210 protein-coding genes and 4 tRNA genes are annotated in these 213,524 nt (G+C 69.2%); 54 read left to right on the plus strand and 160 right to left on the minus strand.

Features of this window, described 5'->3' with window-relative positions:
• Nucleotides 1–279: 279 nt before the first annotated feature.
• Nucleotides 280–870: a lysostaphin resistance A-like protein gene (locus RAC69_RS03040; RefSeq protein WP_375085013.1), complete on the plus strand. Its 591-nt coding sequence runs from the start codon at nucleotides 280–282 to the stop codon at nucleotides 868–870.
• A gap of 44 nt (nucleotides 871–914) precedes the next feature.
• Entirely contained in the window at nucleotides 915–1,334 is a 420-nt protein-coding gene (locus RAC69_RS03045) for a VOC family protein (RefSeq protein ID WP_341934188.1), read from the plus strand.
• On the opposite strand, the gene RAC69_RS03050 is transcribed toward RAC69_RS03045, so the two are convergent.
• The 3 genes from RAC69_RS03050 to RAC69_RS03060 form a co-directional block, all read right to left on the minus strand.
• Nucleotides 1,324–1,917: a helix-hairpin-helix domain-containing protein gene (locus RAC69_RS03050; protein WP_375085016.1), complete on the minus strand. Its 594-nt coding sequence runs from the start codon at nucleotides 1,915–1,917 to the stop codon at nucleotides 1,324–1,326. The genes RAC69_RS03045 and RAC69_RS03050 overlap by 11 nt on opposite strands.
• A 112-nt stretch (nucleotides 1,918–2,029) precedes the next feature.
• A complete protein-coding gene (leuS, locus tag RAC69_RS03055; RefSeq protein ID WP_375085018.1) occupies nucleotides 2,030–4,606 on the minus strand; it encodes a leucine--tRNA ligase in 2,577 nt (858 codons plus the stop codon).
• 33 nt (nucleotides 4,607–4,639) lie between these two features.
• Nucleotides 4,640–5,950, minus strand: coding sequence for an anthranilate synthase component I family protein (locus RAC69_RS03060; protein WP_375085020.1), 1,311 nt, complete (start codon nucleotides 5,948–5,950; stop codon nucleotides 4,640–4,642).
• Between the two features lie 41 nt (nucleotides 5,951–5,991).
• Here RAC69_RS03060 and RAC69_RS03065 point away from each other — a divergent pair, with 41 nt between their 5' ends.
• Genes RAC69_RS03065 through RAC69_RS03075 form a run of 3 tightly spaced genes read left to right on the plus strand, consistent with a single transcriptional unit; the run spans nucleotide 5,992 to nucleotide 8,564 of the window.
• Nucleotides 5,992–6,669 carry a DedA family protein gene (locus RAC69_RS03065; RefSeq protein ID WP_375085021.1) on the plus strand — a complete coding sequence of 226 codons (678 nt, stop codon included), beginning with the start codon at nucleotides 5,992–5,994 and terminating at the stop codon, nucleotides 6,667–6,669.
• A gap of 4 nt (nucleotides 6,670–6,673) precedes the next feature.
• Nucleotides 6,674–7,699, plus strand: coding sequence for an App1 family protein (locus RAC69_RS03070; protein ID WP_375085022.1), 1,026 nt, complete (start codon nucleotides 6,674–6,676; stop codon nucleotides 7,697–7,699).
• A 1-nt stretch (nucleotide 7,700) separates the two neighbouring features.
• Nucleotides 7,701–8,564, plus strand: a complete 864-nt coding sequence (locus tag RAC69_RS03075) for a 3-methyladenine DNA glycosylase (RefSeq protein ID WP_375085023.1) — start codon at nucleotides 7,701–7,703, stop codon at nucleotides 8,562–8,564.
• Nucleotides 8,565–8,598: 34 nt separating this feature from the next.
• Here the strand turns inward: RAC69_RS03075 and RAC69_RS03080 are convergent, their stop codons facing one another.
• From RAC69_RS03080 to RAC69_RS03100, 5 genes are read right to left on the minus strand one after another with little or no spacing between them, the layout of a single operon-like run.
• On the minus strand, nucleotides 8,599–9,789 hold the full coding sequence (locus tag RAC69_RS03080) for a glycoside hydrolase family 3 N-terminal domain-containing protein (protein WP_375085024.1): 1,191 nt from the start codon (nucleotides 9,787–9,789) through the stop codon (nucleotides 8,599–8,601).
• 4 nt (nucleotides 9,790–9,793) lie between these two features.
• Nucleotides 9,794–10,450 (minus strand): SDR family oxidoreductase, encoded by a 657-nt coding sequence (locus RAC69_RS03085; RefSeq protein WP_375085025.1) that lies wholly within the window; start codon nucleotides 10,448–10,450, stop codon nucleotides 9,794–9,796.
• Between the two features lie 38 nt (nucleotides 10,451–10,488).
• Entirely contained in the window at nucleotides 10,489–11,013 is a 525-nt protein-coding gene (locus tag RAC69_RS03090) for a DUF3592 domain-containing protein (RefSeq protein ID WP_375085026.1), read from the minus strand.
• A complete protein-coding gene (locus RAC69_RS03095; protein WP_375085028.1) occupies nucleotides 11,010–11,801 on the minus strand; it encodes a hypothetical protein in 792 nt (263 codons plus the stop codon). Before RAC69_RS03095 ends, RAC69_RS03090 begins: the two co-directional genes overlap by 4 nt.
• 45 nt (nucleotides 11,802–11,846) lie before the next feature.
• Nucleotides 11,847–12,911 (minus strand): flavin-containing monooxygenase, encoded by a 1,065-nt coding sequence (locus RAC69_RS03100; RefSeq protein ID WP_375085029.1) that lies wholly within the window; start codon nucleotides 12,909–12,911, stop codon nucleotides 11,847–11,849.
• A 135-nt stretch (nucleotides 12,912–13,046) separates the two neighbouring features.
• Between RAC69_RS03100 and RAC69_RS03105 the strand changes: the two genes are divergently transcribed.
• Nucleotides 13,047–13,122: transfer RNA gene (locus RAC69_RS03105), tRNA-Ala, on the plus strand.
• A 62-nt stretch (nucleotides 13,123–13,184) separates the two neighbouring features.
• Here RAC69_RS03105 and RAC69_RS03110 read toward each other — a convergent pair.
• Nucleotides 13,185–13,430: a hypothetical protein gene (locus tag RAC69_RS03110; protein ID WP_375085031.1), complete on the minus strand. Its 246-nt coding sequence runs from the start codon at nucleotides 13,428–13,430 to the stop codon at nucleotides 13,185–13,187.
• A gap of 106 nt (nucleotides 13,431–13,536) precedes the next feature.
• Here RAC69_RS03110 and RAC69_RS03115 point away from each other — a divergent pair, with 106 nt between their 5' ends.
• The 6 genes from RAC69_RS03115 to RAC69_RS03140 all read left to right on the plus strand — a co-directional run bounded on the left by RAC69_RS03115 (nucleotide 13,537) and on the right by RAC69_RS03140 (nucleotide 18,425).
• A complete protein-coding gene (locus RAC69_RS03115; RefSeq protein ID WP_375085032.1) occupies nucleotides 13,537–14,274 on the plus strand; it encodes a MerR family transcriptional regulator in 738 nt (245 codons plus the stop codon).
• 64 nt (nucleotides 14,275–14,338) lie between these two features.
• Nucleotides 14,339–15,052 (plus strand): lysostaphin resistance A-like protein, encoded by a 714-nt coding sequence (locus RAC69_RS03120; protein WP_375085033.1) that lies wholly within the window; start codon nucleotides 14,339–14,341, stop codon nucleotides 15,050–15,052.
• Nucleotides 15,053–15,063: 11 nt separating this feature from the next.
• Entirely contained in the window at nucleotides 15,064–15,999 is a 936-nt protein-coding gene (bla, locus tag RAC69_RS03125; protein ID WP_375085035.1) for a class A beta-lactamase, read from the plus strand.
• A gap of 154 nt (nucleotides 16,000–16,153) precedes the next feature.
• Nucleotides 16,154–16,948: a glycosyltransferase family 2 protein gene (locus RAC69_RS03130; RefSeq protein ID WP_375085036.1), complete on the plus strand. Its 795-nt coding sequence runs from the start codon at nucleotides 16,154–16,156 to the stop codon at nucleotides 16,946–16,948.
• Nucleotides 16,945–17,805, plus strand: coding sequence for an endonuclease/exonuclease/phosphatase family protein (locus tag RAC69_RS03135; protein ID WP_375085038.1), 861 nt, complete (start codon nucleotides 16,945–16,947; stop codon nucleotides 17,803–17,805). The genes RAC69_RS03130 and RAC69_RS03135 overlap by 4 nt, the downstream gene beginning before the upstream one ends.
• Nucleotides 17,802–18,425, plus strand: a complete 624-nt coding sequence (locus RAC69_RS03140) for a hypothetical protein (protein ID WP_375085040.1) — start codon at nucleotides 17,802–17,804, stop codon at nucleotides 18,423–18,425. Before RAC69_RS03135 ends, RAC69_RS03140 begins: the two co-directional genes overlap by 4 nt.
• A 36-nt stretch (nucleotides 18,426–18,461) precedes the next feature.
• Here the strand turns inward: RAC69_RS03140 and RAC69_RS03145 are convergent, their stop codons facing one another.
• A complete protein-coding gene (locus tag RAC69_RS03145; protein WP_341934169.1) occupies nucleotides 18,462–18,950 on the minus strand; it encodes a pyridoxamine 5'-phosphate oxidase family protein in 489 nt (162 codons plus the stop codon).
• A gap of 163 nt (nucleotides 18,951–19,113) precedes the next feature.
• Between RAC69_RS03145 and RAC69_RS03150 the strand changes: the two genes are divergently transcribed.
• Nucleotides 19,114–20,244 carry an AI-2E family transporter gene (locus RAC69_RS03150; protein WP_375085042.1) on the plus strand — a complete coding sequence of 377 codons (1,131 nt, stop codon included), beginning with the start codon at nucleotides 19,114–19,116 and terminating at the stop codon, nucleotides 20,242–20,244.
• Nucleotides 20,245–20,343: 99 nt separating this feature from the next.
• Nucleotides 20,344–20,517 carry a hypothetical protein gene (locus RAC69_RS03155; protein ID WP_375085043.1) on the plus strand — a complete coding sequence of 58 codons (174 nt, stop codon included), beginning with the start codon at nucleotides 20,344–20,346 and terminating at the stop codon, nucleotides 20,515–20,517.
• 32 nt (nucleotides 20,518–20,549) lie between these two features.
• Here RAC69_RS03155 and RAC69_RS03160 read toward each other — a convergent pair whose 3' ends face one another.
• From RAC69_RS03160 to RAC69_RS03190, 7 genes are read right to left on the minus strand one after another with little or no spacing between them, the layout of a single operon-like run.
• On the minus strand, nucleotides 20,550–21,572 hold the full coding sequence (locus tag RAC69_RS03160) for an Lrp/AsnC family transcriptional regulator (RefSeq protein WP_375085045.1): 1,023 nt from the start codon (nucleotides 21,570–21,572) through the stop codon (nucleotides 20,550–20,552).
• Nucleotides 21,569–22,468 carry an alpha/beta fold hydrolase gene (locus RAC69_RS03165; RefSeq protein ID WP_375085047.1) on the minus strand — a complete coding sequence of 300 codons (900 nt, stop codon included), beginning with the start codon at nucleotides 22,466–22,468 and terminating at the stop codon, nucleotides 21,569–21,571. Before RAC69_RS03165 ends, RAC69_RS03160 begins: the two co-directional genes overlap by 4 nt.
• A 46-nt stretch (nucleotides 22,469–22,514) precedes the next feature.
• Nucleotides 22,515–23,711 (minus strand): M24 family metallopeptidase, encoded by a 1,197-nt coding sequence (locus tag RAC69_RS03170; protein ID WP_375085049.1) that lies wholly within the window; start codon nucleotides 23,709–23,711, stop codon nucleotides 22,515–22,517.
• A complete protein-coding gene (locus RAC69_RS03175) occupies nucleotides 23,708–24,610 on the minus strand; it encodes an ABC transporter permease (protein WP_375085051.1) in 903 nt (300 codons plus the stop codon). The genes RAC69_RS03170 and RAC69_RS03175 overlap by 4 nt, the downstream gene beginning before the upstream one ends.
• The gene (locus tag RAC69_RS03180) at nucleotides 24,607–25,569 is read right to left on the minus strand and encodes an ABC transporter permease (protein WP_375085053.1); all 963 of its coding nucleotides are present in this window, start codon (nucleotides 25,567–25,569) and stop codon (nucleotides 24,607–24,609) included. Before RAC69_RS03180 ends, RAC69_RS03175 begins: the two co-directional genes overlap by 4 nt.
• Nucleotides 25,570–25,599: 30 nt before the next feature.
• Nucleotides 25,600–27,219, minus strand: a complete 1,620-nt coding sequence (locus tag RAC69_RS03185) for an ABC transporter substrate-binding protein (protein WP_375085054.1) — start codon at nucleotides 27,217–27,219, stop codon at nucleotides 25,600–25,602.
• The gene (locus tag RAC69_RS03190) at nucleotides 27,219–28,427 is read right to left on the minus strand and encodes a dipeptidase (protein ID WP_251588690.1); all 1,209 of its coding nucleotides are present in this window, start codon (nucleotides 28,425–28,427) and stop codon (nucleotides 27,219–27,221) included. The genes RAC69_RS03185 and RAC69_RS03190 overlap by 1 nt, the downstream gene beginning before the upstream one ends.
• Nucleotides 28,428–28,594: 167 nt before the next feature.
• On the opposite strand from RAC69_RS03190, the gene RAC69_RS03195 reads away from it, so the two are divergent.
• Nucleotides 28,595–30,250 carry a dipeptide ABC transporter ATP-binding protein gene (locus tag RAC69_RS03195; protein ID WP_375085056.1) on the plus strand — a complete coding sequence of 552 codons (1,656 nt, stop codon included), beginning with the start codon at nucleotides 28,595–28,597 and terminating at the stop codon, nucleotides 30,248–30,250.
• Nucleotides 30,251–30,296: 46 nt separating this feature from the next.
• On the opposite strand, the gene RAC69_RS03200 is transcribed toward RAC69_RS03195, so the two are convergent.
• The 11 genes from RAC69_RS03200 to rplU all read right to left on the minus strand — a co-directional run bounded on the left by RAC69_RS03200 (nucleotide 30,297) and on the right by rplU (nucleotide 38,089).
• Complete coding sequence (locus RAC69_RS03200; RefSeq protein ID WP_096715580.1) at nucleotides 30,297–30,581, minus strand: hypothetical protein; 285 nt, start codon at nucleotides 30,579–30,581, stop codon at nucleotides 30,297–30,299.
• A gap of 98 nt (nucleotides 30,582–30,679) precedes the next feature.
• Entirely contained in the window at nucleotides 30,680–31,369 is a 690-nt protein-coding gene (locus tag RAC69_RS03205; RefSeq protein ID WP_375085058.1) for an SDR family oxidoreductase, read from the minus strand.
• A gap of 1 nt (nucleotide 31,370) precedes the next feature.
• Nucleotides 31,371–31,748, minus strand: a complete 378-nt coding sequence (gene rsfS / locus RAC69_RS03210; protein WP_341934158.1) for a ribosome silencing factor — start codon at nucleotides 31,746–31,748, stop codon at nucleotides 31,371–31,373.
• On the minus strand, nucleotides 31,748–32,989 hold the full coding sequence (locus RAC69_RS03215) for a hypothetical protein (protein WP_375085059.1): 1,242 nt from the start codon (nucleotides 32,987–32,989) through the stop codon (nucleotides 31,748–31,750). Before RAC69_RS03215 ends, rsfS begins: the two co-directional genes overlap by 1 nt.
• Nucleotides 32,986–33,588 (minus strand): nicotinate-nucleotide adenylyltransferase, encoded by a 603-nt coding sequence (nadD, locus tag RAC69_RS03220; protein ID WP_096715584.1) that lies wholly within the window; start codon nucleotides 33,586–33,588, stop codon nucleotides 32,986–32,988. Before nadD ends, RAC69_RS03215 begins: the two co-directional genes overlap by 4 nt.
• A 6-nt stretch (nucleotides 33,589–33,594) precedes the next feature.
• Complete coding sequence (locus RAC69_RS03225) at nucleotides 33,595–33,819, minus strand: hypothetical protein (RefSeq protein ID WP_375085061.1); 225 nt, start codon at nucleotides 33,817–33,819, stop codon at nucleotides 33,595–33,597.
• Between the two features lie 65 nt (nucleotides 33,820–33,884).
• Nucleotides 33,885–35,138, minus strand: a complete 1,254-nt coding sequence (locus RAC69_RS03230; protein ID WP_375085062.1) for a glutamate-5-semialdehyde dehydrogenase — start codon at nucleotides 35,136–35,138, stop codon at nucleotides 33,885–33,887.
• Between the two features lie 9 nt (nucleotides 35,139–35,147).
• Entirely contained in the window at nucleotides 35,148–35,933 is a 786-nt protein-coding gene (proB, locus tag RAC69_RS03235; protein WP_341934154.1) for a glutamate 5-kinase, read from the minus strand.
• Nucleotides 35,930–37,429 (minus strand): GTPase ObgE, encoded by a 1,500-nt coding sequence (obgE, locus tag RAC69_RS03240; RefSeq protein WP_375085064.1) that lies wholly within the window; start codon nucleotides 37,427–37,429, stop codon nucleotides 35,930–35,932. The genes proB and obgE overlap by 4 nt, the downstream gene beginning before the upstream one ends.
• A 75-nt stretch (nucleotides 37,430–37,504) precedes the next feature.
• Nucleotides 37,505–37,762, minus strand: coding sequence for a 50S ribosomal protein L27 (gene rpmA / locus RAC69_RS03245; RefSeq protein ID WP_017202370.1), 258 nt, complete (start codon nucleotides 37,760–37,762; stop codon nucleotides 37,505–37,507).
• An 18-nt stretch (nucleotides 37,763–37,780) separates the two neighbouring features.
• Entirely contained in the window at nucleotides 37,781–38,089 is a 309-nt protein-coding gene (gene rplU, locus RAC69_RS03250; RefSeq protein WP_179297631.1) for a 50S ribosomal protein L21, read from the minus strand.
• Nucleotides 38,090–38,301: 212 nt separating this feature from the next.
• On the opposite strand from rplU, the gene RAC69_RS03255 reads away from it, so the two are divergent.
• Nucleotides 38,302–38,571, plus strand: a complete 270-nt coding sequence (locus RAC69_RS03255; protein ID WP_341934152.1) for a DUF4031 domain-containing protein — start codon at nucleotides 38,302–38,304, stop codon at nucleotides 38,569–38,571.
• Here the strand turns inward: RAC69_RS03255 and RAC69_RS03260 are convergent.
• Nucleotides 38,533–41,001 carry an Rne/Rng family ribonuclease gene (locus RAC69_RS03260; RefSeq protein ID WP_375085066.1) on the minus strand — a complete coding sequence of 823 codons (2,469 nt, stop codon included), beginning with the start codon at nucleotides 40,999–41,001 and terminating at the stop codon, nucleotides 38,533–38,535. The two genes, RAC69_RS03255 and RAC69_RS03260, sit on opposite strands and share 39 nt — an antisense overlap.
• A 290-nt stretch (nucleotides 41,002–41,291) precedes the next feature.
• Here RAC69_RS03260 and RAC69_RS03265 point away from each other — a divergent pair, with 290 nt between their 5' ends.
• Nucleotides 41,292–41,909, plus strand: a complete 618-nt coding sequence (locus RAC69_RS03265; protein ID WP_375085068.1) for a vitamin K epoxide reductase family protein — start codon at nucleotides 41,292–41,294, stop codon at nucleotides 41,907–41,909.
• 63 nt (nucleotides 41,910–41,972) lie between these two features.
• Here the strand turns inward: RAC69_RS03265 and ndk are convergent, their stop codons facing one another.
• The 5 genes from ndk to RAC69_RS03290 form a co-directional block, all read right to left on the minus strand.
• Complete coding sequence (gene ndk, locus RAC69_RS03270) at nucleotides 41,973–42,389, minus strand: nucleoside-diphosphate kinase (RefSeq protein ID WP_067120383.1); 417 nt, start codon at nucleotides 42,387–42,389, stop codon at nucleotides 41,973–41,975.
• Between the two features lies 1 nt (nucleotide 42,390).
• Nucleotides 42,391–42,813: a DUF4233 domain-containing protein gene (locus RAC69_RS03275; RefSeq protein WP_375085070.1), complete on the minus strand. Its 423-nt coding sequence runs from the start codon at nucleotides 42,811–42,813 to the stop codon at nucleotides 42,391–42,393.
• Nucleotides 42,810–44,162 carry a bifunctional folylpolyglutamate synthase/dihydrofolate synthase gene (locus RAC69_RS03280; RefSeq protein ID WP_375085071.1) on the minus strand — a complete coding sequence of 451 codons (1,353 nt, stop codon included), beginning with the start codon at nucleotides 44,160–44,162 and terminating at the stop codon, nucleotides 42,810–42,812. The genes RAC69_RS03275 and RAC69_RS03280 overlap by 4 nt, the downstream gene beginning before the upstream one ends.
• The gene (ileS, locus tag RAC69_RS03285) at nucleotides 44,159–47,533 is read right to left on the minus strand and encodes an isoleucine--tRNA ligase (protein ID WP_375085073.1); all 3,375 of its coding nucleotides are present in this window, start codon (nucleotides 47,531–47,533) and stop codon (nucleotides 44,159–44,161) included. The genes RAC69_RS03280 and ileS overlap by 4 nt, the downstream gene beginning before the upstream one ends.
• A gap of 355 nt (nucleotides 47,534–47,888) precedes the next feature.
• The gene (locus RAC69_RS03290) at nucleotides 47,889–48,731 is read right to left on the minus strand and encodes a DUF559 domain-containing protein (RefSeq protein ID WP_375085074.1); all 843 of its coding nucleotides are present in this window, start codon (nucleotides 48,729–48,731) and stop codon (nucleotides 47,889–47,891) included.
• Nucleotides 48,732–48,962: 231 nt separating this feature from the next.
• Between RAC69_RS03290 and RAC69_RS03295 the strand changes: the two genes are divergently transcribed.
• Nucleotides 48,963–49,613 carry a pentapeptide repeat-containing protein gene (locus tag RAC69_RS03295; RefSeq protein ID WP_375085076.1) on the plus strand — a complete coding sequence of 217 codons (651 nt, stop codon included), beginning with the start codon at nucleotides 48,963–48,965 and terminating at the stop codon, nucleotides 49,611–49,613.
• On the opposite strand, the gene RAC69_RS03300 is transcribed toward RAC69_RS03295, so the two are convergent.
• From RAC69_RS03300 to RAC69_RS03315, 4 genes are read right to left on the minus strand one after another with little or no spacing between them, the layout of a single operon-like run.
• Nucleotides 49,603–51,111, minus strand: coding sequence for a dipeptide ABC transporter ATP-binding protein (locus RAC69_RS03300; RefSeq protein WP_375085078.1), 1,509 nt, complete (start codon nucleotides 51,109–51,111; stop codon nucleotides 49,603–49,605). The genes RAC69_RS03295 and RAC69_RS03300 overlap by 11 nt on opposite strands.
• Complete coding sequence (locus RAC69_RS03305) at nucleotides 51,108–51,920, minus strand: ABC transporter permease (protein WP_375085079.1); 813 nt, start codon at nucleotides 51,918–51,920, stop codon at nucleotides 51,108–51,110. Before RAC69_RS03305 ends, RAC69_RS03300 begins: the two co-directional genes overlap by 4 nt.
• Nucleotides 51,917–52,885, minus strand: coding sequence for an ABC transporter permease (locus RAC69_RS03310; protein ID WP_375085081.1), 969 nt, complete (start codon nucleotides 52,883–52,885; stop codon nucleotides 51,917–51,919). The genes RAC69_RS03305 and RAC69_RS03310 overlap by 4 nt, the downstream gene beginning before the upstream one ends.
• Nucleotides 52,886–52,922: 37 nt before the next feature.
• Nucleotides 52,923–54,533 (minus strand): ABC transporter substrate-binding protein, encoded by a 1,611-nt coding sequence (locus RAC69_RS03315; RefSeq protein WP_375085085.1) that lies wholly within the window; start codon nucleotides 54,531–54,533, stop codon nucleotides 52,923–52,925.
• Between the two features lie 169 nt (nucleotides 54,534–54,702).
• Here RAC69_RS03315 and valS point away from each other — a divergent pair, with 169 nt between their 5' ends.
• A complete protein-coding gene (gene valS, locus RAC69_RS03320) occupies nucleotides 54,703–57,309 on the plus strand; it encodes a valine--tRNA ligase (RefSeq protein WP_375085087.1) in 2,607 nt (868 codons plus the stop codon).
• Nucleotides 57,309–57,524, plus strand: coding sequence for a hypothetical protein (locus tag RAC69_RS03325; RefSeq protein WP_375085089.1), 216 nt, complete (start codon nucleotides 57,309–57,311; stop codon nucleotides 57,522–57,524). Before valS ends, RAC69_RS03325 begins: the two co-directional genes overlap by 1 nt.
• Before the next feature lie 80 nt (nucleotides 57,525–57,604).
• Here RAC69_RS03325 and RAC69_RS03330 read toward each other — a convergent pair whose 3' ends face one another.
• The 4 genes from RAC69_RS03330 to tdh all read right to left on the minus strand — a co-directional run bounded on the left by RAC69_RS03330 (nucleotide 57,605) and on the right by tdh (nucleotide 60,704).
• On the minus strand, nucleotides 57,605–57,823 hold the full coding sequence (locus RAC69_RS03330; protein ID WP_375085090.1) for a hypothetical protein: 219 nt from the start codon (nucleotides 57,821–57,823) through the stop codon (nucleotides 57,605–57,607).
• Nucleotides 57,820–58,416, minus strand: coding sequence for a helix-turn-helix domain-containing protein (locus tag RAC69_RS03335; protein ID WP_341934138.1), 597 nt, complete (start codon nucleotides 58,414–58,416; stop codon nucleotides 57,820–57,822). The genes RAC69_RS03330 and RAC69_RS03335 overlap by 4 nt, the downstream gene beginning before the upstream one ends.
• A 66-nt stretch (nucleotides 58,417–58,482) precedes the next feature.
• Nucleotides 58,483–59,661, minus strand: coding sequence for a glycine C-acetyltransferase (locus tag RAC69_RS03340; protein WP_375085091.1), 1,179 nt, complete (start codon nucleotides 59,659–59,661; stop codon nucleotides 58,483–58,485).
• Nucleotides 59,661–60,704: an L-threonine 3-dehydrogenase gene (gene tdh / locus RAC69_RS03345; RefSeq protein WP_375085092.1), complete on the minus strand. Its 1,044-nt coding sequence runs from the start codon at nucleotides 60,702–60,704 to the stop codon at nucleotides 59,661–59,663. The genes RAC69_RS03340 and tdh overlap by 1 nt, the downstream gene beginning before the upstream one ends.
• Nucleotides 60,705–60,785: 81 nt before the next feature.
• On the opposite strand from tdh, the gene RAC69_RS03350 reads away from it, so the two are divergent.
• The gene (locus tag RAC69_RS03350; protein WP_375085093.1) at nucleotides 60,786–61,688 is read left to right on the plus strand and encodes a LysR family transcriptional regulator; all 903 of its coding nucleotides are present in this window, start codon (nucleotides 60,786–60,788) and stop codon (nucleotides 61,686–61,688) included.
• A complete protein-coding gene (locus RAC69_RS03355; RefSeq protein ID WP_375085094.1) occupies nucleotides 61,685–63,733 on the plus strand; it encodes a M3 family metallopeptidase in 2,049 nt (682 codons plus the stop codon). Before RAC69_RS03350 ends, RAC69_RS03355 begins: the two co-directional genes overlap by 4 nt.
• A 10-nt stretch (nucleotides 63,734–63,743) precedes the next feature.
• Here the strand turns inward: RAC69_RS03355 and RAC69_RS03360 are convergent, their stop codons facing one another.
• The 13 genes from RAC69_RS03360 to RAC69_RS03420 all read right to left on the minus strand — a co-directional run bounded on the left by RAC69_RS03360 (nucleotide 63,744) and on the right by RAC69_RS03420 (nucleotide 74,194).
• The gene (locus tag RAC69_RS03360) at nucleotides 63,744–63,920 is read right to left on the minus strand and encodes a hypothetical protein (protein ID WP_375085308.1); all 177 of its coding nucleotides are present in this window, start codon (nucleotides 63,918–63,920) and stop codon (nucleotides 63,744–63,746) included.
• Complete coding sequence (locus RAC69_RS03365; RefSeq protein WP_375085096.1) at nucleotides 63,845–64,267, minus strand: Type 1 glutamine amidotransferase-like domain-containing protein; 423 nt, start codon at nucleotides 64,265–64,267, stop codon at nucleotides 63,845–63,847. The genes RAC69_RS03360 and RAC69_RS03365 overlap by 76 nt, the downstream gene beginning before the upstream one ends.
• Nucleotides 64,264–64,779 (minus strand): NUDIX hydrolase, encoded by a 516-nt coding sequence (locus RAC69_RS03370; protein ID WP_375085098.1) that lies wholly within the window; start codon nucleotides 64,777–64,779, stop codon nucleotides 64,264–64,266. Before RAC69_RS03370 ends, RAC69_RS03365 begins: the two co-directional genes overlap by 4 nt.
• A gap of 38 nt (nucleotides 64,780–64,817) precedes the next feature.
• A complete protein-coding gene (gene clpX / locus RAC69_RS03375; protein ID WP_341934132.1) occupies nucleotides 64,818–66,086 on the minus strand; it encodes an ATP-dependent Clp protease ATP-binding subunit ClpX in 1,269 nt (422 codons plus the stop codon).
• A 203-nt stretch (nucleotides 66,087–66,289) separates the two neighbouring features.
• Nucleotides 66,290–67,141, minus strand: coding sequence for an aldehyde dehydrogenase family protein (locus tag RAC69_RS03380; protein ID WP_375085101.1), 852 nt, complete (start codon nucleotides 67,139–67,141; stop codon nucleotides 66,290–66,292).
• On the minus strand, nucleotides 67,138–68,580 hold the full coding sequence (locus RAC69_RS03385; protein ID WP_375085102.1) for an aldehyde dehydrogenase family protein: 1,443 nt from the start codon (nucleotides 68,578–68,580) through the stop codon (nucleotides 67,138–67,140). Before RAC69_RS03385 ends, RAC69_RS03380 begins: the two co-directional genes overlap by 4 nt.
• A gap of 9 nt (nucleotides 68,581–68,589) precedes the next feature.
• Complete coding sequence (gene deoC, locus RAC69_RS03390; protein WP_375085105.1) at nucleotides 68,590–69,591, minus strand: deoxyribose-phosphate aldolase; 1,002 nt, start codon at nucleotides 69,589–69,591, stop codon at nucleotides 68,590–68,592.
• Nucleotides 69,588–70,523 (minus strand): sugar-binding transcriptional regulator, encoded by a 936-nt coding sequence (locus tag RAC69_RS03395; RefSeq protein ID WP_375085107.1) that lies wholly within the window; start codon nucleotides 70,521–70,523, stop codon nucleotides 69,588–69,590. Before RAC69_RS03395 ends, deoC begins: the two co-directional genes overlap by 4 nt.
• 153 nt (nucleotides 70,524–70,676) lie before the next feature.
• The gene (locus RAC69_RS03400; protein ID WP_096715614.1) at nucleotides 70,677–71,318 is read right to left on the minus strand and encodes an ATP-dependent Clp protease proteolytic subunit; all 642 of its coding nucleotides are present in this window, start codon (nucleotides 71,316–71,318) and stop codon (nucleotides 70,677–70,679) included.
• Nucleotides 71,319–71,337: 19 nt separating this feature from the next.
• A complete protein-coding gene (locus RAC69_RS03405) occupies nucleotides 71,338–71,928 on the minus strand; it encodes an ATP-dependent Clp protease proteolytic subunit (RefSeq protein ID WP_096715615.1) in 591 nt (196 codons plus the stop codon).
• 81 nt (nucleotides 71,929–72,009) lie between these two features.
• Nucleotides 72,010–72,504, minus strand: a complete 495-nt coding sequence (locus tag RAC69_RS03410) for a tetratricopeptide repeat protein (protein ID WP_375085110.1) — start codon at nucleotides 72,502–72,504, stop codon at nucleotides 72,010–72,012.
• A gap of 83 nt (nucleotides 72,505–72,587) precedes the next feature.
• Nucleotides 72,588–74,057 carry a trigger factor gene (tig, locus tag RAC69_RS03415; RefSeq protein WP_341934126.1) on the minus strand — a complete coding sequence of 490 codons (1,470 nt, stop codon included), beginning with the start codon at nucleotides 74,055–74,057 and terminating at the stop codon, nucleotides 72,588–72,590.
• A 63-nt stretch (nucleotides 74,058–74,120) separates the two neighbouring features.
• Nucleotides 74,121–74,194: transfer RNA gene (locus RAC69_RS03420), tRNA-Pro, on the minus strand.
• A gap of 121 nt (nucleotides 74,195–74,315) precedes the next feature.
• On the opposite strand from RAC69_RS03420, the gene RAC69_RS03425 reads away from it, so the two are divergent.
• Together RAC69_RS03425 and RAC69_RS03430 are read left to right on the plus strand one after the other, a co-directional pair.
• A tRNA-Gly gene (locus RAC69_RS03425) sits at nucleotides 74,316–74,386 on the plus strand.
• A gap of 113 nt (nucleotides 74,387–74,499) precedes the next feature.
• Nucleotides 74,500–75,702, plus strand: coding sequence for a hypothetical protein (locus tag RAC69_RS03430; protein ID WP_375085112.1), 1,203 nt, complete (start codon nucleotides 74,500–74,502; stop codon nucleotides 75,700–75,702).
• Nucleotides 75,703–75,776: 74 nt separating this feature from the next.
• Here the strand turns inward: RAC69_RS03430 and RAC69_RS03435 are convergent, their stop codons facing one another.
• The 16 genes from RAC69_RS03435 to RAC69_RS03510 form a co-directional block, all read right to left on the minus strand.
• Entirely contained in the window at nucleotides 75,777–76,130 is a 354-nt protein-coding gene (locus RAC69_RS03435; protein ID WP_341934124.1) for an RNA polymerase-binding protein RbpA, read from the minus strand.
• Nucleotides 76,130–76,378, minus strand: a complete 249-nt coding sequence (gene secG, locus RAC69_RS03440; RefSeq protein ID WP_050723792.1) for a preprotein translocase subunit SecG — start codon at nucleotides 76,376–76,378, stop codon at nucleotides 76,130–76,132. The genes RAC69_RS03435 and secG overlap by 1 nt, the downstream gene beginning before the upstream one ends.
• A gap of 85 nt (nucleotides 76,379–76,463) precedes the next feature.
• Nucleotides 76,464–77,255, minus strand: a complete 792-nt coding sequence (gene tpiA / locus RAC69_RS03445; protein ID WP_375085114.1) for a triose-phosphate isomerase — start codon at nucleotides 77,253–77,255, stop codon at nucleotides 76,464–76,466.
• Nucleotides 77,246–78,460: a phosphoglycerate kinase gene (locus RAC69_RS03450; RefSeq protein ID WP_375085116.1), complete on the minus strand. Its 1,215-nt coding sequence runs from the start codon at nucleotides 78,458–78,460 to the stop codon at nucleotides 77,246–77,248. Before RAC69_RS03450 ends, tpiA begins: the two co-directional genes overlap by 10 nt.
• Before the next feature lie 10 nt (nucleotides 78,461–78,470).
• Nucleotides 78,471–79,481, minus strand: a complete 1,011-nt coding sequence (gene gap / locus RAC69_RS03455) for a type I glyceraldehyde-3-phosphate dehydrogenase (protein WP_375085117.1) — start codon at nucleotides 79,479–79,481, stop codon at nucleotides 78,471–78,473.
• Nucleotides 79,482–79,596: 115 nt separating this feature from the next.
• Nucleotides 79,597–80,223, minus strand: coding sequence for a superoxide dismutase (locus RAC69_RS03460; protein ID WP_251588751.1), 627 nt, complete (start codon nucleotides 80,221–80,223; stop codon nucleotides 79,597–79,599).
• 184 nt (nucleotides 80,224–80,407) lie between these two features.
• Complete coding sequence (gene whiA / locus RAC69_RS03465; RefSeq protein ID WP_096715625.1) at nucleotides 80,408–81,385, minus strand: DNA-binding protein WhiA; 978 nt, start codon at nucleotides 81,383–81,385, stop codon at nucleotides 80,408–80,410.
• A gap of 68 nt (nucleotides 81,386–81,453) precedes the next feature.
• A complete protein-coding gene (gene rapZ / locus RAC69_RS03470) occupies nucleotides 81,454–82,326 on the minus strand; it encodes an RNase adapter RapZ (protein ID WP_375085119.1) in 873 nt (290 codons plus the stop codon).
• Nucleotides 82,327–82,370: 44 nt separating this feature from the next.
• Nucleotides 82,371–84,275, minus strand: a complete 1,905-nt coding sequence (gene uvrC / locus RAC69_RS03475) for an excinuclease ABC subunit UvrC (protein ID WP_375085121.1) — start codon at nucleotides 84,273–84,275, stop codon at nucleotides 82,371–82,373.
• Nucleotides 84,275–87,163 (minus strand): excinuclease ABC subunit UvrA, encoded by a 2,889-nt coding sequence (uvrA, locus tag RAC69_RS03480; protein WP_375085122.1) that lies wholly within the window; start codon nucleotides 87,161–87,163, stop codon nucleotides 84,275–84,277. The genes uvrC and uvrA overlap by 1 nt, the downstream gene beginning before the upstream one ends.
• A gap of 9 nt (nucleotides 87,164–87,172) precedes the next feature.
• Complete coding sequence (locus RAC69_RS03485; protein ID WP_375085124.1) at nucleotides 87,173–87,754, minus strand: hypothetical protein; 582 nt, start codon at nucleotides 87,752–87,754, stop codon at nucleotides 87,173–87,175.
• Nucleotides 87,751–89,064, minus strand: a complete 1,314-nt coding sequence (locus RAC69_RS03490; RefSeq protein WP_375085125.1) for a DUF58 domain-containing protein — start codon at nucleotides 89,062–89,064, stop codon at nucleotides 87,751–87,753. The genes RAC69_RS03485 and RAC69_RS03490 overlap by 4 nt, the downstream gene beginning before the upstream one ends.
• Nucleotides 89,061–90,026, minus strand: a complete 966-nt coding sequence (locus tag RAC69_RS03495) for an AAA family ATPase (RefSeq protein ID WP_375085126.1) — start codon at nucleotides 90,024–90,026, stop codon at nucleotides 89,061–89,063. Before RAC69_RS03495 ends, RAC69_RS03490 begins: the two co-directional genes overlap by 4 nt.
• A complete protein-coding gene (locus RAC69_RS03500) occupies nucleotides 90,023–90,499 on the minus strand; it encodes a hypothetical protein (protein ID WP_375085128.1) in 477 nt (158 codons plus the stop codon). Before RAC69_RS03500 ends, RAC69_RS03495 begins: the two co-directional genes overlap by 4 nt.
• A complete protein-coding gene (locus RAC69_RS03505) occupies nucleotides 90,496–91,248 on the minus strand; it encodes a DUF4129 domain-containing protein (RefSeq protein WP_375085129.1) in 753 nt (250 codons plus the stop codon). The genes RAC69_RS03500 and RAC69_RS03505 overlap by 4 nt, the downstream gene beginning before the upstream one ends.
• A gap of 62 nt (nucleotides 91,249–91,310) precedes the next feature.
• Nucleotides 91,311–91,751 carry a MarR family winged helix-turn-helix transcriptional regulator gene (locus RAC69_RS03510; RefSeq protein WP_375085131.1) on the minus strand — a complete coding sequence of 147 codons (441 nt, stop codon included), beginning with the start codon at nucleotides 91,749–91,751 and terminating at the stop codon, nucleotides 91,311–91,313.
• 38 nt (nucleotides 91,752–91,789) lie between these two features.
• Here RAC69_RS03510 and RAC69_RS03515 point away from each other — a divergent pair, with 38 nt between their 5' ends.
• Nucleotides 91,790–92,035: a hypothetical protein gene (locus tag RAC69_RS03515; protein WP_341934111.1), complete on the plus strand. Its 246-nt coding sequence runs from the start codon at nucleotides 91,790–91,792 to the stop codon at nucleotides 92,033–92,035.
• Nucleotides 92,036–92,119: 84 nt separating this feature from the next.
• On the opposite strand, the gene RAC69_RS03520 is transcribed toward RAC69_RS03515, so the two are convergent.
• From RAC69_RS03520 to rpsA, 11 genes are all read right to left on the minus strand, one after another.
• On the minus strand, nucleotides 92,120–92,452 hold the full coding sequence (locus RAC69_RS03520; RefSeq protein ID WP_375082975.1) for a TfoX/Sxy family protein: 333 nt from the start codon (nucleotides 92,450–92,452) through the stop codon (nucleotides 92,120–92,122).
• A 17-nt stretch (nucleotides 92,453–92,469) separates the two neighbouring features.
• Nucleotides 92,470–94,542: an excinuclease ABC subunit UvrB gene (gene uvrB, locus RAC69_RS03525; RefSeq protein ID WP_375085132.1), complete on the minus strand. Its 2,073-nt coding sequence runs from the start codon at nucleotides 94,540–94,542 to the stop codon at nucleotides 92,470–92,472.
• 60 nt (nucleotides 94,543–94,602) lie between these two features.
• Complete coding sequence (locus RAC69_RS03530) at nucleotides 94,603–95,832, minus strand: MFS transporter (protein ID WP_375085133.1); 1,230 nt, start codon at nucleotides 95,830–95,832, stop codon at nucleotides 94,603–94,605.
• Nucleotides 95,829–96,428 carry a dephospho-CoA kinase gene (gene coaE, locus RAC69_RS03535; protein ID WP_375085134.1) on the minus strand — a complete coding sequence of 200 codons (600 nt, stop codon included), beginning with the start codon at nucleotides 96,426–96,428 and terminating at the stop codon, nucleotides 95,829–95,831. Before coaE ends, RAC69_RS03530 begins: the two co-directional genes overlap by 4 nt.
• A gap of 30 nt (nucleotides 96,429–96,458) precedes the next feature.
• The gene (locus tag RAC69_RS03540) at nucleotides 96,459–97,040 is read right to left on the minus strand and encodes a CoA-binding protein (RefSeq protein ID WP_375085136.1); all 582 of its coding nucleotides are present in this window, start codon (nucleotides 97,038–97,040) and stop codon (nucleotides 96,459–96,461) included.
• Nucleotides 97,037–98,341: an O-acetylhomoserine aminocarboxypropyltransferase/cysteine synthase family protein gene (locus tag RAC69_RS03545; protein WP_375085138.1), complete on the minus strand. Its 1,305-nt coding sequence runs from the start codon at nucleotides 98,339–98,341 to the stop codon at nucleotides 97,037–97,039. Before RAC69_RS03545 ends, RAC69_RS03540 begins: the two co-directional genes overlap by 4 nt.
• A complete protein-coding gene (acs, locus tag RAC69_RS03550; RefSeq protein WP_375085140.1) occupies nucleotides 98,338–100,344 on the minus strand; it encodes an acetate--CoA ligase in 2,007 nt (668 codons plus the stop codon). The genes RAC69_RS03545 and acs overlap by 4 nt, the downstream gene beginning before the upstream one ends.
• Complete coding sequence (locus RAC69_RS03555; RefSeq protein ID WP_375085142.1) at nucleotides 100,341–101,201, minus strand: ABC transporter permease; 861 nt, start codon at nucleotides 101,199–101,201, stop codon at nucleotides 100,341–100,343. The genes acs and RAC69_RS03555 overlap by 4 nt, the downstream gene beginning before the upstream one ends.
• The gene (locus RAC69_RS03560) at nucleotides 101,198–102,241 is read right to left on the minus strand and encodes an aliphatic sulfonate ABC transporter substrate-binding protein (protein ID WP_375085144.1); all 1,044 of its coding nucleotides are present in this window, start codon (nucleotides 102,239–102,241) and stop codon (nucleotides 101,198–101,200) included. Before RAC69_RS03560 ends, RAC69_RS03555 begins: the two co-directional genes overlap by 4 nt.
• Nucleotides 102,238–103,092, minus strand: coding sequence for an ABC transporter ATP-binding protein (locus tag RAC69_RS03565; RefSeq protein WP_375085145.1), 855 nt, complete (start codon nucleotides 103,090–103,092; stop codon nucleotides 102,238–102,240). Before RAC69_RS03565 ends, RAC69_RS03560 begins: the two co-directional genes overlap by 4 nt.
• A gap of 152 nt (nucleotides 103,093–103,244) precedes the next feature.
• Entirely contained in the window at nucleotides 103,245–104,699 is a 1,455-nt protein-coding gene (gene rpsA / locus RAC69_RS03570; RefSeq protein WP_096715640.1) for a 30S ribosomal protein S1, read from the minus strand.
• Nucleotides 104,700–104,909: 210 nt separating this feature from the next.
• Here rpsA and RAC69_RS03575 point away from each other — a divergent pair, with 210 nt between their 5' ends.
• Nucleotides 104,910–105,848: a 5'-3' exonuclease H3TH domain-containing protein gene (locus tag RAC69_RS03575; protein WP_375085147.1), complete on the plus strand. Its 939-nt coding sequence runs from the start codon at nucleotides 104,910–104,912 to the stop codon at nucleotides 105,846–105,848.
• Nucleotides 105,849–105,852: 4 nt separating this feature from the next.
• Here RAC69_RS03575 and RAC69_RS03580 read toward each other — a convergent pair whose 3' ends face one another.
• Together RAC69_RS03580 and trpD are read right to left on the minus strand one after the other, a co-directional pair.
• Nucleotides 105,853–106,839 (minus strand): PHP domain-containing protein, encoded by a 987-nt coding sequence (locus RAC69_RS03580; protein ID WP_375085149.1) that lies wholly within the window; start codon nucleotides 106,837–106,839, stop codon nucleotides 105,853–105,855.
• Between the two features lie 8 nt (nucleotides 106,840–106,847).
• Nucleotides 106,848–107,912: an anthranilate phosphoribosyltransferase gene (gene trpD / locus RAC69_RS03585; RefSeq protein ID WP_375085151.1), complete on the minus strand. Its 1,065-nt coding sequence runs from the start codon at nucleotides 107,910–107,912 to the stop codon at nucleotides 106,848–106,850.
• Nucleotides 107,913–108,200: 288 nt separating this feature from the next.
• On the opposite strand from trpD, the gene RAC69_RS03590 reads away from it, so the two are divergent.
• The 7 genes from RAC69_RS03590 to RAC69_RS03620 all read left to right on the plus strand — a co-directional run bounded on the left by RAC69_RS03590 (nucleotide 108,201) and on the right by RAC69_RS03620 (nucleotide 114,009).
• A complete protein-coding gene (locus tag RAC69_RS03590; RefSeq protein WP_251588899.1) occupies nucleotides 108,201–108,758 on the plus strand; it encodes a heme-copper oxidase subunit III in 558 nt (185 codons plus the stop codon).
• Between the two features lie 20 nt (nucleotides 108,759–108,778).
• Nucleotides 108,779–109,582, plus strand: coding sequence for a cytochrome c (locus RAC69_RS03595; protein WP_341934097.1), 804 nt, complete (start codon nucleotides 108,779–108,781; stop codon nucleotides 109,580–109,582).
• A 36-nt stretch (nucleotides 109,583–109,618) separates the two neighbouring features.
• Complete coding sequence (locus tag RAC69_RS03600; RefSeq protein WP_341934096.1) at nucleotides 109,619–110,695, plus strand: Rieske (2Fe-2S) protein; 1,077 nt, start codon at nucleotides 109,619–109,621, stop codon at nucleotides 110,693–110,695.
• Complete coding sequence (locus tag RAC69_RS03605; RefSeq protein WP_341934095.1) at nucleotides 110,692–112,509, plus strand: cytochrome bc complex cytochrome b subunit; 1,818 nt, start codon at nucleotides 110,692–110,694, stop codon at nucleotides 112,507–112,509. The genes RAC69_RS03600 and RAC69_RS03605 overlap by 4 nt, the downstream gene beginning before the upstream one ends.
• 74 nt (nucleotides 112,510–112,583) lie before the next feature.
• Nucleotides 112,584–112,997: a Rid family hydrolase gene (locus RAC69_RS03610; protein WP_341934094.1), complete on the plus strand. Its 414-nt coding sequence runs from the start codon at nucleotides 112,584–112,586 to the stop codon at nucleotides 112,995–112,997.
• The gene (locus tag RAC69_RS03615) at nucleotides 112,994–113,497 is read left to right on the plus strand and encodes a GNAT family N-acetyltransferase (protein ID WP_375085154.1); all 504 of its coding nucleotides are present in this window, start codon (nucleotides 112,994–112,996) and stop codon (nucleotides 113,495–113,497) included. The genes RAC69_RS03610 and RAC69_RS03615 overlap by 4 nt, the downstream gene beginning before the upstream one ends.
• A 92-nt stretch (nucleotides 113,498–113,589) precedes the next feature.
• A complete protein-coding gene (locus RAC69_RS03620) occupies nucleotides 113,590–114,009 on the plus strand; it encodes a rhodanese-like domain-containing protein (RefSeq protein ID WP_375085155.1) in 420 nt (139 codons plus the stop codon).
• Nucleotides 114,010–114,083: 74 nt separating this feature from the next.
• Here the strand turns inward: RAC69_RS03620 and RAC69_RS03625 are convergent, their stop codons facing one another.
• From RAC69_RS03625 to RAC69_RS03645, 5 genes are all read right to left on the minus strand, one after another.
• Nucleotides 114,084–114,518 (minus strand): cytochrome c oxidase subunit 4, encoded by a 435-nt coding sequence (locus tag RAC69_RS03625; protein ID WP_341934091.1) that lies wholly within the window; start codon nucleotides 114,516–114,518, stop codon nucleotides 114,084–114,086.
• Between the two features lie 3 nt (nucleotides 114,519–114,521).
• Complete coding sequence (gene ctaD, locus RAC69_RS03630) at nucleotides 114,522–116,255, minus strand: cytochrome c oxidase subunit I (RefSeq protein WP_186307518.1); 1,734 nt, start codon at nucleotides 116,253–116,255, stop codon at nucleotides 114,522–114,524.
• 3 nt (nucleotides 116,256–116,258) lie between these two features.
• Entirely contained in the window at nucleotides 116,259–117,161 is a 903-nt protein-coding gene (gene coxB, locus RAC69_RS03635; RefSeq protein ID WP_375085157.1) for a cytochrome c oxidase subunit II, read from the minus strand.
• 97 nt (nucleotides 117,162–117,258) lie between these two features.
• Complete coding sequence (erpA, locus tag RAC69_RS03640) at nucleotides 117,259–117,624, minus strand: iron-sulfur cluster insertion protein ErpA (RefSeq protein ID WP_096715651.1); 366 nt, start codon at nucleotides 117,622–117,624, stop codon at nucleotides 117,259–117,261.
• Nucleotides 117,625–117,734: 110 nt separating this feature from the next.
• Entirely contained in the window at nucleotides 117,735–119,156 is a 1,422-nt protein-coding gene (locus tag RAC69_RS03645) for a dipeptidase (protein WP_375085159.1), read from the minus strand.
• Between the two features lie 47 nt (nucleotides 119,157–119,203).
• On the opposite strand from RAC69_RS03645, the gene RAC69_RS03650 reads away from it, so the two are divergent.
• A complete protein-coding gene (locus RAC69_RS03650; RefSeq protein WP_375085161.1) occupies nucleotides 119,204–119,791 on the plus strand; it encodes a DUF3043 domain-containing protein in 588 nt (195 codons plus the stop codon).
• A gap of 84 nt (nucleotides 119,792–119,875) precedes the next feature.
• Here the strand turns inward: RAC69_RS03650 and RAC69_RS03655 are convergent, their stop codons facing one another.
• The 11 genes from RAC69_RS03655 to RAC69_RS03705 form a co-directional block, all read right to left on the minus strand.
• Nucleotides 119,876–120,907: a quinone-dependent dihydroorotate dehydrogenase gene (locus tag RAC69_RS03655; protein WP_375085163.1), complete on the minus strand. Its 1,032-nt coding sequence runs from the start codon at nucleotides 120,905–120,907 to the stop codon at nucleotides 119,876–119,878.
• A 10-nt stretch (nucleotides 120,908–120,917) separates the two neighbouring features.
• On the minus strand, nucleotides 120,918–121,388 hold the full coding sequence (gene nrdR, locus RAC69_RS03660) for a transcriptional regulator NrdR (RefSeq protein WP_341934086.1): 471 nt from the start codon (nucleotides 121,386–121,388) through the stop codon (nucleotides 120,918–120,920).
• Between the two features lie 10 nt (nucleotides 121,389–121,398).
• On the minus strand, nucleotides 121,399–122,703 hold the full coding sequence (gene hisD / locus RAC69_RS03665) for a histidinol dehydrogenase (protein WP_375085164.1): 1,305 nt from the start codon (nucleotides 122,701–122,703) through the stop codon (nucleotides 121,399–121,401).
• A gap of 2 nt (nucleotides 122,704–122,705) precedes the next feature.
• Nucleotides 122,706–123,998 (minus strand): hypothetical protein, encoded by a 1,293-nt coding sequence (locus RAC69_RS03670; RefSeq protein ID WP_375085166.1) that lies wholly within the window; start codon nucleotides 123,996–123,998, stop codon nucleotides 122,706–122,708.
• 112 nt (nucleotides 123,999–124,110) lie between these two features.
• Nucleotides 124,111–127,629: a DNA polymerase III subunit alpha gene (gene dnaE / locus RAC69_RS03675; RefSeq protein ID WP_341934083.1), complete on the minus strand. Its 3,519-nt coding sequence runs from the start codon at nucleotides 127,627–127,629 to the stop codon at nucleotides 124,111–124,113.
• A 59-nt stretch (nucleotides 127,630–127,688) separates the two neighbouring features.
• Nucleotides 127,689–128,792, minus strand: coding sequence for a hypothetical protein (locus RAC69_RS03680; RefSeq protein ID WP_375085168.1), 1,104 nt, complete (start codon nucleotides 128,790–128,792; stop codon nucleotides 127,689–127,691).
• A complete protein-coding gene (locus RAC69_RS03685) occupies nucleotides 128,767–129,372 on the minus strand; it encodes an RNA polymerase sigma factor (RefSeq protein ID WP_375085170.1) in 606 nt (201 codons plus the stop codon). Before RAC69_RS03685 ends, RAC69_RS03680 begins: the two co-directional genes overlap by 26 nt.
• Before the next feature lie 54 nt (nucleotides 129,373–129,426).
• Nucleotides 129,427–130,002, minus strand: coding sequence for a GNAT family N-acetyltransferase (locus RAC69_RS03690; RefSeq protein WP_375085172.1), 576 nt, complete (start codon nucleotides 130,000–130,002; stop codon nucleotides 129,427–129,429).
• A 35-nt stretch (nucleotides 130,003–130,037) separates the two neighbouring features.
• Complete coding sequence (locus RAC69_RS03695; RefSeq protein ID WP_375085174.1) at nucleotides 130,038–130,736, minus strand: hypothetical protein; 699 nt, start codon at nucleotides 130,734–130,736, stop codon at nucleotides 130,038–130,040.
• Nucleotides 130,733–131,179, minus strand: coding sequence for a DUF6114 domain-containing protein (locus tag RAC69_RS03700; RefSeq protein ID WP_375085176.1), 447 nt, complete (start codon nucleotides 131,177–131,179; stop codon nucleotides 130,733–130,735). The genes RAC69_RS03695 and RAC69_RS03700 overlap by 4 nt, the downstream gene beginning before the upstream one ends.
• On the minus strand, nucleotides 131,170–131,787 hold the full coding sequence (locus tag RAC69_RS03705; protein WP_375085178.1) for a DUF6230 family protein: 618 nt from the start codon (nucleotides 131,785–131,787) through the stop codon (nucleotides 131,170–131,172). The genes RAC69_RS03700 and RAC69_RS03705 overlap by 10 nt, the downstream gene beginning before the upstream one ends.
• Before the next feature lie 99 nt (nucleotides 131,788–131,886).
• Here RAC69_RS03705 and RAC69_RS03710 point away from each other — a divergent pair, with 99 nt between their 5' ends.
• Nucleotides 131,887–132,486, plus strand: a complete 600-nt coding sequence (locus RAC69_RS03710; RefSeq protein ID WP_375085179.1) for a TetR/AcrR family transcriptional regulator — start codon at nucleotides 131,887–131,889, stop codon at nucleotides 132,484–132,486.
• Here RAC69_RS03710 and RAC69_RS03715 read toward each other — a convergent pair.
• The 19 genes from RAC69_RS03715 to RAC69_RS03805 form a co-directional block, all read right to left on the minus strand.
• Nucleotides 132,483–133,403, minus strand: a complete 921-nt coding sequence (locus tag RAC69_RS03715; protein WP_375085181.1) for an RluA family pseudouridine synthase — start codon at nucleotides 133,401–133,403, stop codon at nucleotides 132,483–132,485. The genes RAC69_RS03710 and RAC69_RS03715 overlap by 4 nt on opposite strands.
• Before the next feature lie 2 nt (nucleotides 133,404–133,405).
• Entirely contained in the window at nucleotides 133,406–133,996 is a 591-nt protein-coding gene (locus RAC69_RS03720; protein ID WP_375085182.1) for a signal peptidase II, read from the minus strand.
• A gap of 96 nt (nucleotides 133,997–134,092) precedes the next feature.
• Entirely contained in the window at nucleotides 134,093–134,686 is a 594-nt protein-coding gene (locus tag RAC69_RS03725) for a DivIVA domain-containing protein (RefSeq protein WP_375085184.1), read from the minus strand.
• A 153-nt stretch (nucleotides 134,687–134,839) separates the two neighbouring features.
• The gene (locus RAC69_RS03730; protein WP_341934071.1) at nucleotides 134,840–135,136 is read right to left on the minus strand and encodes a YggT family protein; all 297 of its coding nucleotides are present in this window, start codon (nucleotides 135,134–135,136) and stop codon (nucleotides 134,840–134,842) included.
• A 3-nt stretch (nucleotides 135,137–135,139) separates the two neighbouring features.
• A complete protein-coding gene (locus tag RAC69_RS03735) occupies nucleotides 135,140–135,613 on the minus strand; it encodes a cell division protein SepF (RefSeq protein ID WP_096715667.1) in 474 nt (157 codons plus the stop codon).
• 43 nt (nucleotides 135,614–135,656) lie between these two features.
• On the minus strand, nucleotides 135,657–136,337 hold the full coding sequence (locus RAC69_RS03740; protein ID WP_375085187.1) for a YggS family pyridoxal phosphate-dependent enzyme: 681 nt from the start codon (nucleotides 136,335–136,337) through the stop codon (nucleotides 135,657–135,659).
• On the minus strand, nucleotides 136,334–137,491 hold the full coding sequence (gene ftsZ, locus RAC69_RS03745; protein WP_341934068.1) for a cell division protein FtsZ: 1,158 nt from the start codon (nucleotides 137,489–137,491) through the stop codon (nucleotides 136,334–136,336). Before ftsZ ends, RAC69_RS03740 begins: the two co-directional genes overlap by 4 nt.
• A gap of 179 nt (nucleotides 137,492–137,670) precedes the next feature.
• On the minus strand, nucleotides 137,671–138,468 hold the full coding sequence (locus RAC69_RS03750; RefSeq protein ID WP_375085188.1) for an FtsQ-type POTRA domain-containing protein: 798 nt from the start codon (nucleotides 138,466–138,468) through the stop codon (nucleotides 137,671–137,673).
• A gap of 117 nt (nucleotides 138,469–138,585) precedes the next feature.
• On the minus strand, nucleotides 138,586–139,983 hold the full coding sequence (murC, locus tag RAC69_RS03755) for a UDP-N-acetylmuramate--L-alanine ligase (RefSeq protein ID WP_375085189.1): 1,398 nt from the start codon (nucleotides 139,981–139,983) through the stop codon (nucleotides 138,586–138,588).
• 53 nt (nucleotides 139,984–140,036) lie between these two features.
• On the minus strand, nucleotides 140,037–141,113 hold the full coding sequence (locus RAC69_RS03760) for a glycosyltransferase (protein ID WP_375085190.1): 1,077 nt from the start codon (nucleotides 141,111–141,113) through the stop codon (nucleotides 140,037–140,039).
• The gene (ftsW, locus tag RAC69_RS03765) at nucleotides 141,110–142,342 is read right to left on the minus strand and encodes a putative lipid II flippase FtsW (protein WP_375085191.1); all 1,233 of its coding nucleotides are present in this window, start codon (nucleotides 142,340–142,342) and stop codon (nucleotides 141,110–141,112) included. Before ftsW ends, RAC69_RS03760 begins: the two co-directional genes overlap by 4 nt.
• On the minus strand, nucleotides 142,311–143,849 hold the full coding sequence (murD, locus tag RAC69_RS03770; protein WP_375085192.1) for a UDP-N-acetylmuramoyl-L-alanine--D-glutamate ligase: 1,539 nt from the start codon (nucleotides 143,847–143,849) through the stop codon (nucleotides 142,311–142,313). Before murD ends, ftsW begins: the two co-directional genes overlap by 32 nt.
• Nucleotides 143,839–144,951, minus strand: a complete 1,113-nt coding sequence (gene mraY, locus RAC69_RS03775; RefSeq protein ID WP_096715675.1) for a phospho-N-acetylmuramoyl-pentapeptide-transferase — start codon at nucleotides 144,949–144,951, stop codon at nucleotides 143,839–143,841. Before mraY ends, murD begins: the two co-directional genes overlap by 11 nt.
• Nucleotides 144,948–146,360, minus strand: coding sequence for a UDP-N-acetylmuramoyl-tripeptide--D-alanyl-D-alanine ligase (murF, locus tag RAC69_RS03780; protein WP_375085193.1), 1,413 nt, complete (start codon nucleotides 146,358–146,360; stop codon nucleotides 144,948–144,950). Before murF ends, mraY begins: the two co-directional genes overlap by 4 nt.
• A gap of 27 nt (nucleotides 146,361–146,387) precedes the next feature.
• A complete protein-coding gene (locus tag RAC69_RS03785; RefSeq protein WP_375085195.1) occupies nucleotides 146,388–148,175 on the minus strand; it encodes a peptidoglycan D,D-transpeptidase FtsI family protein in 1,788 nt (595 codons plus the stop codon).
• A gap of 31 nt (nucleotides 148,176–148,206) precedes the next feature.
• Nucleotides 148,207–148,779 carry a hypothetical protein gene (locus tag RAC69_RS03790; protein ID WP_341934062.1) on the minus strand — a complete coding sequence of 191 codons (573 nt, stop codon included), beginning with the start codon at nucleotides 148,777–148,779 and terminating at the stop codon, nucleotides 148,207–148,209.
• Nucleotides 148,776–149,711: a 16S rRNA (cytosine(1402)-N(4))-methyltransferase RsmH gene (rsmH, locus tag RAC69_RS03795; RefSeq protein WP_375085196.1), complete on the minus strand. Its 936-nt coding sequence runs from the start codon at nucleotides 149,709–149,711 to the stop codon at nucleotides 148,776–148,778. Before rsmH ends, RAC69_RS03790 begins: the two co-directional genes overlap by 4 nt.
• 115 nt (nucleotides 149,712–149,826) lie before the next feature.
• Entirely contained in the window at nucleotides 149,827–150,258 is a 432-nt protein-coding gene (mraZ, locus tag RAC69_RS03800; protein WP_067120554.1) for a division/cell wall cluster transcriptional repressor MraZ, read from the minus strand.
• A gap of 265 nt (nucleotides 150,259–150,523) precedes the next feature.
• On the minus strand, nucleotides 150,524–150,898 hold the full coding sequence (locus RAC69_RS03805; RefSeq protein WP_375085198.1) for a DUF3040 domain-containing protein: 375 nt from the start codon (nucleotides 150,896–150,898) through the stop codon (nucleotides 150,524–150,526).
• A 159-nt stretch (nucleotides 150,899–151,057) separates the two neighbouring features.
• Here RAC69_RS03805 and RAC69_RS03810 point away from each other — a divergent pair, with 159 nt between their 5' ends.
• Complete coding sequence (locus RAC69_RS03810; protein ID WP_375085303.1) at nucleotides 151,058–152,083, plus strand: polyprenyl synthetase family protein; 1,026 nt, start codon at nucleotides 151,058–151,060, stop codon at nucleotides 152,081–152,083.
• Nucleotides 152,084–152,116: 33 nt separating this feature from the next.
• On the opposite strand, the gene RAC69_RS03815 is transcribed toward RAC69_RS03810, so the two are convergent.
• A complete protein-coding gene (locus RAC69_RS03815; RefSeq protein ID WP_375085199.1) occupies nucleotides 152,117–152,485 on the minus strand; it encodes an Rv2175c family DNA-binding protein in 369 nt (122 codons plus the stop codon).
• Between the two features lie 133 nt (nucleotides 152,486–152,618).
• On the opposite strand from RAC69_RS03815, the gene RAC69_RS03820 reads away from it, so the two are divergent.
• Together RAC69_RS03820 and pknB are read left to right on the plus strand one after the other, a co-directional pair.
• Nucleotides 152,619–153,803, plus strand: a complete 1,185-nt coding sequence (locus tag RAC69_RS03820) for a LysM peptidoglycan-binding domain-containing protein (RefSeq protein WP_375085200.1) — start codon at nucleotides 152,619–152,621, stop codon at nucleotides 153,801–153,803.
• 79 nt (nucleotides 153,804–153,882) lie between these two features.
• Nucleotides 153,883–155,829, plus strand: coding sequence for a Stk1 family PASTA domain-containing Ser/Thr kinase (gene pknB, locus RAC69_RS03825; RefSeq protein ID WP_375085202.1), 1,947 nt, complete (start codon nucleotides 153,883–153,885; stop codon nucleotides 155,827–155,829).
• Nucleotides 155,830–155,906: 77 nt separating this feature from the next.
• Here pknB and RAC69_RS03830 read toward each other — a convergent pair whose 3' ends face one another.
• A complete protein-coding gene (locus RAC69_RS03830) occupies nucleotides 155,907–157,247 on the minus strand; it encodes a class II 3-deoxy-7-phosphoheptulonate synthase (protein ID WP_251588837.1) in 1,341 nt (446 codons plus the stop codon).
• Between the two features lie 38 nt (nucleotides 157,248–157,285).
• Nucleotides 157,286–157,984: a lysophospholipid acyltransferase family protein gene (locus RAC69_RS03835; protein WP_341934055.1), complete on the minus strand. Its 699-nt coding sequence runs from the start codon at nucleotides 157,982–157,984 to the stop codon at nucleotides 157,286–157,288.
• A gap of 151 nt (nucleotides 157,985–158,135) precedes the next feature.
• Here RAC69_RS03835 and RAC69_RS03840 point away from each other — a divergent pair, with 151 nt between their 5' ends.
• On the plus strand, nucleotides 158,136–159,968 hold the full coding sequence (locus RAC69_RS03840) for a long-chain fatty acid--CoA ligase (protein WP_341934054.1): 1,833 nt from the start codon (nucleotides 158,136–158,138) through the stop codon (nucleotides 159,966–159,968).
• Between the two features lie 91 nt (nucleotides 159,969–160,059).
• On the opposite strand, the gene def is transcribed toward RAC69_RS03840, so the two are convergent.
• The 3 genes from def to RAC69_RS03855 form a co-directional block, all read right to left on the minus strand.
• Complete coding sequence (def, locus tag RAC69_RS03845) at nucleotides 160,060–160,551, minus strand: peptide deformylase (protein ID WP_375085203.1); 492 nt, start codon at nucleotides 160,549–160,551, stop codon at nucleotides 160,060–160,062.
• Nucleotides 160,551–162,503, minus strand: a complete 1,953-nt coding sequence (locus RAC69_RS03850; protein ID WP_375085205.1) for an AAA family ATPase — start codon at nucleotides 162,501–162,503, stop codon at nucleotides 160,551–160,553. Before RAC69_RS03850 ends, def begins: the two co-directional genes overlap by 1 nt.
• Before the next feature lie 67 nt (nucleotides 162,504–162,570).
• Nucleotides 162,571–165,978 carry a pyruvate carboxylase gene (locus tag RAC69_RS03855; protein WP_375085207.1) on the minus strand — a complete coding sequence of 1,136 codons (3,408 nt, stop codon included), beginning with the start codon at nucleotides 165,976–165,978 and terminating at the stop codon, nucleotides 162,571–162,573.
• Between the two features lie 93 nt (nucleotides 165,979–166,071).
• Between RAC69_RS03855 and RAC69_RS03860 the strand changes: the two genes are divergently transcribed.
• Entirely contained in the window at nucleotides 166,072–166,884 is an 813-nt protein-coding gene (locus RAC69_RS03860; RefSeq protein ID WP_341934050.1) for a ParA family protein, read from the plus strand.
• 102 nt (nucleotides 166,885–166,986) lie between these two features.
• Here the strand turns inward: RAC69_RS03860 and RAC69_RS03865 are convergent, their stop codons facing one another.
• The 3 genes from RAC69_RS03865 to RAC69_RS03875 all read right to left on the minus strand — a co-directional run bounded on the left by RAC69_RS03865 (nucleotide 166,987) and on the right by RAC69_RS03875 (nucleotide 168,800).
• Nucleotides 166,987–167,532 carry a MerR family transcriptional regulator gene (locus RAC69_RS03865; protein ID WP_096715689.1) on the minus strand — a complete coding sequence of 182 codons (546 nt, stop codon included), beginning with the start codon at nucleotides 167,530–167,532 and terminating at the stop codon, nucleotides 166,987–166,989.
• 99 nt (nucleotides 167,533–167,631) lie between these two features.
• Nucleotides 167,632–168,315 (minus strand): MerR family transcriptional regulator, encoded by a 684-nt coding sequence (locus RAC69_RS03870; RefSeq protein ID WP_341934049.1) that lies wholly within the window; start codon nucleotides 168,313–168,315, stop codon nucleotides 167,632–167,634.
• Nucleotides 168,315–168,800 (minus strand): FHA domain-containing protein, encoded by a 486-nt coding sequence (locus RAC69_RS03875; RefSeq protein WP_375085210.1) that lies wholly within the window; start codon nucleotides 168,798–168,800, stop codon nucleotides 168,315–168,317. Before RAC69_RS03875 ends, RAC69_RS03870 begins: the two co-directional genes overlap by 1 nt.
• A gap of 100 nt (nucleotides 168,801–168,900) precedes the next feature.
• Here RAC69_RS03875 and RAC69_RS03880 point away from each other — a divergent pair, with 100 nt between their 5' ends.
• Complete coding sequence (locus tag RAC69_RS03880) at nucleotides 168,901–169,584, plus strand: copper resistance protein CopC (protein WP_375085211.1); 684 nt, start codon at nucleotides 168,901–168,903, stop codon at nucleotides 169,582–169,584.
• A 9-nt stretch (nucleotides 169,585–169,593) separates the two neighbouring features.
• Nucleotides 169,594–170,991 (plus strand): dihydrolipoyl dehydrogenase, encoded by a 1,398-nt coding sequence (gene lpdA, locus RAC69_RS03885; protein WP_375085213.1) that lies wholly within the window; start codon nucleotides 169,594–169,596, stop codon nucleotides 170,989–170,991.
• A 57-nt stretch (nucleotides 170,992–171,048) separates the two neighbouring features.
• Here lpdA and RAC69_RS03890 read toward each other — a convergent pair whose 3' ends face one another.
• The 6 genes from RAC69_RS03890 to RAC69_RS03915 all read right to left on the minus strand — a co-directional run bounded on the left by RAC69_RS03890 (nucleotide 171,049) and on the right by RAC69_RS03915 (nucleotide 174,663).
• A complete protein-coding gene (locus RAC69_RS03890) occupies nucleotides 171,049–171,759 on the minus strand; it encodes a methyltransferase domain-containing protein (protein ID WP_375085215.1) in 711 nt (236 codons plus the stop codon).
• The gene (locus RAC69_RS03895; protein ID WP_375085216.1) at nucleotides 171,756–172,913 is read right to left on the minus strand and encodes a type III polyketide synthase; all 1,158 of its coding nucleotides are present in this window, start codon (nucleotides 172,911–172,913) and stop codon (nucleotides 171,756–171,758) included. The genes RAC69_RS03890 and RAC69_RS03895 overlap by 4 nt, the downstream gene beginning before the upstream one ends.
• A gap of 51 nt (nucleotides 172,914–172,964) precedes the next feature.
• Nucleotides 172,965–173,597: a CYTH domain-containing protein gene (locus RAC69_RS03900; protein WP_375085218.1), complete on the minus strand. Its 633-nt coding sequence runs from the start codon at nucleotides 173,595–173,597 to the stop codon at nucleotides 172,965–172,967.
• Nucleotides 173,590–173,805 carry a response regulator gene (locus RAC69_RS03905; RefSeq protein ID WP_341934042.1) on the minus strand — a complete coding sequence of 72 codons (216 nt, stop codon included), beginning with the start codon at nucleotides 173,803–173,805 and terminating at the stop codon, nucleotides 173,590–173,592. Before RAC69_RS03905 ends, RAC69_RS03900 begins: the two co-directional genes overlap by 8 nt.
• Nucleotides 173,806–173,840: 35 nt before the next feature.
• Nucleotides 173,841–174,311 (minus strand): prepilin peptidase, encoded by a 471-nt coding sequence (locus RAC69_RS03910; protein WP_375085219.1) that lies wholly within the window; start codon nucleotides 174,309–174,311, stop codon nucleotides 173,841–173,843.
• 61 nt (nucleotides 174,312–174,372) lie between these two features.
• Nucleotides 174,373–174,663, minus strand: coding sequence for a DUF1905 domain-containing protein (locus RAC69_RS03915; protein WP_375085221.1), 291 nt, complete (start codon nucleotides 174,661–174,663; stop codon nucleotides 174,373–174,375).
• A gap of 115 nt (nucleotides 174,664–174,778) precedes the next feature.
• Between RAC69_RS03915 and RAC69_RS03920 the strand changes: the two genes are divergently transcribed.
• From RAC69_RS03920 to RAC69_RS03930, 3 genes are read left to right on the plus strand one after another with little or no spacing between them, the layout of a single operon-like run.
• Nucleotides 174,779–175,570 carry a hypothetical protein gene (locus RAC69_RS03920; protein WP_341934039.1) on the plus strand — a complete coding sequence of 264 codons (792 nt, stop codon included), beginning with the start codon at nucleotides 174,779–174,781 and terminating at the stop codon, nucleotides 175,568–175,570.
• Complete coding sequence (locus tag RAC69_RS03925) at nucleotides 175,567–177,105, plus strand: DNA polymerase Y family protein (protein ID WP_375085223.1); 1,539 nt, start codon at nucleotides 175,567–175,569, stop codon at nucleotides 177,103–177,105. The genes RAC69_RS03920 and RAC69_RS03925 overlap by 4 nt, the downstream gene beginning before the upstream one ends.
• Nucleotides 177,105–180,569 carry an error-prone DNA polymerase gene (locus tag RAC69_RS03930; protein ID WP_375085225.1) on the plus strand — a complete coding sequence of 1,155 codons (3,465 nt, stop codon included), beginning with the start codon at nucleotides 177,105–177,107 and terminating at the stop codon, nucleotides 180,567–180,569. Before RAC69_RS03925 ends, RAC69_RS03930 begins: the two co-directional genes overlap by 1 nt.
• 40 nt (nucleotides 180,570–180,609) lie before the next feature.
• Here the strand turns inward: RAC69_RS03930 and RAC69_RS03935 are convergent, their stop codons facing one another.
• Entirely contained in the window at nucleotides 180,610–180,996 is a 387-nt protein-coding gene (locus RAC69_RS03935) for a hypothetical protein (protein ID WP_375085226.1), read from the minus strand.
• A gap of 396 nt (nucleotides 180,997–181,392) precedes the next feature.
• Here RAC69_RS03935 and RAC69_RS03940 point away from each other — a divergent pair, with 396 nt between their 5' ends.
• Both RAC69_RS03940 and RAC69_RS03945 read left to right on the plus strand, forming a co-directional pair.
• On the plus strand, nucleotides 181,393–182,253 hold the full coding sequence (locus RAC69_RS03940) for a DUF72 domain-containing protein (RefSeq protein ID WP_375085227.1): 861 nt from the start codon (nucleotides 181,393–181,395) through the stop codon (nucleotides 182,251–182,253).
• Between the two features lie 54 nt (nucleotides 182,254–182,307).
• Nucleotides 182,308–183,261: a hypothetical protein gene (locus RAC69_RS03945; RefSeq protein ID WP_375085229.1), complete on the plus strand. Its 954-nt coding sequence runs from the start codon at nucleotides 182,308–182,310 to the stop codon at nucleotides 183,259–183,261.
• 19 nt (nucleotides 183,262–183,280) lie between these two features.
• On the opposite strand, the gene RAC69_RS03950 is transcribed toward RAC69_RS03945, so the two are convergent.
• Together RAC69_RS03950 and RAC69_RS03955 are read right to left on the minus strand one after the other, a co-directional pair.
• Nucleotides 183,281–184,180 (minus strand): alpha/beta hydrolase, encoded by a 900-nt coding sequence (locus tag RAC69_RS03950; protein WP_375085304.1) that lies wholly within the window; start codon nucleotides 184,178–184,180, stop codon nucleotides 183,281–183,283.
• A 5-nt stretch (nucleotides 184,181–184,185) separates the two neighbouring features.
• Nucleotides 184,186–185,430 carry an amidohydrolase family protein gene (locus RAC69_RS03955; protein WP_375085231.1) on the minus strand — a complete coding sequence of 415 codons (1,245 nt, stop codon included), beginning with the start codon at nucleotides 185,428–185,430 and terminating at the stop codon, nucleotides 184,186–184,188.
• 91 nt (nucleotides 185,431–185,521) lie between these two features.
• Here RAC69_RS03955 and RAC69_RS03960 point away from each other — a divergent pair, with 91 nt between their 5' ends.
• Together RAC69_RS03960 and solA are read left to right on the plus strand one after the other, a co-directional pair.
• Entirely contained in the window at nucleotides 185,522–186,109 is a 588-nt protein-coding gene (locus RAC69_RS03960; RefSeq protein WP_375085233.1) for a TetR/AcrR family transcriptional regulator, read from the plus strand.
• Nucleotides 186,106–187,299 (plus strand): N-methyl-L-tryptophan oxidase, encoded by a 1,194-nt coding sequence (gene solA, locus RAC69_RS03965; RefSeq protein WP_375085234.1) that lies wholly within the window; start codon nucleotides 186,106–186,108, stop codon nucleotides 187,297–187,299. Before RAC69_RS03960 ends, solA begins: the two co-directional genes overlap by 4 nt.
• 69 nt (nucleotides 187,300–187,368) lie before the next feature.
• Here the strand turns inward: solA and RAC69_RS03970 are convergent.
• Nucleotides 187,369–187,445: transfer RNA gene (locus tag RAC69_RS03970), tRNA-Pro, on the minus strand.
• A 117-nt stretch (nucleotides 187,446–187,562) separates the two neighbouring features.
• Here RAC69_RS03970 and RAC69_RS03975 point away from each other — a divergent pair.
• The 4 genes from RAC69_RS03975 to RAC69_RS03990 all read left to right on the plus strand — a co-directional run bounded on the left by RAC69_RS03975 (nucleotide 187,563) and on the right by RAC69_RS03990 (nucleotide 190,591).
• On the plus strand, nucleotides 187,563–188,147 hold the full coding sequence (locus tag RAC69_RS03975) for a GNAT family N-acetyltransferase (RefSeq protein WP_375085236.1): 585 nt from the start codon (nucleotides 187,563–187,565) through the stop codon (nucleotides 188,145–188,147).
• 37 nt (nucleotides 188,148–188,184) lie between these two features.
• Nucleotides 188,185–188,640 (plus strand): hypothetical protein, encoded by a 456-nt coding sequence (locus RAC69_RS03980; RefSeq protein ID WP_375085238.1) that lies wholly within the window; start codon nucleotides 188,185–188,187, stop codon nucleotides 188,638–188,640.
• Nucleotides 188,641–188,736: 96 nt separating this feature from the next.
• On the plus strand, nucleotides 188,737–189,120 hold the full coding sequence (locus RAC69_RS03985) for an RNA-binding S4 domain-containing protein (RefSeq protein WP_375085239.1): 384 nt from the start codon (nucleotides 188,737–188,739) through the stop codon (nucleotides 189,118–189,120).
• A 37-nt stretch (nucleotides 189,121–189,157) separates the two neighbouring features.
• Complete coding sequence (locus RAC69_RS03990) at nucleotides 189,158–190,591, plus strand: DUF222 domain-containing protein (protein ID WP_375085241.1); 1,434 nt, start codon at nucleotides 189,158–189,160, stop codon at nucleotides 190,589–190,591.
• A gap of 25 nt (nucleotides 190,592–190,616) precedes the next feature.
• Here RAC69_RS03990 and RAC69_RS03995 read toward each other — a convergent pair whose 3' ends face one another.
• From RAC69_RS03995 to RAC69_RS04100, 22 genes are all read right to left on the minus strand, one after another.
• Nucleotides 190,617–191,237, minus strand: coding sequence for a hypothetical protein (locus RAC69_RS03995; RefSeq protein WP_375085243.1), 621 nt, complete (start codon nucleotides 191,235–191,237; stop codon nucleotides 190,617–190,619).
• 41 nt (nucleotides 191,238–191,278) lie between these two features.
• On the minus strand, nucleotides 191,279–192,214 hold the full coding sequence (locus RAC69_RS04000; protein WP_375085244.1) for an NUDIX domain-containing protein: 936 nt from the start codon (nucleotides 192,212–192,214) through the stop codon (nucleotides 191,279–191,281).
• A gap of 106 nt (nucleotides 192,215–192,320) precedes the next feature.
• Entirely contained in the window at nucleotides 192,321–193,793 is a 1,473-nt protein-coding gene (gene der, locus RAC69_RS04005; protein WP_251588903.1) for a ribosome biogenesis GTPase Der, read from the minus strand.
• Between the two features lie 40 nt (nucleotides 193,794–193,833).
• Complete coding sequence (gene cmk, locus RAC69_RS04010; protein WP_375085245.1) at nucleotides 193,834–194,508, minus strand: (d)CMP kinase; 675 nt, start codon at nucleotides 194,506–194,508, stop codon at nucleotides 193,834–193,836.
• Nucleotides 194,501–195,607: a prephenate dehydrogenase gene (locus RAC69_RS04015; RefSeq protein ID WP_375085306.1), complete on the minus strand. Its 1,107-nt coding sequence runs from the start codon at nucleotides 195,605–195,607 to the stop codon at nucleotides 194,501–194,503. Before RAC69_RS04015 ends, cmk begins: the two co-directional genes overlap by 8 nt.
• Nucleotides 195,608–195,648: 41 nt before the next feature.
• The gene (locus RAC69_RS04020; RefSeq protein WP_375085246.1) at nucleotides 195,649–196,446 is read right to left on the minus strand and encodes a pseudouridine synthase; all 798 of its coding nucleotides are present in this window, start codon (nucleotides 196,444–196,446) and stop codon (nucleotides 195,649–195,651) included.
• 67 nt (nucleotides 196,447–196,513) lie between these two features.
• The gene (gene scpB, locus RAC69_RS04025; protein ID WP_375085247.1) at nucleotides 196,514–197,131 is read right to left on the minus strand and encodes an SMC-Scp complex subunit ScpB; all 618 of its coding nucleotides are present in this window, start codon (nucleotides 197,129–197,131) and stop codon (nucleotides 196,514–196,516) included.
• Nucleotides 197,121–197,999: a segregation and condensation protein A gene (locus tag RAC69_RS04030; RefSeq protein ID WP_375085249.1), complete on the minus strand. Its 879-nt coding sequence runs from the start codon at nucleotides 197,997–197,999 to the stop codon at nucleotides 197,121–197,123. Before RAC69_RS04030 ends, scpB begins: the two co-directional genes overlap by 11 nt.
• Nucleotides 197,983–198,873, minus strand: coding sequence for a ParA family protein (locus tag RAC69_RS04035; RefSeq protein WP_096715719.1), 891 nt, complete (start codon nucleotides 198,871–198,873; stop codon nucleotides 197,983–197,985). The genes RAC69_RS04030 and RAC69_RS04035 overlap by 17 nt, the downstream gene beginning before the upstream one ends.
• A gap of 103 nt (nucleotides 198,874–198,976) precedes the next feature.
• Nucleotides 198,977–200,284: an ABC transporter permease gene (locus RAC69_RS04040; RefSeq protein ID WP_375085251.1), complete on the minus strand. Its 1,308-nt coding sequence runs from the start codon at nucleotides 200,282–200,284 to the stop codon at nucleotides 198,977–198,979.
• Between the two features lie 5 nt (nucleotides 200,285–200,289).
• Nucleotides 200,290–201,009, minus strand: coding sequence for an ABC transporter ATP-binding protein (locus RAC69_RS04045; protein WP_375085253.1), 720 nt, complete (start codon nucleotides 201,007–201,009; stop codon nucleotides 200,290–200,292).
• Entirely contained in the window at nucleotides 201,006–202,580 is a 1,575-nt protein-coding gene (locus RAC69_RS04050) for a hypothetical protein (RefSeq protein ID WP_375085255.1), read from the minus strand. Before RAC69_RS04050 ends, RAC69_RS04045 begins: the two co-directional genes overlap by 4 nt.
• 1 nt (nucleotide 202,581) lies before the next feature.
• Complete coding sequence (locus RAC69_RS04055; RefSeq protein ID WP_375085257.1) at nucleotides 202,582–203,601, minus strand: hypothetical protein; 1,020 nt, start codon at nucleotides 203,599–203,601, stop codon at nucleotides 202,582–202,584.
• A 158-nt stretch (nucleotides 203,602–203,759) separates the two neighbouring features.
• On the minus strand, nucleotides 203,760–204,662 hold the full coding sequence (xerD, locus tag RAC69_RS04060; protein WP_375085259.1) for a site-specific tyrosine recombinase XerD: 903 nt from the start codon (nucleotides 204,660–204,662) through the stop codon (nucleotides 203,760–203,762).
• A gap of 2 nt (nucleotides 204,663–204,664) precedes the next feature.
• Nucleotides 204,665–205,255, minus strand: coding sequence for an NUDIX domain-containing protein (locus RAC69_RS04065; RefSeq protein ID WP_375085261.1), 591 nt, complete (start codon nucleotides 205,253–205,255; stop codon nucleotides 204,665–204,667).
• Entirely contained in the window at nucleotides 205,248–206,942 is a 1,695-nt protein-coding gene (locus tag RAC69_RS04070) for a CTP synthase (RefSeq protein WP_375085263.1), read from the minus strand. The genes RAC69_RS04065 and RAC69_RS04070 overlap by 8 nt, the downstream gene beginning before the upstream one ends.
• Nucleotides 206,943–206,968: 26 nt before the next feature.
• Nucleotides 206,969–208,651, minus strand: a complete 1,683-nt coding sequence (gene recN / locus RAC69_RS04075) for a DNA repair protein RecN (RefSeq protein ID WP_375085265.1) — start codon at nucleotides 208,649–208,651, stop codon at nucleotides 206,969–206,971.
• Nucleotides 208,648–209,562 carry an NAD kinase gene (locus RAC69_RS04080; protein ID WP_341934007.1) on the minus strand — a complete coding sequence of 305 codons (915 nt, stop codon included), beginning with the start codon at nucleotides 209,560–209,562 and terminating at the stop codon, nucleotides 208,648–208,650. The genes recN and RAC69_RS04080 overlap by 4 nt, the downstream gene beginning before the upstream one ends.
• The gene (locus tag RAC69_RS04085; RefSeq protein WP_375085267.1) at nucleotides 209,559–210,356 is read right to left on the minus strand and encodes a TlyA family RNA methyltransferase; all 798 of its coding nucleotides are present in this window, start codon (nucleotides 210,354–210,356) and stop codon (nucleotides 209,559–209,561) included. Before RAC69_RS04085 ends, RAC69_RS04080 begins: the two co-directional genes overlap by 4 nt.
• Nucleotides 210,353–210,529 carry a hypothetical protein gene (locus RAC69_RS04090; protein WP_375085269.1) on the minus strand — a complete coding sequence of 59 codons (177 nt, stop codon included), beginning with the start codon at nucleotides 210,527–210,529 and terminating at the stop codon, nucleotides 210,353–210,355. The genes RAC69_RS04085 and RAC69_RS04090 overlap by 4 nt, the downstream gene beginning before the upstream one ends.
• A gap of 62 nt (nucleotides 210,530–210,591) precedes the next feature.
• Complete coding sequence (locus tag RAC69_RS04095) at nucleotides 210,592–211,629, minus strand: HAD-IIA family hydrolase (RefSeq protein ID WP_375085271.1); 1,038 nt, start codon at nucleotides 211,627–211,629, stop codon at nucleotides 210,592–210,594.
• A gap of 6 nt (nucleotides 211,630–211,635) precedes the next feature.
• Nucleotides 211,636–212,601 (minus strand): hypothetical protein, encoded by a 966-nt coding sequence (locus RAC69_RS04100; RefSeq protein ID WP_375085273.1) that lies wholly within the window; start codon nucleotides 212,599–212,601, stop codon nucleotides 211,636–211,638.
• A 12-nt stretch (nucleotides 212,602–212,613) separates the two neighbouring features.
• Here RAC69_RS04100 and RAC69_RS04105 point away from each other — a divergent pair, with 12 nt between their 5' ends.
• On the plus strand, nucleotides 212,614–213,489 hold the full coding sequence (locus tag RAC69_RS04105; RefSeq protein WP_375085275.1) for a hypothetical protein: 876 nt from the start codon (nucleotides 212,614–212,616) through the stop codon (nucleotides 213,487–213,489).
• Nucleotides 213,490–213,524: the final 35 nt, after the last annotated feature.

Genomic DNA, 213,524 nt, shown 5'->3' on the forward strand with positions numbered 1-213,524 from the left:
TAATTTAGGCCCATGGGTTCACGGCCTCGCACCAGCACACGACTCTCGCGGATGGTGGTGATTGCAGGAGCGGCCGTCGCCTGCGCCTCGTTGGCGCTGTTGGTGATCGGGCGGCCAGATGGGGTGACACTCTCTCGGGACGAGGGTGCACCGACAGTTCCGCTGCTGTGGGCGATCGGCCCTGCCCTGGTCGGCATCTCGATCGTTCTGGCGCTCTCTCACCGGCGACCGCGCCTCTCGGCTCACCCGGTCAACCGGAGCAGACTCGTGGTGTTGGTCATGACCCTCGGCGCATCGGCGTTGCTCTTCCCCGCCGTCGCCGCGTCGGGGGTGAGCGGCGAGGACTACATCCTGGCCAAGGCGGCTCTGCTCATCGTGGTGCCGCTGATCGCCGTGTTCCTCGTCCGGGGATCCGTCGCCGTCAGCGCCGAACGCGCGGCCTGGCGATGGTGGGCCCCGGCGATTGCGATCGCCGTATGGGCCATCCTCCGCAGCATGGTCGATTCCTCACCCGACTACAGCGGAGTCGACGCCACTACCCTGCTGATCGCCGCGACCGCCACGGCGGTCACTGCGGGCTTCGGTGAGGAGCTCTTCTACCGTCGCCTCCTGCAGACTCGACTGGAGGCGCTTCTCAGCCCCTGGGCGGGAACCACCATCGCAACCGCAGCATTCGCCCTCATGCATCTGGGCAGCCATGCGACAGGCGACCTCCTCTTCGACACGGCGTCCGTGATCGTGGTGCAGGGGAGCTTCGGGCTCCTGATGGGAGTGATCTGGATGCGATTCCGCAACTTCACCGCGATCGTCACGGCGCACGTCCTCGCGAATGGGTGGCCGAGCATCGTCTGGCATGTACTCGCTCGATGACCCGCCGCACCCGCGCCCGCCGCGGCGTGTGCGAGACTCGCCCCATGGAACAGCGCGTCAGCTTCATCACCCTCGCCGTCGCCGATCTGGGCCGCAGCAGGGCCTTCTACGTGGACGGATTGGGCTGGGAACCGATCTTCGCCGGCGACGATGTGCTGATGCTGCCGGTCGCCGATCGGCTGATCCTGTCGCTCTGGTCGGTCGAGGGGTTCACCGCGGAGATCGGCGAGGCACCGGCATCCGGCATCGCCCCGATCACCCTCGCCCACAATCTCGCCACGCCCGCCGAGGTCGACGCAGTCCTCGAAGAGGTGCGCGCACTCGGAGCGCCCGTGAGCGCGGCTCGCGAGCGCGAGTGGGGCGGCTACTCGGGGTACTTCTCCGACCCGGACGGGTTCCGCTGGGAGGTCGCGGTCAACCCCGGCGAGACCGGAGACTTCGTACTCGCGCCCGTCACACCCTGACTCCGTCGCGGATGCCGGCGAGGAGCTTCTCTCCGATTCCCGGCACGGCCAGGAGATCGTCGACGGATTGGAACCGTCCGTTCTCCTCCCGCCACGCCAAGATCCGCTCCGCGAGCGCAGGCCCGATGCGGGGCAGTGTCTCGAGTGCCGCCTGATCGGCGGTGTTCAGGTCGATCCGATCGTCGCCCGGCGCTGCCGTTCCCGGCGCGCCTGCACCGGCGCCGATCACCGGGACGACGATCTGCTCGCCGTCGGTGACCGCGCGGGCGAGGTTCACGCCGGCGAGGTCGGCCTCGTCCGTCGTCCCGCCGGCGGCGGCGACAGCATCCACGAGCCGTGCATCGAGATCGAGCACGTACAGACCGGGCTGCTCGACCGCGCCGAGCACGTGCACGTAGAGCTCTCCCGACGCGGACACGGCCGGATCGTCGGTCGACATCGGGATCGACTCGGTCGGCGCCGCCTGCCCGCGGAGCAGCCCCAGACCGACGGCCACCGACAGCACGACGAGGGCGACCACGACGGCCGCACCGACGCTCAGACGCAGACGGCGCTGCCGCGGTGGAGATGGGGACTCTGCCACCCCGCCACCCTAAGCGCGCACGCCGACGTCCGAACGACGCGAAGACCCTCGCCGTGCAGAACTCACGGCGTCTGCGAGATGTGCAGGAGCGGTCTCGGACCGCCGCTCGACGTCACTTGACGACGATGCTCACGATCTTCGGGGCGCGCACGACGACCTTCACGATCTCGCGATCGCCGATCGACCGGATCACCCGCTCGTCGGCGCGCGCGAGTGCCTCGAGCTCGGCCTCCCCGATGCGGGCGGGAACCTCGAGCTGCGCGCGCACCTTGCCGCCGACCTGCACGACAGCGGTCACCGAGTCCTCGACGAGGAGCACCGGGTCAGCGGATCGCCAGGTCACCAGACCCACCGACGGCTCGTGACCGAGTGCCTCCCACATCTCCTCCGCGGTGTGCGGAGCGATGAGGTCGAGCATCACCGCGACCGTCTCCGCCGCCTCGCGCACCGCCGGGTCGGCAGCGCCGGTCGCGCTCGTGTCGATCGTCTTGCGAGTGACGTTGACGAGTTCCATGAGACGCGCGACCAGCACGTTGAACTTCGTCTGCTCGACGAGGCCGGGAGCCTCCGAGAGGAGCTTGTGCGTCGCACGGCGGAGCGTGGCGGTGCCGCCGTCGAACACGACGTCGACATCGCTCGAGACCTCGTGCGCGATGCGCAGAGCACGCGAGAGGAACTTCTGAGCACCGGTCGTCGAGACGTCGGCCCAGTCCTTGTCGTCTTCCACCGGGCCCGCGAAAGCGAGGCCCACCCGCAGAGCATCCGCTCCGTGTGCGTCGAGCTCCTCCTGGAACAGCACCAGGTTGCCCTTGCTCTTCGACATCTTCTGCCCGTCGAGGAGCACCATGCCCTGGTTGATGAGGTTCGAGAACGGCTCGGTGAAGTCGATGAGCCCCATGTCGAACAGCACCTTCGTGATGAAGCGCGCGTACAGCAGGTGCAGGATCGCGTGCTCGACACCGCCGATGTACGAGTCGACGGGTGCCCAGCGCGACGCCAGGGCGGGGTCGAACGCCTCGGTGTCGCTGTTCGGCGACAGGAAGCGCAGGAAGTACCACGAGCTGTCGACGAACGTGTCCATCGTGTCGGGGTCGCGCAGCATCGGGTCGCCCGAGACGGGGTCGATGGTGCGCACCCAGCTCTCGGCTCCGCCCAGCGGTGACGTGCCCTTCGGCTTCAGGTCGAGGCCCTCGACACTCGGCAGCGTCACCGGCAGCTTGTCCTCCTGCACCGGGACGATGCTACCGTCCTCGGCATGCAGCATGGGGATCGGGGTACCCCAGAACCGCTGTCGTGAGATCAGCCAATCGCGCAGGCGGTAGTTCTTCGCGGCACGACCGGTGCCCGACGCCTCGAGCTGCTCGATGGCCCGCGCGATCGCGTTGCGCTTCGAGAGCCCGTTGAGGGACCCGGAGTTGATCATGCGCCCCTCGCCGGTGAGCGCGACCCCGGTGGAGGCCGGGTTCTGCTCGTCGAGCGCCGCTTCCGCGTCGATCGGCACGCCCTCGTCGTCGACCTCGATCACCTGCATGGCGCCCGTGATGGGCGCCGTCGTGTCGACGACGACCTTGACCGGCAGGTCGAAGGCGCGCGCGAAGTCGAGGTCGCGCTGGTCGTGCGCCGGCACGGCCATGACCGCACCGTGACCGTAGTCGGCCAGCACGTAGTCGGCGGCCCAGATGGGCAGCTTCTCCCCGTTCACCGGGTTGATCGCGTAGCGCTCCAGGAAGACGCCGGTCTTCGGGCGGTCCGTCGACTGGCGGTCGATGTCGGTGGTCTTCTGCACGTCGGCGAGGTAGTTCTGGAAGCGCTCGCGCACGTCATCCGGAGCCTCGGCGGCCAGCTCTGCGGCCAGGTCGCCGTCGGGGGCCACCACGAAGAACGTCGCGCCGTGCAGCGTGTCAGGGCGGGTCGAGAACACGGTGACCGGCTCGTCGCGTCCCTCGATGCGGAAGTCGACGTCTGCGCCGACCGACCGTCCGATCCAGTTGCGCTGCATCTGCAGCACCTTGTGCGGCCAGCGCCCCTCGAGCTGGTTCAGGTCGTCGAGCAGACGGTCGGCGTAGTCCGTGATGCGGAAGTACCACTGCGTCAGCTTCTTCTTGACGACCTCGGCGCCGCAGCGATCGCAGCGCCCGTCGATGACCTGCTCGTTCGCGAGCACTGTCTGGTCGTTCGGGCACCAGTTCACCGGGCTCTTCTTGCGATAGGCCAGACCGCGCTCGTACAGCTTCAGGAACAGCCACTGGTTCCAGCGGTAGTACTCCGGGTCGGAGGTGTGCAGCACCCGGCTCCAGTCGAACGAGACGCCGTACTGCTCGAAGCCGACCTTTTGCTGGGCGATGTTCTGGTAGGTCCACTCGCGCGGGTCGGCGCCCTGGCGGATGGCGGCGTTCTCGGCGGGGAGGCCGAACGAATCCCATCCGATCGGGTTCATGACGTTGTGTCCACGGTGCCGCCAGAAGCGCGCGACGATGTCGGAGTACAGGTAGTTCTCGGCGTGCCCCATGTGCAGATCGCCGGACGGGTACGGGAACATCGCCAGCACGTAGCGGCGGGGCCGTGTGTCGTCGTCGCCACCCGTGAGGAACGTGCCGTTCTCCGCCCAGTACTTCTGCCACTTGGCCTGGATGTCGTGCGCCGAGACGGACTCCTCGGCGACGGGAGAGGTGGACAGGTTCTCAGACAACGAACGCACGACCAATCTGAAGGGAAGAAGGGATCAGTTCAGGATATCGGAAGCCCAGGCCACGGGCGTATCCGCCCCCAGGGCTGCGAGCGGTGCGGTGGCCTTCGTCGCGACCTCCGCGACCTCGGATGCCGCGACCGACCGCCACGTGATCCCTCCCCCGGCCCCGACGACCGCCTCCTCTCCGTCGACGACAATGCTGCGGATCACCATCGCGAGATCCAGGGCGCCGTCGTCGCCGACGAACCCGAAGCATCCTGCGTAGATGCCGCGCGGACCGCCCTCGAGCTCGTACAGTCTCGTCATCGCCGAGAGCTTCGGAGCACCGGTCATGCTGCCGGCGGGCGCCGCTGCGGCGAAGAGCGCCGAGACGTCGGCGCCGGATGCCGCCGTGCCGCTGACTGTGCTCACGAGCTGGTGCACGGCGGGGTAGGTCTCGACCGCCCACAGCGCGTCCACGCGGATGGTGCCAGGCACGCACACCTGCGACAGGTCGTTGCGCATGAGGTCGACGATCATGACGTTCTCGGCGCGCTCCTTCTCGTCGGCGGCGAGCTCTGCGGCGAGCGCGGCATCCGTCGTCGGATCAGCACCCCGGGGACGCGTGCCCTTGATCGGTCGGGTGCGGATGACTCCGCCGCGCGCCTGGAGGAACTGCTCGGGGCTGGCGCTCAGCAGCGACCTCTGCCCGACACGGAGGAACCCGCCGTGGTGTGCGGGCGTCGCGGTGCGCAGTCTGCGGTAGACATCGACAGGATCGTCCACTCCCTTCACGGTGAAGCGCGTGGTGAGGCAGAGCTGATAGGCGATGCCCGCCCGGATGAGGTCTCGGCAGCGTTCGATGGCTGCCACGTACTCGCCCGGGCTGTGGCGTGCGAGAGCGGAGCGCCGTCTCGGCGCGGCGACGGGGCGGATCACCGAGTTCGACGCGGCGGCGACGAACGCCTCCCACTCATCCAGGTCATCCTGCGCGAGGACCCAGGCCGCCCCGTCGTCGTGGCGCACGGCGAGCAGGCGGGTCACGCGCAGCCAGGCATCCCCTTCGTCTGAGCCGTGCGCGGCGACGGGAGCTCCGGCGGCACCTGCTCCGCTCTCGTAGTCGTACCAGCCGACCCAGCCGCTGCGGAACGGCGGCTCGTGCGTGTCTCGCGTCATGTCCACGTCGAGCCGCACGTCGCCGGGGAGCGAGGCGCGCTCACCCGTGCCGATGTAGCTCCACCCCTCGGCTGCCGCCGGCCCGGCATCCAGCCAGAAGACGTCCGCATGACGCTCCTCGAGAGCGAGGAACACCGCTTCGGGCTCCACCGCACGACCGAGGAGGCGGCTGGTCAGTCGCTCGGGCACGTTCACAGCCTAGGCGGCGAGCGCTCCCGTAGTCTCGGAGGGTGGACGACCTCCTCCTCTGGCTGTTCGATGTGATCCAGTCGATCGATCCGGTCACTCGCACGCTCATCGCCGGGGTGGCCGTCATGCTCGAGACGAGCATCCTCGTCGGTCTCATCGTCCCCGGCGACACGATCGTCATCATCGCGTCCATGGGCGTGACGAGCGTCTGGGAGGCGATCGCCATGGTGATCGCCGTCGTGATCGGAGCTCTCATCGGCGAGAGCATCGGCTTCTGGCTGGGTCGCTGGCTGGGTCCCCGCATCCGTCAGTCCTGGATCGGCCAACGCGTGGGTGAGAAGAACTGGGTGCGAGCCGAGAACTACCTCGCCCGCCGCGGCGGCATCGCGATCTTCCTCTCGCGCTTCCTGCCCGTCCTCCACTCGCTCGTCCCCCTGACGGTCGGCATGAGCCACTACTCGTACCGACGCTTCCTCGCGTGGACGGCGCCCGCCTGCCTGCTCTGGGCGGCGGCCTATGTCAGCATCACCTCCCTCGCCGCCGGCAGCTTCCGCGAGCTGGTCGACCGCGTGCACTTCGCCGGCTACGTCTTCGTCGGCATCATCGCGGCCTTCCTGGTGCTGATCTTCCTGGGCAAGCGGCTGCTCGGCCGTCTCGAGTCCCGTCACATCGAGACGCCGGACGGGGACGCGCAGAATACTGCGGACGTGAAAGACTGAAGCAATGGCTTCCGCACCCCTGGCGCCCCGGATCCACTGGTTCGCGCGCCTCGAACACCGCTTCCACGTGTGGCGTGAGGGGCGAGCGCGCCGTCGCGGTCGCAGCGCCACGGTCCTGCCGTTCCCCGGGTACGGCGGACCGGGCTGGGTGCGTGTCCTCGGCCGCGTGCTGATCGTCCCTCCGCTGCGCCGCGGAGAAGACGGAGAGCCGGCGAGCGTGCGGGGCTGGCGGAGCTTCGTCGGGATCCCCGTGAGCTTCGCGAAGGTCACCGTGACGATCGGCGACTCCGTGCACCACGTGGTCGCCGATCGGGGAGGCGTGATCGACTCGGTGATCCACGCGGAGCTCGAGCCGGGCTGGCAGACCTTCACCTTCTCGGTCGAAGGCAAGGACCCCATCGAGGCCACGGCCTTCATCGTGGCCGAGTCGACGCGCTTCGGCGTGCTCTCCGACGTCGACGACACCGTCATGGTCACCGCGCTCCCGCGTCCCTTCATCGCGGCCTGGAACTCGTTCGTCGTCGACGAGCACGCGCGCATCCCCGTCCCCGGCATGGCCGTGCTCCTCGACCAACTGCTGCGACAGCATCCGGGCGCTCCCATGATCTACCTCTCCACCGGCGCCTGGAACGTCGCTCCGACGCTCCGCCGGTTCCTCGGGAGGCATCTGTTCCCCGCCGGGTCGATGCTGCTCACCGACTGGGGACCCACGCACGACCGGTGGTTCCGCAGCGGACGCGATCACAAGCTCACGAACCTCCGCCGCCTCGCCACCGAGTTCCCGCACGTCAAGTGGCTGCTCATCGGCGACGACGGCCAGCATGACGAGGCCATCTACTCCGAGTTCATGGAAGAGCACCCCGACTCCGTGAGCGGTGTCGCCATCCGGCGACTGCTGCCCGCCGAGGCCGTGCTGGCCGGCGGCCGTGCCGGACGCGAACCGCACTCCGAGGACGTCGCCCCCTGGGTCAGCGCAGAGGACGGTGCGGGGCTGCGCGACCTCCTCGGCGAAGCCGGCATCCTGGACTGACATGCGTCTGTCCCCGACCACCTGGCTGGAGCGAGAGCGGGCGCACCGGGAGCGGGCGGACGCTCTCACCGCCGAGCACCGTGCGCGGGCATCGCGCCGCGAGACCCACCCGGTCTGGGACTTCCTCTTCACCTACTACTCGTACAAGCCCGCGCAGCTGCGACGGTGGCATCCCGGCGCGGGAGTGGAGCTGGAGGATGCCGGCGAGAGGCGCACCTGGCGCTGGTACTCCCCCGGCACGACTCCCGACGGCGCCGTCCCCGACGCTGCCGGGTTCGCAGCGGAGAAACCCGAGCTCGCCGGACTCGTCGAGCGGATGCTGCGCCGCACCGCCTCGAGACCCGGCCAGTTCGGGTGCTTCGGCCTGCACGAGTGGGCGATGGTCTACCGCGCCGACGAACACCGTCATGCGGTGCCGCTGCGGCTCGGACAGGCCGGTACCGACCTCGTCGTGGAGAACCACGAGCTGCGGTGCACGCACTTCGACGCCTTCCGGTTCTTCACCCCCGATGCAGTGCCGCGCAATCGCACGCCCCTGACGCGCGACGACCAACCGCTGTTCGAGCAGCCGGGATGCCTGCACGCCGGGATGGACCTCTACAAGTGGGCGCTCAAGCTCGGACCCCTCGTTCCCGGCGAGCTGCTGCTCGATGCGTTCGAGCTGGCCCGTGACATCCGCCTGCTCGACATGGAGGCAGCACCGTACGACCTCAGCGCCTGGGGCGTCGTGCCGGTGCCGATCGAGACGCCCGAGGGGAAGGCCGAGTACGTGCGCCGTCAGCGGGGGTTCGCGGAGCGCGGGGCGGCACTGCGTGCGCGGTTGCTCGAATCGTGGCTCGGAGCAGATGCCCTGATGGCGGTCTGACCGGCCGTCGCTGCGACCTGCCGCGCACCGACCGTCAGTCGACGGGCGTGCACTGGGCGCAGAGGGTCCACTCGGTCGATGCCGTCGCCTGCTGCAGGCGGAGAGCCATGACCCGCGTGGCGGCATCGACGAGCCGCTCCTCCGGCACCGTGCCCGCCTCGACCGCCGCGGTGATCCCGGCGGCGATCTGACCGGCTGTGTCGGGCGTCGAGCCCGCGATCATCAGCAGCAGGTCGCTCCCGGCCGCGAGGGCCGTGACGGCGTTGGCCACGGGGTCGGCGTAGGCGGCGATACCCGACGACGACAGCATCCCGAGGTCGTCGGTGACGATGACCCCGTCGAAGCCGAGCTCGTCTCGCGCGATCTCATGCCAGGCGGGCGACAGAGACGCGGGCGCCGCATCGACAGCGGTGTACGCGAGATGACCGAACATGAGGAGCGACGCTCCGGCGTCGACACCCGCCGCGAACGGCACGGCGTCGGTCGCGCGCCACTCGTCGAGCGTCTCGGTCGTCGACGGGATCGCGTGGTGGGAGTCGCCCGGCGCGGCACCGTGCCCGGGGAAGTGCTTGAGCGTGGATGCGACGACCGGCTCCTGGGCCGCTGTCGCCGCGGCGACGCGCTCTGCCGCGCTCTGCGGGTCCGCGCCCAGCGCGCGACCGAAGATGAACGACGCGGAGTCGGCCGGCACGTCGGCGACGGTGCCGAAGTTGACGTCGATCCCCGAGCGCGCGACGAGCGCGGCGCGTGCCGCGAATGCGGCAGACGTCGCGGCGACCGGCTGCGTCTTGAGCGACGTCGACGCCGGGTAGGTGTCCGTGCCGAGACGCGAGACGATCCCGCCCTCTTGATCGATCGCGAGCAGCGGCGGCGGGTCGGCGTCGGCGACGAGTGCATCGGTGACGACCGTGACGTCTCTGCTCTCCGGCACGTTCGCACCCATGAGGATGAAGCCGCCGAAACCCTGCTGCATGTAGCTCGCGAGCGCTGTCGGGTCGGTCGTCGGGATGTGCCCCATGACCACGCTGGCCGCCTGCTCGGCGGTGCTCATGCGCTCGACGAGCTGCGCTGCTCGCGCATCGATCCCTCCGCCGTCCGCGGCGGCGGGTGCACGCGGGACTGATGCGCGAGTAGCGGGCGCGTCGACCGCGACCGCGGGTGCCGACAACATCCCCAGCGCGACGATGACCGCCGCGCTGATCGCCGCCGCCGGACGCCGCCTCATCGACTCAGGCGCTGAGGGCGTCGCCGATCGGGACGGCGGTGTCGGCGTCGCCGTTGCCGAAGCGGATCGTGCGGCCGAACGTCGAGGGGTTGCCGATCGACTCGGCGATGACCTGAGCGACATCGGCGCGCGAGACCTCGCCGCGCCCCTCCGGATCGATCACGATGCGGCCGGTGGGCTCGTCGAAGGTCAGCGTTCCGGGGCCGAGGATCGTGCCGTCGAGGTCGGTGCCGCGCAGGTGCTTGTCTGCGGCCCACTTCGCGTCGGCGTAGGGGAAGAACGAGTCGTCCTCGGGGATGCCGTGGTCGGCTTTCGAGCCGATCCACGAGACCATGACGTAGCGACCGACACCGGCATCCGCCGCGGCATCTATCGTGCGCATCGCGGCATCGCGATCGACCGCATACGTGCGCTCCGGCGATCCCCCGCCCGCACCGGCCGACCAGACGATCGCGTCGTGTCCGGCGATGATCTCGGCGAGTCCGCGGGTGTCGAGCTGCTCGATGTCGGAGACCGACGCCGTCGCCCCCGTCTTCTCGACGTCGTCGACGTGGTCGGGATTGCGGATGACCGCCGTGACCTCGTCGCCGCGGGCGACGAGGAGAGGAGCGAGCAGCAGGGCGATGCGGCCGTGGCCGCCGAAGACGATGATGCGCGACATACCTTCACCCTACGCGCCGGATCCGACATCGGCTCGGGTCAGCGGGGGCCTTGCGAACTGTCGATCACATATGCCTGCGGGTGCGAGGGCAGGTAACGCACGACCACCTGATCGCCCGACAGGTACGCGTCGCGGTCGGGGTAGACCGCGGGGGTGAAGAAGGTGCTCTCCACTCTGTACTCGACACCGGAGGCCGTCGAGAACGTGATCCAATCGCCGTCGCGGGTGCCCGTCGTCGGCTGCCCGTGCTCGTAGATGAACGCGCGGGTCACGGGAACGCCGGTCAGGCTCAGGATGCCGATGACGAGGTTCGCGAGCATGACGACCGTGAGCACGCGGAAGACGATCCGCACGAGGCGTCCGCCCCATCGACCGCGCTTCGCGTGCTCCGGACGGAGCAGTCCCTCGCGCTCGCGCACTCGTCGCAGCGCATCGCCCGGCGTCGCGCCCGACGCCGACAGCGCGAAGAGTCCGAAGAGCGAGAAGCCCGCGATGAAGACCATGGCGTAGCCGTGCGCCGCCGGGAAGTTCAGCAGCCAGATCAGGGTGTCGGGGATGTTCATCGGCCGGGCTCCTTCTCGATCGTGACCGCCACGGTCTCCGGATCCTCCCGTCGGTAGAACGCCCAGATCGGTGCGCCGACCTGGAAGCGCGAGATCGCCTCCGGATACGCGAAGACGGTGGTCTCGGCCTCCCAGGTGGATTGTCCCTCCGGTGCCAGGAGCACCGTCAGGGCGAGCTCGCTCTGCCCCTCCAGACGTCGTCCGGTCGGTCGCACCGCGATCACGGAAGCCGGCACCTGCGTCCCCGTCGTCCGTGCCCGCACCTGACTGGGATCGATGAGCCCGCGGTCGATGCGCCACTGCAGCACCGCCTCGCGCACGGACGGGTCGCTGATGTCGGCGAGCTCCACGGCGTCCTGGTCGGCGAGGCTGTATCGCACCGGGAGCGGGTTTCCCACCTGCAACGACGACAGGTCGGTCGGCTGCACGAGGGTACGCAGCTGGGCGATGAAGTCGTCGCCGGAGCCAGGCGTGACCCGGATGAAGAGGTCGTACTGCGGCACGTCGTTGACCGTGAGACCCGTGCGGGAGACCTCGACGATGCGGCCCACTCCGATGTGCGATTCGCCGCGGAGCTTCCGGCGTCGACCGAAGCCCGACATGGTGCCGCCGAACGTGAGCATGAGCCCCCAGGCGACGCCGATGATGATCGGAGCGCCGAGGGTGTCCTCCCCCGCGAAAGGCAGGATCGACTCGCGTTGGTCGATGCCGAAGAGCCCTTCCCCGGTCCAGATCACGAGCCATGCCGAGAGCAGCAGCCAGACGACCATGAGCGCGATGCGGATCATGTCCTCAGCGTATCGACGGCGCACCGCCGGGATGGAATCAGCGACTCAGGGGGCGGGAACCGTCCGCGTGGCGAGTGCGAGCTGCACGCCCTTGGCGGCTGCGCGCCCTGCTCGGTTGGCGCCGATCGTGCTCGCCGACGGCCCGTATCCGACGAGCTGGATCCGCGGATCGGCGACCGCCGTCGTACCGCGACCGTTGCGGTCGAGCTGGATGCCGCCTGCCGCGCTCCGCAGGTGCAGGGGCGCCAGGTGGGCGATGGCCGGGCGGAATCCCGTCGCCCAGAGGATGACGTCGACCCGCTCGAACGTGCCGTCGGCCCAGCGCACACCGTCGGGTTCGATGCGCTCGAACATCGGCCGCCTGTCGGCGTAGGCGCCGAGCCGTTCGGCCTCCCGCTCCTGCTCGCGCAGCATCAGCCCCGTCACGCTCACGACGCTCTCGGGCGGCAGCCCCTGCGCCACTCGCTGCTCGACGAGAGCGACGGCCGCCGCCCCGGCCTCCGGGGTGAAGTCACCGGTGCGCCAGACCGGCTCGCGACGGGTCGCCCAGACGGTCTCGGCGATCGGCGCGATCGCACCGAGGAACTGCACGGCCGATGCTCCCCCACCCACGACGAGCACGCGCTTGCCGCGGAAGAACTCCGGCCCCGGGTAGTCGACCGTGTGGAACTGGTCGCCCAGGAACGTCTCCATCCCCGGGTAGTGCGGGAGGAAGGGATGAGTCCAGGTGCCGGTGGCATTGACGATCGTGCGGGTGCGCCACTCGCGATCGCCGGCGTGGACGATGAGGATGCCGTCGTCGTCCGTGACCCGATCGACGCGCACCGGTCGCACCACCGGGAGTCCGTGGGTCTTCTCGTAGGCCGCGAAGGTCGCCGGCACCGCGACGTTGGCCCTCTCGTCGTCGCGCGGCGGTGCTGCGTCGTCGGGGAGCTCGGCCACGCCGTGCACGTCGCGCATCGTGAGCGCATCCCAGCGGTGCTGCCAGGCTCCACCTGGCCTGTCATCCGCGTCCAGCACCATATGACGGACGCCGAGGCGCGTCAGGTGGTACGACGCCGAGAGTCCGGCCTGACCGGCCCCGATCACCACGCTGTCGAGGATGTCCACGCTGTCGTCAACGCCCGACCGGGCGGTGTTGTTCCGCGCACCGCCGACGCGCCCGGAGTGCAGGCCCCGATTGGTGCTGCGCGGGATCCGTGTAGTACGCTTTCACAGTTGCTTCGAGCAGAGGGAAGCAGTTCTGGGCCTGTGGCGCAGCTGGTAGCGCACCTGCATGGCATGCAGGGGGTCAGGGGTTCGAGTCCCCTCAGGTCCACCAAGAAGAACCCGCGAGAGATCGCGGGTTCTTTCGTTTTCCGGCGGCCTCCCGGTGCGCGCCCGTCACCTCCGCGAGCGGGGCGAGGCGCTCCTCTCGATGCGACTCTCGACGAAGAGCCGCACGAGGATGGCGACAGCGCCCACTGCGGTGCCGATCCACGACACCCACCCGTGGTCGGTCATGAAGTCGGTGATCGGATCGGGCAGGAACTGCAGCACGTTCGAGTTGTTGCCGTGCACGGTGAACGACACCGCGACGAGGATTCCGAGACCGGCGAGAACGGCGAGGACAGCACTCAATTTCTTCATGGGTCGAGGACACACCGTGCCCTGGGGGCCGGGTCAACCGGGAATCTCCTTGACCGTGCCCCTGGGGCACCTGCTGATATGGATATCGGCGACGGAAGAGGAACGCATGGCGTGGAGCACGAAGCAGCTGGCCGACCTGGCCGGCACGACGGTGAAGACGGTCCGGCACTACCATCGGGTCGGGGTGCTCGACGAGCCGGAGCGCGCGGGCAACGGGTACAAGCAGTACCGGACCGCTCATCTGGTCCGTCTGCTGCAGGTCAAGCGGATGAGCGACCTCGGCATCTCTCTCGCGCAGATCCGCGCGCTGGCCACGAACTCGGCCGACGCGGACGCCTCGATCGCCATCCTGGATGCAGAACTCGAGGCGACCATCGAACGACTGCAGCGCGTACGCGCCGAACTCGCTCTCCTCCTGCGATACCGAGCACCGCTCGACACGCCCGCGCCGTTCGCGAATTCCGCGGACGGACTCCCGGAGAAGTACCGCGGGCTGCTCACCGTGTACTCCCGCGTCCTGAACGAGACGGTGCTTCACGACACGAGCGTCCTGCTCACCGAACCCGACGACGCGAGCGAACCGTTCGAGGCTCTCACCGACGAGTCGGACGGCGCGGTCATCGAGCACGTCGCCCAGCTCCTCGCGGTTTCGATGGCGGCGCACCGCGAGCGATTCCCGTGGGCGGCCGACCTGCGATCCGCGACACGCACGAAGGGGAGTCTCGCGCAGGAGGCTCTCTCGTCGGCACTCCTCGACACCTTCAATCACGGTCAGCTCCGTGCTCTCGCGCGTGCCGACGAGATCCTCCGACGCGGGGATGCGGAGGACGATCCACCGCCGTGATCGATCTCCGTCCGGCCACCGAGACGTTGACCCTGCCCCGAGGGCACGGTGTCCACTGACATCCATGACGAACGACACCTCGAAAACGAACGCCCCGAAAACGAACGCCTCGACGACCGCAGACCGTCGACCGCAGTGGCTGGAGCTGATCGTCGCGCTGGTCTCCGCGGTGCTGATCTACGGAGCGGGCATCGTCCTGCTGGGGATCTTCCCCGCGCCGACCGCGGCCCTGGAGGGAGTCGCCGGGCTCTTCTTCTCGGGCGCGGCGCCGATCCTCGTGTTCACGATCGTCGTCCTCGTCCGCATGCGCGACCTCTCCGCGTTCGGGGTTCGGCGGGTCGAGCCGCGATGGCTGCTCATCGCCGTGCTCCTGGCGGCCGCGTGCTTCGCCGTGATCGTGACCTTCGACACGGTCGTGCAGCATCTGTTCCCCGGCGTGGACGACTCTCAGGACACCCTCCGCGCCGCGGCATCCGGAGGAGTGCTCGCGCTCATCGGTACGATCTTCTTCGGAGCGGTCCTCACGCCGCTGGGCGAGGAACTCGTGTTCCGCGGGATCCTGACTCGCTTCTTCGAGAGGTGGGGCAGTTGGGCGGCGATCGTGCTGAGCACGCTGATCTTCGCCGTCTTCCACGGCATCAATCTCGTCCTCCCCTCCGCCCTCCTCGTCGGTCTCGTGAACGGGTGGCTCATGGTCCGCACGAAGTCGGTGTGGCCAGGAGTCGTCGTGCACATCGTCTACAACTCGGCGTTCCTCATCCTCTACTCGTTCGGTTGAAAGGAATGTCCGTGACAGACGCGAAGCGCACGACGACGACCTGGACGCGGGCCTTGGCCGTGTCGGCGCTGGCCGTCGTGCTGGCAGCGTCGGGCTGCAGCTCCGACCCTGCCCCGCCATCTCCGGTGAACACCGATCAGACCGCTGCGCCCACTCCGCCCGCAGCGGCGGACATCGGTCCGCAGATCCGAGCGATCGAGGCGGAGTTCGCGGTCACCGTCGGCGTCGCCGCCATGCGAGACGACGGCCGGATCGTCGATCACGACGCCGACGTCCGCTTGCCGTACGCCTCGACCATGAAGGTCTTCATCGCCGCCGCCCTGCTGGCCACCGCATCGCCGGAGGAGCGCGGGACGGGCGTCCGCTGGACCGCGTCGCAGATCGATGCCGCCGGATACTCCCCCGTGACCTCCGAGCACCTCGACGACGGACTCAGCCTGGATGCTCTCGCCGAGGCTGCCGTCCGCGACAGCGACAACACGGCAGCCAACCTCGTGATGGAGTCGCTGGGCGGCCCGGCGGCCGTCCAGGACTTCCTCCGCGCACGAGGGGATACGACGACCGTCGTCACCGCGTACGAGCCCGAGCTCAACGTCGTCGTCCCCGGGAGCGACGACAACACGAGCACGCCGTCGGCTCTCGCGACGAGCCTGAAGAGCCTCGTCGACGGCGACTCCCTCGACACCGGCTCCCGCGAGACGCTCCTGGACTGGATGAGCGGCAATGCGACGGGCGATGCCCTCATCCGTTCGGCAGCGCCTGCCGGATGGGCCGTCGCAGACAAGTCCGGAGGGGCCGGGGGCGTGCGCAACGACGTGGCCGTCGTGACGACGGGATCGGGTGAGCGCATCTACATCGCGATCCTGACGGCGAAGACGGACCCGGATGCCGCGTACGACGACGAGGTCGTCGAGCAGGTCGCCCGCGTCGTGCTCGCCGAGTTCTGACCCGCCGACGCGGCGGCGTGCAGCCGCGACGCTCACGAGCGCTAGCGGCGCGCCGCACCGTCGTCAACCCGGCCACGTCCCTTCCCTGCCCTCCGTAGGGTGGGAGGAGAGCACGGACGGACGTCCGTGCGGTGACGTCATGGGAGGCGCACGGATGCCGGAGCTGTCGGTCGATGCGGGGCACCTCCGAACCTCGGTGGTCATCCCGGTCAAGGACGATGCCCGGCTGCTCGCCCGCTGCCTCGACGCGCTCGCCGGTCAGACCGTTCCGCCCGACGAGGTGATCGTCGTCGACAACGGCTCGACCGACGACTCGGCGGCCGTCGCGCGCGCTGCGGGCGCCCGCGTCATCCCGTGCCCCGTACCCGGCATCCCCGCCGCCGCGTCGACCGGCTACGACGCCGCACGGGGAGACCTCGTGCTGCGCCTGGACGCCGATTGCGTCCCGGCGCCGACGTGGGTCGCGGAAGTGCGCGACGCCTTCTCGCACGCCGAGCAGGTCGCGGCGTTCACGGGACGCGCGCACTTCACCGACGGTCCACGCGCTCTCCGCGCACCGCTCGCGCTGCTCTATCTCGGTGCGTACGCGGCGATGACAGGCATGGCGCTCGGACACCTGCCGCTCTTCGGGTCGAACCTCGCGTTCCGTCGCTCGGCCTGGGAGCAGGTGAAAGACGACGTGCACCGTGAAGACGCCGAGGTGCACGACGATCTCGACCTCGCCTTCCACCTCGGTGCATCGTTCACGATCGCACGGCTTCCCGGGTCGTCGATGGGGATGTCGATGCGACCGCTGACGCAGGGCGCGCTCGGCCGTCGGGTTCATCGGGGGTTCCGGAGCGTGACGCTGCACTGGCCGGAGGACTTCCCGCCCCGCCGCTGGCGTCGCCTGGTCGCACGGCGTCGCCGCACAGCGCCCGCGCGCGCATCGGCCGGGATCGCGGCATGACGGAATCCGACCCCGCGATGCCCGCCAGCGCGAGTACAGCGCCCACGGGCCCCGTCGACGGTGACGACCTGCACGTCATGACCTTCAACCTGCGTCGGCCGACCGACGGCATCCTGCAGCGGAGAGCGGATCGATGGAGCACGCGGGCTCCGGCGGTCTCGGCGCTGCTGCGCGCGAGCCGCCCCGCCGTGCTCGCCCTCCAGGAGGTGCTTCCGCACGCCGTCCCGACCGTCCGCGAGGCGCTCGGAGACGCCTACCGCAGTCTCGGTCGCGGACGCGGACCCGAAGGACGCGGCGAGGGCACTCCCCTGCTGTACGACAGCGACCGGCTGGCCGTGCGAGCGTGGCGTCAGGAAGCGGTGTCCGACGAGCCGGACCGGCCCGGCTCCCGCGACCGGGGCACCCCGTTCCCGCGGATCCTCGTGTGGGCGGAGTTCGAGGATCGACGCACCGGATCGCCGTTCCTCGCGGTGAACGCACACCTCGACCCGCTATCCGCACGATCCCGCGACCGTTCCGTCGACCGTATCCACTCCCTTCTCCGCGAGCGGGAACTGCCCGCGATCGTCCTCGGCGACTTCAACGCCGCACCGCGATCGAAGACCCTGCGACGGATGCTCCGCGGCGGTCTGCTCGTCGACGCCTGGGCCGCCGCTCGCACCCGGAACACGCCGGCGTGGGGCACCCATGCGAACTACCGCCGACCCCGGGTCGGCGCGCGACGGATCGATGGGATCCTCACCACCCCCGACATCGACGTCCGATCGGCGGCCATCGACGCGCGGCGCTTCGACGGGGTCTTCCCGTCCGATCACCTGGCCGTGCACAGCATCCTGCGCATGGGAGGCACAGCATGAAAGAGGACTTCCTCCGGCCGCCCTCGACGCCCGGTGAGTGGCTGGCGGACGCCCTGCGCCTCATCGGCGTGCTCGGGGTGATCGCCGCCGCGATCTGGCTGAAACCCACGGATGCCGGGATCGCCGCGCTCGCGCTGCCCGCGCTCATGCTCCCCCGGATGCTGGGCCTCGCCGCCTGGTTCGACGTCACCGCCTGCGCGACGGTGCTCGTCGCGGCATGGAGCAACGTCTTCGACCTCTACCGCACCGTCACCGGCTGGGATCTCGTGCTGCACTTCCTCTGCACCGCGGTGCTGGCGGTCATCGCCGCGGTCATCCTCACGCGGACGGGCGTCGTCCCCCTGGTGGCGGCGGTCGACGGGAGCGGGCCCACGTTGCACCGACGCACCCCGGTCATCCTCGTGCCGCTGGTGGCGCTCGCGATCAGCGCGGTGTGGGAGATGATCGAGTGGCTCGGCTGGAGGTATCTCAGCGAGGACATCTTCGTCACCTATCAGGACACGATCGGCGACATGGTCATGGGCGGGCTCGGCGGTGTCGCAGCGGGCGTCCTCCTCGCGCTCGTCCCGGTGGGGCGGCGCTCACGCAGGGTCGCTGAGACCCTGCCGCTGCCGCGCTGAGCGGCGCCGCACCCGACAGGATGCGGCGCCCGACGCTCAACGCTCGGGCAGACGGACCGTCTCGTTCTCGGCGTCGTACTGCTCGCCGGTGACCTTCGACTTCACGAAGCTGAACAGCGAGGCCAGCTTGCCGCCGGGGCTGTCCCAGTACTCGGCGGTCTCGGCGGTGAACTTCAGCAGACCGACCTCGGGGTCGTCGGGTCCGTCGGTGAACCACGCCTCGACCGTGGGGCTCCACAGCTCCTTGATCTTCGCCCGGTCGTCGACGAGTTCCGCACGCCCCGACAGGGAGACCCAGGAGTCGTTGGAGCTCAGGGAGACACCGACGCGGTCGTCCGCGCGCAGGTCGGTGACGAACGTGGCGCCCTTCGCGACGAGGAACCACAGATCCCCGTCGAACTCGGCCTCCTGCACCGTCAGCGGGTGGGCGACGAGCCGGTCTTCCGCGTTGCGTGTCGTGAGCATGGCGAAGCGGAAGTCCTTGATGAGCTCTGCGACGCGCTGGGTGGGGGTCTGGTCGGTCATATGTGTGTCGTCCTCTCCCGCCGCCTCGCTGGCGGCATAGAAGAATCGTGCGGCTTCCGCGACCCGCGCGCCAGGGGCTTGCTATCGGCGGCGGCCCTGGATAGAAAGACGGGGCGATCGTTCGTCATTCCGGCGTCGGCGCGGACAGCGGGAGGCGCACGTGATGGGACTGTTCCGACGACCGGAGCCGACGACAGCGGACTCGACGACACCGGACGCGGGCAGCCTCTGGGCCCGAGGATGGGGCCTCGCGGCGACGCGCAGCCTGCAGACCCTCGCCGTGCTCGCACTCGTCGCCGTCGGAGTGCTCGTCATCACGCAGCTGTCGCTCGTGTTCATCCCGGTCACCATCGCGCTCATCCTCGCGAGCGCCATCCACCCCCTGGTCGCCCTCATGAGGCGACGAGGGATGCCGTCGATCCTCGCGACGTGGATCGCCCTGATCGGCATCATCGTGATCCTCGGCGGGGTGGTCTGGGTGATCGTGCTGACGGTCCGGTCGCAGTGGGACGATCTCGTCGACTCGGCCTCCGACGGGATCTCGCAGGTCACGGCGTGGCTCGACACCCTCCCCTTCGACTTCGCGTCGATCGACCTCGACGAGGTCTGGGCCAGCGCGGGCGACTTCCTCACGAGTGCGTCCTTCGGCCAGGGCGCCCTCGCCGGGGTCTCGGCGACCGCGAGCTTCTTCACCGGGCTCGCGCTCATGATCGTCGTGCTGTTCTTCTTCCTGAAAGACGGCCCGCGCATCTGGGAGTTCCTGCTGCGTCCCTTCACGGGCGAGAGCTACGAGCGGGCCCGCCGCATCGGCGACAAGACGGTCGACGTCTTCGGGGGCTACGTCCGCGGCACCTCGATCGTCGCGGCCGCAGACGCGCTAGGAATCGGCATCGGTCTGGCGATCCTGCAGATCCCGCTCGCCATCCCCCTGGCGGTCATCGTCTTCCTCACCGCGTTCATCCCTCTCGTCGGGGCGACCGCCGCCGGCATCCTGGCCGCTCTCGTCGCCCTCGTGACGCACGGCCCCGTCGCGGCGCTCATCGTGATCGGCATCGTCGTGCTCGTGAACCAGCTCGAGGGCAACTTCCTGCAGCCGGTCGTGATGGCGCGCTCGCTCAAGCTGCACGCGCTCGTCATCCTGCTCGCTCTGACCACGGGCACGATCCTCGGCGGGATCGTCGGCGCCGTCCTGTCGGTGCCGATCGCCGCGGTCGCCTGGGGGATCATCACCGTCTGGGACGGCCCGCACACCCCGGCCCGCCCGTTCCGCAAGAAGCGCCCCGAGACCGTCTGATCATCGCGTTCTAGCCCTGCGACGCCCGGGAGTCAACCGACTCCCGGGCGTCCACTTCTCGCCGTACCGTGACAGTCACCACGACGAGAGGAGCAGCTCATGTCCAGCAATCCCCCGCCCCCGATCCCTCCGGTCCCGCCGCTCGGCGAAGGCGACGAGTCCGCGGAGGAGCCGATCCGCGAGGTCGACGGTGAGCGCGAGCTCGATCCGGACGCGAACCCCGAGCTCATCGACAGCGCCGACGCCGACCGCATCGCGGCCGAGGGCGACTGAGCACCGGGCTGAGCCGGTGCTCTCGGGCCGGCTCAGCCCGCCCCGGCCGACGCCACCTGCGCGCGCCACCACGGCGTCTCGATGAACCCACGCTTCATGAACACCAGCTCCATGGCGGCGTTCCAGCCGCGGACGCCCTTCAGGTGCGCGATCGTGCCGGTGAGGAAGTCGTGCAGCGTCTCGGTGCTGGGGAGGATGATCTCGCAGTAGAGCGAGTTCTCTTCGAGCGCCGCCGCGAGGAACCGCACCGACACGTGCTGCGACAGCGTCTTGGCGACCGACGCGAGCCGTGACGGCTCCACCCGCAACATCAGCAGCGTCTCCGCGCTCATCCCCAGGGCCGATGCCGGGACCATCGTCACGGTCGTGAGGCACCCCGCCGCCCGCATCCGCTCGTACCGCCGACGCACGCTGCTCTCGTTCATGTCGAGCTTCGCGGCGATCGACAGGAACGAGGCCCGGCCGTTCTCGCTCAGCTCGCGGACGATGGCGCGGTCCGCGTCGTCGAAGTGCGTCGGGTCGCAGGTGTTCGGCGCAGGCATGTACGACTGCGGATCCGTCGCGGCCTCCGCATGGGAGTCGTACAGCTGGCGGCCCCAGTCGAAGCTCACCTTGTAGGTGTGCACCACGAGATCGCTGCGCCACCGCTCGACGCCGGGGATCGCCTGCAGGTCGGAGAGCACGTGGGCGTAGTGCGCCGCGCCGCCCGGGATGACGACCTCGGCGAAGACGTCGAACTTGCCCGTGACGAGGGTGACGAAACGCACGTACGGAGATCCGATGAGCGCCTCGGCGACGCCGAGCTGCGAGCCCGGCGTGCAGTTGATCCGCACGAAGAAGGTCTCGACGTGCCCCTCGCTGCCGAGGGTCGGCACGATCCCGACCCGAACGATCCCCTCCGCGAGCAGCTGCTGCCCGCGGCGCGTGACGGTCGACACCGAAGCTCCCGCGAACTCGGCGATCGAGGTCCAGCTGGCCCGTCCGTCCTGCTGCAGGGCGACGACGATGCGCCGGTCGAGGTCGCTGACGTCCCTCACGAGTGCGGCGCTGCTCATGCCGTCGGCGGGTGCACCCGGTGCAGGAAGGTGCGCACCGTGTCCGTCCACGCCTCTGCCTCCTCGATCTGCGGGGAGTGCCCCGACTTCTCGAACACCACCATCTCGGAGTCCGGGATGAGATCGGCGATCGTCTGGCTACACGATACTGGCGTGATCCAGTCGGTCCGCCCCACGGTGATGAGTGTCGGAACCGATATCTCGTGGAGGCGGGGCTTGAGGTCGTAGTTCGGCAGGTTCACCGAGAACGCGTAGTTGTGCGCCTCGTAGCGGTACGGCGTCGCCTGCACCTTCCGCTCGACGGCATCCGGGTCGTACACGAAGTCGTACAGCGGCAGGATCTCGCGCCAGCAGTCCTTGAGGTCCTCGTTGTCGCGGACCTCACCGACGTCGATGCGGTCGAACTTCTCCATGTCGATGCTCACGCGGTCCGACGCCAGCGCGTTCTCGCGTGCGAGGTGCGCGTTGGAGTTGTCGGGCGAGGTGTCGCGCAGCACGACGGCCGCCACGCGGTCGGGGTAGCGCAGGGCGTACTCCATCGCCATGAATCCGCCGTACGACCCGCCCGCCATGACGATGCGCTCCGCGCCGATCCACTCGCGCAGCCCGTCGATGTCGGCGGCCCACTGCTCGTGACTGAACGTGCCGTTGCCCTCGCTCTGACCACTGCCCCGGGCGTCGAAGACGACGACCCGGTACTCGTCGGCGAGGCGTCCGAAGCTCGCGCGCGGCTCGGCGCGCGACCCGAGGCCGGGGGCGCCGTGATGCGTGATGATCACGGGGGCGTCCTCCGGGCCGAGCACCTCGACGGCCAGGTGGTTGCCGTTGATCTCGACCCACTGGTGATCGGTGGTGGCTGCGGCGAACTCCGGGGAGACCTCGGGCGTGCTGGTCATGGTGTTCCTCTTCCTTCGAGTGGTCGTGTGATGCGAGGAGCGGTGCTCAGAGCGGGATGGTGCAGTCGTCGAGCCCGCGCGGGAACGTGGTGAGGGGTTCCGCGCCGTCGTCGGTGATGAGCATGCTGTCGCTGATGCGGTAGCCCGCGTGCCCCGGCACGTAGATGCCGGGTTCGTTGGAGACGACCATGCCTGCCTGCAGCACCGTCGCGTCGCCGTCCTCGAGCCAGGGCGCCTCGTGCATGCCCAGCCCGATACCGTGGCCCTGGCGGTGACGGATGTACTCGCCGAGGCCCGCACCGCGGATCACGTCGAGGCAGAGCCGGTTCGCCTCCCGGCCCTCGATGCCGGCGCGGATCGTCTCGCGTCCGAGCTGCTGCGCGGCGTGGATCGTGTCGTGGTACCGGCGCTGCTCCGCCGTCGGCTCGCCGAGCACGAAGGTGCGCTCCCCCTCGATGAAGCGCCCGCCCACCGCGCACCCGAGCGACAGCATGAACGTGTCGCCCTCACGCAGCCTGTTGACCGAGGGCAGCCCGTGCGGGAACGCGGAGTTGGGCCCAGAGTACACCAGCCCGCCGGCGAGCAGCGAGGCCACGACGACGTTGCGGTGCTCGGCGTACATGAGGCGGGTGCCCGCGGCGGTGACGTGCCGCTCCAGCTCGGTCTCCGTCGGAAGGTCTCCCCCGGCGGCGACGGCATCGACCACCAGCTGCACGCCGGCGTCCAGCATCCGGTCGGTGATCCTGGCCGCCTCGCGGTGCAGTACGACCTCCTCCGGGAACTTCACGTAGCGTGCACGGATCGTGAGGTCCGAGTCCACGAGGTCGGCGCCGCCGAACGCAGAGCGGGCCGCGGCGAGCCGGGCGTAGGGCATGGTCGACGCGAAGCCCACCCGTCGAGGCGGTGCGACCGCGTCGGCGAGCACCTGGAAAGGCGCCACGACGCCCGGGTACTCGACGAAGGCGACGAGCTCCGCGCGGGCGGTCTGCGACTCCGCGTACTCCCGCTCGAGCTCCGGGAGCAGCATCACCGTGCGCCCCGACGCCTCCACCCACACCGCGACCGGACGCTCGGACGGGTGGTGGAAGAACCCGGTGAGGTAGGCGATGTCCTCGGGATGATCGGTGAGGAACGCGTCGAAGCCCTCCTCCGCCATCATGGTGCGGACGCGCTCCTGTGTGCGGTCGAAGAACGCGGGGGCGAGTCTCTGATCGAAGTCGTTCATGTCATCCGTTCCGGTCATCGCTTGAGGTGACGGGGATTGCGGGCGTCGTTGTAGGCGATCGAGAGCAGCGTCGCCGACAGCACGAGGATGAGGATCGCGATCGAGGGGAACAGCGTGAGCCACCACGCGCTGACCATGGCTCCCGCCTGCTGCGCCTCGTAGAGGATGCGACCCCACGACCACGTCGTCGGATCGCCCAGGCCGAGGAAGGCCAGGCCCGCGGCCGACAGCACGGCCCGTGAAGCGGTGACGACGACCGACACCACGACGACCGGCGTGACGGCGGGGAGGAGGTGACGGGTGATGATCCACACGGGCGAGGTGGTCATGAGGCGCGCTGCGTCGACGTACGGCAGTCCGACGACCGTGAGCGCCTGCGATCGCACGAGACGCGTCACCTCGGGCCAGGAGAACGCGGCGACCACGAGGATGATCGTCGTCGTGCTCGGGCCGACGAGCGCCGCGATGAGGATCATGAGCGGCAGCACGGGCAGCGACAGGGTCATGTCGACGATGACGCTGATGATGCCGTCGAGGCGCCGGAAGTACGCCCCGATGACCGCGATGATCGTGCCGAAGATGATCGCGATGACGGATGCCGCGACGGCGACGAGCACGCTCTGCTGCGTTCCCCAGATGACCTCGGAGAACACGTCGCGACCGAGCGCGTCGGTTCCGAACCAGTGTCCGGCGGCCGGCGGACGCAGGACGTCGGGGCCGTAGCTCGCCGGGTACGGGGCGATCAGCGGTGCGGCGAGCGCGACGACGACCAGGAGCAGGAGCAGCCCGAGAGAGATCATCCCGAGCGGGTCCCGGCGGAATGCGCGCCACGTGTGCGCGCTCGCCCGTTCGCTGCCGACGGCGGCCGGTTCGGTGAGGGGCGCGCCCTCGGCGGTGGGGAGAAGAGGAGCGGTCATGACGTCTTCACTCTCGGGTCGAGGTAGCCGTAGACGATGTCGGTGATGGTGTTCGCGACCACGACGGTCACGGCGAGCATGAGGAACGCGCCCTGCAGTACCGGGAAGTCGAGCTGGGTGACGGCCTCGTAGATCCCGCGGCCGATGCCCGGGTAGGCGAACACCGTCTCGGTGAGCACGGCTCCTCCGACGAGGAAGCCGAGCTGCAGGCCGATGAGCGTCGTGGTGGGGAGCAGGGCGTTGCGCAGTGCGTGCTTCCAGAGGATGCGTCGACCGCGCAGGCCGTTGGCCTTGGCGAGGAGGATGTAGTCCTCGCTGAGGGTCTCGATGAGCGTCGACCGCATCGTCAGCACGTACGACCCCACCTGGATCAGCATGAGCGACACGGCCGGCAGCACGAGGTGCTGCGCGACGCTGAGGTACCAGTCCATCCCGTACGTGTTGTTCGTGTACGCCCCGCCGATCGGGAACCAGCCGAGGTTCAGCCCGAAGACGAACAGCAGGAGGATCGCGACGCTGGGCACGAACAGCGACTGGCCCGTGACGCCGAGGACCTGCACGGCCCGGTCGATGAAGCGGCCCTTGAAGGAGGCGGCTGCCACGCCGAGGGGGATGCCGATGACGATCGTGAGGACGAGCGCCGTCATCGTGAGCAGCAGCGTCCACGGGAGCCGCTGGAGCAGCACGTCGAGCACGGGGATCGACTGGGTGAACGAGATCCCCAGGTTGCCCTGCACGAGCTGCCACATGTAGAGGCCGTATTGGATGAGCAGCGGCTGATCCAGGCCGTACTGCTCGAGGATGGTCGCCCGGATCTCGTCCGTCATGTTCGGGCTCGCCAGCGCGAGCGCCGGGTCGCCGGGGAGCAGGCGGAGCAGCAGGAACGTCACGGTCACGGCGAACCAGATCGTGAGCAGGCCTCGCCCTGCGCGGCTGAGAATGAACGATGCTCGGGACACCCGGGCGACCTTCCTCGAGAGTGGGGGTTGTTACTCGACCGGGTGCGCGCTCGCGAGCGAGAGCGGGTTCACGATCGAGAGCAGTTCGCTCGGCTTCGAGATGAAGCCGGCCCATTCGTCGCTGGCTGCGAAGAAGAGGTTCTGCGTGTACATGATGTTGTCGTAGACCTGCTCGTGCACGATCTTGTTCGCCTCGCGCATGATCGAGATCTTCTCGTCCTCGTCGAACGTGACCATGCCCTCCTCGATCAGGGCGTTGAGCTCGGGGTCGTCGACGTGGGTGTAGTTGATCGCTCCTCCGGGGAGGTACGACAGCGCGAAGTTCGTGACGGGGTCGTCCATGATCGCGAAGTTGCCGGCGTAGATGTCGTAGTCGCCCGCGTTGGTCATCGAGAGGTACGTGTTCCGCTCGGTGCCCTGCAGCTCGATCGTGATGCCGGCCTCCGCCGCCGTGTCCTTCACCAGCTGCGCCCACTGGCTCGTCACACTGTCCTGCAGCGAGTAGATCAGCCGGAAGGAGATCGGGAAGACGCCGTCGGCGTCAGCCGTGTACCCGGCCTCCTCCATGAGCGAGCGCGCCTTCTCCGGATCGAACTCGTACTCCTCCACGGACTCGTCGTAGTACTTGGCGAGCACGGGCATGAGGGCGCTGGAGCCCGTCGACACCGCCTGGCCCTGCAGCACGACCGTGCGGATCGCCTCGTAGTCGACCGCATGGGCGAGCGCCTGCCGCACCTCGGTCTTCGCGAGGTCGGGCTTCTCCATGTTGTAGACGAGGTGGGCGTATCCGAGGCCTGGGGCTTCGATGACCTGCAGCCCGCTCGAGTTGCTGAGCTGCTCGACCTGCGCCGGCGGCAGCGCGTTCGCGATCACGTCGATCTCACCGCTCTGCAGAGCGAGGATCTCGGTGTTCACGTCGGGGTACACGCGGTAGACCACCTCGGCCGGTCCCGGGACCCCGCCGTCGACGAGCGGGTAGTCCTCGACGCGCTTCAGCGTGTAGTGCTGTCCGACCTGGAAGTCGTCGAGGATGAACGGCCCCATGCCGACCCATCCTCCGTCGCTTCCGTCGTTCGCGAACTCGGCGATCGATCCCTGCGGCTCGAACACGTGCTGCGGGACGACCACGCCCCAGAAGCCGATCTCGTCGATGATCGACGAGTCGGGTTGGGTGAGCGTGAGCTCGACACGCGTGTCCGACACCGCCGTGGCCGTGTCGAGGTTGCCGAGCTGACCGTAGAACGTCCCGGGCGCCTGGTCGCGCTTGACCGCGTTCAGCGTCCACGCCACGTCCTCGGCGGTCAACGGCTCACCGTCGCTCCACGTCAGGTCGTCGCGGATCTCGTAGAACCCGGTGGTGTCGTCCACGTAGCCCCAGTCGGTGGCGACGTGCTCCTCCTTCGTCCCGTCCTCGCTGATGCTCAACAGGTGCGGGTACATCAGGTTGGTGATCCACGAGTCCGTGCGGCTGTTGCCGAGCACCGGGTTGAAGTTGACGACGTCCGTCGTCGTCCCGATGCTGAGCGTCTCGTCGCTCGGCCCGGTGCCGGAAGACGACTCCCCCGGCTCCGGAGCGGACGGGGCGCACGCGGCGAGGCTCACGGCGAGTGCCGCGGCCGCACCGAGGGCGAGGTATCTCTTGTGCTTCATCAGACCCAGACCTCCTCGAGTACGCGCATGGTGTTCCCGCCGACGACCGCGCGGATCTCGTCGTCGGAGTAGTCGTGCTTCACGAGCCAGCCGATGATGTTGTAGAACGCTTCCGCGGGGTTCTCGATCCCGTCGACGTACGGCTGCTTCTCGTACTCGACGTTGGCGTGGGCCTGGCCGAGGGAGAGGTTCGACGAGAACGCGTCGTGCAGTCCGACGTGGTCGCCGAACAGCGTGTCCGGTCCGAAGCTCACGTGCTCCAGGCCGACGAGGTCGACGCAGTACTGGAAGTGGTCCATGACCGACTCCAGCGAGTGCTTCGGATGCTGCGGCGAGATCGTCGTGTGCGGCGCGGCCTCGATGCCGATGACGCCACCGCGCTTCGCGCACTCGATGATCGTCTCGTCGGTCTTCATGCGGTTCGTGGGCCACAGACCCCGCGCGCCGGCGTGCGTGATGAAGACGGGCTTCGTGGAGTGCGCGATCACGTCGAGGCACGTCTGGTCGCCCGAGTGGGAGATGTCGATCGCGATACCGAGCTTGTTCATGCGCTCCACAGCGCGCTCGCCGAAGTAGGTGAGGCCCCCGTCGCCGCGCTCCTTGAGCCCGCCGCCGAGCATGTTCGCCTCGGAGTACGCGATGCCCATCTGGCGCACGCCGAAGCCGTAGAGCACGTCGAGCCGGTCGACCTCGTTCTCGATCATCGTCGACGCTTCGAGCGCGAAGATGTGCGCGACGCGTCCGGTCTCGGCCGCGTAGCGGATGTCCTTGATCGACTCGGCCTTGATGACGAAGTCCTGATGGGCGAGGTCGGCCATGCGCACGCCCAGGTCGAACAGCACGTCCTGGTACTTCCAGCCGGCGTCGCTCGAGATGCAGCAGGTGCCGTCCATGCCGTTGTCGAAGACAGCGGTGAGGCCGGAGCGCGCGAGGCCCTGGTAGCCGGTGGGTTCGCGGCCCTGGCGGATGTGGTCGCGCAGCTCGCCCATGTCCTCGGGGAAGACCTGCACGTGCTCGTGCAGCGAGATCACGGTCTCCTCGCGCAGCAGGCGCTCGGTGCGCTCCTTCTGCGCGTCGGTCAGCTCGAGGCCCTCGTAGGCGGGGACGCGGCCGATCTGCTTGGCGTAGCGGAACTCGCGGTAGTCCTTGCCCGCTTCGAGGTACTCGTAGGCGGTGTAGCCGTCATAGCGGTCAGCTTGTTCGAGCACGAATGCTCCTTCGTTTCGGTGATGCGGGATGCCTCTCCCGTCCGACGAAGGGAGATTTCCTCGAATCTCGATGATTTCGGCGCTGGTGTCAACTACTTTGAGAAAATTCGGCTGAGATGTTTCCTGTTCGAAACATTTCGGGTCGGATCTGGTGGCATGATGTGTCCATGGAGAACACGTCTGCACCCGGAGACGGCACCGTGCTCGAGGTCGCCGGACTCACCGTCACTCTCACCGGAGACGGCAGGACCAACCGCGTCGTCGACGGCATCGACCTCTCGGTGCGCCGCGGCGAGGTCTTCGCGCTGCTCGGCGAATCCGGCTCGGGCAAGTCGATGACCGCCCGCGCGATCATGGGGCTCATCGACGAGGGAGAGGTGCACGCCGACACGCTCGCGCTCGGCGGCACCGACCTGCTGACCCTCTCCCCCGAGCAGCATCGACGCCTGCGCGGCGTCAAGGTCAGCCTCGTGATGCAGGACGCCCTGTCGGCCCTCAACCCTGTGCTGAGCATCGGCGACCAGATCGGCGACCTTCTCCGCGCCCATCGCCGCATGTCGCGCCGCGACGCCCGCGCTCGGGCGGTCGAGCTCCTCAGCCTCGTCGGCATCCCCACGCCCGAGAAGCGCGTGCACGACTACCCGCACCAGTTCTCCGGAGGACAGCGGCAGCGCATCCTCATCGCCATGGCGATCGCCCTCGATCCCGATCTCGTCATCGCCGACGAGCCCACCACGGCGCTCGACGTCACGGTGCAGGCGCAGATCCTCGATCTGCTGCTCTCCCTGCGCGACCGGCTGGGCATGGGCATCCTGCTCATCACGCACGACCTCGGCGTCGTGATGGAGGTGGCGGACAGCGTCGCCGTCATGCGCCACGGCCGCATCGTGGAGTCGGGCAGCGCCGACGACGTGCTCACCGCACCGCAGCATCCGTACACCACGCAGCTGCTCGACTCGATGCCGAAGGACGTGAGCGCCGCCGTCCAGGACGACGCCTCGGCGCCGATCCTGCGGGCGACCGCCGTCGAGCGGACGTTCCGTTCGGGCAGCGGCCGTCGGGCGCACCGCGTCGCCGCTGTGGCCGGCGTGGACCTGGAGCTGCGCAGCGGCGAGATCCTCGCGATCGTGGGCGAGTCGGGCAGCGGCAAGTCCACCCTCGCCAGGATGCTGGTGGGCCTGGACTCCCCCGACGCCGGGACCCTCGTGTACCGCGACAGCGACGTCACCCGTGGTCGCCTGCAGGACCGCAAGACGCTGCGCAAGGGCGTGCAGATGGTCTTCCAGGATCCCTATCTGTCCCTGAATCCCCGGATGACGGTGCAGCAGCTCATCGCCGAGCCGCTCGCGGCAACGGGCACCGGCACGGCGGCGAGCCGCCGAGAGCGCGTCGCGGAGCTGCTCGAGCTCGTGGGATTGTCACCGGACATGGGCTCGCGTTTCCCCCACCAGTTCTCCGGCGGCCAGCGGCAGCGCATCGGCATCGCACGGGCCCTGGCCCTCGATCCCGATGTGCTGGTCTGCGACGAGCCGGTCTCGGCGTTGGACGTCTCGATCCGCGCGCAGATCATCGACCTGCTGTGCGATCTGCGCGAGCGCCTCGGCATGTCGATCGTGTTCATCGCGCACGACCTGTCGCTCGTGCGCCACATCGCCGACCGCGTGGCCGTGATGTACCTCGGCGACATGGTCGAGGTCGGCGACACCGAGACGGTCTACCGCACCCCGACCCACCCGTACACGCAGTCACTGCTGTCGGCCATCCCTCCGCAGACCAGGGCCGACCGTGGGATGCTGGCGCGGCGCACTCGCCTCAGCGCCTGAGCGGGCCGACCGCCAGTGGTCGGCCTGCTGCGCGAAAAAGGAGCGCTCAGGTCGCCAGCAGCGGCGGCAGGTGCGGGATGGCGATCGGGCGCGTCGCCCTGCTCGAATCCTGCACTCGCGAGACGTCTTCCAGCACGTCGTACGCGGTGGAGTAGCGGATCGCCAGAGGGAGATCACGCAACCACACGACCTCCACCTCCGTCTCCGCGTACTCGTACACGCACGCCACGACGTAGCGAGGGTCGTTCTCGGCGTACCGGCGGTCGTTGATCACCCATTCCGACGGGGTGATGCGGTTGAGCACGTATCTCGGCTCCGGATCTCCATTCATGTGACAGTCCTCCAAGACTCTCTCCCCGCGGAGATCATCTCCGGCACGACGAAGAGAACCGAGCCCCTTGACAACCGCGCCGATCGACGGCAGACGGGTCAGCGAGCAGGCCGGACGGTGAGGTCTGTCAGAGCCGCGTCGGACGGCAGATCGAGCGCGGTGAGGATGGTCGTCGCGACGCTCTCCGGGGTGATGAAGCGCTCGGCGTCGTACTCCCGCCCCTCCTGCTGGTGCACGCGCTCCTGCATCGGCGTCGCCGTGCGCCCGGGGTAGATCGAGCTCACGAGCACGCCGTGCTCCGCCTCCTCCGCCCGGAGCGCGTCGGCCAGCGCGCGCAGCCCGTGCTTGGATGCCGCGTACGCGCCCCAGCCGGCATGAGCGTGCAGCCCCGCTCCGGAGTTGACGAAGATCACCCGTCCGCGCGAGACCCGCAGCACGGGCAGCAGCAGCCTGGTCAGCTCCGCCGGACCGACGAGGTTCACGGCGAGCTGCTGCTCCCACAGCGAGGGCGGCAGGTCGGCCACGGACCCGAGGTCGACGACCCCCGCGACGTGGATCAGCGAGTCGATGCGCTCGGGCAGTGGCTGCTTCGAGAACGCCCACGAGAGGCGACCGGGCTGGGCGAGATCTCCGACGAGCGCGGTCGCCCCGGGAAGCGCTGCCGTCATCTCTCGGGCGCGGCCCGCATCCCGTGCGAGCACGATCACATCGTCTCCGCGCTCCAGCAGGCGCTGTGCGACGACCGCACCGATGCCCGAACCGGCACCCGTGACGAGGTGGGTGGGCATGTCAGCTGCGGTCGGCGGGCTCGGCCAGCTCGATCGGGATGACCGGGCAGTCCTTCCACAGGCGCTCGAGTCCGTAGTAGACCCGCTCCTCCTGGTGGAAGACGTGCACGATCAGGTCGCCGAAGTCGAGCAGGACCCAACGCGCCTCGGCGCGACCCTCCCGGCGCACGCGCTTGTGTCCGGCTTCGATCAGACGGTCCTCGACCTCGTCGGCGATCGCGGCGACGTTGCGCTCGCTGTTGCCTGTGACGAGCAGGAAGATGTCGACGAGCGGCAGCGGCTCCGACACGTTCAGGGCGACGAGATCCTCGCCCCCCTTCGAGACAGCGGCCTCTGCTGCGATCTGCAGCATCTCTTCGGCGGTTTCAGGTGATTGCATCAGAAGACATTCGTGGTGATGGCGATCACGACGGCGACCCCGACCGCGAGGGCGAGACCACCCGCCACGATCGCGAGGATGATCATGAGCCGGTTGCCCTTCTCGGGCGCCGGGGGACGGATGACCTCTCCGGCGGGCTTGATGGTGCTGATCGCGGAGCTCGCCGCGATCGGAGTGGGAGAGGATGCCGGCGGCAGCTCCCCGTCGATGAGGACGGCGTCGACGTCCTTGCCGTCGGTGGTGCCGTGGGCGTGGCCCTGCGATCCGAGCCCCTTCGGCAGCTCGTAGGATCCGGTGACGAGGATCTCGCCGGTCGAGGCCACGGGACCGGACAGGGAGCCCTCGCCGGGGCTCGGTGTGAAGATCAGGGTGTTCGGAGCGCGGTGCGACCCGGTCGAGTCGCCGACCGTGAGGAGCTCGTCGAACGACGGGGCGAACGGCTTCTGCGGCTCCGGCTCATTGCCGAGCACACCGCTGCCGAAGGCCGAGTTGACAGTCGGGCGCTCCCCCTCGGGGACCACGACGTCGTCCGCGTCGTCGACGTCCGCGAGCACGTCGTCCTCCGCGTCGTCATCGTCGTCGTTCTCGGGCTCCGTCTCGACCTCGATTCCCAGGGCTGCGACGGCCGCGACGGGGTCCTCGTCGTCCTGGGGCTCGTTCGAGCCGGTGTCGGCGGGCGCCTCGTCAGGCTCCACGGATGCCGGCACGAGCGGCACGACGCCGACCGAGTCGACACTCGCGGCAGCGCTGACCGGGAGCACCGTGAGCTCCTCGTCGACCTCGTCATCGTCGTCCGACGACGAATCCTGTTCCTCGGACGGTGCGGGCGGCGCGAAGACCGGGACAGCCGTCACGACGGACTCGTCATCATTGGAAACCTGGTCGGGAGCGGCGGAGCCGGCGGCATCCTCATCGGCGGACGCGGTCTGCTCTGCGTCGGCCTGTTCCCCGTCGACGACAGGCACGGATGCCGTGCGGATGCGCTCGCGCACCTGGCGGCGGGTGAGACGCGTCTCGCCGGTGTCCTCGCCCTCGGACTCCGTCTGCTCCGGTGCCGCCGCCTGCTCCGGTGCGGCCGCCTGCTCCGGAGCCGGAGCGGGCTCGGCGGGAACTGGAGGGGTCGCCGCCGCAGCGGCTGCGGCCTCGTCGGGCGTGATGACGGGCGTGGAACCCGTCAGTCGGAGCTCCCGCAGCTGCTTTCGTGTCAGCGGGCCCTGCGCGGGCTGATCCGATGTACTCATGCCTTGCTCCGATACAGATGATGCTTCGCGATGTACTGAACGACTCCGTCGGGAACGAGATACCAGACCGGCTCCCCCTCGCGTACCCGCGCGCGGCAGGCGGTCGAGGAGATCGACAGCGCAGGCACCTCCAGCTGGCTGACGTCGTCGCTCGGGAGGCCGTCGGTGCTCAGGATGTGACCTGGGCGGGAGACCGCGACGAAGTGGGCCAGTTCCCACAGTTCATCATGGTCCCTCCAACTGAGAATTTGCGCCACGGCGTCGGCCCCGGTGATGAAGAAGAGCTCGGCATCCGGCCGCGCCTTCTTGAGATCCCGCAGCGTGTCGATCGTGTAGGTGGGCCCCTCGCGGTCGATGTCGACGCGGCTCACCGTGAACTGCGGGTTCGAGGCCGTCGCGATCACCGTCATCAGGTAGCGATGCTCGCTGGGGGTGACGTCCGACTTCTGCCAGGGGTGACCGGTGGGGACGAAGACGACCTCGTCGAGCCCGAAGGAGTGCGCGACCTCGCTCGCGGCGACGAGGTGTCCGTGGTGGATGGGGTCGAACGTTCCACCCATCACACCGATGCGCGCGGGGCGCGAGGTCGTGTCAGTCATACGGGACTAGTGGCCGTGCCCTGCCTCGTGTCCGTCCTTGCCGTGCCTGGCGGCCCAGGCCTCGGCCTTGGCCGAGTGGCGGTTGGCGACGTTCTTGTACGACAGCGTGACGAGCGCGAGGAACGCGAACACGATCGCGGCGATGACGCCGAAGATGATGGTCTCGAGAGCGACGTTTCCGTGGTGCTCGGTCTCGGCGGCGGCCATCGCGATCTGTGCGACGAGGTTCATCCTTGCTCCGTTTCGTGGCTGGCGGGTGGGCGCTCGTAGCGCCGCAGCGCCACCTAGTCTAGCCCTCAGCCGCGAGTCTGCCCCGCCCCACGCGCCAGCCACTTCGTGCTGGTCAGCTCGGCGAGTCCCATGGGGCCGCGGGTGTGCAGCTTCTGCGTCGAGATGCCGACCTCGGCGCCGAACCCGAACTCGCCGCCGTCGGTGAAGCGCGTCGATGTGTTCGCCATCACGACAGCGGAATCGACCTCGGCCAGGAACCGCTCGGCGTTGCGGGAGTCGGTCGTCACGATCGACTCGGTGTGCCCTGTGCTGTAACGACGGATGTGGTCGAGTGCGTCGTCGAGCGTGTCGACGACCTTGATGGCGATGTCGAGGCTCAGGTACTCGGTGGCCCAGTCCTCCTCGGTCGCGGGGATCACGTTCGAGACGAGGCCGGCGACGATGTCGTCACCGTGGATCGCGACGCCCTCGCTCTGCAGAGCGCTGGCGACGAGGGGCACGAGCCGGGGCGCGGCCTGACGGTGCACGAGCACGGTCTCCACCGCGTTGCAGACGCTCGGACGCTGCACCTTGGCGTTCACGACGATGTCGCGCGCCCAGTCATCGGGAGCGCTCTCGTCGAGCACGATGTGCACGTTGCCCGCCCCGGTCTCGATCACCGGCACCGTCGACTCCGTGACCACGGTCTCGATGAGCCCTGCGCTGCCACGCGGCACGAGCACGTCGATGAAGCCGCGGCCGTGCATGAGCGCCTTCGCGCCATCGCGGCCGAAGTCGTCGACCGTCTGGATCGCCTCAGGGGTGATGCCGACCCCTGCCAGGGCGTCACGCATGACCTCGACGAGCACGGTGTTCGAGTCGCGCGCGGCGCTGCCGCCACGGAGCACCGCGGCGTTGCCCGACCGGAGAGCGAGTGCCGCGATGTCGACCGTCACGTTCGGCCGGGCCTCGTAGATGGCGCCGACGACCCCGAAGGGCACGCGCACCTGCTCGAGCGCCACGCCATTCGGCATCCGATGCCCGCCGACGACCCGGCCCACCGGGTCGGGGAGGGCGGCGACCTCGCGCACGGCGGCCGCGAGGGCGGCGACCCGCTTGTCGTCGAGGCGCAGGCGGTCGATCAGCGAGTCACCGATTCCATCGGCCTGACCGCGCTCGATGTCGCGGGTGTTCGCCGCGATGATCGTCGCGGAGTTCGCCTCGAGGGCCGCCGCGATCGCTTCGAGCGCGCGGGCCTTGTCATCGCTGGTCAGCGCGGCGGTGGCGCGGGACGCCTCCTTGGCGCGCTCGAGGCGCACCTGCGGGGTCTGGTCGGTCATCCGCCCAGTCTAAGAGAGCGCCGGCTCGAACCAGGTGCCTATTTCCTCGCCTGCCAGGGCCTGTCCGACGAGGTCGGCGCTCGTCACGAGCACTCCGATGCCGGATGCCGCGGCGAGCCGCGCAGCCGAGACCTTGGTCGCCGCTCCCCCGGTGCCGACGCTGTTGACGACGGTCGATCCGAACTCGAGTCCTGAGAGGTCGGCGTCCGGAGCGACGACATCGATCGGCTCGGCCCGGGGGTCGGACGGCGGACGCGTGTACAGGGACTCGATGTCGCTCAGCAGCACCAGCGCATCGGCCTGCGTGAGTTGAGCCACGAGAGCGCCGAGCCTGTCGTTGTCGCCGAACCTGATCTCCTGCGTCGCGACGGTGTCGTTCTCGTTCACGATGGGCAGGATGCGGAGGCCGAGCAGGCGCTCCATCGCGCGACGGGCGTTGCTGCGCGACGTCGGGTTCTCCAGGTCGCCGGTGGTGAGCAGCACCTGACCGGCGACGATGTCGAACGGGCGCAGTGCCTCCTGATACCGGTACACGAGGATGTTCTGGCCGACGGCCGCGGCGGCCTGCTGAGTCGCCAGGTCGGTCGGCCGGGCGTCGAGGCGCAGGAACGGGATGCCGGTGGCGATCGCCCCCGAGGAGACGAGGATGACCTCGGCGCCGCGCCCGTGCGCGGCAGCCAGTGCCTCGACGAGCACGGGGATGCGCCACGACGCCTCCCCGCTGATCGACGACGAGCCGACCTTCACGACGATCCGCGAAGCGGTCGCGAGGTCCGCCCTCGTGCGAGCTGTCACGCGTCGTCCTCGCGCGTCGCGAGACGGCGTTCCTCCGCCTCCGCCCGGGCCACGGCCCTGGCATCCATCCGCTCGTAGTACTGCTCGCGCCGCTCCGAGGTGGTGCGACGACCGTTGGGAGCGAGACGCGGGTCGGTGCCGCGCGGTGCCGTCATGAGCTCGGCGGCCGACGACATGGTCGGCTCCCAGTCGAACACGATGCTGTCGCCCTCGCCGATCACCACGGTCGAGCCCTGCACGGCGCCGAGCCGGAAGAGCTCGTCCTCGACGCCCAGCTTCTCGAGGCGGTCGGCGAGGTACCCGACGGCCTCCTCGTTCTGGAAGTCGGTCTGCTGCACCCAGCGCACGGGCTTCTCGCCGATGATGCGGTACACGTTTCCGTAGGTGCCGCCCTCGACCCGGATCGTGAAGTCCTTCTGCGCCCCCTTGGGCTTGATCACGACGCGCTCGCGGACCGGCGCGGCTGCGGCCTGCTCGGCACGGTGCTGCTCGACGATCTCACCGAGCGCGAAGGTCAGGGGGCGGAGCCCTTCGTGCGAGACGGTGGAGATGTCGAACACGCGGAAACCACGGGCCTCCAGGTCGGGGCGCACGAGGTCGGCGAGATCACGCGCCTCGGGCACGTCGACCTTGTTCAGTGCGACGAGCTGCGGGCGCTCGAGGAGCGGTGTCTGCCCCTCCGGCACCTCGTAGGCCGCGAGCTCGGCGAGGATGACGTCGAGGTCGGAGATCGGGTCCCGACCCGGCTCGAGCGTGGCGCAGTCGAGGACGTGCAGGAGGGCGGAGCACCGCTCGACGTGGCGGAGGAACTCCAGACCCAGACCGCGCCCCTCGCTCGCTCCCTCGATGAGGCCGGGGACATCGGCGACGGTGTAGCGGAAGTCGCCCTGCTGCACGACACCGAGGTTGGGGTGCAGTGTGGTGAAGGGGTAGTCGGCGATCTTCGGGCGTGCGGCGGAGATCGCGCCGATCAGGCTCGACTTGCCGGCCGACGGGTATCCCACCAGCGCGACGTCGGCGACCGTCTTGAGCTCGAGGATGACATCGCCCTCGTGCCCGGGTGTGCCGAGGAGAGCGAAGCCCGGGGCCTTGCGCTTCGGGGTCGCGAGAGCCGCGTTGCCGAGACCGCCCTGACCGCCCTGCGCGACGACGAAGCGCTCCCCCGGCTCGATCATGTCGATCAGCACGTCGCCCGCGGAATTCTTCACGACGGTACCGACGGGCACGGGGAGGACGAGATCCTCGCCCATGAAGCCCGCGCGGTGGTCGCCCATGCCGGGGCCGCCGTTGCCGGAGCTGCGGTGGGGAGAGTGGTGGTACGAGAGCAGCGTGCCCGTCTGCGGGTCGGCGACGAGCACGATGTCGCCGCCGTCGCCGCCGTTGCCGCCGTCGGGTCCGCCGAGCGGCTTGAACTTCTCGCGGTGGACGGAGACACAGCCGTTGCCGCCCTTGCCCGCGCGCAGATGCAGCGTCACGGTGTCGACGAAGGTGACCATGTCTCTCTCCCTGCAAAAGAGAATCGGGGCGGGCCGAAGCCCGCCCCGATTCGGATGTCTACTGTCGTGCTGTGATCACTCAGCAGCGGCGACGATGTTGACGACCTTGCGGCCGCCCTTCGCGCCGAACTCGACCGCGCCGGCGGCCAGAGCGAACAGCGTGTCGTCGCCACCACGGCCGACGTTCACGCCGGGGTGGAAGTGGGTGCCGCGCTGACGGACGATGATCTCGCCGGCGAGGACCTGCTGACCGCCGAAGCGCTTGACGCCCAGTCGCTGTGCGTTGGAGTCACGACCGTTGCGGGTGGAGCTTGCGCCCTTTTTGTGTGCCATGTCCTGGTCTCCTCGGTCTTACTTGATGCCGGTGATCTTGACGCGCGTGAGCTCCTGGCGGTGGCCCTGACGCTTCTTGTAGCCGGTCTTGTTCTTGTACTTCTGGATGACGATCTTCGGACCGCGGAGGTTGCCGAGCACTTCAGCCGTGACCTTGACCTTCGCGAGCTGGTCAGCGTCGGTGGTCACCGTGGCGCCGTCGACGAGCAGCACGGCGGCCAGCTCGATCTTCTCGCCCTGAGCAGCCTGAACACGGTCGAGCTGAACGATCGTGCCGACCTCGACCTTCTCCTGCCGCCCACCGGCGCGCACTACTGCGTAAACCACTTCATACCTGTTTCGTTGGGGAGCGCGGGGCTCCGAGAATCTCACGGGAAGACTGTTGCTTGCATGCGTCGCAGGGCGACGGGTGCGACTGCAAGACTCTCCGCTCCGACCGTCGAGGACGACGCGGCATGCGCACCAAGGGACTACTTTACCGGATGCCGGACACGGAGGCAAAACGTCACGGGGTGCGTGTCCGGCTCTAGGCTGGCGAGATGACCATCCTCGTCGACGACCCCGTCTGGCCCGCCCACGGACGACTGTGGGCGCACCTGGTCAGCGACGAGAGCCTCGACGAGCTGCACGCCTTCGCGCGCGCCCAGGAACTCCCCAGCCGGGCCTTCGACCTCGACCACTACGACGTGCCGGAGGACGCGCTGCCGCGGCTCATCGCCGCCGGCGCTCAGCACGTCGGCGGCAAGGAGCTCGTCACACGGCTGATCGCGTCAGGACTCCGCGTCCGAGGACGCGACCGGACCCGCTGAGTCGGAGTTCACCGACACGGGGGTGCCTGTCAGAGCAGCGGTCGTCACACGTCGGCGTCCACGGCCCTGACCAGGTGCCTTCGGCTCCGGAAGGGCGTCGAGCACCGAGTCGAGCAACTGCTCGGCGGGCGACTTCGGCCCCTTGCGCTCCGAGCCGCGCTTCTTGCGGGGCTTCTTGGGGCGCTCCTGCGGCGCGGCAGCGGCATCCGTGCCGACCACGGTCGGAGCATCCGCGACGACGTCGACCGAAGGGGTGCGGGTCGATGCGGCGATCTGCGCCAGCGCCGACTTGGCACCCTCCGGGATGCTGTGGGTCGTCCCGGTCGCGGGCGCGGGGCTCTGGCCCTGGCCGTTGCCGCCGCGCTGACGACGGTTGTTCGACGACGCGCTGCCGTTGCCGTTCCCGTTGCCGTTCCCGTTCGAGCGGTGCTTGACGACCGGGTCGTGGTGCACGATCACACCTCGGCCGGCGCACACCTCGCAGGCCTCGCTGAACGTCTCGAGCAGGCCGAGACCGAGCTTCTTGCGGGTCATCTGCACGAGTCCGAGCGAGGTGACCTCGGCGACCTGGTGCTTCGTCCGGTCGCGGCTGAGGCACTCGATGAGGCGGCGCAGCACGAGGTCGCGGTTCGACTCGAGGACCATGTCGATGAAGTCGACGACGATGATGCCGCCGATGTCGCGCAGACGCAGCTGGCGGACGATCTCCTCGGCGGCCTCGAGGTTGTTCTTCGTGACGGTCTCCTCGAGGTTCCCGCCGGAGCCGACGAACTTGCCGGTGTTGACGTCGACCACGGTCATGGCCTCGGTCCGGTCGATCACGAGCGAGCCGCCGGACGGCAGCCACACCTTGCGGTCGAGCGCCTTCTCGATCTGCTCGGTGATGCGGAACGCGTCGAACGGGTCGACCTCGTCCTCGTAGGTCTCGACACGCTCGAGGAGGTCAGGCGCGACGCTCTCGAGGTAGGCGCGGATCGTGCGCTGTGCGTCCTCGCCCTGGATGAGCATCTTCGTGAAGTCCTCGTTGAAGACGTCGCGGACGATCTTGACCAGGAGGTCGGGCTCGGCGTGCAGCAGCGCGGGGGCCTGCTGGCTCTCGACCTGCTTGCGGATGTGCTCCCACTGCGTGGTGAGTCGCTGCACGTCGCGGGTCAGCTGCTCCTCGGTGGCCCCCTCGGCCGCCGTGCGCACGATGACGCCGGACGACTCGGGCAGCACCTCCTTGAGGATGCGCTTGAGGCGCGCGCGCTCGTTGTCGGGGAGCTTGCGGCTGATGCCGTTCATCGATCCGCCCGGCACGTACACGAGGTAGCGACCGGGGAGCGAGATCTGACTCGTCAGGCGAGCGCCCTTGTGCCCGACGGGGTCCTTCGTGACCTGCACGAGAACGCGGTCGCCGGCCTTGAGGGCGAGCTCGATGCGACGGGGCTGGTTGCCCGTCTCGACGCCGTCCCAGTCGACCTCGCCGGAGTAGAGCACGGCGTTGCGACCGCGACCGATGTCGACGAACGCCGCCTCCATGCTCGGCAGCACGTTCTGCACGCGACCGAGGTAGACGTTGCCGATCAGCGACGCGTCCTGGTTGCGGGCGACGTAGTGCTCGACGAGCACGCCGTCTTCGAGGACGCCGATCTGGGTGCGACCGTTCTTGGCCCGCACGACCATCTTCCGATCGACCGACTCGCGGCGCGCGAGGAACTCGGCCTCGGTGACCACCGGACGACGACGGCCCGCATCGCGGCCGTCACGGCGGCGCTGCTTCTTGGCCTCGAGACGCGTCGATCCCTTGATCGCCTTCGGCTCGGTGATGTACTCGACGACGCGCTGGCGCGGCTGGCGGGGCTCGTCGCGCTGGTCGCCCTCGTCCGATCCACCGCGGCGGCGGCGGCCGCGTCGACCCGACGACGACTCGTCGCCGTCGCGGTCCAGGTCTCGCTCGAAGCCGCGGTCGCGACCGGGACGGGCGGGCAGCGGCACGATCTCGGGAGCATAGAAGTGCAGACGCGTCGAGACCTGCGACACGAAGACCTCGGGGAGCAGACCCAGCGAGACCGCCGTGACCGGGGCGGGGTTCGCCGGCTCCTCGGGCTCGGACGCCTCCGGCTCGGTGGCGGCCGGAGCCTGCTCGACAGCAGGAGCGTCTTCGGCAGCGGGAGCCTCGGCGGCGGCCGGAGCCTCCTCCGCAGCGGGGCTCTCCTCCGCAGCAGGAGCCTCTTCCGCAGCCGGGGATCCCTCGGCATCCGGGGCATCCTGCGCAGCAGCTTCGTCAGCAGCGGCGGGCGCGGCATCCATCTCGACCACCGTGTCCTCGGCGGGCGTCTCCTCCGCGGGCGACTCCTCGGGAGTCTCCGCGATCACTGCGGCTGATGCGTCAGCATCCGCAGGGAAGTCGAGGGTAGGGGCGTCATGTTCATTGTTCTCGTCGGCCATCTCTGGCGTACTCCTCGCGCGGTGCACCGGGTGCTCCGCGAATTCTCATGCGGCACCGGGGTGTCGCGAACTCATTCGGTGTGCGACCGGCTCTGGGCTCTGGTCGCGAGGGGCATACGGCCCCGAAGTCTGCGTCGATGCGTGCTACGACGGGGTCGAGCGGTGCATCACAGGCCATTATCGCACCAAGTGGCCGCGAACGCGGCATCGACGGCCCCTCCCGCGCCGGAGTTCGATATTCTCCGGTCGCCTCACGCCCGATCCATAGCGATCGCTGTGATAATCCACATATGAGCGAGCAGCGCACCCGCCCCGTCGTCTACGCCGTCTGGCTGATCATCGCGAGCGTCATGGGCTGGTTCGCCGCCTTCCAGCTCACCATCGACAAGTTCATCCAGCTCGAGAATCCCGACGCCGAGCTCAGCTGCAACGTCAGCGTGATGATCCAGTGCGGCAAGAACCTCGGATCCTGGCAGGGAGAGATCTTCGGATTTCCCAACCCCCTGATCGGCCTGAGCCTCTGGATCGCTCCCCTGGTCGTCGGTGTCGCGATCCTCGCCGGTGCCCGATTCCCCCGGTGGTTCTGGGCCGCGTTCGGCGTCGGCGTCACATTCGCGTTCGGCCTCGTCTGCTGGCTGATCTGGCAGAGCCTCTACGCCCCCAACCTCGGCGTGCTGTGCCCCTGGTGCATGCTGACCTGGTCGGTCACGATCCCGACGTTCTTCGCGACCATGGTGCATCTCACCCGGAACGGCACCTTCACGAGCAATGAGAAGGTCAAGGCGCGCGCCAACAGCCTCATGGCCTGGGTGCCTCTCGCGACCGTCCTCGCGTTCGCTGTCATCATCCTTCTCGCGCAGCTGCGCGGTCTCGACCTCCTCGGCGAGGTCATCGGCATGATCCTCTGATCCACCGCCGACACGACGAAGCCCGCCGCACCCGAGGTGCGGCGGGCTTCGTCGTGCACTGACTCAGTCGAACCAGATGCCGAGCTCCCGGGCCGCGGACTCCGGGCTGTCGGAGCCGTGCACGAGGTTCTGCTGCACTTTGAGACCCCAGTCGCGCCCGAAGTCGCCGCGGATCGTCCCGGGGGCGGCGGTGGTCGGGTCGGTCGTGCCGGCGAGCGAGCGGAAGCCCTCGATCACGCGGTTGCCGGCGAGGCGGATCGCGACCGACGGGCCGGACAGCATGAACTCGAGCAGCGGCTCATAGAACGGCTTGCCCTCGTGCTCGGCATAGTGGGCGGCGAGGAGGTCGCGGTCGGGCTCGACGAGACGGATGTCGACGAGCGCGTAGCCCTTCGCTTCGATGCGCGCCAGGATCGCGCCGGTGAGGCCGCGGGCGACACCGTCGGGCTTGACGAGGACGAGGGTTTCTTCGGTGGCCATGTCATTCACTCTCTGTCTGAGTCTCGGTGGCGGATCCGTCGGGGCGTCGTGCGTCCAGGCGGGCCCCCATGATCGTCGCATACGCCCACATGCCGCCGAAAATCAGCACGACGAGCAGGATCGCCGGCACGAGGATCGCCGACAGGGCGATCACGGCCTGGATGACCCACCCTGCGGTGATCGCCCACGGCTTCGTGATGAGGCCGGCGAGGGCGATGCAGGCGAGGCCGACGACCCCGCCACCGACGATCCCCCACCACTGCGGGATGCCGGGGGGCAGCGTCTTGAGGCCGAAGATCGTGAGCCCCGCGAGGAACACCACGATCGACTCGAAGCCGAGAACGATCGGAGCGAGCTTCTGCACGAGAGTGCGAGGCGGTCGCGGCGGACGCTGCCTGCGCGCCGGGGCGGAGTCCGCGCTCACGCGCGCCACCCCGACTTCCAGTCCTCCTCCTCGGCGAGGGCGATCGCCTCGCCGGCGAGCACGACGGATCCGGCGATCACGACGGCACGCCGGTCGGACGACGCGGCCCACTCGCGAGCGGCGTCTGCCGCATCCGCCAGCGTCCGGTGCACGGTCGCGCGGTTGCCGGTCGCCTCGACGAGGTCGGCGATGCTGTCGGCGTCGCTCGCCCGGTCGGACTCCGGCGCGGTGGCGAAAACGTGCGCGGCGACCGGGGCGAGACGCGCCACGATGCCCGCGGCGTCCTTATCGGCCAGGATGCCGAGCACGACACCCCACTCGTCGAAGTCGAAGCTGTCGTCCATAGCCTGAGCGAGGGCGGCCGCACCGTGCGGGTTGTGAGCTGCGTCGACGATCACCGTAGGGGCGATGCCCAGCAGCTGGAGGCGTCCGGGCGAGGTGGCGCCCTGGAGTCCCTCCGAGACGATGTCGTCGGCGATCCGCTGCTGCGCTCCCCCGATCAGCGACTCGACGGCGGCCAGCGCGAGAGCCGCGTTGTGCCCCTGGTGCGCGCCGTACTGGGGCAGATACTCCTCGACGTGGTTCCCGGCGAGGCCGCGGATCGTGATGAGCTGACCGCCCACGGCCAGCTTCTGCTCCACGAGGCCGAAGTCATCGCCCTCGAAGGCGATCGTGGCGTTGCGCTCCCCCGCCACCCGGCGCAGCACCTCGGTCGCCGCCTCGGACTGCTGCGCCGAGACCACGGCTGCGCCCTCCTTGATGATGCCCGCCTTGACCTGCGCGATCTCGGCGATCGTGGCGCCGAGCCGGTCGGCGTGGTCGATGTCGATGGGCGCGAAGACCGCCACGTCGCCGTCGGCCGTGTTCGTCGAGTCCCACTCCCCTCCCATGCCGACCTCGAGCACCAGCACGTCGACAGGCGCGTCGGCCACCGCGACGAACGCGAGCACCGTGAGCAGCTCGAAGAAGGTGAGCGGCTCCTCGCCCGCGGCGTCGAGCTCGGCGTCGACGATGCCGACGAACGGCTCGATCTCGTCCCAGGCATCAGCTACCGCCTCGTCGGCGATGGGCTCGCCGTCGATCATGATCCGCTCGGTGAACCGCTCCAGGTGCGGGCTCGTGAAGAGCCCCGTGCGCAGCCCGTGGGCACGCAGCAGGCTCTCGATCATGCGGGCCGTCGACGTCTTGCCGTTGGTCCCGGTGATGTGCACCACGCGGTACGTGCGCTGCGGGTCGTCGAGCAGCTCGAGCACGCGAGCCGTGCGCTCCTTGCGCGGCTGCACCCAGCGTTCGCCGGCCCGGCTCAGCAGGGTCTCGTAGACGGCGTCCGCCCTGTCGCGAGCACTCATGCGTCTGCTCCCTCGCGCACCGCGGACGTGGCGTCGATCGTGACGATGATCGGACCCTTCGCAGCGCCGAGAGCTCGCGCCCCCGACCGGAAGACGCCGTCGCCCGGACTCTCGACCCCGTCGACCACGGCGTCCAGGCCGTCGGTCGCCTGCGCCGCGAACGCGATCGCGAGCGTCTCGCGCGAGATGAGGTCGGCGTGCGCGGTGAGAGCCGCCGCGTCCTCGGGCGTCGCGTTGAGGGCGAGCACGATACGGTCGCTGACGTCGAGACCCGCGTTCTTCCTGGCCTCCTGCACGACACGGATCGCATCGCGGGCGAGACCCTCGGCCTCGAGCTCGGGGGTGGTCTGCGTGTCGAGCAGCACGAAGCCGCCGCCCGGTACGAGTGCGAGAGCCTCGCCCTCCGGGCGACCAGAGGTCTCCAGCACGAGCTCGTACTCCGACGGCTCCAGCGCGATGCCGCCCGCGGTCACGACGCCATCGGCCTCCGACCAGTCGCCGGCCTTCGCGGCCTTGATCACCGTCTGCACGTTCTTGCCCAGACGCGGACCGGCCGCGCGGGCGTTGACGCTGAGTCGGTGGCTGATGCCGTAGTCCGCAGCCGTCGTCTCGGACTGCGGCACGAGCTCGACCGACTTGACGTTGAGTTCCTCGCGCAGGATGTCCTCGAACTGACCAAGTGTGTCGGCCAGGGGCGACACGACCGTGAGGCGCGCGAGCGGCAGACGGACGCGCAGCTTCTCCTTCTTGCGCAGCGCGTTGCCGACGCTCGACAGCTCGCGCACGGCATCCATCGCATCGCGGATGTCGTCCGCGGCGGGGAAGGCGTCGGCATCCGGCCAGTCCTGCAGGTGCACGCTGCGACCGCCGGTGAGCCCCTGCCAGACGCGTTCGCTCACGAGAGGCACGAGCGGTGCGGCCACACGGCACAGCGTCTCGAGAACCGTGTAGAGCGTGTCGAACGCCGCGGTCGCCGTCCCCTCCCAGAACCGGTCGCGCGAACGACGGATGTACCAGTTGGTGAGCACCTCGGCGAAGTCGCGCAGGCGGGCGGACGCCGTGGTGGAGTCGAGACCCTCGAGGTCGGCCCGTACATCGCGCACGAGGTCGCCCAGGCGGGCGAGGATGTACCGGTCGAGCACGTCGGTGGAGTCGGTGCGGTACGACGCCTCGTACCCGCCGTCCTTCGCCGCGTTGGCGTAGGTGGCGAAGAAGTACCAGGAGTTCCACAGCGGCAGGAGGAACTCGCGCACTCCGGCGCGGATGCCCTCCTCCGTCACGGCGAGGTTGCCGCCGCGCAGGACCGAGCTCGACATGAGGAACCAGCGCATCGCGTCCGAGCCGTCGCGGTCGAGCACCTCCGACACGTCCGGGTAGTTGCGCAGCGACTTCGACATCTTGTAACCGTCGCTGCCGAGAACGATGCCGTGGCAGCTGACGCCCGTGAACGCCGGGCGGTCGAACAGCGCGGTCGACAGCACGTGCATGACGTAGAACCAGCCGCGGGTCTGACCGATGTACTCGACGATGAAATCAGCCGGTGCGTGCGAGTCGAACCACTCCTGGTTCTCGAACGGATAGTGCACCTGGGCGTACGGCATCGAGCCCGAGTCGAACCACACGTCGAAGACGTCCTCGATGCGGCGCATCGTGCTCTTCCCGGTGGGGTCGTCGGGGTTCGGCCGGGTGAGATCGTCGATGTACGGCCTGTGCAGGTCGACCTCGCCCTCCGGGTTGCGCGGCAGCGTGCCGAAGTCGCGCTCCAGCTCTTCGAGGGAGCCGTAGGTGTCGACGCGCGGGTACTCGGGGTCGTCGCTCTTCCACACCGGGATGGGCGAACCCCAGTATCGGTTGCGGCTGATCGACCAGTCGCGCGCCCCCTCGAGCCACTTGCCGAACTGGCCGTGCTTCACGTTCTCCGGCACCCAGGTGATCGGCTCGTTGTTCGCGAGCAGATCGTCCTTGATGTCGGTGACGCGGATGAACCAGCTCGACACGGCCTTGTAGATCAGGGGGTTCCGGCAGCGCCAGCAGTGCGGGTAGGAGTGCACGTAGCTCTGCTCGCGCAGCAGCCGGCCCTCGCCGCGCAGGAGGCGGATGAGCGGCGTGTTCGCGTCCATCCACAGCTGCCCCGCGACATCGGTGACGTTCGGCAGGAACCGGCCGCCGTCGTCGAGCGACAGGATCGTCGGGATGCCGGCGGCACCGGCGACGCGCTGGTCGTCCTCACCGTAGGCAGGGGCCTGGTGCACGATGCCGGTGCCGTCGCTGACCGTGACGTAGTCGTCGACGAGGATGCGCCACGCGCTCTCGGTGCCGTAGGTCTCGGCATCCGCGTAGTAGTCGAAGAGGCGGTCGTAGGTCACGTCCTGCAGCTCGGCTCCCCGCACCGTCTGGTCGACCGCGGCGAGCGCGTCGTCCGCGCTCTCGTAGCCGAGGTCCTTCGCGTAGCCGGCGAGCAGCTCGCGGGCGAGCAGGTAGCGGTGGGCCGAGGCCTCGACCGCGGCATCCTCGGTCCCTGCGGCGGCGTGCACGTCGGCGGCACCACCGGGACCCGCGGGGAGCACGACGTACTCGATGTCGGGTCCCACGGCGAGCGCGAGGTTGGTCGGGAGCGTCCAGGGCGTGGTCGTCCAGGCGAGGGCGCGCACGGCGGTCAGACCCAGAGCCTCGGCCTTGGCGCCCGTGAGCGGGAACGTGACAGTCACCGACGGGTCCTGACGGTTCTGGTAGACGTCGTCGTCCATGCGCAGCTCGTGCGCCGACAGGGGCGTCTCGTCGCGCCAGCAGTACGGCAGCACGCGGTACCCCTCGTAGGCGAGACCCTTGTCGTAGAGGGTCTTGAACGCCCAGAGCACGCTCTCCATGTAGCCGAGGTCGAGCGTCTTGTAGCCGCGCTCGAAGTCGACCCAGCGCGCCTGGCGCGTGACGTAGTCCTGCCACTCGTGCGTGTACTTCAGCACCGAGGAGCGCGCCTTCTCGTTGAAGACGTCGATGCCCATGGCCTCGATCTCGCTCTTCTCGGTGATGCCGAGCTGCTTCATCGCCTCGAGCTCGGCGGGCAGTCCGTGGGTGTCCCAGCCGAAGACGCGGTCGACCTTCTTGCCCAGCATGGTCTGGAACCGCGGGAACAGGTCCTTGGCGTAGCCCGTCAGCAGGTGGCCGTAGTGCGGGAGGCCGTTGGCGAACGGCGGTCCGTCGTAGAACACCCACTCGTCCGCGCCTTCACGCTGCTCGATCGAGGCGCGGAACGTGTCGTCCTGCTTCCAAAACTCGAGCACATCCTGCTCAATCTCGGGGAAGCGCGGGCTCGGGGCGACGGAGGCAGCCTGGTCGGCGGCGGGGCCGAAGGAGGAACGCGGGTAGGTCATGTCGTCTCGCAGGAGTCGTGGCGGATGCTGCTGCGAGGACGACCCTCCGGATTCACTCCCCGGATGGACCGCGGTACCACCTCGCGTGCCGCGCCTCACGGCGGGACCACTCTCACTGCGGCTGTGACGGGCCTGCCCCGCTCGGTTCTACTTGCTCCGACCTGCGCTGAGCCTGTCGAAGTGTTCTTCCGAGAGCTCCCCGGTGATGGCCGGATCGATGCTCGTGCCTCCATTGTACGCGGGGCCCGGGGCCTCCGGCATCCGCGCTGCCCTCGGCTCGGCCTTTCACTCCTGCCTCGGCCAGATACCGCGGGTCGGGCCGAGGCGGACTCATATGGCCGAGCGGAGCGACGGTTCACCGAGACCGATGCAGCCCCTGCGCCACCGCGCGCATGATGAGATCCTGCACAGTGGGCCAGTCGAACATCACCTGGGTGTAGGAGACGCGGATGACGTGGAACCCCATGAGACGAAGATCCGCGTCGTGCCGGATGTCCTCGCTGCGCTGAGCACCGACGTGGTGTGCCCCGTCGATCTGGACGACGAGACGGTCGCCGATGAGCGTGTCGACGCGGTGTCCAGCGATCCATATCTGTACGCGAATGCGCTCGCGGAGCCATCGCAGACGAAGGCGCAGGTACGTTTCGAGCCCGGCATCCGCGAAGGGCGAGGCGTGTGCGAGGAGTTCGCGGGCGGCCGGTTTCCACGCGTAGTTCTTCAGCGCATCGAGCGTCACGAGGGACTTGTTGAGCGCCGACTCCCATGTCGCGAGAGCCTGTTCGAACGGCTCGCATTCGGCGATATGCGCGAGCACGTTCTCGATCGGATCGACGAGCGCGTCCGGATGCCGGGGAATCAGCGGGCTGCCCCAGTGCACTCTGGCCGGTATACGACGCCCTCCCTCCGCGTTCGCGCCGACCGCGACATGAGGAGGGCCGCTCGAGTCGTGAATCCAGAGACCCAGGCGCTTCGCCTGTGAACGACACGTGAGCACCGCGCCGTGGGTGGCAGCGAAGAGCAACAACGGCTCGGTCGACGGCAGCGCCAACCACCCGCGCCGCGGTCGTACGACTGCACCGGTCTCGACGGCGGAGCGGATATCGCGCGGAGTGAATCCGCGACCCTGCAACGCGCGCGTGCGGAGGACGCCGTCGCCACGACTCAGCGCCTCGACCACGGTGCCGACGTTTCTTCGCATCAGCTCAGTCTGGAGGCGTGCAGCTACCGCCGACGTACTCGATTCCCGCATCCGGGGAGAGACCGCAACGGTCTGGGACCTGTGCAGGAAGAGTCCCCGCGGATGCTCGCGCGGCCGAATGCGTTTCCCTCGGCCCGACTCTCCGAATGCGGCCGAACAAAGGTGAGATCGCCGAGGGCGGATCCACATCTGCGACACGACAAGGTCGGCACCCCGGCCTACGCTCGACGCATGGCTCGCGCATCCGACGCCCTCGTGGCCCCTCGCGTCTCCCCTCCCGACCTCCCGCCGCGGCTCGACGCGGCTGATCCCGCGCGGGGCGCCGACCTCCTCGGGGTCGCCCTCGATCTCGACGGCGACGTCGACCTCGCGCACTCATCCCTCGAGCAGTGCGCGATCAGCGCGGACGCCGACAGCGTCGACCTCACGGGAGCGACCCTCATCGACGTGGTTGTGGTCGGTGCCCGCATCGCCTCACTGCGGATGCGGGATGCGAACGTGCGCCGCGTCCGGATCGACGGCGGTCGTCTCGGCACCCTCGACCTCAGCGGAGCGCGCATCGACGAACTCGAACTGCGCGGCGTGCGGATCGACTACCTGAACCTCGGCGGGGCGAAGGGCACCGACGTCGAGATCGCCGAGTGCGGCATCCGCACCCTCGACATGCCCCAGGCCGAGCTCACGCGCGTCCGGTTCTCCGAGACGCGCAGCGACGAGGTCGACCCTCGAGGCCTTCGTGCCACGCACGTCGACCTGCGCGGGCTCGACGCGGGCGCCTTCCTCGACGCCGACAGCCTGCGCGGTACGACGCTGTCGTCGTTCCAGGTGCAGCAGCTCGCGCCGGTCCTCGCGGCGAGCATCGGCATCCGCGTCATCGACTGACCGGACCGCCCGCCGCGAGCAGCTCCTTCGTGAACGCATGCTGCGGCGCAGCGAACACCGCCCTCGCCGCGCCCTGCTCGACGATCGCTCCGTGTTGCATGACGATCACGTCGTCCGCGACGGCGCCGACCACATCGAGGTCGTGCGACACGAGGATCATGGTGAGGTCGCGCTCGCGCTGCAGTCGGAGCAGCAGGCGCAGGACGCGCTCGCGCACCGACGGGTCGAGCGCGGAGACGGGTTCGTCGAGGACGAGCACCTGCGGGTCGGCGGCGAGCGCTCGGGCGATGGCAGCGCGCTGACGCTGCCCGCCGGAGAGGGCGTGGGGTCGGCGACGCGCGAGGCTCGCGTCGAGATCGACCTCGCGCAGCAGCTCGTCCACGCGGCGGGCACGCGCGGAGCGGGGAACCCCGCCGGCGGCGAGCGCCTCCCGCAGCGAACGGCCGATGGTCCACCGGGGGTCGAACGCGCCGAGGGGGTTCTGGTGCACGAGCTGCACCCGTCGGGGCGCCGACCACTGCAGGGTCCCCGCGTCGGGGCGCTCGACGCCGACGATCATGCGGGCGAGGGTCGTCTTGCCCGATCCCGACTCGCCGACCACGCCGAGCGTGCGCCCCTCCGCCACCGTGAACGAGGCATCGTCGACCGCGGTCACGCCGCCGAAGGACTTCGTGACCCCGTTCGCGACGAGGACGGAGCGCTCGGGGCCCGCGGCGCTCTCCCGCGGTTCGTGGATCGTCGCGGCGATCAGCTGCCGCGTGTACTCGTGCTGCGGGTTCTCCAGCACCTCCGTCACCGGGCCGGTCTCCACGACCCGTCCTCCGCGCATGACCAGCACCCGGTCGGCCACCCGGCGCACGGCGGCGAAGTCGTGGCTGATGAACACGACGGCCGTCCCGGCGTCCGCGATGTCGCGCAGGAGACCGAGGATCCTCGCCTGCACGGTGGCGTCGAGCGCCGTGGTGGGTTCGTCGGCGATGAGCACCGCGGGGTCGGCGGCGAGCGCGGAGGCGATCAGCGCGCGCTGCCTGAGCCCGCCGGACAGCTCGTGAGGGTACTGGCGTGCGCGGCGCTCGGCGTCCGGCATCCACACCCGCTGCAGGAGGTCGCGCACGCGGTTCTGTGCCGCGGTCCGACCGCTCACCAGACGGTGCAGATGCAGCGGCTCCGCGACGGCATCGCCGATCCGCTGCAGCGGGTCGAGTGACACCAGGGCGTCCTGCGACACGAGGGCGATGCGTCGGCCGCGCAGATCCCGCCAGCGACGTTCACTCAGTGCCCGGGCGTCGGTGCCGTCGATCGTCAGCGCGTCCATGCGCACTCGGGCGTCCGCGGGGGCGAGACCGAGCAGGGCGCGCGCGGTGAGCGATTTGCCCGCCCCGGATTCGCCGACGACGGCGACGCACTCCCCCGGCTCGACGCGCAGCAAGACCCCGTCGACGACGGGCTGCGCTCCGAAATCGATGCGGAGCCCCGTCACCTCCAGCGCGGCGGTCACGTCGTCCGCCCTTCGGCCCGCGCGCGGAGGGTGCGCCCGACGATCGTCGCGGCGACCACCGTCACGGTGATGGCGATCCCCGGGAACACCGCGATCCACCACGCCTGCCCGAGCACGTTGCGACCACCGGCGAGCATCAGGCCCCATTCGGGAGTCGGTTCGGACGGGCCGAGCCCGAGGAAGCTGAGCCCGGCCGCGGCGAGGATGCTGGATCCGATGCCGATGGTCGCGAGCACGCTCAGCGAGCCCAGCACGCCGGGCGCGACATGACGCACGAACGCCGTGACCGGGGCGACCCCCAGGATGCGAGCGGCCTCGACGTGCTCCATCCCGCGCAGGACGCGGGTCTGGACGCGGGCGAGACGGACGTACACCGGCACGGCGGCGAGGGTCACCGCGACGGCGATGTTGACCGCACCGGGGCCGAGCACGGCGATGACGACGAGTGCGACGAGGAACTCCGGGAACGCCATGAGCACGTCGTTCACGCGCATCAGACCGGTGTCCACGGCGCGCGGCGCGACCCCGGCCAGGGCGCCGACGATGAGTCCGGCGACGAGGGCGATCGCGGTCGCCAGCAGTCCGATGCCGATGGAGCGGCCCGCCCCGTGGATCACGCGCGAGAACACGTCGCGGCCGCTCTGGTCCGTGCCGAAGAGGTGATCGGCGCTCGGCGGCTGCAGCGCCGCGCGCACGTCGGTCTGCAGCGGGTCGTGCGTCGACAGGAGCCAGGGGAACAGCGCGGCGAACGCCAGCACGGCGAGGACGGCGACCGCGCACCACAGCAGCACGGCCTGAGCACGCCTCACCGGAGCACCGCCGTCGAGGGGCGCCCGGCTGCACGCGCCCGGTGTGTGCGGAGCCGCGGGTCGATGAGCGGATGCAGCAGCTCGACGACGAGGTTCACGACGACGAACACGACAGCGCTGAGCAGGATGATGCCGGTGATCACGGGAAGGTCGCGGTTGCTGATCGCCGCGAGACTGACGCGGCCCAGCCCCGACCGCGCGAACACGGTCTCGACGAGAACGGCACCGCCGAGCACGGAACCCGTGAGGTAGGCGGCGAGCGTGATCGCGCCTGCCGCTCCGTGGCGAAGTCCGTGCCGCAGCGTGAACCAGCCGGCACTAGCGCCCCGCGCGCGGACGGTCTCGGCGAACGGCATCCGCTCCGCCTGGGTGAGCCCGTCGCGCAGGACCTGGCTGAGCAGCGCCGCGACCGGGAGAGCCAGCGTGACCGCCGGCAGCACGATCGTCGCGGGGTTGCGCGCACCGGAGACGGGGAACCATCCGAGCCCGAAGGCGAACACGCTCAGCAGCACGAGGCCGATCCAGAACACGGGGGACGACAGGACGACGAGCTCGACGCCGGCTGCGACCGAACGCCCCACCCGGCCGCGCACGAGCAGCGTGACGGCGAGCGCGAGCACCACCGCGATGAGCAGCGCCAGCGCTGACAGCTGCAGCGTGGCGCCGAGCTGCCGGCCGATCACCTCGGTCACCGGCATCCGCAGCTGGTACGACTCCCCGAGGTCGCCCCGGGCGAGCTGTCCGATGAAGGAGAGGTACTGCTCGAGCGGCGGACGGTCGAGTCCGAGTTCCGCCCGGATGCCTTCCTTCACGGCCTCGCTCACCTGGGCCTGCGGTCCGAGCATGACCGACACCGGATCCCCGGGGATCACCCGGAACGCGAGGAAGGCGAGAGTGGCCGCTCCCCAGAGAACCACCACGACGGATGCCGCGAGTCCCGCGATCCGGAACAGCGCAGCCTTCACGTTCGTCCCGCTCCGATCGCTCAGCGACCGATCCCGGTCAATCGACGCTCACATCGTAGAACAGCGGCCGCCCGTACAGGTCGTACTGCAGACCGCTGACGCGCTCGCCGACGGCCGTGATCGCCGACGGCACGTACAGCGGCACGATCGCCTGGTGGGTGGCGTTCCACTCCTGCAGCTGCACGTACAGCGCGTCGCGCTGGCCCTGGTCGCTCGTGGCGACGGCCTGCTCGAGCAGACCGTCGACCTCGGGGTCGGAGACCTGCGAGGCGTTCTGGAACCCGTCGGTGTGCAGGTGGTTGCGCAGCAGGTCGGGGTCGACGCCCGAGAAGCCCCAGTCGGTCAGGTCGAAGGTCTTGGGTCCGTACTGCTCGTTGTACGCGCCGGGCTCCAGGACCTCGCGCACGACGTCGATGCCGATCGCCTTCAGGTCGGACTGGATCGCGTTGGCGAGAGCCGCACGGTCGTCGGGAACGGGCGTGTACGCGATCCAGCGCACCGAGAGCGGCTGACCGTCCTTCATGCGGATGCCGTCGGCGTCGCGCTCCGTCCATCCGGCCTCGTCGAGCAGCGCATTCGCCGCCTCGGGATCATAGGGCCAGCTGTCCTCGAGCGCCGCGTCGTAGCCGGGAGTGGTCGGGCCGAGGATGCTCCACGCCCGCGGGAACTGACCGAAGAAGATCTCCTCGACCGCGGCGTCGACGTCGATGCCCCGGGCGAACGCCTGCCGCACCTTCTCGTCGGCGAAGACACCGTACTTCTCGTTGAGGTACAGCGAGTAAGGCAGCCCGGGGTACTCGACGGAGTCGACCGTGATCCCGTCGCCGAGGTCACCGGCGAGGTTCGGCGGGATGTTGCTCGCGATGTCGGCCTCACCGCTCTGCACCACGCCGGTTCGCACCGAGGCCTCCGGCTGGATCTCGACGCGCAGCGTCTCGACTTCGGGGGCCTTCTCGCCGTGCGGTCCCCAGGCGTAGTCGTCGTTGCGCGTGTAGACGATCTCCTGGTCGGGCGTGTACTCGGTCAGCTCGTAGGGGCCGGTGCCGACCGTGATGCCGGGGCCACCCGCCTTGAGCTGGCCGGCGGACTCCTCGAGCACGGCCGGCGAGTAGAACCCGAGCTGCGGCGTGCTCGCCGCCTGGAGGAACGGGGCGTACGGCTGCGTGAACGACACTTTCACGGTGTGCTCGTCGATGACCTCGGTGCCTTCGTAGAAGTCCGCTCCGAGCATGCTCGCCGCCTGGGCAGACTCCGTCTCGGGGTCGACGATGCGGTCGAAGTTCGCCTTGACCGCTGCGGCGTCGAAGGGCTCGCCGTCGGTGAACGTCACATTGTCGCGGAGGACGAAGGTGTACTCGGTGCTGTCGTCCGACACCTCCCACTCCGTGGCGAGCCAGGGCGTGAACGATCCGTCCGCCTCCTGGAAGACGAGGGAGTCGAGCACGGCGCGCTGCACCATCCCCGACACGTCGAGCTGGCTCACCTGGGGATCCATGTGCCCCGCGGCGAGGTTGGCGCCCTCGATCGACCACACGAGCTCCGCGCCTTCTGAGTCGGATGCGCCGGTGGAGCAGGCGCTCAGCGCCAGCGCGGCGACGGCGCTGAGGGCGACGAGGGGAAGAACGCGACGTGCGGGGTGTGCGGGCATGACTATTCCTCGGAAGAACGGGTCGGGATGAATCCAGTGTATTGCCGATTCTTGGACTCGGTCGATGTGCACGCAGGGGCCCCGCACGACGGCGATCGGTACACTGGAGCCACAACCCACACTCAGGCACGCTCACACAGTGCCGCATACATCGCTCGAGGAGACCTCCATGTCCGAGTCCGCACTCTCTCAGATCCCTGACAAGCCCGTACTCGAAGGCCTCGAAGCGAAGTGGGGCGAAGCGTGGTCCGAGCGGGGCACGTACCTGTTCGACCGCATCCGCGCCGCGCAGGCGGGCCGCGACGGCGTCTACTCGATCGACACTCCGCCGCCGACCGCGTCGGGCAGCCTCCACATCGGCCACGTGTTCTCGTACACCCACACCGACGTGAAGGCCCGCTACGAGCGCATGCGCGGCAAGACGGTGTTCTACCCGATGGGCTGGGACGACAACGGCCTCCCCACCGAGCGCCGCGTGCAGAACTACTACGGCGTACGCTGCGACCCGTCGCTCCCGTACGACCCGGACCTCACTCCCCCGTTCGAGGGAGGCGACAACAAGTCGAGCCGCGCCGCCGACCAGGTGCCGATCAGCCGCCGTAACTTCATCGAGCTGTGCGAGCGCCTGACCGTCGAGGACGAGAAGCAGTTCGAGGCGCTGTTCCGTCAGCTCGGTCTCAGCGTCGACTGGACCCAGACGTACCGCACCATCTCCGACGACACGATCCGTCAGAGCCAGCTCGCGTTCCTCCGCAACCTGGAGCGCGGCGAGGCCTATCAGTCCCTCGCGCCCACGCTGTGGGACATCGACTTCCGCTCGGCGATCGCGCAGGCGGAGCTCGAGGACCGCGACCAGCAGGCCGCCTACCACACGATCGATTTCCCCTTCGCCGACGGCTCGGGCTCGATCACGATCGAGACCACCCGTCCGGAGCTGCTCCCCGCGTGCATCGCGATCGTGACGCACCCGGAGGGTCCGCACAAGCACCTGATCGGCACGAAGGTGCGGACGCCGTTCTTCGGTGCAGAGATCGAGATCCACGGCCACCACCTCGCCCAACCAGACAAGGGCACCGGCGCCGCGATGGTCTGCACCTTCGGCGACGTGACCGACATCATCTGGTGGCGCGAACTGCGCACCGCCGACGGTCGCGACCTGCCCAACATGACGACGATCGGTCTCGACGGACGCTTCCTCCCGACCGCCCCGTCGATCGTGGCGAACGCGGAGGCCGCCGACTGGTACGCCGCCGAGCTCGCCGGCAAGACCGTGTTCTCCGCTCGCAAGGCGATCGTCGAGAAGCTGCAGGAGACGGGCGACATGACCGCCGTCGGCAAGCCCTTCAACCACGCCGTGAAGTTCTTCGAGAAGGGCGACCGCCCGCTCGAGATCGTGTCCACGCGCCAGTGGTACATCCGCAACGGAGCCCGCGACGGCGAACTCCGCGACGAGCTGCTCGCGCACGGCACGGAGCTGTCGTGGCACCCCGACTTCATGCGTGTGCGCTACGAGAACTGGGTGGGCGGCCTCACGGGCGACTGGCTCGTGTCGCGCCAGCGCTTCTTCGGTGTGCCGATCCCGCTCTGGTACGGCCTCGACGAGAACGGCGAGCGCGACTACGACCGTGTGCTCACACCCGATCACGCCGCGCTGCCGATCGACCCCACCACCGATGTGCCCGCCGGCTACTCGGAGGACCAGCGCGGAGTGCCGGGCGGATTCGACGCCGAGGCCGACATCCTCGACACGTGGGCGACGTCGTCCCTGACGCCCCAGCTCGCCGGAGGATGGCAGCGCGACGAGGAGCTGTGGCAGCTCACCTCGCCGTTCGACCTGCGCCCGCAGGGGCAGGACATCATCCGCACCTGGCTGTTCTCGACCATGCTGCGCTCGACCCTCGAAGACGGGCGCTCGCCGTGGCGCAACGCGGCGATCTCGGGCTTCATCGTCGACCCCGACCGCAAGAAGATGTCGAAGTCCAAGGGCAACGTGGTGACCCCGGCCGACATCCTCGATGCCCACGGTTCGGATGCCGTGCGCTACTGGGCCGCGTCGAGCCGCCTCGGCATGGACGCGGCGTTCGACCCGCAGAACCCGACGCAGGTGAAGATCGGACGCCGTCTGGCGATCAAGGTGCTCAACGCCGCGAAGTTCGTCCTGTCGTTCCCGGTGCCGGAGGGGGCGCAGGTGACGCACGCCCTGGACGCGTCGATGCTGACGGCGCTCGACGCCGTCGTGGTCGAGGCGACGAAGGCGTTCGAGAACTACGACCAGGCCAAGGCCCTCGAGGTCACCGAGGCCTTCTTCTGGACCTTCTGCGACGACTACCTCGAGCTCGTCAAGGAGCGCGCCTACAACCAGGCCGATGTGGGACAGGCTTCGGCCGCGCTCGCGCTGCGCCTCGCCCTGTCGACACTGCTGCGCCTGCTGGCGCCGGTCATCTCCTTCGCGACCGAAGAGGTGTGGTCGTGGTTCGAGGAGGGATCCGTGCACACGGCCGCGTGGCCGGAGCCGCTGCGCATCGACGGCGACATCGCGGTGCTCTCCGCGGCCAGCGAGGCCCTGATCGGCATCCGCCGGGCCAAGACCGAGGCGAAGGCCTCGCAGAAGACCCCCGTCTCGCGGGCCGAGATCGCGGCGCCCGCCGCGAAGCTGGACGCGCTGCGCGCTGCCGCCGACGATCTGCGCGCGGTCGGACGCATCGCCGAACTCGAGTTCACCGAAGCGGCGGAGTTCGCCGTCACGATCGAGCTCGCGCCGGCCGAGGAGGCATGATGCAGCTGGGCACCCGCTGGTCGACCGGGGCGGAGCCGCCGGCGTCCGTGCCGTCCGCGCTCCGCCCCGCGATCGCCGAGGTGGAGTCCAAGGGACTCACCGGTCACTGGACGCTCACGTGGCTCGAGGGCCGGGCGATCGCCGAGCTCGATGCCGGCTGGGAGGTCGTGCAGACGGCATCCGGCGAGGTCGTCGCCCGCCCGTTCGAGGACTGATTCGAGCCCGGAACGCCTCACCCCCAGGGGTTGTCGAGCGAGCGAAGCGAAGCGAGACGAAACGCGCCTCACCGCTCGCTTCACCTCTCGGGCACGCCCATCTGCGCGAGCAGGTGCTCGACGGCCCGGGGGTCCTGGCGGCGCGCCTGCTGCTCGCGCAGGAGGTCGAGTGCGATCTCCCGGCGCTCGGCACGCGCCGCGATGCGGTGTTCGACGAACGCCTCGAGGTGCCGGGCGAGGGTGAGGATGCGGCGTTCGACGACAGTCGGTGCCGCGAGGTGCAGGGTCGCGCTGGTCATGATTCCTCCGTTCGCGCGTCGGCGGGCAGGTCGAAGAGCTCTGTGCGGAGCGTCACCCGGCGAACGTCCGGCCCGGTCTGGCCCTGGTAGCGATCGACGACCCGGTCGACGACCGCTGTCAGCTCGGCTTTGAGCTCGCTCATCTGTTCGGCCGTGAGGTCGAGGTAGGTCGTCATGATGATGCCGGCGTCGCGCCACTCCTCGGGGATGTCGGCTTCGGAGCGGTTGAGATAGGCCAGGAGCGTCTCGTGGCGCAGTCGGAAGAACTCCGCGGTGACGATCTGGGCCGAGGCGCGGTTCGACGGGGTCATGGTGTCGTCGGGTCCGGGGAGGTCGATCCGGCCCTTCGGGCGTTCCCACCATCGTTCCCGCGCGGTCCCCCGCCCCTCGACTTCACGGATCAGGTCGTGCGCAGCGAGGGCTCGCAGGTGATAGCTCATGGAGCCCGAGGTCTCGCCGACCAGGGCGGCGAGCGTGCTGGCGGTCTGCGGACCGCGCTCGCTCAGCAGGTCGAAGATGCGCACTCGCAGTGGATGCGCGAGTGCCTTGAGTGCACCGGCATCGAGGCTGCGGGACTCTCGCTGATTCGTCATGCATGCAAAGATACCCTTGCAAAGACTTCTTTGCAAGGATTCCTTTGCAATAGTCCGTCGTTCGCCCTAGCTCACGGCGGCGCGGGCTGCGACGAACGCCGAGACGCACCGCTCGACCTGCGCCGCGGTGTGCGCAGCCGAGAGCTGTACGCGAATCCGCGCGCGGCCCCGTGGCACCACCGGGAAACTGAACGCCGTCACGTACACCCCCTGTCGCTGCATCTCGGCGGCGATGCGCGCGGTGAGCGCGGCGTCGCCGAACATCACCGGCACGATCGGGTGCTCTCCGGGGAGGAGATCGAAACCCTCCTCCGTCATCCGCTCGCGGAAGAGCGCCGCGTTCTCCCGCAGCCGGGCCCGGAGGTCCGCCGAGCCTTCCACGAGGTCGAGCGCCGTGAGCGTGCCGGCCACGATCGACGGCGCGAGCGTGTTCGAGAAGAGGTACGGGCGCGAGCGCTGCCGCAGCAGCGCCACGATGTCGGCGTGCGAGGCGACGTAGCCGCCCGACGCTCCGCCGAGAGCCTTGCCGAACGTGCCGGTGTAGATGTCGACGCGGTCCGCGACCCCGCACAGCTCCGGGGTGCCCCGCCCGTTCTCCCCCACGAAGCCGACGGCGTGCGAGTCATCGACGAAGACGAGTGCGTCGTACCGTTCCGCGAGGTCGCAGATCTCGGCGAGCGGTGCGATGTATCCGTCCATCGAGAACACGCCGTCCGTGACGATGACACGGAAGCGCGCATCGGATGCCGCCCGCAGCTGTTCCTCGAGGTCGGCCATGTCGCGGTTGCGATAGCGCAGACGGCGCGCCTTCGACAGCCGGATGCCGTCGATGATCGACGCGTGATTCAACTCGTCCGAGATGATCGCGTCCTCGGCGGAGAACAGGGTCTCGAAGACCCCGCCGTTGGCGTCGAAGCAGGACGAGTACAGGATCGCGTCGTCCGTGCCGAGGAAGCCCGCCAGCCGACGCTCGAGCTCGAGGTGCTGCTCCTGGGTCCCGCAGATGAAGCGCACGCTGGCGAGGCCGTATCCCCACTCGTCGAGCGCCGACTTCGCAGCATCCAGGATCCGCTGGTCGTCGGCGAGGCCGAGGTAGTTGTTGGCGCAGAAGTTCAGCACGTTTTCACCGTCCGCGGTGATCTCGGCCCGCTGCGGACCGCGGATGCCGCGCTCGCGCTTGGTGAGGCCGGCCTCCTCGATCCCTGCGAGCTCCGTCGCCACATGCTTCCCGAAGGTCCCGTACATCACAGCTCCGTCCAGTCGAGGATGATCTTGCCCGTGCCGGCGGACTCCGCCGCCGCGAATCCGCGTTCCCACTCCCGCGCAGGCAGCACATCGGCGATGACGCGGCCGATCGATTCGCGCAGCGTGGCGCTCGTCTGCAGCATCGCGCCCATGGCGTTCCACGTCTCGAACATCTCGCGACCGTAGATGCCCTTGATCGTGAGCATATGGGTGACGAGCTTGCCCCAGTCGATGCCGAACCCGTCGCTGGGAAGGCCCAGCATGGCGATGCGGCCGCCGTGGTTCATGTTGTCGATCATGGCCGGGAGCGCGGAGGGAGCCCCGCTCATCTCGAAGCCGATGTCGAAGCCCTCGCGCATGCCGAGTGCGTGCTGGGCGTCGCGGATGTCGCGCTGCGAGACGTCGACCACCTCGTTCGCCCCCATGAGGGTGGCCATCTCGAGTCGTGGCGCGCTGACGTCGGTGGCGGCGACGAACCGTGCGCCCGCGTGCCGGGCGACCGCGATCGCCATGAGCCCGATCGGGCCGCATCCGGTCACCAGCACGTCCTCCCCCACCAGCGGATAGGTCAGAGCCGTGTGCACGGCGTTGCCGAGCGGATCGAAGATCGCGCCGAGCTCGGGGCTCACCTCGGCGTGGTGCACCCACACGTTCGTCGCAGGCAGGGCGAGGTACTCGGCGAATGCTCCGTCGCGCTGCAGACCGAGGCCGATCGTTCGGATGCACATCTGCCGTCGACCCGCGCGGCAGTTGCGACACGTACCGCACACGATGTGCCCCTCGCCCGAGACGCGATCGCCCACCGCGATGTCGTGCACGAGCGGTCCGACGTCGACGACCTCCCCGTAGAACTCGTGACCGGGGATCAGCGGGGCGTCGATCGCCGATGCCGCCCAGTCGTCCCAGCGGCGGATGTGCAGGTCGGTGCCGCAGATCCCTGTCCGGAGGACGCGGATGATCACCTCGTCGGGTGCGGCGACGGGGTCGGGCCTCTCGACGAGTTCCAGACCGGCGCCGCGTTCTCCTTTGAACAGAGCTCTCATGTCTCGATCACACCGCAGCCGATCATTTAGAACAAGACGATACTTCTGCACGGTCCATGTAGCCCTCACTAAACTCTCGACATGGAGATCCACCAGCTGCAGATCCTGCGCGAACTCGGCGCCCTCGGCAGCGTCGCCGCGGTCGCCGACGCCCTGTCTGTGACACCCTCCGCCGTGTCGCAGCATCTCGCCGCCCTGCAGCGCGGTTTCCGCACTCCCCTCACCCGCAGGGACGGTCGGCGTCTCACGCTCACGGCCGCCGGGCAGGTGCTCGCTGCCGCGGGCGCTGAGGCGATCGACGCGATCGCGTCGGCGCGCACCGCGATCGACGACTTCGAGAACGATCACACGGGCGTCGTCTCGCTGAGCGGATTCCACAGCGTCGGTCAGGCCCTGTTCGGCGAACTGCTCCGAGAACTCGGCGACGACGCCCCCACGGTCGAGCTCACCGATGAGGACGTCGCGCAGAGCGAGTTCCCCGGTCTCACGGCTCGCTACGATCTCGTGCTGGCCCACCGCATGGAGCACTCCGCTCCGTGGCCGACTCAGAGCATGCGCAGCATGACGCTCGTGAAGGAGCCCCTCGACGTCGCGGTCGCGGCAGCGCACCCGCTCGCCCACCGCACGCGCGTGACACCGCTCGACGTGGTCGACGGCCCGTGGGTGACCAGTCGGGCTGGATACTCCCCCGACGACGTGCTCGCGGCAGTGGCGGCGGTGGCCGGGCGCCCCGTCGAGATCCGACACCGTATCAACGACTACGGCGCGGTGGCAGCGGTCATCGCCGCGGGAGGGGTCATCGGCATGCTGCCGCGCTACACCTCCCGCACGGTCGACGACCACGACATCGTGAGGCTGCCGCTGCGCGGAGTGTCGACGCATCGCCTCATCGACGTGCTCGCCCGACCGGAGAACCTGCGCCGCCGCTCCGTGCGTCTGGTCGTCGAGGCCCTCCGGCGCGCGATGGCTAGGCTCAGAGCATGACCGAGGCCACGAACCCGCTGCTGCAGCCGCCGACGCTCCCCTACGGACTCCCCGACTACACCCGCATCCGCCCCGAGCACTACCTTCCCGCCTTCCGTGCGGCCTTCGAAGAGCACCGCCGCGAGATCTCCCGCATCACGATGGTGCGCTCGATGCCGACGTTCGAGAACACCATCGAGGCGCTCGAACGCTCAGGCGAGCTGCTCGACCGGGTCTCGCACGCGTTCTACACCGTGAGCTCGGCCGACGCGACACCCGAGATCCAGGCCGTCGACGAGCAGCTGGCTCCGCTGATGGCCGCGCATCACGACGCCGTGACGCTCGACGGTGCTCTGTATTGGCGTGTGCAGCAGGTCCACTCGCAGCTCGACGACCTCGACCTCGACGCGGAGCAGCGGTACCTCGTCGAACGCCACCACCGCGAGATGACGCACGCCGGTGCGGCGCTCGACGACGAGGCGAAGGCACGACTCACCCTCCTCAACCAGCAGCTCTCGACGCTCAGCAACACCTTCGAGCGGAATCTGCTCAACGACACCAACGATCTGGCCGTCGTGTTCGAGACCGCGGAGGAGCTCGCGGGACTCGGAGCGGGCGAGCTCTCCGCGGCCGCGCGTTCCGCCGCGGAGCGCGGTGTCGACGGCTACCTGGTCTCGCTCCCCCTCTTCACGGGGCACCCGTATCTGGCGCAGCTGCGGAACCGCGAGTCGCGCCGGCGCATCATGGAGGCGTCCCGCAGCAGGGGGTCGCGCGGCAACGCGAACGACAATCGTCCGGTGCTCGTCGAGATCGCCCGCCTGCGCGCGGAGAGGGCGGCGCTGCTCGGCTACGCATCGCACGCGGCCTACGTCACGGCAGACGAGACCGCCGGCACACCGGGGGCCGTCGAGCGGATGCTGCGCGAGCTCGCCGCACCGTCGGCCCGCAACGCGTCCACCGAACGCGCCGCGCTGCAGGAGATCGTCGACGAACTCGAACCGGAGCCCTTCCCCGTCGAGGCCCATGACTGGGCGTTCTACACGGAGAAGGTGCGCGCAGCGCGCTACGACATCGACACGGCGGCTCTTCGGCCGTGGTTCGAGGCCGAGCGAGTGCTGCACGACGGCGTGTTCTTCGCCGCGACGCAGTTGTACGGCGTGACGTTCGCGGAACGCGCCGATCTGCTGGCGTACCACCCGGGCGCCCGCGTGTTCGAGGTGCGCAACGAGGACGGGTCCGAGCTCGGGCTGTACGTCCTCGACCTGTACACGCGGGACTCGAAGAGGGGCGGCGCATGGATGAACCCCATCGTGAGCCAGTCCCGACTCCGCGGCACGCGTCCGGTCGTCGTCAACAATCTCAACGTCCCCCAGCCCGCGGACGGCGAACCGACGCTGCTCACACTCGACGAGGTCACCACGCTCTTCCACGAGTTCGGTCACGCGCTGCACGGCCTGTTCGCCGTCGTCACCTACCCGCATTTCGCCGGGACCAACGTGTTCCGCGACTTCGTGGAGTTCCCCAGCCAGGTGAACGAGATGTGGATCCTGTGGCCGGAGGTGCTCGACAACTACGCCCGTCATCACCTCACGGGAGAACCCCTGGATGCCGCGGTCGTCGAGCGTCTGCGCTCCGCTGAGGCGTTCGATCAGGGGCACGCCACGAGCGAGTACCTCGCCGCCGCGTGGCTCGACCAGGCCTGGCATCGCATCGGTCCCGACGAGAGCGCGACCGACGCGGCGGCGTTCGAAGCATCCGCCCTGTCCGACATCGGCCTCGCCGACCCCGCCGTCCCCACCCGGTACTCGTCCGCGTACTTCGCCCACGTGTTCTCCGGCGGATACAGCGCCGGGTACTACTCGTACATCTGGAGCGAGGTGCTCGACGCCGACACGGTCGAGTGGTTCCGCGAGAACGGAGGCCTGACCCGCGCGAACGGCGACCGTTTCCGCGCGCGCCTGCTCGGCGTCGGCGGGTCGAAGGATCCCCTGGCGGCCTACCGCGACTTCCGCGGGAGGGATGCCGAGATCGCACCCCTGCTGAAGCGCCGAGGGTTGACGCCCTGAACCGCCTGGGTCAGCCCAGGGTTCGCACGTCGATCGGCTCTTCGATCACGCCGTCGCCCCCGCGGTGGACACGGAACGCCCTGCGCCCCGCCCGCTCGGCCACGGCATCGGTCAGCACTCCATCGCGGAACACGAGCGCGGTGAAGTCGTCGGCGGCGTATCCGTCCGCGAGGTCCCCGCTCCGCAAGCAGTCGAGGTACTGATCCCGCCGACCCGGTTCGCGGTCGACCCACCGCCGACGTACACGACGTCCTGATCCAGCAGGACCCGCGGGTCGCGATATCCGTGCGGCGGGGTGGCGAACAACGACAGCACCGAGGTCTCGGCCCGACCGGCGAACGCGTCGGCGAAGCGGCGGCTGTAGTCGGACGAGTCCCCGCTGGCTGTCGGCACGAAGCACACCCGTGGCCGGTCCGCCCCGGTCAGATCCAGGATGTGGTCGTCGAGAGCGGAACGTCCGTCATCCGACATCGAGAATCCGCCACCCCCGAGCGCCACGACGGTTCCGAGCACGGAAGATTCCCGAGTCGTCATCGTCCGGCCGCCGGCGTCTCCCGGGCGATCCAGTCTCTGGCCTTGAACCAGGTCAGCTGGTGGTAGCTCTGGCGCAGCTGCTCACCCAGCGTCTCCATCGGCAGGATCTGCACGGCGATCGTCTCGTTCTCGTCGGGCTCCGGGCCGCCGACGAGTCGGCATCCGAGGGCGAGGAAGTGGTGGACTCGGTTCGTCTGGTTTCCGAAGTTCGCCCATGTCGCTCCGAGGTCGACGATCTCGGAGGAGGCGTAGCCGGTCTCCTCGCGCAGCTCCCGCGCGGCTGCTGCAGCCGGCGTCTCTCCGACCGCGACCCCGCCGCCGATCGTGCCCAGTGCGATCACCGCGCCGCCGTGACGATACTCGTCGACGACGATCGCGCGGCCGTCGCGGTCGAGCGCCAGGACGGACACCCAGTCGGGATACTCGAGCACGTAGTACGGCGCGACCGACCGACCGCCACTCGCACGGCAGTCATCGGCCCGGAGGTGGATCCATTCGTCATCGACGAGCACGCGCCGGGAGAGGACCTCCCACGGCTCCGGCCGCGCGATCAGGCGCTCTTGCGCTTGCGCTCCATCACGATGGTGGGCGGCGCGCCCTCGTCGACGGCGGCGCGGGTGACGATGACCTTCGCGACGTCTTCCGCCGACGGGATCTCGAACATGATGGGCCCGAGCACGTCTTCGAGGATTGCTCGCAGACCGCGAGCACCGGTCTTCCGCTCGACCGCCAGGTCGGCGATCGACCGGAGCGCCTCGTCCTCGAACTCCAGTTCGACGCCGTCCAGTTCGAACATGCGCTGATACTGCTTGACGAGGGCGTTGCGCGGCCCGGTGAGGATGTCGATCAGCGCATCCTGATCGAGCGGCGACACGTTCGTCACGACGGGGAGACGACCGATGAACTCGGGGATCAGGCCGAACTTGTGCAGGTCCTCCGGGAGCACCTCGCTGAACAGGTCGAGATCCTTGCCCTTGTCGTGCAGCGGAGCACCGAAGCCGATACCGTGCTTGCCGACGCGCGCCGAGACGATGTCTTCGAGTCCGGCGAACGCTCCCGCGACGATGAACAGCACGTTCGAGGTGTCGATCTGCAGGAACTCCTGGTGCGGGTGCTTGCGACCGCCCTGCGGCGGGACCGACGCGACCGTGCCCTCGATGATCTTGAGGAGCGCCTGTTGCACGCCCTCGCCCGAGACGTCGCGCGTGATCGACGGGTTCTCGGCCTTGCGGGCGATCTTGTCGACCTCGTCGATGTAGATGATGCCCTGCTCGGCGCGCTTGACGTCGTAGTCGGCGGCCTGGATGAGCTTGAGAAGGATGTTCTCGACGTCTTCGCCGACATAGCCGGCCTCGGTGAGCGCGGTGGCGTCGGCGACAGCGAACGGCACGTTCAGCCGCTTCGCCAGCGTCTGCGCCAGATACGTCTTGCCGCAGCCCGTCGGCCCGATGAGCAGGATGTTGCTCTTGGCGATCTCGACGCTCTCGGCCTTCTGCTCGGCCGGCTGCAGCGTGCCGTGCGCGCGGATGCGCTTGTAGTGGTTGTAGACCGCGACGGCCAGGGCCTTCTTCGCGGGCTCCTGTCCGACGACGTACTCCTCGAGGAAGGAGAAGATCTCGCGCGGCTTGGGCAGCTCGAAGTCCGCGGTGCCTTCGGCGGACGATTCCGCCATGCGCTCCTCGATGATCTCGTTGCACAGCTCGACGCACTCGTCGCAGATGTACACACCGGGGCCAGCGATGAGCTGCTGCACCTGCTTCTGGCTCTTTCCGCAGAACGAGCACTTGAACAGGTCAGCGCTTTCACCGATACGGGCCATGCGCGTCCTCCTCGGGGGATCCAGAGATCGTCTACTGAGCCTAACCGGTGCGTCGGACACAGGGGCGCATTGGCCGCCTGCGCGACGCGTCCGCGTCTCCGCAGCGCAACGGACGTCAAGATCGACGCCCCGCCCGAGCGCCCCCGCGAGGCGGGTGGGCGATCGGACGGGGCGTCGACCGGACGGGATTCGACCGGACCGGTTCAGACCATGCTCTTGGTGTGCCAGACCGTCTTCACCTCGGTGAAGGCGGCGATCCGCTCGGGCGAGGCCGTCACCTCGCCGGGGGCGAGCACGCGCTTCAGCGTCTCGGCGGCGGCGATCTGCATGTCGACCCAGTCCAGGTCACCCGCTCCGGCGAGGTCGAGCGCGTTGACGTCCTGGTGCGAGGCCAGCCACGGGGCGATCTCCGCGGGGGATCCGGTCAGCACGTTGACGACTCCGCCCGGCACGTCGCTCGTGGCCAGCACCTCGGCGAGGCTGATGGCAGACAGCGGATGCCGTTCACTCGCCACCACGACGACCGTGTTCCCGGCGACCAGCGCCGGGGCGACGACCGACACGAGCCCGAGCAGCGCGGAGTCTTGCGGTGCGACGATCGCGACGACGCCCGTGGGCTCGGGCACCGAGATGTTGAAGTACGGACCGGACACCGGGTTCGCGTTGCCGGCGACCTGCGCGTACTTGTCGCACCAGCCCGCGTACCAGACCCACAGGTCGATCGCCTCGTCGACCTGGGCGGATGCCGCCGACGACGACACGCCCTCCTGCGCCGAGATCTCGTCGACGAACTGCGCGCGGCGTCCTTCCAGCACCTCGGCGACGCGGTAGAGCACCTGACCGCGGTTGTACGCCGTGGCACCGGACCAGCCCTTGACCGCCGCACGGGCTGCGACGACGGCATCCCTCGCGTCCTTCCGCGAACCCTTCGCCGCGTTCGCGAGGAAGGCACCCTTTGCCGAGAGCACCTCGTAGGTGCGGCCGGACTCGCTGCGAGGGAACGCACCGCCGATGGCGAGCTTGTACGTCTTCGGAACACTGAGTCGCTTGCTCATGCTGCGGCCCCCTTCAGGTACGCGGTGAGACCCTGGCGGCCGCCTTCGCGGCCGTAGCCGGACTCCTTGTAGCCGCCGAACGGGCTCGACGGGTCGAATCGGTTGAACGTGTTGGCCCAGACGACGCCTGCGCGCAGACGGTCGGCGACCGCGAGGATGCGGGAGCCCTTATCCGACCAGATCCCCGCCGACAGGCCGTACGGGGTGTTGTTCGCCTTCGCGATCGCCTCTGCCGGAGTGCGGAACGTGAGCACCGACAGCACAGGGCCGAAGACCTCGTCGCGGGCGATCCGGTGCGACGCCTCGACGCCCGTGAAGATCGTCGGAGCGAACCAGAACCCCTTCTCCGGGATGGCGCAGTCCGCGGTCCAGCGCTCCGCGCCCTCCGCCTCGCCGATGTCGCTGAGTTCGCGGATGCGGGCGAGCTGGGCGGCCGAGTTGATGGCCCCGATGTCGGTGTTCTTGTCGAGCGGGTCGCCGAGACGCAGCGTCGACAGGCGGTTCTTGAGCCGGTCGATCACCTCGCCATGGATCGACTCCTGCACGAGCAGCCGGCTGCCCGCGCAGCACACGTGCCCCTGGTTGAAGAAGATGCCGTTGACGATCCCCTCGACGGCCTGGTCGATGGGGGCGTCGTCGAACACGATGTTCGCGGCCTTACCGCCGAGCTCCAGCGTCAGCTTCTTGTTCGTGCCGGCGACGGCGCGCGCGATGTCGCGCCCCACCCCCGTCGACCCCGTGAACGCGACCTTGTCGACGTCGGGGTGGCGGACGAGCGCGGCTCCGGTGGCCCCGGCGCCGGTCACGATGTTCACGACACCGGCGGGAAGGTCGGCCTGCTGGAGGATCTCGGCGAAGATCAGCGCCGTGAGCGGCGTCGTCTCGGCCGGCTTCAGCACGACGGTGTTGCCGGCCGCGAGGGCGGGCGCGAGCTTCCACGCGAGCATGAGCAGCGGGAAGTTCCAGGGGATGACCTGACCGGCCACGCCGAGCGCGCGAGGGTTCGCACCGAGACCGGCGTAGTCGAGCTTGTCGGCCCAACCCGCGTAGTAGAAGAACCAGGAGGCGACCAGCGGCACGTCGACGTCGCGGCTCTCCTTGATGGGCTTGCCGTTGTCGAGACTCTCCGCGACGGCGAGCTCGCGAGCGCGCTCCTGCACGAGGCGCGCGATGCGGAAGAGGTACTTGCCGCGGTCGCGTCCGCTCATGCGCGACCACGTCTTGTCGTAGGCGCGGCGTGCGGCGGCGACCGCACGGTCGATGTCCTCGTCCGTGGCCGAGGCGATCTCGGCGATGCGGGTCTCATCCGCGGGAGAGATCGTGGTGAAGCTCGCGCCGGAGCCGTCGACGAACTCGCCGTCGATGAACAGCCCGTAGCTGTCCTTGAGGTTCAGCACGGCCTTCGACTCCGGTGCCGGAGCGTATTCCAGGAATGACATATCTCGTCCTCAGTCGATCGTGACGTAGTCGGGGCCGGAGTAGTGGCCGGTGGTGAGCTTCTGCCTCTGCAGCAGCACGTCGTTGAGCAGGCTCGACGCACCGAAACGGAACAGGTGCGGCTGCAGCCACTCCTCCCCGACGGTCTCGGCGACGGTGACCAGGTACTTCACCGCGTCCTTCGAGGCGCGGATGCCGCCGGCCGGCTTGACGCCGATGCGCTGCCCTGTGCCGCGATACCAGTCGCGCACGGTCTCGAGCATGAGCAGCGTCGTCGGCAGAGTAGCGGCGGGCTGGACCTTGCCGGTCGACGTCTTGATGAAGTCGCCTCCGGCCAGGATGCCGAGCCACGAGGCCCGCTTGATGTTGTCGTAGGTGTTGAGCTCACCCGTCTCCAGGATGACCTTGAGCGATGCGTAGGAGCCGTCCGCGCGGCGGCAGGCTTCCTTGACCTGCGCGATCTGGTCGAAGACGAGACCGTAACGGCCGGCCAGGAATGCGCCGCGGTCGATGACCATGTCGATCTCGTCGGCTCCGGCGGCCACGGCCTCGGCGGTGTCGGCCAGCTTGATGGCGAGCGATGAACGCCCGCTCGGGAAGGCCGTGGCGACGGCGGCGACGGAGATCAGGCCGTCGTCGGGGTCGCCGTGCATCGCTCCGAGCGCGTCGACGGCGTCCGACACCATGTCTCCGTACACGCACACGGCGGCGACCTTCGGGGTGGTCTGGTCCGCGGCATCCGGGTTCTTGGCCTTCGCCACCAGCGACCGCACCTTGCCGGGCGTGTCAGCGCCTTCGAGCGTGGTGAGGTCGATCAGCCTGATGATCGTGTCGAGCGCCCACGCCTTCGAGGTCGTCTTGATCGACCGCGTTCCGAGTCCCGCTGCGCGCTGTTCGAGCCCGACGGCGTCGACGCCGGGGAGTCCGTGCAGGAAGCGGCGGAGCGTCGCGTCGTCGGGTTCTCCCCCGAGCACGTCCAGCGCCGATCTGCGGCTGAGTTCTTGGGTCGTCATCGTTCCTCCAACAATGCTCGTGCTGTGGTCTCGTCTGTCACCAGGACGCTGCACAGGCCGTTGGCCACGACCGTGCGCGCGATGTCGTGCTTGGCCTCGCCAGCGGTGACGAAGATGGCTCGCTCCGCCTCGCGCAGCCGTGCGAGGTCGACGCCGACCGTGCGCGAGTCGAGCTGCGGGTCGACGATGTTGCCGTCGGCGTCGATGTACCGTCCGAGCAGGTCGCCGACGGCGCCGCGGCGTGCGAGCTCCTCGACGTCGGATGCCGTCAGGTAGCCGTTCTCGACGTGCGCGGAGCTGGCGTCGCACGGACCGGCGGTGAAGAGGAACGCCTGCGCCTGCGCGGCTTCTTCGAGCACGGCCGCGACCGTGCGGTCGGACTCGATGGCTTGTTTGGTCTCGACGCGCTCGAGGATGGCGGGGCTGGGCAGCAGCGACACGTGCCCCGAGGCGCGCTGCGCGATCGTGACCGCGAGTCCGGCGGCGCCGCCGGAGCGACGATTGAGGCTCACTCCCCCGTTGAGCTGCACGACCGTGACTCCTGTCGCCCAGCCGTCCGGCAGCGCCTCGGCGACGGCGCGGAGAGTGCGACCCCAGCTGACGCCGAGCGTGCGGGGCACAGGGCGCATGGCGCTGAGGTAGTCGGCGGCGGCCTGGGCGACGCGTTCGAGTGTGCCGTCGTCTCCCTCGGGGGAAGGAACGACCACGGCCGCGGAGAGGCCGTACTGCTCGACGAGGTCGCGCTCGAGACCGAGGCGTCGGGCGCGCGGGTGGATGATCTCGATACGGACGATGCCGCGCTCGCGCGCCTGCGTGAGCAGGCGTCCGACCTTCCACCGGGAGAGCTTGAGGAGGGCGCCGATCTCGTCCTGCGTCTTGTCCTCGTCGTAGTACAGCTCGGCGACGCGGACCATGGTGAGTTCGTCTTCCACGGCATCCTCCTTCCCTGTCCAGGGTACGTCGGAATCACCGTTCGCGCATCCGCTTGCTCATATGAGCAGAAGTGCCGCATCGCTCCGCGCATCCGCCGGAACGACGAGAGGACGCCGGCCCGAAGGCCGACGTCCTCTCGTGGACGACCGAGGTCAGGCGCGCTTGCGCGAGCTGAGGACCTGGTCGACGATGCCGTACTCGTGAGCCTCGGCCGCCGACAGGATCTTGTCGCGGTCGATGTCACGGTTGACCTGCTCGACCGGCTTGCCGGTGTGGCGGGCCATGGTCTCCTCGAGCCAGGTGCGCATGCGGAGGATCTCCGCCGCCTGGATCTCGATGTCGGAGGCCTGTCCGTGCCCGGCCTCGCCCATGGCCGGCTGGTGCATGAGCACGCGGGCGTTGGGCAGAGCGAGCCGCTTGCCGGGGGCTCCGGCTGCGAGGAGCACGGATGCCGCGGACGCGGCCTGGCCGAGCACGACCGTCTGGATCTGCGGCGCGACGTACTGCATCGTGTCGTAGATCGCGGTCATGGCCGTGAACGAGCCACCGGGCGAGTTGATGTACATGGTGATGTCGCGCTCGGCGTCCTGGCTCTCGAGCACGAGCAGCTGCGCCATGACGTCGTCGGCCGACGCGTCGTCGACCTGCACGCCGAGGAAGATCACGCGGTCTTCGAACAGCTTGTTGTACGGGTCCTGACGCTTGAAGCCGTAGGCGGTGCGCTCCTCGAACTGCGGGAGCACGTAGCGGCTGGAGGGCAGGTCACCGGCGGAGCGGAAGGTGGGTGTGTACATGAAGATTCCTCTCGCTCTCTCAGTTGGCGTCCGTGCCGCCGCCGCCGACGACGTCGGTGGCGGACTCGCGGATGTGGTCGACGAAGCCGTACTCGAGGGCCTCGTCTGCGGTGAACCAGCGGTCGCGGTCACCGTCTTCGTTGATCTGCTCGACCGACTTGCCGGTCTGCGCGGCGGTGATCTCGGCCAGGCGGTTCTTCATCGAGACGATGAGCTGGGCCTGGGTCTGGATGTCGCTCGACGTGCCGCCGAAGCCGCCGTGCGGCTGGTGCAGCAGCACGCGGGCGTTCGGGGTGATGTAGCGCTTGCCCTTGGTGCCGGCGGTCAGCAGGAGCTGACCCATCGAGGCCGCCATCCCGATGCCGACCGTGACGATGTCGTTCGGCACGAACTGCATCGTGTCGTAGATCGCCATTCCCGCGGTGATGGAGCCGCCGGGCGAGTTGATGTAGAGGTAGATGTCCTTTTCCGAGTCCTCTGCAGCGAGAAGAAGGATCTTCGCGCAGATCTCGTTGGCGTTCTCGTCACGCACCTCTGATCCCAGCCAGATGATGCGGTCCTTCAACAGCCTGTCGAAGACGCTCGTCGCGAGGAGGGGTTCTGCAGCCATGTCAGCTCCTGATTCCGTGTTTCAGTGATTCGAATCTACCGGCGACAACACGGCGCCCAGGCCGTGTTCGCCGTCGGCATATCAGGTGTCGAGATCGGCGATCTCGTGGGCGTAGGCCGTCATCGACCGGTGGTAGCGCGGCAGGTGCGGCACCAGCGCGAGCAGCGCCACAGACAACCCCGTCGCGGGCTTCCCGGCACTGGCCAGGATGAGCGCATGCACCGTCGCGACCGCGTCTCGGTAGGGGCCGTCTGCCGACAGCTCCTCCTCGGCCGTGATGACCTCGAGCGCCTCGTCGTACTGGCCGAGATTGCGCAACGAACTCGCGAGCTGGATCACGCACTGCGGACGGTGCTCCTCGTCCAGCCCGAGCTCCAGGGCCCGCCGGTACAGCACGACCGCTTCCGCGGGGCGTCCGGCGGAGTCGCGCGCGCCGGCGCGTTCGAACTCCGCCCTGGCGTCATCGCTCCCCCGCTCCGCGGCGAGGGCGTCGATCCGGGCGATGGTGTCGTCGCCGACCTCCTCGCCGGACGCCTCGGCCCACACCTCGTCGATCCGCTCATCCCAGCTCGTCATGTCTTCTCTTCTCCTCGGAGGCTCGTCTGCTACGAGAAAGGGGCGGATGCCGCAGCATCCGCCCCTCTCGGGATCGTGATCGATCACTCGCCCTTGTCGGCAGCCTTCTTGGCCGGAGCCTTCTTGGCGGCGGGCTTCTTGGCCGGCTTCTCCTCGGCGTCGGCGTCGTCCTTCTTGGCGGCGGCCTTCTTCGCGGGAGCCTTCTTGGCCGGAGCCTTCTTGGCCGGCTTCTCCTCCGCCGGGGCCTCGGTCTCGGCCTCGTCAGCGGCCTCGTCGTCGGTCACGATGAAGTCGGACAGATCGACGGCCTTGCCGTTGGTGTCGACGACCTTCACCTTGCCGAGCGCGATCGCGAGGGCCTTGTTGCGTGCGACCTCGCCGACGAGGGCGGGGAGCTGGTTCGACGACTGCAACGCCTCGACGAACTCCTGCGGAGCCATGCCGTACTGTGCGGCGGACTGGATGAGGTACTGCGAGAGCTCCTCCTGCGAGACCTGCACGTCGGCCTGCTCGGCGATCGTGTCGAGCAGCACCTGCGTGCGGAACTGCTTCTCGCTCGCCTCGGTGACCTCGGCGCGGTGCACATCGTCCTCGAGACGACCCTCGCCCTCGAGGTGGTTGTGCACCTCGTCCTCGATGAGCTGCGGCGGGACCGGGATCTCGATCTGCTCGAGCAGGGTCTCGACGAGCTTGTCGCGGGCGGCGGAGCCCTGCGTGAAGACGCCCTGCTGCGAGACGCGCTCGGCGAGGCTCTCACGGAGTTCCGCGATCGTGTCGAACTCGCTGGCGATCTGCGCGAAGTCGTCGTCGGCCTCGGGGAGCTCGCGCTCCTTGACGGCCTTGACCGACACGGCGACCTCGGCCTCGGAGCCGGCGTGGTCGCCGCCGACGAGGGTCGAGCGGAACGTGGTGTCCTCACCGGCGGTCAGCGACTCGATCGCGTCGTCGATGCCCTCGAGCAGCTCGCCGGAGCCGACCTCGTACGAGACGCCCTCGGCGCGGTCGATCTCGGCGCCGTCGATCGTGGCGACCAGGTCGAGCTCGACGAAGTCGCCCTTCGCGGCCGGGCGGTCGACGGGGACGAGCGTGCCGAAGCGTGCGCGCATGTTCTCGAGCTCGGCGTCGAGCGCCGCGTCGTCCGCCTCGACGGCGTCGACGGTCAGCGTGATGCCCGCGTAGTCGGGGAGCTCGATGTCGGGGCGGACGTCCACCTCGATGTCGACGAGCAGATCGCCCGAGAAGTCCTTCTCGCTCGGCCACTCGATGATCTCGGCCGACGGACGGCCGACGACGCGGAGCTTGTGCTCGGTGGTCGCGTCGCGGAAGAAGCGGTCGAGGCCCTCGTTCACGGCGTGCTCGATGACGGCGCCGCGTCCGATGCGCTGATCGATGATCGGGGCGGGAACCTTGCCCTTGCGGAAGCCGGGGATCTGGACGTCCTGCGCGATGTGCTCGTAGGCGTGCGAGATGCTGGGCTTGAGGTCTTCGGGGGTGACCGTGATGCTGAGCTTGACCCGGGTCGGGGTCAGCTTCTCGACGGTGCTGTTCGCCATGCTGGTGTGTTCTCCTTGTGATTTCCGCGCTGAATCGCGGCTGCCAGGCTTTGTCGAGCCGTGTCGGGGCGACAGGAGTTGAACCTGCGACCTCCCGCTCCCAAAGCGGGCGCTCTACCAAACTGAGCTACGCCCCGGGGAATCCGCACGCAGATTCAGCCCCACCGAGTCTAACGGACGGGAGCACCCTCGACCGTCCGCTATGATCGAACAGTCGGTGCACGTCGCCGATCGGTCCCCGAGCAGTGCGACGGGTCCGGGGGTGTAGCTCAATGGTAGAGTCTCAGTCTTCCAAACTGATTGCGCGGGTTCGATTCCCGTCACCCCCTCGCTTCGAAGGCCTCCGCAGAGATGCGGAGGCCTTCTGCATTTTCTTCATGTCGATCGGTGTTTCTCTGGCAGAGTCGATGTACGCCGCATCCTTCTCCGGAGGTCCCACCGCATGACAGCCCCGCTCGGCACCCCTGTCTCCCCGTGGGGCGGTCACGAGCTCCCCGCGCACATCGTGGGGGCCTCGCCGACGCGGGCACCGCGGAAGCGTCGTCCTGGACTGTGGATCGGCCTGGCGGTCGGAGTCGTCGCGATCGGTGCGGTCGCGGCCCTGCAGACGACCGCGAACCTCGGCTATGACGACGCGGAGGCGAACTTCGAGTCCGCTCGCGACAGCGCTCAGGTCTCTGTCACGAACCTGCAGCAGTCCAGCGATGCGCTGACGGCCACCTCCGAGATCGCGAACCAGCTGCTCCAGAGCGACACCGGCGTCCTGACCGACCCCGTGGCGAAGGAGTCGCTCGGTGCGGCCGTCGCGGAGGCGGGCGATCTCGCCTCCGCCGCGTCGGACCACGCCACGGTCTCGCTCCCGGACGCCGAATCGAAGCCGACCTTCTTCTGGGAGCTCTTCGGCGAGGCCGACGAGCTCGACCAGGACGCCGACGACCTCGATCAGCTCGTCGCAGAGCTCGATGCCGAGGTCCCCGGGCTCGCCGACGCCGGCACGTCGGTGGAAGAGGCCGGACTCGGCTTCCTCGGATCGGCGGCGACAGCGGCGACCGCGTTCGAGGCCGCTCACGTCTCGGCGAAGAACCTCGACATCATCGCGCTGAGGGATGCGGCGTCCGACGTGTCCGCCACGGCGACTCTCGACGACCTCACGGTGCCCTCGTTCGTGGCACTGCAGGATGCCGCGGCGCAGGTCGTCGCCTCGGAGCAGGCCGAGCTCGCCGAGAAGGCAGGTCCGCTGCTGGGTGCCCGTCTCGAGATCGAGGCCTTCGCACGGTCGCTCGCACCCGGCGTCCTGCTGGAGTTCGACTGGAACCCCATCGTCAACAACGCCGGCGAGAACGGCAGCATGGGCGGTCTCACCACGTGGTGGTGGGACGAGCCGGATCGTGCCGTGATCGAGCTGTCGAACTCGGTCGCCGAGCAGTGGCCGGCGGATCGGAGCAAGGCGCTCGTCGCGCACGAGGTCGGCCACGCCATCAGCGTCAAGTGCGAGGACATGTACGACTCGTCGACCCAGGACAGCATCGAGAAGTGGGCGACCGCCTGGGCCATCGGCATGGGGTTCACCGACGATGCGAACGGCGTCTGGGCCTACGGCTACCCGCCGCAGTCGTACATCGACGCTTCCTACGCCTGCCGCTGAGCGAGACGCTCCCGCGGTACGACTGAGGCCGCCGCGATCGGATCGCGGCGGCCTCGGTGCCAGTCAGAAGGAGGTCACTGCCCCCGACGCTCACGCAGCTGCGCGAGGGCGTCCTCGAGGAGCTGGACGGCCTCCTCGTCGGTGCGACGCTCCTTCACGTAGGCGAGGTGCGTCTTGTAGGGCTCGGTCTTGGCGAGAGCAGGAGGGTTCGCCTTGTCTCGACCGGCCGGGAGTCCCGACTGCGGGTGGTCGATGATCTCGGGGATCTCCTCTTCGGGGAGACCTGCCGCGAAGTAGCGGACCGTCTCGTTGCCGAGACCGTCCCAGTACGACACGGCGATACGGTCGGCGTGGTAGCCGTGGTCCTGCTCGCCCATCGGTCCGGAACCCACGCGGGTGCCGCGGATCGCGTTGCCGCCGGTAGCCATCAGATCACCTCGAACTTCGTGATGAGTCCGAGCGCGACGATCGCCACGAACCACGCGAGAGCGAGGATCACGGTGAAGCGGTTGAGGTTGCGCTCGGCGAGGCCGGAGGATCCGACCGCCGTCGACATGCCGCCGCCGAACATGTCGGACAGGCCGCCGCCGCGCCCCTTGTGGAGCAGGATGAGGAGGGTCAGCAGGACGCTGGTGATACCCAGCACGACCTGCAGGACGAACTCGAGAATTTCCACGAGGAAGAGCCTTTCGCTGGGGCAGGACTGCCCCCGTAACGGTCAAGTATACGGTGCGGCGAGACCGGAGCCCCGCCGCACTCGCTCATACTCCGACGTGCTTCTCGAAGCGGATGATGGCAGCGAACTCGTCGACGACGAGGCTCGCGCCTCCGACGAGGGCGCCGTCGACATCGGGCTCACGCATGAAGCTCGCGATGTTCGCCGCCTTCACGGATCCGCCGTAGAGGATGCGCGTGCGCGCCGCCGCGTCGTCGCCGAGCACGCTCGCGATGACGCCGCGCAGGGCCGCGCAGACGTCCTGCGCCTGCTGTGGCGTGGCTGCCTGACCGGAGCCGATGGCCCATACGGGCTCGTAGGCCACGACGATGTCGGCGTCCTTCGAGAGCCCCTGCAGGGCCTTCTCCAGCTGGCCGGCCGGAACCGCGCTCGCGCCGAACTTCTCGAGGTCCTCCGAGGTCTCGCCCACGCAGATGACCGGCACGAGGCCGTGCTTCAGCGCCGCCGTGGTCTTCGCCGCCACGACCTCGTCGGACTCGGCGTGGTACTCGCGGCGCTCCGAGTGGCCGATGATGACGTACTTCGCGTCGAGCTTCGACAGGAACCCGCCCGACACCTCGCCGGTGTAGGCACCGGAGTCGTGCGCGGACAGGTCCTGGGCTCCCAGCGCGAACGGGATCTTGTCCGCGTCGATGAGCGTCTGCACGCTGCGGATGTCGGTGAAGGGCGGGAACACCGCGACCTCGACCGAGCCGTCCTCGTGCTTCGCGTCCTTCAGCGTCCAGTGCAGCTTCTGCACGAACGCGACCGCCTGCAGGTGGTCGAGGTTCATCTTCCAGTTGCCCGCGATCAGCGGGGTACGGCTGTTCACTGCCATCCGAGCACCTCCAGGCCGGGTAGTTTCTTGCCCTCGAGGAACTCGAGGCTGGCGCCGCCGCCCGTCGAGATGTGACCGAAACGGTCGTCGGCGAAGCCGAGCTGACGCACGGCGGCAGCCGAGTCGCCACCGCCGACGACGCTGAGGCCGTCGACCTCGGTGAGCGCCTGCGCGACGGCCTTGGTGCCCGCGGCGAACGCCGGGAACTCGAACACGCCCATCGGGCCGTTCCAGAACACGGTCTTCGAGCTGCGGATGACCTCGGCGAAGCGCGCCGCCGTCTCCGGTCCGATGTCGAGGCCGATGCCCGAGGCACCGAACGCGGTGTCCTCGATCGCGTCGGCCGCGGCGACCTCGTGGTCGGCGTCGGCCGAGAACGCGGACGCCACGACGACGTCCGTCGGGAGGACGAGCTCGACACCCCGCTTCGCCGCCTCGGCGATGTAGCCGCGGACGGTCTCGAGCTGGTCCTCTTCCAGGAGGCTGGATGCCACGGCGTGGCCCTGCGCCTTCAGGAAGGTGAACAGCATCCCGCCGCCGACGAGGATGCGGTCGACGCGCGGGAGGAGGTGCGAGATCACACCGAGCTTGTCGCTGACCTTCGAGCCGCCGAGCACGACCGCGTACGGGCGCTCGGGGTTCTCGGTGAGGCGGTCGAGCACGTCGAGCTCGGCGGCGATGAGCAGACCGGCCGCGGAGGGGATCCGCTCGGCGAGGTCGTAGACGCTCGCCTGCTTGCGGTGCACCACGCCGAAGCCGTCGGAGACGAGCACGTCACCGAGTTCGGCGAGCTGCGCGGCGAACGCGCCTCGTTCCTCGTCGTCCTTCGAGGTCTCCCCCGGGTTGAACCGCAGGTTCTCGATGACGACGACGCCGCCGTCCTCCAGCGAGGAGACGGCCTCGTGTGCCGACTCCCCCACCGTGTCACGGGCGAACGCGACCGGCTTGCCGAGCAGCTCGGACAGTCGCTGCGCAACCGGCTCGAGGCTGTACTGCGGGTCGGGTGCGCCATCGGGACGACCGAGGTGCGAGCACACGACGACGCGGGCGCCCGCGTTGATGAGGGCGTTGAGGGTCGGCAGCGAGGCGCGTACACGGCCATCGTCCGTTATGACCCCGTCCCGCAGGGGGACGTTGAGATCACAACGGACGATGACGCGCTTGCCCTCGAGCGAACCCAGTGAATCCAGGGTGCGCAGAGTCATGGGAGGTGTCTCAGAGACGCTCGGCCACGTACTCGGTGAGGTCGACGAGACGGTTGGAGTAGCCCCACTCGTTGTCGTACCAGCTGGAGACCTTCACGAGGTTGCCGCTGACGTTGGTCAGCGTCGAGTCGAAGATCGACGAGTGCGGGTTGTGAACGATGTCGCTCGAGACGATCTGGTCGGCGTTGTACTGCAGGTAGCCGGCCAGGCGGCCGTCGGCCGCAGCCTTCTTGTAGGCCTCGTTGACCTCTTCGACCGTGAGGTTCTCGCGGTCCGTGATGAGGGTGAGGTCGACGATCGATCCGGTGGGGACCGGCACGCGGTACGACGAGCCGCTGAGCTTGCCGTTGAGCTCCGGAAGGACCTCGCCGATCGCCTTCGCCGCACCGGTCGACGCCGGGGTGATGTTGATGGCGGCGGCGCGGGCGCGACGGAGGTCGCTGTGCGGGCCGTCCTGCAGGTTCTGGTCGGCCGTGTAGGCGTGGGCCGTCATCATGAAGCCGCGGTCGATGCCGAACTCGTCGTTGAACACCTTCGCGAGCGGGGCGAGGCAGTTCGTGGTGCACGACGCGTTCGAGATGATGTGGTGCGCGGCGGGGTCGTAGGTGTCCTCGTTCACGCCCATGACGAACGTCGCGTCGACGCCCGACCCGGGAGCGGAGATGAGCACCTTCTTGGCGCCGGCGTCGATGTGCTTCTTGGCGGCCTCGGCCTTGGTGAAGAAGCCGGTCGACTCGATGACGATGTCGACGCCCAGCTCGCCCCACGGGAGGTTTGCGGGGTCGCGCTCGGCGAACGCCTTGATGGCCTTGCCGTTGACGGTGATGCTGTCGTCGTCGTAGCTGATCTCGGCGTCGAGGACGCCGCCGACCGAGTCGTACTTCAGCAGGTGCGCCAGGGTCTTGTTGTCGGTGAGGTCGTTGACCGCGACGATCTCGAGGTCAGCGCCCTGCGCGAGAGCCGCGCGGAAGTAGTTGCGTCCGATACGGCCGAAGCCGTTGATACCGATCTTGACAGACACTCAGGTCTCCCTGTTTCTCGTGCGCTGTGCGCAGCAATCGTGCATGCGCGATGCGCGGGGGTTTTTGGCTGAGATGGCGTCCCGACGAGACCAGGCCCGTCGGGACGCGACCCGATTACGACAGTACCAGCAGGCCGTTCGTCTTCTCGCGGGCGACCTCGAGGCGCTGGGCGACGTTCTCCCAGTTGGCGATGTTCCACGCGGCCTTGACGTAGTCGGCCTTCACGTTGAGGTAGTCGAGGTAGAAGGCGTGCTCCCACATGTCGAGCTGGAACAGCGGGATCGTGCCCTGCGCGGTGTTCGCCTGCTGGTCGAACAGCTGCTGGATGATGAGACGCTGGCCGATGGAGTCCCAGCTGAGCACGGCCCAGCCGGAGCCCTGGATGCCGGTGGCAGCAGCGGTGAAGTGGGCCTGGAACTTCTCGAACGAGCCGAAGTACTCGTCGATGGCGGCCTTCAGCTCGCCCTCGGGCTGGCCGCCGCCGTTCGGCGACAGGTTCGTCCAGAAGATGGAGTGGTTGACGTGACCACCGAGGTTGAACGCGAGGTCCTTCTCGAGCTTGTTCACGTTTGCGAGGTTGCCGCTCTCGCGCGCCTCGGCGAGCTGCTCGAGCGCGGTGTTCGCGCCGGCGACGTAGGTGGCGTGGTGCTTGTCGTGGTGCAGCTCCATGATCTTGCCGCTGATGTGCGGCTCGAGGGCTGCGAAGTCGTAGGGAAGGTCGGGGAGCGTGTAGGTCGCCATGTCGCTTTCATCCAATCCGCGCCGCGCCGCGGCGCTTGCCGATCCTCCGCGCTGCCGAATGCGGTGCGGAGCAGACGTAACTCATCCTAGTGAGGACAACACATCGTCACCCCTGATCCTTCCGCCGTATGACGAAGAGAGGCGACCCCTTGACAGGGATCGCCTCTCTTCTCTTCAGCTCGGGTCAGACGTCGAGTCCGGCGGGCACCGCTGCCTCGGTCCCGGGGATTCCCTCCTGCTGGGCGCGCTTGTCCGCCATCGCGAGGAGGCGACGGATGCGGCCGGCGACGGCGTCCTTCGTCATGGGCGGGTCGGCATGGTGACCGAGCTCGTCGAGGCTCGCATCGCGGTGCGCGAGGCGCAGCTCGCCGGCCACCCGCAGGTGGTCGGGCACCTCGTCGGCGAGGATCTCAAGCGCTCGCTCGACACGGGCGCACGCGGCGACGGCGGCCTGCGCGGAGCGGCGCAGATTCGCGTCGTCGAAGTTCACGAGACGGTTGACGCCGGCGCGGACCTCGCGACGCTGACGCATCTCCTCCCACGCGACGGCGGTCTTCTGGGCGCCCATCTCGGCCAGGATCGTGCGGATGGCCTCGCCCTCACGGACGACGACGCGGGGCATGCCGCGGACCTCGCGCGCCTTGGCGGCGACGCCGAGGCGGTGCGCGGCGCCGACGAGGGCCATCGCTGCCTCGGACGACGGGCAGGCGATCTCGAGCATGGCGGAGCGGCCGGGCTCGCTGAGGGTTCCCGCGGCGAGGAAGGCGCCGCGCCACAGGCCGGCGACCTCGGCACGCGACCCGGTGGTGAGACGGTTGGGCAGTCCACGGACCGGACGCCGGCGCTGGTCGAGCAGCCCGGTCTGACGAGCGAGGGTCTCCCCCGCGGCGATCACGCGCACGGCCCAGCGGGCACCGTCGTTCGCGGTGCTCGACTGGACCTGGGCGATCTCGGGACGGACCCCGTAGATCTCCGCGAGGTCGCGCGCGACGCGCTGCGCCAGCACCTCGGCATCCACCTCCGCCTCGACGGCGACCCGTCCGGCGATCGAATGCAGCCCGCCCGCGAACCGCAGGATCGATGTGACCTCCGCGACACGCACCGTCGGAGGTGCATTGCGGATGCTGACCAGCTCAGCCTTGACGTCGGTGGTTAGTGCCACGACACTCCTCTACGCTCACGCGCCGGATCGCGACGCAAACCTCCAGCCTACTCCGGCGGAGGCCTCTGCTATTCCCTGCCGAGGTCGCGATGACGCACGTTGACGGCCACGCCCGGCACCGCGGCGAGCCGACGGGCCAGCTCCTCGACCATCGCGACCGAGCGGTGCTTGCCGCCCGTGCAGCCGATCGCCACGGTCGAGTGGCTCTTGTTCTCGCGCTGGTAGCCCTCGAGCACCGGGGTCAGCGCGGACGTGTACGCGTCGAGGAACTCGGCGGCTCCCTCGCGCGACAGCACGAAGTCCCTGACCTCCTCGTCCTTGCCCGTCAGTCCGCGCAGCTCCTCGTTCCAGAACGGGTTCGGGAGGAAGCGCATGTCGGCGACGAGGTCGACGTCGGTCGGGAGACCGTACTTGAAGCCGAAGCTCATGAGCGTCACGCGGTGTCGCGGCGCCCCCTCTTCGGCGAACAGCTCGGACACGTGCGTGGCGAGCTGGTGGATGTTGAGCGCCGACGTGTCGATCACGATGTCGGCGGCTTCGCGGATCGGGGCGAGGCGCGACCGTTCGACGCGGATGCCGTCGAGCAGCGTCCCGTCCTCCTGGAGCGGGTGCGGACGCCGCACCGACTCGAATCGCCGCACGAGAACGTCGTCGGAGGCGTCGAGGAACAGCACGCGAACGGAGCCGCGCGAACGCAGCGCCCTGGCGACGCCGGGGAAGTCGTCGAAGAGGTTGCGACCACGCACGTCGACCACGGCCGCGACCTTGGGAAGCGCGTTGCCGCCCATGTCGGTGAGGTCGAGCAGCGGCCGCAGGATCTGCGGCGGCAGGTTGTCGACCACGTACCAGCCCAGGTCCTCCAGAGCGTTGGCGACGGTCGTCCGACCGGCGCCAGACATGCCCGTGACGATGAGGAACTCGCCCTTGTCCCCGTCAGTCATCTCTACCCCTTCTCCCCGCCGCTTCCAGCCTAGCGAGAACGGGACTACCGGGTGGCGAGATGCGTGTGGATGTTCTGGGCCAGGACGGGACCGATGCCCTGCACCTGCTCGATCTCGCCCGGAGCTGCGGCGCGGAGCGCGGTGACCGAACCGAAATGCTTGAGCAGGACCTTGATGCGCGAGGCCCCGAGCCCCGGCACCTCGGCGAGGACGGTCGTGATGTCGTTCTTGCGACGCTTGCGCTGATGCGTGATCGCGAAGCGGTGCGCCTCGTCGCGCAGCCTTTGCAGCAGGTACAGAGCCTCGCTGGTGCGAGGGAGGATCACGGGGAAGTCGTCGCCGGGCAGCCAGATCTCCTCGAGCCGCTTGGCGATGCCGCAGACGGCGATCTCGGTGTGACCCGAGTCGCGCAGGGCGCGCGCCGCGGCCTCGACCTGCGGCTGGCCGCCGTCGACGAGCAGGAGCTGCGGCGGGTAGGCGAATCGCGGCCGTCGCTTCACCGTGGCCTCGCCGACGTCCTCCCCCACGATCTCGTCGGTCGTCGGATCGATGACCTCGGTCTCGTCGGGCTTGTCGAGGTAGGCGAGGCGGCGGGTGAGCACCTGGTACATGGAGTCGGTGTCGTCGGTCGTCTCCGCGATGTTGAACGACCGGTACTGGTCTTTCCGCGGCAGACCGTCTTCGAACACCACCATCGAGGCGACGACGTTGGTGCCGCCGAGGTGCGAGATGTCGAAGCACTCGATCCGGAGCGGTGCCTCGGACATCCCGAGGGCCTCTTGCAGATCGGTCAGCGCCTGGGTGCGGGCGACGTAGTCGCTCGTACGACGGGTCTTGTGCCTGATGAGCGCCTGCTGCGCATTGATCGTCGCGGTGCGCATCAGGTCGGCTCGCTGTCCGCGCTGGGCGACGGCGATCTCGACCTTCCTCCCCCGTCGCTCGCGGAGCCACTCCTCGAGTTCGGCGGCGTCGTCGGGCAGTGTCGGCACGAGGATCCGTCGCGGCACGTCCTGCGCATCGCCGTAGGCGCGCTGCAGCACCTGGTCGACGAGGTCGGCCGAGGAGATGTCGATCTCCTTCTCGATCGTCAGCGCCCGCACACCGCGCACGCGCCCGCCGCGGATGACGAAATGCTGCACCGCTGCGGCGAGCTCGTCTTCCGCGATGCCGAAGAGATCGGCGTCTTCGTCGGCGGCGAGCACGAGCGCGCTCTTGCCCAGGACCGCTTCGATGGCCGACAGCTTGTCGCGGAACTTCGCGGCTGCCTCGTAGTCCATCGCGGCCGACGCCGCCAGCATCCGCTTGCGCAGATCACGGGTGAACCGCTCGTCACCACCGGCCATGAAGGCGACGAAATCGTCGACCATCGCCCGGTGCTCCTCGATCGTGACCGTCATCGAGCAGGGCCCGCCGCACTTGCCGATCTGCCCGGGGAAGCACGGCCGCCCCGTCTGCATGGCGCGCTTGTAGCTCGCGTCACTGCAGGTCCTGATCGGGAACGCCTTGATCATCAGGTCGATGGTCTCGTGCACCGCCCAGACCTTCGGGTACGGGCCGAAGTACCGTGCGCCGGGGATCTTGCGGTTTCGCGTCACGATCACCCGCGGGGCCTCGTCGCCGAGCGTCACCGCCATGAACGGGTAGGACTTGTCGTCGCGGTAGCGCACGTTGAAAGGTGGATCGAACTCCTTGATCCACATGTACTCGAGCTGCAGCGAGTCGACATCGGTCGGGACCACGGTCCACTCGACGGAGGCCGCCGTCGTGACCATCCGTCGAGTGCGCTCGTGCAGAGTGCGCAGCGGAGCGAAGTAGTTCGACAGCCGCTGGCGCAGGTTCTTCGCCTTGCCCACGTACAGCACACGCCCATCGGCGTCGCGGAAGCGGTACACGCCGGGATCGGTGGGGATCTCACCGCTCCTCGGCTTGTACGGGAGGACGTCGGCCATCAGCTGGCCTTCCGCGCAGAGCGCCCCTCATCCAGGATCTCGGCGAGGAACTGTCCGGTGTGGCTCTCCGCGACCCGGGCGATCTGCTCGGGGGTGCCGGTCGCGAGGATCTCTCCACCGCCTGAACCGCCTTCCGGCCCGAGATCGATCACCCAGTCGGCCGACTTGATCACATCGAGATTGTGCTCGATCACGATCACGGTGTTGCCCTTGTCGACGAGTCCGTTCAGCACCTCCAGGAGCTTCCGGACGTCTTCGAAGTGCAGACCGGTGGTCGGCTCGTCGAGCACGTAGATGCTGCGGCCGTTGCTGCGGCGCTGGAGCTCCGTGGCGAGCTTCACGCGCTGCGCCTCGCCGCCGGAGAGCGTCGTGGCCGACTGACCGAGCCGGACGTATCCGAGACCGACGTCGACGAGCGTCTTCATGTAGCGGTGGATCGCCTGGATCGGCTCGAAGAACTCGGCCGCCTCCGCGATCGGCATCTCAAGGACCTCGGCGATGTTCTTGCCCTTGTAGTGCACCGCCAGGGTGTCGCGGTTGTACCGCTTGCCGTGGCACACCTCGCAGTCCACGTACACGTCGGGCAGGAAGTTCATCTCGATCTTGATGGTGCCGTCGCCCGAGCACGCCTCGCAGCGCCCGCCCTTGACGTTGAAGCTGAAACGGCCGGGCTGGTATCCCCGCACCTTCGCCTCGGGCGTCTCGCTGAACAGCGACCGGATCCGGTCGAAGACTCCGGTGTAGGTGGCGGGGTTCGATCGCGGGGTGCGACCGATCGGCGCCTGGTCGACGTGCACGACCTTGTCGAGGTTGTCGAGTCCGGAGACCCGCGTGTGCTTGCCCGGAACCGTCCTCGCGCCGTTGAGCCGCGAGGCGAGCACCTGGTAGAGGATGTCGTTCACGAGAGACGACTTGCCAGAGCCGCTCACGCCGGTGACGGCGGTGAGCACCCCGAGCGGGAAGTCCACGCTCACGTTCTTGAGGTTGTTCTCCCGCGCCCCGACGACGCTCACCTTGCGCTTCTTGTCGATCTTGCGGCGCTTCGTCGGCGTCGGGATCTCGCGGGCACCCGACAGGTACTCGCCCGTCATCGAGTCCGACTCGTTCAGCAGCGCCGAATACGGACCCGAGTGCACGACCGCGCCGCCGTTCACACCGGCACCGGGGCCGATGTCGACGACCCAGTCGGCGGCCTCGATCGTCTCTTCGTCGTGCTCGACCACGATGAGGGTGTTCCCGAGGTCGCGGAGCTTGAGGAGTGTGTTGATGAGCCGGCGGTTGTCGCGCTGGTGCAGACCGATCGACGGCTCGTCGAGCACGTACAGCACTCCGGTGAGGCCGGAGCCGATCTGCGTGGCGAGCCGGATGCGCTGCGCCTCACCGCCCGAGAGCGACCCTGCCGAACGGCTGAGGTTCAGGTACGACAGGCCCACCTGCAGCAGGAAGTCGAGACGCAGACGGATCTCACGGAGCACCTGCGCAGCGATCTTCGCCTCGCGGTCGGTGAGGGTGAGGGTCTCCATGAAGGCGCGGGCGTCGGCGAGGCTCAGGTGCGAGACCTCGGCGATCGAGTGCCCGTGCACCTGCACCGCGAGCACCTCGGGCTTGAGACGGTCGCCGTTGCAGACAGGACACGGGACCTCGCGGAGGTACTCCCCCCAGCGGGCTCGCTGCGTGTCGGACTCGGCCTGGGCGTACTGCCGCTCGATGTACGGCACGACGCCCTCGAACCCCGAGGCGTAGCGCATCTCACGGCCGTAGCGGTTCTTCCACTTGACGGTCACCTTGTAGTTGTCGCCGCGGAGGATCGCATCCTGCACGTCGACCCTGAGATCCTGCCACGGGGTGTCGAGCGAGAAGTTGAGGTCGGCGGCGAGCCCCTCGAGCAGGCGTTCGTAGTACTGGAACAGTCCCTTGCCCTGGGTGGTCCAGGGGATGATCGCGCCCTCGCGGATCGAGAGCTCCTCGTCACCGAGCATGAGGTCGACGTCCACCGACATGCGCGTGCCGAGACCCGAGCAGGCCGGGCAGGCGCCGAACGGGGCATTGAACGAGAACGTGCGGGGCTCGATCTCGGTGAGGCTGAGGGGGTGCCCGTTGGGGCACGCGAGCTTCTCGGAGAACGACTGCCACGCGGCGTCGCCCTCCTCGTCGACGTAGTTGACCTGCACGACGCCGCCGGCGAGACCGAGGGCGGTCTCGACCGAGTCGGTCACGCGGCCCAGGATGTCGTCGGAGGCCACGAGGCGGTCGACCACCACCGCGATGTCGTGCTTGTAGCTCTTCTTCAGCGTCGGCGGCTCCGCCAGCTGGATGAGGTCGCCGTCGACGATCGCTCGTGAATATCCTTTGGCGCCGAGCTCGCGGAACAGGTCGACGAACTCGCCCTTCTTCTGCGAGACGATCGGCGCGACGATCTGGTAGCGCGTGCGCTCGGGAAGCGTCATGAGCTGATCGGCGATCTGCTGCACGGTCTGGCGCTGGATCCGCTCGCCGCACTCGGGGCAGTGCGGGATGCCGATGCGCGCCCACAGCAGTCGCATGTAGTCGTAGATCTCGGTGATCGTGCCGACGGTCGATCGCGGATTGCGGTTCGTCGACTTCTGGTCGATCGAGACGGCCGGGCTGAGCCCCTCGATGAAATCGACGTCCGGACGGTCGACCTGACCGAGGAACTGGCGCGCGTACGCGCTCAGCGATTCGACGTAGCGACGCTGCCCTTCGGCGAAGATCGTGTCGAACGCGAGACTCGACTTGCCCGACCCGGACAGGCCGGTGAACACGACGAGCGAATCACGCGGGATGTCGATGTCGACGTTCTTCAGATTGTGGACGCGGGCACCGCGAACACTGAGTTTTCCTGGGGATGCGACGGGGACGATTGGCACTGGTCAAGTCTACGAGGGGCCACGGACATTGGCTCCGCCGAGGGGCTCTGCGGGGCTGGGAAGCGCCCGAGACGCGGCGTCCGCCCGCCTCAGAGCCGTCAGCGCCACAGCCAGTCCCACGGTGAGCGAGCCGGCAGCCGCGGGGGCGAGCCAGCTCGCGGTCGCCCACCCCGATGCGCCGACGAGCAGCGGCACTCCGAACGCGACGGGCTGGGCGATCAGCTGCACGACCGCGAACCGCAGGGCGCTCGGGCCGAGCACGAGCAGCGAGACCCGCGAGCGGGCCGGGATCACCAGCGCGAGCGACGCGACGACGTGGATCGCGTGCACGAGCAGCACCGCGAGGGCCGTGCGCGTGGCCGACGGCTCTGTGACCAGCAGCCCGAACGGGAGGCAGGCCGCGGCCGCCCAGGCCGCGAGCGACGCCGGGACGAAGACCGCCGCGACTGCGACGGCGATCGCGATCCCCTGCCAGAGCGCGTACGGCATAAGCAGAAGCACCCCCGCGGCGACGAGGGCGACGACGAGGAGCCGGAGCACGATGCCGGGCACCGCCGCCGGAACGCGGAGCGTCTGCGAGCGCGCGGTCATCGTCGCCCCGCCCTCTCCCGTCGTTGCCTCATCGCCGCGAGACGCATTCCCACCTCGCGGTCGGACGACGACCAGGCCACGACCTCGATGCCCGCGTGCCGCAGGTCGGCCAGCACCTCTGTGCGCTCGGCGAGCAGGGTCCGCATCGCCACGCGATGCTCGACGGTGAGACGCGCCGTGTCGAGCTCGGGAAGCACGTCCACCGCCACCACTGCATGCCCGGCGGCGCGCCAGCGTGTCGCCTGCACGGCGGCGATCCCGTCGGAGAACGTGGAGAGCACGAAGACGATCGACCCGTTCGGCACGACCGGCGTCCGTCGCAGGTGGGCGTCCTCTCCGCCGACCCCGGTCGCCGCCACGACACCGCGCAGGCGTGCGAGGTGACGCGAGCCACCGCCCGAGCGCAGGCTCCGGCCGCCGGGGGCGAGCGCGTGGAACGCGACCCGATCACCCGATCCGATCGCCGCCGCGGCGATCGAGAGCGCCGCCTCGCGCCCGAGGTCGAGCGAGGTCACGCCGGAGCGATCAGGGTCGGATCGCCCCCAGCTCGCCACCACCGTGCCGAGGTCGTCTGCCGTGTCGAGGGCGATCACGACCGAGGAGTCGCTGAGCGAGTCGTACCGGCGGACCAGCAGATCGCCCGGCCTGCGCGCCGCACGGGCCGTGGCGCGCCAGTCGATGCGCCGCAGCTGATCCCCCGGCGCGAACGGGTGGATGTCGCGGAAGTCGCCGCCGTCGCCCGGACGCGACCCCTCATGCGTGCCGTGGACGCCTCGCAGACGCGGGCCGGTGGGCACGACAGCCGGCTCACGGATCTCCGGCGGCGTCCGCCAGTCGAGCGCGACCCGCTCGCTCACGTCCGACAGCCACGCGCCGTCCATCGTCACTGCGCGAGCCGTGACGGCGAGGAGCTCGACCGGGCCGGAATGCCGCAGCACGGCGGTCGACCGGGCGACCGCACTCCCCCGACGGACCTCGGCGAGCGCGGAACGACGTCCGTCCTGATCGATCGCGAGCTGCATCCAGTCGGCCCGCGTGTCCACGTCGATCGAGCCCTGCGCAGCCGCCATCGCCCCGCGCTTCCGCGATGCCGCGCGCAGGGCGATGAGGGCCATGCCGTCGGTCGGTCGGCGAAGCAGCATCCAGGTCGCCCCGAGGGCGAGAGGGAGGCCGGTCGCGATCACATCGGGGCGCGAGAGCGCGAGACCGACCGCCGCCAGCAGGACGCCCCCCGCCACGGCGATCGTGAGCACGGGACCTCGTCGCCACCGCAGCGGCATCCGCAGGCCAGCGCGGGCGTCGTCGCTCATCGGGCGGCTACCGTCGGGGGCACCGGCGTCTGGGCGACGGCCGTCTCGACGACCGCCGCAGGGTCGGCGCCCTGTGCCCATGCCTGCGGCGTCAGGGTGAGCCGGTGCGCGAGCACGGGCACCGCGATGCGCTTGATGTCGTCCGGTCGGACGTAGCCGCGCCCGTCGAGGGCGGCGAGCGCACGGCCGAGCAGGACGAGCGCCTGCGATCCGCGCGGCGAGGCGCCGACCGCGACGTTGGCCGCTCGCCTTGTCGCGCGCGTCAGCTCGACGCAGTACGCGACGACATCAGGGTCGACGTGAATGCGCTCGACGGCAGCCTGGATGCCGCGCAGACGCGCCGCGTCGATCACCGGGGCGACGGGGGCGTCGGCGGTCTGTCGACGCATCCGCTCGAGCACGATCCGCGACTCGTCCTCGGCCGCGGGGTACCCGACCGAGAGCCTCACCATGAATCGGTCGAGCTGCGCCTCGGGCAGCGCGTAAGTGCCCTCGTACTCGATGGGGTTCGAGGTCGCGATGACGTGGAACGGCGAAGGCAGCGCGAAGCGGTTCCCCTCCACGGTCACCTGCGCCTCGGCCATCGCCTCGAGCATGGCCGACTGCGTCTTCGGCGTCGTCCGGTTGATCTCGTCGGCGAGCAGCAGGCCCGTGAACAGCGGGCCAGGGCGGAACTCGAATCCACCCGTCGCAGGCACGTACACGTACGACCCCGTGACGTCCCCGGGGAGCATGTCGGGCGTGCACTGCAGCCGCCGGAACTCGAGCCCGAGCGCCGAGGCGAGGCTGCGCGCCGCCAGCGTCTTGCCGAGGCCGGGGACGTCTTCGAACAGCACATGCCCGCCGGCGAGAATCGTGGCCAGTGCGATGGTCAGCGGTTCGTCCATCCCCACGACGGCGGTGCGGACGCCGTCGAGGATGCGCCGTCCGGCCTCGGCGATGGTGGCGGTGTCGTCTGTCATCGGTTCGTCTCCTGAGGTCGAGGGGGAAGGTGATCCAGCGCGTCGAGCACGCGTTCGATGTCGGTGCGCCGCACTTCACGACGCACGAGGAGAGTGCGCACGTCCTCGCCGACCAGCAGGTCGATGCGCTCGTGATGGTCGGGGTCGTCGGGGTCGAGGTCCCACCGGGCGAGGCGTCGGCGGAGGACTCGGTCGATCCGTCTCACGACGGCATGGCCGGCGATCCCCGTCCGGGAGTTGATCGACCAGGCGAGGCGCGCGACCTCCGAGCCGCGCACGCGCTGCGACGGCGGCGGGGGCGGCCACGAGGCGCTCTCGTCCGTGAACGCCTGCCGCGTCACCGTGATCAGGACCACGACGATCAGCGCCCAGGAGAGCGCGAAGTCGAAGGGCACACCGAACATCGACAGCAGCAGCGGCACCGACACCGCGAGCAGGGCTGCGAGCCCGATGACGACAGCCCGCTTCTTCACCGCCACCCCTCCTCGATCGCCCGCAGGCAGCGGATCGCGGTACGCCGGTCCGCTTCATCCGCCACGCGACCCCCGAAGCGGACGTCCTCGAAGAGGCGCAGCAGCGTCGCGACCTCGCCCGACGTCGATGGACGATGCGCGAGGATCCGCACCGTGAACTCGGCGGCCGTCTCGCTGCGTGCTCGCACGACTCCCGCGTCGGCCGCGGTCTCTTCGAGCCCCTGCCAGGCCGCGATGATGCTGTCGCCCGGCTCGGCTCCGTCACCGATCGCCCGCAGCGCCTGCGCGACACCGCGGCGCACGACCTCTGCCTCGGGCTCCGACGACGGCGCCTCGGTCTCCGCACCACCCACGGAGACCTCAGCGGCGACGCGGCGTGCGAGGGGCCGGTCACGCCACAGTCCGCGCAGCGTACGGACCAGAAGACGGATGCCGAAGAACAGCATCAGCAGGGTCGCGGCCCCGATGATCACCGCCACCACGATCGCGATGGCCGTGAGAACCGGCGAGTCCTCCTGCGGTGGGATCTCTGGCAGGGGTCCCTGCGTCATCTCGGGCTGCGGCTCGGGTGTGACGGTGACGGCGGGGCCCGACTCCTGCGCAGGCGCGAAGACCGGATACCCCTGCAGCGCGGAGGCGAACATCAGCAGCGCGAAGAAGCCGGTGATCGAGACGAGTCCGAGCAGGACACGGCCGAGCGGACGGCGCTGTCGCGTGGCCTCAGCCTCTTCTCGGACGGCGCGCGACATGCCTCCACCCTAGAGTGGAGGCACCGGTGGGGCGGGATGCCGAGAGGAATGTCCGGTGCGGGTCAGGCGTCGACCCGGCGCCCGGCGAACGGCGTGAGGCCGTCGCGCAGATCGGCGATCCCCGCGGCATCCATCCCGACCGCCTCCATCACCTGGCGCGGCACATCGAGGGCGCGCTCGCGGAGCGCCCTCCCCGCGTCCGTCAGCGTGATGTCGAGGCGACGCTCGTCCTCCGCACTCCGGAGGCGCGCGATGAGACCGTCTGCCTCGAGACGCTTCACGAGCGGCGATGCACTCGCGGGCTCGAGTGCGAGGTCCGACGCAAGGTCGTTCAGCGACCGTGGAGCGCGCTCCCACAGCGCGAGCATCACGAGGTACTGCGGGTGGGTGAGACCGAGCGGTTCGAGGATCGGTCGATAGATCGCGACGACGTTGCGCGCCGCCGTGACGAGGGCGAAGCACAGCTGGTTCTCGAGTCGCAGGAGGTCGTCGGAGGTCGCCATGCCGCCACTATACAAGACCACTAATAGTTAGTACACTAATGAACATGACGAACCCCGAGCGTGCTCCCCTCCGCGACCGCATCCGCGCCGCCGGCGGTCTCTACTCGTGGGTCAACTCGAACCTGATCCGCTTCGCCGGGCCGGCCTCAGTCGGCCCGTACGAGAAGACTCCGCCGCCGAGCGCGGCCGAGCGCGCCGAACGTGCCTGCCCGCTGTGCGGTGCCCCGATGAGCACTCACGTCATCGATCGATCGGGACCGAAGACCCTCGTGCACTGCCCCTGAGCACCGAAGCGAGATCGATCCGCCCCTGAGCGGCCCGGTTCCACAGGGCGCCAGGCGCTACCGGTCGTCAGGACCGGTCGACCGTCACTCCTGTCGGTCGGCGTCCTCCCGCGCGACGTCCAGCCAGAACGCGAGCGCCTCGTCGTCGGCGGTCGCCTCGGGTGCGACGTCGAGCCAGCCGGTTCCCATCGTGCGGGGACCCATCACCGCGGTCGTCACACCCGGTCGCGCGACCAGCGCCGCGCCGGTCTCTTCGTGCACTCGGACCAGAAGCACTCCCGCCGAGCGCGCACCGACGAGGATGTGGCCGTCGACGAGGAAAGCCCGGGTGCCGAACATCCGCTTCTCCTCGACGTCTCCGCCCAGCGTCAGCAGCGCCCGCACCCGGTCCGCGAGCTCTTCTCCGGCAGCATCCATCGTCAGAGGCCTTCCGCTCAGGCGTGCCCGGCACGCTCCATGGCCCGCAGTTCCTTCTTCAGGTCCTGCACCTCGTCGCGCAGACGACCCGCGAGCTCGAACTTGAGCTCGGCGGCGGCGGCGAGCATCTGGTTCGACAGATCCTCGATCGTCGCCTCGAGCTGCTGAGCCCCCTCCGCCGCGATCCCCGTACGACGCAGGTTGGGCGTCGGGGACTTGCCCTTGCCCGAGGCCTTGCCGCGCCCGGCCAGCATGTCGGCCGTGTCTGCGCCCTCTCGGGCCAGGACCTCGGTGATGTCGGCGATGCGCTTGCGCAGCGGCTGCGGATCGATGCCGTGTTCCTTGTTGTAGGCGATCTGCTTGTCGCGACGTCGATCGGTCTCCTCGATGGCCTTGGCCATCGAGTCCGTCATGTTGTCGGCGTACATGTGAACCTCGCCCGACACGTTTCGCGCGGCACGACCGATCGTCTGGATGAGCGACGTGCCCGAGCGCAGGAAGCCCTCCTTGTCGGCGTCGAGGATCGCCACCAGCGACACCTCCGGCAGGTCGAGTCCCTCTCGGAGGAGGTTGATGCCGACCAGCACGTCGTAGACGCCGGCCCGCAGCTCGCTGAGGAGTTCCACGCGGCGCAGGGTGTCGACATCGGAGTGCAGGTAGCGAACCCGCACCCCGTGCTCACCGAGGAAGTCGGTGAGTTCCTCCGCCATCTTCTTCGTCAGTGTCGTGACGAGAACGCGCTCGTCACGTTCGACACGGACCCGGATCTCTTCGAGCAGGTCGTCGATCTGTCCCTTCGAGGGCTTGACGACGATATGCGGATCGATGAGGCCGGTCGGGCGGATGATCTGCTCCACCACCCCGTCGGCGATACCCATCTCGTACTTGCCCGGCGTGGCGGACAGGTACACGGTCTGTCCAACGCGGTTCTTGAACTCATCCCAGCGCAGCGGCCGGTTGTCCATCGCGCTGGGCAGCCGGAACCCGTGGTCGACGAGCGTGCGCTTGCGGGACGCGTCGCCCTCGTACATCGCGCCGATCTGCGGAACCGTGACGTGCGACTCGTCGATCACCAGCAGGAAGTCGTCGGGGAAGAAGTCCAGCAGCGTGTGCGGGGGCTCGCCCGGCATCCGACCGTCCATGTGCCGCGAGTAGTTCTCGATGCCCGAGCAGAAGCCGAGCTGCTGCAGCATCTCGAGGTCGAATGTGGTGCGCATGCGCAGGCGCTGCGCTTCGAGGAGCTTGCCCTGGCGCTCGAACTCGGCCAGACGCTCCTCGAGCTCGTGCTCGATCGTGCCGATGGAGCGCTGGATCACGTCGGTGCCTGCGACGTAGTGGGACGCAGGGAAGATCGGGACGGAGTCGAGCTTCTCGATCACCTCTCCGGTCAGTGGGTGCAGCGAGTAGAGGGCTTCGATCTCGTCGCCGAAGAGCTCGATGCGGATCGCATGCTCCTCATACACCGGGATGATCTCGATCGTGTCGCCGCGCACGCGGAAGTTGCCCCGCGAGAAGTCGACGTCGTTGCGGTTGTACTGCATCGCGATGAACTGCCGGATGAGGGCGTCGCGGTCGTACCGCTCCCCCACCTGCAGCGCGACCATGGCGCGCAGGTACTCCTCCGGCGCACCGAGTCCGTAGATGCACGACACGGTCGAGACGACGACGACGTCTCGCCTGCTCAGCAGAGAGTTGGTCGTCGAGTGGCGGAGTCGCTCGACCTCGGCGTTGATCGACGAGTCCTTCTCGATGAAGGTGTCGGTCTGCGGGACGTACGCCTCCGGTTGGTAGTAGTCGTAGTACGAGACGAAGTACTCGACCGCGTTGTTCGGCATGAGCTCGCGGAACTCGTTCGCCAGCTGTGCCGCGAGGGTCTTGTTGTGAGCGAGGACGAGCGTCGGACGCTGCACCTGCTCGACGAGCCAGGCCGTCGTCGCCGACTTGCCCGTACCGGTGGCGCCCAGCAGCACGATGTCGGTCTCGCCGGCGTTGATGCGCGAGGCGAGCTCCGCGATCGCCTGGGGCTGGTCGCCGGCCGGGGCGTACTCGCTGATGACCTCGAACGGGCGGACGCTACGGGTGGTCTGCATACATCAAGCGTAGGCCGGGCCACCGACATCGGGGTCGCGGCGGGCAGTCTGCCCCTCCGCTCAGGCCGCGTCGGCGAAGGGCCGTGCTCCCGGCGTCCCCCGCAGTGCCACGGACGCGAGTACGGCGGCGACCGCGCAGAGCCCGACGACGGCGACGACGAACCACGTCCAGTCGGCCGAGCCGAAGACGACGCCGAGCGCCCAGCCGAACAGACTCGACCCCGCGTAGTAGCCGAAATAGTACAGCGAGGATGCCTGTGCGCGAGTCTCCCGACCGGCCGCGACGGGCGCCCAGCCCGATGCGACGGCATGCGCGGCGAAGAACCCGGCGGTGAACAGCAGGAGACCGATCAGGACGACCCAGGCGACCCCCGCCAGCATGGTCAGAGCACCGGCCGCCATCAGCGCCGTTGCGCCGAGCAGCACCGGATACCGCCCGATCCGCGAGGCCAGCGCGCCCGCCCACGGCGACGAGACGGTGCCGGCGAGATAGGCGAGGAACAGCAGCGTCACGAGCCACGCCGGCAGCGCGAACGGCGGAGCAGCGAGGTGGAAGCCGAGGTAGTTGTAGACCGCCACGAAGGCGCCCATGAGCAGGAAGCCCTGGGCGTAGAGCGCGAGCTGAGCCCCTGATCGCAGCGGCGTCACCAATCGAGCCAGGACTCCTGTGACGTCCCCTCCCGCCCGGAGCCGACCCGGCACGAACCCCTGCGCCCTCGGAGTGAGCCAGAGGAACAGGACGGCGGCGACGACGCAGACGGCGGCGACGGTCCACAGCCCCGCTCGCCAGCCCGCCGGCTCGCCGACGATCCCCGACAGCACTCGTCCCACCAGCCCGCCCACGGTCGTGCCTGCGATGTAACTGCCGGCGGCGGCCGCCGCACTGCGCGCCGTGACCTCCTCACTCAGGAACGCCAGAGCGACCGCGGGGATGGCTCCCAGCGCGATGCCCTCCAGCAGCCTCAGCAGGAGCAGCATCTCGAGAGCGGAGCTCAGCGGGGCGAGCAGTCCGAACACGGTCGCGGCGATCACACCGATCGCCATGGCCTGCACCCGGCCGACGCGGTCGGCGACGAGCGACCACGGGATCACCGCAGCGGCGAGCCCCAGCGTCGCCGCCGAGACCGTGAGCGCCGCGGTCGCCGGCGACACCTCGAGGTCGGCCGCGAGCTGCGGCAGCACGGCCTGCGGAGAGTACAGCTGGGCGAAGGTCGCGATCCCCGCGAAGAACAGCCCGACGATCAGCCGGCGATAGGAGGACGAGCCTGGTGCGTGGCCGGTGAAGCTCACCGCGCGCGGATCCGCTGCCAGAGCTCATCCGTCTGCGCGACGGTTTCCTCCAGCGTCCCGGAGGTGTCGATCACCTCGTCCGCGATCGCCAGCCGTCGCTCGTCCGACACCTGGGCGTCGATGCGGTCCTGGGCTGCTCCGCGCTCCATGCCTCGGAGTTCGATGAGTCGCTCGAGACGGACGTCCGCGGGGGCGTGGGCGACGACGATCAGGTCCCAGGGGTCGTCGACCCTGGCCTCGACGAGGAGCGGCACGTCGTAGACGACGACCCCGTCGGGCTCCCGGGCGGATGCCGCGTCGAACCGCCGTTGGGACTCGGCGCGCACGGCGGGGTGCACGATGGCGTTGAGCCGCGCGAGCAGGTCGGCATCCGCGAAGACCCGGGCACCGAGCGCCGCTCGGTCGAGCGAGCCGTCCGGAGTGATGACCTCGCCTCCGAAGACCTCGGCGATCTCCCTCAGCACCGGGCTCCCCGGTGCCTGCACGTCGCGGACGATCTGATCCGCGTCGACGATCGTCGCGCCGAGCTCCGCGAGCCTGCGGGCGATGGTCGACTTGCCCGAGGCGATGCCGCCGGTCAGCGCGATGAGAGGCATGCCGCCAGTCTAGGCTTCGCTGGTCGACGCTCAGCGCGACAGCAGCTGCCGTCGCGAGCTGATGACCCCGGTGTCGAAGCCGGCGAGATGGAGCCCGCCGTGGAACCGCGCGTGCTCGATCTTGACGCAGCGGTCCATCACGACGGAGAGACTCGCGCTCTGCGCCAGCGCCGCGGCATCCTCGTTCCACGATCCCAGCTGCAGCCACAGCGCCTTCGCGCCGACGTCGATCGCCTCCTGGGCGACGCCGGGAAGGTCTTCGTGACGGCGGAAGACGTCGACGAGGTCGGGCACGACGGGCAGGTCGGCGAGAGATGCGTACACCGGCTGCCCGAGGATCTCCTTCTCCCTCGGATTGACCAGGTAGACGTCGTACGGCGTGCTCGAGAGGAGGTAGGTGGCGACGAAGTACGACGCGCGGGCGGGGTTGTTCGACGCGCCGACGATCGCGATGGACCTCGTGCGGCGGAGGATCGCGAACCGCTCCTGCTGTCCGGGGCCGATCCAGGTGCGCCCCGCGACCTCCGGCGCGGCGCCGGGCAGCGCGCAGGCCGCCGCGTCCTGCGGGGCGGGAACGGCGCAGCTGTCGCCCGCCGGCGTCGTGTCGCTCATCGGTTCTCCCCCGTCGCGATGGTGAGGGCCTGGTCCAGGTCCCAGATGATGTCGTCGGCGTCTTCGAGGCCGACCGAGATGCGGATGAGGTCCGAGCGCACGCCCGCCCCGACCAGCTGCTCGTCGGTCAGCTGTCGGTGCGTCGTTGATGCGGGGTGGATCACGAGGGTCCTCGCGTCTCCGATGTTTGCGAGGTGCGAGGCGAGCTGCAGGTTCTCGATGAGCCTCTCCCCCGCGACGCGGCCGTCGTCGGCCTTGACGCCGAAGGCGAAGACCGACCCAGGGCCGAGCGGCAGGTACTTCGCGGCCCGCTCGTGGTGCGGATGCTCCTCGAGCCCCGCCCAGGTCACGTAGGCGACCCGCGGGTCGGCGGCGAGCCATTCCGCGACGACCCTCGCGTTCGCGAGATGGGCGTCGATACGTTGCGGCAGGGTCTCGATGCCCTGCAGCAGATTGAACGCGGCCTGCGGGCTCAACGCCGGGCCGATGTCGCGGAGCTGCTCGGTGCGCAGCTTCGTCAGGAACCCGTACTCCCCGAAGTTGTCCCACCACTTGATGCCGCCGTACGAGGCGACAGGCTCGGTCATCTGCGGGAAGCGGCCGTTCCCCCAGTCGAACGTGCCCTTCTCGATCACGATGCCGCCGAGGGTCGTGCCATGCCCGCCCAGGAACTTCGTGACCGAGTGGATGACGATGTCGGCGCCGTGCTCGAGCGGACGCGCGAGGTACGGCGTGGCCAGGGTCGCGTCGACGACGAGCGGGACGCCCGCCGCATGGGCGACCTCGGCGAGCCCCTCGATGTCGGCGATCTCGCCGGAGGGGTTGCCGATCATCTCGACGTACACGACCTTGGTCTCCGGGCGGATGGCGGCCGCATAGTCCGCGGGATCGGTCGAGGCTACGAACGTCGTGTCGACGCCGAAGCGGCGCAGGGTCACGTCGAGCTGCGTCACCGTGCCGCCGTACAGCTGGGCCGCCGCGACGACGTGATCGCCCGCACCGACGAGCGCGGCGAACGTGATGAACTCGGCGCTCATGCCGGATGCCGTCGCGACGGCGCCGATCCCGCCCTCGAGCGAGGCGAGTCGTTCCTCCAGCGCGGCGACCGTGGGGTTGCCGATGCGCGAGTAGATGTTCCCGTACTTCTGCAGGGCGAAGAGATTGCCCGCGTCGGCCGCGTCGTCGAACACGAACGACGTGGTCTGGTAGATCGGCACGGCGCGCGCACCGGTCGACGCGTCGGGCGTGCCTCCGGCGTGGAGCGCTCTGGTGCGGAATCCGAAACGGTGTTCTTCCGTCATGCTGTCCTCAGTTCGGCGTTCGCGAGCACGGCGGCGATGTCGTCGACGGCCCAGGGGTTCTGCAGAGAAGTCGCGTCGCCGAGCGGCGACGCCTCGCGGCCCGCTCGTCGGTCCTGCTCGGCCTCCCAGAGCTGTGCGAGGAGGCGACGCATGATCTTGCCGGAGCGGGTCTTGGGCAGGTCGGACACCACGACCACGTGCTTGGGCTTGGCGACCGGCCCGATGGCGCGCGCCACCTCGCCGCGGAGCTCGACCGGCGAGACCTCGGACCGGCCGGACGGAGTCACGAAGGCGACGACGGCCTGTCCGGTCACGGGGTCGGAGACGCCGGCGGTGCCCGCCTCCCCCACGGTGTCGTGGGCGACGAGGGCCGACTCGATCTCGATCGTGGAGAGGCGGTGTCCCGAGACGTTCACGACGTCGTCGAGGCGTCCGAGGATCCAGATGTAGCCGTCGGCGTCACGCGTGGCCCCGTCGCCGGCGACGTAGAACCCGCCCCATTCGCCGTGCCCGGCATACGCCGCCCAGTAGGCGGACCGGTACCGCGCGGGGTCGCCCCACACGGTCCTGGCCATACCGGGCCAGGGGCGGCGCACCACCAGGGTGCCCGAGCGGCCGGGTTCGATCTCGACGCCGAGCTCGTCGACGACGGTCGCGTCGATGCCAGGAAGCGGAACGGACGCCGAGCCGGGCTTGAGCGTGGTCGCACCGGGAAGCGGAGCGATCATGGCCGCTCCCGTCTCCGACTGCCACCAGGTGTCGACCACCGGCAGCTCGTCGCGTCCGAAGTTGCGACGGAACCAGACCCAGGCCTCGGGGTTGATCGCCTCGCCCACCGTGCCGAGCAGTCGCAGGGTCGAGAGGTCGTGCCCCTGCGGGAGGTCGGCGCCGAACCAGGTCATGAAGGTCCGGATGAGCGTGGGAGCCGTGTAGTAGACGGTGACGCCGTAGCGCTTGATGATCTCGAGATGGCGCTCACGATCCGGGGTGTCCGGAGTGCCCTCGTAGATGACCTGGGTGAGTCCGTTGGACAGCGGTCCGTAGATCTCGTACGTGTGGGCCGTCACCCATGCGAGATCGGCCGTGCACCAGTGCACGTCGTCCGGCTTGGCGTCGAAGTGCGCCCAGTGCGCCCAGCTCGCGTGGGTCAGGTAGCCGCCCGACGTGTGCACGAGGCCCTTCGGCTTACCGGTCGTGCCCGAGGTGTAGATGATGAAGAGCGGATGCTCGGAGTCGAACGCCTCGGCTGCATGATCGCTCGACGCGGTGTCGACCACGTCGTGCCACCACACGTCGCGGCCGTCGGTCCACGGCACGTCCTGTCCGGTGCGCCGCAGGACGAGGACGTGCTCGAGGTCGGGGAGGTCGGCGGCCGCGGTGTCCGCGGTGGACTTGACCTCCGTCGCCGTGCCGCGTCGGAACTGTCCGTCGCTCGTGACGAGGAGCTTGGCCCCGGTGTCGGCGAGGCGGAACCGCACGGCCTCGGCGGAGAACCCTCCGAAGACGAGGGAGTGCACGGCGCCGATGCGAGCGCACGCGAGGGTGATGACGATGGTCTCGACGAGGACCGGCAGGTAGATGACCACGCGGTCACCGGCCTGGATGCCGAGGGAGATGAGCGCGTTGGCGGCCCGCGCCACCCGGCGCTGGAGGTCGGCGTAGGTCACCGCGGTGCGGTCACCCGGCTCGCCCTCGAAGTGCAGAGCGACCTTGTCGCCCCGTCCTGCGTCGACGTGCCGGTCGACGCAGTTGTAGGCGACGTTGAGTCGTCCACCCGTGAACCACCGCGCGGAGGGTCCCGCTTCCGCCGTGGGCGGCTGCCAGTCGAGAGGCGCGTCCCAGGCGCGGACCCACTCCAGGCGGCGCGCAGCCCGTTCCCAGAACGCGAGCGGATCGGTCTCCGCCTCGGCATAGGCCTCGGCCGTCACGTTCGCGGCGGCGACGACGCGGGCCGACGGCGGGTAGGTCCGCTGCTCGACCAGTCGCGCCTCGTCCACGGTCATGCCCACCGTCGCAGCAGGTACTTCTCGGCGAGTGCGAGCACGCCGTTCGTGATCGTCCCGAGCAGCGCGAGCAGGATGATCGACAGGATGATCCGGTCGACCCGCCCGTTGCTCTGCGAGTCGGTGAGGAGGAACCCCAGCCCCATCGACGAGGCGATGAGCTCCGCTGCGACGAGGAAGAGCCAGGCCTGAGCGAGCGCCAGGCGGAGACCGGCGACGACGGAGGGCACGACGGCGGGGAGCTGCACGGTCCGGAACAGCGACCATCCCCGGAGGCTGAACGACCGGCCGGCCTCGACGAGCTGCGGATCCACGTGTCGGAGAGCCGAGGCGACCGTCGTGTACACGGGGAAGAACGCGCCGATCGCGATCAGGGTGACCTTCGACGACTCGCCGATCTGCATCCACAGGATCAGCAGCGGCACCCAGGCCAGGGAAGGCACCGCGCGGATGGCGGCGAGCGTCGGGCTGAGCAGGATGTCGCCGAGCCGTGACAGCCCGACGATGCCTGCGGCTGCGAGGCCGATGACCGAGCCGATCGCGAATCCCAGGAGTACTCGCTGCACGGAGATCGCGATGTGCGTGGCGAGGGCGCCGCCTTCGGCGAGCTCGGCGCCCGCGGCGAACACGGATGCCGGCGTGGGCAGGCGGTAGGGCTCGACCAGTCCGTTGGTCGTTGTGATCTGCCACGCCGCGATGATCAGGATCGGCAGCAGCAGTCCCCCCGCGATGCGCACCACCGGGCGGTCCCATCCGCGGCGGGCTCGCCGCGGGGAGGGGCGGCACTGCCCCTTCGCCGCATCGAGCGCGTCGCGTGCGTCTGCGGGCACGACCACGCGCTGGTCGAGGTCGGTCACTCTCCGCCGACCGCCTTCTTGGCGAAGGTGTCGTTGACGAGGGAGTCGAGCGCCTTGTCGACGGACTCCTTGCCGCCCTGCACATCGCCCGAGTCCACCAGCACCGGAGCGATCTTCTCGAGAACCGCGATCTGATCGTCGCCGGGGACGCCGCTCACGTCGAGGTTCGAGCGCTCCTCGATCACGGTCGTCGCGACGGCGGGATCGATGCCCGCGACCTCGGCGAGCAGTGCGGCGGTCTCCTCGGGGTTCTCCAGCGCCCACTCGCGGGCCTGCTCGTACGCGTCGACGACGGCTTGCGCCAGGTCCGCGTGATTCTCGATGAAGTCCTCGGTGGCGTTCAGGAAGCCGTAGGAGTTGAAGTCGACGTTGCGGTAGATCAGCTTGTCGCCGGATTCGACCTCGGCGGCGGCCATGATGGGATCGAGTCCCGACCACGCGGCCACCGATCCGCCGTCCAGGGCTGCGCGCCCGTCGGCGTGCTGCAGGTTCTGCACCTCGACGTCGTCGATCGACAGCCCCGCCTCTTCGAGCGCCTGCAGGAGGAAGAAGTAGGGGTCGGTGCCCTTGGTCGCCGCGACGGACTTGCCCGCGAGATCCCCGACCGAGGTGATGTCGCTGTCGGGTCCGACGACGATCGCCGCCCACTCCGGCTGCGAGTAGATGTCGATGACCTGGATGGGAGAGCCGTTGGCACGAGCGAGCAGGGCGGCCGAGCCCGCGGTCGATCCGACGTCGATCGATCCGGAGCGCAGCAGCTCGTTGGCCTTGTTCGATCCGGCGGACTGCACCCACTCGACGGTGACCTCGTCTCCGAGGATCTCCTCGAGCAGCCCCTGGTCCTTCACCACGAGGCTGAGCGGGTTGTACGTGGCGAAGTCGAGGGAGATCGTGTCGGACGACCATTCGCCGGATGCGGCGGTGTCGGCCTCCGCGGTGTCGGCGGGGGCGTCCTCCCCTGCGACGCAGCCCGTGGCCACGAGCATCATCGTGCCGGCGATCGCGATCGCAGGGATGATTCGGCGGGTGATGGTGCTCATCGGTTCTCCTCGGGGGACGTGCGGTGGTGGGTGTCGACGCCGAGTCCTTCGAGGAGCTCGGCGCGGAGGTCTGCGAGACCGCGGTCGGCGCGGTCGCGTGGCCGTGCGCCCGGCACGGACACCGTGCGCGCGATCGAGGGCGCCGCGGCATCCGTGTCACCCGTGAGGGTGCGCAGCAGCAGCACGCGATCGGCGAGGTAGAGCGCCTCCTCGACGTCGTGCGTGACGAGGAGGACCGTGGTCGGCTCGGCGGCGTGGATCTTCAGGAGCAGGTCGTGCATCCGCAGCCTGGTGAGGGCGTCGAGGGCGCCGAAGGGCTCGTCGAGCAGCAGCACGCCGGGGTTCCGCGCCAGAGCGCGCGCGAGGGAGGCACGCTGGGCCATTCCTCCCGACACCTCGCGCGGGCGTTGCCCTGCCGCGTGCTCGAGGCCGACGAGGTGCAGCAGCTCTTCGACGCGTTCGCGGCCCTCACGCCGGGGCGTCCGTCGAGGGAGTCCGAGTTCGACGTTCTGGGCGAGGGTCCGCCACGGCAGCAGCCGCGGCTCCTGGAAGGCGACTGCGGTGCGCTCGTCGGCGTCGGCGACGGCCGCGCCGCCGAGCTCGATCCGGCCGCGGCTCGGAGCATCCAGACCGCCGATCAGTCGGAGAAGAGTGGACTTGCCACAGCCCGAAGGGCCGACGACGGCGACGATCTCACCGGCTGCGACGTCGAGGGTGACCCCGCGCAATACCTCTCTCGTCCCGTGACCGAGCGGGAACGCGCGCTCGACGGCGTCCAGCTGCACGGATGCCGCGGCGCCGGGCGCCCCCGGAGCGCGCGACGATGCGGGCGCGTTCAGGAGGGAGGTCATGACTTCATGGTGTCCGAGACCGGTCGCCTGTCACGAACCGCGTCGTAATGTTCGGTCACGCAAGGCCGACATCGGTGCCGACGACGTACCCGAAGACGCGGAACGGGCCGCCACTCCGAAGAGTGACGGCCCGTTCCGGTGAGAGCTGATGCTCAGGAGTTGCCGCCCGAGAGCTTCTCGCGCAGTGCTGCGAGAGCCTCGTCGTCCGCGAGCGTGCCCGCACCGGCGGCCTCGCTCGAGAAGGACTGACCACCGAAGTCGTCGCCCGCCGCAGCCTCGGCCTCGGCCGCCTTCGCGACCTGAGCCTTGTGCGCCTCCCAGCGAGCCTGGGCTGCAGCGTACTCCTGCTCCCATGCCTCGCGCTGGGCGTCGAAGCCTTCCTTCCAGGCACCCGTCTCGGCGTCGAAGCCCTCCGGGTACTTGTACTCGCCGTTCTCGTCGTACTCCGCGACCATGCCGTACAGGGCCGGGTCGAACTCGGTGCCGTTGGGGTCGACCGACTCGTTGGCCTGCTTCAGCGACAGCGAGATGCGACGACGCTCGAGGTCGATGTCGATGACCTTGACGAAGACCTCTTCGCCGACCGACACGACCTGCTCGGCGAGCTCGACGTGCTTGCTCGAGAGCTCCGAGATGTGCACGAGGCCCTCGATGCCGTCCGCGACGCGCACGAATGCACCGAACGGAACGAGCTTGGTGACCTTACCCGGCGTGACCTGACCGATCGCGTGGGTGCGGGCGAAGACCTGCCACGGGTCCTCCTGCGTCGCCTTCAGCGAGAGGGAGACGCGCTCGCGGTCGAGGTCGACCTCGAGGATCTCGACGGTGACCTCCTGGCCCACCTCGACGACCTCGGAGGCGTGCTCGATGTGCTTCCAGGAGAGCTCGGAGACGTGCACGAGACCGTCGACGCCGCCGAGGTCGACGAACGCACCGAAGTTGACGATCGACGAGACGACGCCCTTGCGGACCTGGCCCTTGTGCAGGTTGTTGAGGAACGTGGTGCGCGACTCGGACTGCGTCTGCTCGAGCAGGGCGCGGCGCGAGAGCACGACGTTGTTGCGGTTCTTGTCGAGCTCGAGGATCTTGGCCTCGATCTCCTGGCCGAGGTACGGCGTGAGGTCGCGGACGCGGCGCAGCTCGATGAGCGACGCAGGCAGGAAGCCGCGGAGGCCGATGTCGACGATGAGTCCACCCTTGACGACCTCGATGACCGTACCGGTGACGACGCCGTCGTTCTCCTTGATCTTCTCGACGTCTCCCCAGGCGCGCTCGTACTGCGCACGCTTCTTGGAGAGGATCAGGCGGCCTTCCTTGTCCTCCTTCTGGAGAACGAGAGCCTCGACCTCGTCGCCGACCTTGACGACCTCGTTGGGGTCGACGTCGTGCTTGATGGAGAGCTCGCGCGAGGGGATGACACCCTCGGTCTTGTAGCCGACGTCGAGAAGAACCTCATCGCGGTCGATCTTGACGATCGTGCCCTCGATGATGTCGCCGTCGTTGAAGAACTTCAGGGTCTTCTCGACCGCGGCCAGGAAGTCCTCAGCAGATCCGATGTCGTTGATGGCGACCTGCTTGGTGGCCGGGGCGGTCGTTGCGGTAGTCATGTAGTGGGTTGTCCTTGTTGAATGGGAACTCGGGCCGGAAGCTGCGACCGCGCACGGTCATGCTGCATGCTTCTCAGCGGTTGGATTGTGATTTCTGTCACGAGGGCATGCGAGACACGCCACGAGTGACAGTTCAGACTATCAGACCGGGAGCCCGACCGCTTCCCCCGAATACCTGTCGGCTGGCGACTCCCCTGCCAGACTGTTCCCATGCCAGATCGCGCCGACAAGCTGCTCCTGCTCGACACCGCCAGCCTCTACTTCCGCGCCTTCTACGGCGTGCCGGACAAGGTGACCGCCCCGGACGGGTCGCCGATCAACGCGGCGCGCGGTCTGCTCGACATCATCGCCAAGCTCGTCACGCTGTACGAGCCGACGCATGTGGTCGCGTGCTGGGACGACGACTGGCGCCCGCAGTGGCGCGTCGACCTCATCCCGAGTTACAAAGCTCACCGCGTGGTCGAAGTCGTCCCGGCGGGTCCGGACGTCGAAGAAGTGCCCGATCCGCTCGAAGCGCAGATCCCCCTGATCCGCGAGACGCTCGCGGCCTTGCGCGTCCCGATCATCGGCGTCGCCGAGCACGAGGCGGACGACGTGATCGGCACCCTGGCCACCCACGCGACGATGCCGGTCGACATCGTGACGGGCGATCGCGACCTCTTCCAGCTCGTCGATGACGAGCGCGACGTCCGTGTCGTCTACACGGCGCGGGGCATGAGCAACCTGGAGATCGTGACGGATGCCGTCGTCGTCGCCAAGTATGGAGTGCTGCCCACGCAGTACGCGGATTTCGCGACCATGCGCGGCGATGCCTCGGACGGGCTCCCCGGGGTCGCCGGAGTGGGCGAGAAGACCGCGGCGACCCTGCTCAAGGAGCACGGAGACCTCGCCGGCATCCGCGCTGCCGCCGAGGCGGGAGAGGGCATGAGCGCCGGTGTGCGGGCGAAGGTGCTCGCGGCCTCCGCCTACCTCGACGTCGCTCCGACCGTGGTCGAGGTGGCGAAGGATCTCGAGATCACCGCACCGACCGAGCCGCTCCTCCCCCTCGGACCCGACGAGGTCGACGCCGCCCTGGCCCTGGCCGAGAGGTGGAACCTCGGCGGCTCGATGGCGCGAGCCATCGCCGCCGTCGGCACGACCGCCGGCTGAGGGATCAACCCGCCCAGGCGAGCAGGCGCTCGAGTCCCCAGGTCGTGATGATCCGGGACGCGGGGATCCCGGCGCGCTCCGCGCGCTGCGCCCCGTGGTCGAGGAGCGAGAGCTGCCCCGGCGCGTGCGCATCGGAGTCGATCGAGAACAGGCACCCCGCCTCCAGCGCGATCGCGATGAGCTCGTCCGGGGGATCCTGACGCTCGGGCCGGGAGTTGATCTCGACCGCCACACCGTTCTCCGCGCACGCGGCGAACACCGCCTCGGCATCGAACTGCGACTGCGGACGCGTCCCTCGATCCCCCTGCACGAGACGACCGGTGCAGTGTCCGAGGACGTTCACGCGAGGGTGCGCGACGGCCGCGAGCATGCGCGCGGTCATGGGCCGCGCGTCCATCCTGAGCTTCGAGTGCACGGACGCGACGACGATGTCGAGTTCCGCGAGGAGGTCGTCCTCCTGGTCCAGGGCGCCGTCCTCGAGGATGTCGACCTCGATGCCGGCGAGCAGGGTGAAGCCGTCGCCCGATTCCGCGCGCACCTGGGGGATCTGCTCGCGCAGCCGCTCTGCGGACAGCCCCCGGGCGACCCTCAGGCGCGGGGAGTGATCGGTGATCGCCTGATACTCGTGGCCGAGTGCACGAGCGGCTGCCGCCATCACCGCGATCGGAGTCGTCCCGTCCGACCATTCCGTGTGGGCGTGCAGGTCGCCGCGCAGCCGGGAGCGGAGCTCGGACGCGATCTCCGGCTCGACCTCGCCGCGCAGTTCGACGAGATAGTCGGGCACCTCCCCCGCCTGCGCCTGACGGATGACCGAGAACGTCGACTCGCCGATCCCCTTCGCCGCGCGCAGTCGCGTCGGGTCCGACCGCACGTCCTCCGGGAGCTGCTGCAGGGTCGCGGCCGCCTGCCGGAAGGCCTTGGCCCGGTACCGCGACGCCCGTTCGCGCTCGAGCAGCGAGGCGATCTCGAGAAGTGCGGCAATCGGATCCATGGCTGCTCCTAGGCGGTGGCCAGCTCCCGGCTGACGCCGATCCACTGGTCGAGCTTCGCGGCTGCCCGGCCGTCGTCGACCGCGGCGGCGGCCTTCTCGTAGCCGGCCCTAAGTCGTTCGACGATCGGGAGCGTGGCCTGCGCGGGGTCCTGCGAGAGCTCGAAGGCGACGATCCCGGCCGCGGCGTTGAGCAGCACGATGTCACGAACGGGCCCCTGCTCCCCTGCGAGGGTGCGACGCAGGATCTCGGCATTGTGCGCCGGCGTGCCGCCGATGAGGTCGGAGAGGTCGGCGAGCGGGATGCCGAGATCGCGCGGGTCCAGGTCATGCTCATGGATGTCGCCGCGGGTGACCTCCCAGATGCGGCTGTGCCCGGTCGTGGTCAGCTCGTCGAGGCCGTCATCGCCGCGGAACACGAGCGCCGTCGCACCGCGGGTGCGGAAGACTCCGGTGATGAGGGGAACGCGCTCCATCTGCGCCACGCCGACGGCGTTGGCCTCGGCGCGAGCGGGGTTGCAGAGCGGACCGAGCATGTTGAACACCGTCGGCACGCCGAGCTCCGCACGCACACCGCCCGCATGCTTGAACCCCGGGTGGAAGGCACCAGCCCACGCGAACGTGATGCCCGTGCGGTCGAGGATCGACGACACGGCGGCCGGGTCCAGCGTCAGCTCGAGACCCAGAGCGCTCAGCACATCTGAGGACCCGGATGCCGAGCTCGCCGCCCGGTTCCCGTGCTTCACCACGGGGATGCCTGCAGAGCCGATGATGATGGCCGCCGTTGTCGACACGTTGACCGTGCCGACACGATCGCCTCCCGTTCCGACGATGTCGAGCACGTTCGGAGACACCGGCAGCGGCACCGCCGCTTCGAGGATCGCGTCGCGGAAGCCGACGATCTCGTCGATGGTCTCGCCCTTCGCGCGGAGGGCGACGAGGAAGCCGGCCAGCTGCGCCTCCGTGACATCGCCGCGCATGATCTGACGCATGGCCCACGTGGACTCCCAGACACTGAGATCGCGGCGCTCCAGGAGAGTGGTGAGCACGTCGGACCAGGTCAGCGTTTCAGGCATGTCAGCGATCCTATCGGCGGGATCGGACGGCTCGAATCGATCTCCGAGCGGCGGCGCGGACGTGGCATCCCCTGTTTCCCGGGGATTCACCGAGGATTCGCAGTGTTTTCTTAGGGTGCCCTAAGTCATTGAAGGGCGATCGGAAGGGTCCCGGTGCGAGAATCATGCCCGCGGATCGGCCATAATGGAAGGGTGACGACCTCAGCGACGTATGCCCCGGCGGCGAGAACCATCAAGCGGCCCAACCCGGTAGCTGTCGGCACCATTGTGTGGCTCGGCAGCGAGGTGATGTTCTTCGCGGGACTCTTCGCGATCTACTTCACCCTCCGCAGCACCTCACCCGAGCTGTGGGCCGACCGCACCGAACTCCTGAACGTGCCGTTCGCCTTCGTGAACACGGCCATCCTGGTGCTCTCATCCTTCACCTGCCAGATGGGTGTCTTCGCTGCTGAGGACCTGCAGCCGTACCGTCTCCCCAAGGGTCAGAAGAACGGTGCCGGTCGTCGCCGCCTGTTCGGCTGGGGCATGGTCGAGTGGTTCTTCCTCACCTTCGCACTCGGCGCGATCTTCGTGTCGGGTCAGGTCTGGGAGTACGCGCAGCTCGTCGCCGAGGGCATGCCGATCAGCGCCGACTCCTACGCATCGGCGTTCTACATCACCACGGGCTTCCACGCCCTGCACGTCACCGGCGGTCTCATCGCGTTCCTGCTCGTCATCGGACGCGCCTACGCCGTCAAGAACTTCCGGCACAAGGAGGCGACCTCCTCGATCGTGGTGTCCTACTACTGGCACTTCGTCGATGTCGTCTGGATCGTGCTGTTCGTCGTTATCTACTTCCTGAAATAAGAGCGGAGCTGATCCCCGAGATGGCACGAGAGAAGAAGCGCCGTTCTAACGGTCGCCGCAGCCCACTGGCAGCAGCGGCCCTCATCGGAGCAGGCCTCATGATCACCGGCGCCGTGTACGCCGGAGCATCCGCGGCGTTCGCCGCAACCGACACCCAGACCGCCGCGTCGAGCACGCTGACGGTGGAGGACGGCGAGAAGCTGTTCCAGGCGAACTGCGCCACCTGCCACGGCCTCGACCTGCAGGGCACGCCCAACGGGCCGAGTCTCTACGGCGTCGGCGAACTGGCCGTCGAGTTCCAGATGTCCACCGGTCGCATGCCGCTGCAGATGCAGGGCCCGCAGGCTCCGCAGAAGCACCCGCAGTTCACCGAGGACCAGATCCTCGCGATCTCGTCCTACGTGCAGGAGACGGCTCCCGGCCCCACCTTCCCGAAGGACGAGATCCTCGACGGAGAGGGCGATGTGGCGCACGGCGCCGAGCTCTTCCGCGTCAACTGCGCCATGTGCCACAACGTGGCAGCCGCGGGCGGCGCGCTCACCGAGGGCAAGTACGCCCCCGCACTGACCGAGACCAGCGCGCTGCACATCTACGCCGCCATGGTCACCGGTCCCCAGAACATGCCCGTCTTCGGTGACATGAACCTGTCCGACGAGGACAAGCGCGACATCATCTCGGCTCTGCTCTTCCAGCAGCAGTCGGTGCAGGTCGGCGGCTTCTCGCTGGGCTCGCTCGGTCCTGTGTCCGAGGGCTTGTTCGCCTGGATCTTCGGAATCGGCGCGCTCGTCGCCATCACCGTGTGGATCACGGCGAAGTCCAACTGACGCTTATTCATCGAAGAGGAACGTACGAGGAGCACCATGGCACACGACGACGACTCACAGGCTCTTGACAGGGCCTACCAGCCCTCTCCGGGGCTGGGCGTCGCAGTCAGCGACCCTGTGCAGAACCCGGGGCTGCCGCCGCACCGCGAGCGGATGACCGACAAGGATCCGCGCGTCGAGAAGACCGCCGAGCGGACCGTCTACACGCTGTTCTACCTGTCGCTCGCCGGAAGCATCTGGGCCGTCGCGGCCTACATGCTCTTCCCGATCGAGAGCGGCGCTCTCATCGACATCCGTCAGAACAACCTCTTCATCGGCCTCGGCATCGCCCTGGCGCTCCTCGCCCTCGGCATCGGCGCGATCCACTGGTCGAAGGCGCTGATGAGCGACAAGGAGCACATCGAGCACCGCCACCCCACCCGGGGCAAGGACTCGACCCGCGAGGCAACGATCCAGGCGTTCGCCGCGGCGAACGAGGAGTCCGGCTTCGGACGCCGCACGATGATCCGCAACTCGCTGTTCGCGGCGATCGTCGCGTCGATCATCCCCGGCGTCACGCTCTTCCGCGGTCTCGCGCCGCACAGCACGCCCGACGACCCCACCGCCGGTGACCCCGTCGCGCTGCTCAAGCACACGATGTGGGAGAAGGGCGCGCGCCTGGTCCGCGACCCCGACGGCACCCCGATCCGCGCGGCGGACGTCACCCTCGGATCCGCCTTCCACGTCATCCCGGAGGAGCTCGCGACGCTGAGCCACCACGACGGGTACCTCGAGGAGAAGGCCAAGGCCATCGTCCTCATGATGCGTCTCCGTCCGGAGCAGCTCATCGAGGCCGAGGACCGCAAGGACTGGTCGTACGACGGCATCGTCGCGTACTCGAAGGTCTGCACGCACGTCGGCTGCCCGGTCGCCCTGTACGAGCAGCAGACGCATCACCTCCTCTGCCCCTGCCACCAGTCGCAGTTCGACGTCACGGATCACGCCAAGGTCATCTTCGGCCCGGCCGCACGTCCGCTGCCGCAGCTGCCCATCACCGTCGACGACGAGGGCTACCTCGTCGCACGCAGTGACTTCACCGAGCCCGTCGGCCCGAGCTTCTGGGAGCGCCATTGAGCACCGCAACGCTGTCCAAAGAGGACAAGGACACCAAGGCGCCTCTCGGCGGCCGCTTCGTCGGCGCCGCGTCGAACTACCTCGACGAGCGCACCAGCCTCTCCGGCATGGTCAAGGAGCTCGGTCGCAAGATCTTCCCCGACCACTGGTCGTTCATGCTGGGCGAGATCGCGCTGTGGAGCTTCGTCGTCGTGTTCCTCTCCGGAACCTTCCTGACGTTCTTCTTCCAGGCGTCGATGGTCGAGACGCACTACACCGGCGCGTACGCCCCGATGCGCGGCATCGAGATGTCGGCGGCCCTCGAGTCCTCGCTGCACATCTCGTTCGACCTCCGCGGCGGTCTGCTGGTCCGTCAGATCCACCACTGGGCCGCTCTCGTGTTCATCGCCGGCATCGGCGTGCACATGCTGCGCGTGTTCTTCACCGGCGCGTTCCGCAAGCCGCGTGAGCTCAACTGGGTCATCGGTTTCGTCCTCTTCATCCTCGCGATGGCCGAGGGCTTCACGGGCTACTCGCTCCCCGACGACCTGCTGTCGGGTAACGGCCTCCGCATCATCGACGGCATGATCAAGGGTCTCCCTCTGATCGGCACGTGGACCTCGTTCCTCCTCTTCGGCGGCGAGTTCCCCGGCACCGACATCGTCGGACGCCTGTACACCCTGCACATCCTGCTGCTCCCGATGATCGTCATCGCGCTCATCGGCCTGCACCTGATGCTCATGATCATCAACAAGCACACGCAGTTCGCGGGCCCCGGCCGCACGAACGACAACGTCGTCGGCTACCCGATGATGCCGGTGTACATGTCGAAGATGGGCGGCTTCCTGTTCATCGTCTTCGGCGCCATCGTGCTGATCGCGACGTTCTTCCAGATCAACCCGATCTGGAACTACGGTCCGTACGACCCGTCTCCCGTGTCTGCAGGTACGCAGCCCGACTGGTACATCGGATTCGCCGACGGCGCGCTGCGTCTGGCTCCCTCGAACTGGGACATCGTGTTCCTCGACCACACCTGGTCGTTCGGCATCCTCGCGCCCGTCGCGGTCCTCGGTCTCTTCATCGTCGTCGTCGCCATCTACCCCTTCATCGAGGCGTGGATCACCGGCGACAAGCGCGAGCACCACATCGCCCAGCGTCCCCGCAACGCCGCTACGCGCACCGCCATCGGCGTCGCCGGCGTCGTGTTCTACGCGGTCCTGTGGGCTGCGGCATCCTCCGACCTCATCGCGACGCACTTCATGCTCACGATGGAGGGTGTCATCCACACGCTGCAGGCGATGCTCTTCCTCGGCCCGATCCTCGCCTACTTCGTCACCAAGCGCATCGCACTCGCGCTGCAGAAGAAGGACCGCGAGATCGTGCTCCATGGATTCGAGTCGGGACGCATCGTGCGCCTTCCCGGCGGCGAGTTCATCGAGGTCCACGAGCCCGTCGACAAGTACGACCGCTGGAAGCTCATCGACGTCGACGGCTACGAGCCCCTCGTCGTGCGCCCCAACGAAAAGGGTCGTATCCCGTGGAGCGAGAACCTGCGGTCCTCGATCTCCCGCTGGTTCTTCGAGGACCGTCTGGCACCGCTCACGCAGGCCGAGGTCGAGGCCGCAGATGCGCACCAGCACCACGTCACCGCTCAGAACGAGGAGACCGAGCTGGCGGAGATCCAGGGCGCTCACGAGCGCGCAGGATTCCCCGACGCACCGCTCACGGTCGAGGAGAACCACGTCGACGAGACGGCGAACACTCCGAGCACCGTAATCGCGACGGATCCCCCCAAGCACCCTCGTGACAAGAAGTCGGAGGAGGACGCGGAATAATCCTCCGCTCCCCCACCAGGGCCCTGTCCGTTCGCGGACAGGGCCCTTTCATATGCGCGTGGGAGGATCGTCGCATGAGCTCCGTCGTCCGTCTCATCCGCTCCGACTCTCTCGCCGCGGCTCCGTACGCGTACGCGGCCACCGCCCCGGCAGACGCTCGCCTCATCTTCCTGGCCGGCGCGTGTCCGCTCGCCGACGACGGGACGACGGTCGCGCCCGGCGACTACGCCGCCCAGGCCGCGCGCTGTGTGGAGACCCTGCAGCACGCTCTCGACGCCAGCGGCGCCCACCTGACCGATGTCGTCAGCACTCGGGTCCTGGTGGCCTCAACCGAGCAGCGGGACCTCGTCGCCGCCTGGGATGTGATCCATGCCGCCTTCGGCGCCCACGACGTGCCCAGCACGCTCCTCGGGGTGACCGTGCTCGGCTATGACGATCAGCTCGTCGAGATCGAAGCGATCGCGGCCGTGCCCGGAGACCTGCGATGACGACGACGATCCGGGAGGCACGTGCCGAGGATGCCGAGGTCGTCCAGACGATCGAGGCCGTCGCCGACACACTCCTCGTCGAAGCGCTCGGCGCACCCGAATGGCCGCCGCCCGCGGACGGGACCGAGCGCATCGGACAGCCGGGGTACGTTCTCCTCCTCGAGGAGAACGCGGACTCCTCCCCCGTCGGCTTCGTGCACGTGCTGGATGCCGACGGCGCCGCTCACCTGGAACAGCTGTCGGTTCTGCCCGAGCACGGACGCCGCGGCCACGGACGGCGTCTCGTCGAGGCGGCGCTGGAAGAGGCTCGCTGCCGCGGGTACTCCCGCATGACGCTCCGCACGTACGCGGAGATCCCCTGGAACGGCCCGTTCTATGCCTCGTGCGGATTCAAGGAGAGCATTCCTGAATCCGGATTCCACCGGCAGCTCGTCGAGACGGAGACGGACCTCGGACTGGAACGGTACGGTCGGCGGCTGCAGATGACGATCCTGCTCTGATTGCGACGCTGCCGGCAACTCGGGCGCGATTCGCATGCACGATCGTCCGGAAACGAGCGGCGCGCTGCATCACCCGTCTCTAGGCTGTGACCATGATGGATCGAGCCGCCTACTATGCCACGAAACTCGCCGCGGAGACGGACGCGAGCGATGCCTATGCCGCGCAGCAGCGCGGAGAGCGCGTCGTCATCGTCGATGTCCGATCGGACGAGGCCTGGGCCAAGGGACGCGTGGCCGGGGCAGTGCATATGCACTACAGCGAGATCGCCGCTCGTGCACCCCAGGAGGTCGCGAAGGATGCCACCGTGATCGTCTACTGCTGGAGCCCTGGATGCAACGCGGGCGCCAAGGGAGCATCGGAGTTCGCAGCGCTCGGCTACGACGTCAAGGAGATGATCGGCGGGTTCGAGTACTGGGTGCGCGAGGGGTATCCCGTGGAGGATGCCGATGGCGTCCACCGGCGACCGGTCGACCCTCTCACCGGAGTCGCTCGCATCCGCACCCGCACCTGACGCACCCCTCGTACCCTGTCGTGGACAGCAGAAGGGCCCCGAGGATCACTCCTCGGGGCCCTTCTGGGTGATACTCAGCGGGCGAAGTTGCCGCGGTAGTACTCGTAGACCCAGCCGACGATCGCGACCACGAAGATCGCCAGGCCGATCGGGAGCAGGAAGTGTCCGACTGCGAGGCCGACCACGAAGACTCCGGCCGAGGCCGCGAGCACGAGAGGCCACCAGGACCACGGGCTGAACTCGCCGAGCTCGGGGTCGCCGTCATCGATGTCGCTCGTCAGGATGTCTTCGGGGAGCTCACCCTTCTGCGCCTTGTGCGTGCGGTCGAGGTAGAACGCCACCATCGCACCCATGAAGGCGGCGAAGAACAGCGCCACGGTACCGACCCATTCGATGCGCATGGCGAAGTTGTCGGACGGCGTCGCAAGGATGTGCCAGCCGGTGTACACCACACCCATCAGCGCGAAGAACGCGGTGAGGATCCACCAGAGAATGACGTTGTCGCGCATGGGTCAGTGGCCCTCTCGCTCGCCGGGGGCGGTGGTAGCGAACTCGGCTGCCTCCGGGTGGTTCAGATCGAATGCGGGCCGCTCGCTGCGGATACGCGGGATCGAGGTGAAGTTGTGACGCGGCGGCGGGCAGGACGTCGCCCACTCGAGCGATGCGCCGTAGCCCCACGGGTCGTTGACCGTGACCTTCGGCGCCTTGCGGGCCGTGATCCAGACGTTGAGGAAGAACGGCAGCATGGACGCACCGAGGATGATCGCACCGATCGTCGAGACCTGGTTGCCCCAGGTCCAGCCGTCGGCCTCGGAGTAGTCCGCGTAGCGACGCACCATGCCGTCGACGCCCAGCCAGTGCTGGATGAGGAAGGTCATGTGGAAGCCGATGAACAGCATCCAGAAGTGCACGTAGCCGAGACGCTCGTTCAGCATGCGGCCGGTCCACTTGGGCCACCAGAAGTAGAAGCCCGAGAACATCGCGAAGACGACGGTACCGAACACCACGTAGTGGAAGTGGGCGACGACGAAGTACGAGTCGCTGAGGTGGAAGTCGAGCGGCGGGGCCGCGAGGATCACACCGGTCAGACCGCCGAAGACGAACGACACGAGGAAGCCGAGGGCGAAGACCATCGGGGTCTCGAAGGTCACGGACCCTCGCCAGAGCGTGCCGATCCAGTTGAAGATCTTCACACCCGTCGGAACCGCGATGAGCATCGTCATGAGCGCGAAGAACGGCAGCAGGACCGAGCCGGTCACGTACATGTGGTGCGCCCACACGGCGACAGAGAGGGCAGCGATCGCGATGGTCGCGTAGACCAGCGTCTTGTATCCGAAGATCGGCTTGCGGCTGAAGACCGGGAAGACCTCGGACACGATGCCGAAGAACGGCAGCGCGATGATGTAGACCTCAGGGTGACCGAAGAACCAGAACAGGTGCTGCCAGAGGAGCACGCCGCCGTTCTGCGGGTCGTAGATGTGGGCGCCGAGCACACGGTCTGCCCCGGCGGCGAAGATCGCGGCGGCGAGCACAGGGAACGCCATGAGGATCAGCAGGCTCGTGATGAGGGTGTTCCACGAGAAGATCGGCATGCGCCACATCGTCATACCCGGCGCGCGCATCGTGATGATGGTGGTGATGAAGTTCACCGCGCCGAGGATGGTTCCGAAGCCCGAGATGCCGAGTCCCAGCATCCAGAGGTTGCCACCCGCGCCGGGCGAGAACGAAGCGCTCGCGAGAGGCTGGTAGGCGAACCAGCCGAACGACGCCGCACCCTGCGGGGTGAGGAAGCCGGCGACGGCGATGGTCGAGCCGAAGAGGAAGAGCCAGAACGCGAACGCGTTGAGACGCGGGAACGCGACGTCGGGCGCGCCGATCTGCAGGGGCAGGATGGCGTTCGCGAAGCCTGCGAACAGCGGCGTCGCGAACATGAGCAGCATGATCGTGCCGTGCATCGTGAACAGCTGGTTGTACTGCTCCTTCGTCGGCACGATCTGCATGCCCGGCGCGAAGAGTTCAGCACGGATGACGAGCGCCATCACGCCGCCGAGGAGGAAGAACAGCACCGAGGCGATGAGGTACATGTACCCGATCGTCTTGTGGTCGGTGGAGGTGATCCACTTGACGACGATGTTGCCCTTCTGCTCGACGCGCGACGAGCTCATCAGAGCGGCCTGACGCGCGGGCAGAGTGGTGGGACGGGAGCGAGGGGCCTCGTCGGTGCGGGGTGCTTCAGTGGTCGACATGGCTTACTCCTCTCCTTCCTCGGAGTCGCTCTGGCCGGTGGTGCCGGGCAGGTTCGACAGACGGTCGTAGGCGTCCGTGATGTCGCCGGTGTTGCCTTCCTCCTCGAGAGACTGGAGGTAGGCGTCGTATTCGTCCTGCTCGACGACCTTCACGTTGAAGAGCATCATCGAGTGGTACTCGCCGCAGAGCTCGGCGCACTTGCCGGAGTACTCGCCGACACGGGTCGGGATGAAGGACCAGGAATTGTCCTTCCCGATGTACATGTCCTTCTTGTAGAGGAAGTCGATGATCCAGAAGGAGTGGATGACGTCGCGGGACTGCAGGTTGATGGTGACCTTCTGGTCGACCGGCAGCACCAGGGTGGGCAGCTGATCCTGGTCGATGTTGCCCGCCGCATCCGGCTGCGCCTGGATGCCCATGGTCCACACGGCGTCGGAGTTGTCGTCCTCTTCGCCGTCGTACTGGAAGTCCCATGCCCACTGCTTGGCGATCGCGGTGATCTCGACGTCGGGGTCGTCCCACTTGGTCTCGATCGCCGCCTGGTCGCGCGCCGTGAAGAAGAACATGCCGAGCACGAGGATCAGCGGCACGACCGTGTAGAAGATCTCGATCGGCATGTTGTAGCGCATCTGCACCGGCAGGCCGGTCTGCCCCTTGCGACGGCGGTACGCGATCGCGGCCCAGGCCATGAGCGCCCAGGTGATGACGCCGACGGCGAGGAGGACGATCCAGGAGTTGACCCAGAGCGACGAGACGCGCTCGGTCTGGTTGGTGACGGCCGGCTCACCCTCCACGAAGCCCGGGAGGTAGCCGTTCATCTCGGTGGCAGTACATCCCGCCAGGGCCACGGCTGTCGCTACTCCCAGGGGAAGAGCGACCCAACGAAGGCGGCGTTTCGAGGGCACGATGCACCTTTCAGATTGCGGACAGGGCACACCCCAAGTCTAGGGCAACCTCACACCTGATTCATGCCAACCGTGCAGGTTGGCGGGGGCGATCCGGTCAGTGGAAGCTGTCACCGCAAGCGCAGCTGCCTGCGGCGTTCGGGTTGTCGATCGTGAAGCCCTGCTCCGAGATCGTGTCCTTGAAATCGATCGACGCGCCGTCGAGGTACGGCACGCTCATGTTGTCGACGATGACCTCGACGCCGTCGAAGTCGACGGTCTCGTCGCCCTCGAGGAAACGCTCGTCGAAGTACAGCTGGTAGATCAGTCCGGAGCATCCGCCGGGCTGAACGGCGACGCGCAGGCGGAGGTCGTCGCGCCCTTCCTGCTCGAGGAGGTTCTTGACCTTGGTCGCGGCGGCGTCGGTCAGCTTCACGCCGTGCGCCTGGGTGGTCTCTGCGGGGGTGAGTGCAGTGTCGCTCATGTCGCTCCTTGTGACGGGCCGTGCTCGCACACGGCTGGTGACTCGATTTTACCTTCGCCGCGGCCCGGGCGGGTCGCATTCGCCCGGGCCGTCGGCATCGGGAGCCGCGCTCAGACGACGATGTCGTTCATGCGCGACAGCAGCAGGGCCTCAGTCACGACGGCATGACGGAACGTGTCGAGGTGCAGTGATTCGTTCGGGCTGTGGGCGCGGGAGTGCGGGTCCTCCACCCCGGTGACGAGGATCTGCGCCTCCGGGAACTCGCGCACGAGGTCGGCGATGAACGGGATCGATCCACCGACGCCGAGGTCGACAGGAGCGACCCCGTAGCCGTCGCGCATCGCGTCGCGCGTGAGGGCGACCGCCCAGCCGCTCGTGTCGACGAGGAATCCGTTGCCGAGGTCCACGTCGGAGAACGTCAGCTCGGCGCCGTACGGCGCGTGCGCGCGCAGGTGTGCTTCGAGCGCGGCATACGCGTCCTCGCCGGACTGCCCCGGGGCGACGCGGGCGCTGATGACGACCGTGACCTCGGGCAGGAGGGTGTTCGACGCGGCGGCCACGCTGGTGGCGTCGATGCCGATGACGGTGACCGACGGCTTGTTCCAGATGCGGCTGAGGATCGAGCCGTCGCCGATCGGAGTCGTACCCGGCAGGAGTCCCGCTTCGTCGCGCAGCGTCTCCTCCGTGTAGTCGGGGGTGGGTGCGTCGCGCTCGGTCATCCCCTCGACAGCGACCGATCCGTCCTCGTTCCAGAGGGTCGAGAGCATCGAGATCGTGGCCATCATGGCGTCGGGCACCGCTCCCCCGAACATGCCGGAGTGCGAGGCGTGGTCGAGGGTGCGGACACGGACCGTGAAACGCGCGTTGCCGCGCAGAGAGACCGTCAGCCCCGGGGTCACGGAGTCCCAGTTTCCGGAATCGGCCACGACGATCGCGTCGGCGCGCAGCGCATCCTTGTTGTCGGAGAGGAACTGCGCGAATGAGCGGGAGCCGTACTCCTCCTCCCCCTCGATGAACATCGCGATGCCGAGCTCCAGATCGTCGCCGATCACCTCGGCGACGGCGCGGATCGAGGCGATGTGCGCCATGATGCCCGCCTTGTCGTCCGCGGCGCCTCGCCCGTAGAGGCGTCCGTCGCGCACGGTCGGCTCGAACGGAGGCGTCTCCCAGAGCGCGTCGTCGCCCGGAGGCTGCACGTCGTGGTGGGCGTAGAGGAGGATCGTGGGCTTGCCGCCCCGGGCTGCCCGAGTGGCGAGCACGGCGGGCTGTCCGACCTCGTCGGTCCCGGGGATCGCCGCCCGCAGCACACGCACGTCGTCGAAGACCCCTGTGCCCTCGGCGAGAGCCGCGACGGCCTCGGCGCTGCGTTCGAGCTGCGTCTGGTCGAAGGCAGGCCAGGCCATGCCCGGGATCCGGACGAGCGCGCCGAGGTCGCTCAGCGCGGCGGGGAGTCCCGTCGCTGCGGCTTCGAGGAGCGCGGGTTCGCGGTCGCTGGAGAGGTTCTGATCGCCGGGCTGGGCAGGAGATGTCATGCGAGTAATCTTAAGGTGATCCTTTTCCACCCGAACCGAGGAACCTCGTGGCCATTTCCCCCGCATCCCCTCCGACGAACGACGACGCCGCCGACAAGCCCGCCGCGGGCAAGGGACGCGCGACGCCGACCCGGGCGGAGCAAGAGGCCGCCCGCCGCCGCCCCCTGGTGGCGAACACCAAGGAGGCCAAGGCCGCCGCGCGCGCCGAGCTCAACGAGCGCCGCGCCCGCGCCCAGGCGGGCCTCGCGGCCGGTGATGAGAAGTACCTCCCCGCCCGCGACAAGGGCCCGCAGCGCCGTTGGGTGCGCGACTACGTGGATGCCGGATGGCACCCCGCCGAGTTCGTGATGGGCGTCATGGTGCTCGTCATCCTCATCTCGCTCCTTCCGCCGAACCTCGCGATCGGCGGGTTCGCGGTCGCCGGCTGGGCGTACCTCGTCATGATGGCGTACCTCGTCCTCGCGATCGGCGGCATGGTCTTCCTCGCGATCCGGGTCAAGCGCAAGGTGTCGGCGAAGTTCGGAGCCGAGCGGATGGAGCGCGGTCTGGGCTGGTACGCAGCCATGCGCTCCCTGCAGATGCGCTTCATGCGTCTTCCGAAAGCTCAGGTCAAGCGCGGACAGTACCCCGCCTGACATCCCGAGACACGGACGAGGGCCCCTGCCGATCGGCAGGGGCCCTCGTCGTCTTGATCAGAATGTCGCCGTACGCCGCAGGGGTCAGCCTCGCCGCAGACGCAGCAGGCCGCGATTGATCTCCCGCCCCCAGAAGGGTCCGCGGTAGAGGAAGGCGGTGTAGCCCTGGACCAGGGTCGCGCCGGCGTCGAGACGCTCCTGGACGTCCTCCGGCGTCTCCACCCCTCCGACGGCGATCACGCAGAAGTCCGTCGGGACGGCAGCTCGGACGAGGCGCAGCACCTGCAGCGACCGCTCCTTGAGCGGAGCCCCGGAGAGCCCGCCCGCGCCAGCCGCCTCGACCGTCGCGTCGTCGGTGAGCAATCCGTCCCGGCTGATCGTGGTGTTGTGCGCGATGATCCCCGCGAGGCCCTCCGCGACGGCCATCCCTGCGATCGCCGCGATCTCGTCGTCCGGGAGGTCGGGCGCGATCTTGACGAGCAGCGGGGTCGATCCCGACGCCTCCTTCACGGCGCGGAGCAGCGGAGCGAGCGTCTCGACGGCCTGCAGCCCGCGGAGTCCGGGGGTGTTCGGCGACGATACGTTCACCGCCAGGTAGTCGGCGAGCGGCGCGAGCCGGGTGGCGGACGCGACGTAGTCGTCGGTCGCGTTCTCGACGTCGACGACGCGGCTCTTGCCGATGTTCACCCCGATCACCGTATCCGGGGCTCCGCGACGAAGACGCGCGAGGCGGCGGGCAGCGGCATCCGCTCCCCTGTTGTTGAAACCCATGCGGTTGATAACGGCCCGGTCGGCCACGAGACGGAACAGGCGCGGCTTCGGGTTGCCCTCCTGCGGGATGGCGGTCACGGTGCCGACCTCGACGTGGCCGAAACCGAGGGCCGCGAGTCCCCGCACACCGACGGCGTTCTTGTCGAACCCCGCGGCCACGCCGAACGGCGACGGGAACGTCAGTCCGAGAGCGTCGACCCGCAGAGACGGGTCGGGCTTCGTGAACGCACGGGTGACACCGGCGACCGGGGGCACCCCGAGCACGCGGATCACCGCCATGCCGGCGTGATGGGCGAACTCGGGGTCGAAGCGCGACAGGACGGCGCGGAAGAGCAGCGGATACATCCCTGCCAGGTTACCGGTCGACCGGCTCCCGCTTCGCGTGGTCGGCGCGGAGGTCGGTGATGGCGCTCTCGAAGTCGTCGAGGGAGTCGAAGGCTTGGTACACGCTGGCGAACCGCAGGTACGCGACCTCGTCGAGGTCGCGGAGCGGGCCGAGGATCGCGAGGCCGATCTCGTTGGTGTCGAGCTGCGAGACCCCCGTCTGCCGCACGGCCTCCTCGACGCGCTGCGCGAGGATCGCCAGATCGGCCTCGGTGACGGGACGCCCCTGGCATGCCTTGCGGACGCCCGAGATGACCTTCTCACGACTGAACGGCTCCATGACGCCGGAGCGCTTGATGACGTTGAGGCTCGCCGTCTCCGTCGTCGTGAAGCGTCCCCCGCATTCAGGGCACTGACGACGGCGGCGGATGGAGAGCCCGTCGTCGCTGGTGCGCGAATCGATCACGCGCGAGTCGGGGTGACGGCAGAAGGGGCAGTGCATCTGACCGATCCTACGCGGTGAACCGCGCCTCGATCGCCTCGCCGTGCGCGGGCAGCACCTCGGTGTTCGCGAGCGCGACGACGCCTGCACGCACCGCGGCGAGGGCGTCGCGATCATACGAGATGACCTGTTGCGGACGAAGGAACGTGTAGGCCCCGAGCCCGGGTGCATAGCGCGCCTGACCGCCGGTCGGGAGCACGTGGTTGCTGCCCGCCATGTAGTCGCCCAGACTCACCGGCGTCTGATCGCCGACGAAGACGGCGCCCGCGCTGGTGAACGAGTCCGACGCGGTCTCCGCGTCCGTCAGGTGGAGTTCGAGGTGCTCGGGCGCGTACGCGTTGCTGAACGCGGTGGCCATCGCGCGGTCGTCGACCAGCACGATCGCCGACTGCGGACCGGAGAGCGCGGCGGCGACCCTCGTCGCGTGACGCGTCGCTGCCGCCTGCCGCTCGACCTCCTGCGCCACGGCTCCGGCGAGTTCATCGGAATCGGTGACGAGGACCGCTGAGGCCTGCTCATCGTGCTCGGCCTGGCTCACGAGGTCGGCGGCGATGAGGCGTGCATCGGCCTCGGCGTCGGCGACGACGAGGATCTCGGTCGCGCCCGCCTCCGAGTCGGTTCCGACGACGCCCGCGACAGCGCGCTTCGCGGAGGCGACGTAGTTGTTGCCGGGGCCCGACACGACGTCGACGGGGTCGAGTCCGATTCCTGCGACGCCGTGGGCGAAGGCGCCGATCGCCCCTGCTCCCCCCATCGCGTAGACCTCGGTCACGCCGAGGAGCCCCGCGGCCGCGAGGATCGTCGGGTGGATACGGCCGTCCTGATCGCTCTGGGGCGGCGACGCGAGCGCGATCTGTGCCACGCCCGCCACCTGCGCGGGCACGACGTTCATGATGACGCTCGACGGATACACCGCCTTGCCGCCGGGGATGTAGACGCCGACCCGCTGCACGGGCTGCCACCGCTGCGTGATGGTCGCCCCCGGCCCGATCCGCGTGACCTGAGGCGCCGGGATCTGAGCCTCGGAGGCCGTGCGGACCCGGCGGATCGCCTCTTCCAGGGCAGCCCGCACCTCGGGCTCGAGTCCCGCCAGCGCCTCGTCGATGTGCGAGGCAGGCACGCGGAGGTCGTGTCCGGTCACGCGGTCGAACCGCTCTGCCTGCTCGCGGAGCGCCGCCTCACCGCGTTCGCGGACGTCGTCGACGATACGGGCGGCGGTGTCGAGGGCTTCGGCCCTGGCCTGCGCGGCGCGCGGAACGGCGGCGAGCATGTCGGCGGGCGAGAGCTCGCGCCCCCGCAGATCGATCGTGCGCAAGGTCAGCCCTTCGTGATGTCGGCGATGTCGTGCAGGTATCCGATGCGGCCGTCGTCATGGCGCACGACGTAGGCTCCGCCGCGGTCCTCGATCACGAGCGCCCACGCCGACGGGCCGATACGGAAGATCGGCTCGCCCAGCTCGTCGTGGACGTCGCGCTCGGTGGGCGCGAGGATCCAGAACGGCTGCGCGGTCGGGGCGGGGGCCGGGTCACGCGGGTTCGTCGCCTCGAGGTCGGTCTCGTCGAACGCCGGGAACGCCTGTGTCTGCGGCGTCGCATCGACGTGCTGCGCACGGGCTCCGAGCATCGCCTCGATGCTGCCGGTGTCGGAGACGACCTCGGGCTCGCGCCCCCACGAGCTCCGCGAGTACGACGGGGTGTAGTTCTCGTCGCTGGTCGTCTGCTCGGTACCGGTTCCGCCGCCCGAGGCGTGGGACGAGAGGGGCACCTGCGCCGCGACGTCGAGACGGGCGACCTCGTCCGTCGCCTGCTGACCGGAGAGCTCGGTGTCGAGCCCGCTCGCTGACACGGTGAGCTGCGTGTCAGGCGCGAGGTGGGGAGCCGGGGTGGACGGGTATCCGAAAGGCGCGCCCGTCTCACCCGGGACGGCGGCGGGAGTCCCGGCGGCGGAGGTCTCGGCAACGGAAGTGTCGGCAGCCGGAGCTTCGGGTCGCTCGGGACGCGGACGGGCGATGACCGGACGGACCGGATTCGCGTTGCGGTGCGCCAGCGTCACCAACCGGCCGTGGAAGTCTTCCTTGATCCCCGGGATCAGCGGCGCGAAGACCGTGAGGGCGACGAGGGCGAGGGCGACGATGAACTGCACCCAGGGCACCCAGACGACCGCGTCGATGTCGGTGCGGATGACGAGCGCGACGTAGTCCCAGAGGACCTGCGCCCACCAGACGGCCGCAACGGAGAAGGCCACGGAGGCGAACTGGTCGATGCCGAGCGATCCGACGCGGCGGATGCCGTCGGGTGACAGGCGTCGGAGCACGAGGAGGAACACGGCGACCGTCGGCACCCCGACGGGCAGGATCCAGGAGATGCCCTGGGCCCAGAGCGCCGGCGACCACCCGAGGGGGAAGAAGGAGAGGACGAACAGGACGAGCCAGGCACCGACGATGATCAGCTCGCGGAGGGTGAACCCGAGGATGCCGTATTCGGGTGTGACCTCCTCGTCGTACAGCACTCCGTCGTCATCGGAGAAGTCCTCGTCGAGGGAGGAGACGGCGGATACCGAGGTGGCAGCATCCGTGGGATCACTGTTCAGGAAGGGGGATTCCGTGCTCATGGGTGGTCCTTTCGTCACGGTGCGGAGTTTCGGACGTCTCGCACCCAACGGGTCATGATCCTACCCGGTGCCCCGGAGAGGCGTGCAGGGAGAGACGCCCGATGTCGGGTCGTCAGCCCAGGCAGGTCGGGCCGAGCAGCGACTTGAGGTCGCCGAAGAGGTCAGCGGACACCTTCACCGGCATCGGCACGTCGAACACCTTCGCCGTGCCGCCGCGATGGACGCGCAGCACGACCTCGGTGTCTCCGTTGTGACGGCGGAGCACGTCGGCGAGCTGCTGCATGACCCGCTCGGTCGCCCGCTGTTCGGCGAGTACGAGGGAGAGCGGCCCCGAGGCGTCGAACGATCCGACGTCGGGTGCGAACGCCGACTGTGCATGCAGGTTGAGGCCGTCGTCGCGGCGGGAGACGCGGCCACGCACCGCAAGGATCGAGTCCTGCTGGAGCGTGTGCTGGAACTCGGTGTAGGTCTTGCCCATGAACATGACCGTCACCTCGCCGTTGAAGTCCTCGACCGTGATCATGCCGTAGGGGTTTCCGCTGGCTTTGGCCACGCGGTGCTGCACGCTCGTGACGAGCCCCGCCACCGTGACCTGGTCTCCGTCCTGGAGGTCCTCCGAGTTGTTGAGGTCGTGGATCGAGATGGACGCGTGCTTGGCGAGCGGGACTTCGAGACCGGCGAGCGGGTGATCGGAGACGTACAGCCCGAGCATCTCCCGCTCGAAGGCGAGCTTGTCCTTCTTGATCCACTCGGGACGCGCCGGGACCTTCGCGGGCGCTGCTTCCTCCATGCCGTCGTAGAGGCTGTCGAAGTCGAAGCCGATGGCGCCCTGGGCCTCGTTGCGTTTGCGGTCGACGGCCGCCTCGACCGCATCCTCGTGGATCTCCATGAGCGCCCGACGTGTGTCGCCCATGGAGTCGAACGCGCCGGCCTTGATCAGCGACTCGACCGTCCGCTTGTTCGAGACGTGCAGGGGGACCTTGTCGAGGAAGTGGTGGAACGACGTGAACCGCTCGTCCTTTCGAGCCTGCACGATGCCGTCGACCACGTTGCTGCCGACGTTGCGGACGGCTCCCAGTCCGAAGCGGATGTCGTCTCCGACGGCGGCGAAGAAGTTGATGGATTCGGAGACGTCGGGCGGGAGGACCTTGATGCCCATGCGACGGCACTCGTTGAGGTAGAGCGCCATCTTGTCCTTCGAGTCGCCGACGCTCGTGAGGAGGGCTGCCATGTACTCGGCGGGATAGTGCGCCTTGAGGTAGGCGGTCCAATACGACACGACACCGTATGCCGCAGAGTGGGCTTTGTTGAAGGCGTAGTCCGAGAACGGCAGCAGGATCTCCCAGAGCGCGTTCACGGCTCCATCGGAGTACCCGTTGGCGTGCATGCCGGCCTGGAAGCCCTCGAACTGCTTGTCGAGCTCGGACTTCTTCTTCTTGCCCATCGCGCGGCGCAGGATGTCTGCTTGACCGAGGGAGAATCCGGCCACGCGCTGCGCGATCGCCATGACCTGCTCCTGGTAGATGATCAGACCGTAGGACTCTTCGAGGATGTCGGCCAGGGACTCCGTGAACTCCGGGTGGATCGGGGTGATCGGCTGCATGCCGTTCTTGCGCAGGGCGTAGTTCGTGTGCGAGTTGGCGCCCATGGGGCCCGGGCGGTACAGCGCGATGAGGGCCGAGATGTCGCCGAAGTTGTCGGGCTTCATCAGGCGCATGAGAGAGCGCATCGGCCCGCCGTCGAGCTGGAACACGCCGAGCGAGTCCCCTCGGGCGAGAAGGTCGTAGGCGCCGCGGTCGTCGAGCGCGAGGTGCTCGAGGTCGAGCTCCTCTCCGCGGTTCGTGCGGATGTTGTCGAGCGCGTCGGAGATGATCGTGAGGTTTCGGAGCCCCAGGAAGTCCATCTTGATGAGGCCGAGCGACTCGCACGACGGGTAGTCGAACTGCGTGACGATCTGGCCGTCCTGCTCGCGGCGCATGATCGGGATGATGTCGAGCAGCGGCTCGGACGACATGATCACGCCGGCGGCGTGCACGCCCCACTGACGCTTGAGTCCCTCGAGTCCGAGCGCCCGGTCGAAGACGGTCTTCGCCTCGGGGTCGGTCTCGATGAGCGCGCGGAACTCGCTCGCCTCCTTGTAGCGCGGGTGCGCGGAGTCGAACATGCCGCCGAGCTCCATGTCCTTGCCCATGACGGGCGGCGGCATGGCTTTCGTGAGACGCTCCCCCATGCTGAAGGGGAAACCGAGCACGCGTCCGGCGTCTTTCAGCGCCTGCTTGGACTTGATCGTGCCGTACGTGACGATCTGCGCGACGCGCTCCGAGCCGTACTTCCTCGTCACGTACTCGATGACCTCGCCGCGGCGACGGTCGTCGAAGTCGACGTCGAAGTCGGGCATCGAGACGCGGTCCGGGTTCAGGAACCGCTCGAAGATCAGACCGTGCTCGAGGGGGTCGAGGTCGGTGATCTTCATGGCGTACGCGACCATGGAGCCGGCACCGGAGCCGCGGCCCGGACCGACGCGGATGCCGTTGTCCTTGGCCCAGTTGATGAAGTCGGCGACGACGAGGAAGTACCCGGGGAACCCCATCTGCAGGATGATGCCCGTCTCGTACTCGGCCTGCTTGCGCACCTTGTCGGGGATGCCGTTCGGATAGCGGTAGTGCAGGCCGGCCTCGACCTCCTTGATCAGCCAGCTGTCCTCCGTCTCGCCGTCCGGCACCGGGAAGCGCGGCATGTAGTTCGCCGAGGTGTTGAACTCCACCTCGCACCGTTCGGCGATGAGGAGGGTGTTGTCGCAGGCCTCGGGGTGGTCGCGGAAGAGCTGCCGCATCTCGGCGGCGGTCTTGATGTAGTACCCGTCGCCGTCGAACTTGAAGCGATTCGGATCGTCGAGCGTCGAGCCGGACTGCACGCAGAGCAGCGCCTCATGCGCGTCGGCCTCATGCTGGTGCGTGTAGTGGGAGTCGTTCGTTCCCACAAGCGGGATGTTGAGATCCTTCGCGAGCCGGATCAGGTCGGTCATGACACGCCGCTCGATCGAGAGCCCGTGGTCCATGATCTCGGCGAAGTAGTTCTCCTTGCCGAAAAGGTCCTGGAACTCCGCCGCCGCCGCCCGCGCCGCGTCGTACTGCCCGAGCCGCAGTCGGGTCTGGATCTCGCCCGAGGGGCATCCCGTGGTCGCGATCAGCCCCTTGCCGTACGTCTGCAGCAGCTCGCGGTCCATTCGGGGTTTGAAGTAGTAGCCCTCCATGCTCGACAGCGAGCTGAGGCGGAACAGGTTGTGCATGCCCTGCGTGCTCTCGCTCCACATGGTCATGTGGGTGTACGCGCCGGATCCCGAGACGTCGTCGCTCTTCTGGTCGGGCGAGCCCCACTGCACGCGCGACTTGTCGCTGCGGTGTGTGCCAGGCGTCACGTAGGCCTCGAGACCGACGATCGGCTTGATGCCCGCGGCCTTCGCCGCCTTGTAGAACTCGAACGCCGCGAAGGTGTTGCCGTGGTCGGTGACGGCGATCGCCGGCATCCCGTAATCGGCGGCCGCCTGGGTCATCGACGCGATCTTCGCCGCACCGTCCAGCATCGAGTACTCGCTGTGCACGTGCAGGTGGACGAAGGAGTCGGATGCCATGGTTCGAGTCTACGGCGGAGCTCGGACACCGACTCCAGTGTCCGAGCTCCTTCGGGGCGCTAGGGAGCGTCGTCTACGACCGAGATCGACGTCACGACCGAGGAGTTCGGCAGGGATTCCGGCACCAGGGAGCCGCCGGAGCCCAATGTCCTCGAGCTCGCCGAGACGAAACCAGATGCCGTGTCGACCGTGATCGTCTCCGTCCAGCTGTCGAACTGGTCCGAGGTCCAAGTGAAGGAGAACCCCAGGGTCACCAGGGAGCCGTCGACGCCCAAGATTCGCCCGTTGGGCATCTCACGAAGAGCCAGGAGCAGGGCAGCCCGCAGATCCGAAGGCGCTGCGTTCCGCTCCAGTTCGTGGATGATCATCGACGCGACCTGGCTGTCGTGATCCAGGACGTCTCCGGCCAAGGAACTCCGGTACCACTCGAGCAGCTGTCGGGGATCGCGCGGGATCTGCGCATAGTACGCATCCGAGCCGAGCTGAGGGTCTGATCCGTCGTCGACACCCCCAACGTGTCGATCGACGATTCGCTCCTTCAACGCATTACCGAGCCATTCCGCTGCGAGAGCCTCGCCTTCCGGTCCGAACGTCTGGCTGATGCTGGTTTTCGGCTCGAAGACGGTGACCCACTCCTGGGACCGGTCGCCTGGGATGTAGGTGACATAGGTTCCCGGTGCGACCCACGCCGCGGTTGCCGTCGCGCGCGTTGCGTTGTGTTGCGTGTACTGTCCTGTCGGCTGGTAGAGCACGAGCTGCGTGGTCTGATGCTCCACACGCAGGTACTGTCCGGGGGCTGCCTCGGGCACGCCACCCGAGACGGTCGCACCTGCGGCCGATTCGAGTACGCTTCCCACCGTCGCCCGCTCGAACGGCTCACCCGCGGTCGGCGTGGGTTGCGGGGTGGGCGTGAAGGTCGGAGCCGCCTCCGCCTGCGGGGCCGGCGCCGTGAGCTGACCGACCACCACGACCGTCGCGGTCGCCGCGGCGACTCCGGCGACGGCCCCGGCGATGAGGAACATCGGCCGGCGGCTCACGCGCTTGCGCGCGGTCACCACACCGGCGTCGATGCCCTCGAGAAGCCGGACTCGCGCTCCGGCGATCCGCTCGTCGGTGAGGCTCACCCCCGTGTTGACCTCACGCACGCGCTCGAAAGCGTCCATCGACTTCTCCTTCCTTCTGCTTCACGATTGGGGTTCGGCCGGCACTGCGGTGCGGATTCAGCCGAGTGCGCACGCGGTTGATGCGGGAGCGCACCGTGCCCACGGGAACACCGAGGGCCGCGGCGACCTCCTCGTACGTCAGGTCCCCCCAGGCGTACAGCAGGAGCGTCTCCCGATCCTTCGCCGACAGCGACGCGATCCGCGGGGCGAGCTCTCGGGTCGAGATCTCGGCGTCCAGCCGGGCGATCGTCGTCTCGAGGTCGCCGATCGAGATGTGCTCCTCGCGGTGGGCCGACTCTATGCTCGACCGGAGGTGCTTGGCCTCCGTCGCCCGATGCTTCCTGATCAGTCGGGACGCGATCCCGAACAGCCACGGCAGTGCGCTGTCCCACGCGGTGTCGAACGCCTTCCGGCGGGCGAACGCGACGAGGAACGTCTCGCTGAGGATGTCCTCGCCTGCATCCATCCCGAGGCGTCGGGCGGCGTACCGTCCCACCACTCCGGCATGTCTGTCGAAGAGTTCGGCGAACGCCCGGGGTTGCCCGAGCGATCGCTGAATGATCTCGCTGTCTGTGCTCACACTATGTATTGCCTCAGAACACCCACGCGGTTCACGAAAATCTCACGCACTTTTCTACGCTCTCAGATCGAGGCGCATCAGCACGCGTGGGAATCCGTTCAGGATCGACCCCGTGTCGGCCGCTTTCGTGAATCCGGCGTCTTCGAAGAGCGCGCGCGTCCCGACGTACGCCATCGTGAGGTCGACCTTCTCGCCGCGGTTGTCGACCGGGTATCCCTCGATCGCGGGCGCGCCCCGCTCCCTGGCATACGCGACGGCACCGTCGACGAGGGCGTGCGAGATCCCCCGCTTCCGGTGCCCCGGCCTGACACGGAAGCACCACAGCGACCAGACGTCGAGGTCGTCGACGTGCGGGATCAGTCGGTTGCGCGCGAAGCTCGTGTCCCGCCTCGGGTGCAGGGCCGCCCAGCCGACGGGCGCGTCATCGAGGTAGGCGATCACGCCGGGCGGCGGGTCCTGGTGGCACAGTTCGCGCACGCGCTCCGCCCGCGCTGGGCCCTTCAGCGCGAGGCTCTCCTTGCTGCCCACCCGATAGCTCAGGCAGAAGCACACGTTCGACGTGGGCTTCTTCGGTCCGACGAGCGCGGCCACGTCCTCGAACACCGTGGCCGGCCGCACCTCCATGCTCATGCGGTCATTGTGGCGCACACTGCCGACATCGGTCGTCACTCGGCTTGCACGATCCGCTGATCCGTGTTCGCGTAGGTGATGGAGTCCGCTGTGCTGCCGACGAGACCCATTGTCACATTCAGCAGTCCTGGCTCGATGTCCGTGAGTGGCGGCGGCGTATCGAGTCCGATCGTGAGGGGCTCGCCGCCGAGCGCCGAGGCGCTCACGGATCCGAGATAGACGCTCACGTCGCCGCGCAAGGTCATGGTGTCGGCGGTCGTCACGAGTCCCGGACCCCCGGGAGGGCGGACCGTCAGCGAGAATCCCTCGATCGTGATCGAGTCGGCCGAGATCTTCAGTGCTCGCACTCCGCCGCCGTCCACCGTCGGCACGGTCACGATGGAGATGCCCGAGAGTCCGGTGAACGACAGCGAGGTCGAGCCCAGCGACGCGGGCGTGCCCGTGAAGATCGGCGCGGCATCGTCGACGGGCGCGGGTACCGGGTCGACGGGCGCGGGTGTCTCGGCGGGGTCGAGCGGCAGCAGTGGCTCGGTCGGCAGGCTCGGGTCCCCGGGGTCGGCCGGCGCGGCGCTCTCCGACGGGGCTGCGGGATCCGGCTGCGGCTCGGGATCCGGGCAGGAGATGAGAAAGATGCAGAACCCGGCCTGCGGGCGCGGCGCAGCCGCCCCCAGCGTCATGGGAGTCACCGCGAGGGCGATCACCAGCGCGGCGGCGAGCCCGGCGCGACGGGTCACGTCGCCGTCACCTCATCGCCCGACGCAGCACCCACGACCGCCTCGCGCGGCGCCATCCAGGCCACGACGAGCACGCCGCCGACGACCGACAGGAGCATCCCGACGATGAACCCGCCGAGATTGACGCCGATCAGGGAGTAGAGACCCACGGCGAGGGCGATGACCCCGTAGAACACGTGGTGGGCGGGCATGGCGATGGCCAGGATGCCGAGGAGCAGCAGCACGACCGGGATCACCGTCGCCTGCAGCCCCTCGATCCCGAGCTGCACGTGCAGATGGCCGAGATCGAGCTGTCCGGAGAAGAACATCTCCACGCCGCCGAGCGCGACGAGGATGCCGCCGACGAAGGGGCGCTGTCGCCGCCAGGCGCGGAAGCGGCCTGGTGTTGCGACGGTGGTGTCTCCCGAGTCCTGGGTCACGGCATCCGCTCCGTTCAGAAGCATCCCTGCGAGCCGTCCGTGAGCTCGAGCGACATCCCCTTCAGCGTGAAGACCGATGCCTGGGTGCTCCACGCCGTCTGCTGCAGGTCGGTGATCGAGATCGTGTCGGCGTCCTGCGCGAAGTCGCCCGGCGAGCCCTTCGCGTCCGTGGCTACGGTGGACGCATCGACGCCGATGCGGATGCCGCCGAACGACGCGTCTCCCTTGAGGCCGGTCATCCCGATCTGCAGGTCGCTCGCCGTCGCCGGCTCCCCGCCGCCGCCCGCTTTGATCAGCACCCCGACCGTGCCGAGAGGTGTCTCGGTGATCACCGACTGGCAGAGGTCGGTCAGCGTCGCGCTCTTGATGTTCGCGATCGCGACGGTGTGCTCGACGCCCTCGGTGTCGGTCGCGACGCCGGCGTACTGGGAGAAGCCGGTGCCTTCGAGCTGGCTCGCGCCGATCTGGAACTGACTGCCCGACACGGCGAACGAGACGGGCACCGCCCCTTGGGCGACACCTCCGAGCAGCACTCCGGCGATGACCCCAGCCGGCACAGCGGCCAGGGTGATCCGGCCGGCACGCGTGCGGGTCGCGGCGGACAGGACAGTGGACGGCTTCGGGAACTTCATCGATCCTCCTCCTTCGCGCCGACGGCTCCGTCCGCGCGATATACCGATCCTAGGCTCTATTGATTCAGAGTCAATACCCTGTCTGGCTAGGCTTCAGGCATGCCGTCGGAGCCTCGTTCACGTCTGAGTCCTGAAGAGCGTCGCGCCCAGCTGATCGCGATCGGCGTGCAGTTCCTCGTCGACCACCCGCTCGACGAACTCACGATCGACGAGCTCGCGGCCCGGGCGGGCGTTTCGAAGGCCCTGATCTTCCACTACTTCGACAGTCGCCGGGGTGTCGAGCGCGCGATCGTCACGACCGCCCGCGACAGCCTGCTCGTGGCGACCGAACCGCGAGCCGACCTGCCGCCCCGCGAGCGCATCCACGACACCCTGCTGCGCATCGCCGGTTTCGTGCGCGACCACAGCGGCACCTTCTCGTCACTGGTCCGCGGCGTCGCGAGCGGCGACCCGGCCGTGCGCGGCATCGTCGACCAATCGCGCGACCTCAACGCGCAACGGCTCCTCGAGGCGTTCCAGGAGCTCGGAGTACCGAACGAGCTCGCGTTGCGGGTCGCGCTCCGAGCCTGGGTCTCGTTCACGGAGGAGGCGCTGCTGGAGCTCGTCGTGGATCGTCGTATCGACGACGAGACAGTGGTCGACTTCCTCGAGAAGACGCTCGACGGCGTCGTCGCCGCCGCCGCCGGCGCGCGCTTCTAGTCGGCGCGCAGCACGTCGAGTGCGTGCTGGAAGTCCGACGGGTACGCGGACTCGAACTGCACCCACTCCCCCGTGGTCGGGTGAGTGAGTCCCAGCTGGTGCGCGTGCAGCCACTGGCGCGTGAGACCAAGGCGCGCAGAGAGGGTCGGGTCGGCTCCGTACAGCGGGTCGCCCACGCACGGATGCCGGTGAGCGGCCATGTGCACGCGGATCTGATGCGTGCGTCCCGTCTCGAGATGGATCTCGAGCAGCGAAGCGCCCGGGAACGCCTCGAGGGTCTCGTAGTGGGTGACAGAGGGCTTGCCGTCGGGGACGACGGCGAATTTCCACGAGTGGTTCGGATGCCGTCCGATCGGCGCGTCGATCGTGCCGGCGAGCGGATCCGGATGACCCTGGACGACCGCGTGGTAGATCTTTTCCACGGTCCGTTCCTTGAAGGCGCGTTTCAGAGCCGTGTACGCCGTCTCCGTCTTCGCGACGACCATGAGTCCGCTGGTGCCGACGTCGAGACGATGCACGACGCCCTGCCGCTCCGGTGCGCCGCTCGTGGCGACGCGGAATCCCGCAGCCGCCAAGGCGCCGACCACGGTCGGGCCGTCCCAGCCGAGCGACGGGTGGGCGGCGACGCCGGTCGGTTTGTCGACCACGACGATGTCATCGTCGTCGTAGACGATGCCAAGCTCGGGAACCGCGATCGGCACGATGCGCGGCTCCTCCTTCGGCTGCCATTCGACCTCGAGCCACCCGCCGCCGCGAAGGCGGTCCGACTTGTCGAGCGTCGTGCCGTCGAGACGCACGCCACCGGCCGCGGCCACATCGGCTGCGAATGTGCGCGAGAAGCCCAGCATCTTCGCCAGCGCCGCATCGACGCGCACGCCGTCCAGCCCGTCGGGGACGGGAAGGGTCCGGAACTCCACGATCAGCGCCCGTCGACGGTCGGGGTGCCGGAGGACCGCTCCACGGTGTCGTCCGCGGTGTCGCCGGCCGTGTCGCGGGAGGAAGCCGAGGAGGCCGCCCTGTCGTGCTCGACGGCATCGGCGACAGCCACGGCCTCTGCCTCCTCCTCCGTCTCGACGACCGCATGGTCGCGCTCGCGCGACCCGTCGAATCGCAGACCGAACACCACGAGCAGCGCCACGGAGATCATGCCCGTGACGATGAAGATGTCGGCGACGTTGAAGATCGCGGGCATCATCCACGGCATCGAGATCATGTCGACCACGTGTCCCATGGGGAATCCGGGATCGCGGAAGAGGCGGTCGGTGAGGTTGCCGAGCACGCCACCCAGCAGGCCGCCGAGAACGACGGCCCAGAGACGCGAACGGAGGCCGAAGGCCTTCCATACGATCACGGCGGCGACGACCGCGAGGGCGATCGTGAAGATCCACGTGACGTCCGAGCCCAGCGAGAAGGCAGCGCCGGGGTTGCGGACGTAGTACAGCTGAAGGAACTCGCCCAGCACGGGCACCGGCTCCTGCAGGGGCAGGTTCTCGATGGTGAGGTACTTCACAAACTGATCGGCGGCCAGCACGACCACTGCGAGAATCGCAACGATCGCGCCGGCCGCCGAACGACGAAGAGGACGGCGTCCTGGCAAGAGGACGACCTACAGTCCGATCGCGGAGACCGGGGTCGAGTCCGTCGACGCCGACTTCTCGTCGAGGTCGCGGAGCTGGCCCTCGATGTAGCCGCGCAGCTGCGAACGGTAGTCGCGCTCGAAGTTGCGGAGCTCGGTGATCCGGGCTTCGAGCGTGTTGCGCTCGCGCTCGAGACGTGCGGACTCCTCGCGCTGCTTGGCCTCGGCCTCGGTGCGGATGCGGTTGACCTCGCCCTCCGCCTCGGCGATGAGCTGGGCGCGCTTGGCCTCACCCTCGGCGACGTGCTCGTCGTGCAGACGCTGGGCGAGCTCGATGATGCCGGCAGTGGCGGTCGCGGAACCCGACGGAGCGGGCTCGGCGGGGGTCTCGACGGGAGCCGGAGCGGCAGGCGCCTCAGCGGCCGGAGCGGCGGCGGCGGCCGGAGCCGCGCCCGACTCGTATGCGGCCAGCTTGGCCTTGAGCTCTGCGTTCTCCTCGAGGGCCTTGCGCCACTCGATGACGATCTCGTCGAGGAAGTCGTCGACCTCGTCCGGGTCGAAGCCGTCCTTGAAGCGGACGTGCTGGAACTGCTTGGTGACGACGTCATCCGGGGTAAGTGCCATGGTGGCTCCTTCGATGAGTTCGGTTGCCAGTTTCGAGAATGGCGCGGTCGTGATGTGGCGCGAACCCGGGGCGCGCACCTGGGAGCCAAGCATAGTCCCCGAGTCTGTCCGCCGCGACGCCGCGACACCCGGACTCGAGAACTCTCGGCGGTCTCAGCGGAAGATGCCCACGATGTTCATGAGGATCAGCACGATGAGGATGGTCAGCGAGAATCCGAAGTCCAGAGACAGCGACCCGATCCGCAGAGGCGGGATGATCCGCCGGAAGAACCGGATGGGCGGATCGGTGATCGTGTAGACGACCTCAGCGGCCACCAGGCCAGCGCCCTTGGGACGCCACTCGCGGTTGAACATCGGGATGTAGTCGAGGATCAACCGCGCGAAGAGGACGAGGAGGTACAGCAGCAGCGCCGTGTGGACGATGCTCGCGAAGACGGAGACGAGCCCCACGGGTTACGACTGGTCGAAGCCCGCGGACTCTGCGTCCGCGTGCGCGATGCCCCCGTGACCCGAGACGTTGATGTTCTCCGGCGAGAGGAGGAACACCTTCGAGGTCACGCGCTCGATGCGGCCGTAGAGGCCCAGGGAGAGACCGGAGGCGAAGTCGATCAGACGGCGCGCGTCTGCATCGCTCATCTGAGAGAGGTTGATGATGACCGGCACGCCCTCGCGGAAGCTCTCGGCGATGAGCTGCGCATCGCGGTACTGCTTGGGGTGCACGGTGAGGATCTCGTTCACTGCCCCTCCTGCGGGCTGTCGCACCGCGACGGGACGACGCAGCGGGGTGATCGGGGCGGGGGCGGGCTCGTCGCGCTCGCGGTCACGCTCTCGGTGGGCACGGGCCGGAGCCTGCTGCTCCTCCTCGTAGACCTCTTCCTCGTCGGCAAGGCCGAGATACACCATGGTCTTCTTCAGCGGGTTACCCATCGTGTCCTCCGGTTCGAACGTGTCGGGCTGGTCTGGTTAGAGGTTAACCCCGGTCGGGGCGGGGTCCTGTGATTGCGGAGCCGATCCGAAGGTGTGTCGCACCCGCGGAGATCGCCTCGACGAAGTCGCCGGTCATCCCGGCGGAGATCCATGTCGCCTCGGGCTCGACCGTGCGCACGTCGTCGGAGATCGCACGCAGACGCGCGAAGGCCGCGGCCGGGTCCTCGTCGAGGGGTGCGACGGCCATCACCCCGCGCAGTCGCAGGCTGGGCAGGGTGAGCACGTGCTCGGCCAGGGCCCGCGCCGCCTCGGGGGCGACGCCTCCGCGCCCTGGGTCGTCGGTGAGGTTCACCTGCACCAGGACGTCGAGGATGGCATCATCCTCCGCGGCCCTGTGCAGGGCGTCGGCAAGACGTTCACGATCGACGGAGTGCACGGCATCCGCGCTCCGTCTGATCGCCGCCGCCTTGTTCGTCTGCGCCTGACCGATGAAGTGCCATCGCACGTCGAGGTCGTCGAGCTCCGCGGTCTTCGCCGAGAGCTCCTGCTGACGGTTCTCCCCTACGTCGCCGACGCCGAGAGCCGCCAGCTCCCGCACGAGCGATGCGGGGTGGAACTTGGTGACGACGATCCGCGTGATCTCCTGCGGGTCGCGCCCGGCCAGGCGCGCGGCGTCGGCGATCCGCTCATCGATCGCCGACAGCCGTGCGGCCAGGTCGGTCACTTCAGGAATTCGGGGATGTCGATGTCGTCGTCGGCGAACGCCGGCTCGATGCTCGTCGCGGTGACGCGCTGCGGAGCGGGCTCGTTCTTCTCGGTCGACTCGGATGCCGCGGGCGCGCTCTCCTCGTCGTTCGAGAGCGTCACCTCGGGCAGCGTGCTGGCCGCAGCCGGCCGCGTGACCACCATCGGGTCGAGGCGCAGCGAGGGCTCGCCGCCATCGAATCCGGCCGCGATCACCGTGACGCGCACCTCGTCGCCGAGGGTGTCGTCGATGACCGTGCCGAAGATGATGTTCGCCTCGGGGTGCGCGGCCTCCTTGACGAGGTCGGCGGCGTCGTGGATCTCGAAGATGCCGAGGTTCGACCCACCCTGGATCGACAGCAGCACGCCGTGCGCTCCCTCGATGCTCGCCTCGAGCAGCGGGGACTCGACCGCGAGTTCGGCGGCCTTGATCGCCCGATCGGCGCCGCGCGCGGAGCCGATGCCCATGAGCGCGGAGCCCGCGCCCTGCATGACGGACTTCACGTCGGCGAAGTCGAGGTTGATGAGACCGGGGGTGGTGATGAGGTCGGTGATGCCCTGCACACCGGCGAGGAGCACCTGGTCGGCCGTGGCGAACGCCTCGATCATCGAGATGCCGCGGTCGCTGATCTCCAGCAGTCGGTCGTTCGGCACCACGATGAGGGTGTCGACCTCTTCCTTCAGCTTGGAGACGCCGGCCTCGGCCTGGCTCTGGCGACGACGACCCTCGAAGGAGAACGGCTTGGTGACGACACCGATGGTCAGAGCGCCGATCGACTTCGCGATGCGGGCGACCACGGGGGCGCCGCCGGTTCCGGTTCCGCCTCCCTCGCCAGCGGTGACGAAGACCATGTCGGCTCCGGTGAGCGCCTGCTCGATCTCCTCGGCGTGGTCTTCTGCGGCGCGGCGGCCGACCTCGGGATCGGCGCCGGCGCCGAGTCCGCGCGTGAGCTCGCGGCCCACGTCGAGCTTGACGTCGGCGTCACTCATGAGGAGCGCCTGGGCGTCGGTGTTCACGGCGATGAACTCGACTCCGCGGAGACCGAGTTCGATCATGCGGTTGACGGCGTTGACGCCGCCACCGCCGACGCCGACGACCTTGATCACGGCGAGGTAGTTCTGGTTCTGGCTCATGGCCGGCCTCCGAATAATCGAGCCTGTCTGATGGAGAGTCACCCCCGCCGGGTTGAACCTTAAACCTCAACTAGAGGTGTAAAGTATTTCCCGGCAATGGTTTCTCTTGTTCGAAGGTAAGCGCCGCACAGGCGCGCGCACGCGAAGACACGGGCGTGTCGTGTGTTTGCCGACCGAACTCAGCCGACGACGACCGCGTGCGGCGAGGTGACGTCGATAGAGGACGCGCCGGGAACGCCGATCAGCGTCTTCGCGAGGGCCTCGCTCTTCAGAGGCGAGTTCTCGGAGTTCCCCCACACGATCGTCAGGCCGGTGCTGAGCGTCAGCGTGACGTCGTCGGGCGTCGTCGCCGTGACGTTCGTGAGCGTCGCGCGCAGATCCGCCGGCACCGAGCGCACCACGAGGCCCGCGGACTCGAACGCCGCGGAGTCGGTTCCACCCGCGATGTCGAGGAGCGGCTGACCCGCCGGCTGATCGGAGGTCGTGGCCAGCGCCACGCCCGCGGCATCCACCAGCGTGTATCCCGCCTCGGAGCGGATGACTCCCACAGGGGTGCGCTCGACGATGCGCACCGTGAGGTCGTGCGGCGGCTTCGCCTCGAGCGCGTATGTCTCGATGAGCGGGAAGGCGAGCAGCGACGCCTTGACCTCGCTGGAGTCGACGAGCGCCAGCGGGGTGCCGATCTGCCCCGCGAGCGCAGCCTCGAGCGTGGCCGGGTCGAGCGTCGTCGCGCCGACCACGGTGATCTTCTCCACCGCGAACAACGGGCTGTACGCGGCCGCGACGCTCCCGCCCACGAGGAGGATCGCGGCTCCGATCGCACTCAGCCAGACGATCCTCCGTCGACGCGACCGCTGGGTGAACCGCCGGATCTCCGCGCGGAGCGCCTTCCGCCGTGCTCGTGCGGCACGCCAGACGTCGCGCGCCGACATCTCGCGGTCGTCGTCGACGGCCTCCGCCGGAGAGAACTCCGTCACCGTCGCTTCCCGCCCGACCGCACCCCGCACGGAGGCCGGATCGCGCCGACGACGCGCCGATGCATCCTCCGCGGACTCGGCGGCAGGCGTCGGAAGCGAGAGCGGGCGGCGCACGCGCTACTCTCCGGTCGACCGCAGCGACTCGAGCACCTGCGGGATGATCTGGTAGACGTTTCCGCAGCCCAGCGTGATCACGTAATCGCCCTCGCGGGCGACGGATGCCGTGTAGTCCGCCGCCTGCTGCCAGTCGGGGACGTAATGCACGTGCGACCGGTCGCGGAACGCACCGCTCACGAGCTCGCCGGTGACTCCGGGGACGGGGTCCTCGCGCGCACCGTACACGTCGAGCATGACCGTGTGATCGGCGTACGTCTCGAGCACGTCGGCGAACTCGCGGAACATGTGCTGGGTCCGCGAGTAGGTGTGCGGCTGCTGGATCGCGATGATGCGACCGTCGCCCGAGATCGACCTCATCGCCTCCAGAGCCGCCCGCACCTCGGTGGGGTGGTGCGAGTAGTCGTCGAAGACCGCGACTCCCCGTTCGACACCGTGCTTCTCGAGCCGTCGGACGGTACCGGCGAACCCCTCGACGGCTCGTGCCGACTCCTCGAGGCCGAAGCCCAGAGCGCGCAGGACGGCGACGGCTCCCGCCGCGTTGACGGCGTTGTGCACGCCGGGCACGGCCAGCTGCAGACGCACGCTCTCGCCGCCGTGCGTGAGGGTCGCGGCCACGGGGCCTGCAGCGACGATGTCGGTGATGCGCAGATCGGACCCCTCGGCCTGGCCGAAGGTCACGACGTTCGGGTGCGACAGACCCGCGCCGACGCGCAGCGCGCCGGCGTCGTCGCTCGAGATGACGACGGCCTCGGTGGCCGCGTCGGCGAAGCGCACGAACGCGTCGTGGAACGCCTCGTCCGATCCGTAGTGGTCGAGGTGGTCGGGGTCGACGTTCGTGATGAGGGCGACTGCGGTGTCGTAGAGGAGGAAGGTCCCGTCGGACTCGTCGGCCTCGATCACGAACAGCTCGCCGGAGCCGGATGCGCTCGACACTCCGAGCTGCTCGATCACGCCGCCGTTCACGAAGTTCGGATCCGCGCCGAGCGCCTGCAGCGCCGTCACGATCATGCCTGTCGACGTCGTCTTGCCGTGCGCACCCGCGACCGACACCAGACGGCGGGAGCCGATCAGCCAGTGCAGCGCCTGCGAGCGGTGGATGACGTGCAGGCCGCGCTCCTTGGCCGTGACGAACTCCGGGTTCTCCGGCCAGATCGCCCCGGTGTGCACGACCGTGTCGGCGTCGCCCAGATGTGCGGCGTGGTGCCCGACATGCACCGTCGCGCCCGCGGCGGCCAGGGCATGCAGGTTGTCGCTGTCGGCACGGTCGCTGCCGGACACGCGGATACCCGCGTCGAGGAACATGCGAGCGAGGCCACTCATGCCGGATCCGCCGATGCCGATGAAGTGCGCGGAAGAGATCGACTCGGGGATCGGGAGGGAGAGGTCAGGTCTGATCATGTCGGATTCAGTCTACTTTTCGGGTCGGACGGAGCGGCGCAGGACGACACCGGTCACACGGAGGCGAGGGCGCGGTCGACGAGCGCGATGACGTTCTCGGTGCCGCTGCGGGTCCCGACGTTCGCGGCAGCCGCCGACATCGCGGCGAGGCGATCGGAGTCGCCCAGGAGCGGGACGACGATCCGCCGCACGGCGTCGCCGTCGAACGTCGCGTCGTCGAGCAGCTTCGCGGCGCCGGCCGCGACCGCGGTGGCGGCATTGAGGCGCTGCTCGCCGTTGCCGACCGAGTAGGGCACGTACAGAGCGGGGATGCCGAGGGCGCTGATCTCGCTGACCGTGGCGGCTCCGGAGCGCGACACGATGAGATCCGCCAGCGCAAACGCGAGGTCCATGCGGTCGACGTACCGCACGAGCGCATACCCCGGGACGCCGGGGTCGGCGAGGTCGCTGCGCTCCCCCGTGACATGCAGCAGCTGCCATCCCGCCGCGAGGACATCGCCCCACGAATCGGCCAGAGCGTCGTTGAGACGCTGGGCGCCGAGCGATCCGCCGAAGACGAGCAGCACGGGGCGCGCGGCGTCCACGCCGAAGTGCGCGGCGGCCTCATCACGCGCCGCTGCGCGATCGAGCTCGATGACCTCCCGGCGCAGCGGCATGCCGACCACCTCGCCTCCGCGCAGCGGCGTGCCGGCGAAGGCCAGACCGGTCGCGGCTGCGCGACGAGCGCCGAGCACATTCGCGAGGCCGGGGCGCGCATTGGCCTCGTGCACGACGAAGGGGATCCCCTCGCGGCGCGCCGCCACGTAGGCCGGCGCCGAGGCGTAGCCGCCGAATCCGACGACGACGTCGACGCCGTGCGCGCGGATGTGGTCTCGCACCTGAGCGACCGCCCGACGGAACCGCATCGGGAACCGCGCCGCCTGCGCGTTGGGACGCCTCGGGAACGGCACCTTGTCGACGATGAGGAGTTCGTACCCGCGGGCCGGCACCAGTCGGGACTCCAGCCCCTCCGCCGTGCCGAGCACCAGCACGGAGGCCTCCGCGTCGCGGGAACGCAATCCGTCGGCGACGGCGAGCAGGGGATTGACATGACCGGCGGTTCCCCCGCCGGCGAGAAGGTACGTGGTCACCGTGAGACCCTACCCCGCCCGGCCGAGGGCGCCCGCTCAGCCGGGCGAGCCTCGGCGGCGGGGATCGTCCTGGCGAAGGCGAGGAGCACACCGCAGGCGATGAGCACGGCGAGCAGCGCCGTGCCTCCCTGCGACATGAAGGGCAGTGGCACGCCCATGACCGGGAACACGCCGATCACGACGCCGATGTTCAGCACGGCCTGCCCGGTGATCCAGACCGTTACACCGCCCGCCGCGATGCGGATGAACGGGTCGGAGGTCTTGCGGATGATGTGGAAGGCGCCGACCGTGAAGAGCGTGAACAGCGCGAGCACGACAACGCAGCCGATGAGCCCGAGCTCCTCCCCCACGATCGCGAAGATGAAGTCGTTGCCCGCGGCGGGGAGCCAGCCGTACTTCTCCTGCGAGTTGCCGAGGCCGACGCCGAAGACGCCGCCCGAGGCCATGCCCCAGATGCCGTGGATCGACTGGTAGCAGTCGCCCGTGTAGGCGGACATGTCGGAGCACGTCGCGGTGATGCGCCGCATCCGGTCGGGGCTGGTCACGGCCAGGGCGATCACCGAGGCGATGCCGAGCAGCACCGGGAGGATGAAGAGCCGCAGCTTCACCCCCGAGAAGAACAGGCAGCCCAGGAGGACGAGCACGAGCACCATGGCGGTACCCAGGTCCTTGCCGGCGAGGACGGTGCCGATCGCGAGCGCGCCCACGGGCACCACCGGGATGAAGACCTGGTGCCACGTGCCGAGCATCGTCTGCTTGCGCATGAGCACGTAGCCGATCCACAGCGCGAGCGCGAGCTTGAGGAACTCGGACGGCTGCAGGGTGAAGCCGGCGATCTTGATCCAGTTCCGGTTACCGCCGTCCTCGATGCCGAGGGGCGTGAAGACGAGCAGCTGCAGGGCTATCGCGCCGAACAGCGCCGGCCAGGCCATGCGCTTGAGGAAGCGGACCGGCATCCGCGAGATGAGGAACATCAACGGAACCCCGAGCACCGCGAACACGCCCTGGCGCAGAGCGCCGTCCATCGGGTTCTCTCCGCGCGAGACCGCTGTCGCGCTGGTCGCGGAAAGCACCATCACGAGACCGAAGATCGTCAGCAGCAGCGCCGCTGATGCGATCATCAGGAACTCTGTCGACAGCGGTGTGAAGCGGCGCCCCAGCGAGACGCGTGCGGCGAGGCCCCGCGAGGATCCGGGCTCAGAGCGCGGGGGGCGTGCGACCTGTGTCATCGGCGCTCCCCCGGTCGATCCAGTCCTGCACCGCTTCGGCGAAGCGGCGGCCGCGATCCGCGTAGCTCGTGAACTGATCGAAGGATGCCGCAGCGGGAGCCAGGAGTACCGTGCCCTCGCCGTCGACGATCCCCGCAGCGATCTCCACGACGCGGTTCATGACCTCACCAGTCTCGCCAGCATCCACCTCGAACACCGGCACCGCGGGCGCGTGTCGCTGGAATGCCGTCACGACCTCCGAGCGCTCGACGCCGATGACGACCGCAGCGCGAGCGGTCGTGCCTGCCGTCGCCACCAGGTCGGCGATGTCCACGCCCTTGAGGTCTCCCCCGACGACCCACACGGCGCCGGGGTACGCGCGCAGCGACGAGGCCGCTGCGTGCGGGTTGGTCGCCTTCGAGTCGTCGACCCAGGTGATCCCGAGGTGACGGGCGACGACCTGGATCCGGTGGGCGTCGAGACGGAAGCTCTGCAGCGCGTCGTGGATCGCCTCGGGGGCGACGTCGAGCGACCGCGCGAGCGCACTCGCCGCGAGGATGTTCTGCACGATGTGCGGAGCGGCCAACCCGGCGGTCTCGAGATCCGCGACCGTCGTCAGCTCGAGCGCACTGCGCGCGCGATCGTCGAGGAAGGCGCGGTCGACCAGGAGGCCCTCGACGACGCCGAGGTCGCTGGGACCGGGGATGCCGAGATCGAACCCGATCGCGCGTGCCCCCTCGACCACTTCGGCGTCCTCCACCATCAGGCGGGTCGCCTCGTCGGCCTTGTTGTACACGCAGGCGACGCGGGTGTTGCGGTAGACGAGCGCCTTCGCGTCGCGGTAGGCGCGTGCGCTGCCGTGCCAGACGAGGTGGTCGTCGGCCAGGTTCAGGCAGACGGACGAATACGGGTACAGCTCGCCCTCCGGCTCGGCGAGGCCGAGATACCACAGCTGGTGGCTGGAGAGCTCGACGACCAGCACGTCGAAACCGGACGGGTCGCGCACGGCATCGAGCACCGGCACTCCAATGTTGCCGCACGGAGCCGCGCGCAGCCCGCCCTCGACGAGGAGGCTCGCCGTGAGCTGGGTCGTCGTGGTCTTGCCGTTCGTCCCCGTGATGAGCACCCAGTCGGCCGGCGTTCCGTCATCGCGCACGACCTTGTCACGCACCCGCCAGGCCAGCTCGACGTCGCCCCACAGCGCGATGCCGGATTCCTGCACCCACCGGATCACGGGATGCGAGGGCGCGAACCCGGGCGAGGCGATCACGACCTCCGCGCCGAAGTCGACCAGCGTCTGCGGGACGTCGCTCAGCGGACCGAGCTCCAGTCGCGCGCCGACGACGGGGACGAGCTTCGCGTACTCCTCCTCGGCCGACTCACTGAGCACGAGGACCTCTGCGCCGAGCTCGGTGAGGGTGTCCGCGACCGAGAAGCCCGTCATCGAGAGGCCGAGCACCGCGACGCGGAGACCCGCCCAGTCGGCGTTCCAGCTGGTGAGCGACGCGAGGCGCGACTCAGCCGACACGGGTCAGCCATTCCACGTAGAAGAGCCCGACCGCCGAGACGGCGAGGAGCCCGGCGATGATCCACATGCGCACGACGATCGTGACCTCCGACCAGCCGCGCATCTCGAGGTGGTGGTGGAACGGGCTCATGAGGAACAGCCGCTTTCCACGGGTGATCTTGAAGTACGCGCGCTGCAGGATGACGGAGCCCGAGGCGAGAACGAACACGCCGGCGATCACGAGCAGCAGCAGCTCGGTGCGCGTGAGGATCGCCATGGCGGTGATGACGCCGCCGATGGCCATCGAACCCACGTCGCCCATGAACACCTTGGCCTTGGGGGCGTTCCACCACAGGAAGCCGATGAGGCTCGCAGCGAAGGACGCAGCGACGATGGCGAGACTGAAGGGGTCGCGGACCTCGTAGCATCCGCCGATCGCGGCCTTCTCCACGCCCTCGCCGACGCAGGACTGCTTGAACTGCCAGAAGGCGATGAGGCTGTACGCACCTACGACGATCACGCCGGCACCGGCGGCGAGTCCGTCGAGTCCGTCGGTGAGGTTCACGCTGTTCGAGGTCGCGACGCCGATCACAGAGATCCACAGCAGGTACAGCACCCAGCCGACGACGACCGTGAATGCGAACAGGTTCAGCCAGGGGATGTCGCGGAACAGCGAGATCGATCCCGACGCAGGAGTCTGGTCGAACTTGTTCGGGAAGTTCAGCGCGACGATGCCGAACGGGATCATCACGATCAGCTGCCCGATGATCTTGCGCCATCCGGACAGGCCGAGGCTGCGCTGACTGCGCACCTTCATGTAATCGTCGATGAATCCGACGGCGCCGAAGCCGACCATCAGCCAGATCACGAGGATCGCCGACAGCGCAGGCGTGCCGCCGCCGACGAGGACGCCCGTGAAGTACCCCACCATCGTGCCGGCGATGAAGATGACTCCACCCATGGTCGGGGTGCCGCGCTTCGCCTCGTGGCTCGGATTCTCGAGCGCCTCGGGGGTGCGGATGACCTGCCCCCATCCCCACTTGCGGAACAGCCGGAGAAAGACGGGAGTCAGGAAGAGTGTGAAGGCGAGCGAGATGGCCGCCGCCATGATGAGTGACCTCACGAGAACAATTCTCCCAGACGATCACCGAGATGCCGGAGACCGACCGAGTTGGAGGACTTCACGAGTACGCGGTCGCCGTCACGGAGCTCCTCGCGCAGATACTCAAAGGCCGCGTCCTGATCGGGGAAGAAGACCGCTTCGCTGTCCCACGACCCCTCGCCGATCGCGGAGATGTAGAGCCGGCGGGCCTCGGGCCCGACGACCACGATGCGCTGGATGTTGAGGCGCACGGCGAGCAGGCCGATGCGGTCGTGTTCCTCACCGGCGGTCTCGCCGAGCTCGCTCATGGCGCCCAGCACGGCCACCGTGCGCTCGTCGGGGCCGGTGATCTGCGCGAGCGTGCGCAGGGCGGCCGCCATCGAGTCGGGGCTCGCGTTGTAGGCGTCGTTGATGATGCGGACGCGGTCGTTGCCCAGCGGCTGCATGCGCCAGCGCTCGGCGATCTCCACGGTCTCGAGTCGCTCCACGGCATCCGCCGCGGAGACGCCGAGCACGCCGGCGGCGGCGATGGCCGCGAGGGCGTTGTTGATGTGGTGGGCTCCGAGGACGCGGAGGTGCAGCGGCACGCGGGCACCGGCCGCCTCGATCACGCACGACGTTCCGGATGCCGTCACCTCCAGGCTCTCCGCCCGCACCTGCGCGGCGGACCCCTGGCCGAAGCCGACGACGGTCATCCCCCGCGACTCGGCGAGCTCGCGCATCGCCGCGACACGCGGGTCGTCGAGGTTCAGCACGGCCGTGCCGGTGGGTGCGGCGGCCGACACGAGCTCGGACTTCGCCTTCGCGGTGGCCTCGATGCCGCCGAAGCCGCCCGCGTGGGCCATACCGACCATGAGTACGACCACCACGTCGGGTTCGACGAGGCCGGCCAGGCGGGCGATGCTCCCGGGAGCGTCGGCTCCGAACTCGCTGACCAGGAAGCGGGTGTCCTCCGTGACGCGCAGCATCGTGACGGGCGCGCCGACCTCGTTGTTGTACGAGGCGATGGGAGCGACGGTGGCCCCCTCCTCCGACAGGATCCGCGCCAGGAAGTTCTTGGTCGTGGTCTTGCCGTTCGAGCCGGTGATGCCGACGATCTTGAGCGAGCCGCCTGCACGCACCCGTGCGACGACCTCTCGGGCGAGGTCCGCCAGCGCGCGCACCGCGTCCGGAACGACGATCTGCGTGATCTCCTCGTCGACAGGGCGCTCGACGATCGCGAGGGCGGCGCCGGACGCGGCAGCGGAACCGACGAAGTTGTGGCCGTCGGTCGATGCGCCGGGCTTCGCGACGAAGATCGAGCCGGGGCTCATGTTCCGCGAGTCGGTGTCGACGACGCCGTCCACCACGGTCTCGGCGGTGGCTTCTCCGGCGAGCCGCAGGTCACCCCCCAGGACGGCGGCGATCTCGGCAAGCGACAGGGCGATCATGACATCTCCAGGCGCGAGGCGCGCCGATCATTCGAATTTGGGAAGCAGTGCGTCCATCGGGGTGGAGGACGGCATCACGCGGTACGTCTTCATGGTCTGCGTCATCGCCTTCTGGAAGGCCGACGCGGTCGCCGCGGATGATGTAACTCTAGTCGGCTCGTCCAGAGTGACGACGACGACGTACTGCGGATCGTCGACGGGCGCGAAGCCCACCATGCTCGTGTAGTACACACCCTGCTTGTAGCCGCCGTTGCCGTCCGGGATCTGTGCGGTACCGGTCTTGCTGGTCACTCGGTAGCCGGGCACCTGGATGCGCTCGGCGTTGCCGCCCTGCACAGCGACGTTCTCGAGCATCCGCGTGAGATCGGCCGCCGTCTGCGGCTGGATGATCTGCTCACGGCTCGGGGCGTCGGGGGTCACGACCGTGCCGTCCGGCGCCGTGCAGGACTCGACGAGGGAGAGTCCGATCTTCTCCCCGCCGTTCGCGATCGCCTGGTACGCGCCGGCGAGCTGCGGGGCGGTCACCGTGAAGTACTGGCCGAACGTGGTCGTGTACAGCGACTGGTTGTCCCACTGATTCGTGGGGTGCAGGAGACCGGACGCCTCGTCGGGGAATCCCACGGTCGTCTCGCCGACGCCGAAGCGCTGCAGATAGTCGTAGCGCACGTCGGGGCTCACCATGGTGCCGAACTTCGACAGGGCCACGTTCGACGAGTCGATGAGCGCGCCGGCGAGCGTGTACTGGAACGTCGGATGCACGAACGCGTCGTTGATCACGGCGCCGTTCGGGAACTTCTCCTTGGAGGATGCCGAGACGGTCGGGCTCGTCATCGTGACGCCGCCGTTCTCCATGACCGCTGCCGCGGTGACGGCCTTGAACGTGGATCCCGGCTCGAATGGGTAGGTGAAGAGCTTGCTGCCCCAGGTGTCGGAGCTCGAGGCGTCGAGGTCGTTCGGGTCCATGGTCGGCCACTCGGCCGCGGCGCGGATCTTGCCCGTCGCCACCTCGACCACCGTGACCGTGCCGCCCTTGGCGCCCTGCGCCTGAGCCTCTTCCGCGATCATCTGCTGCATGTACCACTGCAGGTCGCTGTTGATCGTCAGCTGCACGGTGCCGCCGTCCACGGCATCCGTGCGACTCTCGCTGCCGGGGATGATGACGCCGTCCTTGCCGGTGCGGTAGCTCTCTTCGCCGTTCGTCGGTGCGAGGCACTGGTCGTCCATCTTCTCGATGCCGGCCTGCGCCGAGCCGCTGCCGTCGAGGAACCCGACGACGTTGCCCGCGACGGCGCCGTTCGGGTACACCCGGGTCTCGCGCTCTTCGAAGTGCAGGTACTTGACGCCGTCCGCCTTGAGCTCCTTCAGCTGGATGTACTGCTCGGCGTTGAGGCCCGTCTTCACCTGGTACCACTGCGACTCGGGGTTCGCGGCGTGCTGCGCCTCGACTCCGGTGCGGAGCGCTTCTGCATCCACCCCGGTGATCTCGGCGATCCTCTGTGCGGCTTCAGCCCACGGGATCTTCGGCGGATTCTTCTCGTCCGTCTCGAGCAGGTTCATGACCTTCGGGTCGACGTTGGCGTCGTACACGGCCACGCTCTCGGCGAGCACGCTGCCGTTCGAGTCGACGATCGCTCCGCGGTCGCCGTAGATCGGCGTGCCGTGTGCGATGAACTCGAGCGACTGCGACACGTGCTCGTCGGCACGGACGATCTGGATGTCGACGAGGCGCACGATGAACGCGGCGAGGATCGACAGGATCACGGCCAGAGCGACGACCGTGCGTCGCCGCGGCGTCCGGGTGGCTCGTGTCGTCATGGACTCTCTCCGTCAGATCGTGGTCGTGGGTTCAGCGCGTCGTGGGGCTGGGGAGGCCGTCGGTGATCGCCGGCGGCAGCTCCTGCTGCGTCTGCCCGGCCGTGGCGTCGGCGGCGTCGTCCGTCGTCGTCTCGGCGACCGGGGCCTGGAGCAGCGCGTTCCCGACCGCACCGGCTCCGTTCGGGTCGATCGTCGACATGCCGCCGGCGCCCGTCCCCTGACCGAAGACGGCACCGTCGCTGAGACGCAGGTACGAGGGGGTGCCTGCCACGACCATTCCCAGCGATGCCGCACCGGTCGCCAGCGCCTGCGGGGAGCTGAGACCCGTGAGGTCCTCCTGCAGCGCGTCGGTGCGGAGGTCGAGATCGTGCTGCTGCGAGGTGAGGCTGGCGAGCAGGAACGAGTCCTGCGTGATGGCGAGCGACAGTCCGATCTGTGCGGCACCGATCGCCATGGCACCGGCGAGGGCGACGAGCGCGTACGCCAGCTTCGGCTTGCGCCGCTTGGGCGTGCCGGTGACGGGCTGGAGCTGCCGACGCGGCGCGCGTGCCGGCGCCTCCTTCTCGACGGTCCGTGGCGCCCGGGCTGCTGCGGTGAGGCTCATGCGTCACGTACCTTCTCCGCGGCACGCAGGCGCACGGGGATCGCGCGGGGGTTGCGTGCCCGCTCGTCGTCATCGGCCAGTTCCGCTCCGCGGGTGATGATGCGGAAGCGCGGTGCGTGCTCGGGCAGTTCCACGGGAAGGCCCTTCGGCGCCGTGGAGGCGGCGCCCGCCGCGAACGCCTGCTTCACGAGCCGGTCCTCGAGGGACTGGTACGACATCACGACGATCCGACCTCCGACGGCGAGGGAGTCCATGGCCGAGGGGATGGCGTCCGCCAGCACGCTGAGCTCGGTGTTGACCTCGATCCGCAGTGCTTGGAAGACGCGCTTCGCGGGATGACCGGCACGCTGCGCTGCGGCGGGGGTCGCAGCGATGAGGATCTCGACGAGCTCGCCCGATCGCGTGATCGGCTTCTGCTGACGAGCCTCGATGATGAAGCGGGCATAGCGCCCGGCGAGCTTCTCCTCGCCGTAGCGCTCGAAGATCCGACGCAGATTGCCTTCGCTGTAGGTCGCGACGACCTCGGCGGCCGTCACTCCCTTGGTCTGGTCCATCCGCATGTCGAGCGGGGCATCCTTCGAGTACGCGAAACCGCGATCGGCCTCGTCGAGCTGCAGCGAGGAGACGCCGAGGTCGAACAGGATGCCTGAGGCGCCCTGCGCGTGGAGCCCGATCTCGTCGTACACGGTGTGGACGAGGGTGACGCGATCGCGGAAGCGCGCGAGGCGCTCCCCCGCGATGCGCAGGGCGTCGGTGTCGCGGTCGAGTCCGACGAGCCGGATGTTCGGGAACCGCTCCAGGAGCGCCTCGGAGTGCCCTCCCATGCCGAGAGTGGCATCGACGAGGATCGCCCCGTCGCGCTGGAGGGCGGGGGCGAGCAGCTCGATGCAGCGCTCGAGCAGGACCGGGGTGTGGATGTCGCGGAGGTTCATGATCTTTCTCGGGTGACCTCTGTCTCGGAGACCAGAGCCCTGATCCCCCTCCGCTTCTCGACCCGGCACCGGGGAAGTGTGTCGGGGCGGGAGCGGCGGGGCATCACAGCCGTGGTCAGAACAGTCCCGGAATCACCTCCTGCTCCAGGTCGGCGTAGGACTCCTCGCCGGCGGCGAGGTAGGCGTTCCAGCTCTCGGCATCCCAGATCTCGGCGTGGGCGCCGACTCCGGTGACGATGAGCTCCTTCTGCAGGCCCGCGTACTGGCGGAGGTGCGCGGGGATGGTGATGCGGTTCTGACTGTCGGGCATCTCCGCACTGGCTCCGGAGAGGAACAGGCGCATGAAGTCGCGCGCCTGCTTGTTGGCGAGCGGTGCCTGACGGATCCGCTCGTGCATCGCCTCGAACTCGGCCGTGCTGAAGACGTAGAGGCAGCGCTCCTGGCCGCGCGTGACGACGATGCCGCCACCGAGGTCTTCGCGGAACTTCGCAGGGAGGATGACCCGCCCTTTGTCGTCCAGCTTCGGAGAGTGCGTACCCAGCAGCATCGGCCATCACCCCCTCTTCGTCCGGCCAACTTCGAGGTGCGCCCCACTTTACTCCACTTTCCTCCACAAACCTATGACGAATTGTCCGGAGAGGGCGCGAGAGCACGCAGGAGCCTCAGGGCACGACGATGGAGCCCCGGAATGGCGCGGATGTCGGTGAGTGGAGGACGGTGGAGGCCGGGTGGAGGAAATTCCCACGACAGCACCCGGAGACGACGAAGGCCCGGATGCTCAGAGCATCCGGGCCTTCGAGAAGAAGAGGAGGTCAGCGACCGTCTTGGCGGCGATCCCAGCGGTCGTTCATACGATCCATGAAGGAGGCCGATCCGCGCGCTTGCTTGGGGGCGCGTTCCGTCGGGGTCGACGATGCCGTGCGTCGCACGGGCGTCACGGCGAGCATCACGCCGCCGAGCATCGCGGCGAAACCGACGACCCCGACGACGACACCCCACACGTCACCGAGGATGACGCCGACGATCAACCCGCCCACACCGGCGAGGAGCAGGAGCGCTCCGTACACGAGATTGCGATAGCTGAGTGCTCGGTCGCCTGACGGCGCACTCACGACATCGGCGTCATTGTGGAGGAGATGGCGCTCCATCTCATCGAGCAGACGCTGCTCCTGTTCGGAGAGTGGCATTTCGTCCCCCTCGGGTATGGTCTCCTCATTCTACGCGCGGTATGAGGTCGCGGGCTAGTGAAGAGCCCCTCATTGGCTTTACGTATGCTGGGAGTCGTGCCGATCCCCTCCCTCGTGCCCGATGCGGTGGCCGCCCGCCTGCAGCTGTTCCTCGACCGGATGCGCGCGGAGGCCGTCGCCTACGGACCGGATGCCGCCGCCCTCGTCGAATCCGGCGCAGACACCCTCGTCGGCGGCAAGCGGCTGCGCGCGCGCTTCTGCCATGCCGGGTGGCGGTCGGTGGCTCGCCAGCGCGACCGCGCTGCGGCTGAGCACGATGCGCTGTGGGACGTCTGCGCCGCACTGGAGGTCTTCCAGTCCGCCGCCCTCGTGCACGACGACATCATCGACAATTCGGACACCCGTCGCGGACGCCCCGCAGCGCATCGCGCGCTCGAGGCGTCTCATCGCGACGCAGGATGGACCGGCGACGCCGCCGCATTCGGCCGTTCGTCGGCGATCCTCCTCGGCGACCTGCTCGTCGCCTGGAGCGACGACCTGTTCGAGGATGCCGTCGACTCCCTCCCCCACGCGCGCATCGTCCGCCGCGAGTACGCGCGGATGCGGCGGGACGTCACGGTCGGTCAGTTCCTCGACATCGCCGAGGAGTCCGCCTGGAGCGTGAACGCCACCGAGTCGCACGTCGAACGCGCTCTGCGGGTGGTGTCGCTGAAGTCGGCGAGGTACAGCATCGAGCAGCCGCTCGTGCTGGGCGCGGCGGTCGCCGAGGCCGATGCGGAGCAGCTGCGCGCCCTGCGTCGGTTCGGGCACCCCGTGGGCATGGCCTTCCAGCTGCGCGACGACGTGCTCGGGGTGTTCGGCGATGCGGCCGTCACCGGCAAGCCCGCCGGAGACGATCTCCGTGAGGGCAAGCGCACGGTCCTCGTCGCGCTCACGCGGCAGACTCTCGACAACTCGGCGCGCAACCTGTTCGACGAGATGCTCGGCGACCCCGAGCTCACGCCCGAGCAGATCGGCTTCCTGCAGGCGACCATCGCCGAGTCGGGTGCTCTCGATCGGGTGGAGTCGATGATCGACGACTACGCGAAAGAGGCCGACCGCGCGCTCTCGGGCGCTCGCCTCGACAACGCAGCCGTCGGAGACCTGCGCGATCTCGCCCGCGCGGCGACCGTGCGCGCAGCCTGACCCCGGAGCCGGCGGCCTCACGCCGCCGATCGATCAGGCGAGGGTGCGCGCGACGCGACGGACCTCGCTCTTGTGACCGGCGAGCAGCGCGGCGATCGGCGAGCGGCCCAGCGTCTCCTCGTCGGCGAGCAGCCAGTCGACGACCTCGTCGTCGGTGAAGCCCGCGTCCTGCAGTGCGATGACGGTCCCGCGCAGGGACGAGAGCGGGTGGCCGTCGACGATGAAGACGGACGGCACCGCGAAGACGCCTGATCGACGCGACCCGACGAGGTAGTGCTCGTCGATGAGACGGCGGACGCGGCCGAGCGGCTCACCGAGCACTTCGACCAGGTCGGGCATCGTCAGCCACTCGGTCGGGGTGGCGCCGTTCTCGGGAAGGTGGTTCTCAGACTGCTCAGACACGCTGTTCACTATCTCATCTCCTCGGACCGATCGCTCGCCCGCCGCCCGAATCACTTCCGTCACATGCGTCACTTCTGTTGACTTCTGTTTACTCGCGTGTCAGCGTAGGCAGACGCCGAACAAGGGGGAAGCCTTGAGACAGCCACTCGCACGCCGTCGCGCCCGATACCTGCAGATCGGAGTGCCCGCCGCGGTCATCGGATCCCTCACCGGTCCCCTCGCGGTCGTCCCGGCCCAAGCCGACACCACCGCTCCGATCGAACGGATGCAGGCGGGCCCCGGCCGGATCGTCCCCGCGACCACGACTCCCGCCGGCTATGTGGTGCAACCCGGCGACACGGTCTCGTCGATCGCCCGACAGTTCGGCCTCCGCACGGTCGATGTCCTCGCCTGGAACGGGCTCACCTGGCGGTCTGTGATCTACCCCGGCCAGTCGCTGGCCCTCAGCGGGACCGCCGCCGCCCCTGCGGCTCCGGTCTCGGTCACCGCCGCGCCCGCGGGCGCCTCGCACGTCGTGGTCAGCGGTGACACGGTCTTCGGCATCGCTCAGAAGTACGGCACCACGGTCGACGCCGTGCTCGCGGCCAACGGTCTCACCCGCGCATCGGTCATCTACCCGGGCCAGACGCTGTCGGTCTCCGGCGCCGCTGCTCCCGCCCCCGCCGTCGCGGCCCCCGTGGCTCCGCCTCCCGCGGCCGCGGCGCAGGCTCATGTCGTGGCCGCGGGAGACACGCTGTTCGGCATCGCTCAGAAGTACGGCACGACGACGGCCGCGCTGTTCGCCCTCAACGGCCTGTCGTCGGGGTCGATCATCTATCCCGGGCAGAGCATCGCCGTCGGCGAAGCGCCGGCCGCTGCCCCGGCGGCGGCCCCCGCACCGGTCCCGACCGCTCCGTCGCAGTCCTTCGCCTCCCTCGACGCGGAGCAGGCCGGCAACGCGGCCCTCATCATCCGCATCGGCCGGCAGCTCGGCGTCTCGGATCGCGCGATCGCGATCGGACTCGCGACCGCGATGGTCGAGTCGAGCATGCGCAACCTCTCGTGGGGCGACCGCGACTCGCTCGGGCTCTTCCAGCAGCGACCGAGCACCGGGTGGGGCTCGGCGGAGCAGATCCTCGACGCCGACCGCAGCACGCGCGTGTTCTTCGGCGGGGCCGGCGACCCCAACGGTCAGTCCACCCGCGGCCTGCTCGACATCCCCGGGTGGGAGTCGATGCGCTTCACCGATGCCGCGCAGGCCGTTCAGATCTCCGCCTACCCCGAGCGCTACGGGCTCTGGGAGACGCAGGCGTACCAGTGGCTCGCGCAATACGGATGACCGGGTTCCGGGCAAACGTGCAGGAGCAGAGGGCGAGCCGTTCCCGGAGCTTTCAGGCAGTCCTCAATAGAATCTTGACGTGACGACCAATCAGCAGGCCGACCCCCTCATCGGGCGGCTTGTCGACGGTCGGTACCGGGTCCGCGCTCGGATCGCCCGCGGCGGCATGGCCACCGTGTACGTCGCGACCGACCTCCGTCTGGAGCGCCGCATCGCCCTCAAGGTGATGCACGCGCACCTCAGCGACGACTCGTCCTTCCAGAGCCGGTTCATCCAGGAGGCACGGTCAGCTGCCCGTCTGGCCGACCCGCACGTCGTCAACGTCTTCGATCAGGGGCAGGACGGCGAGCTGGCATACCTCGTCATGGAGTATCTGCCGGGCATCACTCTGCGCGAGCTGCTCCGCGAGCAGAAGCGCCTCACGATCCCGCAGACGATCACCATCATGGATGCCGTGCTCGCGGGCCTGTCGGCCGCGCACCGCGCCGGCATCGTCCACCGCGACGTGAAGCCCGAGAACGTGCTCCTCGCGGAGGACGGCCGCATCAAGATCGGCGACTTCGGTCTGGCCCGCGCCACCACCGCCAACACTGCGACCGGACAGCAATTGCTGGGAACCATCGCCTACCTGGCGCCGGAGCTCGTCACCCGCGGCACGGCCGACGCCCGCAGCGACATCTACGCGCTCGGGATCATGCTGTACGAGATGCTCGTCGGCGAGCAGCCGTACAAGGGCGAGCAGCCCATGCAGATCGCGTTCCAGCATGCGACCGAGTCGGTCCCCCGGCCGAGCGTGCGCAATCCGGCGGTCCCTGAGCAGCTCGACGAGCTGGTGCTGTGGGCGACGGAGAAGTCGCCGGACGAGCGACCGGACGACGCCCAGCAGATGCTCGAGCGCCTGCGCGAGATCGAGCGCGACCTGGGCATCGCGCCCGCCGTCGCTGCGGCGACCGCTCCACAGCGCTCGCAGGCGGATTCCGCCGAGCTCACCAAGATCATGCCGAGCACGATGGTGCTCACCGACCCGACGGCTCCGGCGCCGCAGGCCGTCGACAACGCCACCCTGCTGCGGCGGCGCTCCTCTCGTCGCCGTGCACGCGGCGCCCTGCTCCTCACCCTCGTGCTGCTGCTCGCCACCGTCGCGGGCGGCGTGGGCTGGTGGTTCGGCTCGGGACCTGGCTCGCTCGTCGCCGTGCCCGACGTGGCCGGTCTCTCCTACGACGACGCGGCGTCGGCCCTCACTGCCGAGGGCTTCGTCCCGGTGCGCGGTGAGGAGAACTCCATCGAGGTCGCAAGAGACCAGGCGATCCGGACCGACCCCGAAGAGGGTCAGCGTCTCGACAAGGGCGCCGAGGTCACGGTGATCATCTCGATCGGCCCGGCCAGCCACACCGCAGAGGCCCTCAACGGCAAGACCGAGCAGGAGGCCAGGGACTACCTCGGCGAGATCAGGGTCAACGTGGCCGAGCAGCCGCTGCTCCTCTTCTCCGACGCGGAAGCCGGCCGAGTCATCAACGCCTTCGTGACCCCGCGCGACGGCGGCGAGGTCTACAACTGCGGCGACGGGTGCGACCTCCTCGAGGACGACTCCGTCGAGCTGTACGTCTCGGCGGGCCCCTTCCCCGACGTGAGCGGGATGTCGGTCGACCAGGCCACGACGACGCTCACCGACAAGCAGCTGCAGGTCTCCCCGGAGATCGTCTACGCCTTCAGCGAGAAGCTCCAGAAGGATCTCGTCATCGGGGTGTCCGACCGCGCGGAAGAGGGCAACTGGCGTCCAGGCGATACCGTGCAGCTCATCGTCTCGAAGGGGCCGGAACTCTTCCCCGTGCCCGACGTCACGAACAAGACGCTCGTCGAGGCCAAGAGGATCATCGAGGGGGCGGGCTTCACCGCGACCTACGCCGCCTGGGGCGACCTGCCCGGCTTCGCCGATCTGGCGAAGGTCACGGCGCAGGATCCGGGGGCCGACAAGCAGCTCCCCCGCGGAGGCACCGTCAAGCTCTCCATCCAGCTCAGCGGCTGAACAGCATCCATCGTCCGCCGCAGACGACGAAGGCCCTCCTCGATCCGGGGAGGGCCTTCGTCGTATGGACGTTGTCGTCAGCGCTTCTCCAGCTCCTCGGCCACGAGGAACGCCAGCTCCAGCGACTGCATGTGGTTGAGACGCGGGTCGCACAGACTCTCGTAGCGGGTGGCGAGAGCGGCCTCGTCGATCTGCTCGGAGCCGCCGAGGCACTCGGTGACGTCGTCGCCCGTGAGCTCGACGTGGATGCCGCCGGGGAACGTGCCGACCGCACGGTGCGCCTCGAAGAAACCGCGGACCTCGTCGACCACGTCGTCGAAGCGACGGGTCTTGTAGCCGGTGGGGGTCGTGATGCCGTTGCCGTGCATGGGGTCGGTGACCCAGAGCGGCTGCGCCCCGGAATCACGGACGGCCTCGAGCAGCGGCGGCAGCGCGTCGCGGATCTTGCCCGCACCCATGCGCGTGATGAACGTCAGGCGGCCGGGCTCGCGGTTCGGGTCGAGCTTGTCGATGAGCGCGAGCGCCGTCTCGGGCGTGGTCGTGGGGCCGAGCTTCACACCGATGGGGTTGCGGATCTTCGAGAAGTAGTCGACGTGCGCCCCGTCGAGCTCGCGCGTGCGCTCACCGATCCAGAGGAAGTGGGCCGACGTGTTGAACGGGGTGTCCGTGCGCGAGTCGATGCGGGTCATCGGACGCTCGTAGTCCATCAGCAAGCCCTCGTGCCCGGTGAAGAACTCGACGCGCTTGAGCTCGTCGAAGTCGGCGCCGGCGGCCTCCATGAACTTGATGGCGCGGTCGATCTCGGCCGCCATGCGCTCGTAGCGCTGGTTGGCCGGGTTCTGCGCGAAGCCCTTGTTCCAGGAGTGCACCTCGCGCAGGTCGGCGAAGCCACCCTGTGTGAAGGCGCGGATGAGGTTGAGGGTCGACGCGGCGGTGTGGTAGCCCTGGAGCAGACGGCCGGGGTCGGCCTGTCGCGAGCCCTCGGTGAAGTCGTAGCCGTTGACGATGTCGCCGCGGTAGGCGGGAAGGGTGACGTCGCCGCGGGTCTCGGTGTCGCTGGAGCGGGGCTTCGCGAACTGCCCCGCCATGCGTCCCATCTTCACGATCGGCATTGACGCGCCATAGGTCAGCACGACCGCCATCTGCAGGACCGTCTTGATGCGGTTGCGGATCTGGTCTGCGGTGGCGCCGGCGAACGTCTCGGCGCAGTCGCCGCCCTGGAGCAGGAACGCCTGTCCGGAGGCGGCGCGCGCGAGCCGGTCGCGGAGGTTGTCGACCTCGCCGGCGAACACCAGGGGCGGGAGCGCCGCGATCTGAGCGGAGACCTCGGCCACGCGCTCGGCGTCGGGCCACTGAGGCTGCTGCTTGATCGGGAGCGAACGCCACGCGTCGAGCGCGTCGATGTGGTGCTGGAGCATGGCTCCCAGCCTACTGGGCGCGAGGGGTCGCAGACGCCTCAGGAGCGTCGTGTGACGCGCACCGGCAGTCGGTCCTTCACGGTCGACGCGTACACGTCGTCGTACTCCTGCTCGCCGAGTCGCTGCAGGGCGACCATGATCTCGTCCGTGACGGAGCGGAGGATGTAGCGATCGTTCTCCATGCCCGCATAGCGCGAGAAGTCCAGGGGCTCTCCGATGACGATGCCGACCCGCACGACCCGCGGCAGCCGCTGCCCGATCGGCATCGCGGTGTCGGTGTCGACCATGATGACGGGGATGACGGGCACCTTGGCCTCGAGCGCCATGCGAGCGAGACCGGTACGGCCGCGGTAGAGCTTGCCGTCGGGGCTGCGCGTGCCCTCCGGGTAGATGCCGAGGAGGTCTCCGCCCCCGAGCACCTGCAGGCCGGTGTTGAGCGACGCCTCCGACGCCTTGCCGCCCGAGCGGTCGATCGGAATCTGGCCCGTCGCCTTCATGAAGAACTTCGTGGCCCACCCCTTGAGGCCGCGGCCCGTGAAGTAGTCGCTCTTGGCAAGGAACGACATCGACCGATCGATCATGAGGGGCAGGAAGATCGAGTCGGCGAACGACAGGTGATTGCTGGCGAGGATCGCCGCGCCGGTCCGGGGCACGTTGCCGCGCCCCACGATCCACGGACGGAACACCGCCTTGACCACGGGGCCGATCACGACGTACTTCATCAGCCAGTAGAACATCGATGTGCAGTCTAGCGCCGCGCGCCCGGTGCGCCAGCGTCGGGCCTTCGCGAGCGTTCGAAGGCGACTGAGTTCCACCCTTCGTGCGACCCGGTTCCATGCCCTAGACTCGGGAGCAACCCCGTGCCCGACCGGTACCGAAGGAGCTGCCGTGGTCCAGTTTGAAGTCCCCGCCGTCGTCCCCGCCGACCCCGACGCGAACATCTCAGATCTGCTGGTCGAGCGCGTCAAGGCCACCCCCGACCGTGCACTCTTCGCGGTCCCGGAGAACGGCGGATGGCGCGACATCTCCGCATCCGACTTCCAGTCAGCGGTGATCGCGCTGGCCAAGGGCTTCGTCGCCGCGGGCATCCAGCCCGGCGAGAAGGTGGGCTTCCTCGCCCGCACCACGTACGAATGGTCGCTCGTCGATTTCGCCCTCTTCTACGCGGGCGCGGTGATGGTGCCGATCTACGAGACGAGCTCCCCCGCCCAGATCCAGTGGATCCTCGAGGACTCCGGCGCCATCGCTCTGATCGTCGAGTCGCCGGAGCACTTCGCACGCGTCGACGAGGTCCGCGGCGATCTGCCGCTGCTGCGCGAGGTCTGGCAGCTGCACCTGGGAGCCATCGACACGCTCACCGCGCAGGGCGCATCCGTGACCGATGAGGAGATCGAGCGACTGCGCAGCATCGCCGTCAGCTCCGACATCGCCACCCTCATCTACACCTCCGGCTCCACCGGCCGTCCGAAGGGCTGCGTTCTCACGCACAGCAACTTCGTCGAGCTCGCCCGCAACTCCGCCAAGGCGCTCGACGAGGTCGTGCAGACTCCGGGCTCGTCGACCCTGCTGTTCATCACGACGGCGCACGTCTTCGCGCGGTTCATCTCCATCCTCAACGTGCACGCCGGCGTCCGCACGGGGCACCAGCCCGACACGCGTCAGCTGCTGCCTGCGCTCGGATCGTTCAAGCCGACCTTCCTCCTCGCCGTGCCTCGCGTGTTCGAGAAGGTCTACAACTCCGCCGAGCAGAAGGCCGAAGCAGGGGGCAAGGGCAAGATCTTCCGCGCGGCCGCCGAGGTCGCGATCGAGCACTCGAAGCTGCTGGAGCAGGGCAAGAGCATCCCGTTCGGCATGCGACTCAAGTTCGCCCTCTTCAACAAGCTCGTCTACGGCAAGCTGCGCGAGGCCATGGGTGGCCGCGTCGTGTACGCCGTGTCCGGATCGGCGCCGCTCGGCTCGCGCCTCGGCCACTTCTTCCACAGCCTCGGCGTCGTGATCCTCGAGGGGTACGGCCTCACCGAGACCACCGCGCCGGCGACCGTGAACCTCGCCGACAAGTCGAAGATCGGCACGGTCGGCCCAGCCCTCCCCGGCGTCGGCGTGCGCCTCGCCGACGACGGCGAGATCGAGGTGCGCGGCATCAACGTCTTCCGCGAGTACTGGAACAACCCCGAGGCCACGGCCGAGGCCTTCAGCGAGGGCGGCTGGTTCCGCACCGGTGACATCGGCAGCTTCGACTCCGAGGGCTTCCTGACCATCACGGGGCGCAAGAAGGAGATCATCGTGACCGCCGGCGGCAAGAACGTCGCCCCGGCAGCGCTCGAAGACCCGATCCGCGCGAACCCGATCATCGGTCAGGTGGTCGTCGTCGGCGACCAGCGCCCGTTCATCTCGGCGCTCGTCACCCTCGACCCCGAGATGCTGCCGACCTGGCTCGCCAACAACGGCCTCGATAAGGACATGCCTCTCGCCGAGGCCGCGAAGAACGCGGCGGTCCGCGCAGAGGTGCAGAGCGCGGTGGATGCCGCGAACACCCGCGTCTCCCGCGCGGAGTCGATCCGCAAGTTCACGATCCTCGACAGCGAGTGGACGGAGGCATCGGGCCACCTGACGCCGAAGCTGTCGATCAAGCGCAACGTGATCATGAACGACTTCGCCGACGAGATCGCCGCGATCTACGACGAGCCCGTGTCGACCACCAACGTCGCCATCGGCGGCTGAGCCGCCGAGCCACCCCCTTCCGCCCGAACCCGTCCCCTGCGCACTGACCGCAGAGGGCGGGTTCGTTCGTCAGGGGGTGGCTCGGCGGGTGTCAGAACCAGGAGCTCTCGCGCACCTCGCGCATCGCCCGCTTGCGGGTCTCGGCGTCGAGCCGCGAGAGGTAGAGCTTGCCGTCGAGGTGGTCTGTCTCGTGCTGCAGGGCCTGGGCGAGCAGCCCCTCGCCCTCGAGCACCACCGGCTCGCCGTCGAGGTCGATCCCCTCGACGCGCGCCCACGGGTGCCGCAGCGCATCGTGCCAGAGACCGGGCACCGACAGGCACCCCTCCCCCGTCGGCACAGGCTCGCCGCGGACCTCGGTCAGCACGGGATTGATGACGTACCCGATGTCGCCGTCGATGTTGTAGCTGAACGCGCGCAGCGCGACGCCGATCTGCGGCGCGGCCACACCGGCGCGACCAGGCAGCTCGACCGTGTCGACGAGGTCAGCGACGAGCGCTCGCACGCCGTCGTCGATCTGCTCGATCGGGGCGCACACCGTGCGGAGCACCGGGTCGCCGAACACGCGGATCTCACGGACCGTCATCAGGCCGCCTTCGCTCGGAGTCCTTCGACGAGCAGCGCCGCGATCTCCCGCGCCGCCTTCCTCGTCTCGGGCTGGAGGTTCGCGAACACGATCGGGCCGCCGCCGGCGATCTGCGCGTCGTACGGCATGCGCACGACGTGCTTCGCCCTCGTGCGGAAATGGCTCTCCAGCTCGTCGAGCCGCACCAGCGGGGCCCCGGGGTGCGACTGGTTGAGCACGACGACGGCATCCCTCGCCTGCTCGGCATAGCCGTTCGTCTCCAGCCAGGTCAGCGTCTCGGACGCGAGCCGCGCCTCGTCGACGCTGAGCCCGGACACGATGACGATCTGGTCGGCGAGGTCGAGCGTCGCCGCCATCACCGAGTGGACGATCCCCGTGCCGGTATCGGTGAGCACGAGCGAGTAGTAGTGCGCGGCGACCTCGGCGACGTCGCGGTAATCGCTGTCGCTGAAGGCTTCCGCGATGCGGGGGTCGGAATCGGAGGCGAGCACGTCGAGCCGCGTCGCGTCGCGGGAGACGACCGCCGAGATGTCGTGATATCCCTTGATGTCGTCGTGAATGCGCACGAGGTCTCGCACCGAGCGGTTGTGCTGCGGACGGACCACGCGGTCGGCGAGCGTGCCCCGGTCGGGATTCGCGTCGACGGCGATCACCCTGTCGTCCCTGGCGTCTGCCAGGGCCATGCCGAGCAGCGTCGTCAGGGTCGTCTTGCCCACCCCGCCCTTGCGCGAGAGGACGGGCACGAAGCGCGCGCCGCCCGAGAGGGGCGCTGCGATGCGCGTCGTGAGCGCCTTGCGCTCGCGCGCGCGTCGGCCGTCGCCGATGTTGATGCGGCGGCCGGAGATGGAGTACAGGAAGTGGCTCCAGGCGCCTTCGGGCTCGGGCTTCGTGACACGGTGCGGATCGAGCAGCCGGTCGGCCGTGAGCAGGTCAGCGCTCTCGCGCGAGGTGTCGCTCAGATCGTCCAGACGCTTGGCCGTCAGCTGCACCTCGGCTCGCGAGGCGCGCGCCGCGTGACGGGTCGAGACCGGCTTCTCGGGCTGCTCCACGACGGCATCCTCCTTCGATCGCACCGAGTCGTCTGCCCGGGTGCGGGTGCGGGTGTCGAGATCGGCCCGAGCGCGCGCGACGAATGCCGCCGCAGCGGCCGCCTCCGCCTCGTGGTCGGGCTCCGGTGCGGGTGCCGGTGCCGGTGCCGGTGCCCCATCCTCCGAGGGCTCGACGGGTGCCGGGGCGTCCGGCTCCGATGCCGCCGGGGCGTCGTCGCCGACCTCTGCGGTCTCGTCGGGGGTCTCCGTGCCGTCGGTCGCCGGGAGCAGCTCGGAATCCGCGCCCCCGTCCACCTCGGCGGACTCAGCGGCTTCGACGGTCTCCAGGATCGCGTCGACCTCCGCGACCGGCTCCGGCTCCGCGATCAGTTCGGTCTCCCCGATCTCGGCGTCCTCGACGGTCAGCTCATCCGGCTCGTCGCTGGGGTCGTCCGTCTCCGGCTCGTCCGACGAGTCCTGGTCCACGACGACCTCGTCGGCGTCGACGGCGGGGAGTTCCTCGTCAGCCGGCTCACGTTCCGGCTCGACATTCGAGTCGACATCCGCCTCGACATCCTCCTCGACCTCCGGGGCGACGTCCGCCTCGACCTCCACTGCGGCCTTCGGTGCGGGCACCTGCTCGGCGGGCAGCTCGATGATCATCGGCGTCGAGAGCGACACCTCGGAGATCTCGGCGGCCGCCTTCGCGGCGGCCACCGGCTCGTCGACGATGAGGTCGGCGACGACCTCGCCCTCGACGACCCCGTCGTCCTCCAGCTCGTCGTCATCGTCCTTCGGCAGCTGGACACTCACCTGGGCGGTGTGTCCGAGGATGCCGATCCCCGTGGTGTCCAGGGATGCGGCGTCGTCGAGCACACCGCGGGATTCGTCGTCCGGCGGCTCTGCCACGTTCTTCGGGGTCACGTCGTCACTCCAAGCTCGGTCGGGCCTCGGGAGCGCTGCAGCGAGCGCGGCCCTCGCCCGCACAAGATTAGTGCGCCGAACGGATGACGACCAAAAGGTCTCCCGCGTCGACCTGCTGCGTCTCGCCGATGGCGAGGCGCTCCACGACGCCGGCGACGGGGGCGGTGATGGCGGCCTCCATCTTCATCGCCTCGATCGACGCGACCGGTTCCCCTGCTGCCACCGACGCTCCGACCTCGGTCTTGAGCGTGACGACACCGGAGAACGGAGCAGCCACCTGACCGGGCACCGAGGTGTCGGCCTTCTCGACCTCGTGCGCGTCGACCACCACGGATCGATCGCGCACGAACACCGGGCGCAACTGACCGTTGAGCGTCGTCATCACGGTGCGGATGCCGCGTTCGTCAGCGTCACCGATGGCCTCGAGCCCGACGTACAGCTGCACGCCGCGGTCGATCTCGACGAGGTGCTCCTGCCCCTGCACGAGGCCGTAGAGGTAGTCGGCCGTGTCCAGCACCGAGAGATCGCCGAACAGCTCGCGCATCTGCGCGAACTCCCTGGCCGGGACGGGGAAGAGCAGTGTGTTGAGGCGCTCGCGCCGTTCGGCGCTCTCCCCGCCGAGGGCCCGCTCGTCGTCCGCGGAGATGTCGGTGAGGCCGGTCCGGACCGAGCGGCCGGCCAGCACCTTGGAACGTAACGGCTCCGGCCATCCGCCCGGCAGGTCGCCGAGCTCCCCCGCCATGAAGCCGACGACCGAATCCGGTACGTCGTACTTCTCGGGGTTCGCCTCGAAGTCCGCCGGGTCCGCCTTCACGGCGGCGAGGTGCAGGGCGAGGTCGCCCACCACCTTCGACGACGGGGTGACCTTCGGCACGCGGCCGAGGATGCGGTCGGCTGCCGCGTACATGTCCTCGATGAGCTCGAAATCGTCGGCGAGGCCGAGAGCCTTCGCCTGCTGGCGGAGGTTCGACAGCTGACCCCCGGGGATCTCGTGGTGGTACACGCGCCCCGTGGGTCCGGGCAGGCCGGACTCGAACGGGGCGTACTGGCGCCTCACGGCCTCCCAGTACGGCTCGAGGTCCGAGACCCCGGCGAGATCGATGCCGCTGTCCCGCTCGGTGTGGGCGAGGGCCGCGACGAGCGACGACAGTGACGGCTGACTCGTGGTGCCGGAGAGCGGAGCGGATGCCGCGTCCACGGCATCCACGCCCGCGGCGCTCGCGGCGAGCAGGGTCGCGAGCTGCCCGCCGGGAGTGTCGTGAGTGTGCAGGTGCACGGGCTGGTCGAAGCGCTCTCGGAGCGCCGTGACGAGCTTCGCCGCAGCGGCGGGACGCAGGAGACCGGCCATGTCCTTGATGGCGATGACGTGCGCGCCGGCGTCGACGATCTGCTCCGCGAGGCGCAGGTAGTAGTCGAGCGTGTAGAGGTTCTCGGCGGGATTAAGCAGGTCGCCCGTGTAGCACAGCGCGACCTCGGCCACGGCGGTGCCTGCGCCTCGCACGGCGTCGATCGCCGGCCGCATCTGACCGACGTCGTTCAGCGCGTCGAAGATGCGGAAGATGTCGATGCCGCTGGCCGCGGCCTCCTGCACGAACGCGTCGGTGACCGCCGCGGGGTACGGCGTGTACCCGACGGTGTTCCGCCCTCGCAGCAGCATCTGGATGGCGATGTTCGGCAGGGCGGCCCGCAGCGTGTCGAGGCGCTCCCACGGGTCCTCGCCGAGGAAGCGCAGCGCGACGTCGTAGGTCGCCCCTCCCCAGGCCTCGACCGAGAGCAGTCCCGGCGTCAGTCGCGCGAGGTAGGGGGCGGCGGCGGCGAGATCGCGGGTGCGGACGCGGGTGGCGAGCAGCGACTGGTGCGCATCGCGGAACGTCGTGTCGGTGATCGCGAGAGCGCTCTGCTCGCGCAGACTGCGCGCGAACCCCTCCGGTCCGAGCTCGAGCAGCCGCTGCCGGGAACCCGCGACCGGCTCCGTCGAGAGGTCGATCGCGGGGAGCTTGGCGCGCGGATCGATCACACCGGGATGCGTGCCGTGCGGCTTGTTGACCGTGACGTCGACGAGCCAGTTCAGGATCTTCGTACCGCGGTCCTTGGACGCCCGCCCGCGCAGGAGTTCGGGTCGCTCGTCGATGAACGACGTGCTCACGTCACCCGCGATGAACGCCTGGTCGTCGAGCAGAGCCTGGAGGAAGGGGATGTTCGTGGAGACACCGCGGATGCGGAACTCGGCGAGAGCGCGACGCGCCCTCGCGACCGCCGCCGGGAAGTCGCGACCGCGGCAGGTGAGCTTCGCGAGCATCGAGTCGAAGTGCGGGCTGATCTGCGCGCCCTGGTGCACCGTACCGCCGTCGAGACGGATGCCTGCTCCGCCCGGCGAGCGGTAGGTGGTGATCTTGCCCGTGTCCGGCCGGAAGCCCTGAGTCGGGTCCTCGGTCGTGATGCGGCACTGCAGGGCGGCGCCACGCAGGTGCAGGTCCTGCTGCTGCAGGCCGAGGTCGGCGAGGCTCTGTCCCGCCGCGATGCGCATCTGACTCTGCACGAGGTCGACGTCGGTCACCTCCTCGGTGACCGTGTGCTCGACCTGGATGCGGGGGTTCATCTCGATGAAGACGACCTCGCCCGAGCGCTCCCCCGCCGTCTCCAGCAGGAACTCGACGGTGCCGGCGTTCTCGTAGCCGATCGATCGGGCGAACGCCACGGCGTAGCCGTGCAGCGCGGTGCGCACGTCGTCGTCGAGGTTCGGGGCGGGCGCGATCTCGACGACCTTCTGGTGCCGGCGCTGCACCGAGCAGTCGCGCTCGAACAGGTGAACGGTCTCTCCGGTCTTGTCGGCGAGGATCTGCACCTCGATGTGCCGCGGCCGCACGACGGCCTGCTCGAGGAACATCCGCGGGTCGCCGAAGGCGCTCTGCGCCTCGCGCATCGCCTCTGCCAGCGCGGGCGCGAGCTCCGCTGCGGACTCGACGCGTCGCATTCCTCGACCGCCGCCGCCGGCGACGGCCTTCGCGAAGAGGGGGAATCCGATCCCCTCGGCCTGCGCGACGAGCGCGTCGACGTCGTCGGATGCCTCGGTCGACCGCAGCACGGGCACTCCCGCCTCGACGGCGTGCCGCTTGGCCTCGACCTTGTTGCCCGCCATCTCGAGCACGGATGCCGGCGGGCCGATGAAGACGATCCCGTTCGCCGCCGCCTTCTCGGCGAGGTCGGGGTTCTCGGACAGGAACCCGTAGCCGGGGTAGATGGCGTCGGCGCCGGCCTCCTTGGCGACGCGGATGATCTCATCGACGTCGAGGTACGCCCGGACCGGATGCCCCCGCTCACCGATCTCGTAGGCCTCGTCGGCCTTCAGCCTGTGGACCGAGCCGCGGTCCTCGTGGGGGAAGACGGCCACCGTCCTCGCTCCGACCTCGACTGCCGCACGGAAGGCACGGATCGCGATCTCGCCGCGGTTCGCCACCAGGATCTTCTGGAACATGCACACCTCTGAGAGCTCGATGCGCGACGCAATCGGCGCGCATGGGGCGGGGCTGAGTGTGCACCCAGCCTAGGGGAAGGTAACGTGGAGTCCGTGCACGTACTCAGCGTCAGCTCTCTCAAAGGAGGCGTCGGCAAGACGACCGTGACACTCGGACTGGCCTCAGCGGCCTTCGCCCGCGGTGTCCGCACTCTCGTCGTCGACCTCGACCCCCAGTCGGATGTGTCCACCGGAATGGACATCCAGGTGGCCGGTCGGCTCAACATCGCCGACGTCCTGGCCAACCCCAAGGAGAAGGTGGTCCGTCAGGCGATCACCTCCAGCGGCTGGGCCAAGGTGCACCCCGGCACCATCGACGTGCTCATCGGCAGCCCGTCGGCCATCAACTTCGACGGTCCGCACCCGAGCGTCCGCGACGTCTGGAAGCTCGAGGAGGCGCTGGCCGCGGTCGAGGCCGACTACGACCTCGTCCTCATCGACTGCGCGCCGTCGCTCAACGCCCTGACGCGTACCGCGTGGGCCGCCAGCGACCGTGTCATGGTCGTCACCGAGCCCGGCCTGTTCTCCGTCGCCGCAGCCGACCGTGCGCTGCGCGCGATCGAGGAGATCCGCCGAGGCCTCTCCCCTCGCCTGCAGCCGCTCGGCATCGTCGTGAACCGCGTGCGCCCGCAGTCGATCGAGCACCAGTTCCGCATCAAGGAGCTGCGTGACATGTTCGGCCCGCTCGTCCTCTCGCCGCAGCTGCCGGAGCGCACGTCGCTGCAGCAGGCGCAGGGCGCGGCGAAGCCGCTGCACATCTGGCCGGGAGACTCCGCCCAGGAGCTCGCCGCCGACTTCGACCAGCTCCTCGACCGCATCATCCGCACCGGTCGTATCCCTGTCTCGGAGTCCGGCGCCCAGGCGTGAGCCGACGGCCCTGAGCCCTCTCCCTACGCGAAACGCCCGCTCATCGAGCGGGCGTTCTCCGTACGCGGTGCGGTTCCGAGGGGTCCAGCGATCCCGACGGGATCAGGCCGAGCGCTTGGCGCGACGGGCGCTGAGCTCGTCGACGGGGTCCGGCGCGGTCGGGTCGAACTCGACCAGGGTCGACTCCACCTCGCGCAGCACCTTGCCGACGGCGATGCCGAAGACGCCCTGTCCCCGACTCACGAGGTCGATGACCTCGTCGTTCGACGTGCACAGGTAGACCGAGGCGCCGTCGCTCATGAGAGTGGTGCCGGCGAGGTCGCGGATGCCGGCACGGCGCAGTTCATCGACGGCGGTGCGGATCTGCTGCAGGGAGATGCCGGTGTCGAGCAGGCTCTTGACGAGCTTCAGCACGAGGATGTCGCGGAAGCCGTACAGGCGCTGCGAGCCCGAGCCGCTCGCGCCGCGCACGGTGGGCTCGACGAGCTCGGTGCGGGCCCAGTAGTCGAGCTGACGGTAGGTGATGCCGGCGGCACGGGCGGCGACCGCACCGCGGTAGCCGACCTCATCGTCCATCGCCGGCAGGCCGTCGGTGAAGAGGAGTTCGGTCACGAACCGCGGGTCGTCTGCACGCTCGTCCGCATTCATCTGAATTCCTCTCTGGAGCCGTTACCTCCACGGTAGAGCAGGCCCCCGGCAGCGGCAACGACATCCGCGACACCTCGAAGGTGTGTCGCAATCAGTTCGTTACGAAAGCAGTTTCGCGATCGCTTCCTTCACGAAGTGCGACCGCACCTCGTCGATCTTGGCTGCCAGATTCGGCGCCATCTCCCCCGCCTTGCCACGGGATGCGGCATCGGTACGACGCAGCAGAGCCGACAGCGCCGACTCGATGAGCGCGACCTCGCGGTCGGCGCTCTGCCGCAGCGAGCGGAGGTGACGCGGTTCGATGCCGTGCCGGTCGAGAGCGACGAGACCGCGCATCAGCGCGACGGTCGACTCGGGATAGGTCTCCTGCGCGGTGACGACGCCGGTGCTGATCGCGTCGTTGAGCAGCTGCGGCCCGGCTCCCGCCGCGGACAGCAGCTCATCACGGCGGTACCGACGCGGAGTCGGCGCGATCGACGGCGGGGCGGTGAGCGCGGCATCCCCGCCCGCCTCCGCCTCGTCGAGCTGCTCGCGGATCACGCTGAGCGGGAGATAGTGATCGCGCTGGAGCGTGAGACCGAGGCGCAGACGCTCGATGTCGGCCTGTGAGAACTTGCGGTAGCCGGACTCGGTCCGCGACGGGGTGACGATGCCCTGCACCTCGAGGAAGCGCAGCTTGCTCGACGTCAGGTCGGGAAACTCCGGCGTGAGCCTCGCGAGCACCTGACCGATGCTCAGAAGGCCCGCGGACGCCGAGCGTTCACGGGCGGGGGAAGCCGCCATCAGGCGTTCGCCGCGACTCGATCGACCGGGGAGACGAAGAAGTTCAGCCGGAACTTGCCGACACGCAGCTCCGAGCCGTCGACGAGGACGCTGCGGTCGACCCGCTCGCCGTTCACGTACGTGCCGTTGAGCGACCGCTGGTCGATGATCTCGAAGGTCGCCCCGCTGCGGGTGATCTCCGCGTGACGCCGCGACACCGTCACGTCGTCGAAGAAGATGTCGGCCTCCGGGTGGCGCCCGACGGTCGTCACGTCGGTGTCGAGGAGGTAGCGGGCGCCGGCGAGGGCGCCCGAACGCACGAGGAGGAGCGCCGAGCCCGCAGGGAGGGCCGCGATGGCGCCCTGTTCGACGTCGGTCAACTCCACGCCGAACGGCACGAACGAGAGGTCGGAGTCGTGCCCGAACGTCTGCGTCACGTCGTGCCTCTGCTCGCCGGAACGGTGGATCGCGGCGTCTCCGCCCGGTCGGCTGTCGCTGTCTGTCACTGTGCCCTCCTAAGCGTCCAGACTAACTGATCGGCGGGCGCTCGCGGGAGCGCGGATCGGCACTCAGCCGTCGTATATCGGCCGCTCCTAGGCTGAGGGTGTGAAAACCGTCGCCCGTCGTCGCCCTCTCGTCCCCGTCGCTCTGGCCGCCGCACTGCTCACGGCGTTCCTCCTGTTCGCCGCGCCGCTGCCCGCATCGGCGCACGACAGCATCCTCGGCTCGTCCCCCGAGGCGGACAGCACGGTCGACACGCTCCCGACGACGCTCACTCTGACGTTCAGTGCCAAGCTCATCGACGGAGACGGCGCGACGGAGGTGGTCGTCACCGACGCCTCGGGCGCGTCGGTCACCGACGGAGCCGCCGCGGTGGACGGCGCGATCGTCACCCAGCCGCTCGTCGCCGAGGCAGCGGCCGGCGCGTATCACGTGATCTGGAAGATCGTCTCCAGCGACGGCCACCCCACCTCGGGCGAGTTCGACTTCACCGTCGCGAACAGCACGGTCGTCGCCCCCACTCCCGACCCGAGCGCCACGCCCGAGGCGACCCCGTCCGCGGAGGCGACGGCCGCTCCGGCCGCGACGCCGACGCCCCAGCCCTCCGCGTCCGCGGCGGAGGACGGGTCATCGGCCACCACCTGGATCTGGCTCCTCGCGATCGCCGGCGTGCTCGCCGCAGCGGTCGCGGGTGTCATCGCGGTCGCCCTGAAGGGCCGTGCCCGCGACGCCGAGACCGCCGCCGCCGACCCCTCGGAACCCGATTCCGGCACCCCGTCAGAGCGATAGGCTGGACGCATGCCTCACTACGATGTCGTCATCCTCGGTGCCGGTCCTGGTGGATACGTCGCCGCCGTCCGCAGCGCACAGCTCGGCCTCTCCACGGCCATCATCGAAGAGAAGTACTGGGGCGGTGTCTGCCTCAACGTCGGCTGCATCCCCTCCAAGGCTCTCCTCAAGAACGCGGAGCTCGCGCACACGCTGAACCACAAGGCCGACTTCTTCGGCATCTCGGGTGAGTTCACGATCGACTACGGCAAGGCCTTCGACCGCAGTCGCGTCGTCGCGGACGGCCGCGTCAAGGGCATCCACTTCCTGATGAAGAAGAACAAGGTCACCGAGTACGACGGCCGCGGCACGTTCACGGGGCCGAAGTCCATCTCGGTCGCCAAGTCCGACGGCACGACCGAAGAGGTCACGTTCGACAACGTCATCATCGCCACCGGCTCCAAGGTGCGCCTGCTCCCCGGCGTGCAGCTCAGCGACAACGTCGTGACCTATGAGGAGCAGATCCTCAGCCGCGAGCTCCCGAAGTCCATCGTCATCGTGGGCGCCGGCGCCATCGGCATGGAGTTCGCCTACGTCATGACGAACTACGGCGTGAAGGTCACGATCATCGAGTTCCTCGACCGTGCACTCCCCAACGAGGACGCGGACGTGTCGAAGGAGATCGCCAAGCAGTACAAGAACTACGGCGTCGACATCCTCACCTCCACGAAGGTCGAGAGCGTCGTCGACAACGGCTCCTCCGTCACGGTCTCGTACACCGGCAAGGACGGCCAGCAGGCGTCGATCGAGGCCGACAAGGTGCTCATGTCGGTGGGCTTCGCGCCCAACGTCGAGGGCTTCGGACTCGAGAAGACCGGCGTCACGCTGACCGAGCGCGGCGCCATCGACATCGACGACCACATGCGCACCAACGTCGAGGGCATCTACGCCATCGGCGACGTGACCATGAAGCTGCAGCTCGCGCACGTCGCAGAGGCGCAGGGCGTGGTCGCGGCCGAGACCATCGGCAAGGCGGAGACCCAGACCCTCGGCGACTACCGCATGATGCCGCGCGCGACGTTCTGCTCCCCGCAGGTCGCGTCGTTCGGCCTGACCGAGCAGCAGGCCAAGGACGAGGGCCGCGAGATCAAGGTCGCGACCTTCCCGTTCATGGCGAACGGCAAGGCGCACGGTCTCGGCGAGCCCGTCGGCTTCGTCAAGCTGATCGCCGACGCCGAGCACCTCGAGCTCATCGGCGCGCATATGATCGGCCCCGACGTGTCGGAGCTCCTGCCCGAGCTCACGCTCGCGCAGAAGTGGGACCTCACGGCGCTCGAGCTCGCTCGCAACGTGCACACGCACCCGACGCTGTCCGAGGCCCTGCAGGAGGGCTTCCACGGCCTCGCCGGCCACATGATCAACTTCTGATCACGACGTCTCGAAGGCCCGGTCCGCTCAGGCGGTGCCGGGTCTTCGTGCGTCTCGTCAGGTCTTCTGCCAGGTCGCCTCGAGTCGGGCCGGGAGCCTGCCGCGCACCTGCCATCCCTCGGGGACCGCTGCGGCGAGCTCGCGCGGCGTATACGAGCGTCGGATGCTGATGAGACCGTCCTCGCGGATGAACGAGCCGCGGAACAGGGTGCGCGCGAACGGCCAGGTCGCGGCCGCGAACAGCGCGTAGGCGGCCGGACTGCGGGCGATGTCGCGGTGCACCACGATCCCGCCCGGTGCGAGGAGGTGCCGAGAGTCGTCGAGTACGCCCTGCAGCTCGCCGTCGCCGAGGTGGTGCAGCACGTGGTTCGAGAAGATCACGTCGAACTGCGCGCCTTCGGCGACGAGCTCCGACGACAGGGCGTGTCGGTACTGGATGCCCGCCCCGCGGTCGTGCCGTGCGGCCCAGTCGATCGCCCGCGCATCCGCATCGAGCGCGGTGATCGAGCCCGTGAGCCCGTCGCGCCGCAGACGGGCCGCGACGAGGCGGCACACGTCGGCTCCGCCCGCCCCGATGTCGAGGATGCGCACCGGTCCGCGCCGTGCGCGGGGACGGATGTCTCGCCGGTAGAGCAGCCCCGGCCGGGAGACGAGCGCGTTCACGATCCCGAACCGCTCATAGGTGCGCTCCAGCATCCCGAGATCGGCTTCGGCCTCGTCCATGAGCTCGCGCACGCGCACGTCTCGGACGGAGAGGTCGTGGTTCATGCGGCATCCGGCGCGACCACGGTCATCAGCGCGCTCTCCGCCGTGAGTCCGGGCCCGAAGGCCATCGCCGCCACGCGGGCCCCGTCCCGGGCTCCCTCGTCGAGGATCCGCTTGAGCACGAAGAGGATCGTCGCGCTCGACATGTTGCCCTTCTCGCGCAGGGTCTCGCGCGCCGGCGACATCTGCTCGTCACTGAGATGCAGTCGATCCTGGATGCGATCGAGGATGCTGCGCCCGCCGGGATGGATGGCCCAGTGCTCGACGCGGTCTCCGACCCGACCCTGATCGAAGGCCTCCGCCAAGTCTTCGTCGCGGGCGTACAGGGGCCGGAGGGCGCCGATGATCGTCTCCCCGATGATCTGCGGCACCGCCGTCGAGAGGATCATCTCGAAGCCGCTGTCGCCGATCGTCCACGCCATGTCCTTCTCGCCCTCCTCGGCGATCGCGGTGTGGAAGCCGTCGAGCACCACTCCGCGCTCCCCCGTCGGCAGCTCGCGGGCGGTCACGATTCCGGCGGCGGCGCCGTCGGCGAAGAGCGAGCACGCGACGATGAGGTCGGGGTCCTCGGACGACCGCAGGTGCAGCGTGCACAGTTCGACGCTCACCACCAGCACCACCGCTTCCGGGTCGGCCGCGCAGAACTGGCTCGCGGCCTTCAGCGCGGGCATCGCCGCATAGCACCCCATGAATCCGAGGTGGTACCGCTGCACGCTGTCGCGCAGACCCAGCGCGCGGACGATCTCGTATTCCGGCCCAGGGGCGTGGAAGCCCGTGCAGGAGACCGTGATGACATGCGTGACATCGGCCGCCTGCAGGTCGGGGTCGGCATCGAGCGCACCGCGGGCGGCGGCGATGAACAGAGGAGTCGCCTCCTGCACGTAGACCTCGTTGCGGGTCTTGGTTCCAGGTGCGAGCAGCAGCCCCGACTCGCGGTCGAAGAACGTCGGGTCCTCGCTCTGCACGGCCTGCGACAGCTCCGCGATGACGGTGTGCCGGCTGTCGATGCCCGATCCGTTGAAGGAGGCGCCGATGAGCCGACGGCCGAGACGACCGACGTCGGGCTGCGAGGCGAACAGATCGCGCACCTCGTCTTGCGGGAGGACGGTGTCGGGGACGATCGTGTGCAGCGATCGGAGGACAGCGGGACGGCTCATCCTGTCACTCAAGCACGAGCCGCCCCGGAGCCGGAAGGGGGTTGCGCTCCCCTAGAAGCCGAGTGCTCTCGCGAGCTTGGAATCGGATGCCGCTGCGCGCCCGCCCACGGCGGAGATCGCCTGTTCCGCCGCGGCGAACAGCGCCTCGCGCCCGTCGGCGTCGGCGGGGGCTGCCGGCCCCAGTTCGAGCTCCCACTCGCGCCATTCGCGCCGCACCTCCTGACGCAGATCCGTGGCTCTGACGTGGTCGTCGACGAACTCGGCGATCACGCCGTCCTGCCCGGTGAGCAGGTAGGCGGTGCGCTGGTTCTCGATGCGTGCGAGCGGGGTCAGCTCGGCCGTCGTCCACCGTGCGAGCGTGTCGACGATCGCCGGCGGCACGGACTCGTCGTCTCCGAGCGGCCACCCCATCTCGAGACGTCCGTCGCCCTCACGAGGGCCCTTGATGTGCCAGCCGGCGTCGGGGCCTCCGGTGCGGCGTCGGAGCGCCACCCCCGAACGCGACAGCGCGGCATCCGCCGTGTCGAGGTAGCGGGCGTCGAGCTCGCGCACCTCTCCGGCCGACACCGCGTCGACGCCGGGAAGGCCGCGCCAGTCGGGCAGCGGCGTTCCCAGGTCGACGTCGTATTTGCGCTCGACCTCGACGACGCGCGACGGCGCGGCGCGGTCGTGCGGATCAGTCATCCGAGGGGTTGAGTTCCTCGAGGGACTCGTCGAACCAGTAGTCCAGTTCGGTGGGGCCGTCGGAGTCGCCGGTGTTCTGCGCGTCTCCGCGGCGGTTGTACACCACCTGCGTCTCGCTGTAGGGGACGATCAGCTTGTCGTCCGCGTCGTCGTCGAGAGGAATGATCTGCCCGTCGAGCGGGCCTCCGTGGAGTCGTGCGAGTGCCATGTGCTCACCATAGCGCCGTCGCCTCGGTTCCGTTCTCAGCCCACGGCGAGGCCGAGCACCGCGCCGGCGATCATCCACGGGCCGAAGGCGATGCGGGTGGCACCGTTCGCGCGACGGAGGAGCATCAGCGCGCAGGCGAAGAGGGCCCCCAGCAGGAAGGCGGCCGCGGCGCCGACGACGAGTTCCTGCCAGCCGTGCCAGCCGAGCACCAGGCCGATCACGGCGGCGAGCTTGACGTCTCCCCCACCCATTCCGTCGCGGCTGAGGAGACGCAGAAGCGCGTAGAAGCCGCCGAGGATGAGGAGCCCCGCCCCGCCTCGAGCCAGCGGCGCCGCGTCGTGCGTGAGGACGGCGTCGACGAAGACCAGGAGCAGCAGTGCGCCGAGGGTCGGGAGCACGATCCGGTCGGGCAGGCGGTGGGTGCGGAGGTCGATCACGACGAGCCGGGCGGCGACGATGAGGAGGCCGAGATGCACGAGGGCGATGAGCACGGGACGCGGATCCATCCGGGAAGGCTAGGGAATGCCCGGACGCGGTGCGTGACGGGTGTGGATAACCGTGAACTGGTCAGAGATCGATGATGTCGAGGTCGACGATCACCACGCCGCCCTCGGTGATGCCCTGGGCGTCTCGGATCGCTTTCTTGAGCGGGAGCACGAAGGCCGCCCCGTCGAAGAAGATCGACGTGCTCCAGAGGGAGGCGCCGATGCGCGCGCGTACGCGCAGGGACCCGAAGCCGCGCCGCGGGGCGGGAAGTTCGCGGATCTCCCGCGAGATCTCCTCGGGCATGGTCGCGAAGAACCAGTCGTCGACCCGCTTCTCCCAGCGGGTGACGGCGCTCTCGAACTCGATCTGCATGGGCCCAGGGTAGTCAGGGCCTCCGACATGACCGTTCGCGAAAAGGATGTCGGAGGTTCGAACTATCGTTGTTCCTCCAGTTGAGATATTAGAATATATATTCGAGGATGGAAGCATGGGGATCGGACTCGATGCGATGTCGACGATCTCCCCGGCGGGAGACTCCCGCGCCGGGGAGGTGCTCCGACTGCGCCGGGAGATCAGCCGCATGCAGCGCCGCCGCAGCGACCTTCCCCTGCTCCCTGTCGACGAGGCCCTCGCCCCGCTGCTCCCCGATCAGGGCTTGCAGGCCGGTGCCGCGTACACGGTGTCGCCCTCCCCCAGTCTCGTGCTCGCCCTGCTCAGCGCCGCCTCCCGACGAGGCCTCTGGTGCGCGGTGGTCGGCATGCCCACGCTGGGCGTCGAGGCGGCCGCCGCTTTCGGGATCGAGCTGCCGCGGCTGATCCTCGTCCCCGACCCCGGCGACCGCTGGCTCGCCGCCACCTCCGCTCTCGCCGAGGTCGTACCCCTCATCGCCGTGCAGCCGGGAGGACGGGTGCGCGATGCCGACGTCTCCCGCCTGAGCGCCCGGCTGCGCGATCGAGGCAGCACCCTGCTGGTCACCGAGTCAGCGCACTCCGGTGCGTGGCCGCAGAGCGAGGGCGCCATCCGCCTGCACGACCAGCAGTGGGAGGGCATCGGCGAGGGGTGGGGGCTGATCGAGGGATCGACGGCGACCGTGACCGCGCGCACCAAGCACACCCCGATGGGCGCGAGCGTGCGGGTACGCCTGCCGGGCAGCCACGGTGCCGTCGAGGCGATCTCCGAGCAGACGGCTGCGGAGACCATCACCGAGCTGACCGCGCTGCCGACCCGGCGCGACGATGATTCGGCCCCGCCCGAGTACCCGCTGGCGGTGGCCGGATGACCGCTCCCCTGCGCGTCCTGGTCCTCTGGTTCCCCGACTGGCCGCTGCGCGCGGCCCTGGGCGGAGCGCCGCCGCATCCGCCCACCGCGATCGTGCACGCCAACACGGTGGTCGCCTGCACGGCGTCGGCACGAGAGCACGGCGTGCGCGCGGGGCAGCGACGCCGCGTCGCGCAGGGGCACATCTCGTCGCTGCGGGTGCTCCCGCACGATCCGGCCCGGGACGAGCGGGCGTTCCTGCCCGTGCTGCAGCTCATCGAGAAGCACGCACCGGGCGCCGCCCTCCTGCGCCCCGGCCTCGCCGCGCTGCGGGCACGGGGCATCTCGCGCTACCACGACGGCGAACCGGAAGCCGGTCACGCGCTGATCCGCATCCTCGGCGAGGCGGGGTATCCCGAGGTGCGCGTGGGGGTCGCCGACGGCCCCTTCACCGCAGAGCTCGCCGCCCGGGGCACAGGCCCCTGCACGGTGGTGCCCTCCGGACGTGCCGAGGAGTTCCTGCATCCTCTGCCCGTCGGTGTGCTGCGCGACGAGCAGCTCACGGGGCTGCTCACCCGCCTCGGGGTGCGCACTCTCGGCGAGTTCGCCCGGCTCGACGCGATCGAGGTCCGCGACCGCTTCGGCGAGCGCGGGGCCCGGCTGCACGCCCTCGCGGCCGGCGCGGACTCCCGGGCGGTCGTGCCCCGTCCGCCCGACCCGGAGCTCGTGCGCTCCATCGAGTTCGAGACCCCGCTGGCCGGCGCCGACCAGGTGGCCTTCGCGGTGCGGCAGACCTCGGATGCGGTGATGCTCGCCCTGGCCGACGCCTCTGTGGTGTGCACGGAGGTGCGCATCGACCTCACCGACGACGACGGGCGCGTGTACTCCCGCACGTGGCTGCACCCGACCTGCTTCGATGCGGCGGACCTCGTCGACCGCGTGCGCTGGCAGCTCGAGGCGCTGGCGGCCGAGTCGGCGAAGGAGCCCGTCGACGAGGCGCGGGCCTTCGGCGGCATCGCGATGGTGCGCATCGTGCCGACAGCCGTCGACGACGCCGCCCATCATCAGCCGGGCCTCTTCGGCTCGGGCACGGACGAACGCCTCCACCACGCCGTCTCCCGCGTGCAGACGATGCTGGGCCATCAGGGCGTCGTGACGGCCGCGCTCTCCGGAGGGCGCTGGCTCGCCGACCGCCAGGTGCTCACGCCCTGGGGCGAACGGCCCGTCGCGCCGCGCGACCCCGATCGCCCCTGGCCGGGCAGCCTCCCCGACCCGCTTCCCGCCGAGGTCTTCCGGCCCCCTCGGCCCATCGGCGTGCAGACATCGGACGGGGAGTCGGTGAGCATCGACGAGCGAGGGGCGCTCTCCGCGGTCCCCGCACGCATCGACGGCGACGAGGTGCGCGCCTGGGCCGGCCCCTGGCCCATCCACGAGAGGCGCTGGGAGAGCACCGGCGGCAAGAGAGGCCATCGACTGCAGATCGTCGACGGCCACGACCGCGCGTGGCTGGTCTTCTCGGCCGGCGACCGCTGGTGGGCCGAGGGGCGGTACCGCTGATGGGGTGGCACAATCCCCCGCAGACCTGGCGCGAGCTCGAGCGCACTCTGAGCGGCGAGGAGTCGCCGTATCCGATCGGCGGCCCCGAACCCCGGCTCGACCGTCCCGACCCCGGACCGGTCAGCACCCGGAAGAAGCGGAACCCCCCGACAGCGGTCACCCGTCCGACCGACCCCGCGCCCTACGCCGAGCTGCACGCGCATTCCTCGTACTCCTTCCTCGACGGGGCGTCGTCACCGGAGGACCTCCTGGCCGAGGCCGAACGGCTCGGCCTCACCGCGCTGGCCCTCACCGACCACGACGGCTTCTACGGCGCGGCGCGCTTCGCCGAGGTGGCGGAGCTGATGGAGGTGCAGGTGCAGACCGTGTACGGCGCCGAGCTCTCCCTGGGCCTCGACGGACCGCAGCGCGGGGCGGCCGACCCCGTGGGCGATCATCTGCTCGTGCTCGCCGACGGCCTGGAGGGCTACCACCGCCTGTCGGCATCGATGACGGGAGCGCACCTCCGCGGCGGGGAGAAGGGGCGGCCGGTCTACGACATCGACGAGCTCGCGGCGACGGCGGACGGGCACTGGACGGTGCTCACCGGATGCCGCAAGGGCGCCGTCCGCCGCGGGCTCGAGGCCGGCGACGCGATGACCCCGCTGCGGCATCTCGTCGACCTCTTCGGCAGGGACCGCGTGGTCGTCGAGCTCTTCGACCACGGCGACCCGCAGGACACCCGCCGCAACGACGCCCTCGCCGACCTCGCCCGAAGGCTGCGGCTCCCTGTCGTGGCGACGAACAACGTCCACTACGCGACACCGGACAGGGCCGCTCTCGCCGAGGCGGTCTCGGCGGTCAGAGCGGTGCGCAGCATGGACGACCTCGACGGCTGGCTCCCCGCGCACGGGGGCGCGCACCTGCGCAGCGGCGCCGAGATGGCCGCCCGGTTCCGCCGCTACCCCGGGGCGATCTCCACCGGGCTCGAGATCGCCGCGGCATCCGCTTTCCCGCTGCGCCGTGCGCGGCCGGCCCTCCCGAAGCAGGAGGTGCCGGAGGGGCACACCCCCATGACCTGGCTGCGGCACCTCGTGTGGGAGACCGTGCCGACGAAGTACCCACGGCTGGACGACGAGGGCCGCCGACGCATCCACCGCGAGCTCGACGTCATCGAGGAGAAGGACTTCCCCGGCTACTTCCTCATCGTGCACGGCATCGTCGCCGAGGCGCGGCGCCGCGGCATCCTGTGCCAGGGCCGCGGCTCGGCTGCGGCGAGCGCGGTCTGCTATCTGCTGGGGATCACCGCGGTCGACCCCATCCTCTACCGACTGCCGTTCGAGAGGTTCCTCGCGACCACCCGCTCGGAGGAGCCGGACATCGACGTGGACTTCGACTCCGACCGCCGCGAGGAGATCATCCAGTGGGTGTACCGCGAGTACGGGAGGGAGCGCGCCGCGCAGGTCGCGAACGTCATCCAGTACCGACCCAAGAACGCCGTGCGCGACATGGCGAGGGCGCTCGGGCACTCCGTGGGGCAGCAGGACGCGTGGTCCCGCCAGGTCGACGGCTGGAGCTCGGGGTTGGAGGTCGCGGACGAGCACGACATCCCGGCGAACGTCCTCGAATACGCGGGCGAGCTGCTGAAGGCTCCCCGGCACCTCGGCATCCACTCCGGCGGCATGGTGCTGACGGCCAGGCCGGTGGGCGAGGTCGTCCCCGTCGAGCACGCCCGCATGGAGAACCGCACCGTCATCCAGTGGGACAAGGACGACGCGGCCTGGATGGGACTCGTGAAGTTCGACCTGCTGGGCCTGGGCATGCTCGCCGCCCTGCAGCACTGCTTCGATCTGATCCGCGATGCCACCGGGGAGGAGTGGACGCTGGAGACGCTGCCGAAGGAGGAGCCGGCCGTCTACGACATGCTCTGCCGCGCCGACTCGATCGGTGTGTTCCAGGTGGAGTCCCGGGCGCAGATCGGTCTGCTCCCCCGCCTGCAGCCGCGCCGGTTCTACGACCTGGCGATCCAGATCGCACTGATCCGCCCCGGCCCCATCCAGGGCGGGGCCGTGCATCCGTTCGTCCGCCGGAAGATGGCGAAGGATGCGCTCGATGAGGAGAACCGCGCCCGCGCCGCCAGGGGCGAGGAGCCGGTGGTGCTGGAGGTCCCGTACCCGCACGAGGATCTGAAGCCGATCCTGGAGCGGACCCTCGGCATCCCGATCTTCCAGGAGCAGCTGATCCAGATGGCCACCGCGATCGGCGATTGCACGGCCGACGAGGCCGATCTGCTGCGACGCGCGATGGGTTCCAAGCGCGGTCTCGAGAAGATCGAGAAGGTGCGCGACAAGCTCTACGCGGGGATGACGCGGCGCGGCCTCTCGAAGGATCAGTCCGACCGCATCTACGCGCAGATCCAGGCGTTCTCGAACTTCGGCTTCGCGGAGTCGCACTCCCTCTCGTTCGCGCTGCTCGTGTACGCCAGCTCCTGGCTGAAGCTGCACTATCCCGCGGCGTTCCTCGCCGGGCTCCTGCGCTCTCAGCCCATGGGCTTCTACTCGCCGGCGACGCTGACGTCCGATGCGCGCCGTCACGGGGTGGAGGTCCGCCGACCGGACCTGCACGCCTCGGGCGCCACCGACACCCTCGAGCCGCTCACGGAGACGACGGAGCGGATGCCGACGGGCCTCGACTCGTGCCGTGCGGCCGATCAGCCGGATACGCCTCGCTTCGACAGGACGCTGCCCGACGAGTCGGCGGCGCACCGGCGCGACGGCGGGTATGCGGTCAGGCTCGGTCTCAGCGGCGTCCGCGGCATCGGGCTCCCGCTCGCCGAGCGGATCGTCTCGGAGCGCGAGGCGCACGGCCCCTACCGCGACCTGCACGATCTCGTGCGGAGGACCGACGCCACGGCCGCGCAGCTGGAGGCTCTGGCCACAGCCGGGGCCTTCGAGTCGCTGGGGCTGCAACGACGGGAGGCGATGTGGCTCGCGGGGGCGGCGGCCGAGGATCGATCGCGCTTCCTGCCGGGGACCGTGGTCTCGGTGCAGCCACCGCTGTTCGCGGATCAGTCGAGCTACGAGCAGCTGTCGTCGGACCTGTGGGCGACCGGAGTCTCCACCGACGACCATCCGATGGCGCACTTCCGTGCGGCGCTGACGGATCGGGGCGTGCTCTCCTCGCGTGACCTGCAGTCGCACGAGACAGGCCGTCGGGTCGAGGTCGCTGGACTCGTCACGCACCGGCAGCGACCGGCGACCGCGGCGGGCGTCACGTTCCTCAACCTCGAGGACGAGAGCGGCCTGGTCAACGTCATCTGCTCGACCGGCGTGTGGGCGCGCTATCGCCGAATCGCTCGGGATTCGCCGGCGCTCATCATCCGCGGCATCCTGGAGCGCTCCCCCGAGGGCGTGATCAACATCCTCGCCGACGCATTCGAAGACCTGCGGACCGGTGTCGCACACCGTTCCAGGGACTTCCGCTGATCCCTCGATCAGCGGGTCACTGGGTCACTGGGTCACTGGGTCACCAGAAGCGGTCGGTCTCCGGCTCGGGCACTCCGCCTGATCCGCCCCAGCGGTCGGCCTCGGCCTTGGCCGCTTCGACCGCGGCATCGGCGCCGAGCAGCGCGGTGCGGGCGTTCGTCGCTCCGGCGCCGTCGCCCTCGACGTCGATCGTGAGCACCGTGCGCGCTCCCGTGCCGATCGTGACGGTGCAGTCGAGCACGCGCCCCGACCAGCGCACGACGTCGCCGCGTGCGGTCTCGTCCCGCACGTAGCGGACGCCGCTGTCGAGATCGACGATCTGCAGCACCGACGCCCGCCCGCTCTCCTCGTCGACCGCCTCCATGACGTCGACACGGTGCCCTCGCGCGACGGCAAGGTGAGCGTTCAGCACGAGCCTTCTGTCCATGGATCCACTCTAGGATCGCGCATGCCGAAGGCAACCCCGGGTGCGATTCTCACCGAGCGCTCGAAATCCGGAAGAAACATTCGTACATTTCTTTGTCCCCCAAATGGCGGACAAGCCGGATTAGCGATATTCTGCTCAGAGTAGCGGGGGCTACCGGCTGACTTATGGGGAGAACAGCCGAAGAGAGCAGCGAGATCTTCGCCGCCCTCCCCCTCCGTCCGGGCAGGACGGTGGGCCCTCTCGAGCGATCCATCTGGGGCGGATGACTCGAGAGGGCAACCAGTCCCGATCCCGCCCCGTGGTCCCGCGTACTGCGCCAGGCAGCGTCCGTCAACCCCGCTCCTACTGCCCTCACCCGGGGCCTACCGTCGGTCCTCCAGGGAGGATCGTGCACCCATGACCGCAGCTCGACCGAACCGTCGCATCCGCATCGGCGTCTCCGGGTGGAAGTACGCCAGCTGGCGAGGGGACTTCTATCCGAGGGGTCTCGCGCAGCGTCGCGAGCTCGAATACATCGGCGAGCACTTCTCCAGTGCGGAGCTCAATGGGTCGTTCTACTCGCTGCAGCGTCCGCAGAGCTATCTTCGCTGGCGGTCTGAGGTGCCGGAGGATTTCGTCTTCGCGGTCAAGGGCTCCCGCTACGTGACGCACATGCTCCGCCTGCGCGGCGCCGAACAGGGGCTGGCGAACTTCTTCGCATCCGGCGTCCTCGCCCTCGGCGCCCAACTGGGACCGATCCTGTGGCAGCTGCCGGAGCGGCAGAACTTCGACGCGGCCCTCGTCGAGGCGTTCCTCGCGAGCCTGCCGACATCCACCGGGGAGGCGCTCGAGCTCGCGAGACGGCACGACGAGCGTCTCGACGGCCGGGCCTGGCTGGAGATCGACGAGGACCGTCCCCTGCGTCACGCGCTCGAGCCGAGGTCGGACACCTTCGCCGATCCGGAAGCGCTTTCGCTTCTGCAGCGTCACGGCACCGCGCTCGTCGCCGCCGACACGGCCGGCCGCTGGCCCCGGTTCGACGCCCTCACGGCCGACTTCGCCTACGTCCGGCTGCATGGCGCGCAGATGCTGTACCACAGCGGCTACACCGCCGCCGAGGTCGCGGAGTGGGCCGGAATAGTCAGCGCCTGGGCCGATGGCTCGGGCTCGAGCGACGGCCTCCCGCGAGACGTCTACGTGTACTTCGACAACGACGCCCGCGGGCACGCGCCGCACGACGCAGAAGCGCTGGCGGCGCTCGTCGGCGCGCTCGTCTGAGGGCCAGCGGCGTCGGGTCGGACGCGGTTCAGGACCGACCGATAGGGTCGGAGCATGACTCGGGGGCGTCGACGCGGTGTGATCTTGGCGGTGCTGAGCGGCGCTCTTCTGGTCGTGATCGTGGCGATCGTCCTCGCCTGCACGCCCATGTCGCGCGCCGCACCGGGAGCGGTCGCACACGTGGAGGACGTCGTCGGCGACAGCGGCGAGGTGTCGGTGTCCGTCACCGAGCAGAACATCAACGTCACTCCGAGCTGCATTGTGAGAGTGCAGATGAACGACGACGTCGCAGAGGATGAGCTCGCTCGAGTGCTCGAAGACGTATGGGCAGCGCCCGGCGATTCCCCCTGCGTCGTGCAGAGCGTGGATACCGCGAGTCGCTCGACGATCTTCGGTGCCCCGCCGGTGGCCATGACTGCCGACACGGCTGCTGCCGTCGCCGCGGCCCTGCAGCGCTTCGATTCGGTATCCCTCTCCGTCAACGATGGCGGCAATCTGTTCGCCTTCGGATCGGCGCGAGAGGGCGACTTCTCGGATGCCGCCGAGCTGGTGCGGGCAGGCGTCGCGTCCGCGGCCCTGGAAGAGCAGTTCGGCCGTGTGGACTGGATGCTCACCTGGTCGGGCGAGGGCAGGCCCTACGACGATGCAGAGGTCACCAGCGACGCGACCCCCGACCCGCGACTCGCGGAACTCTTCGATGGACTCGCGGATCTGCGGGCATCAGGCGCCCTGGGGTCCGGTCCCGGTCCGGATTCCGCGGAACTCGACGCACCGATCACCGGCATGACGGTGAAAGCGGTCACCGAAGCGGGCGCGACGAGCGTCAGCGTCGCGATGACCGTCGCCGGGTGGGATGCCGAGAACCTCGTCGCCCGCGGCGGAGAGTTCGCACTGTCGAGCCGTGCCGCCGAGGCGGCTCGCATGATCGCTGAGCTCGGGGAGGAGATCGGCATGCCCGTCGGGTCGATCGTCGCGAACGACACGGTGGAGCTGGTCCCCGGTTCCTGAGCGTTCTTTCCCGGCGGCTTCAGGCGGGGTATCGCACGCTGAGTCCCGGCGGCACGGCCGTCGAGCGGGAGTGGCAGTTCCTCAGATAGCTGAGGAAGGACGCCTGGAGGCCTGTGACGTGGGTCTCGTGCATGAGCGCCGTCGAGACGTCGTCCGCACGCTCCGATCTGTGCAGCCGGTCCACCACCTCGAGGAAATGGCTCGCCAAGCGGCGGTAGATGGGCACCACGCCCACCGTCTCGACCTCGTTGACCGTCAGATGCAGGCGTTGTGCGAACGCGGCGGTCCGCTCCGGCAACGCGTCGATGAGCGTGAAGATCTGGCTGTCCGGCCCCACCACACCAGGGCTGCCCGCCCCGAAGCTGGCGAACGGTGTCGCTCCGAGCAGCCAGGCGTACAGGGCGAACAGGCCTCCGTAGGAGTACCCGAACAACCCGTGCCCGGAGTCGCTCACCCGCACTCTCGTCTGCAGCGAGGGGTGCGGCTCCTCCGTCAGGAACGACAGGAATTCGTCGGCGTGGGTGTCGGAGAGCTGCGCGACGTACGCCTCGAATCGCTCCGGTGTCAGCGTCCCGGCGTCGCGCAGCTGCGTGAGCGTCGTCCTCATCTCGTCGCCGATGGGTTCTCCCGGCGGCACGAGATCGCGGTTGCGCAGATCCGACCACTGCGCGGCCTCAGCCCCGGCATAGCCGATGCTCACCTGGACGTACGGCGCGACCGTCAGGAAGGGGTCGGCCTGCGTGACGATGAGGGGTGCTGTCAAGCCCACCGACCAGTTGCCGTCGAGCACGTAGATCAGAGGATACGAGTCCTCGGACTCCGCATACCCGGGAGGCGTGGTCACCCAGACTCCGTACCGTCGCCCGGAGCGCGCCTCGATCTCGAAGTACTCGGTATCGGCCAGGCAGCCGCCCAGCATGTCGCTCACTGTGCATGTCCCTTCATCACGTGCCCGCCTTTCATCACCTGGCCGTCCTTCACGACGACGAGAGCCATATCGGGGTCGGCGAACCGGCGCGGATCCTCGAGGGGGTTCTCGCGCCACACGACGAGATCGGCCACCATCCCTTCGCGGATCGTTCCGACCCGGTCGCCCAGTCCGATGATGTCGGCGTTGACGCTCGTCGCGGACACCAGGGCCTGCATGGGCGATTCGATCTCGGCGCGGATGCGCAGCTCGTCCCCCCGTCGCCACTGATCGGGGCCGAGCAGGTCGGAGCCGAGGCCGATCCGCACGCCGACCGCCCTCGCGGCACGGAGCGCGGACGTCATCCGTTCTCGCGTTCCTTCGACCCGGTCTCTCGTCGCCGGGTCGAGATCCATGCTCTCGGTGTCGATCAGCTGCTCCACGACGGCGAACGTGGGCACGAGTGCCACGTCTCTCTCGCGCATGAGGCGCGCGGTCGGCTCGTCGACGTCGGTACCGTGCTCGACACAGCGCACCCCCGCCTCGATCGCGTTGCGGATGCCGGCGTTGTTGTGGGCGTGCACCGTGACATAGGTTCCCCGCGCCTCTGCCTCCTCCACGGCGACCGCGATCTCTGCGGTGGTGAACTGCGTGTCCTCCAGCCGGTCGTTCCCGCCGACCACGCCGCCGGTGACGCACAGCTTGAGGAACGACGCCCCGCGGCGGAACGACTCGCGCACATTGCGGCGCAGCTCGTCGGCGTTTCCCGACATGAGCGAGAGCGCGGCGAGGCCGGGGATGTGATGGGTGTGCCACAGCTCCGTCGGCTCCCACGCGGCTCCGTAGTAGCCGTGGCCTCCCGTCTGGCATTGCACGGGACCGCAGGAGATCACCCGGGGGCCGCGAACCTTCCCCTTGGCGATGACGTCGACGACTCCGCCGTCGATTCCGCCGGTGTCGCGCACCGTGGTGAACCCCGCGTCGAGCGACTGCGACGCCGACGCGAAGATGTCGGCGGCGATCTCGGCCGTCGAGAGGTGGAAACCGAACTGGGCTCTGATCGGACTGGATATCCCCAGGTGGACGTGTGCGTCGATCAACCCGGGCGTCACCAGCTTCCCCTGCAGGTCGACACTCACGACGCCGGCAGGGGCCCGCCCGATCCTGGTGATGGCGCCATCGGTCATGCCGATGTCGGCGCGGAACGGTTCCGCGCCTGACCCGTCCGCCACCAGTCCCCCGCACAACCACCACTCGCTCATGCAGACCCCGTTCGCGCATTTTCCTCAACACTGGTGAGTTACTTGTGCGCTAACGTACTCACCAGTGGTGAAAGTGTCAACGGAGGAACTCATGAGATCACCGGTCGGCGAGGGGCGGGAACGCCTGCTCCAGCAGCTGTTCGCGGAGTTCGGGGAGAACGGTCCCCGCCCCGACCTCTCGATGCGTCAGGTCGCCCAGCGGCTCGGCGTGCATCACACACTGCTCACGTATCACTTCGGTTCCCGGCCCGCGCTTCTCAGCGCCGTGCTCGCGGAGGCACGACGTCGCGACAACCTCATCATCGCGGCCACCGCGGACGGACTCGGCTTCGTGGACCTCTTCCGAGCGATCTGGAGCTTCTACTCCGACGAGGCGCACGACGAACGCAGCCGGGCGTTCTTTCATCTGACCGGACTGGCCGTGTACGAGCGCGGCGCATACGAGGAGTTCGTGTCCGACCTCGACGACCTGACGAGACTGCTCGAAACGGCGGCGGTCCGCGAAGGGCTCTCCGAGCCTGATGCCGCGCAACAGAGCCTCATCGCCACGGCCTGTCTGCGGGGCCTTCTCCTGCAGCGGCTCCTGAGCCCGGCCGCACAGGTGGATGCCGCAGCGGAGCGATTCATCGAGTCGTTCGCGGCGACGACCGGCGTCGATGAGAGAGAAGAGAAGAGATGACCAGGGGGTACTCGCACATCGTCATCGGCGCGGGTGCGATCGGCGCAGCCGCCGCCTACTGGTTGTCCGAACACGGCGCGGATCGTGTGCTCGTGATCGAGCAGTTCGAACTGGTGAACACGCGCGGATCCTCGGGGGATCATTCGCGCATCATCCGCCACGCCTACCACCGGGAGGCCTACACGAAGCTCACGCACGCGATGTTCGATGCATGGAACCAGATCGAGCAGCGGTCAGGGCTGACCCTCTACACGAGAACCGGCGGCCTCGACCTCGCGCCCGCCGGCGGGCCCGGGGCGGCGGAGCTCGAGGGCTACAGATCGGCGATGGATGCCGCGGGCGTCACCTACGAAGACCTCACCGCTGACGAGGTGCGGGAGCGATTCCCTCAGTGGCGCATCTCGGACGACACCGTCGGCCTCTACCAGGACGCCGGCGGCATCCTCGACATCCGCCGATCGGTGTCGGCGCACACCTCTCTGGCGATCAGCAACGGGGTGGAGTTCCTGCCCCATACGACGGCGACGGGTATCGCGGTGCACGACCGCGGTGTCACGGTCACGACGGGCGAGGGCGCATACGACGCGGATCACCTCATCGTGGCCGCGGCGTCGTGGCTCGGAGACCTCATGCCCGATCTCGGCCTGCACTTCCGTCTCACGCTCTCGCAGGAGCAGGTGAGCTACTTCACGGCCCCGAATCTCGCCGACTTCGCACCCGACAGGTTCCCGATCTGGATCCACCACGGCGACGAGGTGCATTACGGCTTCCCCGTCTACGGCGAGGCCGCCGTCAAGATCGCACGCGACATGCGCGGACGCTTGATCACCGGCGATGAACGGGTCTGGGAAGGCGATGATGATGAGGCACGTCTGCTGCACCGCTTCCTCGCCGAGCACCTGCCAGGGGCGGCTGGGCCCAGGCTGCTGAACAAGACCTGCGTCTACGACATGCCCGCCGACCGCGACTTCGTGCTCGATACGCTGCCCGACCACCCGCATGTGGCCGTGTTCAACGGCGCGGGGCACGCCGGCAAGTTCGCGAGCCTCGTCGGACGGATCCTCGCCGACCTCACCACGCGCGGGCACACCGAACACGACATCGAGGCGTTCAGCCTCGATCGGCCGGCGATCACCGATCCCGAGTACGCGCCGGCGTTTCGACTTCTCCCGGTCGGCGAGGAGGCCTGAGGACTCCGTGCGTCGGGCGGACCGGACGTGCAGAAGGCCCGGACCTCTTGCGAGTTCCGGGCCTTTCTCTGGTCGGGCTGACAGGATTTGAACCTGCGACCCCTTGACCCCCAGTCAAGTGCGCTACCAAGCTGCGCCACAGCCCGTTGTCCTGCACTCTCGCGCAGGCAACTCCCCTATCTTAGCCTGACCCGAGCCGCGTCCGCGAACCGGCTGTCGGCCGGGCGTTGCACAGTGTCGGAGGCTCGGCGTAGCGTCGCTGCATGGCGACGATCACGACCGAACTGGCCACGACCGCTCGGTGGAACGACGTGCAGCATGCGCTGACCGGCGGTGGCGATGGCGCCAGCTGTCAGTGCATCTGGCCGATGCTCCGCAACAAGGACTGGAATCAGACCACCACTCCTGAGCGCACCGAAATGTTCCGCGCCGAGATCGACGCGGGCCCGCCACCGGGCATCATCGCGTACGTCGACGGCGAGGCGGCCGGGTGGATCCGCGTCGGTCCGCGTCCCCCGCAGGCACGTCTCGCGCACACACGTGCGATCGCTGCGGCGACGAGCGAACCGTTCGACGACGAGTCGGTATGGGCGATCACCTGCTTCGTCGTGCGCCGAGAGCACCGCGGATCGGGACTCAACCGCGAGCTGCTGCGCGCTGCCGTCGCGTTCGCCCGCGACTCCGGCGCGCGGCTGATCGAGGGATACCCCGTCGACACACGCGGCGAGAAGCAGCACAGCAACGAGCTGTTCCACGGCACACTGAGCACGTTCACCGCGCAAGGCTTCTCCGAGCGAGCGGAACTCAAACCAGGTCGCCCTCTCGTCGCACTCGACCTGTCGGCATGATCCGCGACCTTCCTCCCGGCGCAGGTAGCGTGGACGCATGAGCGACGAGCACCCGACCATCGACGACCCCGACCTCGGCACCCTCAGCCGCGCGACGACCGAGTTGAGCGACGGCACGGTACTCACCCACGACTGGTACGCCGGCGCCGTGACGGTCGACGAGGTCGAACTGGAACTCATGCTCGAGGGAACGACCGCCGACGAAGCGGGCGCGCTCGTCCCGCACGTCCGCGAGACGATCGCGGCCCTCCCCGCATTGCGCCGCCTCGCATCGGATGCCGTCGTCACGGCGTTCAGCACCGGCACGCCCGAGCAGGCCGATCTCGACGCCGCAGCATCCGATCTCACCCTGGAGACGATCGAGGCCTCCGCCGACGGAACCGTCGTCCTGCACCTGATCGACACGTGCGGCGAGCACTTCCCCGAGGGATACTGGCCCGCCGTGCACCTCGGCGCAGACGGCCAGATCACGCAGGTGACAGCCGAGTCCTGACCTGCCCCGCACCATACGATAAGGGGAACCGCCTCGGCGCTCGCCTCTGAACGCGCCTGACCGATCCGCCCCTATGACCATCCGGAGACCCTGTTCATGGACGCCGCACGCATCGACAGCTGGCTGTGGGCCGTGCGCGTGTATAAAACGCGTTCGGCAGCCACGACCGCATGCCGCGCGGGGCACGTGCGCCTGAATGGCGACAAGGTCAAGGCCGCGCAGCACGTCCGCATCGGTGACGAGCTGCGCATCCGCATCGCCGGCTTCGACCGAATTTTGATCGTGCGACAGCTGCTCGTCAAGCGCGTGGGAGCTCCCCTCGCCGCGGCGGCCTACCAGGACCGGACCCCCGAACGTGAGCCCCAGGCGATGATCGGCGTCCGCGACCGCGGCGCAGGACGCCCGACGAAGCGCGAGCGAAGGGACATCGACCGCCTGCGCGGCCGCGGCGACGAGGATGCCGGTATCTTCGGCCTTTGATCCGTTCTCATTCGAATCTTTGTTCTAAAATGGAGGCATGAACCGGCGCTCCGACCTCGACCTCGATCTCGAGGAGCGCCAGCGCCTGCTCGACGCATGGACCGAGAAGAGACGCCGCATCGCCATTCTGGAAGCAGAGGCGTCGGAACTCCTGATCGAGCGGATCGCGATCCACGATGCAGACGTGGCCGAGAGCCCGTTCCACCGCGAGTCCATCTACCGTTCGATGCTGTCGGAGTATTCGGCGGCTGCGCATCTCTCCCGCGGCACCGCCGAGCAGTCGTTCACCGACGCGCGTACGCTGTCGCGCGATCTGCCTTCCGTACGAGCCGCCATCACGGCAGGAACCATCAGCATCGCCCACGTGCGCGAGATCGTTCGCGTCAGCACCGTTGTCGCCGAATCCGTGCGCAACGGAGGAGCGGATGCCGAGACGCTCGCCCTCTTCGAGACCGCGGTGCTCGTGGTCGCCGAGCAGGACACGGCCGCCCGCACGCGCGCCCATGCCAGACAGGTCGCCTCGGCCCTCGTCGGCGAGACCGTCGTCGAACGCCACCGGCGCGCGACGGACGAGCGCTGCGTGAGTGTGCGTTCGGTCGACGACGGGCTGGCTCTGCTCACCGCGGTTCTCCCCGAGTGGATCGCCGTCGCGATCGCGGATCGGCTCACACGCCTGGCACGCGAGGTCGTCCGGGGTCGTGACGGCCGCGAACCGGTGCTCCCCGTGCTCGGCCCCGCCACCGCCGGTGTCGGGGTCGACGAGCTCTCCCCCGACGACCCCCGACTCGACTCCTATGAGCACGGCATCATCCGCAGCGAAGGCGGCATCTTCACGACCGACCCTCTGACCGATCCCCGCAGCGCGGCGATTGAGCACCTTCCCTCCGACGAACGGACGCTCGATCAGATCCGTGCCGACCTTCTCGCCGATCTGCTGCTGGCCGCGATTCCTAGTGAGGCGCTCGGGACGGGTCTCGACGCCATCCACCCTCGGATCCAGGTCACGGTCGCCGCCAGCACGCTCGCCGGCGCGGATGACCGGCCCGCAGAGCTCGATGGATATGGACCGCTCGACCCCGACATCGCCCGCGCGCTGGCTGGACGCCACACCGGATGGTCTCGCCTGTTCCTCGATCCGAGTGGCCTCGTCGTCGAGTCAGATACGTATACGCCGACAGAAGCGATGCGCCGGTTCCTCCGGGCACGCGATCAGCACTGTCGATTCCCAGGGTGTCGGATGCCGGTGCACCGGTGCGAGATCGATCACAACCACGATCATGCGCGCGGCGGCAGAACGCGCCTCGACAACCTCAGTCACCTCTGCACGACCCACCATTCGCTGAAGCAGCCCGATGTCCATGATCGGCATCGGTGGACGGCACAGCAGGGTCCGGGCGGCGAGGTCACCTGGACGAGTCCGCTCGGCCGCGAATACACCGACCCGCCGCGACGCCGGGTGATGTTCGTATGACGCGGCGCGGTCCGGGGCGCGTGCGTCAGGCGCGGGGCGACGGGGCGATCGTGGAGACGAGCACGATGTGGCTCGCAGCGATCAGCGCGAGCGCGATGACGAAGATCACGGCGAAGATGGGGATCATCGCGATGGGGAAGACCATGAGGAAGAGCGCGTTGACGACGGAGACGATCGCCGCGGAGCGCACTGCGCGACGAGTCACCGCTCCCGGCACGGCCACGCCGGGGAGCGGCTTCTCTCCGACGTGTGTGCGACCAGCAGCACCGACGGCCGCCCCCGCACCCGACCCTACGTGTGCGCCTCGGTCTGGGTCTGTCCTCGCAGACGCCCCCGCCTCCGCGTCTGCGTCTGCCTCCGTCCTCGCGCCCGCGTCCGCGACGACGACCCGCGGGGCGCCGTCGTCAGTACCCGCCCCTGCACCGTGCGCTTGCGGGCGTCCTCCGCGAATCTCCGCCCACGCACCGGTCCGCGTCGCCTGCACGATCGCGACGCCGAGAAAGACGAGCGACAGCAGGAACGCGGCGAACGACACCGGACTGCTGACCGGCGAGAGCAGGAAGCGCAACGGGAAGTACTCGTCATCGCCGAAGAAGAACAGATGCAGGGCCACGGTTCCGATCACGGCGGCTGTCGCGCCGACCACATCACCGACCCTGTCGGTGGCACGTGATCGCAGCCGTCGCCTCATCGAGTCGCCCGCCCCATGCCGCGAAGCCAGCCCGCGGAGCGCACCTGCGCCGCGCCGGCGGCCGACACGCGCTCCCGCAGCTCACGGTCGCTCGTCACCGCCACCACGTACTCCCCCAGCGCGACCCGACGCTCTACCTCGGCGACGATCGCATCGTCGCCCGCCGCCTCCGCCGTAACTACCGAGACGACGCCCGCGGGCAGGAGGGCGTCCGACTCACCCACGTCCGGGGCGTCCATACCTCGGGCAGCGCCCTCCACGACGAACGCGACGGGAGGGAACCACGACGTGCCGCCGAGATTCAGATCGTCGGCACCCACCGACAATCCGTTCAGCTCATCGGCGAGCCGGGTCGCCGCACCAGCGCGGTCCTTCCACCAACCGTCCGGCACCGAGCCCACCACGTTCGCCGCATCGACGACCACGGTCGGACGGACGTCGAGAAGCTCCCGCAAGACCGGCCATGCGTTCCCGAAGCCCGGGTGCAGCGGCCGCGACGATACCTCGTCGAGCGGCACCCACTCCAGCGCGACGCTCTCGGGGTCGCTGATCACCGGTTCGAAGGGCACGACGACATCAGCGACGACGGTGGTGTACGACCAGATTCCGAGGTCGAGCACACTCGTGAACCTCGGGCGCACCGAGGCATCCGGCACCCCGGCCTCCTCTTGCGCTTCCCGCACCGCTCCGAGGATCGCACTCTCCCCCTCATGCAGCGCGCCGCCAGGCAGACCCCAGGTCCCCCCGAAGTGGCTCCAGGCCACGCGGTGCTGCAACAGGATCCCGCGCTCCGCATCCACGGCGAGCAGTCCTGCGGCACCGAAGCGCCCCCAGTACTTCTCCCCGCTCGGGGCCACGACCCAGGCGTCACCGGGATTGCGGGGCCCGTCCGGGCGACGCGGTTCGCCGGCGGCAGGAGGAACGACAGTCACCCCCTCAGCCTTTCACAGCATCCGGGCATCGGCACCCGCGCCGGTCACATGCGGGAACAGCGACGGGCCGCCCGCGGGAAGCGGACGGCCCGTCGAGGTTCGACGACTAGCGCTGGCGCTTCTCGCGGACGCGCATGTTGACGACGATGGGCGTTCCCTCGAACTCGTACAGCTCGCGCAGGCGACGCTGGATGAAGCGACGGTAGCCGGGGTCGAGGAACCCGGTCGTGAACAGCACGAACGTCGGCGGGCGGGTCGACGCCTGCGTCCCGAAGAGGATGCGCGGCTGCTTGCCGCCGCGCAGCGGATGCGGGTGCTCGGCCACGAGCTCCGCGAGGAAGGCGTTGAACTTGCCCGTGGGGATGCGGCGATCCCAGTTCTCCAGAGCGGTCTCGAGCGCCGGCACGAGCTTGTCGAGGTGACGACCGGTCTTCGCCGAGATGTTGACCCGCGGGGCCCAGGCGACGTGCGCGAGGTCCTGCTCGATCTCGCGCTCGAGGTACCGACGGCGGTCGGCGTTCTCGAGGTCGAGGTCGTTCAGGCGGTCCCACTTGTTGAAAGCGAGCACCAGGGCACGGCCCGACTCGAGCACGAGGTCGATGATGCGCACGTCCTGCTCGCTGATCGTCTCCGACACATCGAGCACGACGACCGCGACCTCGGCCTTCTCGAGCGCGGCGGACGTCCGCAGCGACGCGTAGAAGTCGGCGCCCTGCGCCATGTGCACTCGGCGACGGATACCGGCGGTGTCGACGAGCGTCCACAGCTTGCCGCCGAGCTCGACGATCTCGTCGACCGGGTCGCGCGTGGTGCCGGCGAGGTCGTTCACGACCACGCGCTCCTCGCCCGCAGCCTTGTTCAGCAGCGAGGACTTGCCGACGTTCGGACGCCCGAGGATGGCGACGCGGCGTGGGCCGCCGATCTCCGCCTTCGCGACGGCCGAGACGTCCGGCAGCTTCTTCAGCACGGCGTCCAGCAGGTCGGCGACGCCGCGACCGTGGATCGCCGAGACCGGGTGCGGCTCGCCGAGACCGAGGTTCCACAGCGCGGCGGCCTCGGGCTCCTGGCGGCTGTCGTCGATCTTGTTGGCGACGAGGAAGACCGGCTTGCCGCTCTTGCGCAGCAGCTTCACGACGTGCTCGTCGGTGGAGGTGGCGCCGACCATCGCGTCGACGACGAAGAGAACGACGTCCGACAGGTCGATGGCGACCTCGGCCTGCGCGGCCACGGAACGGTCGATGCCCTTCGCGTCGGGCTCCCACCCGCCGGTGTCGACGAGCGTGAAGCGACGGTCGTTCCACTCGGCCTTGTACGTCACGCGGTCGCGCGTGACACCAGGGGTGTCCTCCACGACGGCCTCACGGCGACCGAGGATGCGGTTCACGAGAGCGGACTTGCCGACGTTCGGGCGCCCCACGATCGCCACGACGGGCAACGCGGGCAGGAATTGGATGCCGTCCTCGCCGAGCGTCACACCGGCGAGGAGCGCGGCATCCTCGTCGTCGAGCTCGTAGTCGGCGAGACCGGCGCGCAGAGTCTCCGCGCGCTGTTCGGCCAGCTCCTCGTCGAGTGCGTCCATCTTCTCGGCGAGCTGGTCGGGGCCGCCTTCGTATTCGTCGTCAGCCACGGTGTGCTCCTCGGAGTCGTTCGATCACCGCGAGTACGGCGTCGATGGTCTGGGGGAAATCGAGCGCGGTCGAGTCGACGACCTCGACGCCATCCGCGGCGTTGAGGAAGTCGACGACCGCGCTGTCTGAGGCGTCGCGCTTGTGCAGGGCCTCGGCGACGGCCTGGGCGCTCTCGCCCGCGAGCTCACCGGCACGGCGCGCTGCACGCACCTCGGGCGCGGCGGTGAGCAGGATCCGAACGGGCGCGTCGGGCGCGACGACGGTGGTGATGTCACGGCCCTCCACGACGACGGCCGGGTAGGGAGCCTCGGCGACGAGCGTGCGGAACAGACGGTTGACCTGCTCGCGCACCTCGGGCACGCGCGCGACGCCGCTCACGGCGCCGGACACCCGAGACTCCCTGATCGCATCGGTGACGTCGGCGTCGCCGACGAGCACCGTGCGGTCGTCGGGGTCGAGCCCCAGCCGGACCGGGAAGTCGGATGCTGCGACGCGCACCGAATTCGCATCATCGGTGTCCGCACCGCGGTCGAGGACGTGCCAGGCGAGGGCCCGATAGGCCGATCCCGTGTCGAGGTAGCCGAACCCGAGCCGTCGGGCGACCGCCTTGGACACACTGGACTTGCCGGACCCCGCGGGGCCGTCGATCGCGATGAAGTCAGTCATTGGTCGTCCCTGCAATCCGCCAGCCGCGTTCCTGGAGTCCGGTGATCGCACCGTGCAGCGCTGCAGGATCGACGGCGATCTCGGCGAGGCCGAACTGCGCACCGGGCGAGTGCTCGAGACGCAGATCCTCGACGTTGACACCGAGCTCGCCCAGCTCTCCGAACAGTCGCCCGAGCTGGCCGGCGGTGTCGTCGATCATGACGACGAGGCTCTCGAAGCGACGGTTCTGGCCGTGTTTGCCCGGCAGGCGCTCGACACCGTCGTTTCCCTGCTTGATCGTCTCCGCGACCACCCGCCGTGCACCGGGGGCGTCCGGAGCCCGCAGCGCATCCGACACCTCGCGGAGGTCGTCTGCCAGCGCGTCGAGGATCTCCACGACCGGTCCGGCGTTCGCGCCGAGGATCTGTACCCACAGCTCGGGCGCGGATGCCGCGATGCGCGTCGTGTCGCGCACCCCCTGGCCCGACAGACGCAGCGCGCCCTCGTCGGCGACGGCGAGCCGCGCGGCGAGCAGACTCGCGACGACCTGCGGCACGTGCGATGTGAGCGCGACCGACCGGTCGTGCTCCTCCGGTGTCATCTCGATAGGCATGGCGCCGACGTCCAAAGCGAGAGCCTCGACGAGAGCGAGGTCGGAGGCCTTGGTGTCCTCGTCTCGGCAGACGACCCACGGTCGACCGATGAACAGGTCGGCTCGCGCGGAGATCGCTCCGCCGCGCTCCCGACCGGCGAGCGGGTGTGAGCCGATGTAGCGGGTGATGTCGACGCCGCGCTTCTGCAGGGCGGCGAACGGCTCCAGCTTCACGCTCGCGACATCCGTGACGACGGCCTCGGGGAATCGTGCGAGCTCCGCCTCGATCACATCCGCAGTGACGTCGGGCGGTACGGCCACCACGACGAGCGCGGGGGTGTCGGCATCCGTCGCAGCTCGACCGGCACCGTAGTCGATCGCGAGACGCAGCTGAGCCGGAGACGTGTCGGCGAGCACGACGTCGACGCCCTTCGCCCGGAGGGCGTGTCCGATGCTCGCGCCGAGCAGGCCGGCGCCGACGATACGCACGGTGCCCGACAGACGGGTCGCGACGCGCGGCGCGGACACGCCGGTCGTCGACGCCCCGCCGGGCGCACTCGTCGTCTCGGTCACTCGTTCTCCTGCTGCTCGCCTGGCGCCGCGGCGACACCGGAATCACGGCGCGCCAGAGTCAGCAGCGCACCGAGTTCGATTTTAGTCAGTTCACGCGTGCGGCCGGCCGGGAGGGTTCCCAGGTGCAGCGGGCCGAACTGGCGGCGAACGAGCTCGGTGACGGGATGTCCCACTGCCGCCATCATGCGACGCACGATCCGGTTGCGACCGGAGTGCAGAGTCAGCTCGACGAGGCTCGACCCGCGAGAGGTGTCGAGCAGCCGCGCCTTGTCGGCGACGATCGGGCCGTCCTCCAGCTCGATCCCCTTCGTGAGCTTCGAGATCGTCTGCGCCGTGACCGCTCCGTCGACCTTGGCGATGTACACCTTGGTGACGCCGAACGACGGGTGCGCGAGGACGTGGGCGAGCTCGCCGTCGTTCGTGAGCACGAGCAGACCGCTGGTCTCGGCGTCGAGGCGGCCGACGTTGTACAGGCGCTCCTCGAAGTCCTTCGTGAAACGGCGGAGGTCGGGGCGGCCGCTCTCGTCGCGCATGCTGCTGACGACACCCGTCGGCTTGTTGAGCATGACGTAGCGCTTGGACACGTCGAGCTGCACGGCCGTCCCGTCGACGTCGACGAGATCGGTCTCGGGGTCGATGCGCGTTCCCAGCTCGGTCACGGTGCGGCCGTTCACACGGATCCGCCCCTCGACGATGTACTGCTCCACGACCCGGCGGGATGCGACCCCCGCCGCGGCGAGCACCTTCTGCAGTCGGACGCCCTCGGGTGCGCTGTCGGGGGAAAAGCCGGTCATCGGACCACTCCTTCATCGGAACAGGATCGTGCACTGCCGCGGTCGCCAACGGAGATACGGTGCCTGCTCACCGGACCACTCCTTCATCGAAACCATCGGCGCCGTCGTCGAGCAGCGGCGAGATCGGGGGCAGCTCGTCGAGCGAGTTGATCCCGAGGTGCTGCAGCAGCGCGTCGGTGGTGCCGTAGTTGATCGCGCCCGTCTCCGAGTCGGCGAAGAGCTCGGTGATCAGTCCTCGTGCGAGGAGCGTGCGCACGACCGAATCGACGTTGACGGCCCGGATCGACGCCACCTGGCTGCGCGTGACGGGCTGCTTGTAGGCGATGACCGCGAGGGTCTCGAGAGCCGCCTGCGACAGCCGTGCGGGCGCCTGACCGCCGACGAACTCGGCGACGAGGGAGTCGTGGTCCTCCCGCACGTACAGACGCCAGCCACCGCCTACCTCGCGCAGCTCGAAGCCGCGCCGCGGACCGGCACCCCGGCCGTCGTAGTCCTCGACCAGCGCCTCGATCGTCTGTCGTACGGCCGGCACCGGCGATCCGACGGCCGCAGCCAAGGCGACAAGGCCGATGGGCTCGTCGATGATCAGCAGGATCGCCTCGATCCGCTCGGCAAGCGGGGTCTCGGTGGGAGCCGTCCGGTCCACCGCCTCCTGCTCGGTCGGTCCGGTCAGGTCATCGGTCATAGTCGGCCCCCAGGCTCGCGAGTGTCTCGTCCGACCAGGAGTCGGCGGCCCAGCGCAGCGTCAGCTCGCCGAGCGGTTCCAGTTGTTCGAAGCTCAGCGCAGCGTGCCGGTACAGCTCCAGCACGGAGATGAACCGGGCCACGACGATGCCCGGTTCGCGGATGCCGGACACCAGCTCGCGGAAGCTCAGCGACTCCGTGCCGCGCAGCAGCGTGACGACGATCGCCGCCTGTTCGCGGATGCTGACGAGCGGAGCGTGCAGATGGTCGAGGCCGACGTGCGGGATCTCCTTCGGCGCGAAGGCCAGCAGAGCGAGAGCCGCGAAGTCGTCGACGCTCAGCGACCACACGAGCTCGGGGGTCTGCGTGCGGTGCTTCTCGTCGAGCCTGACCGCCCTGACGTGCCGGCGATCCTCCCGCTGCAGACAGCGGGCGAACCACGCCGACACCTCCTTGAAGGCGCGGTACTGCAGCAGCCGCGCGAACAGCAGGTCGCGCGCTTCGAGGAGAGCCACGGCCTCGGCATCCACCAGCTCTCCCTGCGGGAGGAGTCCGGCGACCTTCATGTCGAGGAGGGTGGCTGCGACGACGAGGAACTCCGATGCCTGATCGAGTTCCTCCTCGTCGTCGAGGTGCTGCAGGTAGGCGATGAACTCGTTCGTGACCGCGCTCAGCGAGACCTCGGTGATGTCCATCTCGTGCTTCGAGATGAGGTTCAGCAGCAGGTCGAACGGTCCGTCGAAGTTCGACAGCGAGACCCGGAACCCCGCCTCGGACTCGGCCGAAGCCGGCTCGGATGCCGCGGCTGTCGCCTCGTCCGGTTCGACGGACGCGAGCGTCTCGGGGGTCTCGTCAGGCGACGGCGCCACGGGCGACCAGCTCCCGCGCCAGCCGCAGGTACGCCTGGGCGGCGGCGTGCTCCGGAGCGAACTCGGTGATGGGGACGCCGGAGACGGACGCGTCGGGGAACTTCACGGTCCGACCGATGACGGTCTCGAGCACGTCGTCGCCGAACGCCTCGACCACACGCTCCAGCACCTCGCGCGAGTGCAGCGTGCGCGGGTCGTACATCGTCGCGAGCAGTCCGTCCATGGTGATGGACGGGTTCAGACGGTCGCGCACCTTGTCGATCGTCTCGATCAGCAGAGCGACGCCGCGAAGCGCGAAGAACTCGCACTCGAGCGGGATGATGACGCCGTGAGCGGCGGTCAACGCGTTCACCGTCAGCAGCCCGAGAGACGGCTGGCAGTCGATGAGGATGACGTCGTACTCCCCCGCGACCTGACGCAGCACCCGCGCGAGGATCGTCTCGCGGGCGACCTCGTTGACGAGGTGCACCTCCGCGGCCGAGAGATCGATGTTCGCGGGCATGACGTCGAGGCCGTCGACGCTCGTGTGCACGATCGCCTCATGCGCATCGCGCTTGGTGTCGAGCAGCAGATCGTAGATCGTCGTCACGTCGTGCGTCTGGATGCCGAGACCCGCCGACAGGGCGCCCTGCGGGTCGAAGTCGACGGCGAGCACCTTGCGGCCGTACTCCGCCAGGGCTGCGGCGAGGTTGATCGACGTCGTGGTCTTGCCCACGCCGCCCTTCTGGTTACAGAGGGCGATGATCCGAGCCGGTCCGTGCGAGGCCAGCGGCTCAGGGGTGGGGAACCCGTGATACGGCCGGCCGGTCGGTCCGAGGGGTGTCTCGTCGGCCTTCCGTGCCTTCGCCCTGGACTTCGCCGCTTTCTCCGCCACCGCTTCTCCTGCTCCCTCGTGCTTGGTCGATTGTAGCGGCAGGCGTGCGGCGGAGCCCCCTCGCCGCGCGGCGCGCGGGGAAGGACCCTGGTGAACGCCCCGATCACCCGCCCCGCAGAGCTGCGACCGGTTCGATCCGCGCGGCGCGCCGAGCGGGGTACCAGCCCGACCCCCAGCCGACCAGAGCGCCGAGGAATGCTCCCGCGACGGCGACCAGCGGATCCGTGACCGGCGTCCAGCCCTGCACCGCGGCGACGATGATCACGGCGACCACCCCGAGAGCGGAGCCGATGAGACCGCCGATGAACCCGATGACGATCGACTCGACCATGAACTGCGCGCCGATCTGACGCCGCGTGGCACCCAGCGCGCGGCGCAGGCCGATCTCCCCGATCCGCTCCATGACCGACAGCAGGGTGACGTTCGCGATGCCGAGACCTCCCGCCAGGAGGGCGATGACCCCGAGGATGAGGAACACGACGTTGACGTCGGCCTGGACGCTCTGGCTGAGATCGGACGATCCGGACGGCGCGCGGGCTTCGAGGCTCTCCGGGTCGTCGGGCGCGAGCGCCAGCACGCTCTGCTCGGCGACCTGCGGTCCCGCGCCGACGGCGATCCTGATGTCGAGCTCCGACGGCGCTTCGAGTCCGAAGTCGGCTCTGGCCGAACCGGTCGGGATGATCACGGCATCCAGGAGCTCGCTGCGTCGGTCCATGCCGTCGACGACCCCGACCACCGCGTACGCCACGCCCGCGATGAAGACGGAGGGCTGAGAGTCGACGCGGTTGATGCCCATGCGCTCTGCCAGACGGGTGCCGAGCACGGCGACGCGGTCGGCCCGCTGGTCGTGACCGCTGTCGAAGAACCGCCCGGTGACGAGCCCGCCCTCCGCGGTGTCGAGCAGTTCGGCGGATGCCGAGAACAGACGAGGCGAGGCGACCGCTGCTGCCGCCGGGTCGTTGACGGGCACCGCAGTGATCGTCTCGCCCTCCGCGAGCTCCACCTCGCCGAGCAGCGTCGCGCTCTCGACTCCGGCCAGCAGTTCGACGCGGACGGGCGAGTCCCAGGGCAGACGCCCCGCGGCCACGCTCTTGTTCTGCGACCCCGATTGCGCCTCCGCCGCCTGCACGACCACGCGGGTCGCTGCTGCGCCGTCGAACTGGCTCGCGATCTGAGCCGCCGCCGTCTGCGCGAATCCGACGGTCGCGACGAGGGAGGCGATGCCGAGCACGGTGCCCAGGATCGTCATGACGAGCCGTGCCGGGCGCGAACCGATGTCGGAGGTGGCTTCGGCGACCAGATCCTGGAACGTGAAGCGGTCCGCATGAGCCACCCCGGCGACGAGGGAGGTCGGTCCGTCCTCGACGACGGGCTCCGCGGCGTCGTCCGCCGGCCGTCTGCGCCACGGCATCCGGATCACAGTTCGCTCAATCGGCCGTCGGCGATGCGGATGCAGCGGCGTGCCCGCCGCGCGACCCCGTCGTCGTGCGTGATGACGACGAGCGTGAGTCCGTCGTCGTTGAGCTCTTCGAACAGCGACATCACCTCGCCCGAGGTCCGCTGATCGAGGTTGCCGGTGGGCTCGTCGGCGAGGAGGAGCCGTGGCCCGCTGACGACGGCCCTCGCCACGGCGACACGTTGCCGTTCGCCGCCGGACAGAGAGTTCGGCAGGAAGTCGACCCGATGACCGAGACCCACTCTCTGCAAGGCGTCCCGCGCCCGGGACTCGCGCTCGCGACGCGGAACCCCGCTGTAGAGCATGGGCATCAGCACGTTGTCGAGCACGCTGCGGCGCGGCAGCAGGTGGAACGACTGGAAGACGAACCCGATGAAGCGGGCACGTACGGCGGCCCTCCCGTCGTCCGACAGATCACCCGTGAGAGAGCCGGCCAGACGATACTCGCCGACGCTGGGTCGGTCGAGGAGTCCGAGGATATTCAGCATCGTCGACTTGCCCGAGCCGCTGGGCCCGACGATCGAGAGATAGTCGCCCGGGGCGATCGAGAGCGTGGCTCCCTTGAGCGCCTGCACCTCCGGTGGGCCGGGAAACGACCTCGTGACGTCTCTGAGCTCGACGAGCGGCCCGGCCTGCAGGGCATCCGGCGCCGCCGACGCGGACTCGGTGAGCGACGTCACTCGCCGACCACCACGAGCTCGCCCTCCTCGAGGTCACCGTCGACGGGCGTCACCTCCACCGCGCCTTTGGCCGCGAGTCCTGTCTCCACGACGACGAGGCGCGTCTTGGCGTCCTCTCCGTCGCGGGGATCGGACTCGACGACCTGCACGCGCGACTCCCCGCCCGGGCCGGCGGTGAGGGCTGCGAGCGGCACGGAGAGCACGTCGCCGTCGGTCGCGCCCACGGCGATCCGGACCCGCACGTTGCTGTCCTGCAGCGCGGTGATCTGCTCCGGCGTGAGCGGATCCGGTTCGAACAGCACCTCCCACCGCGCCTTGCTGTCCTTGCCGGGCGTGAGCTCCGACACGACCGCGCGGTGCTCGGTGCCGTCCGGCAGCTCGAAGATCCCCTCGGAGCCGACCTCTAGCAGCCGGGCGTCCGCCTCGGCAGCCGCGCCCGTCAGTCGAACGGTCGCACCGGAGACCGTCATCACCGGACCCGAGATCGTCGTGCCGCGCTTGACCTCGACAGCGTCGACGCGACGCGGGAGCTCTGTGAGGAAGAGCACCTCGCTGGAGGGCAGGTACGGGAGCACGCTCTGCCGAGCGCTCTCGAGAGCCTGATTCGCGGAGTCGACCTGTGCCCGTGCGGCGTCCAGTGCGGCCCTCTCGGCGCCGGTGTTCTTCGCGGCCCACAGCTGATCGCGCTCCAGACGGGCTGTCTGCAGATCCCACTCCGCCTGCTGGACGGTCGAGGCCCCTTCGACGCCGTTCCGTGCGTCGGCCAGCGCCTGCTCGGCCTTGGCGACGGCGACATCGGCCTGGAAGCTCTCGACCTTCGACGGCCCCGCGCCAGCTGCGGTGAGCTCCTGCTGGGCGCGGGAGACCTCGCTCTTGGCCGAGCGCACCCCCTCCTCTGCGGACCGCACGGCATCCTCCGCCCCCTCCTCGGGGGCGGGCAGCGGGTACCCCGCCTGCGCGTAGAGCTGGCCGACCGCGTTGGCCGTCGCCTGGTCGAAGAGGTTCGACGACACGTCCCCTGCATCGATGCCCACGCTGACGAGGGCCTGCTTCAGCTGCAGCACGTCCGGACCGGACACGCCGACCCGGAGCGTCCGGTACGAGGGCAGCTCGCCGGGGAGCACGATCACGGGTCGGCCCTCGATCTCGAGGGCGATGGACAGCGGCGACAGGGTGGCGCCGACCTCGGGAACGGCCCCGGTCACGACGCTCCCTCCCCCGGTGGTGTCGATGCTCACCTCGACGGCATCCGCATACCCGACGTCCGCACGCAGGGTGACGTCGTTGCTCAGCGGACCGAACTCGACCGGCACGGTGACCAGGCCGGGGTCAGGCGCCTCGCTCGCCTCCGCCGGTGCGATCAGGAAGCGCCCGACGAGGAGGCCTGCGATCAGGCTGACCACCGCGCACAGCGCGACGATCCACAGGGTCCGATTGCCCCGGAGGATGCGGCCCCATCCACTCACCCGAGAGGTCGCCGTGGCCCCGCCGCCGTCCTCGGCGGCGAGGTCGTCGTGCTCGGGAAGGAGTTCGGCAGGCAGTTCGGTCGTCGGAGTCTCGTCGTCCCTCATGTCAGTTGTTCTGCTCGGCCGCGGCCTTGAACGCCTCGAGGTCGGCTTTGTTCTCCGCGATGAACTTCTCCTCCAGCGCGAACTGGATCTTCAGCGACTCGGCCATGTACGACGTCTGCGCGCGGCACTCGAGGTCGACCAGGGCGAGCTCGATCTCGCGCTCGCCGAGCGCCTTCATCTCGGGGCTCGACGACGGGTCGACGAAGTCGGGCGACTCCGTGTCCACCTCGGTGGACCCGTCGCCGTACGCCTCGTCGTAGATCTTGCTCGACTCGTCGGCGATGGACTGCTGCGCGTCCATCTGCGCCGAGAATCCCGGCTCGCCCCCGTCGTCCATGCACGACGACCACGCGGCGTTGAGCTCCTTGAACTCGGGCGACTCCTGCGTGGAGCTCCAGAGCTTCTCCATCTTCTTGCGCAGGTCCGCGAACTCGTCCGCCTGCCAGGGGTCCTCGCCCTGCTGCTCGTGCTGGGCCCAGCCCTGGCACCCCGCGTCCTCCCAGTTGTACTCGAAGCTGCCGTCCTCGGCGAGCTCGTCCTCCTCCGGCGGCACGCCGTAGGCGGTCTCGTAGTAGGCGGTCTGCTCCGACTCCGAGAGCGACTCGATGTACTCCTGGTTCGGGTCGACATACTCTTCGGCCGCACCCTCGTCGGCGTTCTCGGAATAGGGGCTGGTGACGATGCCGTAGCCGTACTTCTCGACCCATTCCTTCTTCTCAGGCTCCCACTCGACATCCTCGCCCGAGACGAACGCGCCGGAGCTCTGCACGTTGGGCTTGTACTCGAAGCCCTCCTCCGCCATGCACTCGGCCATGAGTTCTTCCTGGGCGCGCTGCTGCTCCTCCCACTTCTTCTGCTGCTCCTCCTCGGAGAGGTCGCCGCCGTAGGCGGACGAGAGGTACTGGCCGAGCGGCGAGTCCTCGTAGCTGAGCGCATCCGCAGACGGGCCTGCGCATCCGGCCAGGGTGAGCGCCAGGGCGGTCGCGGCGATTCCCGCCGCGAGAGGACCGGTGGTACGCATGTCTTGCTCCTTCGTCGGCCGACCGTGGGTCGGAGGTCTCGGGCAAGCATAGGGAAGTCGGACGAATCCTCGCGTCCCCCAAATGGATGACGTGGGTACCTCGCCGGACTGACGACAGCCGTCGAAGACACAGGATTCGAACCGCGCTTCCGAGCCGTTCAGCGCGCTCGCGGATGCGAGGTCGCGTAGACGTCACGCAGCGTGTCCACGGACACGTGCGTGTAGATCTGAGTCGTGGCGACCGAGGCGTGTCCGAGCAGCTCCTGCACGACGCGGACGTCGGCGCCGCCCTGCAGCAGGTGAGTAGCGAACGAGTGCCTGAGCGTGTGCGGGGACACCTCGGAGGTGATCTGCGCACGCTCGGCGGCATCTCGGATCACGAGCCAGGCGCTCTGACGCGAGAGGGGCGCCCCGCGAGCGCCGAGGAACAATCGCGCTGACGCCCGCCCCTTCGCTGCGAGACCGGGTCGGACGCGCGTGAGGTACGCGTCGATGGCTGAGCGCGCATACGAGCCGACCGGCACGATGCGTTCCTTCGAGCCCTTGCCGCGCAGCCGCAGCACGTCGCCGTGAGACACGTCGTCGACGTCGAGGCCCACCGCCTCCGACACACGCGCACCGGTGGCGTAGAGCAGCTCGAGCAGCGCACGGTCGCGGATGCCGACCGGCTCCTCGGCCGACGGCGCCGCCAGCAGCCGCTCGACCTGATCGATCGTGAGGGCCTTCGGCAGCCGACGGGGAGCTTTCGGCGGACGGAGGCGACCGCTCGGATCGTCGTCCTCGATGCCCTCCCTGGCGAGGAAGCGGTGCCAGCCGCGCACCGACGATTGGAGTCTCGCGAGGCTCGTGGCCGCCGGTGCGGGCTCGCCGGAGGACCGCTCCGCGATGAAGCGCCCGACGACCGCGGGGGTGATCTCCGCCGTGTCTCCGATGTCCTCGGCGGTCAGCCAGTCGAGGTAGCCGGCGAGATCGCGCCGGTAGGCGGCGATCGTGTGGTCGCTCAGACCGCGCTCGATCGTGACATGGCGCAGGTACGAGTCGAGCGCGCGATCGAGCTGCATGCTCAGGCCCGGTCGCGCAGCCTCTGCGCGGTGGCCAGCACGCCGATGGTGAGGATGCCGTTGCGCATCCGCCCCGCCATGACCGCCGCGATCACCGCGTCGAGAGGAACCCATTCGACACGGATGTCGGCCTCCTCGTCCTCGCGCTGATGCGTGGACGGCGCGGCCGAGACCCCGGTCGCGAGGAAGATGTGGATCGCCTCGTCGTTGCCCCCGGGAGTGGTCCACGACGAGACGAGCGGCTCCCAGTGGGCGGCGACGAGATCCGCCTCCTCCGCCAGCTCCCGCTGCGCCGCGGTTAGCGGCTCCTCGCCGTCGACGTCGAGGAGGCCGGCAGGCAGCTCCCAGTCGCGGTGACGGATCGGGTGCCGGTACTGCTGGATCAGCAGCACCCGCCCATCGTCATCCAACACCAGGATCGCGACAGCGCCGGTGTGCTCGACGTACTGACGACGGATCTCACCGTCGCCGTAGCGCACGCGGTCGTCGCGGACGTTCCAGACAGCACCCTCGAACGCGAGGTCGCTCTGCAGCACCTCGGGTTCGAAGGCCTCGTCGCGGAGCTCGCCCGCGACGACCGGGTTCTCAGGCATCGGCTTCGACATCGAACAGCTCGCTCGCGCGGTGCCGCTCGATCGCCGCGCCGACCAGTCCGCGGAAGAGCGGGTGCGGGTCGGTCGGACGCGAGCGGAGTTCCGGGTGCGCCTGCGTAGCGATGTAGTACGGGTGCACGTCGCGCGGCAGCTCGACGTACTCGACGAGGTCGAGCTCGGGGTTCAGCCCCGAGAACACGAGTCCCGCCTCGGACAATCGCGACCGGTAGGCGTTGTTGACCTCGTAGCGGTGGCGATGGCGCTCGGACGCGATGGGAGCGCCGTAGACCTCGCGGGCCAGCGACCCCTCGGCGAGAGCCGCCTGGTAGAGGCCGAGCCGCATGGTGCCCCCGAGGTCGCCGCCGTCGAGGATCTCGACCTGCTCGGCCATGGTGGCGATGACGGGCTCGCTCGTCTCGGGGTCGAACTCGGTCGACGAGGCGCCGGCGATGTCGGCGACGTCTCGCGCGTACTCGATGACCATGCACTGCAGGCCGAGGCAGAGACCGAGGGTCGGGATGCCCTGCTCACGCGCGAACTTCAACGCGCCGAGCTTGCCCTCGATGCCGCGGATGCCGAAGCCGCCTGGTACGCAGATGCCGTCGAGCGCCGCGAGCTGCTCTCGGGCACCGTCGGGCGTTTCGCACAGGTCGGAGGGGATCCACCGGATGTTGACCTTGGTCTCCTGCGCGAAGCCGCCGGCCTTGATCGCCTCGGTGACGGACAGGTAGGCGTCCGGCAGATCGATGTACTTCCCGACGAGCCCGATCGTGACCTCGTGCTTCGGGTTGTGCACGGCGTGCAGCACGCGGTTCCAGCGCGTCCAGTCGACCTCGTCCGCCTTCTGGTCGAGGCCGAGGCGGCGCACGATGTACGAGTCCAGGCCCTGCTCGTTGAGAGTCGAGGGGATGTCGTAGATGCTCGGCAGGTCGACCGTGTTGATGACCCCCTCGGCATCCACGTCGCACATGAGAGCGATCTTGTTGCGGTTGCTCTCGCTGACCGGACGGTCACTGCGCAGCACGAGAGCGTCGGGCTGGATGCCGACCTGGCGGAGCGCAGCCACCGAGTGCTGAGTGGGCTTGGTCTTCTGCTCGCCCGACGCCCCCATGAACGGCACCAGAGAGACGTGCACGAAGAACACGTTGTCGCGGCCGAGCTCGTGACGCAGCTGACGGGCGGACTCGAGGAACGGCTGCGATTCGATGTCGCCGACGGTGCCGCCGACCTCGGTGATGATGACGTCGGGCTGCGGGTCCTCGGTCGCCTGCAGGCGCATGCGGCGCTTGATCTCGTCGGTGATGTGCGGGATGACCTGCACGGTGTCGCCCAGGTACTCGCCACGGCGCTCGCGCGCGATGACCTGCGAGTAAATCTGACCCGTCGTGACGTTGGCCGCCTGCGACAGGTTGATGTCGAGGAAGCGCTCGTAGTGGCCGATGTCGAGATCGGTCTCGGCGCCGTCGTCGGTGACGAAGACCTCACCGTGCTGGAACGGGTTCATCGTGCCGGGATCGACGTTCAGGTACGGGTCGAGCTTCTGCATCACGACGCGGAGTCCGCGAGCGGTGAGCAGGTTGCCGAGGCTGGCCGCGGTGAGCCCCTTGCCCAAAGACGAAACGACACCACCAGTCACGAAGATGTGCTTGGTCGTGTCGTTCTTGGGCCCCGCAGAAGAAGAGTTCATCACGGGCTTCTATCCTAACAGTTCGCTCAGACGCCGAGGCTGAGAAGTTCGCGGGCATGGGTGAGTGCGGCGTCCGAATCGGCGAGTCCGGAGAGCAGCCTGGCCATCTCGGCTTCGCGCTCCTCCCCCTCGAGTCGGCGGACGCTGGAGGCCGTGACCGCTCCGTCGTGCGATTTCACGACCGAGAGGTGGTTGTTCGCGAAGGCTGCGACCTGCGCGAGGTGGGTCACCGCGATGACTTGCGACTTCTCTGCGAGTCGGGCGAGTCGTCGGCCGACCTCGATCGCCGCGGCTCCGCCGATCCCGGCATCGACCTCGTCGAACACGAACGTCGGGACGGGGTCGGTGCCGGCGATGACGACCTCGATGGCCAGCATTACACGGGACAGCTCGCCTCCCGAGGCGCCCTTCGACACCGAGCGCGGCTCGGCGCCCGGATGCGGCGCGAGCAGGATGCCGACGTCGTCGCGACCGTGCGCGCTCTCCGCGCCAGGGGTGACCGCCACCTCGAGCGTCGCGTCGGGCATCGCCAGGGCGTGCAGCTCTTCCGTCACGGCGGCGCCGAGGCGGGCCGCCGCGGCGGTGCGTTCCGCGGTCAGCGCGGCGGCGAGATCGTCGAGCTCGCTGCGGGCGGAGTCACGCTCGGTTTCGAGTCGCGTGATGCGGTCGCCGTCGTCGTCGAGCTCGGCGAGCCTGGTCGATCCGGTGCGCCAGAGCTCGAGCGCCTCGTCGAGGGAGCCGTGCGCGCGCACCAGTGTTCCGAGCGCTGCGCGACGCTCTTCGACGGCGGCGAGCTCGTGGGGTCCGGACTCGTCGAGGTCGGCGAGGTAGGCCGAGAGCTGCCCGGCGAGGTCGGCGACGCGGTACCCGATGTCGGCGAGACCGGCGGAGATGTCGGTGAGAGTCGGGTCGGTCACGCGCTCGAGCGATCGACGCGCCTCTGCGACGAGAGCGGAGGCGTCGGGCTCTCCCTCCTCGTTCGACAGCGCGTTGTGAGCGAGGGTCGCGGCGAGACGCAGGTCCTCGGCGTTGGCGAGGCGCTCGGCGCGGGCGGTGAGCTCGACGTCTTCTCCGGGCTCCGGTGCTGTCGCCTCGATCAGTGCGAGGGCCTCGCGCAGCCTCGTGGCCTCCTCGGCTCGACGGTCGCGGTTCTGGGTGATGTCGGCGATCTCGGCATCCAGGTCGCGCCAGCGCGCGAAGGCTGCCGCGTAGGCCTTGAGCGCGGTCGTGATCGGTGCACCGCCGAACCGGTCGAGGGCGTCGCGCTGCGCGGCGGCCGACCGCAGCCGCAGCTGCTCCGACTGCCCGTGCACGACGACGAGTTCGTCGGCCAACGACGACAGCACTCCGGCCGGCGCAGCGCGTCCGCCCACGCTCGCGCGACTGCGTCCCTCTGCGCTCAGGGTGCGGGAGACGTACAGCTCGGCTGAGCCGGCGCCCGCCGGCTCGAGCTCGCCGCCGGCGTCGGCGACGATGTCGGCGACCTCGCCCTTCTCGGGCACGATCCAGACCCCCGCGACCGAGGCCTGCGCGGCACCGGCGCGCACGGCGCCCGAGTCGGCGCGAGCCCCCAGCAGCAGTCCGAGACCCGTGACGACCATCGTCTTCCCCGCGCCGGTCTCGCCGGTGATCGCGGTGAAGCCTGCGCCCAGCGGGAGGACGGCGTCGGCGATCACGCCGAGCCCCTGCATCCGCATCTCCTCGATCACGCGCCCGCCCCCTGTCCGCGCCAGCCCGCGACGGGCAGCTGGAACTTCCGCACGAGACGATTCGTGAACTCGGCGGTGTGCAGACGCGCCAGTCGCACGGGGCGGGAGGACCGTCGCACCACGACCCGCGCGCCGGGCGGCAGGTCGTGCGATCGTCGACCGTCGCACCAGAGGATGCCGGAGCCCGTCGTCCCGTCGAGCATCTCGATCGCGACGGCGGCGTCGGGGCTCACCACGAGCGGCTTCGCGAAGAGAGCATGCGCCGACAGCGGCACCACGGCGATCGCCTCGACGGTGGGCCAGATCACCGGCCCGCCGGCGGAGAAGTTGTAGGCGGTCGACCCGGTGGGTGTCGACACGACCATGCCGTCGCAGCCGAAGCTCGACAGGGGCAGTCCGTCGATCTCGAGCACGACCTCGATCATGCGCTCGCGGCTGCCCTTCTCGACGGTCGCCTCGTTCAGGGCGAAGGTCTCGTAGACGACAGCGCCGTCGGCATCCTTCACTCGCACCGAGAGCGCCAGACGCTCCTCGACGTCGTAGTCGCGGTCGATGACGCGACGCACGGCGGCGTCCATGTCGTCGCGGTCGATTTCGGCGAGGAAGCCCACGTGCCCCATGTTGATGCCGAGCACGGGAGCCGAGCAGCCCCGCACGAGCTCCGCCGCGCGGAGGATCGTCCCGTCCCCGCCCAGCACGATCGCCAGTTCGAGCTCCTCTTGGGTGACGGTGTCGCCGAGAACGTCCACGTCGGCGAAGAAGGGGTCGACCGCGCTGAGATCCGCGCTGTCGTCGCCCGCGAGGACCGGGAGGGCTCCTGCTCCTCTCAGCGCCTCGACGACGCGCCGGGCGGCTTCGACGGTGTCGGTGCGCCTGGCGTGGGCGACGACCAGGATGTTGCGCTCGTTCATCGGCCCCCTGCCAGTGTGTTGATGCGTTCCGACCATTCTGACGGATCCGTACCCCGGCCCGGAGCGAGGTGTACGAGATATTCCGTGTTCCCGTGCGTGCCGAGGATCGGCGAGGGAAGGATGCCGAGCATGCCGAGCCCGCTGTCCCAGGCGCTCCAGACGACTCTCGCGACGGCGTCGGCGCGCGTGGCGGGGTCCGTGACGAGTCCTCCGCGCACCGCGGTGCGACCGACCTCGAACTGCGGCTTCACGAGCAGCACGATGTCGGCTCGGGGGGCGGCGACCGCCGCGACGGCCGGCAGCACCAGCTCGAGGGAGATGAACGACAGGTCGCCGACGACGAGGTCCGGCGCCTGCGGCTCGCCCGTCGCGACGCGGAGGTTGTCGGGCGTCATGTGACGGACGTTGTAGCCCTCGACCAGCACGACCCCGGGGTCGGCGGCGACCGAGGCCGCGAGCTGGTCGTGTCCGACATCGACGGCCAGCACCGATCGGGCGCCCCGCTCGCGGAGCACCTGCGTGAACCCGCCCGTCGAGGCGCCCATGTCGAGCGCGAGGCGTCCGTCGACGTCGATCCCGAACGCGTCGAGGGCGGCGATGAGCTTGTGCGCACCTCTGCCGACGTAGTGATCGGCAGAGGCGACGGTGATCTCCGCCATGTCCGACACCGACGTCGAGGGCTTGATCACGGGCCGTCCGTCGATGCTGACGAGACCTTCCGTGATCAACGATGCAGCGTGCGTTCGCGAACGAGCGAGTCCTCGCGCGGCGAGGGCGGCGTCGAGTCGCGTCATCGCGTTCCAGGGGCGTCGCGCTGATCGAGGCGCGCGCCGCTGTCGAGGCGGCGGGACAGTTCGTCGTGCAGCCCGGAGTACGCGTCTGCCCGCGCAGCCAGCGGCTGTCCCTCGATCAGGCGCAGGCGACTCCACAGACCGTCGGTCGGCTCGTTCGTCGTCTCATCGCTCACGTCTCTACTGTACGCGGCGGCTGCGACAGCGCGCCGGAGCCACGGCGACCGCCCGCCCGTCGTCAGGGCCGGTGGAACGGGTCGTCGTAGAGACGCTCGGGTACGCGGAGCACGAAAACCGGGGTTCCGGACGCCCAGATCGCGGACGCACCGGCCCGGAGCAGATCGATCTGCTCGTCGCCCTCCGTGAGGATCTCGACGTCCGCCCCCGAGACACGGACGGACGCACCGTTCACGGAGTGGATGCCGTCTCTCACCGAGACGGTCGGGTACGGCTCGTGCAGGTCGCGGAGATCGCGGAGGATGAACGTGGGCCGCGACCCCTCGGGAGCCGCCAGCACGTGCTTCGGCCGGTCGATGCCCGTGAGCACCAGGGCCGAGTCGATCCCGGCGCGCACCGCACCCAGGATGTCGGTGTCGAGGCGGTCGCCGATGAATAGGGGCTTCTGCGCACCGAAGCGCGACAGGGCCTCCTCGAAGATCGGCACCTCGGGCTTGCCCGCGACCGTGGCCAGTCGGCCGATCGCCGTGTGGACCGCGGACACCAGCGTGCCGTTGCCGGGTGCGACGCCGCGCTCCCGGGGGATCGTCCAGTCGGTGTTGGTGGCGATCCAGGGGATGCCGCCTTCTTCCTCCGGGACCTTGAGTGCGAACGCAGCTTCGGCGAGGTCGGTCCAGGCCACCTCGGGGGCGAAGCCCTGCACCACGGCGGCGGGCGAGTCCTCGGCCGAGCGCGTGACCGTGTAGCCGGCCTTCTCGGCTTCGTCGACGAGCCCGTCCCCACCCACGATGAGGAGGGTCGCCGGCGGGGGGACCATCCCTGCGAGCAGTCGCATCGCCGCCTGCGGGCTGGTGATCACATCGGCCGGGGCGACGTCGAGTCCGAGGCTGCTGAGGTGCGCCGCGACCGAGGCGTCGGTCCGTGAGGCGTTGTTCGTGATGTACCCGAGACGCACCGACTCCGCAGCCCGGTTGAGGCTGTCGACCGCGAACGGCAGCGCGCCGGGTCCGGCGTACACGACCCCGTCGAGGTCGGCGAGCACAGCGTCGACGTCATCGAGCGGTGTCCGCTGCGCCTGCTTCTTCGAGAACAGCCCCACCGCGCCTCAGACCTCCTTCGAGGAGTCGCGCCCCTCGTCAGTTTCGGTCTCGGCGGCTACGGCCGCGTCGGTCTCGGCGGCGTCAGTCTCGGCGGCGTCGGTCTCGGCGACCTCGGCTACAGCCGCGTCGGTCTCGGCGACCTCGGCTACAGCCGCGTCGGTCTCGTCGGTCTCGTCCTCGCCGAGCAGCTCTCGGACCTCGTCCTCGATAGACGGCTCGGGCTCGACGACGTCCTCGTTCTCGTCGTCCGGCTCCGCTCCGGCATCCGCATCGGCGGCGTCGGAGTCCTCGTCGAGGTCTTCGATGTCGTCGATCATGCCGTCTTCGACGAAGATCTCCTCGTCGCCGGCTTCGTCGACTCCGAGCGCTTCGGCGGCGACCTCGGCACGGTGCGTCCAGAATGCTGCTTCGTCAGTGCGCCCGAGGTCTTCGAGCACAGCGGCACGCGCGGAGAACAATGCCGGACTCCACTCGAACGCGCGGTCGGGATCGAGCTCCGGGATCTCGAGCTCACCCAGAGCCAGTTCCAGGTCGCCCTGGTCGAGACGCGCACCGGACATGGCGATCGCCAGAGCGACTCGAACCGGCGTCGTGAGCTCACTGCGGTCGACGGCGCGACCGGTCTCGAGCGCACGATCGGGGCGTCCGATGCCACGCTCGCTGTCGACCATCAGGGCGATCTGGTCGTCCTTGCCGGAGATGCGACGGTACGTGCGGAGCTCGCGAAGGGCGAGCGCGAAGTCCTCGTTCGCGTAGGCGGTGATGCCCAGCGTCTCCCGCACGATGGCGATGCGGCCGGCTCGACGAGAGGCGGCGAGGGCATGCTGGTGTGCAAGAGCAGGGTCCTCGTCGATGAGACGGGATGCCATCGCGAGATGCCGAGCGACGTGCTCCGCGTTCTCCTTGCTCAGCGTCTTCAGCTCGTTCCGAGCGGACGGGTGCAGGTCGCGCGCGGTCACGTCGTCCGGCAACGCCGGATCGTTGTGCCGGGGGCGCTCGTCCGCAGCCTGGAACGGGCGTTCACGGCCCGCTCCCCCGCGCTGCGGGAAGGACCGGCCGCGCTCGGACCCGCGCTCGGACCCGCGCTCGGACTGCGGAGCGGAACCGTCGCGACGCGGGTGACGCGCATCGCGGTTGTAGCCACCTTCGCGGCGCGGGGCACCACCATCACGGTTGTAACCGCCTTCGCGACGCGGGGCACCACCATCACGGTTGTAACCGCCTTCGCGACGCGACGCTCCACCATCGCGGTTGTAGCCACCCTCGCGGCGCTGTCCACCGTCACGGTTGTAACCGCCCTCGCGGCGCTGTCCACCGTCACGGTTGTAACCACCCTCGCGGCGCTGTCCACCGTCACGGTTGTAACCGCCCTCGCGACGCGACGCTCCACCATCACGGTTGTAACCACCCTCGCGGCGCTGTCCACCGTCACGGTTGTAGCCACCCTCGCGACGCGACGCTCCACCATCACGGTTGTAACCGCCCTCGCGGCGCTGTCCACCGTCACGGTTGTAGCCACCCTCGCGACGAGGGGCACCACCATCACGGTTGTAACCGCCCTCACGACGCTGTCCACCGTCACGGTTGTAACCGCCCTCACGACGCTGTCCACCGTCACGGTTGTAACCGCCCTCACGACGAGGGGCACCACCATCACGGTTGTAGCCACCCTCGCGACGAGGGGCACCACCATCACGGTTGTAGCCGGCATCGCGGCGCGGGGCACCACCATCACGGCGTGGCTGGTCGGAGCGGGGTCCGGAAGTGCGGTCTTGGCGCGGTCCTCTGTCGTCGTTGCGACGCGGACGGCGCTCTTCCTCTTCCGGCATGATGCTCCCTGTTCTCGTGTGTGCTGTTAACGCGAAATGGCCACCCAGCTTTGGGTGGCCATTTC

Source organism: Microbacterium sp. LS_15, assembly GCF_041954735.1.
Classification (GTDB): Bacteria; Actinomycetota; Actinomycetes; order Actinomycetales; family Microbacteriaceae; genus Microbacterium.

Bases quoted from the DNA above. Each gene is read 5' to 3' on its own strand.
- RAC69_RS03040 (WP_375085013.1), top strand. From the start codon at position 280: ATGACCCTCGGCGCATCGGCGTTGCTCTTCCCCGCCGTCGCCGCGTCG.
- RAC69_RS03045 (WP_341934188.1), top strand. From the start codon at position 915: ATGGAACAGCGCGTCAGCTTCATCACCCTCGCCGTCGCCGATCTGGGC.
- RAC69_RS03070 (WP_375085022.1), top strand. From the start codon at position 6,674: ATGGCTTCCGCACCCCTGGCGCCCCGGATCCACTGGTTCGCGCGCCTC.
- RAC69_RS03075 (WP_375085023.1), top strand. From the start codon at position 7,701: ATGCGTCTGTCCCCGACCACCTGGCTGGAGCGAGAGCGGGCGCACCGG.
- RAC69_RS03080 (WP_375085024.1), bottom strand. From the start codon at position 9,789: ATGAGGCGGCGTCCGGCGGCGGCGATCAGCGCGGCGGTCATCGTCGCG.
- RAC69_RS03085 (WP_375085025.1), bottom strand. From the start codon at position 10,450: ATGTCGCGCATCATCGTCTTCGGCGGCCACGGCCGCATCGCCCTGCTG.
- RAC69_RS03090 (WP_375085026.1), bottom strand. From the start codon at position 11,013: ATGAACATCCCCGACACCCTGATCTGGCTGCTGAACTTCCCGGCGGCG.
- RAC69_RS03095 (WP_375085028.1), bottom strand. From the start codon at position 11,801: ATGATCCGCATCGCGCTCATGGTCGTCTGGCTGCTGCTCTCGGCATGG.
- RAC69_RS03110 (WP_375085031.1), bottom strand. From the start codon at position 13,430: ATGAAGAAATTGAGTGCTGTCCTCGCCGTTCTCGCCGGTCTCGGAATC.
- RAC69_RS03115 (WP_375085032.1), top strand. From the start codon at position 13,537: ATGGCGTGGAGCACGAAGCAGCTGGCCGACCTGGCCGGCACGACGGTG.
- RAC69_RS03120 (WP_375085033.1), top strand. From the start codon at position 14,339: ATGACGAACGACACCTCGAAAACGAACGCCCCGAAAACGAACGCCTCG.
- RAC69_RS03130 (WP_375085036.1), top strand. From the start codon at position 16,154: ATGCCGGAGCTGTCGGTCGATGCGGGGCACCTCCGAACCTCGGTGGTC.
- RAC69_RS03135 (WP_375085038.1), top strand. From the start codon at position 16,945: ATGACGGAATCCGACCCCGCGATGCCCGCCAGCGCGAGTACAGCGCCC.
- RAC69_RS03140 (WP_375085040.1), top strand. From the start codon at position 17,802: ATGAAAGAGGACTTCCTCCGGCCGCCCTCGACGCCCGGTGAGTGGCTG.
- RAC69_RS03145 (WP_341934169.1), bottom strand. From the start codon at position 18,950: ATGACCGACCAGACCCCCACCCAGCGCGTCGCAGAGCTCATCAAGGAC.
- RAC69_RS03150 (WP_375085042.1), top strand. From the start codon at position 19,114: ATGGGACTGTTCCGACGACCGGAGCCGACGACAGCGGACTCGACGACA.
- RAC69_RS03155 (WP_375085043.1), top strand. From the start codon at position 20,344: ATGTCCAGCAATCCCCCGCCCCCGATCCCTCCGGTCCCGCCGCTCGGC.
- RAC69_RS03160 (WP_375085045.1), bottom strand. From the start codon at position 21,572: ATGAGCAGCGCCGCACTCGTGAGGGACGTCAGCGACCTCGACCGGCGC.
- RAC69_RS03165 (WP_375085047.1), bottom strand. From the start codon at position 22,468: ATGACCAGCACGCCCGAGGTCTCCCCGGAGTTCGCCGCAGCCACCACC.
- RAC69_RS03170 (WP_375085049.1), bottom strand. From the start codon at position 23,711: ATGACCGGAACGGATGACATGAACGACTTCGATCAGAGACTCGCCCCC.
- RAC69_RS03175 (WP_375085051.1), bottom strand. From the start codon at position 24,610: ATGACCGCTCCTCTTCTCCCCACCGCCGAGGGCGCGCCCCTCACCGAA.
- RAC69_RS03185 (WP_375085054.1), bottom strand. From the start codon at position 27,219: ATGAAGCACAAGAGATACCTCGCCCTCGGTGCGGCCGCGGCACTCGCC.
- RAC69_RS03195 (WP_375085056.1), top strand. From the start codon at position 28,595: ATGGAGAACACGTCTGCACCCGGAGACGGCACCGTGCTCGAGGTCGCC.
- RAC69_RS03200 (WP_096715580.1), bottom strand. From the start codon at position 30,581: ATGAATGGAGATCCGGAGCCGAGATACGTGCTCAACCGCATCACCCCG.
- RAC69_RS03205 (WP_375085058.1), bottom strand. From the start codon at position 31,369: ATGCCCACCCACCTCGTCACGGGTGCCGGTTCGGGCATCGGTGCGGTC.
- rsfS (WP_341934158.1), bottom strand. From the start codon at position 31,748: ATGCAATCACCTGAAACCGCCGAAGAGATGCTGCAGATCGCAGCAGAG.
- RAC69_RS03215 (WP_375085059.1), bottom strand. From the start codon at position 32,989: ATGAGTACATCGGATCAGCCCGCGCAGGGCCCGCTGACACGAAAGCAG.
- nadD (WP_096715584.1), bottom strand. From the start codon at position 33,588: ATGACTGACACGACCTCGCGCCCCGCGCGCATCGGTGTGATGGGTGGA.
- RAC69_RS03225 (WP_375085061.1), bottom strand. From the start codon at position 33,819: ATGAACCTCGTCGCACAGATCGCGATGGCCGCCGCCGAGACCGAGCAC.
- RAC69_RS03230 (WP_375085062.1), bottom strand. From the start codon at position 35,138: ATGACCGACCAGACCCCGCAGGTGCGCCTCGAGCGCGCCAAGGAGGCG.
- obgE (WP_375085064.1), bottom strand. From the start codon at position 37,429: ATGGTCACCTTCGTCGACACCGTGACGCTGCATCTGCGCGCGGGCAAG.
- rpmA (WP_017202370.1), bottom strand. From the start codon at position 37,762: ATGGCACACAAAAAGGGCGCAAGCTCCACCCGCAACGGTCGTGACTCC.
- RAC69_RS03255 (WP_341934152.1), top strand. From the start codon at position 38,302: ATGACCATCCTCGTCGACGACCCCGTCTGGCCCGCCCACGGACGACTG.
- RAC69_RS03260 (WP_375085066.1), bottom strand. From the start codon at position 41,001: ATGGCCGACGAGAACAATGAACATGACGCCCCTACCCTCGACTTCCCT.
- RAC69_RS03265 (WP_375085068.1), top strand. From the start codon at position 41,292: ATGAGCGAGCAGCGCACCCGCCCCGTCGTCTACGCCGTCTGGCTGATC.
- ndk (WP_067120383.1), bottom strand. From the start codon at position 42,389: ATGGCCACCGAAGAAACCCTCGTCCTCGTCAAGCCCGACGGTGTCGCC.
- RAC69_RS03280 (WP_375085071.1), bottom strand. From the start codon at position 44,162: ATGAGTGCTCGCGACAGGGCGGACGCCGTCTACGAGACCCTGCTGAGC.
- ileS (WP_375085073.1), bottom strand. From the start codon at position 47,533: ATGACCTACCCGCGTTCCTCCTTCGGCCCCGCCGCCGACCAGGCTGCC.
- RAC69_RS03290 (WP_375085074.1), bottom strand. From the start codon at position 48,731: ATGCGAAGAAACGTCGGCACCGTGGTCGAGGCGCTGAGTCGTGGCGAC.
- RAC69_RS03295 (WP_375085076.1), top strand. From the start codon at position 48,963: ATGGCTCGCGCATCCGACGCCCTCGTGGCCCCTCGCGTCTCCCCTCCC.
- RAC69_RS03315 (WP_375085085.1), bottom strand. From the start codon at position 54,533: ATGCCCGCACACCCCGCACGTCGCGTTCTTCCCCTCGTCGCCCTCAGC.
- valS (WP_375085087.1), top strand. From the start codon at position 54,703: ATGTCCGAGTCCGCACTCTCTCAGATCCCTGACAAGCCCGTACTCGAA.
- RAC69_RS03325 (WP_375085089.1), top strand. From the start codon at position 57,309: ATGCAGCTGGGCACCCGCTGGTCGACCGGGGCGGAGCCGCCGGCGTCC.
- RAC69_RS03330 (WP_375085090.1), bottom strand. From the start codon at position 57,823: ATGACCAGCGCGACCCTGCACCTCGCGGCACCGACTGTCGTCGAACGC.
- RAC69_RS03335 (WP_341934138.1), bottom strand. From the start codon at position 58,416: ATGACGAATCAGCGAGAGTCCCGCAGCCTCGATGCCGGTGCACTCAAG.
- RAC69_RS03340 (WP_375085091.1), bottom strand. From the start codon at position 59,661: ATGTACGGGACCTTCGGGAAGCATGTGGCGACGGAGCTCGCAGGGATC.
- tdh (WP_375085092.1), bottom strand. From the start codon at position 60,704: ATGAGAGCTCTGTTCAAAGGAGAACGCGGCGCCGGTCTGGAACTCGTC.
- RAC69_RS03350 (WP_375085093.1), top strand. From the start codon at position 60,786: ATGGAGATCCACCAGCTGCAGATCCTGCGCGAACTCGGCGCCCTCGGC.
- RAC69_RS03355 (WP_375085094.1), top strand. From the start codon at position 61,685: ATGACCGAGGCCACGAACCCGCTGCTGCAGCCGCCGACGCTCCCCTAC.
- RAC69_RS03365 (WP_375085096.1), bottom strand. From the start codon at position 64,267: ATGACGACTCGGGAATCTTCCGTGCTCGGAACCGTCGTGGCGCTCGGG.
- clpX (WP_341934132.1), bottom strand. From the start codon at position 66,086: ATGGCCCGTATCGGTGAAAGCGCTGACCTGTTCAAGTGCTCGTTCTGC.
- RAC69_RS03380 (WP_375085101.1), bottom strand. From the start codon at position 67,141: ATGAGCAAGCGACTCAGTGTTCCGAAGACGTACAAGCTCGCCATCGGC.
- RAC69_RS03385 (WP_375085102.1), bottom strand. From the start codon at position 68,580: ATGTCATTCCTGGAATACGCTCCGGCACCGGAGTCGAAGGCCGTGCTG.
- deoC (WP_375085105.1), bottom strand. From the start codon at position 69,591: ATGACGACCCAAGAACTCAGCCGCAGATCGGCGCTGGACGTGCTCGGG.
- RAC69_RS03400 (WP_096715614.1), bottom strand. From the start codon at position 71,318: ATGTACACACCCACCTTCCGCTCCGCCGGTGACCTGCCCTCCAGCCGC.
- RAC69_RS03405 (WP_096715615.1), bottom strand. From the start codon at position 71,928: ATGGCTGCAGAACCCCTCCTCGCGACGAGCGTCTTCGACAGGCTGTTG.
- RAC69_RS03410 (WP_375085110.1), bottom strand. From the start codon at position 72,504: ATGACGAGCTGGGATGAGCGGATCGACGAGGTGTGGGCCGAGGCGTCC.
- tig (WP_341934126.1), bottom strand. From the start codon at position 74,057: ATGGCGAACAGCACCGTCGAGAAGCTGACCCCGACCCGGGTCAAGCTC.
- RAC69_RS03430 (WP_375085112.1), top strand. From the start codon at position 74,500: ATGACAGCCCCGCTCGGCACCCCTGTCTCCCCGTGGGGCGGTCACGAG.
- RAC69_RS03435 (WP_341934124.1), bottom strand. From the start codon at position 76,130: ATGGCTACCGGCGGCAACGCGATCCGCGGCACCCGCGTGGGTTCCGGA.
- tpiA (WP_375085114.1), bottom strand. From the start codon at position 77,255: ATGGCAGTGAACAGCCGTACCCCGCTGATCGCGGGCAACTGGAAGATG.
- RAC69_RS03450 (WP_375085116.1), bottom strand. From the start codon at position 78,460: ATGACTCTGCGCACCCTGGATTCACTGGGTTCGCTCGAGGGCAAGCGC.
- RAC69_RS03460 (WP_251588751.1), bottom strand. From the start codon at position 80,223: ATGGCGACCTACACGCTCCCCGACCTTCCCTACGACTTCGCAGCCCTC.
- rapZ (WP_375085119.1), bottom strand. From the start codon at position 82,326: ATGACTGACGGGGACAAGGGCGAGTTCCTCATCGTCACGGGCATGTCT.
- uvrC (WP_375085121.1), bottom strand. From the start codon at position 84,275: ATGGCCGACGTCCTCCCGTACAAGCCGAGGAGCGGTGAGATCCCCACC.
- RAC69_RS03485 (WP_375085124.1), bottom strand. From the start codon at position 87,754: ATGACCGCGCGCTCGCAGACGCTCCGCGTTCCGGCGGCGGTGCCCGGC.
- RAC69_RS03490 (WP_375085125.1), bottom strand. From the start codon at position 89,064: ATGAGCGACGACGCCCGCGCTGGCCTGCGGATGCCGCTGCGGTGGCGA.
- RAC69_RS03495 (WP_375085126.1), bottom strand. From the start codon at position 90,026: ATGACAGACGACACCGCCACCATCGCCGAGGCCGGACGGCGCATCCTC.
- RAC69_RS03505 (WP_375085129.1), bottom strand. From the start codon at position 91,248: ATGTCGCGCGCCGTCCGAGAAGAGGCTGAGGCCACGCGACAGCGCCGT.
- RAC69_RS03510 (WP_375085131.1), bottom strand. From the start codon at position 91,751: ATGGCGACCTCCGACGACCTCCTGCGACTCGAGAACCAGCTGTGCTTC.
- RAC69_RS03515 (WP_341934111.1), top strand. From the start codon at position 91,790: ATGAACATGACGAACCCCGAGCGTGCTCCCCTCCGCGACCGCATCCGC.
- RAC69_RS03520 (WP_375082975.1), bottom strand. From the start codon at position 92,452: ATGGATGCTGCCGGAGAAGAGCTCGCGGACCGGGTGCGGGCGCTGCTG.
- uvrB (WP_375085132.1), bottom strand. From the start codon at position 94,542: ATGCAGACCACCCGTAGCGTCCGCCCGTTCGAGGTCATCAGCGAGTAC.
- coaE (WP_375085134.1), bottom strand. From the start codon at position 96,428: ATGCCTCTCATCGCGCTGACCGGCGGCATCGCCTCGGGCAAGTCGACC.
- RAC69_RS03540 (WP_375085136.1), bottom strand. From the start codon at position 97,040: ATGAGCGACACGACGCCGGCGGGCGACAGCTGCGCCGTTCCCGCCCCG.
- RAC69_RS03545 (WP_375085138.1), bottom strand. From the start codon at position 98,341: ATGACGGAAGAACACCGTTTCGGATTCCGCACCAGAGCGCTCCACGCC.
- acs (WP_375085140.1), bottom strand. From the start codon at position 100,344: ATGACCGTGGACGAGGCGCGACTGGTCGAGCAGCGGACCTACCCGCCG.
- RAC69_RS03560 (WP_375085144.1), bottom strand. From the start codon at position 102,241: ATGAGCACCATCACCCGCCGAATCATCCCTGCGATCGCGATCGCCGGC.
- RAC69_RS03565 (WP_375085145.1), bottom strand. From the start codon at position 103,092: ATGACCTCCCTCCTGAACGCGCCCGCATCGTCGCGCGCTCCGGGGGCG.
- rpsA (WP_096715640.1), bottom strand. From the start codon at position 104,699: ATGACTACCGCAACGACCGCCCCGGCCACCAAGCAGGTCGCCATCAAC.
- RAC69_RS03575 (WP_375085147.1), top strand. From the start codon at position 104,910: ATGCCAGATCGCGCCGACAAGCTGCTCCTGCTCGACACCGCCAGCCTC.
- RAC69_RS03580 (WP_375085149.1), bottom strand. From the start codon at position 106,839: ATGGATCCGATTGCCGCACTTCTCGAGATCGCCTCGCTGCTCGAGCGC.
- trpD (WP_375085151.1), bottom strand. From the start codon at position 107,912: ATGCCTGAAACGCTGACCTGGTCCGACGTGCTCACCACTCTCCTGGAG.
- RAC69_RS03590 (WP_251588899.1), top strand. From the start codon at position 108,201: ATGTTCTTCGCGGGACTCTTCGCGATCTACTTCACCCTCCGCAGCACC.
- RAC69_RS03595 (WP_341934097.1), top strand. From the start codon at position 108,779: ATGGCACGAGAGAAGAAGCGCCGTTCTAACGGTCGCCGCAGCCCACTG.
- RAC69_RS03600 (WP_341934096.1), top strand. From the start codon at position 109,619: ATGGCACACGACGACGACTCACAGGCTCTTGACAGGGCCTACCAGCCC.
- RAC69_RS03610 (WP_341934094.1), top strand. From the start codon at position 112,584: ATGAGCTCCGTCGTCCGTCTCATCCGCTCCGACTCTCTCGCCGCGGCT.
- RAC69_RS03615 (WP_375085154.1), top strand. From the start codon at position 112,994: ATGACGACGACGATCCGGGAGGCACGTGCCGAGGATGCCGAGGTCGTC.
- RAC69_RS03620 (WP_375085155.1), top strand. From the start codon at position 113,590: ATGATGGATCGAGCCGCCTACTATGCCACGAAACTCGCCGCGGAGACG.
- RAC69_RS03625 (WP_341934091.1), bottom strand. From the start codon at position 114,518: ATGCGCGACAACGTCATTCTCTGGTGGATCCTCACCGCGTTCTTCGCG.
- ctaD (WP_186307518.1), bottom strand. From the start codon at position 116,255: ATGTCGACCACTGAAGCACCCCGCACCGACGAGGCCCCTCGCTCCCGT.
- erpA (WP_096715651.1), bottom strand. From the start codon at position 117,624: ATGAGCGACACTGCACTCACCCCCGCAGAGACCACCCAGGCGCACGGC.
- RAC69_RS03645 (WP_375085159.1), bottom strand. From the start codon at position 119,156: ATGACATCTCCTGCCCAGCCCGGCGATCAGAACCTCTCCAGCGACCGC.
- RAC69_RS03655 (WP_375085163.1), bottom strand. From the start codon at position 120,907: ATGTATCCGCTGCTCTTCCGCGCCGTCCTGTCGCGCTTCGACCCCGAG.
- nrdR (WP_341934086.1), bottom strand. From the start codon at position 121,388: ATGCACTGCCCCTTCTGCCGTCACCCCGACTCGCGCGTGATCGATTCG.
- RAC69_RS03670 (WP_375085166.1), bottom strand. From the start codon at position 123,998: ATGAGCACGGAATCCCCCTTCCTGAACAGTGATCCCACGGATGCTGCC.
- dnaE (WP_341934083.1), bottom strand. From the start codon at position 127,629: ATGGCATCCGACTCCTTCGTCCACCTGCACGTGCACAGCGAGTACTCG.
- RAC69_RS03680 (WP_375085168.1), bottom strand. From the start codon at position 128,792: ATGGACGCTTTCGAGCGCGTGCGTGAGGTCAACACGGGGGTGAGCCTC.
- RAC69_RS03690 (WP_375085172.1), bottom strand. From the start codon at position 130,002: ATGAGCATGGAGGTGCGGCCGGCCACGGTGTTCGAGGACGTGGCCGCG.
- RAC69_RS03700 (WP_375085176.1), bottom strand. From the start codon at position 131,179: ATGCTTCTGAACGGAGCGGATGCCGTGACCCAGGACTCGGGAGACACC.
- RAC69_RS03705 (WP_375085178.1), bottom strand. From the start codon at position 131,787: ATGAAGTTCCCGAAGCCGTCCACTGTCCTGTCCGCCGCGACCCGCACG.
- RAC69_RS03710 (WP_375085179.1), top strand. From the start codon at position 131,887: ATGCCGTCGGAGCCTCGTTCACGTCTGAGTCCTGAAGAGCGTCGCGCC.
- RAC69_RS03725 (WP_375085184.1), bottom strand. From the start codon at position 134,686: ATGGCACTTACCCCGGATGACGTCGTCACCAAGCAGTTCCAGCACGTC.
- RAC69_RS03735 (WP_096715667.1), bottom strand. From the start codon at position 135,613: ATGGGTAACCCGCTGAAGAAGACCATGGTGTATCTCGGCCTTGCCGAC.
- ftsZ (WP_341934068.1), bottom strand. From the start codon at position 137,491: ATGAGCCAGAACCAGAACTACCTCGCCGTGATCAAGGTCGTCGGCGTC.
- murC (WP_375085189.1), bottom strand. From the start codon at position 139,983: ATGATCAGACCTGACCTCTCCCTCCCGATCCCCGAGTCGATCTCTTCC.
- ftsW (WP_375085191.1), bottom strand. From the start codon at position 142,342: ATGACACAGGTCGCACGCCCCCCGCGCTCTGAGCCCGGATCCTCGCGG.
- murF (WP_375085193.1), bottom strand. From the start codon at position 146,360: ATGATCGCCCTGTCGCTTGCCGAGATCGCCGCCGTCCTGGGGGGTGAC.
- RAC69_RS03785 (WP_375085195.1), bottom strand. From the start codon at position 148,175: ATGACGACACGAGCCACCCGGACGCCGCGGCGACGCACGGTCGTCGCT.
- RAC69_RS03790 (WP_341934062.1), bottom strand. From the start codon at position 148,779: ATGAGCCTCACCGCAGCAGCCCGGGCGCCACGGACCGTCGAGAAGGAG.
- rsmH (WP_375085196.1), bottom strand. From the start codon at position 149,711: ATGAACCTCCGCGACATCCACACCCCGGTCCTGCTCGAGCGCTGCATC.
- mraZ (WP_067120554.1), bottom strand. From the start codon at position 150,258: ATGCTGCTGGGTACGCACTCTCCGAAGCTGGACGACAAAGGGCGGGTC.
- RAC69_RS03805 (WP_375085198.1), bottom strand. From the start codon at position 150,898: ATGCCACTCTCCGAACAGGAGCAGCGTCTGCTCGATGAGATGGAGCGC.
- RAC69_RS03810 (WP_375085303.1), top strand. From the start codon at position 151,058: ATGCGCGCGGAGGCCGTCGCCTACGGACCGGATGCCGCCGCCCTCGTC.
- RAC69_RS03830 (WP_251588837.1), bottom strand. From the start codon at position 157,247: ATGCTCCAGCACCACATCGACGCGCTCGACGCGTGGCGTTCGCTCCCG.
- RAC69_RS03835 (WP_341934055.1), bottom strand. From the start codon at position 157,984: ATGTTCTACTGGCTGATGAAGTACGTCGTGATCGGCCCCGTGGTCAAG.
- def (WP_375085203.1), bottom strand. From the start codon at position 160,551: ATGACGGTCCGTGAGATCCGCGTGTTCGGCGACCCGGTGCTCCGCACG.
- RAC69_RS03855 (WP_375085207.1), bottom strand. From the start codon at position 165,978: ATGTTCCAGAAGATCCTGGTGGCGAACCGCGGCGAGATCGCGATCCGT.
- RAC69_RS03865 (WP_096715689.1), bottom strand. From the start codon at position 167,532: ATGAATGCGGACGAGCGTGCAGACGACCCGCGGTTCGTGACCGAACTC.
- RAC69_RS03870 (WP_341934049.1), bottom strand. From the start codon at position 168,315: ATGGCGGCTTCCCCCGCCCGTGAACGCTCGGCGTCCGCGGGCCTTCTG.
- lpdA (WP_375085213.1), top strand. From the start codon at position 169,594: ATGCCTCACTACGATGTCGTCATCCTCGGTGCCGGTCCTGGTGGATAC.
- RAC69_RS03890 (WP_375085215.1), bottom strand. From the start codon at position 171,759: ATGAACCACGACCTCTCCGTCCGAGACGTGCGCGTGCGCGAGCTCATG.
- RAC69_RS03895 (WP_375085216.1), bottom strand. From the start codon at position 172,913: ATGAGCCGTCCCGCTGTCCTCCGATCGCTGCACACGATCGTCCCCGAC.
- RAC69_RS03900 (WP_375085218.1), bottom strand. From the start codon at position 173,597: ATGACTGATCCGCACGACCGCGCCGCGCCGTCGCGCGTCGTCGAGGTC.
- RAC69_RS03905 (WP_341934042.1), bottom strand. From the start codon at position 173,805: ATGGCACTCGCACGACTCCACGGAGGCCCGCTCGACGGGCAGATCATT.
- RAC69_RS03910 (WP_375085219.1), bottom strand. From the start codon at position 174,311: ATGGATCCGCGTCCCGTGCTCATCGCCCTCGTGCATCTCGGCCTCCTC.
- RAC69_RS03915 (WP_375085221.1), bottom strand. From the start codon at position 174,663: ATGCAGATCGAGTTCGAGAGCGCCGTCACCCGCTGGGAGAAGCGGGTC.
- RAC69_RS03920 (WP_341934039.1), top strand. From the start codon at position 174,779: ATGGGGATCGGACTCGATGCGATGTCGACGATCTCCCCGGCGGGAGAC.
- RAC69_RS03925 (WP_375085223.1), top strand. From the start codon at position 175,567: ATGACCGCTCCCCTGCGCGTCCTGGTCCTCTGGTTCCCCGACTGGCCG.
- RAC69_RS03930 (WP_375085225.1), top strand. From the start codon at position 177,105: ATGGGGTGGCACAATCCCCCGCAGACCTGGCGCGAGCTCGAGCGCACT.
- RAC69_RS03935 (WP_375085226.1), bottom strand. From the start codon at position 180,996: ATGGACAGAAGGCTCGTGCTGAACGCTCACCTTGCCGTCGCGCGAGGG.
- RAC69_RS03940 (WP_375085227.1), top strand. From the start codon at position 181,393: ATGACCGCAGCTCGACCGAACCGTCGCATCCGCATCGGCGTCTCCGGG.
- RAC69_RS03945 (WP_375085229.1), top strand. From the start codon at position 182,308: ATGACTCGGGGGCGTCGACGCGGTGTGATCTTGGCGGTGCTGAGCGGC.
- RAC69_RS03950 (WP_375085304.1), bottom strand. From the start codon at position 184,180: ATGCTGGGCGGCTGCCTGGCCGATACCGAGTACTTCGAGATCGAGGCG.
- RAC69_RS03955 (WP_375085231.1), bottom strand. From the start codon at position 185,430: ATGAGCGAGTGGTGGTTGTGCGGGGGACTGGTGGCGGACGGGTCAGGC.
- RAC69_RS03960 (WP_375085233.1), top strand. From the start codon at position 185,522: ATGAGATCACCGGTCGGCGAGGGGCGGGAACGCCTGCTCCAGCAGCTG.
- solA (WP_375085234.1), top strand. From the start codon at position 186,106: ATGACCAGGGGGTACTCGCACATCGTCATCGGCGCGGGTGCGATCGGC.
- RAC69_RS03975 (WP_375085236.1), top strand. From the start codon at position 187,563: ATGGCGACGATCACGACCGAACTGGCCACGACCGCTCGGTGGAACGAC.
- RAC69_RS03980 (WP_375085238.1), top strand. From the start codon at position 188,185: ATGAGCGACGAGCACCCGACCATCGACGACCCCGACCTCGGCACCCTC.
- RAC69_RS03985 (WP_375085239.1), top strand. From the start codon at position 188,737: ATGGACGCCGCACGCATCGACAGCTGGCTGTGGGCCGTGCGCGTGTAT.
- RAC69_RS03990 (WP_375085241.1), top strand. From the start codon at position 189,158: ATGAACCGGCGCTCCGACCTCGACCTCGATCTCGAGGAGCGCCAGCGC.
- der (WP_251588903.1), bottom strand. From the start codon at position 193,793: ATGGACGCACTCGACGAGGAGCTGGCCGAACAGCGCGCGGAGACTCTG.
- cmk (WP_375085245.1), bottom strand. From the start codon at position 194,508: ATGACTGACTTCATCGCGATCGACGGCCCCGCGGGGTCCGGCAAGTCC.
- RAC69_RS04020 (WP_375085246.1), bottom strand. From the start codon at position 196,446: ATGACCGGCTTTTCCCCCGACAGCGCACCCGAGGGCGTCCGACTGCAG.
- scpB (WP_375085247.1), bottom strand. From the start codon at position 197,131: ATGACCGATGACCTGACCGGACCGACCGAGCAGGAGGCGGTGGACCGG.
- RAC69_RS04040 (WP_375085251.1), bottom strand. From the start codon at position 200,284: ATGCCGTGGCGCAGACGGCCGGCGGACGACGCCGCGGAGCCCGTCGTC.
- RAC69_RS04050 (WP_375085255.1), bottom strand. From the start codon at position 202,580: ATGAGGGACGACGAGACTCCGACGACCGAACTGCCTGCCGAACTCCTT.
- RAC69_RS04055 (WP_375085257.1), bottom strand. From the start codon at position 203,601: ATGCGTACCACCGGTCCTCTCGCGGCGGGAATCGCCGCGACCGCCCTG.
- xerD (WP_375085259.1), bottom strand. From the start codon at position 204,662: ATGCAGCTCGATCGCGCGCTCGACTCGTACCTGCGCCATGTCACGATC.
- RAC69_RS04065 (WP_375085261.1), bottom strand. From the start codon at position 205,255: ATGCCTGAGAACCCGGTCGTCGCGGGCGAGCTCCGCGACGAGGCCTTC.
- RAC69_RS04070 (WP_375085263.1), bottom strand. From the start codon at position 206,942: ATGAACTCTTCTTCTGCGGGGCCCAAGAACGACACGACCAAGCACATC.
- RAC69_RS04080 (WP_341934007.1), bottom strand. From the start codon at position 209,562: ATGAACGAGCGCAACATCCTGGTCGTCGCCCACGCCAGGCGCACCGAC.
- RAC69_RS04085 (WP_375085267.1), bottom strand. From the start codon at position 210,356: ATGACGCGACTCGACGCCGCCCTCGCCGCGCGAGGACTCGCTCGTTCG.